This is a genomic window from Streptomyces sp. NPDC026659 (genome assembly GCF_040638245.1).
Taxonomy (GTDB): Bacteria; Actinomycetota; Actinomycetes; order Streptomycetales; family Streptomycetaceae; genus Streptomyces.
Genome location: NZ_JBEZXY010000001.1, coordinates 559,891 through 790,576 on the forward strand (window position 1 = coordinate 559,891; position 230,686 = coordinate 790,576).

Consider the following 230,686-nt stretch of genomic DNA (forward strand, 5'->3'; position numbering starts at 1 on the left):
GTCCACCGTGGGCGCGAGGGCGCGCGAGAGGGGGAAGAAGAAGCTGGCGGAGCCTCCGGCGTGCGGCAGCAGCACCAGCCGTGTCCCGGCCGCGGGTGCCGGATGGAAGCGCCGTATCCAGGCGCCGGTGGGGGCTTGGGTGGGCATGTGCGGGTACGGCCTTTCGTGGGAGGACGGGTACGGGCCTTCGCGCGAGGACGCGAGGTGGTGACCGGGCGGGGCCGGACACACGGGGCCGCGGGGGTCAGGGGGCTGTCGGGCCGGTGGGCCTCGAGGGCTCGAAGTAGCCCGCCCCGGTGAAGAACTCGACGTGTTTGCGGAAAAGTGCGCGGTCGGCGGGCGGGCAGGTGATGCCGCTGCCCGCCAGTGCCGCCGCCGTCTCGCTGTCGTCGACGGGCGGATAGAAGGTGTCGGGGTGGGCCGCCATCACCTCGAAGGCGTCGAGCAGCGGCAGGAGCGCGTTCTCGGGGTCGGCGATCACCAGGTCGCGCCAGGTGTCCAGGTCGCGTTCGGGCAGCGCGTACCCGGTCTCCCGCAGCTCCCGGACCATCTCGCCGAGGGTCAGGCCGTCGTGGCTGCACACATGGAAGGTGCGGCCGCTGTTCGCGTCCTGCCGGGAGAGATGCAGGATCGCCGCGCTGGTGTAACTCACCGGCATCAGCCGGAAGGTGACCGGGATGTCGCCGGGCACCGCCCCCGCCTGGAGCATCCCCTTCAGGCTGAGCCAGACGAAGTCGCGGGCCTGGCAGGCGCCCGTCTCCGCGTCACCGGCGATCAGATCGACGCGGTACACCGACACGGGCAGACCGCGCTCGCGGGCGAGGCCGATGATCTGCTCGGAGACCCACTTGCTCTGGGTGTAGCCGGTGGGCAGCGTCTCGCCCGGCCCGGTCGGGTCGGTGGTCCGCAGCGGCACACCGCCGGTGTCCCGGCCGACGTACACGCCCAGCGTGGACACATGGTGCACGGGGACCGTGCGGTGCCGGGCGGCCAGGCGCAGGATCTCCTCGGTGCCGCCGACGTTGGCGGCGCGTACGACGGCGTACGGCCGTACCCAGTTGACGGCGGCGCCCGCGTGGTACACCGCGTCGACCGTGCGGGCCAGGGTGTCGAAGTGGTCCGGGGCCAGGCCGAGGGACGGCTCGGCGAGGTCGCCGACGACGACCGAGAGGCGGTCCTCGTCGACGGCGTCCCGGATGCCGTACCAGTCCAGGTTGGCGTGCAGCCTGGCCCGTGCGTCGGCCTCGTCGCGCCCGCGGACCAGGCAGTGCACCCGGGCCGAGGTCGTGCGCATGAGGTCGCGCAGCAGATAGGCGCCGAGGAAGCCGGTGGCGCCGGTCAGCAGCACCTCGCCCGGGTCGGCGGCGACGCGGACGACCTCGGCGGCGGGCCTGATGCCGTCGGCCAGGCGGATCTCCGCCGCGAAGTCCACGGCGGCGGCCTGGCCTTCCCGCCCGCCGTGCCGTGTGCCACTCGCCTCGGCCAGCAGGAAGTCGGCGAGTCCGGTGAGGGTGGGGTGGTCGAAGACCAGGGTGGTGGGCAGGCTCAGGCCGGTGAGGGCGCCGAGGCGGTTGCGGAACTCCACGCCCGTCAGGGAGTCGAAGCCGAGGTCGGAGAAGCGCTGCCCGGTGTCGAGGCCGGTGGGGTCGGCGTGGCCCAGGACGGCGGCGGCCTCGGCGCGCACGATGTCCAGCACGCGCGCGTGCTGCTCCTCCGGAGGCAGTCCCGCCAGGCCGTCGCCGAAGGAGTCCGCCGCGGCCCCGGAGTCGCGGGCGGCGGGCCGTACGGGCGTACGCAGCAGGGAGCGCAGCACCGCCGGTGCCAGGCTCGCCTGGCCGCGCAGGGCGTTCAGGTCGAGAGGCGCGGCGACCACGCAGGGCCGGCCCGTCCCGAACGCGGCGTCGAGCATCGCGGGGCCCTCGGCGGAGGCGATGGGCGGATATCCGGCGCGCGCGATGCGCTCCAGGTCGGCCGGGGTCAGCTCGCCGCCCCCGCCCGCACGGTCCCACAGGCCCCAGGCGACCGACGTGGCGGCCAGTCCCAGGCCCGTGCGGTACTCGGCGAGGGCGTCCAGGAAGGTGTTCGCGGCGGCGTAACTGGACTGGCCCGCGCCGCCGATGACCCCGGCGAGCGAGGAGAACAGGACGAACGCCGACACGTCGAGGCCGCGGGTCAGTTCGTGCAGGTTCCAGGCCGCGTCGGCCTTCGGGCGCAGCACCGACTCCAGGCGTTCGGGTGTGACGGTGGTGATCAGCCCGTCCCCGAGAACGCCCGCCGCGTGGACGACTCCGGTCAGCGGCCGGTCGGCGGGCACGGCCGCCAGCAACTCGGCCAGTGCGGCACGGTCGGCGACGTCGCACGCGGCCACGGTGACCCGGGCGCCGAGCGCGGACAGCTCGGCCACCAGCGCCTCGGCGTCCGGGGAGCCGGGCCCGCGACGGCTGGTGAGCAGCAGGTCGCGCACACCGTGCCGGGTCACCAGGTGCCGGGCGAACAGCGCGCCGAGGGCGCCGGTGCCGCCGGTGATGAGGACGGTGCCGTCGGGGCGCCAGTGGGGTACCGAGGGGGCGGCGACATCTGACGTACCGTCAGAAATGGCCGGAGCGCCGCCGCTACCGGTACGCCCCGTCGGCACCCTGCGCAGGCGTGGGAGCAGGACCCGGCCCGAGCGGACGGCGGCCTGGGGCTCGGCGGAGCGGAGCAGGGCGGAGAGTGCCGTCGACGGCGTGTCCTCGTCGAGGTCCACCAGGACGAAGCGTCCCGGGTTCTCGGACTGTGCCGAGCGGATCTGGCCCCATACGGCCGCGGCCGCCGGGTCGGTCACCGGGCGCCCGTTGGCGGCGACGGCACCCCGGGTGACCAGGACCAGCGGGATACCGGTCAGCCGCTGGTCGGCGAGCCAGTCCTGGACCAGGGCCAGCACCTCCCGCGTGTGCCGGTGGGCGGCGCCGGGGCCGTACGCGGAGGCGTCGGGGGCGTCGGTGTGCCCCGGACGCGGGTCCGTGTCGACGTCGTGGCGCACCGCGTCCACGGGGATGCCCGCCTCGACCGCCTTGGCGAGGTCGGCCGGGTCGGCGTAACCGGTGGCGCCCAGGGTCGCCCAGTGGACGGGGGTGGGCGGCTCGTCCAGGGTGATCGGGGTCCAGTCGGTGTGGAACAGGGCGTCGTGGACCCGGGTGCGGGCGCGTTCGACGGTGTCGGCGGTGACGGGCGTGAGCGTGAGGGCGCGGACGGTCGCGACCGGCTGCCCGGTGCGGTCCGCCAGCCGTACCGACAGCTCGCCGCTCTCCGACATGACGAGCAGCGCCCGTACGGCCGTTGCGCCCGAGGCGTGCAGCTGGACACCGGTCCAGCGGGTGGCGAGCAGGGGGCCGGAGCCGGTCGTCAGAGCCGCCCGCACAGCCCCGTCCAGCAGCGCGGGGTGCAGTCCGAAGCGGGCGGCGTCCGCCGCGGTCCGCTCGTCGAGCTCCACCTCGGCGTAGGTCTCGCCCTCGGACCCGCGCCACAGACCGGTGAGCCCGCGCGGTCGGGGCCCGTACGCCGTATCCGCCTCGGCCGACGGCTCGTACGCGGTGTCGGGGTCCGCCGGGGCCGCGTTCACCGATGTCGCGTCCACCGGGGCCGCGTTCACCAGCGCCACATCCACCGGTGCCGCGTCCGTCGGCGGCCACGGCAGGAGCGGTTCGGCGGGCGCGGGGCCGCGCAGGCCGAGGGTGCCGGTGGCGTACTCGGTCCACTCGGTGTCGCCCGCCTCGGGCCGGGCGTGCACGGAGAAGGGCCGCCCCTGCTCGCCCGCCTCCCCCACCTTGACCTGTACCTGCACGGCGCCCTGCGCGGGAAAGGCCAGTGGCGTGAGGACGTTCAGTTCGTCGACGGCGGTGCAGCCGACGTCGTCGGCGGCCCGCAGCGCCAGTTCGACCAGCACGGCCGGCGGGAGGACCACGGCGCCTGCCACGGTGTGGTCCGCCAGCCACGGCTGGAGGCGGGGCGAGAGGCGGCTGGTGAACAGGGTCTCGTCGGTTCCGGCCACGGTGACCGCGCCGCCCAGCAGTGGATGCCCGGTCGCCGCCATGCCCAGGCCCGCCGCGTCCTGGGCGCGGGCGCCGGAGGAGAACCAGAAGCGCTCGTGCTGGAAGGCGTACGTCGGCAACGGCACGCGCCGCGCCCCGAGGCCGGTGAAGACGGTGGCCCAGTCGACGCGCACGCCCCGCACCTGGAGCGCGGCGAGGGAGGCCAGGAAGCGGTCGGCGCCGCCCTCGTCGCGGCGCAGCGTCCCGGTGACGACGACGGAGTCGCCCAGGTTCTCCTGGAGCGAGGAGGTGAGCACCGGATGCGCGCTGACCTCGACGAAGACGCCGTGGTCCTGGGCGGCCAGGGCCTGCACGGAGCGCGCGAACTCCACCGGGCGCCGCATGTTGGCGTACCAGTACCCGGCGTCGAGCCGGGCGGTGTCCAGCCAGTCCCCGGTCACGGTCGAGAAGAACGGCACCGAGCCCGTCCGTGGCCGTACCGGGGCCAGTGCCGCCAGCATCTCGTCGCGAACGCGTTCGACCTGGGGCGAGTGGGAGGCGAAGTCGGTCGGGAAGCGCTTGGTGCGCGCCCCGTCGGCGGCGCACTCGGCGATGAACTCGCCCAGGGCGTCCCGCTCCCCGGCGACCAGGACCGAGGTGGGGCCGTTCTCCACGGCGACCGAGAGCCGCCCCTCCCACTTCTTCAGCCGGGCCTCGGCCTCGGCGCGCGGCAGTCCGACGGCGCCCATCCCGCCCGTGCCCTGAAGGGTCAGGGCGATCCGGCTGCGCAGGGCGATCACGCGTGCCGCGTCCGGGACGCTCAGCCCTCCGGCGACGCAGGCCGCCGCGATCTCGCCCTGGGAGTGCCCGACGACGGCCGCGGGTTCGATGCCGTACGAACGCCACAGGGCCGCGAGGGAGACGTGCACGGCGAACAGGGCGGGCTGGACGACGTCCAGCCGTTCGAGGTCGGGTGCGCCCTCGGCGCCGCGCAGCACGTCCTCCAACGACCAGTCCACGAAGGGTTCCAGGGCCCGTGCGCACTCCGCGACGCTGCTCGCGAAGACCTCCGACGTGTCCATCAGCGCGGTCGCCATCCCGGCCCATTGGCTGCCCTGGCCGGGGAAGACGAAGACGGTCCTGCCGGCCTCACCGGCGACGCCCCGCACGAGGTTGCCCGCGGACTCACCGGCGGCCAGCGCGTCCAGTCCGGCGAGCACGTCCTCGCGTTCCCGGCCGACGACCACGGCACGCTGCTCCAGGGCGGCGCGGGTGGTGGCCAACGAGTGGGCGGTGTCGAGCAGTTGGGCGCCGGTGGCATGGCCTGGCGTCGTCTCGTCGCGCAGGTGGGCGGCGAGCCGGGCCGCCTGTGCCCGCAGTGCCTGCGGGGAGCGGGCCGACACGGGGAAGGGCAGGGGCGCGAAAGGCTCAGGGGCCTCCTGTTCGGCCTCCTCTTCCGGTGCCTGTTCCAGGATGACGTGGGCGTTGGTGCCGCTGGCGCCGAAGGCGGACACCGCAGCGCGGCGCGGCTCGTCCGTGCGCGGCCACGGCCGGGTCTCGGTGAGCAGTTCGACGTCGCCCGCCGACCAGTCCACGAACGGGGTGGGCTCGTCAAGGTGGAGCGTCCTGGGCAGGACGCCGTGCCGGAGGGCCTGCACCATTTTCACCAGACCGCCGACGCCCGAAGCGGCCTGCGCGTGGCCGATGTTGGACTTCAGTGAGCCGACCAGGAGCGGCCGCCCCGCGGGCCGTGCCTGCCCGTAGGTGGCGAGCAGGGCCTGTGCCTCGATGGGGTCGCCCAGACGGGTTCCGGTGCCGTGCGCCTCGACGGCGTCGACCTCCGCCGGGGTGAGGCCGGCGTTGGCCAGCGCCTGCCGGATGACGCGCTCCTGCGACGGCCCGTTCGGCGCCGTCAGGCCGTTGGAGGCGCCGTCCTGGTTGACGGCGCTGCCCCGGACGACCGCCAGTACGGTGTGCCCGTTGCGCCGCGCGTCGGAGAGCCGTTCCAGGACGACCAGACCGGCGCCCTCGGACCAGCCGATGCCGTCGGCGGCGGCGGAGAACGGCTTGCAGCGGCCGTCCTCGGCGAGTCCCCGCTGCCGGGAGCCGTCGATGTAGCCGCCGGGGTGCGCGGAGATGTACGAGGCTCCCGCGAGGGCGAGGATGGACTCGCCCGAGCGCAGCGACTGGGCGGCCAGGTGCAGGGACACGAGCGCGGAGGAGCAGGCCGTGTCGACCGACACGGAGGGACCTTCGAGGCCGAGGACGTACGAGATGCGCCCGGACGCCATGCTGCTGAGCTTGCTGGTCATCTGGTAGCCCTCGAACTCCTCCGGGGCGTCCAGGTCCAGATAGCTCTGCTCGACCAGGCCCGCGAACACGCCGGTCCTGCTGCCCTTGAGGGCGAGCGGGTCGATGCCCGCGTGCTCCAGCGCCTCCCACGCGGTCTCCAGCAGCACCCGCTGCTGGGGGTCCATCGCGAGGGCCTCGCGCGGCGAGATGCCGAAGAAGGCGGCGTCGAAGCGGGTGGCGGAGTCGACGAAGCCCGCCTGGCGGATGTAGATGCTGCCGGGTTTGGCCGGGTCGGGGTCGTAGAGGGCGTCCAGGTCCCAGCCGCGGTCGGTGGGGAAGTCGGATATCTCGTCGCGCTCCTCCACGGCGAGCCGCCACAGCTCGTCGGGGGACGCAGCGCCGGGGAAACGGCACGACATGCCGACGATCGCGACGGGCTCCCGGCCGCCCGCCTCCAGCTCGGCGACGCGCCTGCGGGTCTTCTCCAGGTCGGCGGTGACCCACTTCAGGTATTCGACCAGCTTTTCTTCCTTGGACATGTGCTGCCCGCTCTCCTTGTGGTGAACCTGGTGGTGAACCTGGTGGTGAGCCCTGTGGTGAGGCTGGTGAGTCGTCATCGGCCGGACCCGCGGCCCAACTCGCTGTCGATGAAGTCGAAGATCTCGTCGGCCGACGCGGTGGCGATCCGGCTCGCCGCATCCTCGGGGCCCTCCTCGGGCCGTTCCTCCGCCGCGGAGGGGACGAGCCGGGTCAGGATCGTTCGCAGGCGGGCGCCGACAGCCGTGAGGTCCAGGTCGGCCACGCCGGGCCGCAGTCCGGCGACGGTCGCCTCCAGCCGGTCGAGCTGGGTGAGCAGGGACGGCGGCCGCGCCGAGGTGCCGCCCTGCTCGTCCGCCGAGGCGGCCGCGCCGAGGAGGTACCGGATGAGGGCGGCGGGCGAGGGGTGGTCGAAGACGACGGTGGCGGGCAGGCGCAGACCGGTGGCCGCGCCGAGCCGGTTACGCAGTTCCACGCCGGTCATCGAGTCGAACCCGGCTTCCTGGAAGGAGCGTTCGAGCGCGACGGCACCGGGGTCGGTGTGTCCGAGGACGGCGGCGACCTCCTGGCGCACCAGTTCGCGTACGACCTGGTGCCGCGCGTCCTCGTCCAGTCCGGCCAGGCGCCGCACGAGCGCCCCGCTTCCCGCTCCGGTCTCGTCACCGGCGTCGGCGCCCACCGGCGCGGGCTCGGGCCGCAGCCGCTCGCGGACCAGGCCGCGGAAGAGCGCGGGCACGCCGTCCTCCTGGGAGCGCAGGGCGGACGGGTTGATCCGGGCGGCCAGGAGGACCGGGGTGCGGTCCGACCGCTCCGCCCGGGAGCCACCGCCCGTGGCCGCATGCCGGAGTGCCGCGTCGAAGGCCGCCGTGGCCTGCGTGAACGTCAGGGGCAGGAACCCGGTCCGGTCCCCCCGCCCGCGCCCCGCACCGGCCTCCGGCACCGGCTCCGGCTCGTCCCACGGGCCCCAGACGAGCGACAGGGACGGCAGGCCGTCGGCCGCGCGCCGGTGGGCGAGGGCGTCGAGCCAGGCGTCCGCCGCCGCCCGGTACACCCGGCCCGGCCCGGCCACGGTGCCCGCCGTGGACGAGAACGTGACGAAGGCGGACAGGGCGGTGTCCCGCGTCAGTTCGTGCAGGTTCCGTGCCCCGTCGGCCACCGTCCGCAGCACCGCGTCCAGGCAGTCGACGTCCAGTCCCTGGATCGTTCCCCCGCCGACGGGACCGGCGGCATGGACGACCGCGGTCAGCGGGCTCTCCCCGGGAACCCTGGCCAGGACCGCGGCGAGCGCGTCCCGGTCGGCGAGGTCACAGGTCTCGAAGACGGCCTCGGCACCCAGTTCCCCCTTCAGCTCGGCCGCCAGCTCCGCCGCACCGGGCTCGCGCCCGCTCTCGGGTCCGACGAACAGCAGCCGCCGTACGCCGTACCGGGCGGCCAGGTGCCGGGCGAACAGGGTGGCGGGGGCGCCGCCGCCGGTGACGAGGACGGTGCCGTCGGGGTCGAGGACGGGTGCGGGTGACGCGGCGGAAGCGGGGAGCGCGACGGTCGCGGGTGACCCTGCGGTGGTGGGCGGGGCGGGGACCCGTGCCAGGCGGGGTACGAGGAGCCGGCCGTCCCGCAGCGCCGCCTCGGGCTCACCGGAGGAGAGGAGGGAGGCGAGAACCGAGCGGGCGGGGGACGCCTCCGCTCCGGTTCCGTTGTCAGGGGTGTCGTCGTCCAGCAGGACGATCCGGCCGCCCGCCTCCGACCGCGCCGCACGCAGCAGGCCCCGTACGGCCGCGGCGGCCGGGTCGACGGCGGCCGCGTCGCCTTCGGTGGCCACGCCTCCCCGGGTCACCACCAACAGCCGTGTCCCGGCGAGGCGTTCGTCGGCCAGCCAGTCGCGCACCAGGGTCAGCGCGCGACGCGTCCCGTCGTGCAGGGCGGCCGAGGCACCCCCGTCTCCCGTGGCGGGCCACGGCACGACGACGGCGTCGACGGCCGCACCCGATGCGACGGCGTCGCCGACGGCGTCCAGGCTGCCGTACCCGTCGGGCCCGTCGGAGCCCTCGGAGCCGTCGGGCCCGAGGACCGCCAGGGAGAAGGGGTCCGTGGACCCGGCCCCGGCCGCCTCCGTCCACTCCAGCCGCAGCAGGTCGTCCTCCGTTCCGCCCGCCGGAGCGACGAAGAGTTCCTCCGGAACGTCCCGGTACTCCAGGGAGTCGACGGTGGCGACCAGCCCGCCGTGTTCGTCGGTCAGCCGGACGGCCAAGGTGCGCTCACCGGTCTCGGTCATGAGAGCCCGGACGGCGGTGGCGCCGGTGGCATGCAGTCGTACGCCCCGCCACTCGGCCGGAACGGTCACGCTGTCCGTTCCCTCGCCGAAGGGGTGACCCTGGAGCACGGCGTCGAGGAGCGCGGGGTGCAACCCGAACCGGTCGGCGTCCTCGGCGAGTTCGGCGGGCAGCCGGACCTCGGTGGCCGTGCCGTCGCCCGTGGGGTCGTGGTCCGGCCGGGGCGCGCTGTCCGTGCCGAGGCGGCCGTGCGCGTACGCCGTCCACGGCGCCTCGCCCTGCCCGTCGTGCTCCGCCTCGGGGCGGGCATGCACGGTCAGCGGCCGCCCGCCGTCGGCGTCCGGCACTCCGACCCTGACCTGGAGCTGCATCGCGCCACGCGTGGGCAGCACGAGCGGCGCGGTCAGCGACAGTTCCTCCAGTACGACGACCCCCGCCTCGCGACCGGCCCGTACGGCCGTCTCGGCCAGGGTGGCCGCCGAGAGGACGACGTTGCCGAGCACGGTGTGCCGTGCGAGCCACGGATGCGTACGGGTGGACACGCGGCTGGTGAACACGAGGTCGTCGCCGCCCGCGAGGAGGAACGCCGTACCCAGGAGGGGGTGACCGGTGGAGCGCGTGCCCGCACCGGGGTCGGGCTCGGATTCCGGGGCGAGCCAGTAGTGGTCGCGCTGGAAGGCGTAGGTGGGCAGGTCGACGCGGTGGGCGCCGGTGCCGTCGTAGAAGGCATGCCAGTCCACCGTCGCCCCGCGCGTGTGCACCAGGGCCACCGCGTTCAGCAGCGCGCCCGGCTCGGACCGGCCGCGCCGGATCAGCGGGAGGGCAAGACTCTCCCGGTCGGCGTCCAGGGAGTCCTGTGCCAGTACGGTCAGGACGGCGTCGGGACCGACCTCGACGAAGGTCGTGACGCCATCGGTTTCCAGGGCGCGTACGGCGTCGGCGAACCGGACGGGCTGCCGCACGTGCCGCACCCAGTAGTCGGGATCGGTCAACTCGTCCGGATCGGCCATCTCACCGGTCAGCGCCGACACCACAGGGATGCGCGGTGCCTGGTAGTCCAGCCCCGCGATCGCCTGACCGAACTCCTCCAGGACCGGGTCCATCAACGGGGAGTGGAAGGCGTGCGACACCGACAACTTACGGGTCCGGCAACCGCGCGACCGCAATACATCCACTACCGCGTCGACGGCTGCTTCCTCGCCGGAAATCACCACAGCGCGAGGGCCGTTGATCGCGGCGATTCCCACCAGGCCGCCATCAGGGAGGAGTTCGAGGACCTCCTCCTCCGTCGCCTCCACTGCCACCATCACGCCACCCGTCGGCAGCGCCTGCATCAACCCCGCACGAGCCGCCACGAGCACACAGGCGTCCTTGAGCGACAGCACACCCGCGACATGAGCGGCGGCAATCTCGCCCACCGAGTGCCCCGCAACGACGTCCGGGCGAAGACCCCAGGATTCCAACAGGCGGAACAAGGCCACCTCGAACGCGAACAGCGCCGGCTGGGCAAATCCCGTCTCGTCCAGACCCTCACCACTGGCCACCACGTCCCGCAGGGGACGCGGCAACAACGCGTCCAGCCCCGCGCACACCTCATCGAACGCCCCCGCGAACACCGGGAACGCCTCACCCAACTCCCTTCCCATGCCAACTCGTTGAGCACCCTGACCGGTAAACGCAAACGCCGTCCGCCCCCGACGCACACCGGACGACACACCTGCGCCATCTGCCAACGCCCTCAGCCCGGACAGCAGTTCATCGCGGGTGCTGCCGACGACTGCGGCACGCTGCTCCAGCGCGGCACGAGCCGTGGCCAGGGAGAAGCCCACGTCGACGGGGGCGAGATCGGGGCGTCCGGTGAGGTGCTCGTGCAGGCGCCGCGCCTGGGCGCTCAGGGCTGTCTCGTCCCGCCCGGAGACGAACCACGGCACCGGGCTCGCCGGGTCACCGTCGACACGCGCGGGGTAGGTCGCGATGTCGCCCTGCTCGACGATGACGTGCGCGTTCGTACCGCTGATCCCGAACGAGGACACCCCGGCCCGGCGAGGACGACCGGACTCCGGCCACTCCCGCTCCTCCGTCAGCAGTCGCACCGCACCCGTGTCCCAGTCCACGTGCGGCGACGGCTCGTCGGCATGGAGGCTCTTGGGAAGGGCCGCATGGCGCATGGCCTGTACGACCTTGATGATGCCGCCGACGCCTGCGGCGGCCTGGGTGTGGCCGATGTTGGACTTCAACGACCCCAGCCACAAAGGGTGTTCATCCGGCCGGTCCTGGCCGTAGGTCGCGAGCAGCGCGTGCGCCTCGATCGGATCGCCCAGCACCGTCCCCGTACCGTGTGCCTCCACCGCGTCCACATCCGCGGCTTCCAGCCCGGAGTTGGCGAGGGCCTGCCGTATGACGCGTTCCTGTGCCGATCCGTTGGGCGCGGTGAGGCCGTTGGACGCGCCGTCCTGGTTCACCGCCGAGCCGCGAATGACCCCCAGAACCTGGTGACCGTTGCGCCGGGCATCGGACAACCGCTCCACGAGCAGCAGCCCCACACCCTCCGACCACCCCGTGCCGTCCGCCGCGGCCGAGAACGACTTGCACCGCCCGTCCGGCGCGAGCCCGCGCTGCCGCGAGAACTCCACGAAGGCCTGGGGCGTGGACATGATGGTCACGCCACCGGCGAGCGCGAGATCGCACTCCCCCTGCCGCAGCGCGTTGGCGGCCAGATGCAACGCCACCAGCGACGACGAGCACGCCGTGTCCACCGTCACCGCCGGACCCTCGAACCCGAAGGTGTACGACAGCCGCCCGGAGGCGATGCTGCCGGCGGTGCCGCCCGCCCGATAACCCTCCAGTTCCTGCGGGACGGCGCCCGGTCCGGAGCCGTAGTCGTGGTACATCACGCCGGTGAACACGCCCGTTCGGCTGTTCCTCAGGGACGCGGGCACGATCCCCGCGTTCTCCAGCGTCTCCCAGGCGGTCTGGAGGAGCAGCCGCTGCTGCGGGTCGGTCGCCAGCGCCTCACGCGGGGACATCCCGAAGAACCCCGCGTCGAACTCGTCGGCGTCGTAAAGGAAACCACCGTGACGGGTGTACGACGTACCCGTGCGGTCCGGGTCCGGGTCGTACAACGCGTCGACATCCCAGCCCCGATTGACCGGGAACTCCCCCACCGCGTCCACACCATCGGCCACCAGCCGCCACAGATCCTCGGGCGAGGTCACTCCGCCCGGGTAACGGCACGCCATCCCCACGATCGCGATCGGCTCGTCCGACGATGTCGCGGACCGCTCCCGTACGGCAGTGGTGGTTCGGGTGCGTTCGCCGGACAGCTGCTCCAGCAGGTGGGTGACGAGGGCCGCGGGGGTGGGATGGTCGAAGACCAGGGTGGTGGTCAGGCGGAGCCCCGTGGCGGTGCCGAGGCGGTTGCGGAGTTCGACGGCGGTCAGGGAGTCGAAGCCCATGTCCTGGAAGGGCCGGTCGGTGTCGAGGTCGTTCGGGGCCTGGTAGCCCAGGACGTCGGCCACCTGCGTGCGGACCAGCTCGGCCACCGTCCGTGCGCGCTCTTCGGGCGACAGACCGGACAGTTGCCGGCCGAGGGGCGTCGTCCTGGCGGGCGAGGAGGCGGAGGTGCCGCGCGCGCCCCGGGGCCGGGCGGGGATGAGCTTGCGGAGTATCGGTGCGGGGTCCGCCTGGGCCCGCAGTGCCGCCGTGTCGAGGCGGGTGATCGCGACGACCGGCTCACCGCTCTCCAGAGCGACATCGAACGACCCCATCGCGTCCTGGGAATCCAGCGGGCGTAATCCCAGGCGCGACAAGCGCCTCAGGTCAGCCTCCGCGAGGTGACCCGTCAGCCCGCTCGACTGCTCCCACAGACCCCACGCCAAGGAGACGCCCGGCAGACCGGCCGCCCGCCGGAACTCCGCCAACCCGTCCAAGAACGCATTTCCGGCCGCGTAGTTCGCCTGACCGGCCGTCCCCAACACACCGGCCAGCGACGAATACACCACGAACGCCGACAGATCACACGACCGCGTCAGCTCATGCAGATTCCACGCCGCATCCACCTTCGGCCGCAGAACCCGCTCCAGTTGCGCCTCCGACATCTCCGCCACAACGCCGTCATCCACCACCCCCGCGACATGGACCACCGCCGACAACGACGTCTCAACTCCGGTGAGAAGCCCTGCCAGCGCGTCCCGGTCCCCCACATCACACGCGGCAAAGGACACCTCCACCGCCCCGAGACTCAGCAGCTCCTCCCGCAGCTCCTCAGCGCCCGGCACATCCCCACCACGACGCCCCACCAACAACAGACGCCGTACTCCGTGCTCAACCACGAGATGCCGGACCAACACCCCGCCCAACGCGCCCAACGCGCCCGTCACCAAAACGGTCCCGGCACCGAACGACACACGCCCACCACCGCGCGCCGCTCCGACCGGCACCAAACGCGGCACGAACAACCCGTCCCCACGCACCGCGACTTGTTCCTCACCACACCCCAACGCACCAGCCAGCAAGGCCGGATCAACATCGAGATCCACGTCGATCAGCCCGAACCGCCCCGGGTTCTCCGTCACCGCCGACCGCACCAGACCCCACACACCCGCGACGCCCAGATCTGCCGCGTCCTCCTCCCCGACAGCCACCCCACCCGACGTCACGAACACCAACCGCGAATCCGCGAACCGCTCACCCGCCAGCCACCCCCGCACCAGCCCCAGAACGTCGGTCAGGGTGCGGCGGGCGGCCGAGGGCACGTCGCCCTCGGCGGGGGACGACACCGGCACGATCACCGTGCTCGGGACGTCCTCCGGCAGCGCGTCGAGGTCCGGCCAGGCGCGGACGGAGTCGCCGAGGCCGAGGGTGTCGTCGCCGATGACGGCGAAGGTGTCTTCGCCGAGCTGCTCGGCGGTGGGCTCGGGCAGTGGCGACCAGTCGATCCGCAGGATCTGGTTCGCGGAGGAACCGCCCGCCGCGCGCAGCGCGTCCTTCGGCAGCGGCCGCAGGGTGAGGACACCGACGGAGGCGACCTGAGCACCCGTGTCGTCGGCCACGGTCACGGATACGGTGTCCGGTCCGGCCTCGGTGAGACGGACGCGGTACGCCGTGGCCCCGGTGGCGTGCACATCGACGTCCGACCAGGCGAAGGGCAGCCGGTCAGGGGCGTCCCCGGCGACTCCGGGCAGCAACGGGTGCAGGGCGGCGTCCAGCAGGGCGGGGTGCAGGGCGAAGCGGACGGCACCGGCGCGCTGTTCCTCGGACAGGGCCACCTCGGCGTACAGCTCGCCCTCGTCACCCCGCCAGAGGCGGCGCAGCCCCTGGAACGCGGACCCGTAGCCGTAACCCGCTTCGTCGAGCCGCTCGTACGCCCCGTCAAGGCCGACCTCCACCACACCCGCAGGCGGCCAGGCCATGGCCCAGTCGAGGCCGGGGGTGTCCTGGGCGGCGGCCTCGGCGCTCCGGGCGCTTTCCAGAGACCCTGTCGCGTGCAGGGACCAGGGCTGTTCGAGACCGGTGTCCGTCTCGGGACGGCCGTACACGTCGATCCTGCGCCGCCCCCCGGAGTCGGGCGCACCCACGACCGCCTGCACCTGCACCCCGCCGCGCTCGGGTACCACCAGCGGTGCGGGGAGGGTGAGTTCGGCGACGCGTTCGCAGCCGACCTGCTCCCCGGCCCGCAGCGCCAGTTCCAGCAGGCCGGTGCCGGGGAAGACGGCCACACCGTGCAGGGTGTGGTCCGCCAGCCACGGATGAGTGGCGAGGGAGAGACGGCCGGTGAGCAGCGTGCTGTCGCCGTCGGCCTGTTCCACGGCCGCGCCCAGGAGCGGGTGTCCGGTCGGGACCAGGCCGAGGCCGCCCGCGTCGGCGGGCTCGGGGTCCGGGGCGAGCCAGTAGTGGTCGCGGTGGAAGGCGTACGTCGGCAGGTCGACGCGGTGGGCGCCGGTGCCGTGGTAGAAGGCATGCCAGTCGACCGGCGTTCCGCGCGTGTGCAGCAGGCCGACCGCGTTCAGGAGCGTGCCCGGCTCCGGCTGCTTGGCGCGCAACGCGGGTACGGCCACGACGGCGTCGGGGTTGCTCAGCACGGCGCCGGCCATCGCGGTCAGCACACCGTCCGGCCCCAACTCAAGGAGTGTGGTGACGCCTTCGGCTTCCAGGGCGCGTACGGCGTCGGCGAACCGGACGGGCTGCCGGACGTGCCGCACCCAATAGTCGGGCTGGCTCAGCTCATCGGGGTCCGCCATGTCACCGGTCAGCGCGGACACCACCGGAATGCGCGGCTCTCGGTAATCCAACCCCTCGATCGCCCGCCCGAACTCCTTCAACATCGGTTCCATCAACGGGGAGTGGAAGGCATGCGACACGGACAGCTTCCGGGTCCGGCGACCACGCGAGCGCAGCACCTCCACCACGGCGTCGACGGCTGCTTCCTCGCCGGAAATCACCACAGCGCTGGGGCCGTTGATCGCAGCGATTCCCACCAGGCCGCCATCAGGGAGGAGTGCGAGGACCTCCGCTTCCGTCGCCTCCACTGCCACCATCACGCCACCCGTCGGCAGCGCCTGCATCAACCTCGCACGAGCGGCCACCAGCACGCAGGCATCTTCAAGCGACAGCACACCCGCCACATGAGCCGCAGCCACCTCGCCCACCGAATGACCCGCAACAACATCCGGCCGTACACCCCACGACTCCAACAGCCGGAACAACGCCACCTCGAACGCGAACAACGCCGGCTGCGCAAACCCCGTCTCATCCAGACCCACACCACTGGCCACCACATCCCGCAGCGGACGCGGCAACAACGGGTCCAGCCCCGCGCACGCTTCATCGAACGCCCCCGCGAACACCGGGAACGCCTCGCTCAACTCCTGACCCATACCGATCCGTTGAGCACCCTGACCGGTAAACACAAACGCCGTCTGTCCCTTACGTGCCGAGGGCGACACACTCGCGCCGTCGACCAGCGTCCTCAGTCCGGACAGCAACTCCTCACGGGTGCCGCCGACCACCACCCCGCGCCGCTCCAGCGCGGCACGACCCGTCGCCAGGGAGAAGCCCACATCCACGGGGTCGAGATCGGGGTGACCACTCACGTACTCGTGCAGTCGTCGCGCCTGAGCGCGCAGGGCTGTCTCGTCCCGCCCGGAGACGAACCACGGCACCCCAGGCAACTCCCTGGCAGGCGACGCGGGTTCGGCCGTTTCCTCGGTCACGGCCTCCTCGACGATCACATGCGCGTTGGTGCCGCCGAAGCCGAACGAAGACACCCCGGCCCGGCGAGGACGGCCGGACTCCGGCCACTCCCGCTCCTCCGTCAGCAGCCGGACCCCACCCGCGTCCCACTCCACATGCGGCGACGGCTCCTCCGCGTGCAACGTGCGCGGCAACACACCACGCCGCATCGCCTCCACCATCTTGATCACACCACCGACACCCGCAGCCGCCTGCGCATGACCGATGTTCGACTTCAACGACCCCAACCACAAAGGAAGTTCAACCGGCCGGTCATGGCCGTAAGTCGCCAGCAGAGCCTGGGCCTCGATCGGATCACCCAGCACCGTCCCGGTGCCATGCGCCTCCACCGCGTCCACATCCGACGCGACCAGCCCCGCACTCGCCAACGCCCGCCGAATCACCCGCTCCTGCGCCGGACCATTCGGAGCCGTCAACCCATTCGACGCACCGTCCTGATTCACCGCCGAACCACGAATCACCCCCAACACCTCATGGCCGTTACGACGGGCATCCGACAACCGCTCCACCAACAGCAGCCCCACACCCTCCGACCACCCCGTACCGTCCGCCGCCGCCGAGAACGACTTGCACCGGCCATCGGTGGACAGACCCCGCAGCCGCGAGAACTCGATGAACGCCACGGGAGTTGACATGACGGTGACTCCGCCGGCGAGGGCGAGATCGCACTCCCCCTGGCGCAGCGCGTTGGCGGCCAGATGCAACGCCACCAGCGACGACGAGCACGCCGTGTCCACCGTCACCGCCGGACCCTCCAGCCCGTACGTGTACGCCAGCCGCCCGGCCGCGATGCTGCCCGCGCTCCCGCTGAACAGGTAACCCTCGAAACCGTCCGGCGGCAGTTGGGCACGGGAGCCGTAGTCGCCGTACATGACGCCGGTGAACACGCCGGTGGAACTCCCCCGGAGCGTCTCGGGGTCGATGCCGGCCCGTTCGAACGCCTCCCAGGCGGTCTGGAGGAGCAGGCGCTGTTGCGGGTCGGTCGCCAGGGCTTCACGCGGGGACATGCCGAAGAACCCCGCGTCGAACTCGTCGGCGTCGTAAAGGAAACCGCCCTGACGCGTGTACGACGTACCGGTGCGGTCCGGGTCCGGGTCGTACAACGCGTCGACATCCCAGCCCCGGTTCCCCGGGAACTCCCCCACCGCGTCCACACCGTCCGCCACCAGCCGCCACAGATCCTCCGGCGAGGTCACACCACCCGGGTAACGGCACGCCATCCCCACGATCGCGATCGGCTCGTGCGCCTTCTCCTCGGCCTCGTGCAGGCGTCGGCGTGCGTCACGCGCGTCCGCTATGGCCCGCTTGAGATAGTCGCGAAGCTTGTCCTCGTCAGCCACGTGCTCTCAACTCTCTGGGATGGGGTTGATGGCAGGTCGGGTCCGGGGTCGGTCGGACCGGTCGAGTCGTCCGATTCAGTCGAGTCGTCCGAGTCGTCGGAGTCAGTCGAGTTCGTCGAGGAGGGCGAACAGCTCGTCGTCCGTCGCGGACTCCAGGTCCTCGTCGGCGTCGGAGGTGCGGGCGCCGTCGGGGTCGTTCGTGTGGGTGAGGGTCAGTAGTTCCTGCAGCCGTGCGGCGATCCGCTCGTGGGACCGGCGCCCGTCCGCGTCCGCGAACGCGGCACGCAGAGCGGCCTCCAGCCGGTCGATGTCCATCAGGACACCCGAAACGCCCAGGTCGGCGGACGCCTCAGCCGGTGCCAGCTCTGTGCCGAGGTGTGCGGCGAGGGCGGCCGGGGTGGGATGGTCGAAGGCGAGAGTGGTGGGCAGCCGGAGTCCGGTGGCGGTGCCGAGCTGGTTGCGGAGTTCGACGGCGGTCAGGGAGTCGAAGCCCAGCTCCAGGAAGGTCCGGCCGTCGTCGAGGTCGCCGGGATCGCCGTACCCCAGAACAGCGGCCACCTGGCCACGGACCAGATCCGTCAGGGCACGTTCCCGCTGGGCCGGAGTCAGGCCGGCCAGCCGCTGCGACCACGGGATCTCGGTGGGGGCGGCGGCCTGTACGGCACGACGGCGGGGGCGGTCCGGGATGAGCTTGCGGAGTATCGGTGCGGGGTCCGCCTGGGCCCGCAGTGCCGCCGTGTCGAGGCGGGTGATCGCGACGACCGGTTCACCGCTCTCCAGAGCGGCATCGAACAGCCCCATCGCGTCCTGGGAATCCAACGGGCGCAATCCCAGGCGCGACAACCGCCGCAGATCAGCCTCCGCGAGGTGACCCGTCAGCCCGCTCGACTGCCCCCACAGACCCCACGCCAAGGAGACACCCGGCAGACCAGCCGCCCGCCGGAACTCCACCAACCCGTCCAAGAACGCGTTACCCGCCGCGTAGTTCGCCTGACCCGCCGTCCCCAACACACCAGCCAGCGACGAATACACCACGAACGCCGACAGATCACACGACCGCGTCAGCTCATGCAGATTCCACGCCGCATCCACCTTCGGCCGCAGCACCCGCTCCAACTGCCCCTCGGACATCCCCGCCACGACACCGTCATCCACCACCCCCGCCACATGGACCACCGCCGACAACGACGTCTCAACTCCGGCGAGAACCCCTGCCAGCGACTCCCGGTCCCCCACATCACACGCGGCAAAAGACACCTCCACCGCCCCGAGACTCAGCAGCTCCTCCCGCAGCTCCTCAGCGCCCGGCACATCCCCACCACGACGCCCCACCAGCAGCAAACGCCGTACCCCGTGCTCCCTCACCAGGTGCCGGACCAACACCGAGCCCAGCGCACCCAGCGCACCCGTCACCAGTACCGTCCCCGCACCGAATGACGCACCCCCGGGCGCCGCAACGACCGGCACCAAACGCGGCACCAACAACCCGCCCCCACGCACCGCGACCTGCGCCTCGCCACACCCCAACGCCCCACCCAGCAAAGCCGGATCGACATCGAGATCCACGTCGACCAGCCCGAACCGCCCCGGGTTCTCCGTCACCGCCGACCGCACCAGACCCCACACACCCGCGACGCCCAGATCCGCTGCATCCCTCTCCCCGACAGCCACCCCACCCCGCGTCACGAACACCAACCGCGAATCCGCGAACCGCTCACCCGCCAGCCACCCCCGCACCAGACCCAGCACATCGACCGCCATCGACCGCGCCCGCGCAGCCAGTTCGGCGGTGTCGTCCGGGGTCGTAGGCAGGCGGACCAGGACGGTGTCCGGGACGTCCTGTGCGGGGAGTTCCGCCAGGTCCGGTACGGACTTGCCGTCGCCCAGCACCACCCAGTGCCCGGGGTCCGCGTCGGCCGGTGTTTCGAGCGCCGTCCATTCGACGCGCAGCAGGCCGTCCCTCGTGTCCCGCGCACCGGTGCCCGCGTCGCGCAGCGCGGCCTCCGACAGCGGGCGCAGGACGAGCGCGTCCACCGACGCCACCGGCATACCGGTCCCGTCCGCGACGGTCAGCGACACCGACTCGCCCCCGTCACCGGCGACGCCACCGGACTCGGACTCGGACCCAGTACCGGCACCGGCACCGGCGAACCGCAGCCGCACCCGCAACGCCGTCGCACCCACCGCATGGACCCGCGCCCCCTCCCAGGCGAACGGCACGACAGCCGCGCCGCCCTCCCGCGCCACCCCCGGCAGCACCGCATGCAAGGCGGCGTCCAGCAGAGCGGGATGCAGCGCGCATCCGGCCGCGTCGGCGCGCTGCTCCTCCCCGAGCACCACTTCCGCGTACAGCTCGCCCTTCTCGCCCCGCCAGAGTCGGCGCAGCCCCTGGAACGCAGGCCCGTAGCCGTAACCGGCCTCGTCGAGCCGCTCGTACGCCCCGTCCATGCCGACCTCCACCGCGCCCACGGGCGGCCAGGTCACGAGCTGCTCGGGTTCAGGCATGTCGGTGTCCGCGGTGACGAAGCCCTTCGCGCAGGTAGTCCAGCCGATGTCGGCCGAGCCGTCCGGGCGGGCGTGGATCTCCAGGGGGCGGCGCTCGTCGGCGCCGGGTGCGCCCACGACGGCCTGTATCTGCACGCCGCCGTGCTCGGGCACCACGAGGGGCGCCGACAGGGTCAGTTCCGACACCTCGGCGCAGCCGGCCTCCTCGCCCGCGCGGAGCGCCAGTTCCAGCAGGGCGGTGCCGGGGAGTACGGCCACGCCGTGCAGGGTGTGGTCGGCCAGCCACGGGTGGGCGGCGAGCGAGAGACGGCCGGTCAGCAGGTACGTGTCCTGGTCCGCCAGTGCGGTGGCGGCGCCGAGCAGCGGATGACCGGCGGGGCGCAGGCCGAGGCCCGCGGCGTCGGCGGCCTCGGGGGCCGGGGTCAGCCAGTAGCGGTCGCGGCGGAAGACGTAGGTGGGCAGGTCGACGCGGCGGGCACCGGGGAACGCCGAACTCGCCTCGAACGGGCCGCCGTCGAGGTGGGTGCGGGCGAGGGCGGTGGTGACGGTCGTCGGCTCCGGCCGTCCGGAGCGCAGGAGGGGGACGAGGGTCGCGCCGTCCCCGGTGAGGCACTGCTGCGCCAGGGCGGTGAGTACGCCGTCGGGGCCGAGTTCCAGATAGGCCGTGACTCCGGCCGCCTCCAGGAACCGTACGCCGTCCAGGAAGCGGACGGCGGCGCGGATGTGGTGGGCCCAGTAGTCGGGCGAGCACAGTTCGTCGGGCTTGGCAGGGTCGCCGCTGACGTCGGAGATCACGGGGATGCGCGGCTCGTGGAAGGTGACGTCGGCCAGGGCGGCGCGGAAGTCGTCCAGGACGGCGTCCATGTGCGGGGAGTGGAAGGCGTGGCTGACCGGGAGGCGCTTGGTCTTCCGGCCGCGCTCGCGCCAGAGCGCGGCGACGCGGTCCACCGCTTCGGCGTCGCCCGAGACGACCGTGGCGCGGGGTCCGTTGCACGCGGCCACGGCAATGGTGTCGCCGAAGGGTGCGAGCGTCTCGCGGACCTCGTCCTCGGCCGCCTCCAGGGCCGCCATCGCACCGCCCTCGCGGGCGGCCTGCATGAACCGTCCCCGGGCGGCGACGACCGCGCACGCGTCGGCCAGGTCCCACACCCCGGCCAGGTGCGCCGCGGTGACCTCGCCGATGGAGTGTCCGAGGAGGAAGTCGGGGACCACGCCGTGGTGTTCGAGCAGCCGGTACAGAGCGGTCTCGACGGCGAACAGGGCGGCCTGGGTGAAGGCGGTCTGGTCCAGCAGCGCCGAGTCCGCGGAGTTCTCGGGGGCGAACAGGACGTCCTTCAGCGGGCGGGAGAGAACCGGGTCGAGGTGGGCGCACACCGCGTCGAAGGCGGCGGCGAACACCGGTGCGCTCTCGTACAGTTCGCGGCCCATGCCGAGGCGCTGACTGCCCTGTCCGGTCAGCAGGAAGGCGGTACGGTTCCGGCCCTGGCCGGCGTCCGCGCCCCGTGGTCCGACGGCGCGCAGGACGTTCGGTGCGTCGGTGCCGTCGGCGAGCGTCTTCAGTCCGGTCAGCAGTTCATCGCGGGTGCCGCCGATGACCGCGGCACGCTGTTCCAGGGCGGCACGAGCCGTGGCCAGGGAGTAGCCCACGTCGACGGGGGCGAGATCGGGGTGCCGGGTGAGGTGCTCGTGCAGGCGCCGCGCCTGGGCGCGCAGGGCCGTCTCGTCCCGCCCGGAGACGAACCACGGCACCGGACTCGCCGCGCCACCGTCGACACGCGCGGGGTAGGTCGCGATGTCACCCTGCTCGACGATGACGTGCGCGTTCGTACCGCTGATCCCGAACGAGGACACCCCCGCCCGGCGAGGACGGCCGGACTCCGGCCACTCCCGCTCCTCCGTCAGTAGCCGGACCCCACCCGCGTCCCACTCCACATGCGGCGACGGCTCCTCCGCGTGCAACGTGCGCGGCAGCGTGCCATGCCGCATCGCCTCCACCATCTTGATCACACCACCGACACCCGCAGCCGCCTGCGCATGACCGATGTTCGACTTCAACGACCCCAACCACAAAGGAAGTTCAACCGGCCGGTCATGGCCGTAGGTCGCCAGCAGAGCCTGGGCCTCGATCGGATCGCCCAGCACCGTCCCGGTGCCATGCGCCTCCACCGCGTCCACATCCGACGCGACCAGCCCCGCACTCGCCAACGCCCGCCGAATCACCCGCTCCTGCGCCGGACCATTCGGAGCCGTCAACCCATTCGACGCACCGTCCTGATTCACCGCCGAACCACGAATGAGCCCCAGCACCTGGTGACCGTTGCGACGGGCATCCGACAACCGCTCCACCAACAGCAGCCCCACACCCTCCGACCACCCCGTGCCATCCGCCGCCGCCGAGAACGACTTGCACCGCCCGTCCGGAGCGAGACCGCGCTGCCGCGAGAACTCCACGAAAGTGTTCGGCCCCGACATGACCGTGACTCCACCGGCGAGGGCGAGATCGCACTCCCCCTGGCGCAGCGCGTTGGCGGCCAGATGCAACGCCACCAACGACGACGAGCACGCCGTGTCCACCGTCACCGCCGGACCCTCCAGCCCGAAGGTGTACGCCAGCCGCCCCGAGACGACGCTGGAGAGGTTGCCCGCCAGGAGGAAACCCTCGAACTCGCCCGGCGTCCTGGGCAGTCGGGAGGCGTAGTCGTCGTACATGGCGCCGGTGAAGACGCCGGTGGTGGAGCCGCGCAGGGTGGCCGGGTCGATGCCGGCGCTCTCGAAGGTCTCCCAGGCGGTCTGGAGGAGCAGGCGCTGCTGCGGGTCGGTGGCGATCGCCTCGCGCGGGGACATCCCGAAGAATCCGGCGTCGAACTCGTCGGCGTCGTAAAGGAAACCGCCGTGACGCGTGTACGACGTGCCCGTACGGTCCGGGTCCGGGTCGTACAGGGCGTCCACGTCCCAGCCCCGGTTCACCGGGAACTCCCCCACCGCGTCCACGCCGTCGGCCACCAGCCGCCACAGATCCTCCGGCGAGGTCACACCACCCGGATAACGGCACGCCATCCCCACGATCGCGATCGGCTCGTCCGAGGACGCCGAGGCCCGCTCCGGCAGCGCGGCGGAGGCCGGGGGTGTGATCCGGTCGAGGAGGTGGTCGGCGAGGGCCGTGGGTGAGGGGTGGTCGAAGACGGCGGTGGCGGGCAGCCGCAGCCCGGTCCGGTTGCCGAGCCGGTTGCGGAGTTCGACCGCGCCGAGGGAGTCGAGGCCGATGTCCTTGAAGGCGCGGTCGGGGGCGACGCCGGTGCGGTCCGCGTGTCCGAGCACCTCGGCGACGACGGCGCACACCAGGTCGAGTACCTCGTTCCGCCTTTCCTGGACGGGGAGTTGGGTCATGCGGTCGTGCCACGCCGAGGCGCCGCCTACCGGGGCGTCCGCCGCGGTGACGGTACGGCGCGTGGGGGCGGGGCCGGCCGGGCCGCGCAGGACCGTGGGCATCGGTTCCGTTCCGCCGCGCGGCCCGGCCGGGGTCAGGAGCGCCGGTACGAGCAGGGCGTCCCGCCCGTCGGCCAGCGCGCGGTCGAACAGGGCGAGGCCCTGCTCGGGGGTGAGCGGTGCGAAACCGGCTCGGGTCCAGCGGGCCAGGTCCGCGGTGCCGAGCGAGCCGCCCATGCCGTCGGCGGTGTCCCACAGGCCCCAGGCGAGGGAGAGGGCGGGCAGGCCGTGTGCGCGGCGGTGTGCGGCGAGGGCGTCGAGTCCGGCGTTGGCGGCGGCGTAGTTGGCCTGTCCGGCGGTGCCGACGAGGCCGGAGACGGAGGAGAACAGCACGAACGCGGTCAGCGGGAGTTCGCGGGTCAGCTCGTGCAGGTGCCGGGCGGCGGTGGTCTTGGGGTGCATGACCGCACGGAGCCGGTCGTCGGTGAGGGATTCCACGGTCGCGTCGTCGAGGACGCCCGCCGTGTGGACGACTGCGGTCAGCGGGTGCTCGGCGGGCACGCGGGCCAGCAGGGCGGCGAGGGCCTCGGGGTCGGCCGCGTCGGCGGCGGCCACGGTCACCTCGGCGCCCAGTGCGGTCAGTTCGGCCACCAGGTCACCGGCGCCCGGCGCGTCCGGTCCACGACGGCTCGCGAGGAGCAGCCGGCGTACGCCGTGCGTGGTCACCAGGTGCCGGGCGAGCAGTGCGCCGAGGCCACCGGTGCCGCCGGTGACGAGGACGGTTCCCCCGGTGCCGAGCGGTGTCGTGGTGTCGCTCGCCGCGTCGGCCCGCGCCTCCCGGGTCGCCCGCGTCTCCCTGGCCTCCCGGATCTCCGGTTCGGCGGGGGCCAGGCGCGGTACGTGGCACCGGCCTTCGCGGACCGCGACCTGGTCCTCGTCCAGGGCGAGTGCGGCCGTCAGGGCGTCGTCGTCGGCCGGGTCGTCGAGGTCGATCAGGGTGAAGCGGCCGGGGTGTTCGGACTGGGCCGAGCGGATCAGGCCCCACACCGGGGCGGCGGCCAGGCCGGGTACGTCCTCGCCGGGCAGGGCGGCGACGGCGCGGGTGGTGACCACGGCGAGGCGGGCGTCGGTGAGCCGCTCGTCGGCCAGCCACCGCTGCACGAGGCGCAGGGTCCGCACCGTGGCATCGGTGGTGAGGGCGCCGTCCGTCTCGTGCGCCTCGATCCGGACGACGGCGGTCCCGGTGTCGCGCACCTTCGTGAAGTCCGTGGTGTCGTCGCTCAGTTCGGTCCAGTCGACGGTGGCCGTGGGAGCGGGGACAGCGGGCCAGCGCAGTGCGTACAGCGGCTCCCGGGCGTCGGCCGTGACCGCGTCGGCGAGCCGGTCCCGGGCGACCGGGCGCAGCGCGAGCGAGGTCACGGTCGCGACGGGTTCGCCGGTCTGGTCGGCGAGGGTGAGGGCGGTGGTGCCGGTGCGGGCGTCGGTGGAGATGCGGGCGCGCAGTGCGGTGGCGCCGACGGCGTGCACGGCCAGGCCGGTCCAGGAGAACGGGAGTTGGATCTCGCCGGGTGCCGTGTCGAGCGCCGCGTGGAGGACGAGGGGATGGAGCACGGCGTCGAACAGGGCCGGGTGGAGGGCGAATTCGGCGGCGGTCTCGGTCTGGCCGTCGGGCAGTCGTACCTCCGCGTACAGGTCGCCGTCGGTGCCCCGCCACAGGGCGTGCAGACAGCGGAAGGCGGGGCCGTAGTCGTATCCGGCGGCGGCGAGGCGGTCGTAGGCGTCGGTGAGCGGTTCCGGGCGGGCACCCGTGGGCGGCCAGGTGCGCAGGGCGGTGGCCGGGTCGGCGGGCGGGGGCGTCGGGTCGAGGGTGCCCGAGGCGTGGCGGGTCCACGGATGCGGTGTGCCGTCGCCGTTCTCGGGGCGGGCGTGCACGGTGAACGGGCGGCTGCCGTCGGCGTCCGGTGCGCCGACCGTGATCTGCACCTGGGTCGCCTGACGCTCCGTCAGGGCGAGGGGCGCTTCCAGGGTGAGGTCGGCGACATAGGGGGTGCGGGTGCGGTCGCCCGCCGCGAGGGACAGTTCCAGGAAGGCGGTGGCCGGGACGAGGACGGTGCCGCCCACGGCGTGGTCGGCGAGCCAGGGCTGGTCGGCGAGGGACAGGCGGCCGGTGAGCACGGACTCGTCGCGGGTCGCCATGTCGACGGCGGCACCGAGCAGCGGGTGTGCGGAGGCATGCAGGCCGAGGCGTCGCGGGTCGCCGTCGGGGCGCGGGGCGAGCCAGAAGTGCTCGCGGCGGAAGGGGTAGGTCGGCAGGTCGACGGTCGTGGCGCCGGGGAAGAAGGAGGCGGGGTCGAGCGGGGCGCCCACGGCGTGCGCGGTGCCGAGCCCGTCGACGAGGGTGTCCGCCTCGGGGCGGCCCCGGCGGAGCAGCGCCACGGCGGTGGCGGGCCGGGCGGTGCGGTCGGCCGGGTCGGTCCGGTCGTCGAGGCAGCGGGCGGCAAGGGCGGTGAGGACGGCGTCGGGGCCGCACTCGACGAACACGGTCGCGCCGTCGTCGTGGAGGGTGGCGACGGCGTCGGCGAAGCGCACGGGGCGGCGGATCTGGCGGGTCCAGTACTCCGGCGAGCGCAGTTCGTCCTCGTCGGCGAGCCGCCCGGTGACGGTGGACACCAGGGGCACGACCGGTGCGTGGTAGGTCAGTTCGGCGGCCGTACGCCGGAACTCGTCGAGCACCTCGTCCATGTGCGGGGAGTGGAAGGCGTGGCTGACGGTGAGGCGGCGCTGCCTGCGGCCGCGGGCCGCCCAGTGCTCGGCGACCTCGGTCACGGCGTCGGCGTCCCCGGAGACGACCACGGAGTCGGGGGCGTTGACGGCGGCAAGGGCGACCCGGTCCTCGTAGCCCGCCAGGGTGGCCGTCATCTCCGCCTCGCTCGCCTCGACGGCGGCCATGGCACCGCCCTGCCGCGCGGACTGCATCAGCCGGCCTCGGGCGGCGACCAGCCGGGCCGCGTCCGGCGCCGACCACAGGCCCGCGACGTGCGCGGCGGCCAGTTCGCCGATGGAGTGTCCGGCGACGGCGTCCGGGGTCAGGCCGTGGTGTTCGAGGAGCCGGTGGAGGGCCACCTGGAAGGCGAACAGGGCGGGCTGGGCGTAACGGGTGGTGTGCAGCAGAGGAGTCGCCGCCTCGGTGCCGGCCGTGTCCTTGCCGTCGTCGCCGTCGTCACCGCCGAACATCACGGCGCGCAGCGGCCGGTCCAGGTACGGGTCCAGTTCGGCGCAGATCGCGTCCAGTGCCTCGGCGAAGACCGGGAACGCGGCGTACAGTTCGCGGCCCATGCCGACGTGCTGGGCGCCCTGTCCGGTGAACAGCATGGCCGTGCGCCCGGCGCGGGCGACGCTGCCGTGGGCCAGCCGGGGGTGGTCCTGGCCCAGGGCGAGGGCGTCGAGCCCGGCGAGCAGGTCGTCGGCGCGGGTGCCGGTGATCACGGCCCGCTCCTCGAAGGCGGTGCGGGTCGTGGCCAGGGAGAGGCCGATGTCGGCCGGTCCGGGAGCGGTGTTCCCGCGAAGGCCGTCAAGCTGCCGGTCACGCAGCCGGTCAAGCTGCCCGTCGCGCAGCCGGTCGCGCAGTCGTTCCGCCTGGGCGCGCAGCGCCTCGGTGTCCCGCCCGGAGAGCACCCACGGCACCGGGGTCGAGACCTCGGTGGCCGGTGGGGCCGGGTCGGGGTCGCCCTGCTCGACGACGACGTGGGCGTTGGTGCCGCTGATGCCGAACGACGACACGGCGGCCCGGCGCGGGCGGCCCGTGTCGGGCCAGTCCCTGGCCTCGGTGAGCAGTTCGGCGGCGCCGGAGGACCAGTCGACGTGCGGGGTGGGTGTGTCCACGTGCAGGGTGCGCGGCAGGACGCCGTGCCGCATCGCCTGCACCATCTTCATCAGTCCCGCCACGCCCGCGGCGGCCTGCGCGTGTCCGATGTTCGACTTCAGCGAGCCCAGGAAGACGGGCGCGGCGTTGTCCCGGTCCTGGCCGTAGGTGGCGAGGACGGCCTCGGCCTCGATGGGGTCGCCGAGGCTGGTGCCGGTGCCGTGCGCCTCGACGGCGTCGATGTCGGCGGGGGTGAGCCGGGCGTCGGCGAGGGCCTGGCGGATCACCCGTTCCTGGGACAGGCCGTTGGGCGCGGTCAGGCCGTTGGAGGCGCCGTCCTGGTTGACGGCGGTGCCGCGGATGACGCCCAGCACCCGGTGCCCGTGCCGGCGGGCGTCCGAGAGCCGCTCGACGAGCAGCAGCCCGACGCCCTCGGCCCATGACGTGCCGTCGGCGGACGCGGCGAAGGACTTGCTGCGCCCGTCGGCGGCCAGGCCGCGCTGGCGGGAGAACTCGACGAACATCCCCGGTGCCGACATCACCGCCACGCCGCCCGCCAGGGCGAGCGAGGACTCCCCGGAGCGCAGCGAACGCACCGCCATGTGCAGGCCCACGAGGGACGACGAGCAGGCGGTGTCGACGGTGACGGCCGGGCCGGTCAGGCCGAGCTGGTAGGCGATGCGGCCGGACATCACGCTCGCGGTGGTGCCGGTCAGGACATGGCCCTCCACCCCGTGGCCGGTCTCGTCCATGCGGGGGCCGTAGTCGAGCACGGTGCCGCCGATGAACACGCCGGTGCGACTGCCGTGCAGGGAGCGCGGGTCCAACCCCGCGCGTTCGACGGCCTCCCACGCCGTCTCCAGGAGCAGCCGCTGCTGCGGGTCCATGCCGAGGGCCTCGCGCGGCGAGATGCCGAAGAACGCGGCGTCGAACTCGCCCGCGTCGTGGAGGAATCCGCCGCGGTCGACCTGGCTGCCGCCGGGGCGGTCGGGGTCGTACAGGTGCGGGTCCCAGCCCCGGTCGGTGGGGAAGGGGGAGATCGCGTCGACGCCGTCGGCGACCAGCCGCCACAGGTCCTCCGGCGAGGCGACTCCTCCGGGGTAGCGGCAGGCCATGCCGATGATCGCGACGGGCTCGTCGTCCTGGCGGGCATCCGGTGCCGTGCCGGTTCCGTGCGGGTCTTGGTCGCCGTTGCCGCCGCCGTCGCCGTCGTCGTCGCCCAGCAGCCGGTACAGCAGGTGGTCGACGACGGCCGCGGGGGTGGGCCGGTCGAAGAGCAGGCCGCTGGGCAGCCGCAGTCCGGTCGCCGTGGCCAGCGCGTCGCGCAGTTCCACGGACATCAGCGAGTCGAAGCCCAGGTCCTTGAACGTGACGTCCGGACCGATCCGCGAGCCCGTGTCGTCGTCCGCGTCATGGCCCAGCACCGCGGCGATGTGCGCGTGCACGGTGTCGGTGAGCGTGCGGCGGCGCTCGGACTCGGGCAGCGCCGTCAGGCGCGCGCCGAGTCCGTCCGCCGTGCCGTCCGGTACGACGTCGTGGCGGGGCGCGTCCGGGACGGGGTCCGGCAGCGGGGCGGGGCGCCGGGTGGCTCCGTCGATCCAGTGCCGGGTGCGCTGGAACGCGTAGGTCGGCAGGTCGACGCGGTGGGCGCCGAGGCCGTCGTAGGCGGCCGTGAGGTCCACCCGGCCGCCGCGCACGAACACCGTGGCGAGCGCGGTGGCCAGGGTCCGCGCCTCGGGGCGTCCGGCCCTGAGGGCGGGTACGGCCACGGCCGCCTCCGGGTCGCGCACCGAGGCGTCCACCATGGCCGCGCACACGCCGTCGGGGCCGAGTTCCAGGTAGGTGGTGACGCCCTCGGCCTCCAGGGTCCGGGCCGCGTCGGCGAACCGCACCGGGCGGCGCACCTGCTCCACCCAGTAGTCGGGCGTGGCCAGTTCGGCGGCCCGCGTGGTCGTACCGGTGACGGTGGAGACGACCGGGATGCGGGCCGGGCGGAAGTCCAGGGGCGCGATCTCCTGGCGGAAGCGGGCCAACATCGGTTCCATCAGGGGTGAATGGAAGGCGTGCGAGACCTGGAGCCGCTTGGTCCTGCGTCCCCGTGCGGCGAGTACGGCGACGACGTCCGCGACGGCGTCCTCGGTGCCGGAGACCACCGTCGCGGCCGGGCCGTTGACGGCGGCGAGGCCCACCTCGTGCTCCCGCCCGGCCAGCAGCGCGGCGACCTCGTCCTCGGCGGCCTCCACGGCGACCATCGCCCCACCGGCGGGCAGCTCCTGCATCAACCGCCCCCTGGCAGCGACCAGTTGGGCGGCATCCGCCAGGGAGAGCACGCCCGCCACATGGGCGGCGGCGATCTCGCCGACGGAGTGACCGGCGACGAAGTCCGGCCGTACGCCCCACGACTCGGCCAGCCGGTAAAGGGCCACCTCCACGGCGAACAGGGCGGGCTGGGTGAAGCGGGTCTCGTCCAACTCCGTTCCCGAGGCGATCACTTCGCGCAGCGGTCGCGGCAGCAGCGGGTCGAGACGGGCGCACACCTCGTCGAAGGCGGCGGCGAACACCGGTGCGCTCTCGTACAGTTCGCGCCCCATGCCGAGTCGCTGACTGCCCTGCCCGGTGAAAACGACGCCGAGGCGGCCCGGCCGTACGGTGCCGGTCACGGCGTACGGCGACGGCCGGCCGTCGGCCACGGCGCGCAGGCCGCGCAGCAGCCCGTCGCGGTCCTCGGCGAGGACGACCGCGCGGTCGGGGTGGGCCGCGCGGGTCGCGGCCAGGGACCAGCCGATGTCGGGGAGTGCGGGTGCCTGCGGGGCGGCCGCGAGGTCGTGCAGCCGCGCGGCCTGGGCGCGCAGGGCGTCCCCGCCGCGCCCGGAGACCACCCAGGGCAGCACGCGTGGGCCGGCCTCGGGGGTGGCCGCCGGGGCGGCGGGGACGGTCCGGGGGGCCTCGGCGACCACGAGGTGGCAGTTGGTGCCACCCATGCCGAAGGAGCTGACGCCCGCGACCAGCCGGCGGTCGGGATGCGGCCAGGGGGTCGTCTCGCGCGGGACCGTCAGGCCGAGACCGGCCAGCGGGATCGCCGGGTTGGGGGTCTCGAAGTTGCGGTTGCCCGGCAGCAGCCGGTGCTTCAGGCCGAGCAGCACCTTCAGCAGCCCGGTCACCCCGGCCGCGCCCTCCAGATGCCCGACGTTGGTCTTGGCGGAGCCGATGAGCAACGGGTCGCCGCTCGCGCGCCCGGCGCCGAGCACCGCGCCCAGGGCGGCCGCCTCGACGGGGTCGCCGACCGGGGTGCCGGTGCCGTGGGCCTCGACGTACTGGACCGTGCGCGGGTCGACGCCCGCGCGCTGGTAGGCCGCCCGGATCACCTGCTCCTGGGCGGCGGCGCTGGGCACGGTCAGGCCGGGGGTGGCGCCGTCGTGGTTGACCGCGCTGCCGAGGAGGACCCCGTGGACGCGGTCGCCGTCGGCCAGCGCGCGGTCGAGCGGCTTGAGGACGACCACACCGGCGCCCTCTCCGGGGACGAAGCCGTTGGCGCGGGCGTCGAAGGCGTAGCTCTCCCCGTCCGGCGACAGCGCCCCGAACCGCTCCTCGGTGAGGGTGGTCCCGGCCAGGAGGTTGAGGTTCACCCCGGCCGCGATCGCGGTGTCGGCCTCCCCGGAGCGCAGGCTCTCGCAGGCCAGGTGCACGGCGACCAGGGACGAGGACTGGGCGGTGTCCACGGTCAGGCTCGGCCCGCGCAGGTCCAGGAAGTAGGAGACGCGGTTGGCGATCAGGCCGCGGTTCAGGCCGGTCATCGTGTGCTGGGTGATCGCCTCGGTGCCGTGCTGGTGGACCAGGCCCGCGTAGTCGTCGCGGAGCGTGCCGACGAACACCGCCGTACGGCTGCCGCGCAGGGTGCCGGGGACGATCCCGGCGTCCTCCAGCGCCTCCCAGGCCAGTTCGAGGACGAGGCGCTGCTGCGGGTCCGTCACGGCGGCCTCGCGCGGGGAGATGCCGAAGAACGCCGCGTCGAAATCGGCGATTCCGTCGAGAAATCCGCCGCGCCTGCCGTGCGGCCCTTCGGTGAGGGCGCTCCCGCCGTTCTCCAGCATCGTCCAGAACGCCTCCGGACCGGACGCCATCGGAAGTCGGCACGACATCCCCACGACAGCGATTTCGTTCATTCCCGTCCCCCAAAGAGGATTCTGGAGAGCTTCTGGACAAGGCGATACGGCGGGTCGTCCGCGAATGTGATCGCCAGTCTGCCGAAGTGCGCCCCAACACCCAGTAACGCACTGGTAATCCGCTTGTGCGGCGGTAAAGGTGAGCAGGGCGTTGCCCGGCGATGAGAAGGCGGTGACGGTGGTGCGGTTACGTTCGAGCGGCGCTCACACACCGGCTTCGAGACCAAAGAAAGTGGGAGCAACCTCGACATGTCCAGCACCCTCGAAGAACTCACCCGTACCGCCGAAGAGCACGGCAGGCTCTACGTCGAGGCGTTCAACGCCGGCGACGTCGACGTCCTCAAGGCCATGTACACCGAAGACGCCGTCTCGGTCTGGGAGCCGGGCAACCCGCTGACCGGAAAGGAGCGTGAGGCCTCGCTCGCCGAGTTCGTCGCGCAGAAGCCGAAGATGACGGCGACGCTGCGGGAGGCGCACGTCACGTCGAACACCGCGCTCCTGGTGGTGGACTGGGCGATCGACCTTTCCACGCCGGAGGGCGACGAGCACCTGGAGGGAACGGGTCTCGACGTGCTGCGGCTCGGCCCGGACGGGAAATGGCGGTTCGCCATCGACAATCCCTTCGGCGCGGAGAGCTGACCCTCACGGCGATCCGGTGGCCATGACACGGAGGGGAATTTCCGCGTCATGGCCACATTGCCGTGCCATGGCCACATTGCCGTGCCCGGACCACGGGCAATTCACCGTTCCGTTTCCAGTACGTCCGACCCGTGAAGGGAAGCCGTGAATTCATCCGTTCCCCCTCTGTCGGCCGGGGGCGCCGCATTCGTGCGGCGCGCGCACGGCCTGTACATCGGCGGGGCGTTCGTGCCCGCCGCCGACGGAAGGACTTTCGCGACGTACGACCCGTCCACGGCGGCACACATCGCGGACGTCCCGTACGCGGGCCCCGCCGACGTCGACGCGGCGGTGGCCGCGGCCCGCTCGGCGCTGGACGGCGCCTGGGGCGCGCTGCCCGCGCTGGTGCGCAGCCGGCTGCTGGTCCGGCTCGCCGAGCTCGTCGAGGAGAACGCGGCGGAGCTCGCCGAGATCGAGGCGCTCGACGGCGGCAAGCCCGTCTCGGTGAACGAGGCCATGGACCTGCCCGCGGCGATCGAGCACTTCCGCTACTACAGCGGCTGGCCCACGAAGATCGAGGGCGCGACGATCCCCGTGTATCTGCCCGACACCCTGTGCTACACGCGCAAGGAGCCGGTGGGGGTGTGCGCGCAGATCATCCCGTGGAACTACCCGCTGATGATGGCCGCGTGGAAGCTGGCACCGGCGCTGGCCGCGGGCTGCGCGGTGGTGCTCAAGCCCGCCGAGCAGACCCCGCTGTCGGCCCTGCGCCTGGCGGAGCTGGTCGAGGAGGCGGGCTTCCCGCCGGGCACCGTCAACGTCCTCACCGGGGACGGCACGACGGGCGCCGCCCTCGCCGACCACGACGGCGTCGACAAGATCGCGTTCACCGGGTCCACGGAGGTGGGCCGCGAGATCGCCGCGCGGGCCGGGGCGCGGCTGAAGCGGGTGACGCTGGAACTGGGCGGCAAGAACCCGAACATCGTGCTCGCGGACGCCGACCTCGACGCGGCGGTGGCGGGCGCGTTCGACGGGATCTACTTCAACAGCGGGCAGACCTGTATCGCCGCGTCCCGGCTGTACGTGCACCGCAGCCGGTACGAGGAGATGGTGGGCCGGCTGGCCGAGGCGGCCGCCAAGGCCGAGGTGGGACCGGCGCTGGACCGGGCGACCCGGTTCGGTCCGCTGGTCTCGGCCGAGCAGTACGACCGGGTCCGCGGCTACCTCCGGGACGGCGTGGCCGCCGGGGCCACCCTGCGCGCGGGCGAGGTGCCCGTCGAGTCCCCCGAGGGCGGCTACTACGTCCGTCCGGCCCTGTTCACCGACATCACGCCCGGGATGCGGATCACGCGGGAGGAGATCTTCGGTCCCGTTCTGGTCGCCGCTCCGTTCGACGAGACCGACGAGGCGGTGGCGCTGGCGAACGACACCCCGTACGGGCTCGCCGCCGGTGTATGGACGCGGAGTCTGGCGCAGGCCCACACCCTCGCCGCGCGTCTGCGCAGCGGCATGGTCTACCTCAACTCCTGGGCGTCCGGCGACCCGGCGGCCCCCTTCGGTGGTGTCAAGGCCTCGGGGATCGGCCGGGAGATGGGCCAGGCCAACCTGGACGCGTACCTGGAGACCAAGACGGTGTGGACGAACCTGGCTCCGTGACACGCCCGCGATGCCGTACGCCCCCGGTCTCCGCCGAGACCGGGAGCGTACGGCGTCGAGGGGTCAGACCGTGTGCTTCGCGCGGGTGAACACCGGCAGGGTGGCGTGCCCGTTGGAGACGAAGGACTCCAACGAGCCGAGCGTGTCGACGGGTTCGGCCAGGGTCAGGTCCGGGAACCGCTCGAAGAGGGCCGGGAGCGCGATCAGTGCCTCCAGGCGCGCCAGCGGGGCTCCCACGCAGTAGTGCACGCCGTGCCCGAAGGACAGATGGTCCCCCCGGGTCGGCCGGGTGATGTCGAAGGTGTCCGCGCTGTCGCCGTGGACCTTCGGATCGCGGCCCACGCCCGCGAAGTTGACGAGGATGGCGTCGCCCTTGGCGATCACCACGTCGTCCAGTTCGATGTCCTCGACGGCGTACCTGAGCGGGAGGCTGCCGAGTGGCGAGTGCGCCCGCAGGGTCTCCTCGACCACGTCCTCCCAGGAGGCACGGCCCGAGCGCACCAGCTCCAGCTGCCGGGGGTCGCCGAGCAGGGCGCAGATGGCCTGGTCGAGCAGGTTGACCGTGGTCTCGTGGCCGGCGGTGTACATCAGGAACAGGGTGTCGATCAGTTCCCGCTCCGACAGCCCCGTGCCGCCGTCCTGCTGGTCGTCGCGGGCCGCGATGAGGTCGCTGGCGAGGTCGTCGCCGGGGTGGGCGCGCTTGTCCGCGATGAAGTCCGCGGCGAGGGTGTAGAGCGCGATCTCGTTGGCCCGCGCCTCCTCCTCGGACGTCGTGGTCTGGAAGATGGTGGCCATCATGGTCATCAGCCGCGTGCGCACGTCGTCGGGTATGCCTAGCAGGTCGGAGATCACCCGCGTGGGCAGCGGATAGGCGAACTGCTCGCGCAGATCGACGGGTTCGTCGCCCGGCGCGGCGGCCACGGCGTCCAGCAGCTCCGCGGTGACGGCCTCGATGCGCGGGCGCAGGGCGGCGGTGCGCCGGGCGGTGAAGGCCTTGGCGACCAGCTTGCGCAGCCGGGTGTGCTCGGCGCCGTACGCGGTGATCATGTTGCGGTCCTGGACCCAGATGGACAGGGGCCAGGACGTGGCCAGTTCGCCCTCGCCGTTCTCCCAGGCGGGCCAGTGGCGGTAGGCGTCGCGCGAGACCCGGGGGTCGGTCAGCAGCCGCTTGACGAGGGCCTGGTCGGTGACCGACCAGGCGGGCACGCCGCCGGGCAGTTCCACCCGGGCCGCCGGTCCCCGCTCACGCAGCGCGGCCGCCTCCCCGTGAATGTCACGGCCCGTGGGATCGATGGCGAACGGGCAGGATTCTTCGGTCACGGTCGTCTCCCCTGGTGCGGTCGGTCGGAACTCTGCGAAGGTCGCGGGAAACCGCAGCCTAGAGAAGTCCTGTAATCCGCCGCTCATGCCTCGGTCTTCACCCCCTTTCACTTACCTCCAGGTAACCACTGACTTGCATGTTCGTACTTGTGACCTCCGTTTCCATGCGTGAGTCTGAGACGACGACTGGAAGGCATGTCTTGGCTCATCGCTTTCCGCGCGGATCCGTTGAGAGGAATTCATGAGCACGTACGCGGGCAAGAAAGCCGTTGTCACCGGCGGAACCATCGGAATGGGCCTTGCCACGGCAAAGGCTCTGGTCAAGGCCGGCGGCGAAGTCATTGTCACGGGCCGGAACGAGAAGAACCTGGAGGCCGCCCAGACCGAACTCGGTCCCCGGGGCCACGCCGTCCGTTCCGACACCGCGCAGCTGAGCGACATCGACGCGCTGGGCGGGATCGTCGAGGAGAAGCTCGGCGAGATCGACCTGCTGTTCGTCAACGCCGGTTTCGCACAGCCCGGTCCGTTCGGCCATGTGACCGAGGAGCTGTTCGACACCACCTTCGCGATCAACACGAAGGGCGCGTTCTTCACCGCCCAGCGCCTCGCGCCGCTGATCAAGGACGGTGGCTCGATCATCTTCACCACGTCCGTCGCCAACGACTCCGGCAACCCCGGCATGGGCCCGTACGCGGGCTCGAAGGCCGCGGTGCGGGCGTTCACCAAGGTCATCGCGGCCGAGCTGCTGCCCCGGAACATCCGGGTCAACGCCGTGAGCCCCGGCTTCATCCACACCCCGACCGCGGGCATCACCGGCGCCTCGCCCGAGATGCTGCAGGCGTTCGAGAAGATCGGTGACGAGATCACGCCGATGCGCCGCCACGGCTCGTCCGAGGAGATCGCCCGCGCCGTGCTGTTCCTGGCCTTCGACGCCACGTTCACGACCGGCGAGGAACTGAACGTGGACGGCGGCCTCGGCCAGCGCATCAACCGGCCGCAGGGCCAGTGACGCTCCGTCGGCTCCGCGGGGGGAATGCCTGACCCCGGCCGGAGAGCCGACGACCGCGAAGCGGAATTACCGGGTGCCCGGACGAATCCCGAATTCGTCCGGGCACCCGGCTTTTCAATGACGGCCGCACCCGCGGTTTTCCGCCCCGGGCCCGGACTTCGGCCGAGAACAGCCGGTTACCGCGCCATGACTGCGTTCCGTGTCCGCTCTGCCAGGCTGCCGGTGTTGCCCCTGACGGACAAGGAGACGGCAATGCCGACGCATGCAGTCGACGTGGCATCCCTGGTGGATGCGGTGCGAGAAATCGCCCCCAGGCTCAAGGAGAACGGGCTGGAGGCGGAGGACCGCCGCTGGCTGCCCGAGGAGAACCTCCGGCTCCTCGAAGAGGCCGGTGTGTTCCGCATGGCCACCCCGAAGGTCTTCGGCGGCCTGGAGCTCTCGGTCGCCGACCAGGCCGCGGTCCTTGCCGAGATCGCCCGCGCGGACGTGTCCACCAGCTGGATCGCCAGTGTGTGGGTGTCCAGCGCCTGGATGATCACGCTGTTCCCGGAGGAGATCCAGAAGGAGATCTTCGCGACGCCCGACGTGCGCATCTCCGGCGGGTTCACGCCGTCCGGCGTGCTGACGCCCACCGAGGGCGGCTTCGTCCTGAACGGCTCCTGGAAGTTCAACTCCGGCTGCCGCGGCGCCCAGTGGAACGTGGCCACCTCTCTTGTGCAGCACCCCGACGGCACGGTCGAAGAGGCGATCGCGATGGTGCCGATGGGGGAGTTCACCCTCGAGGACGACTGGCACACCTCGTCCGTCGCCGCGACCGGCAGCTGCACCTCGACGGCCACCGACGTGTTCGTCCCGGCACACCGCGTCGTGCCGACCGACCCGGCCGCGTTCGAGGCCGCGCTCGCGGACCTCCCGGCGGACTGGCAGCCCACGGGCCGCGAGTACGGCCTGTACAGCTACATCATCTCCCAGGGCGTGGCCACGCTGATCGGCGCGGCCCGCGGCGCCCTGGACGCGTTCGTCGAGCGGCTGCCCGGCCGGGGCATCACGTACACGTCCTGGACCGACCAGACGCGGCACCCGCTCACCCAGATCCAGGTCGCCACGGCGGACGCGAAGATCGCCGCCGCCGAGGCCCTGATGCACCGCACGTACGAGACCCTCCAGCGGCGCGCCGACGCCGGCGAGCAGCTCACGCTCGAGGAGCGGGCGGCGGTGCGCGGCCACAGCGCCTACGCGGTGCAACTGGCCAAGGAGGCGGTGGACGTGCTCTACAACGCCAGCGGCGCCACCGCGATCCAGCGCAGGGTCCCCATCCAGCGGTTCCACCGCGACATCCAGGGCCTCGCCCTGCACGGAATGATCCTGCTCTCCTCCAGCCTCGAGGTCCACGGCCGGGTCCTGCTCGGCCTCGACCCCGACACTCCGCTGCTCTAGACCGATCCCTCCTTCCGGCGTTCGCGTTCGGGGGGTGCAACACCGAAGGATGCAATGTGAACAAGGACAGACGCCTGCCCAACGCTTCGGCGCCCCGCAGGCTGCCGCGCCGTACCGTGCTCAAGGCAGGCGGCCTTACGGCCCTCGCGGTACCGGCGGCGACCGCACCGGCGTTCGCCTCGTCCCTGGTCTCCCCCAGGGACGAGGCACCCGACACGGTCTACGACGTCATCGTGATCGGCGCCGGTTACGCCGGTGTCACCGCCGCCCGCGAGCTGCGGGCGAAGGGGCTGCGGCCGCTGATCCTGGAGGCGCGCGACCGCATCGGCGGCCGCACCTTCACCTCCACCTTCCTCGACCAGCAGATCGAGGTCGGCGCGCAGTGGATCGGCCCGACGCAGCCCCTGATCAACGCGGAGCTGAAGCGGTACGGCATCGGCACGCTCTCCGGCACACCGCCGACCCGCCTGATCATGCCGTCCGGCGGGGGCTTCAAGGAGTTCCCGCCGGACGAGGTCGACGCGCGTTACGGCGACCTGATGAACCGGCTCTTCGAGGGCGCCCAGGATCTCTTCCCGCGCCCGACCGATCCGCTGTACCGCAAGGACCTGGTCGCCGCGGCGGACGGGCTCTCCCTGCGCGACCGGCTCGACCGGCTGCGGCTGTCCGCCGACGACGAGAGCTGGCTCAGCGGTACGACCGCAGGCTACTCGGGCGGTTCCAGTGCCACGGGCGCCTACACGGCCCTCGCCCAGTGGTGGTCGCTGGCCGGGTACAACGTGGCGGGGTACGAGGCCGTCATGTCCCAGCGCCTCGCGGGCGGCATGACCGGGCTGCTGCAGGCCATGCTCAACGACGCGGGGGCCACGCTGCGCCTGAATTCGCCCGTGGTCTCGGTGGCCGACGACGGCGGCAAGGTCAAGGTGACCGTGCGGTCCGGGCAGGTCCACCAGGCGCGGGCCGTCGTGGTCGCCGTACCGGTGAACGTGTGGAAGAGCATCTCCTTCCGTCCCGGGCTGCCGAAGGTGCACCAGGCGGCCACCACCCAGGGCGTCGGGGTGCCGTACAGCGGAAAGCTGTGGATGCAGGTCAGCGGGCTCTCCGACCGGGTGGCGGCACGCGGCGCGGAGGGCAGTCCGTTCACCACCCTGCTCTCCCAGGCGAATGTGACCGGCGGCCAGCTCATGGTCGGCTTCAACAGCCTGCCGGTCCTGGACGGCGCCGACACCGGCGCGGTGCAGGACGCCGTGCGGAAGTTCCTGCCCGATGTGCGGGTGCTGCAGGTGCTGGCGCACGACTGGGGCAAGGACCCGTATTCCCAGGGTGGTTGGGCGCTACGGCGGCCGGGGCAGCTCATCGCCCAGCTGCCCGCGATCCAGCAGCCGCAGGGCCGGGTGTCGTTCGCGAGCGGTGACATAGCCACCGGCTGGGTCGGCTTCGTGGAGGGTGCCATCGAGTCGGGGCTGCGGGCCGCGCAGCAGGTGCTCAAGATGACACAGGGGGCGCGGAGCCTCACCGCCTCCTGACGGACGCGGCGGCGGAAGGGAACGGGCCGGTCCCCCAACCTGGTTGGGGGACCGGCCCTTCTCGTCTGCAGCGGGTCAGCCGCCGTCAGGGCCCAGCCGTCACCCCCGCGTGGAAGCCGCCGTCGAAGAAGAGCAGGCCCTGCCGGCCGGGCCCGCTCAGGGAGTGCAGCACCGAGCCGATGAATATGGAGTGGTCGCCGGAGTCGTGGGAGTCGGCCAGTTCGCACTCCAGCCAGGCCAGCGCCCCCGCGAGCAGGGGTGCGCCGGTGTGCGGGCCCGGCCGCCAGTCGACGGAGGCGAACTGCGGCGGGCCGAGCGGGCGCGACTTGTCGGCGAAGTGGCGTGCCAGGCCCTCCTGGTCCGCTCCCATGATGGACACGGCGAACCGCCGCTCGGACGTGATCGCCTTGTGCATGACGGCGCTGTGGGCCACGCAGCACAGTACCTGCGGGGGTTCCAGCGAGACCGAGCTGAAGGCGTTGGCCGTCATGCCGTGCATGTGCTCGCCGCCCACGGTGAGTGCGACGACGCCGGTGGTGAACCGTGCCATGGCCTCGCGCAGTGCAGCGGGCGCCACCATGGATGTCGAGGGCCCCTGATCGGACATTGCGTTCTCCCGTCGTTCGCGCGTTCGCGGCCGGTGTCCTCGCCCGAAATCCTGAACAGAGTCCACGACAACTTATCCGCGAGCTCCGGGTGCCCCTCCATTCGCAGGTCATCCCGCACTAACCTCCGTCGCCGCAAGGGCGTTTACCGTCTCATGACCGCACGCTGGCAACGCTTCCGGACTTCTCCCGTAAGGTCGCCTCGATATGCCGGATTTCTCGGCGCGACCGACCGCCATGTCCCTGAGGACACTCACGACGGAAAAGGGGCCGACATGAACTCTCCTGCACCCGAAGTCGAACTCGCGGAACCGCAGATGCTCGGATTCCTGGAGTTCCTGGGAATCGACGTGGAGTATGTGCGCGCGGAGGGCAATACGCTCTTCTTCCGTGACGGGAGCGGTCAGGAGATTCCGGTCCTCGACTACGCCGGCGGATACGGCGCGCTGATACTGGGCCACAACCACCCCGAGATCGTTGCTGCCGCAAGGGAGTTCCTCGACTCGGGCAGGCCCGTGCTGGCGCAGGCCTCGCGGCAGACCGCGGCGAGCGAGGTCGCCGCCGCCCTGAACCGGATTCTCCGGCGGGAGTTCGCCGACCCCGAGCCGTACTACGCGGTGTTCTCCAACAGCGGTGCCGAGTCGGTCGAAGTGGCGCTGAAGCACGCGGAGTTCGACCGGGTGCTGAAGGTGCGGGCGCTGGAGGCGGAGATCGCCGTGCATGTCGCCGAGGCACGGGAGGCGGTGGCCGCCGGACGGGCGGCCGTGGCGGCCGGGGCCCTGCGCTCGGTCACCCCCGAAGCGGAGGCGCGGGGTACGGACACGCCCGGTACGGACGCACGGAGCCTGGACGTCTTCGAGGACCTGGTGGCCGTGGTCCTGCGGCGCAACGCCGAACAGGCCGCCAGGCCACCGGTGTTCCTCACGCTGGAGGGCGGGTTCCACGGAAAGCTCGCGGGCAGTGTCCAGTTGACGCACAACGCCGCGTTCCGGCTGCCGTTCGCGGGCATGGCAGCGCAGGCCCGCTTCCTGCCCTTCGACCAGCCGCAGGCCGTGGCCGAGCTGGCCGAGGAGGAGCGGGCCACCGTGCTGGACGTGGTCGTCGAGGACGGTGAAGTGCGCCTGGTGGAGCGGCCGTTCCCGGTCTTCGCGGCGTTCGTGCTGGAGGTGGTCCAGGGTGAGGGCGGCATTCACCTGGTCTCCCCCGAGATGGCCCGGGCGGTGCGGCGGGCCAGTGACGCCGTCGGCTGCCCGGTCGTCGTGGACGAGATCCAGAGCGGCATGGGCCGCACCGGGGCGTTCTTCGCCAGCTCGCTCATCGGTCTGCGGGCCGACTACTACACGCTGGCCAAGGGGCTGGGCGGCGGGATCGCCAAGGCCGCGGTGACGCTGGTGCGGGAGAGCGGGTACCGCAAGGACTTCGAGCTCGTGCACAGTTCGACCTTCGCCAAGGACGCGTTCTCCAACACACTCGCCCTCAAGACCCTGGAGCTGCTCGAGGCCGGTGACGGCGAGGCGTACCGGCTGGCCGGAAAGTGGGGGGAGCGGCTGCTGTCGCTGTTCGAGTCGCTGCGCGCGGAGTTCCCCGACGTCGTCAAGGACGTGCGCGGCAGGGGCCTGATGCTGGGGCTGGAGTTCCACGACCAGTCGGGTTCGGCGGCCACCGGGATCCGGGACGCGGCCGCCGCGGGCATCTTCGGCTACGCCGTCTCCGGCTATCTGTTCCGCGTGCACCGCGTTCGCACGTTCCCGACGGCAAGCGCGGTCGACACCCTTCGCTTCGAACCGTCGGTCCTGCTGACCGACGCCGAGGTGGACCGTCTGGAGGCGGCGCTGCGCGAGCTGTGCACCGTACTGCGGGAACAGAACGAACAGGCGTTGTTCGGCGTGTGACGGTCCGGCATTCTCCCTCGCGCGGCATCCCGGAGGACACGGTCGACCACCGTTGTTTTTCGGCCAGTTAAGGGCTTGTTACAACGGGCCCGCACTCGTCCGGGCGAGGCTCTGCGTTACTCTGGCGGTTCTGGCTTCACCTGCACATGAACGGCCGCCTGAGACGGAGGCAGGGGTGGGAAAATGAGCGTGAGGGCACGGCCGGCCTTCTGCGGCCTGGACGCCGCGATGGAAGTCATCAGCGGCAAGTGGAAAGTTCTCATCCTCTGGGCTCTGCGCCATCAGCCCCACCGATTCGGGGCGTTGAAACGGCTCGTTCCGGGAGTGAGCGAGAAAGTGCTGATCCAGCAATTGCGCGAGCTGGAGGCCGACGGGATCGTGCTGCGGACGACGTTCGACCAGGCGCCGCTGCGGGTGGAGTACTCGCTGACCCCCACGGGGGTGGCCCTCAACGAGGCCCTCGAACCCCTCGGTGCCTGGGGCCGGGAGCATCTCGCGCCCCGGGAGGAGCGCGAGCCCGTGACGGCCAAGGCCGCCAAGGTCTGACCGCGCACACCGCCCGGCCCGCAGGCGGAGGCGCCCGGGCCGGGCGGCGCACGCACCGCACCCCGGCCCGCACCCCCGGCCCGCCCGCACGACCGTCCCGCATGGTCGTCCCGCACGGCCAATCCGGCCGAGCGCCCCGCGGCGAGCAGCTCGCGCGGGGCGGTCGGCCGGAAGGCGGTGACCGGCGGGAGAGGTCAGCCCGCCAGCGGGCAGGGCATCCCGGGGCGGAATCCCCGGGGTGGCTGGATGCGCAGCAGTGAGCGGATGTAGCGCCGCCGGTCGTCCTGACGCCCGCCCAGGCGCACCCGCAGCGCCCTGCGGAGCCACTTGGCCGGGTCCTTCGCCTCCGTCCGCACGTCGTCGGGGAGCAGACTGTCGAGCAGCTGGTCCACGGCGGCGTCCGACAGCGGGTCCAGGGTGAGCGTGGTGACATGCCGCTTGCCGCCGCCCCATTCCGGGCGCAGCTGGAGCAGCTCGGGCCGGGCCGTGGCCACCACGAGGAGCGGTACGCCGGAGAAGTCCGCCAGGCCCGCGACGAAGTTCAGCGCGGCGTCGTCGGCACCGTGCAGGTCGTCGACGAGCAGGACGAGCGGCCGTTCCAGCGTGGCGTGCTCCAGGAACCGGCGCCAGGCGGCCAGTTCGTCGCCCGTGTGGGTCAGGCGGACGAGGGGCTCGGCGCCGGGGTCGACGAACTGGTGCAGGCACTCGAGCAGTCTCGGCATGCGCTCCTCCTCGACCAGCCGGCCGAGGGCGAGCACGAGTTTCTCCCGGGCGACCGGGAGGGCGTCACCGGCCTCGATGCCGCACAGAGCGCGCACCAGCTGCTGCTGGATTCCGAAGACGCCGTCGGTGCCGGAGCGCCGTGCACGGCACACGCTCACGCTGGCCACATGGGCGCGGTCCTTGACCGTACGCCCGAACTCGGTGAGGAAACGTGTCTTGCCGATGCCGGGATCGCCGAGGACGGTCACGACGTGCGGGGTTCCGCGGTACCGGGTCCGCTCCAGCAGTTCGGTCAGCAGCGACAGCTCGAACTCCCGCTCCACCGTGGGCGTCCTGAGCGTTCCGACGTATTCCCGCTGGATGCCCTGCACGGCCCACTGCCCGCTGCCGTCCCCTTCTCGCAGGGGCTGGTAGCCGATCATGGTCTCGGTGGCCGTGCGGGTGCCGTCGCAGGCGCGGATCTCCCCGGCCTGCGCGCGGGAGAGCAGCGAGTCGCAGGTGTTCAGCAGCTTTCCGGTGATGGACGAGGGCTGTTCGAGGTCGCCGGGCCGGTAGCGCAGGACGGCCTCGCCGGTGGCGACCGCGGCCCGGAAGGACAGCCCGCCGCCGTCGGGGGCGCCCGGGAGGACGGCGGAGTGGAGGCCGTCCCGGGTCGCCAGCGCGGCGAGCACCGCCCGCTCGGCGTCGTCGCCGCCGTCCTCACCGGCGTCGAACAGCGCCATCAGGATCGAGCCGATCGCCGCGGTGACCCTGCCGCCGAAGTACTCGATGTTCTGGTGCACCCAGCGTGACACCGACTCCAGCAGTTCGTCGGCGGCCTCGGCGTCGCCGTCCACGGCGCTGGTGTCGACCTGGGCGCGCATCAGCAGGACGCTGACCTGCCGTCGTTCGGCCGCGTCACCGCCCGGTCCGCCCGGTCCGGCCGGCACGCCGCGCTGCCGGTTCCCGGCCATCGCCACCTCGCCCACCGTCGTGGGCCCGGGGGCGGGCACGAGCGCCGCGACCCCGGGAGCCGGGGTCACCGGCTCCGAGCGACGGTCGTCGCCGCGTACGTCGGGACGGCCGTCCGTCCGTACGCCGGGACGGTGGTCCGTCCGTACATCGGGACGGTCGTCCGTCCGTACGTCGCGCGGGACGGACAACGCTGTCGGGGTCCGGCCGGACGGTGTCGCGGTCAGGGACGCGGCCAGGAGGGCCGAGGGCCCGGCGGGGGCGGGCCGGGAAGGGCCCGTGCGTATGCCCTCCCGCGGGGGTTCCGCGTACGGCTCCCGCGCTCCCGGCGTCGCCGGTACGTTCAGGCGGGGGTCGTGGTTCAGGATCGCCTGTTGCAGGGTCTGGAGTTCGCGGCCGGGTTCGAGTCCGAGTTCCTCCACGAGCACCGCGCGCACGCGGCTGTAGACGTTGAGGGCGTCGGCCTGGCGGCCGCTGCGGTACAGGGCGATCATGAGCTGCCCGCTGGAGCGCTCCCGCAGGGCGGTGTCCTCGACCATGGCCTCCAGCTCGCCCAGCACCGCGTGGTGGCGGCCCAGCGCGAGCTCCGCGTCGAAGTAGTCCTCCATGGCGTTCAGCCGGGCGTTCTGCACGGCTGACAGCTCGGGCCAGGCGATCCCGGACTCGACCAGGTCGGACAGGACGGGGCCGCGCCACAGTTCGAGCGCCTCGCGCAGCAGCGCCGCGGCGGCCTCGGACCGGCCCGAGGTGAGGGCCTCACGGCCGCGCTCGGCCATGGCCTGGAATCGGTAGAGGTCGACGTCGTCGGAGTCGACGGTCAGTTTGTAGCCGGGCGGCTGGGTCACCAGGGGTGCCCGCGCTCCCCCGCCCGGCGGAGTGAGGGCCCTGCGCAGGCCCCAGACGGCGTTCTGCAGGATCTTGCGCGCCGAGGTCGGCGCGTCGTCGACAGCCCACAGGGCGTCGAGCAGCTGGCTGGTCGGCACGACCCGGTTGGCCTGCAGGAGCAGGTATCCGAGTGTGGCCCGCTGCTTCGTGCCTCCCAGGCTGAGAGAACAACCATCGTCCAAAGCCTCCAGAGGCCCCAGGACGCGAAACTGCACAGCTCCCCCTAGTCGCTCGCATAGGACACATCGGCCGGTAGAAAACTGGTTCTCGTGCTCCCTGAAGGTAGGCCCAGCCGTGCTCAGCCCGCACATTCATGGATGTGAAGGAGAACACACCGAATCGGATCGACCATGCGATTCCCCGTTGAATTCGCAGTGAACGACTCGGGTACGGCGTCCAGGTTGCCTTTCCGGCCACCGGAGGCGTTTTTCAGCCGGGTCCCGCTGTCCTAGAAGATGACTTCCCATTCGAAGCCGGAGGGGCACGTCACCCGGAATCTCACATTCCGGTGGGCCGGCGCGGGGAGACCCCGCTCATCAGGATTCGCCGCTCGGATGGTGCACTTTGTCCGCATTGGCCGACACGTCCTCCCCGTAAGCTACACGAGCCGACCTTAGACCAGTCGCCGACCCAGAGGTAAGTACTGACTTCCAGGTAACTGCCCACCGCCAGGTAAGCGTCGGGGTGCCGTTCACAGGCCGGGGCGCCGCACCCACCGCCGGGTAACCGCGAGGTCACCCGGCCCCCGGGGAATGCGAAGTTACCCCACCGTGACCAGTCCGGGATGGAATTCTGCGAGGCTTCCCGACGTCGCAATTCAACCAACCGGAACGTATACACGGAGAGATGGGGAGAAGTATTTCCATGAGCAATCTCATCGACTTCGAAATTCCCGAGGCCCCGGACAAGCTGAACGAACTGTTCGTCCGCGTCTTCAACTCGGGCGACGGGGCGCTTTACGACGCCATGTACACCGACGACGCCGTCTCCAACATCTCCGGCGCTCCCCTGTCGGGCGCGGCCCGCACCGCGTTCTTCAAGGAATTCCTGGCCTCCGGCCCGAAGATCGACTCCCGCGTGCTCCAGACGTACACCACCGGCGACACCTCCCTCCTCATCGTGGACTACTCCCTCGACGTCCCCACCCCCGACGGGCAGACGCTCCACATGCACGGCACCTGCACCGACGTGCTGATCCGCAATGAGGACGGCGAATGGCGCCTGGCCGTCGACCGCCCGGTCCCGGACGAGGCTCCCGCCGCGTAGCCCACGCCTCGGGTCACGCCCCGGCGGCGGCCCGTCCGGGCGGGGCGTCCGCCTCTGTGCCCGGGGGCCGGCTCTCCCGCGCACAGGGGCGCCTTTGCCTTCCCGTCCCTTCCGTCCTTACCCGGTCCTCTCCCGGACTTTCCGGAGCACGCGGTTACCGCGTCATGACCGCCCCGCGAAGGGGTGATCGACAGCGAAGGAGTACGCCATGGACCACCGAGCCGGGACCGAACCGGTGCGCGGGAGCGGACCGGAGTCCGCGGCGGACGCGCGTCTGATCCCCAGCGTCCAGGAACTGCTGCTGGCCGCGCTGATGCCGTTCGCCGTGCTCCCCGCCTCCCCCACCGGCACGTCGTACCAGCCCGAGGCAGGAGCCAGGGCCGACAAGGAGCTCTGAAACGTGACGACCACCGGACCGAATCCGCACGTCGACGTACGCACCCTTCCCGACGCCCTGCGGCTGCGCAGCGAGAAGCAGCCCGACGAAACGGCCTACGTCTTCCTGCGCAACGGCGAAGACCCGGCCGAGTCGCTCACCTACCGCGAACTGCACGACGCCGCCCGGCTGCGCGCCGCCCGCTTCGCCGCCGCCGGGCTGTCCGGCCACAGCGCCGTACTGCTCTTTCCCTCGGGCCTGGAGTTCGTCCGCACCCTCCTGGGGTGCATGTACGGCCGCGTGGCCGGCGCTCCGGTGCAGGCGCCCCGGCGCCGCGACGAGGTGCTGCGGCTGCGCCGGATCGCCGACGACGCGGGCACGTCGACCGTCCTGACCACGACCGAGGTCGTCCGCGATCTGCGCGAACGTTTCGGCGACCTGCCCGAGCTGGCCGGACTCACCCTGCTCGCCACCGACGGCCCGGCCCCGGCCGCCGGACAGCCCGTGCCCGGAGAGGACTTCGGCAGGCCGGCGCCCGAGGACATCGCCCTGCTGCAGTACACGTCCGGCTCCACCGGCGATCCCAAGGGGGTGATGGTCACTCACGCCAACTTCCTCGCCAACGTCGTCGAGACCGACGAGCTGTGGCCCTGCGAGCCGCACGGCACGGTGGTGAACTGGCTGCCGCTCTTCCACGACATGGGGATGCTCTTCGGTGTCGTGCTGCCGCTGTGGGCGGGCATCCCGTCGTATCTGATGGCCCCCGACGCCTTCATCCGCCGTCCGGCCCGCTGGCTGGAGGCCATCGCCCGCTTCGGCGGCACGCACGCCGCCGCGCCCAGCTTCGCCTACGAGCTGTGCGCGCGGGCCGCAGCGGAGGGCAGGACGGCCGAGGTGGGCGATCTGTCGCGCTGGCGCGTGGCCGCCAACGGCGCCGAGCCGGTGCGCTGGGGCACGATCCGCTCCTTCACCAAGGCGTTCGCGCCGTACGGCTTCGACCCCCGTGCCATGTGCCCGGGCTACGGCCTGGCGGAGAACACCCTCAAGGTCACCGGCACCCGGCAGGACCGCGAGCCCGGCGTGCTGTGGCTGTCCGCCGAGTCCCTGCGCGACGGCGTCGCCGAACCCGTCGGAGAATCGGCCAAGCACGCCGTTCCCGTGGTGAGCAGCGGGAGCACGGTCGGACGGACCCGGGTGCGGATCGTGGACCCCGTCACCCGGGAGGAACTCCCGGAGGGGCGGATCGGCGAGATCTGGGTCTCCGGTCCCTGTGTGGCGGGCGGCTATCTGGGCCGCCCCGAGGCGAGCGAGGACACCTTCCGCGCCCGCGTCGCGCAGGACGACGGCGCCGACCGACTGCGCACCGGTGACCTCGGCTTCCTGCACGGCGACCAACTGCACGTCACCGGGCGGCTGAAGGACGTCATCATCCGCAAGGGCCGCAACCACTACCCGCAGGACATCGAGCTGTCGGCGGAACACTCCGTGGCGGGCCTGCGCCCGAACTGCGCGGCCGCCTTCTCCTACGACGACGGCACCCGCGAACGGCTGGTGGTGGTCGTCGAGGCCGACGGCCGGGTCCTCAACTCCCTGGGCGCCGAGGCCCTGCACCAGCACGTCCGGGACGCCGTGCGCGAGGCGCACCGGATCACCCCGGACGAGGTCCTCGTCGTACGGCGCGGCGCGCTGTCGAAGACGTCCAGCGGCAAGGTGCAGCGACGCGCGTGCAAGAGGCGTTACGAGAACGGCGAGTTGAGGGCCGTGACCGCGCCGGCGGCCACGGTCGCGGGAAGGCAGGCGTGATGGCCAGGCTCCGTGTGCCCGAGCGCAGCCCGGGATCGCGCATTCTCGGCGTGGGCGTGTACCGGCCGACGCGGGTGGTGGGCAACGACGAGATCTGCTCCCTCATCGACTCCAGCGACGAGTGGATCCGCCGCCGCTCCGGCATCGAGACACGGTGCGTCGCGGGCCCCGACGAGACCGTCATCAGCATGGCGGTGGAGGCGGCCCGCAAGGCGATGGCCCAGTCCGGCACCCAGCCGGACGACGTCGGCATGGTGCTGCTAGCCACCATGTCCTTCCTGGAGCAGGCCCCGGCCGCCGCGCCCCGGGTCGCCCACCAGCTGGGCGCCCGCTCCGCGGGCAGCCTGGACGTCGCCGCCGCGTGCTCGGGGTTCTGCTACGCCCTGGGGCTGGCCGACTCGCTGGTGCGCTCCGGCGACGCCCGCAACGTCGTGGTGATCGGCTCGGAGAAAATGAGCGACATCGTCGATCCGACGGACCGCGGCACGGCGTTCCTGTTCGGTGACGGCGCCGGAGCGGTCGTGGTCGGCCCCTCCGACACTCCGGGCATCGGTCCTGTGGTGTGGGGCTCCGACGGGGAACGGCACCACATGATCGCCCATGACCGCAGCTGGCTGCACACCCGGGAGACCCCGGGCCCGTGGCCGACGCTGCGGATGGCGGGCCCGGAGGTGTTCCGCTGGGCGAGCCGTGTCGTGCCGGAGATCTCCCGGCAGGCGGTGCGGGAGGCGGGGCTGGAGCTCTCCGACCTCGCGGCCTTCGTGCCCCACCAGGCCAACGCCCGGATCATCGACGCCGCCGCCCGGTCCCTGGACCTCGCCCCGCACACCGTCGTCGCCCGGGACGTCGTCACCGCGGGCAACACCTCGGCCGCGTCCATCCCCCTGGCCCTGGGCGCCCTGCTGTCCCGGGGCTCCCTGTCCAGCGGCGCCCCGGCCCTGCTGGTCGGCTTCGGCGCGGGTCTGGCGCACGCGGCCCAGGTGGTGTCGCTGCCCTGACCGGGCGGCCGCTCGTCGTGCCGTACCGCCGGGGAGCCGTCGTGCCGTACCGCAGGGCGAGTCGTCGTGCCGTACCGCCGAGGGGGCCGTCGTGCCATACCGCGGCCCCCTCGGACGGCCGTCTCACGCTCACGCGGCGAGGTCGTGACCCGGGTGGAGCACCACCTTGGTGTAGCCCTCGATCCGCTGGTCGAACTTCTCGTACGCCTGCGGGGCGTCCTCCAGCGGCAGTTCGTGGGAGACCACGAAGCTGGGGCGGGCGCGGCCGGAGGTGATCAGGTCGCGCAGCTGGCGGTTGTACCGCTTGACGTTGCACTGGCCCGTGCCCATCTTCTGGCCCTTCTCGAACATCTTGCCGATCGAGACCAGCAGTTGTCCGTGCTTGGCGTGCTCGTCGGGGCCGCCGGGGTCGGACGGCACGTACAGGCCCGGGATGCCGAGCCTGCCCGTCGGCCGGACCGTCTCCACCAGCTGGTTGAGGACGATCGCGGGTTCCTCGTGGTGGGACTCGTCGCCCGCCTGGGCCTGGTAGCCGACGGCGTCGATCCCCTTGTCGGTGCCCTCTCCGTTCGTCTGGGCCTTGATCTGCTCGGCCGGGTCGCCCTGGGTGAAGTCGATCGGGATGGCCCCGATCTCCGCGGCCTTGGCGAGCCGCTCGGGCACGCGGTCGACGACGAACACCTTCGACGCGCCGCGCAGCAGCGCCGAGTAGGCGGCCATCAGACCGACCGGACCGGCCCCGTACACCGCGACGGTCTCGCCGGGCGACACCTGGGCGAGTTCGCAGCCGTGGTAGCCGGTCGGGAAGATGTCGGCCAGCAGGACGTAGTCCGTCTCGTTCTCGTCGCCCTCGGGCAGCTTCAGGCAGTTGAAGTCGGCGAACGGTACCCGCAGCCGCTCGGCCTGACCGCCCGTGTACGGGCCCATGGCCACATAGCCGTAGGCACCGCCCGCGAAGCCGGGATTGACCGTCAGGCAGAACCCGGTCTCCCCGGCGAGACAGTTCTTGCAGAACCCGCACGCGACGTTGAACGGCATGACGACGCGGTCGCCCACCTTCAGGGAGGTCACGCCGTCGCCGACCTCCTCGATCACGCCCAGGTTCTCGTGGCCGAAGACGATGCCCGGCTCGGCCGCCGTGCGCCCCTCGTACATGTGCAGGTCCGAGCCGCAGATCGCGGACGACGTGACCCGGACGATCACATCGTTGGGGTGCAGGATCTGCGGGTCCTCCACCTCCGCGACCGTGACACTGAAGGGCCTCTCGTAGACAACGGCTCTCACCTCTGTCACCTCCCGCGTCCGACGCCGGATGACGGTGGCGAGCGCGGACCGCGCCGAGAGCGCGCAGAAAGAGCGGGCCCCCCGGTCATCACCGTGGCCTCGAACCCTCGCTTCACCGCCGGATACTTCCAGGTAACTCCGCCGCCCCAGCCGCTGCAAGCCTCGCAGGTGAGGGGGCCGGGGGCGGCACTGGTCGAAGAAGCGGGTCCGCGCGCCGTCGTTCATCGCGGTCGCCTTGTGCAACCGGCGAGCGGTCGTCACCGTCCCCCTTCACGGGCCGGAGTGATCACCTCCTGGGCTCGGGCGAGAGGTCGAGAGGTGGGGACAGTGAGCGTCGGCGGGCTCGGGAAGATCGTGGGGTGGGGCGTGGTGTTCGTCCCGCTGTCCGTCCTCCTCCTCGTGCGGGTGGGCGGGCTGGACGGGGGGACACCGCTCGCCGTGCCCGTGGTGCTGTTCCCGTACGCCGCCGTGCTGAGCGTGCTCGTGCTGGTCCTGGTGCTCGCGGTGCGGGCGCTGCGGTCCCGGCCGGCGGTCGTCTTCGCGGCGCTGCTCGCGGCGGCTCATGTGGCCTTGCTGGCACCCCGGTTCGTACCGGATCGGCAGCACATCCCTTCGGGGTCGGCCGAGTTGAGGGTGGCCACGCTCAACACCCATGTGGGGAAGGCGGACGCGGAGGCGGTCGTACGGCTGGTGCGGTCCGAGCGGATCGATGTGCTGGCGGTGCAGGAGCTGCCGTCCGCCGGGGTGGCCGCGCTCGCGGCGGCCGGACTGGGGAAGGTGCTGCCGTACCAGGAGCTGCATCCCGAGAACGACTCGTCCCTGTACTCCCGGCTGCCGCTGACACAGGGCGGCCCGTTGAAGGCCGACACCGCCTGGCCCCAGACCACCGCGCGGGTGACGGTCGGCGGCCGGACCGTACGGCTGGTGGCCGTGCACACCTACTACCCGCTCGGTGACGCCGCCCGCTGGGGCCGCGACATGACCGCCCTCGCCGAGGTAGCCCGCGCCGACGGCCCCGACACCGTGTTCCTCGGCGACTTCAACGCCTCCCTCGACCACGCCCGGATGCGCACCCTCCTCGCCTCGGGCGGCCTCGTCGACACCCACGCCGAACTCGGCCACGGCTGGGCCCGCACCTGGCCCGTCGGCAAGTCCCCGATCCCGCCCCTGGTCCAGCTCGACCACGTCCTGCACGGCTCCGGTCTGGCGGCCCTCTCCGTGACGGAACGCACCGTCCCGGGCACGGACCACCGCGCGGTCGTCGCCCGGCTCGCGCTGCGCTGAAGGGTTGCCGGTGGAAGAGCTGTTCTATTCTCGCCTCCTCGCGGGGTGATCATCACTCCCGGTGTTCCGGAAGGGGACGGACGTGCAGGTGTCGTGGCGGTGGGTGGGACGGGTCCGGGCGGCTCTGCCGGGGCCGGTGCGCAGGCGTCCGGCCGCCTTCGGCGCGGGGCTCGGCGCCGTGGTGCTCGCCGGGGTGGCGGGGATCTGCCTGTGGCCGGGGACCGGGAGCGGGGGCGAGTTGCCGACGGCCCGGGTGTACCGGGACGTGGACGCCTGTCTGCTCGCCGACAGCCGAGGAGTCGCGCCGGGGGTGCCCGCGGCGCCGGTGTGGGCCGGTATGCAGGAGGCCTCCCGTGCGACCAGGGCGCGGGTGAGTTTCCTGTCGGCGATGGGGCCGGACACCCAGGCGAATGTCGTGCCGTACGTCAACTCCCTGGTGCAGGAGCACTGTTCGGTGGTCGTGGCCGTCGGTTCGGCGGAAGTGCGAGCCGCGCGTTCGGTGGCACCCCATCAGAAGGGCGTGCGTTTCGTGGTGGTGGGAGACGGATCGGAGTCGGCGAACGTCTCAGTGGTGAAGGCGGGAAACGCGGCACAGGTGCGTGAAGGTGTGCGCGGAGCGGTGGCCTCTTTGACCGGCACCTCCTGACACATGCTCAACGATGCAATGCAACCCGGTCGCAAAAAAGGCATGTTGACCGAATACGGAATCCATCGGTCCGCACTCTTAAGGATCAAGTAAGAAGATCAACTGACTGTGGTCAGAGTGTGATCACTACGGGAACTATCGAGCTGTTTTGTGTTCGCTGTGTGTTCGCAAAGGACAGCTCATGTTTCCCGTGCCACGTCATCGGTCGGCGCGTTCGCCGCGCTGGTCGCACCGCCGCCGGATGGCGGCGCGCGTGCTCACCCTGGTGGTCTGTTTCGTCCTGTCGTTCCTGCCGAGTGCCGACGAGGCGATGGCGCAGGGAATGACGCTGTCGGCGGTGAGCATGCCGAAGCTGTCGATGTCGGGGCTCTGGGACTGGCTGCATTCCTCGTCCCTGAAGTTGCCCAGGCAGCTGGGCGGTTCGGCGAGCGGCCTCGGTCACACCGCGTCGTCGGCGCGGACCCGGGCCAAGGGCGGGCGCGGTCACAAGCCCGGCCGGGGCAAGGGGGAGCTGGCCGAGTACGCCCGGCACCGGCGCGGCGCGAAGCGGTCGGCCACGGGCGCGGCGGTGACCGACGGGCGTGACGGGTTCGTCGCCGCGACGAGCAGGCGTGACGCCGCCGCCTCGTCGGCGACGGTGGACCTGTTCCACAACGCGAACGGCACGACGACCCGGCGGGTGTACTTCTCCCGTCACAACTTCCGCGCCCCGGACGGTTCGTGGAAGCCGATCGACACCACGCTCGTGAAGTCCTCCGGCCGTTGGCAGGAGAAGGCCAACGACGTGGCGGTGGACCTGGCCGACCAGGCCGGGGACGCGCGGCTGGCATCCGTGGAGTCGGATGCCGGGCAGCAGGTGTCGTACGCGCTGAACGACGCGGCGGACGTGCCGGGAAGCACGGACGCGGACGGCACGGTGACGTACGCCGGTGTGCTGCCGGACACGGATCTGAGGCTGGTGCCGCTGACGGACGGCGTGAAGGAGAAGCTCGTCCTGTCCTCGGCGCAGGCGCCGGCGTCGTGGTCGTTCACGCTCGACACCAAGGGCCTGACGCCGCGGCTCGCCCACGACGGGGCGGTCGAGTTCACCGACGCCTCGGGTGCCGTGGCGCAGCGGATTCCGCACGCGTTCATGCAGGACGCGAGCGTGAACCCCAAGTCCGGGGAAGCGGCGACCTCGCGCGCGGTCGACTACGGCCTCGCGCACTCCGACGGGGCCTGGACCCTGACCATGACGGCGGACCCGTCGTGGCTGGCCGACCCGGACCGGATGTGGCCCGTCACCGTGGACCCGACGCTGGCCGTGAGCGACAGCACGTACGCCGAGTCCGGCGGCTCCGGTGACCACTCGACCGAGGATGTGCTGAAGGTCGGCTCCTACGACTCCGGCTCGCACAGCGCGAACTCGTTCCTGCACCTGACGGGCCTGACGGACATGGTCAGCGGTCAGACCGTGTCGGCGTCCAGTCTGCACCTCTTCGACATCTGGGCCGCGACCTGCACTCCGGAGCAGTTCTCCGTCGCCCCGATCAGCGCCTCGTGGTCGGGTTCGGCGGTCACGTCCTACCCCGGCCCGGCGTGGGACAGCACCGCGCTGGGACAGGTCACCGCCAACCCGGGCGCGGCGTGCACGAACAACAACGGGACGCGGACCACGGGCGCGTGGATGACGGTGCCGCTGGACAGCGCCTGGTTCAACGGCATAGCGGGCGGCACGGAGAGCAACCACGGCCTCGCGCTGTACGCGCCGACCGACGACGGCCTGCACTGGAAGCAGTTCGACTCGGTCAACGGCCCCTCCGGCTACCGCCCCTATCTCGACCTGACGATGACGGCGAACACGGCGCCGCAGATCGACGCCTCGTACCCGCCGGACAACTACAACGCCCAGACGCTGAAGCCGGAACTGGTCGCGTACGGCTACGACTCGGACAACAACCCGGGCTCGGCGCTGAAGTACCAGTTCCAGCTCCTGAACGTCTCCACGGGTGCGGTGATCTCCGACTCGGGGCTGATCAGCGGCGGCGACTGGACCGTCCCCTCGGGGAAGATGGCCTGGGGCGGCACCTATCTGTGGCAGGTGCGCACCTACGACAGCCTGCTCTACTCGCCGTGGACGCAGAGCGAGATCACGGCCGTGGTGCCGCAGCCCGCGGTGACCTCGGGCCTGTCGCAGAACACCGACGGGCACGACTTCGACCCGGCTGTCGGCAACTACACCACCTCCGACACCGACGCCGACGTGCAGACGGTGGGCCCGTCGCTGTCGGTCGAGCGTGACTACAACTCCCTGGACCCGCGCGTGGACGGCGCGTTCGGCGCGGGCTGGTCGACGGTCGCGGACATGGAGGCCGCGGAGGCCAAGGACTCCTCGGGCGCGGTGACGAGTGTCAACATCACCTACCCCGACGGCTCGCAGGTCGGCTTCGGCAAGAACGCCGACGGCTCCTTCACCCCGCCGCCGGGACGCTGGGCCTCGCTGACCGCGACCACCGCGCCGGCCGGCTACAAGCTGGTCGACAAGGACGACACCGCCTATCTCTTCCAGACGGGGATCACGGGCAGGACCGGCGCGTACGCGATCACCTCGATCACGGACTACGCGGGCCGCGCGGAGACCTTCGACTACACCTCCGGCCAGCTCACCAAGATCACCTCGAAGGTCTCGGGCCGGACGCTGAACCTCACCTGGTCGAAGCCCTCGGGCGCGACCGTCTCCCACGTGGCGACGGTGGCGACCGACCCCTCGACGGCGGGCGACTCGAGCACGGTCGCGACCTGGAGCTACAGCTACAGCGGCGACAACCTGACGAAGGTCTGCCCGCCCGCTGACGCCACGCACTGCACCTCCTACGGCTACGCGGCCGGCAACCACTACCGCACCACCGTCCTGGACGCGGACCCGTTCGCCTACTGGCGCATGGGCGAGACGTCCGGCACGACGGCCGCCGACGGCGTGGACACCAACGAGGGCAACCTCAACGGCACTTACCACAACGTCACCCTGGGCTCGGCCGGTCCGCTGGCGAGCAGCCACGCCGCGTCGTTCAACGGCACCAGCTCGTACCTGTCGATACCGTCCACCCCGGGCGCGACGCGCACGTACGCCTCGGTGTCCCTGTGGTTCAAGACGTCGCAGGCCGGCGGGGTGCTGTTCTACTACGGTGACAAGCCGCTGACCGACTCCAACCCGGTCGCCAACACGAAGTACAACACCCCGGCGATCTACATCGGCACCAACGGCAAGCTCCACGGCTGCTTCGCGACGACCGCGGGCTGCAACGCCCCGATCCAGTCCGCGACCACGGTCAACAACAACGCCTGGCACCACGTGGTGCTCACCTCCGCAGGCAACACCCAGTCGATGTACCTCGACGGCGCCCTGTCCGGCACCCTGGCCGGCAGCCTGTGGTCGTGGAACCAGCCGTACGTCACCTTCGGCGCGGGCGTGGACACCCATGGCTGGCCGGACATGCCCGCCGACACCCTCGGGCACTACAGCGGCCTGATGGCCGAGGCGGCGATCTTCAACCAGCCGCTGGACGCCGCGACCGTCACCAACCAGTACACGGCCGCCACCGCGTCCGCGAAGGTGCTCCAGACCATCACCCTGCCGTCGGGCAAGACCCAGAACACGGTGCAGTACAACGCCGTCGACGACACCATCTCCCAGGAGACGGACAACAACGGCGGCGTGTGGAAGCTCGTCCCGCCGACGGTGACCGGGTCCTCCCAGGTCTACCGCTCCTCGGTGATGGGCGCCGGGCCCTCCGGTTACTGGCGGCTGAGCGACTCCTCCGGGTCCTCCGCGGCCAACGAGGTCAACACCGGCCGCGCCACCTACAACAACGTCACCCTCGGCACGGCCGGGCCGTACAGCGCCGCCGACGTGAAGGCGGCGACGTTCGCGAACGCCTCCAGTTCCTACGCCAGTCCGGGCAGGGCGGAGGTCGACACCTCCAAGAACTTCAGCGTGTCGGCCTGGGTCGACCTCGCCACCAACACGCGCAACTACACGGCCGTCAGCCAGGACGGCACGTACCACGCCGGGTTCTACCTCGGCTACGAGCACAGCCAGAACAAGTGGGCGCTGCGCGTGCCGACGGCGGACTCCTCCAGCGGCAACCTGACCACCCAGGCCGTGTACTCGACCGCCACCGCGGCGACCGGCCAGTGGACCCACCTCGCGGCCACCTACGACGCCTCGACCGGCCTGCTCTCGCTCTACGTCAACGGCACGCTCCAGGGCACGGTCGCACGGCCCAACGTGTGGTCCGCCACCGGCTCCCTGCAGATCGGACGCGCGCTCTACGCGGGCGCCCAGACCGACTACTGGAACGGCTCGCTCGGTGACGTCGCGGTCTTCCGCTCGGCGCTGAGCGCCGCCCAGGTGTCGCAGGAGTGGACGGCGTACAAGTCCTCCTCCGGCATCGCCCCGGTACGCACGGTGCAGATCCAGGTGCCGACCACCGACGGGTCGACGAAGTACATCGCCTACGGCTACGACGTCGACAACGGCGACCGCGTCCTCTACCAGACCGACGCCCTCGGCAACCGCACCACCTACGGCTACGACACCTCGGGCTTCCTCTACACCACCACCGACCCGGACGGGAACACCACCACCACCGGGCACGACGTGCGCGGCAACGTGGTCTCCAAGACGACGTGCCAGAACCAGGCACAGAACCTCTGCGAGACGGACTACTACACCTACTATCCGGACGACACCACCGCGAACCCGACGCCGGACCCGCGCAACGACCTGCTCCTGACCGAGCGCGACGGCCGCTCCTCGGGCCCCACGGACAACACGTACCTGACGAGCTACGCCTACGACCAGTACGGCAACCAGACCACGGTCACCACCCCACCGGTCCCCGGCTTCCCCAACGGCCGCACCACCACCACGACGTACACCACGTCGACCACGCCCGCGGCGGACAGCGGGAACGCGCCGGCGTATCTGGAGGCGTCGACGGTGACGCCGGGTGGGGCGACGACGACGTACTCGTACAACCACAACGGTGATCTGGCCCAGCAGACCAGCCCCAACGGCGCGGCGGTGAGGTTCACCTACGACAACATCGGCCGTCAGCTGACCAAGAGCGAGATATCGGACAGCTACCCGTCGGGCCTGGTCTCCTCGTCCGCCTACGACAAGGACGACCAGGTCGTCACCGAGACCGAGCCCGCCGTCACCGACCGGGTCACCGGTGCGGTGCACACCGCGCGGACGACCACGGTCTACGACGTCGACGGCAACATCGCCTCGCAGACAACCTCGGACCTGACCGGCGGGGACGGCCCGCGCCGTACCGAGTGGACGTACGACTCGGGCAACCGGGTGTCCACCGAGTCGCAGGTGTCGGCGTTCAACGCCGACGGCACGGACAAGACGCTCCAGAGCACGACGTACACGTACGACGTGTACGGCAACGCGGTCAAGGAGGTGGACCCGTCCGGCAACGAGACGGACTACACCTTCGACGCCGACAACCGGCAGATCACCACCACCCAGCCCGGCTACATCGGTGACCCCGACAACCCGTCCGGCGCAAGGACGCTGACCCTGGACTCGCGCGCCTACGACCCGGCCGGTCTCCTGGCGTCGACGACGGACTCCATGGGCTTCACCACGTCCTACGCCTACACCGACAACGGTCTGGTGGCCTCGATCACACGCACAGACGCGGTGACCGACCCCGCCAACCCGAAGTCGTTCGTGCAGCAGGCCAACACCTATGACGCCGCGGGGAACCTGATCCAGCAGGTCACCAACGGCGGTACCACCACGACCACCTACGCGGTGGACGCGGCGGCGCGCACGACCACGACGACCGTGGACCCCTCGGGCCTCAAGCGCGCCGATACGGTGTCCTACGACCCGGACGACCACGTCGTCACCTCCACGCATTCCGGTGCGTCGGACACGCCGGAGACCACCTCCTACACCTACGACGCGCTCGGCAACCCCACGTCCACCACGGACCACGGCGGCACCACCGTTCCCGTCGGCCGCTGGAAGCTGAACGAGGGCTCCGGCGGCAGCGCCGCCGACTCCTCCGGGGCGAACAACCCCGCGACGACCGGCAACGGGGTGACGTGGTCCAGCGACCACGGCGGCAGCGCCGTGTTCAACGGCACCTCCACCTCCTACGCCGAGACCGGCAGTCCCGTTCTGGACACGGCCACCGGCTACACCGTCTCGGCGTGGGTCAAGCTCAACTCCACGGCGAGCAACTCCACCTTCGTCTCCCAGAACGGCACCTACACCAGCGGCTTCCAGCTCTACTACTCCTCCGGGGGCAACGACTGGGCCTTCGGCGCCCATGCCTCCGACAGCACCACCGCAGCCTGGACCGCCGCCGCCGGCAGCGCCCCCGTGGTGGGGCAGTGGACCCATCTGACCGGTGTGTACAACGCGGCCGCGAGCCAGTTCGAGCTCTACGTCAACGGCACTCTGACCGGTACCAAGGCCTTCACCACCCCCTGGAACGCCACCGGAAGCCTCGACATCGCCCGCAAGCTGAGCGCGGGCAGCTGGGGCGAGTACGCCAACGGCTCGATCTCGGACGTCCAGGTCTACTCCGAGGCTCTGTCCGCCGCCCAGGTCTCCAGCCTGTACGGCGGGACGCTTCCTGCGGCGAACTCGACCGTGCACACCACTCGGGCGCATCTGGACCAGCGAGGGCTTGCCACATGGTCGGCGGACGAGAACGGCAACGTCACGTCCTACGCCTATGACGAGGCCGGCAACCCCGCGGTCACGACCGAGCCGACGGTGAACGCGGAGACGGCCGACGCGGCCACGGGCACCTCGAGCGTGAGCGCCTCGCACCCGGTGTCGTACACCGGCTACAACACCTACGGCCAGGTGACGGGGACAAAGGACCCGAACGGCAACGTCGTCACGACCGGGTACGACCCGCTGGGCCAGCAGATCTCGCAGACCCTGCCCTCGTACACGCCGCCGGGTTCCTCGACGCCGATCACACCGGTGACCTCCACGCAGTACAACACCGCCGGTCAGATCACCACCGAGACCGACGCGCTGGGCAACGTCACCTCCTACACCTACGACCAGCTCGGCGACCAGGTCGACAAGACGCTGCCGGGCGGCCGGACGACGCACTCGGCCTACGACACCAACGGCGACCTGCTGTCGGTGACCGACCCGACCGGCGCGGTGGCCCAGTCCACCTACGACTACCTGGGCAACGAGCTCACCTCCACCCAGGTCGAGCGCCGGCCCTCCCAGGCCGCCTACACCACCACCAACCACTACGACGCCCCCGGCGGCCTGCTGTCCTCGTCGGTGTCGCCGACCGGGGTGAACACCTCGTTCACCTACAACGCGGCCGGTGAGCAGACCAAGGTCGTGGACGGCGCGAACAACGCCACCCAGTACACCTACGACCTCGACGGCAGGCCGACCAAGGTCACCAACCCGGACGGCACCTACTCGACGACCACGTACGATGCCTTCGGCAACGCGGTCGGCACCGCCGAGTACGACGCCACCGGAATGGCGCGCCGCACCACCTCCGCGCAGTACGACCCGGCGGGCAATCTGACGTCCGCCACCGACGGCAACGGCCACACCACCACCTTCGCCCTGGACGCGACGGGGATGGTGACCAAGGAAGTGCAGCCGGTCGCGGCCGGACAGTCGATCACCACGACCTTCGGCTACGACGCCGCGGGCAACCGCACCCGGTTCACCGACGGCAACGGCTACGACGCCTCGGGCAACCCCGTGGCCGGACACGACTGGCTGACCACGTACAACAAGTGGGGCCTGCCGGAGTCGCAGATCGAACCGTCCACGCCGACCTACCCGGCCGTCGCGGACCGCACCTACACCTCCGTCTACGACGCCGACGCACGGGTGACGCAGCAGCGCTCCCCCGGCGGCGTGACCGTCACCAACACCTACGACTCCACCACCGGTGATCTGACCCGGCAGGCCGGCAACGGCGCCGAGGCGACCACCGCCGACCACACCTTCGGCTACGACGCCGACGGACGCGTCATCTCCGCCGCCGCCCCGAACACGGACGACACCTTCACCTACGACGACCGCGGCGACCTGCTGACCACCGCCGGACCGTCGGGGGCCTCGTCCTTCACCTACGGCGGCGACGGTCAGATGACCTCGCGCACCGACGCCGCGGGCACCTCCGCCTACGGCTACGACACGGCCGGCCGTCTGAAGACCATCAACGACGCCGCCACCGGGTCCACCGTCACCATCGGCTACAACCAGATGTCGCTGCCGACGACCATCTCCTACGGCACCGGCAAGGCGAGCCGCACCCTCCAGTACGACTGGGCGCAACGGCTCACCAGCGACACCCTCACCAAGCCGTCGGGCGGCACCGAGGCGTCGGTCTCCTACGGCTACGACCTGAACGACAACGAGACCTCCAAGACCACCACCGGATTCGCGGGGGCCGCGTCCAACACCTACACCTACGACTGGGCCGACCGGCTCACCTCCTGGAACAACGGCACCAGGACGGCCACCTACGGCTACGACGGCGCGGGCAACCGCACCCGCGCCGACGGAGAGACCTACACCTACAACGCCCGCAACGAACTGACCTCCGACGGGCACAGCAGCTACAGCTACACCGCCCGCGGCACCCTCAGCTCGACCACCGACGAACAGGGCCACAACGGCACCACGGCTGCGGACGCCTTCAACCGGGTGATCACCTCCGGCACGAAGACGTACACCTACGACGGCCTGGACCGGATGGTCACCACAGGCGACGGCGTCTCCCCCCAGAGCTTCGCCTACACCGGTACCGACAACGACCTGGCCTCCGACGGCGCCACCACCTACAGCCGCGACCCCGGTGGCGCGCTGTTCGGCATCAACTCCGGCGGCACCAAGGTGCTGGCCATGACCGACGTGCACGACGATGTCGTCGGCCAGTTCACCGACTCCGGCGCGGCCCTGACCGGATCGACCACCTACGACCCGTTCGGCAAGGTCCTCAACACCCTGGGCATGGTCGGCTCCCTGGGCTACCAGTCGGAATGGACCGACCCGGACACCTCCCAGGTCGACATGGCCGCGCGTTGGTACAACCCCAACACCGGCCAGTTCACCTCGCGTGACACCGTCGGCCTCAACCCCGTCCCGGACTCCGTCGCCGCCGACCGCTTCGCCTACGGCAACGACAACCCGCTGACGAACACCGACCCGACCGGCCACTGGTCGCTGTGGGGCGCGGTGAAGCACGTGGCCAAGGCGGCCAAGAAGAAGGCGTCCTCGGCCTGGCACCACTCCAGCGTGGGCCGCGCGGTCCACTCCGGCCTGAAGAAGCTTCAGAAGGTCGCCCGGGAGGTGAAGAAGCACGGCATCATCGGCGCGGCCAAGCACTACGCCAAGAAGGCCGTCAAGCACATCGCCGACCGCCATCCGATCCTCTACCACTTCGCCAAACACATCTATCAACGCAGCCGGCACTACTACCACCGCGCCGTCTACTACGCACACCACCCCGCCAAGGCCGCGAAACGCGCCAAGCAGATCCTCAAGAAGGCCGGCAAGGCCGTCGGCGCGAAACTGCACAAGGCCGTCCGGGCCGGTGAGAAGTTCGTCAAGAAGCACGCCGCCACGATCGCCGCGGGAGCCGTCTTCCTAGGCTGCAGCGCCGCTGTCGGAGTCGAGACCTTCGGCGCCGGCATGGTCGCCTGTGCCGCGGCGGCAGGCGCCGTGGGCAACGCGGTCGGCTACGCGCAGGCCAACAAGGGGCACATCTCCGCCAAGGGACTCGCGATCAGCGCGGGCATCGGCGCGGTCTCCGGCGCCGTCGGCGCCCTGGCGGGCGGCATGGCGGGCGAGGCCGTCACCCCCGTCATCAGCGGAGCGGTCAGCGAGATCGCCAGTGGCGTGGGCGCCCGCATCATCAGCGGAGCGGCGACCGGCTCCATAGCCGGTGAGGTCGGCGGCGCCGCGTCAGGCGCCGGCGACTTCGTCGGCGGATGCCTCAGCGGAGGCTCCTGCAGCTTCAAGACCGCCAACGCCGACATCTCCAGCGGCGCCAACGGCGGGGCCGCCATGGGCGCCCTGTTCGGCGCGGCGGGCGGCATCAAGAGCCCGTGCCACAGCTTCACCGCGGCCACCGGCGTCCTCATGGCCACCGGCGCCACCAAGCAGATCAACCAGGTCAAGGCCGGCGACTACGTCCTCACCGCCGCACCCGGCGAGAAGAAGAAGGAGAAGCACCGCGTCGAGCGGGTGATCGTCACCCACACCGACCACGACTTCGTCGACGTCACCGTCGCCACCAAGTCCGGCCCGAAGACCGTCCACACCACCAAGCACCACCAGTTCTACGACGCCACCACCAACACCTGGACCCAGGCCGCCAATCTCAAGGCCCACCACAAACTCCAGAGCACATCCGGCACCACCGAAATCCTCAACACCCGCTCCTACACGGCCACCCAGACCACGTACGACCTGACTATCGACGGGCTTCACACGTACTATGTGGTGGCCGGAGACGCGCCGATCTTGGTGCACAACTGCACCAGCGGCACGGCTCCGAACGGGAAGGCGTGTTCCTGCAACGGTTCCACGGACCCGACCAATCTGGAACTCGTCCAAGCCATCGCGACGCGAGCGGAGCGCAAGATCGGAGGAACCGGGGCGGTGAACGGGACACTGAAGCACTCGTACGCCGAGAAACTGCTCAAGCGCTACCAAGGAATCTACGGCTCGCGAGGTCTCGTCCCGGAGCAGAGCTACCTGGGCAACGCCCCGGTCAATAAGGGAACCAAGGGAAGCGCCCGCCCGGACGTCTTCGATCCGGCAACCGGCATCATCTACGACTACAAGTTCCTCATCCATCCAGGACGTGGCATCGGCAAGCGACAGGCGGACCTCAATGCCAACAACGTTCCGGGTTCCACAGTCACCATCGAGGTGAATCCATGACGAAATCAAGTGTCCCCACACCTCGACGGGTCACATCGGACTGGGTCGCCGCGCTTCCCGGGTTCGACGCCTGGAAGCCGCTGCACCTGCTCCGTCGGATCGGTCCGGTTGTCCAGGGTGTCTCTCTCGACCGTACGACGTCCGGCGACGGGTACACACCGACAGTGCATGTGCACGCGCTGACACGGGAGTTCCCGGCGATCACCCTCACCCTGGGACAGCGTCTGGAAGGTACCTCAGGGCAACCGGAGAGCGTGCTCTTCACGAAGCACGAGAGCGAGTATTCGGCAGCCGTCGACGCTCTCCGAGAACAGAGCGTTCTGCCCCTGAGCGAGGAACCTCCGTCGTTGGAACAGGTCGTCAGGGCCTATCACTCGGCTATTTCCGCGTCCTACGACAAGGGATTCCCACCGGCCGTGGCAGAGATGGAGGACAGCGTCCTCATCGCGGCGGCGGCCGGCCGGCCGGACCTTGTCCAAGACGGCCTGGCGCTCGCCGGTGAACTGGCCAGCCTATGGCCGAAGTCCAGGCTCCCTCTCAACTGGCCGGGCGCAACGGAATGGTTGGAAGGCCTGCGAGCCAAAGCCGCGGATCCCGGCGCTCTGTCGGCGACGGTTGACCGCCAGATCGCCCAGCACAAGCTCGCCAAAGTTCGCAACGTCGTCGACTGACGACAGCAGTTGACGGCAACGGCGGCGACCACCCGTGGGTGTTCGCCGCCGTTGCCGTGTACGCAACAGCTCGCGCAGCGAAGCATTCCGGGGCTGTATGGAGGCCGACAGTGAGTAACGCGCAGGACGTAAGCTGGGAATTCTTTCATTCTGGGCGATTCTGGAACCCGTCAAGAAGACCGCCCACTGACGAGAACCTGCTGTTGGCGGTGGAGACGCTGGTGACCTCCTTCGGGAGAAGAGCCTGGGCTGTCCAACTGTTTCTTGACGCATTGGCGGAGACGGACGGCGGCGCACCCTCTCGCAGATCGGTGAATACCACGACGGCTTACGTCGAGAGGATTGATCCGAAGACGGTCGAGATCAGAGACAAATATGGCCAGTTTCAGAATATCGCCATGCCGGTTGCGGAGTTCAGAGAAATGCTGTCGGTGTTGATGGACAGCATGCGCAGACTTTTCCCCGAGCCGAACACAGACCAAAGCGATCAGAGATGATAAGCGGGGGAATTCGATGGACCTTGTTGACAATGAGATCGGTCTAGTTCAGTGGGCGAGTCTGAAGTGCGGCTGTGACGCGAGTGGCGCTCATCTTCCGGACGACCTCCGTCGGCTCTTCAAGACGCGTACTCGCCGTGAAGCTTTTGATGTGGGAATCGCCCGCCATATATTCATCTCGTCGTTCCCCCAGGAACCGGCAGTACCCGTCACTTCCGTACTGATGGCTGGGCTGGCGAGTGACATTTCATTGGGGGTGCGGGCCGAATTGCTCCACCGGTTGCTCACGCTTGTCTTCAATGACGATGACGACGCTTCCGAAGCCTGTGCGAGTATCACCAGAGGAGGAATGTGGGGGCTTTACTCTGAGCTCGTCGCGAATCGGTCGCCCGCTCTGGTCGCCTACGCCTTTCAGATTCTGCAGATAATCGACCCCGGCGCACGGCTCGACGCCCTGAAGAATTCAGGCACCCTCTCCCTGCCCTCCAACCTGGCCCCCGTCAGCCCCCGCTGATCTCCCCAGCACGTCCGAGTACACGCCATACGCCCCCTCGTCGAACACGACGAACCGGACCTCCTCCACCTCCGTCGGCGTCAGACGGACCGTTTCCACGGCTGTCGCGGCCGCGTCGGCCATGGGCCACCGGTAGACGCCGGTGGAGATCGCGGGGAACGCGACCGTGCGGGCGCCGAGTTCGTCGGCGACGCGGAGGGATTCTCGGTAGCAGGAGACGAGGGGGGCGGGGTCGCTGTCGGGGCCCTGCCAGACGGGGCCGACGGTGTGGATGACCCAGAGGGCGTCGAGGCGGCCGGCGGGGGTGGCGACGGCGTGGCCGGTGGCGAGGCCGCGGCCGTAGGAGGAGGCGCGCAGGGCGCGGCAGGCTTCCAGGATGGCGGGGCCGCCGCGTCGGTGGATCGCGCCGTCGACGCCTCCGCCGCCGAGGAGGGAGGAGTTGGCCGCGTTGACGATCGCGTCGGCGCGCTGACGGGTGATGTCACCCAGGACGAGTCGCAGTGTGGTCATCTCTGCCTCAGCCTTCTCCAGACCGCCTTGGCGGCGTTGTGTCCCGACATGCCGTGTACCCCGGGACCGGGCGGCGTCGCGGAGGAGCAGAGGAACACCGCCGGGTGCGGGGTGCGGTACGGGAACGCCGACAGCCGGGGGCGCAGCAGGAGCTGGAGGCCGGAGGCCGCGCCGCAGGCGATGTCGCCGCCGACGTAGTTGGCGTTGCGGGCCGCCATCTCGGCGGGCCCCGCGGTGGCGCGGGCGAGGACGCGGTCGCGGAAGCCGGGGGCGAACCGCTCCAGCTGGCGTTCGATCGCGTCCGTGAGGTCGCCGCTCCAGCCGTTCGGAACGTGCCCGTAGGTCCAGAAGACGTGCTTGCCCTCGGGTGCGCGGGTGGGGTCGGCCACGCTGGGCTGCACGGTGATCATGAAGGGTTTCCCGGGGGCGCGGCCCTCGCGGGAGGCGGCGCGCAGGGCACCGTCGATCTCGGCCCGGCTCGCGCCGATCTGCACGGTGCCCGCGATACGCGCCTCGGGGGCGGTCCACGGGACCGGGCCGTCCAGCGCGTAGTCGATCTTGAAGACGCCGGGGCCGTAGCGGTAGTGGTCGTAGTACCCGCCGAAGCCCGCGATACGGGCCAACGCGGTGGGTGAGGTGTCGAAGACGTAGGCGCGGGCGGGCGGGAGGTCGTCCAGGCGTTTGACCTCGTAGTCGGTGTGCACGGCACCGCCGAGGTCCTTCAGGTACGCCGCGAGCGCGTCGGAGATCGACTGGGAGCCGCCCTCGGCCACCGGCCAGCCCCGGGCGTGCGCGGCCAGGGCGAAGACCAGGCCGATGGCGCCGGTGGCGAGGCCGTTGAGCGGGGCCATCACATGGGCGACCAGGCCGGAGAAGAGGGCTTGGGCGCGTTCGTCCCGGAAGCGGCGCATCAGCGCGGTCGCGGGCGGGAGCCCGGCCAGGCCGAAGCGCGCGAGGGTGAGCGGGTCGCGCGGCAGCGCGGTCGACGGCAGGGACATGAAGTCCCGGACCAGGGTGTCCCAGCGGGGCAGGAACGGGGCGACGAGCCGCCGGTACGCTCCCGCGTCGCGCGGCCCGAAGGACGCGGCCGTCTCCGCCACGGACCTCGCCAGCACCGCCGCGCTGCCGTCGGGGAACGGATGCGCCATCGGCAGGTCGGCGTGCAGCCAGCGCAGGCCGTACCGCTCCAGCGGAAGGGCGCGGAACGCGGGCGAGTTGACGCCGAGCGGGTGGGCGGCCGAGCAGGGGTCGTGGCGGAAGCCAGGGAGGGTCAGCTCCTCGGTGCGGGCGCCGCCGCCGACGGTGGACCGGGCCTCGAAGAGGGCCACGGAGAAGCCGCGCCGGGCCAGTTCGACGGCGGCGGTCAGTCCGTTCGGCCCCGCACCGACCACGACGGCATCGAGCATCGACGGCACCTTGGGACCCCCTCGTCGGCCGGTGGCAACTCGGATCAGGATAGGCGGGCGGGCCGCCGCTCCCCGGGCGGGTGGCGCGTCGCCTCTGTCGGCGCGGGTGACTCCCCGTTCCGTTTGGGCAGGCAACTCCCCACTCTCTTCAGGCAGATGACTCCCCGCCAGGTTCAGGACCCCGTCCGCAGCAGCTCGGCCACGCGGCGCGCGGTCGCGGCGTCGCGGGCGGCGGTGAACGGCAGGACGTTGCCGCCGGTTATGCGGAACGGCTCGCCGGTGAGGGTGAGATGGGCGCCGCCCGCCTCCTCGACGAGCAGCAGGCCCGCCGCGTGGTCCCAGGCGGCCTCCCAGGAGAAGGCGACGGCGTCCGTGTCGCCCCGGGCGATGGCCAGGTACTCCAGGCCGGCCGAGCCGCAGGAGCGCGGGGCGACGCCGTCGGTCCACAGGGCACGCAGCGCGCGCTTCTGCTCCTCGGTGGTGTAGTCGGGGTGGGACACGGCGACGGTCACGTCCCGGCCGGGCTCGGGCGGTCCGGCGAACAGGCGCTCCCCGTCGAGATAGGCGCCCTTGCCGCGCACCGCCGTGGCCATCTGGTCGCGGACCGGCGCGTACGTCCAGGAGGCGAGCACGGTGCCCCGGTGGGCGAGCGCGACCAGCGTGCAGAAGCCGTCCTTGCCGTGGACGAAGTGCCGGGTGCCGTCGACCGGGTCGATGATCCAGACCGGGGCGTCGCCCTTGATCGCCTCGTACGACGCCGGGTTCGCGTGCACCGCCTCCTCGCCGACGGCCACCGAGCCGGGCAGCAGGGCGCACAGGTCGGCGGCGAGACGGCGCTCGGCGAGCCGGTCGGCGTCCGTGACCAGATCGTGCGGGCCGCTCTTCTGGTCCACCTCGTGCGCGGCGAGTCTGCGGAAGCGGGGCAGGATCTCGGCCGCGGCCGCCTTGCGGATCGCCTCCTCCACATCGGCGGAGTGCCGGGCGAGAAACTCTTCGAGGGCTTCCGTGTCGTCGATCATGTGTCCATGAGACCACGCCCGGCCGACATTCCCCCGTCAGGCTGTGGATAACCCGCAAAGCGCCTGGTCAGCGTCTTGTGGACAACCGGTGGAGACCCCGCCCGGCGCCCCACCTCAGCGGCCCACCGCGTACCCCTGCATCCCCCGCGGGTTGGCGGCCGCCGACAGCACGCCCGTCCGGGGATCACGCGCGACCGCGCACAGCCGCCCCTCCGACCACGCGGGCCCCACGGTGACATCGTGCCCCCGGCGCCGCAGCTCCGCGACCACGGCCTCGGGCATCCGGGACTCGACCGTCACACTGCCCGGACGACTCGTCCGGGGGTGGAAGGAGCTGGGGAAGCCGTCGTTGTGCCAGTTCGGGGCGTCGATCGCGCCCTGGAGGTCGAGGGCGCCACGCACGGGTGCGCTCAGGGCGACGGCGAGGAAGAAGTGCAGCTGCCACTGGTCCTGCTGGTCTCCGCCGGGGGTGCCGAAGGCCAGCACGGGCACGCCGTCGCGCAACGCGAGCGAGGGAGTGAGAGTGGTCCGGGGGCGGCGGCCGGGCGTCAGGGAGTTGGGCAGGCCCTCCTCCAGCCAGGCCATCTGGAGCCTGGTGCCGAGCGGGAAGCCGAGTTCGGGCACGACGGGGTTGGACTGGAGCCAGCCGCCGCTGGGCGTCGCCGCGATCATGTTGCCCCAGCGGTCGACCACGTCGAGATGGCAGGTGTCGCCCCGGGTGGCGCCGTCGGCGCTCACGCGCGGTTCACCGGACAACGCGGACACAGCGGTCTCCCCGGCTGCCCCGATCATCGGCTCCCCCACACCCCCCAACCCCACGGTCGGCTCCCCCGCCCCCGGCAGGCCCCCCGCACCCACATCCCCCCGCACCCCCGCCCGCGCGGGCAGACGCGGCGCCCGACCACCCAGCGTCCCCGGCCGCAGCTCGTACGACGCCAACTCCCCGACCAGCCCCCGCCGCCCCGCGTTGTACTCCCCCGACAGCAGTTCGGCGACCGGGACTTGGGCGGCATCGCCGTACCACGCCTCCCGGTCGGCCATGGCGAGCTTGCAGTCCTCGATCAGCAGGTGGACGTACTCGGCGGAACCGTACGCGGGCAACTCCGGCGGCAGCAGTGCGAGTTGTTGGAGGAAGACAGGGCCCTGACTCCAGGGGCCCGCCTTGCACACGGTCCAGCCGTTCCAGTCGTAGGCGACAGGCTCCTCGTACGACGCGGACCAGTCGGCCAGGTCGGCCTCGGTGAGCGTGCCGGTGTGGCGTTCGCCGCTGGTGTCCAGGGTGGGGCGACGGGACTGGCGCAGCAGGGCCTCGGCGATGAAACCGGTGCGCCACACCTCTCGGGCGGCGTCGATGCGGGACTCGCGGTCGCCCGCGTGGGCGGTCTCGGCGAGGAGGCGCTTCCAGGTGGCGGCGAGGGCGGGGGTGCGCAGCAACTCGCCGGGGCGGGGCGAGTTGCCATCAATCAGATACACCTCGGCCGAGGAGGTCCACTCGGTCTCGAACAGCTCCCGCACACTCTCCACTGCCGCGCCGACGTTCTCCACGGCCGGGTGCCCGTGCTCGGCGTACCCGATGGCGTACTTCAGCACGTCCTCAAGGGACTTGGTGCCGTGGTCGCGCAGGAGCAGCAGCCACGCGTCGAAGGCACCCGGTACGGCGGCGGCGAGCGGGCCGGTGCCGGGTACGAGGTCGAGGCCGAGCCCCTGGTAGTGCGCGACCGTGGCTCCGGCGGGGGCGACACCCTGCCCGCAGAGCACGCGGACGTCGCCACCGGCCGGGGCGAGCAGGATGGGCACCTCACCCGCGGGGCCGTTCAGATGCGGCTCGACCACGTGCAGCACGAACGCCCCCGCCACGGCCGCGTCGAAGGCGTTGCCCCCGTCCTCCAGCACGGCCATCGCGGACTGGGAGGCGAGCCAGTGCGTGGAGGAGACCATGCCGAAGGTGCCCTGGAGCGTGGGGCGGGTGGTGAACATGGGGTCTCCCGTCTACGTGTCCTGCGCCTGCGGAACGAGACTTTCCGCCCGGCGGCCCGCACGTCAACCACGCCCCGCCCACGCGACAGCCACGCCCCGCACCCCCGCCCGGCCCCGAGCCCCACTCAGGCCCCGCTCACGCCTCCGCCTCCGCCTTCACCCCCGCCAGCGTCATCTCGATGCCCGTGCGGAGCAGGGCGAGGCGCCCGTCGACGATCTGCTCCTCCCGCTCCGGGTACCGCTCGACGAAGGTGTGCACGGGGCCGCGCGCGGCCCCGAACCGCATCCCGTGCCGCAACCGGGTGCCCGAGCCGTCCGCGAGCGGCTCCAGGGTGAACGTCCAGATCGCCAGCGGCTCGCCGAGGTGACGGTCGTCGAAGTAGACGACCTCCCACGCGAAGACCCGGGGCTCGGTCAGCTCTGTGATGCGGCTGGCCGTGCGCCACTCGCCCAGCATGTCGTTGCGATTGCGGCCGGAGAAACACGCGCCGACGGCCGGTTCCTCGGCCCCGTCGAGCCATTCCACCTCCTGAAGTTCCGGGCTGTAGCGGGCCGGTGTGGCGATGTCCGACACCAGTGCCCACACCCGCTTCGGCTCGGCGGCGATCTCCGTCACGCACTCCACGCGGGGAACGTCGGCAAGACGCATCTCTTCTCCCTGAGTTGTCGAAGGTGATGACCGAAGTATGGGCCGGAGCGGGAGGGGGAACGCGGAGGGACCCCGCCGGTCGTAGAACACCGGCGGGGCCCCAGCGGATCACGGTCAAGCGGTGTGCAACGTCAACCCGTACCGGTTCAGGATCTCGTTGATCGGCTGGAACCAGGTCTCGCCGCCGCTGGAGCAGTTGCCCCAGCCGCCGGAGGTGACGCCCTGGGCCTGGTCGCCGCTGATGAACGAACCGCCGGAGTCGCCGGGTTCGGCGCAGACGTTCGTCTTGGTCAGCTGACGGACCGCGCCCTGGCTGTAGTTGACCGTCTCGTTGAGGGCGAGGACGGTACCGCAGTGCCAGTGGGTGGTGGAGCCGGAGCGGCAGATGGAGGTGCCGGGCGGTGCCACGTTGGAGCCGCGCACCAACTGGTCGGAGACGGTGCCCCAGCCGAGGACGACGGGTACGGTCCACCAGCCGCTGCCGACGTTGATCCAGGCGTAGTCGTTGTCCGGGAAGGACGAGCCCTGGAAGTTGCCGACGTAGGAGCGGTCCCAGCCGTAGACGGCGGCGGAGGGCTGTCCGCAGTGTCCGGCGGTGACGAAGCCGCCGTAGACCGAGAAGCCTATGGAGCAGCGGACGTTGCCGGTGTAGAAGGGGTCGCCGCCGACGGTTCCCGCGGCGAGGGTGCCCGCGGCCTCGGAGACGGTCTGGACGGTGACGGGCCCGGCCGCGCGGGCGTTCGCCAGGAAGCGCTGGACATCGTTGTCGGCACTGCGGTCGCGCACCACGTCCACGACGACGGTGCCCGCCTTCGGGTCGACGTGCCAACTGCTCACGCCCGACGGTGCCTTGAGCCGGTCGATGCGCGCCTTCGCCGCGTCCAGTTCACGGGCGCTGTGGCGAACGGTGCGGACCGTGGCACCGGCGTCGCGCAGGGCCGCGCGGGTGGCCGGGGAGGCGGCGTCGGTGACGGCCACGGTGAGCCGCCCGCTGCCCGCGTCGTACCAGGAGCCGCCGTAGGCCGCCCCGGCCGTCCTGCGGGCCTCGGGGTCGAGCTTCGTGGCCGCGCGTTCCGATGCGAGGCGGGCCTCGGCCTGTTCCCTCGTCAGGCCGAAGTCGTGCCGCATCGCGGTCAGCAGGCCCTCGGAGGCGGGGGCCTTCGCAGTGGTGGCGGAGTCGTTCGCGGTGGCGGGGACGGTGCCGGCCGCCGTCAGTCCGCCGAGGATGAGGAGTGCGGCCCCGGCCGCGCGCAGAAGTCGCTTGCGTCTCACGGGAGTTGCCCTTCGTCGTTCCAACAAGGTGGGGGTGGAACAGCGGATGACTGAGAGCGCTCTCATCTGTGCGGGGCAGAGCCTAGTCGCCCCTTGATGACAGGTCCATACCAACGGACGGAATCCGCGTCACGCATCCCGCCGGCCGGACGATTCCCGGCATACGGCGCCTTCCTGAACGGGCTGGGTCACCGGCCGAGTACGCAGCGAGTTGGCCCTTCCGTGCCGGGGTCAGTCGTGTGAGACTGTCGTCTCCGTCCACCCTGCGGACCCTTCCGCACCCCCTCCCCCACGAGAAGTGCGCCGTGCGATCTCTTCCTCTGCCGCTCGCCCTCACCGCACGTCTGTCCCCTGTCGTCGTGCTGGCCTGCGTGGGCTGGACCCTGTCCTCCGGCCCGGCCACGCCCGCGGCCGCCGAGCACCGCTCCGCCGGGCAGGAGACGGCCCCGGCCGCCTCCTCCGACGGGGGCGGCGCCGACGCCTCCGCTCCGGCGGTGAAGACCTACGCCGCGGCGCCCGCGCCGTGCACCGGTGTGCCCGTCGACACCATCAAGTCCCTTGTCCCCGGGGCCAAGACCGCGGGCAAGGAGATCCCCTCCACCGACTCCACGCTGCGCCGCACCTGCTCCTGGAACGCCCTGAAGGGCTTCGACTACCGCTGGCTCGACGTCTCCTACGAGGTCACCCCGTCCGACCAGGAGGCGACCAAGGAGTACCAGCAGCGCGTCACCGAGAAGAGCGGCGGCGGCGCGGTCTCCGGTCTCGGCGACAGCGGCTACTCGGTCGTGAACCTCACCACCGAGGACAAGCAGCAGACCCGCGAGGGCCTGGTGATGGCCCGCGCCGCCAACGCCCTGGTGATCATCACTTACAGCGGAAGCGACTTCGAGAACAAGAAGGCCCCCGCCACCGACGAGATCAACAAGGGCGCCATCAAGGCGGCGAAGGCCGCGATGGCGGCGCTGCAGGCCAGTGCGGGGAAGTCGGGCTGACCTGAGGCCGGGCGTCCCGGCCGCCTCCGCGACCAGCTTGCAGGCCCGGCGACGCCTCTTGGCCCTCGCCACCCGCGCCGCACACCCCGGACAGCACCGCGGCACCCCGGCCCGACGCCGGGGTGCCGCGCTCTGCAACTCGCCTACGCTTCCTGCTGTTTACGGCCGGTCGCCACCGTCAGCGCCAGGTACAGCACCAGTGACGTGCCCAGCCCCACCGCCCAGCCGTAGTCCGCGAGCGGCTTGAGGAAGGGGATGGGGCGGCCGTCGATCAGGGGGTGGAAGTCGGCGCCGCCGATGGCGAGGACGCCGCCGGTCACGAAGGCGACCACGGCCCGCCAGTTCCAGCCGCCCGCGTACCAGTACCGGCCGTCCTCGCGGTAGAGGTCGGCGAGGTCGAGGCGGGTGCGGCGCACCAGCCAGTAGTCGGCGATCAGGATGCCCGCGACCGTGCCGAGCAGGCCGCCGACCAGGCCGAGCCAGGTGAAGATGTAGCCCTGCGGGTCGGAGTAGAGCCGCCACGGGAAGATCAGCACCGCGAGGACGGCGGTGATCAGGGCGCCGGTGCGGAAACTGACCTTGCGGGGTGCGATGTTGGAGAAGTCGAAGGCCGGGGAGACCAGGTTGGCCGCGATGTTCACCGAGAGGGTCGCGACGAGCACGGTGACCAGGGCGTAGAGCAGCCCCACCACGTTGTCGGTCTTGGCGGCGAGCTGGACCGGGTCCCAGATCGGCTTGCCGTAGACCGCCTGCGAGCCGGAGGTGACGAGGACCGACAGGAAGGCGAACAGGGTCATCGTCGTGGGCAGGCCGAGGGCCTGTCCCCGGGTCTGGGCGCGCTGGCTGCGGCCGTAGCGGGTGAAGTCGGGGATGTTCAGGGAGAGCGTCGACCAGAAGCCGATCATGCCCATCAGGGAGGGCCAGAACAGCTTCCAGAAGTCGCCGCCCCAGCCCAGCTTGGAGGGCTGGTCGAAGAGCGGACCGACGCCGCCGGCCTGGACGCTCATCCACCACAGCATCACGAAGGCGCCGACCAGGACGAACGGAGCGGCCCAGTTCTCGAAGCGCCGGATGGTCTCCATCCCCCGCACGATGATGGCGACTTGGAGCGCCCAGAAGAGGGCGAAGGAGAGCCACATCGTCCAGGCGTAGCCGCCGATGTGCGAGGCGTTCGACCAGCTGTCGCCGATGAGCTTGCCCGCGAGGAAGTAGATCGCCTCGCCGCCGATCCAGGTCTGGATGCCGAACCAGCCGCAGGCCACCAACGCCCGTACGACAGCGGGGAGGTTGGCGCCGCGTATGCCGAAGGAGGCGCGGGCGAAGACCGGGAAGGGGATGCCGTACTTGGGTCCGGCGTGCCCGGTGAGCAGCATCGGCACGAGCACGATCAGGTTGGCCAGGGCGATGGTGAACACCGCCTGCTTCCAGTCCATGCCGACCGCGATGAGCCCCGAAGCGAGCGTCCAGGAGGCGGTGTTGTGGGCCATGCCGACCCACAGCGCGGAGAAGTTGTACGTGGTCCAGGTGCGCTTGGCGACGGGGACGGGGAGCAGGTCCTCGTTGGCGAAGCGGCCGCTGGGCTGGGGAGCGTCGGCGGGGATCTCCACCCGGCCGTCGGGGAGCGTGACTTGGGCGGTCGGCGGCGAGGCGGTGGGAGCGGTGTCGGTCATGGGACAGGCCAATCGGATGAGGTGGGACGACGGGACAGGCCGTGCGGGTGGCGCCGATTGGGGGGTGCGTCCGTAGATTCCGTACGGGCGTCCGGCCCCCCTCCCGCGCAAGGGACCTGCGGGGAGGGGGAGTTCGAACCGACTGCGGGCGGTCGGGTCGGCTGCGAGCGGTCAGGCCGACTGCGGCCGGTCAGGCGTTGAGCGCCGGGATGACCTTCGTGCCGTAGGCGTCGATGGTCGCCTCCTGCGCGTCGTGCATGTCGTAGACGGCGAACTGGTCGACGCCCAGCTCGCGCAGTGCGGCCAGCTTCTCGATGTGCCGTTCGACGGGGCCGATGAGGCAGAAGCGGTCCACGATCTCGTCGGGCACGAACTGGGTGTCGGGGTTGCCGCTGCGTCCGTGGTGGGCGTAGTCGTAGCCCTCGCGGGACTTGATGTAGTCGGTGAGTTCGTCGGGCACTTGGCCCGAGTGCTCGCCGTACTTGGCGACGAGGTCGGCCACGTGGTTGCCGACCATGCCGCCGAACCAGCGGCACTGGTCGCGGGCGTGGGCGAGAGCCTCGGGCGAGTCGTCCTCGGTGACGTAGGCGGGGGCGGCCACGCAGATGGTGACCTCGGACGGGTCGCGGCCGGCGGCCACGGCGGCGTCCTTGACCGCCTTCACCATGTACTCGGTGAGGTACAGGTCGGCGAGCTGGAGGATGAAGCCGTCGGCCTCCTCGCCGGTCATCTTCAGCGCCTTGGGCCCGTACGCGGCCATCCAGACCGGGAGTTGGGCGTCCGGCTTGGTCCAGGGGAAGCGGATCACGGTGCCGCCGAGGTCGGCCTCCTCGCCCCGGCCGAGGGCGCGGATGACCTTCATGGCCTCGCTGATCCGGGCGAGCGTGTTGGGCTTGCGGCCCGCGACGCGCATCGCGGAGTCGCCCCGGCCGATGCCGCACACCGTGCGGTTGCCGAACATGTCGTTCAGGGTCGCGAAGGTGGAGGCGGTGACCTCCCAGGTGCGGGTGCCCGGATTGGTGACCATGGGCCCGACGGTCAGCCGCTCGGTGTTCGCGAGGATCTGGCTGTAGATGACGAACGGCTCCTGCCAGAGCACGGCGGAGTCGAAGGTCCAGCCGTACGTGAAGCCGTTGGCCTCGGCGCGCTTCATGAGGTCGACGACGCGGGAGGCGGGCGGATCGGTCTGGAGGACTAGTCCGAAGTCCATGTGCGCCACTCCTAGGTGAGGTACTGACAGGTGGAGCGCGGGGTGTAGACGCCGTGTCCGGCGTGGCCGGTGTACTCCCGCTCGGTGATCACGGGCACACCGCGCGAGAGCACGGTCTCGACGCGGCCGGTGATCCGCCTGCCCTCGTACGCCGAGTAGTCGACGTTCATGTGGTGCGTCTCGGCGGAGATCACCTGCTCGGCGTGCGGGTCGTAGATCACCACGTCGGCGTCGGCGCCGGGCGCGATGGTGCCCTTCTTCGGGTACATGCCGAACATGCGGGCCGGGGTGGCGCAGGCGATCTCGATCCAGCGGCGGCGCGAGATGTGGCCGTCGACCACGGCCTGGTGGAGGAGGTCCATGCGGTTCTCCACGCCCGGCATCCCGTTGGGGATCTTGGAGAAGTCGCCCCGGCCCAGCTCCTTCTGGCCGGAGAAGCAGAACGGGCAGTGGTCGGTGGAGACCACCTGGAGGTCGTTGGTGCGCAGGCCCCGCCACAGGGCGGCCTGGTGCTCGCGCGGCCGCAACGGCGTGCTGCACACGTACTTGGCGCCCTCGAAGTCCGGCTCGGCGAGGTTGTCGGTGGACAGGAACAGGTACTGCGGGCAGGTCTCGCCGAAGACGTTCAGCCCCTCGTCGCGGGCGCGGGCCAGCTCGGCCACGGCCTCCTGCGCGGAGACGTGCACGACGTAGAGCGGGGCGCCGGCGACCTGGGCGAGCTTGATCGCGCGGTGGGTGGCCTCCGCCTCCAGGAGGGCCTTGCGGACCTCGCCGTGGTAGCGGGGGTCGGTCTCGCCGCGCGCGAGGGCCTGTTCGACCAGGACGTCGATGGCGATGCCGTTCTCGGCGTGCATCATGATCAGCCCGCCGTTCTCGGCGGCGCGCTGCATCGCCCTGAGGATCTGGCCGTCGTCGGAGTAGAAGACCCCGGGATAGGCCATGAACTGCTTGAACGAGGTCACGCCTTCCTCGACCAGCAGGTCCATCTCCTTGAGCGTCTCCTGGTTCACATCGGAGACGATCATGTGGAAGCCGTAGTCGATCGCGCAGTTGCCCTCGGCCTTCTGGTGCCAGGCGTCCAGGCCCTCGCGCAGGGTGCCGCCGACGTTCTGGATGGCGAAGTCCACGATCGTGGTCGTACCGCCCCAGGCGGCGGCGCGGGTGCCGGTCTCGAAGGTGTCGGCGGCGTACGTACCGCCGAACGGCATCTCCATGTGGGTGTGGCCGTCGACGCCGCCGGGGATGACGTACTTCCCCGTCGCGTCGATGACCCGGTCCGCCGTGAACGCCTCGGCGGCGGGGGTGCCGGAGGCGGCGAGGGCGGCGATACGGCCGTCCTCGATCAGTACGTCGGCGTGGATCTCGTCGGAGGCGGTGATGACGAGACCGTTGCGGATGAGGGTACGGGTGCCCATGCTCCTACTCCTGGATCGAACGGCCTTCTGGACAGAACCTGTTGGCTACGGCGCCGTCAGCGGGCCGTACGCGTTCGGCTCGCGGTCGCGGTAGAACTGCCAGCGGTCGCGGACCTCGCGCAGCTTGGCCATGTCGAGGTCGCGGACGACGAGTTCGGTCTCCTTGTCACTCGCCACCTCGCCGACGAACTGGGCCTCCGGGTCGACGAAGTACGTGGTGCCGTAGAAGTCGTTGTCGCCGAGGTCCTCGACGCCGACCCGGTTGATCGCGCCGACGAAGTACTCGTTGGCGACGGCGGCGGCCGGCTGCTCCAACTGCCAGAGGTAGCGGGAGAGTCCGCGCGACGTGGCCGACGGGTTGAAGACGATCTCGGCTCCGGCGAGGCCCAACGCACGCCAGCCCTCGGGGAAGTGGCGGTCGTAGCAGATGTAGACGCCGATCTTGCCGACGGCGGTGTCGAAGACGGGCCAGCCGCTGTTCCCCGGGCGGAAGTAGAACTTCTCCCAGAATCCCTGGACCTGGGGGATGTGGGTCTTGCGGTACTTGCCGAGGTAGGAGCCGTCGGCGTCGATCACGGCGGCGGTGTTGTAGAGGACGCCGGGCTGCTCCTCCTCGTACATGGGCAGGACGAGGACGATGCCCAACTCCCGTGCCAGCTCCTGGAAGCGGCGGACGGTGGGGCCCTCGGGGATCTGCTCGGCGTACTCGTAGAACGCCTTGTCCTGGACCTGGCAGAAGTAGGGGCCGTAGAACAGCTCCTGGAAGCAGAGGACTTGGGCGCCCTGGGCGGCGGCGTCGCGGGCCGCCTGCTCGTGCACCTGGATCATGGACTCCTTGTCGCCCGTCCAGGCCGTCTGGAAGAGGGCGGCGCGGATGACTCGGCTCATCGGGACCTCCGTAGCTCGATGTGAGGGTGAGCCTAGGAAGGGCGGGTGGCCGGTTTTGAGTGGCAGGGTGTCACGTGTGCGGGGGTCGGCCGTGTCACCGTGTCACGAGTCCGCGCGGCCATGTTTCACCGCCGTTTTCCCAGGTCGTGGCGTGTTTCAGTGTCGTTGCGCGTCGTGGGCGAGCAGGGCGATGTGCACCGAGGCCGCCTGCTCGAAGTCGTCGAGGTCGATGCCGAGGCGCGTCTGTATCGCCTCCAGGCGGCGGTAGAGGGCGGGCCGCGAGACGTGGTGGAGCTGGGCGGTGCGGGACTTGTTGCGGCCGGTGGCGAGGTAGGTGCGCAGCACGTTCAGCAGTTCGCCGCCCTCGGCGCACAGCAGGCCGTCCAGCTCCCGTTCGGCGAAGGACTGCACCTGCGGGTCGTCGCGCAACAGCCGTACCAGACCGCGCAGATGGACGTCCCGCAGCCGTACCACGGGCGGCCGGTCCAGGGCGGCGTCGGCGCCCGCGAGGGCGTCCGCGACGTGCCGGGCCTCGCGCAGCCCGGCGGGCACGTCGTCCCATGTCTCGCGCGGCTCGGCGACGGCGACGGAGAGGTCCGGCTCGGTCGTGCGCAGCCGGGCCGCGAAGCGGGCGGTGAGCGCCTCGGCGTCCTGGTCGTGGGCGAGACTGAGCAGGGCGGCGGTGACGCCGTCCCCGAGTTCGGCCACGAGTCCCGCCAGGCCGAGCGCGCGCAACACCCGGTCCAGCAGGGCGGGTTCGGCGCCGGGCACGACCAGCGGGACGAAGGTGCGCCGGCCGACCGGCAGCCCGGCGGCGCGGGCCCTGGGCAGCAGCTGCCGGGCGGGTACGGTGCCGGAGGCGAGGTCGGTGAGCAGGCCGCGCGCGGACTGCTCCTCCCAGCTCGCCGTGGAGCCGCCACCGAGCATCCGGTGCAGGACCAGGGCCTCGGCGGCGCGGTCGGCGAGCAGCCGTCCGGTGGCCGCGTCGCCCCGGTAGCCGCACAGCAGCAGCCGTCCCCAGCTCTCGCCCCGGCCGCCGAGTTCGGCGCGGACCCAGCCGTCGCCCGCGCTGCCTCCCCCAGTGCCCGAAAGGCCCGGGTGGTGCCCCCATGCCTGCCGGGCGATGCGCTCCCAGTCGCGCAGCACGTCGTCCACGGCGGACCGCTCCCCCGCCGTGGCGAGGACGCGGTGCGCGAGGTTGGTGACGACGACCGGGCAGCCGCTGTGCCGGGCGATCTCGTCCAGGAGTTGTTGCAGCGGTGCCCCGGCGGTGATCAGTCCGGTGAGCCCGGTGCGTACGGCCTCGGAGAGGCTGACGGCGGCGAACTTCCGCCGTACGAGCCGGGATTGGACCTCCTCGGTCAACTCCGCGAAGGGGAACGGCCGGTGCAGGACCACCATGGGGAGGCCGTACCGTTCCGCCGTGCGGCACATCGTCTCGGGCGGGGCGGGGAAGGCGCGGCCGAGGCCGAGGACCACGGCGGCGGCGTCCGCGTGGTGCAGGGAGCGGATGTAGGCGGCCTGTTTGGCCTCGTCGCCCGCGAGGAGCACGCCGGTGGTGAGGACCATCTCGCCGCCGCTGAGCATCACGCCGACGTCGGCGGCCTCGGCGACGTGCACCCAGCGCACGGCGCGGTCGAGCTGTCCGGCCCCGGCGACCACCTCGGGCTCCCCGGCGAGCACGCGTTCCAGGGTGAGCACCTGCCGGACGGACAGCGCCGGTCCGCCGGCGGGCGCGGCCGGGTGCCAGGACTCCGAGGTGGTGGTCATGGGCGGTACCTCGTCTCTCGTACGGGCTCCTCCGCGCGCTCTCAGTACGTGCTCCGCAGCGCGTCCTCGAGGATGTCCGCGCCCTCCTCCGCCTCCGCGACGGTGAGGGTGAGGGGCGGGGCGATGCGCAGGACGCTGGTGTCGTGGCCGCCGCCCTTGCCGATGAGCAGGCCGCCGGAGCGGGCGGACTCCAGGACGGTGGCGGCCGCGGCGGGGTCGGCCTCGTCGGTGCCGGGCCGGACCAGTTCGACGCCGATCATCAGGCCGCGCCCGCGCACCTCGCGGACGCCGGGCAGCCGGGCGGCGACGGAGCGCAGCCGCTCCAGGAGCAGGCCGCCGACGCGGCGGGCGTTGCCCTGGAGGTCGTGTTCCAGGTGGTAGGTGAGGTTGGCGAGCCCTGCGGCCATGGTGATCTGGGTGCCGCCGAAGGTGGAAATGCTGTTGGCGTCCAGGCAGTTCATGATCTCGGCGGGGGCGATCACACCGCCGATGGACATGCCGTTGCCGATGCCCTTGGCGAAGGTGACGATGTCCGGCGGGCCATTCCGGTCGTGTGCCTGCCAGCCCCAGAAGTGGTCGCCGGTGCGGCCCCAGCCGGTCTGCACCTCGTCGGAGATCCACAGGATGCCGTGCTCGTCGAGGACTTCGCGGAAGGCGGCGTACAGCCCGTCGGGCGGGGAGGTGAATCCCCCTACGCCCTGGATGGGTTCGGCGATCAGCGCGACGGGCGTGCGGCCCTGGCCGATGAGGTCGCGCAGGTCGGCCACGCAGGCGTCGATGAACGCGCGGTCGTCCAGCGCGGCGTACGGCCCCCGGGTGCGGACGGCGCCGTGGACGTAGACGGTCTGGAGCGGGGAGAGGGAGGTCGTGGACCAGGTGCGGTTGCCGGTGATGCCGACGGCGCCGAAGGAGCGGCCGTGGTAGCTGTTGCGCATCGCCAGGACGGTGTTGCCCTGCCGGTAGGCGGTGGCGAGCAGCATCGCCGTGTCGTTGGCCTCGGTGCCGGAGGTGGTGAAGAAGACCCGGGCGTTCGGGATACCGCTCAACTGGGCGATACGCTCCGCCAGTTCGACCATCGGGCGGTTCAGGTACAGGGTCGAGGAGTGGATGATCCGCCCGGCCTGCTCGCTCACCGCCTTGGTGACCTCGGGCAGCGCGTGCGCGGTCATGGTGGTGAGGATGCCGCCGAAGAAGTCGAGGTAGCGGTTGCCGTAGTTGTCCCAGACGTGGCGGCCCTCGCCGTGGGTGATCTCCAGCGGGTCGTCGTAGTAGAGGGCGAGCCAGTCGGGCATGACCCGGCGGTGGCGGGCGTAGAGGTCGGTCATGGCCGCACCAGTCCTTCGTACGCGTCGGGGCGCCGGTCGCGGTAGAACGCCCACTGCTGCCGTACCTCTTCGATGAGGTCGAAGTCCAGGTCGCGGACGAGGAGTTCCTCGCTCTTGTCGTCGGCCGGGTCGCCGACGAACTGTCCGCGCGGGTCCACGAAGTACGAGGTGCCGTAGAAGTCGTTGTCGCCGTACTCCTCCTGGCCGACGCGGTTGATCGCGGCGACGAAGTACTCGTTGGCGACGGCGGCCGCGGGCTGCTCCAACTGCCAGAGGTGCGAGGAGAGTCCACGGTGGGTGGCGGAGGGGTTGTAGACCAACTGGGCGCCGTTGAGTCCTAGTTCGCGCCAGCCCTCGGGGAAGTGGCGGTCGTAGCAGATGTAGACGCCGACCTTGCCGACGGCGGTGTCGAAGACGGGCCAGCCGAGGTTGCCGGGTTTGAAGTAGTACTTCTCCCAGAAGCCCTTGACCTGGGGGATGTGGTGCTTGCGGTACTTGCCGAGGTAGCCGCCGTCGGCGTCGATCACGGCGGCGGTGTTGTAGTAGAAACCCGCGCCGTCGATCTCGAAGACGGGGGCGACGATCACCATGCCGGTCTCACGGGCCAGTTCCCGCATCCGCGTCACGGTCGGGCCGTCGGGGACCGGTTCCGCCCAGCGGTAGTGCTCGGGCTCCTGGACCTGGCAGAAGTAGGGGGCGTTGAAGACTTCCTGGAAGCCGATGATCCTCGCGCCCCGGCGCGCCGCCTCGCGGGCGTGCTCCTCGTGCTTCGCGATCATGGACTCGGTGTCGCCGGTCCAGGTGGCCTGGACCAGTGCGGCACGTACGACGTTGGCCATGAGCTGCTCCTTCGACGCGGCGTCCGAGCCCTCCACGCCCGCAGAAACGGCCCGTAGAGGGACGAAAGTAAGCCTCCTGGACGCCCTTGCCAAGACCATCGTCGACAACCCGCTGAGTCGATCTCGATTCACACTCCGGTGGGTGAGCGCGCGGATGTAGCCAACACCAGTTGTGTTACGGCCCGACTACGCGTGGTTTGCGGTCCGCCTCAGGCGCTCACGAGGACGCAGAGGGCCGCCAGTTCGTCCATGGACAGCCCGAGCGCCCCGGCGAGGGCCGCCACGGTGAAGAAGGCCGGGGTGGGGGCCCGGCCGGTCTCGATCTTGCGGAGCGTCTCGGCGGAGATCCCGGCCGCCGCCGCGACCTCGGCCATGCTCCGGGGGCCACGGGCCGCGCGCAGCAGCGCGCCGAGCCGTTCGCCGCGTTCGCGCTCTTCTGGGGTGAGGGGGGTGCGCACCATGGAACCCATTCTAATACCGGTATAGTAATTGGCATGATGGAACTCAAGACGGACGCGTCGATCGACGCGATGCACGCGGCGGGCCAGGTGGTCGGCCGCGCCCTGACGGCCGTACGGCAGGCCGCCGGAGTCGGCGTGAGCCTGCTGGAGCTGGACGAGGTCGCCCGCGAGGTGCTGCGCGAGGCGGGCGCGACGTCCCCCTTCCTCGGCTACCGCCCCTCCTTCGCGCCGACCCCGTTCCCGGCGGTGATCTGCGCCTCGGTGAACGACGCGATCGTGCACGGCATCCCGACCACGTACCGGCTGCGCGACGGCGACCTGCTCTCCGTGGACTGCGGCGCCCTGCTGGACGGCTGGGCCGGTGACTCCGCGATCAGCTTCGTGGTCGGCCGCCCCGACCCGGCGGACCTGCGCCTGATCGAGACCGCCGAACGCGCGCTGGCCGCGGGCATCGAGGCGGCCGTCGTCGGCAACCGCATCGGCGACATCGCCCACGCCGTCGGCCGCACCTGCCGCCGGGCCGGCTACGGCATCCCGTCCGGCTTCGGCGGCCACGGCATCGGTCGCCACATGCACGAGGACCCCGAGGTCCCCAACGAGGGCCGCCCCGGTCGCGGCATCCCCCTCCGCCCCGGCATGGTCCTGGCCATCGAGCCCATGCTGATCGCCAGCGGCAAGAACGCGTACTACGAGGCGGAGGACGGCTGGACCCTCCGCACCTCGGACGGCTCCCGCGCGGCCCACGCGGAACACACGGTGGCGATCACGGAGAACGGCCCCCGAATCCTCACAGCACGACAGCCGACCTGAAAAGGGGCGCGGGCTGTATCGATGTGCGGCTCCGCCGCGCGGGCGCGAGCAGTCACGAAGGACCCGCACCCGAAAGACGCCCCGAGCCACCGAAAGGGGCGCGGGGAACTGCGCGAGAACCCACCACGACCCGCACCCGACGGACAACCCGCACCACCCCCCGCCGTGGTCGCCCGCAGGTGCCACTCGGAGACCGACGTGCCAGAGTTGGCAGAAGTGGCCCCCCGCCGCTCCGCACATCGTCTGCGAAGGACGGTAACGATGACCAGCGGTTACACCGGTCCCCCCGAGAACGACCCCTTCGGGGAACTCTTCTCCCGCTACTTCGGCGGAGCCCCCGGCGCCCCAGGGCAGCCCGGCCCCCGCCCCATCGACATCGGCCGCCTGCTCAGCCAGCCGGCCCGCGAGCTGGTCAGAGGGGCCGCGCAGTACGCCGCCGAGCACGGCAGCCGGGACCTGGACACCCAGCACCTGCTGCGCGCCGCCCTGTCCAGCGAGCCCACCCGGAGCCTGCTGACCCGTTCGGGCGCCGACCCGGACTCGCTGGCGACGGAGATAGACGGCCGCGCGGGCCCCTCCCAGCACCCGCAGGGCAAGATGCCGCCGACCGCGCTGTCGCTGACCCCGGCGGTCAAGCGGGCGCTGCTCGACGCGCACGACATGGCGAGGTCGACCGGAGCCGGGTACATCGGCCCCGAGCACGTGCTGAGCGCGCTCGCCGCGAACCCGGATTCGGCGGCCGGGCACATCCTGAACGCGGCCCGCTTCCACCCGGGCCCGCTGCCGCCCCCGCCGCCGGAGGGCGCCGGCACCCCCACGCAGGTGCGCGTGGAGCGCCCGCAGCCGACCGGTACGCCGACGCTCGACAAGTACGGCCGCGATCTGACCGAGCTGGCCCGCCAGGGCCGTATCGACCCGGTGATCGGACGGGAGAAGGAGATCGAGCAGACCATCGAGGTCCTCTCCCGGCGCGGCAAGAACAACCCGGTGCTGATCGGTGACGCGGGGGTCGGCAAGACGGCCGTCGTGGAGGGACTGGCGCAGCGCATCGCGGACGGTGACGTGCCGGAGGGCCTGGAGGGGCGCCGGGTGGTGGCGCTGGACCTGACTGCGGTGGTGGCCGGTACCCGCTTCCGGGGCGACTTCGAGGAGCGCCTGAACAACATCGTGCAGGAGATCCGCGCCCACTCCGATCAACTGGTCGTGTTCATCGACGAGCTCCACACGGTCGTCGGCGCGGGCACGGGCGGCGAGGGCGGCGCGATGGACGCGGGGAACATCCTCAAGCCCGCGCTGGCCCGTGGCGAGCTGCACATCGTGGGCGCGACGACGCTGGAGGAGTTCCGGCGGATCGAGAAGGACGCGGCGCTGGCCCGCCGCTTCCAGCCGATCCTGGTGCCGGAGCCGACGCCCGAGGACGCGCTGGAGATCCTGCGCGGACTCCAGGACCGCTACGAGGCCCACCACCAGGTGCGGTACACGGACGAGGCGCTGTCGGCGGCCGTGGAGCTGTCGGACCGCTATCTCACCGACCGGCGGCTGCCGGACAAGGCGATCGACCTGATCGACCAGGCGGGCGCCCGGGTACGGCTCGGCGCGCGGACCAAGGGCACGGACGTGCGCGCGATGGAGCGCGAGGCCGAGCAACTGGTCCGGGACAAGGACCAGGCGGTCGCGAGCGAGCAGTACGAGGAGGCGACCCGGCTGCGCGACCGGATCGTGGAGCTGAAGGAGCGCATCGCGGCCAGCGACGACGGCGAGGCCGACGAAGGCCAGAACCTGGAGGTCACGGCGGAGGCGATCGCCGAGGTGATCTCCCGGCAGACCGGTGTCCCGGTGAGCCGGCTGACCCAGGAGGAGAAGGAGCGGCTGCTCGGTCTGGAGGACCATCTGCACCAGCGGGTGGTCGGGCAGGACGAGGCGGTACGGGTGGTGGCCGACGCGGTGCTGCGTTCGCGCGCGGGCCTGGCCAGCCCGGACCGGCCGATCGGCAGCTTCCTGTTCCTCGGTCCGACCGGCGTCGGCAAGACCGAGCTGGCGCGGGCGCTCGCGGAGGACCTGTTCGGCAGCGAGGACCGGATGGTCCGCCTCGACATGAGCGAGTACCAGGAGCGGCACACCGTCTCCCGGCTGATCGGGGCGCCGCCCGGCTATGTGGGGCACGAGGAGGCGGGGCAGCTCACCGAGGTCGTACGCAGGCATCCGTACTCGCTGCTGCTCCTGGACGAGGTGGAGAAGGCGCACCCGGACGTGTTCAACATCCTGCTCCAGGTGCTGGACGACGGCCGCCTGACCGACGCGCAGGGGCGCACGGTGGACTTCTCCAACACGGTGATCGTGATGACGAGCAACCTCGGGTCGGACGTCATCACCCGGCGCGGCGCCTCGATCGGCTTCGGTCCCGGCGGGCAGGACGCCGACGAGGAGGCGCGGCGCGAGCAGATCCTGCGGCCGCTGCGGGAGCACTTCCGGCCGGAGTTCCTGAACCGCATCGACGAGATCGTGGTCTTCCGGCAGCTCACGGGCGAGCAACTGCGGCGGATCACCGACCTGTTGCTGGAGAGCACGCGCGAACTGGCGCGGGCCCGGGACGTGACGGTGGACTTCACCGACGCGGCCGTGGACTGGCTGGCCGAACGCGGCTACCAGCCCGAGTACGGCGCCCGCCCCCTGCGCCGCACCATCCAGCGCGAGGTCGACAACCAGCTGTCGCGGCTGCTGCTGCGGGGCGAGGTCGCCGAGGGCGGCCGGGTGACGGTGGACACGGCCGACGACGGGCTGGACTTCCGGATCGAGAACCGGGAGCGGGCCCAGTCGGCCGAGGCCGCGTCCTGAGCGTGCTGGGCTTCCTGGGTTTCCTGAGCTTCCTGAGCAGCGGCGCGGCGATGTCAGGGCGCCGGATGCACCACCATCGCCGAGCCACCGCCCCGCCGCACCTTCTCGGCGGCCGCCAACCAGCGGCCGTCCGGCAGGCGTTGGACGCCGGTCGCGGCGCCGATCTCCGGGTTGAGCTTGAAGCTGTGCCCGATGGCTTCGAGTCGCGCCCGCAACGGGCTGTCGTACAGGGCGGGTTCGAGTTCGGTCTGGGCCGCGTTGCGCTGACTGGCGCGGGGTGCGGCGATGGCGTCGACCAGGGGCAGGCCCCGGTCCACGAACCCGGTGAGGGTCTGGAGCACGGTGGTGATGATGGTGGCGCCGCCGGGCGAGCCGAGGGCCACCACGGGACGGTCGTGCCGGTCGAGGACGATCGTCGGGGAGATGGAGGAGCGCGGCCGCTTGCCCGGTCCCGGCAGGTTGGGGTCGTGGACGGCCGGGTCGGCGGGGGCGAAGGAGAAGTCGGTCAGCTCGTTGTTGAGCAGGAAGCCGCGGCCGGGCACGGTGATGCCGCTGCCGCCGGTCTGCTCGATGGTGAGCGTGTAGGAGACGACGTTGCCCCACTTGTCGGCGACGGTGAGGTGGGTGGTGTTCTCGCCCTCGTAGGTCGTCGGGGCCGCCTTGCCGCCCTTGGCGCAGGCGGCGGGGTGGCGGGGGTCGCCGGGGGCGAGCGGGCTGGTGAGGACCGACTCGTCCTTGATCAGGCAGGCGCGCGAGTCGGCGTACCGCTGGGAGAGCAGGTCCTTGGTGGGCACGTTCTCGAAGCTCGGGTCGCCCACCCAGCGGCCCCGGTCGGCGAACGCGATCCGGCTGGCCTCGATGAAGCGGTGGAGGTACTGGGTCTCGCTCGCACGCGAAAGGTCGGTGTTCTCAAGGATGTTGAGGGCCTCGCCGACGGTGGTGCCGCCGGAGGAGGAGGGCGCGATGGAGTACACCTTCAGGCCCCGGTACGACGTCTCGGTGGGGCTCTGCTGCTTGGCGCGGTAGGCGGCGAGGTCCTTCGCGGAGAGCTTGCCCGGGCGGGCGTTCCAGCCCGAACCGGGGTCCACGGGCGGCTTGTTGACGGTCGAGACGATGTCCCGCCCGAGGTCGCCCCGGTAGACCGCGCCGACCCCCTTGCGCCCCAACTCCTCATAGGTACTGGCCAGTTCCGGGTTCTTGAACGTCGAGCCCACGACGGGCAGTTGGCCGCCGGGCAGGAACAGCTTGGCGGTGTCCGGGAAGTAGCGGAACCGCTTCTCGTTGTCGGAGGTCTGCGAGCGGAACGTGGAGTCCACGGTGAAGCCGTCACGGGCGATCCGCTCGGCGGGCCGGAGGACGTTCGCCAGCGACCGCGTGCCCCACGTGGCCAGCGCCGTGCTCCAGATGGCGGGCGTACCGGGGGTGCCGACACCGAGTCCGCTGCTGACGGCGTCCGCGAAGGCGAGCGGCTTGCCGTTCTCCTGGAAGAGGTCGCTCCCGGCGGTCAGCGGGGCGGTCTCACGGCCGTCGATGGTGCGCACCGTACGGGACTTGGCGTCGTAGTAGACGAAGTAGCCGCCTCCTCCGATGCCCGCCGAGTAGGGCTCGGTGACGCCGAGCGCGGCGGCGGTGGCGACAGCCGCGTCGACCGCGTTGCCGCCCTTCCTCAGCACCTCGATCCCCGCAGCGGTGGCATCGGCGTCCACACTGGCGACCGCGCCGCCGTAGCCGACGGCGACGGGGGTCTTGGCGGGCTGTCCTCCCGGGTGCGGCGGCCCCGCCGCCACGGTCGACAGGACGGCGGCCGAGACGGCGGCCACCGCGAGCCCGCGCGTGCCAGGACGTGCCATGCGTACCTCCCGGGGGTGACGTCCGCGCAGCGTAACCGGATCGGGGATGTCTCGACAGTACGCCCCGGCCTGTCGTCACACGACCGTCACAGGCCGGGCGCCCCCACTGCCCGGCGGGGCGCGGCGCGGACCGGCGCGGACCAGGATGGGGCGCGCCCGGCCTCTGTATGGAGCCGCAGTCCCGTGCGGGGAGGTCAGGCCTCCTTGAGCGCCGCCAGGACCCGCTCGGCGGTGGAGACGGTGGACTGCGGGTTCTGTCCAGTGATCAGGTTGCCGTCGGACACCACGGTGTCGGACCAGGGGGCGCCGGTCCTCAGCTCGGCGCCGCGCTCGGCGAGACGGGTCTGGAGCAGCCACGGGGCCGCGTCGCCAAGGCCGCCCTGGCGCTCCTCGTCGTCCGTGAAGGCGGTCAGGGCGCGGCCCGCGAAGACGAAGGCGCCGTCCGCGCGCTCGGCGGCGAGCAGGCCGGCCACACCATGGCACAGGGCCGCGATGACCGTGCCGCGCTCGTCGGCACCGGCGAGGAGGGAGCCGAGCCCGGGATCATCGGCGAGGTCGGCCATGGGCGCGTGGCCGCCGGGCAGGTAGAGGGCGTCGTAGTCCGCGGCCCGGACACCGGCCAGGTCCAACGGGGCTTCGAGCTCGGCCCCGATGGACTCCAGGTAGGCCGCGAAGGCGGCACCATCGGCGGCCTCGACACCACCGCGCCCGTCCAGCGAGATCGGGTCGACGGTCGGGCGGACCCCGCCGGGTGTGGCGATGTCCACCTGGTGTCCGGCCCCGGTCAGGACGCGGTGCGAGGCGGCGACCTCCTCCGCCCAGTAACCGGTGGGGTGGGAGGTGCCGTCGGCCAGGGTGAGGGTGTCGGCGGCCGAGATGATCATCAGGATCTTCGCCATGACGGGAAGTCTCTTCTCTGAGCATGGGAGGTGCCCCGGAACCGGGGCGGTGACGTCCTCAGTTTTCATCAGTTCCGTTCTGCTGCCGGATCTGATCCATAAGCCTTCTTATGTACGCTGGGTTGCGTGACGGACCTCCATCTGCTGACGGCCTTCCTGGAGATCTACCGCCGTGGGTCGCTGACCGCGGCCGCGACCGCACTGGGCGTCTCCCAGCCAACTGTCAGCGGCCGGCTCGCCCGGCTGGAGGAACAGCTCGGGGACACCCTGTTCGTCCGGTCACGCGGGGGCGCCGAGCCCACCGAGCGGGCACACGAAGTCGCCCGCCGGATCGGTCCGCATCTGGACGGTCTGCGTCGGGCGCTGGCCGAGGAAGCCGACGACAAGTCCTGCAAGGGCACCGTGCGGCTGGGCGCGGCGGGCGAGTTCACCGCGACCCGCCTGCTGCCCGCGCTCGCTCCCCTCACCCGTCACGGGCTGCGGCTGCACGTCACTCCCGGCGTCGCCGAGCCGCTGCTCGCCTCCCTCTCCACCGGGGAACTGGACCTGGTGGTCTCCCCCGTCCGTCCTCCCGCGAAGCTGCGTGGCCTGACCGCGACGCCCTTCCTGGACGAGGAGTTCGTTCTGGTGGGCACGCCCACCGCCGCTCGCTCCATCGATCCCGAACGCCTGGCCGAGAACCCGGTAGCCGCCCTGGCACACCTGCCGCTGGTGGCCTACACCGAGGAGCTGCCCATCATCCGGCGTTACTGGCGGAGCGAGTTCGGCCGTCGCCCGCCGAACCCCGTCTCCGTGCTGGTGCCGGATCTGCGCGCCGTGCTCGCGGCCGTGATCGCCGGCGCGGGCATCTCGGTCCTCCCCCGCTACCTGGCCGAACCCGCTCTCGGCGCGGGCTCCCTCGAAACGCTGCACCGCACCGAGGTGCCACCGCTCAACACCCTTTATCTGGTGACCCGTTCCGGTCCCGTCGAACCCGTGGTCCGCACCGTCCGTCACCGGCTCCTCGACCACGCGGCGGCCTGGGGAACCCTGTAACCCGCGGGCCCGCGCGAAAGACCGCCGCGACCTGCGAAAATGCGTGCGATTCCATGCGTGCCGATAGCATGCCCGCCCATGAACGACGACGTACGGAACATCGTCCTGGGTGTCATAGCCGCCGGCGTCAGCGCGGCGCTCGGCTGGCTCGCCCGCACCTATCTGTGGCGGCGCAGGCTGCGGCGCAAGCAGGCGTTCTTCGGGCTGCCGGAGAACGCGGAGTCCCTGCTCGTCGTCAACCGCGACCCGGCGGCGACGGAGCCCGCCGTGCACCGCTTCGACGTGTTCGCGCTCCTTGAGCTGTCCGCGCTGATCAAGGAGTGCGGGGCGCACTTCCAGGTGGTGACGCAGGACGCGACCCATCAGGGGTTCGGGGAGCGCACCGAGTTCTGTGTGGGCGGTCCGGCGTCCAACCGGCGGATGCAGGCCCATATGACGGCGCTGCTGCCCGGTATCCGGGTCAACGCGGAGAAGGAGAAGGGGCCCAACCGGGGCGCGTTCCGCATCGGTTCGGAGACGTACCGGATGGAGCCGGGCACGACCGAGTACGTGCTGCTCGCCAAGGTGACGGCCGGACGCGAGACCCGCCCCGTCTTCCTCTTCTGCGGGCAGCGGGCCATCACCAACCAGGCGGCGACGCGCTATCTGGCCCGCAATCACCCGAAGTTGGCGCGCAAGCACGGCAACGGCCCGTTCGTGCTGCTGCTGAAGGTGGTCAACTCCCAGGCGTACGGCCCGGATCTGGTGGAGCTGGTGGCCGATGTGACGCGGGCCGCGCAGGCGCCGTTCCCGGTCACCGAGGAAGAGGCGCGACCGGCGCCCCAGGCGTCGTAGCGTTCACCGCTCGCGTTCAACAGTCACGCCCAACAACCTTTACCCGTACGTAACTTACCGACGGGTTACTTGAGTCGGCAACCGCCCACTACCCTCGGGTCACTTTGGACTGGCACGCGTCAGGAGTGACCCATGCGATCCCCCCACCGCACCCTGCGCACCTGCGCCGTCGGCACCGTATCGGCGGCGCTGGCCGCCGGGGCCCTCGTCGGACTGGCCCCGGCGGCCCAGGCAGCCGCCCCCTCCGTACGCTTCGTCGACATTCCCGGCGACGGCGGCACCGTCCTCAAGGCGAATGTCGTCACGCCCTCCGACAACACCGTCACCGGCCGCCATCCCCTCCTCGTCCTCCCCACCAGCTGGGGCCTGCCCCAGGTGCAGTACCTCGCCCAGGCCCGCAGGCTCGCCGAGTCCGGCTATGTGGTCCTCACCTACAACGTGCGCGGCTTCTGGCAGTCCGGCGGCGAGATCGAGGTGGCCGGGCCGCCCGACCTCGCGGACGCGTCCAAGGTGATCGACTGGGCGCTGGCCAACACCCCCGCCGACCCCGACCGCATCGGCATGGCGGGCGTCTCCTACGGCGCGGGCATCAGCCTGCTCGCCGCCGCCCACGACCCGCGCGTCAAGGCCGTGGCGGCGCTCAGCGGCTGGGCGGACCTGATCGGCTCGATCTACTCGGGCCGCACCCAGCACGTCCAGGCGGGCGCCCTGCTGGACGGCGCGGGCCTGGTCACCGGCCGCGAGGGCCCCGAACTGCGCGGCATCTTCGACAGCTTCTACGCGTCCGACCTCTCCCACGAGCAGGAGCTGACCGCGTGGGGCGACCTGCGCTCGGCGGCCTCCTACCTGGACCGGCTGAACAAGAGCAAGCCCGCCGTCCTGCTCGCGGGCGCCTGGAACGACTCCATCTTCCCGGTCAACCAGTACGCCGACTTCTACGAGAAGCTGACAGGACCCAAGCGCCTGGAGCTGCGTCCCGGCGACCACGCCACCCCGGAGCTGACCGGCCTGTTCGGGCTGCCCAACGACGTGTGGACGGACACCGCCCGCTGGTTCGACCGCTATCTGCGCGGCGTGGACAACGGCATCGACCGCGAGCGGCCCGTCCAGCTGGAGTCCCGTGACGCGGGCGGCTACGAGGGCTACCCGGACTGGAAGTCGGTCGGCGCCACCGAGCGCAAGCTCGCGCTCACCGGCACCAGGACCATCCACGCGAACGTCGACTCCGGCGCGGACGGCGGGGTCGTGCTGCTCTCCGGCGCCCTGGACCAGTTCGCCAAGCTGCCGCCGATGGCCTCCATCCCGCTGCTGCCGCGCCGCTGGGCGGCCGTGTGGCAGTCGGAGCGGTACCCGGCCCCGCAGCGCGTGCGCGGCACCGCCAGGCTGCACACCACGCTCACCCCGACCGCCGAGAGCGGCACTCTGGTGGCCTACCTGTACGACGTGGGCCCGCTCGGGATCGGCAAGCTGGTCACGCACGCCCCGCTGACCTGGCACGGGAGGACGCCGGGCGAGCCGTTCGGCGTGGACCTGGAGCTGTTCTCGACGGCGTACGACGTGCCGTCCGGGCACCGGCTCGCGCTGGTCGTGGACACGGTCGACCCGCTCTACATCGAGCACAACCCGTCCGGCGCGCAGCTGACCTTCTCCTCGCCGGAGGCCGACCCGTCGTACGTGTCGGTCCCCCTGCGCGAGCAGTGATCTCCGGCTGCCGCCGGACGAGCATGGCCCGTTGATCTGCCGCCCTTCACGGCTTCGGCGCCGTGGGTGGCTCCCCACCGGGCAGCAGTGCCCCAGGACCGGCCTCGGCGACCGCCACGGCTTCGGTCTTGGGACTGCGCTGCTCCCGGCGGGCCACCCAGCCGGCGAACCACGAGAGCAACATGCACATCCCGATGTAGATCGGCGAGATCACCATCACCACGGGGATGAACGGCAAATCGTAGTCGAGGTTCGAGGCGATGAGCTTCCCGGCGTGGAGGAACTCCTCGTAGGTGATGAGGAAGCCGAGCGAGGTGTCCTTCAGCGCGACCACCAACTGGCTGATGATCGCGGGCAACATGGCCCGCACCGCCTGCGGTACGAGGACGTATGCCATGACCTGGGTCTTCCGCATCCCGAGCGCGAACGCGGCCTCGCGCTGGCCGCGTTCGACGGCGTTGACGCCGGAGCGGAAGACCTCGGCGAGCACCGAGCCGTTGTAGAGGGTCAGTCCGGCGACGAGCGCGGGCAGCGGCTGCACCTTGAGCGCCACGAAGATGAAGAAGATCATGACCAGGACGGGCATCGCGCGGAAGAACTCCACGACGAGCGTGGCCAGCCAGCGCACCGGGCGGTGGTCGGAGAGCCGTCCGACGGCCAGTACCCCGCCCAGCGCGAGCGAGAGCACGGCCGCCATGGCGAACGCCTTGAGGGTGTTGCCGAGGCCGCGCAGCAGCAGTTCCTGGATGCCCTTGTACTCGAACGGCATCCACTTGGTGTAGGTGAACTGGCCGGTGGAGAACAGGAGATACAGCAGCCAGGCGACCAGGCCGAGCAGTACGGCCGTGGAGAGGACGGCGTAGAGGGTGTGGCGGCGCCGGGTGCCGGGCCCTGGGACGTCGTAGAGGGCGGTGGTGCCGGTCATCGGGCGACTCCCCACTTGCGCTCGAGGAGGTGGAACAGGGCGCTGATCGCGAGGGTGATGATGAGATACCCGACCGCGATCCAGACGAAGATCCAGACGATGTTGTAGCCCAGCTCGCTCAGCGTCTTGTAGGTGCCGAGGAGTTCGGTGACGCTGAAGGCGCCCGCGATGGCCGAGTTCTTGGCGAGCGCGATCAGGGTCGAGCCGACGGGCGGGATCACCGAGCGGAACGCCTGCGGCAGTACGACCACGCTCAGGGTCTGCGAGAAGGTCATGCCGAGACTGCGGGCGGCCTCTCCTTGTCCCCGGGGCACGGTGTTGATGCCGGAGCGCAGCGCCTCGCAGATGAACGCCGAGGTGTAGCAGCCCAGCGCGATGACCGCGAACACCTGGAAGGGCAGGACGAGTCCGAAGCGGGGCAGTCCGAGCAGCACCGCGAAGAACAGCAGGGTGAGCGGGGTGTTGCGCAGCACGGTCACCCACACGGTGCCGAAGACCCGCAGCGAGGCCACCGGCGCGACCCGGAAGGACGCCATCAGGAAGCCCAGCGCGAGCGCCAGCAGCGAGGCGTAGACGGTCAGTTCGACCGTGCCGAGGAAACCCTCGCCGTACACGGCGAAGTTGTCTGTCAGTACGTTCATGCCGTCCTCGGTCAGCTCGCCGGATAGCGGTCGATCGGCGGAGGTTGGGGCGCGGGCACGCCGGACAGGCCGAGTGTCGCGTCGTACGCCCTCTTCCAGTCGCCGTTCTTCTCCCGGGCGGCGAGGGCGTCGTCCAGGGCGAAGCGCAGGGCGTTGTCGCCGTGGGGGACGCCGATGCCGTAGGGCTCCTGGGAGAACGGCTTGCCGACGACCTTGAGTTCGTCGGGGGCCTTGGCCGCATAGCCGATCAGGATCGCGTCGTCGGTGGTGACCGCGTCGACCTGATAGGTGAGCAGGTTGTCGACGCACACCGAGTAGGTGTCGTAGGCGACCAGGATCGCCTTCGGGAAGTCCTCCTTGATGCGCTGGTACGGCGTCGAACCGGCCGCCGAGCACACCCGTTTGCCGTCGAGGTCCTGCGGGCCGTGGATGTCGTCGGTGTCCTTGCGGACCAGGAGGGACTGGCCGGCCATGTAGTACGGGCCCGCGAAGCCCACGAGTTTCTTGCGGTTGTCGTTGATGGTGTAGGTGCCGACGTAGTAGTCGATCTGGCCGTTCTGCAGGGCCGTCTCGCGGTTGGCGGAGGCGATGGTGCGGAAGCGGACGCTGTCGCCGGGGAAGCCGAGGGAGGCGGAGAGCATCTTGGCGATCTCGATGTCGAAGCCCGAGTAGACGCCGGTCGCCGGGTCCTTCTCGCCCAGGTAGGGCTGGTCCTCCTTGACGCCGACGACGAAGTGGCCGCGCTTCTTCGCCCGCTTCCACGTCGGGGAGTCGGGCAGGGTGAAGTTGTGGTCGACCGAGTAGTGCGGGAGCTGCTCGGGGGCGGGGCCCTTGGTCGGCGGGCTGCCGTCCTTGCCGCAGGCGGCGAGCGGAGCCAGCAGGGCCAGCAGCACGGGCAGGACGGACAGCAGCCGGGCGCGGGGCGCACGGGTGTCGCGGGACATGGGACGCACTCCCCCGGTCAGTGTTTGAGGATCTTGGACAGGAAGTCCTTGGCGCGCTCGCTGCGCGGAGCGGTGAAGAACTCCTCCGGGGTGCGGTCCTCCACGATCCGGCCGTCGGCCATGAAGACGACCCGGTTGGCGGCGGAGCGGGCGAAGCCCATCTCGTGGGTGACGACGATCATGGTCATGCCCTCGCGGGCCAGCTGCTGCATGACCTCCAGGACCTCGTTGATCATCTCGGGGTCCAGGGCCGAGGTCGGCTCGTCGAAGAGCAGCGCCTTGGGGTCCATCGCGAGGGCGCGGGCGATGGCCACGCGCTGCTGCTGGCCGCCGGAGAGCTGCGCCGGGTACTTCTCGGCGTGGGCCAGCAGGCCGACCCGGTCGAGGAGTTCGCGCGAGCGGCGCTCGGCGTCGGCCTTCTTGCGGCCGCGCACCTTGATCTGCGCGAGGGAGACGTTCTCCAGGACGGTCTTGTGGGCGAAGAGGTTGAACGACTGGAAGACCATGCCGACCTCGGCGCGCAGCCGCGCCAGCGCCCGGCCCTCCTGGGGCAGTGGCTCGCCGTCCAGGGAGATCGTGCCGGACTCGACGGTCTCCAGGCGGTTGATCGTGCGGCACAGCGTCGACTTGCCCGACCCCGAGGGGCCGATGACCACGACCACCTCCCCCTTGCCCACCGTGAGGTCGATGTCCTGGAGGACGTGCAGATCCCCGTAGTACTTGTTGACGTCGCGCAGTTCGATCAACGGATCGACGGCCATCCGCAGCCCTACTCACTCTCAGCCGTGTCGTACTCAGCCGTGGTCGTGCTGGCCGCAAACTATCCAGCCGCTCGCCACACGGATGGACGACACGCGCCTTTCGGGCATTAGCCGTATTTACACGCCCGGCCGGGGCGGCGGTCAGACCTCGGACAGCTCCGCGTACAGCTGGGACAGCTCGGGGACGCCTCCGGAGGCCCACTCGCGGCCGCACTCCACGACCTCCACCTCCCGCCCCGAGGCGAGCCGCAGGACGGGCTCACCGTCCGCACGGAGGTGCCAGGCCGCGCCGGGTACGGTGCGCACGGCGACGGTGCCGAGATACAGCCCGGCGTCGTTCCCCAGCCAGGGCAGCAGCTCGGCGTCGTCGCGCCAGCGCGGGAGCAGCTGGTCCAGGGCCTCCAGGGAGGCGGGGGTGTCGTCCAGGCGGAAGCCCGCCTGTTCCGCCTGGGAGCGCAGCAGTTCGCACTCGGAGAGCAGCGCGGCGATGGCCTCGGGGTCGGCCGGCAGCGCCGCGGCACCGCTCTTGCGGTGCCGGGCCCCCAGGAACGGAATGTTCATGCCCCCCAGCGTGGCATCACACGTCGAGGTCGACCACCACTGGCGCGTGATCCGACGCTCCCTTTCCCTTGCGCTCCTCGCGGTCCACGTAGGCGTCCTTGACGGCTCCGGAGAAGGGGGCGTTGCCGTAGACCAGGTCGATGCGCATGCCGCGGTTCTTCGGGAAGCAGAGCTGGCGGTAGTCCCAGTACGTGAACGGCTTGTCGTACTTCAGCGGGCGCGGGACCACGTCGGTCAGGCCGGTCTCGCGCAGCGAGGCGAGGGCGGCGCGCTCGGCGGGGGTGACATGGGTGGAGCCCTCGAAGGCGGCGCGGTCGTACACGTCGTCGTCCGTCGGCGCGACGTTGTAGTCCCCGAGGACCGCGAAGGGGCGGCCGCCCGCCGCGTCACCGGCGACGGCCGCCTTCAGGGCCTCGAACCACCGGAGCTTGTACGCGTAGTGCGGGTGGTCCACCTCGCGGCCGTTGGGCACGTACACCGACCAGACGCGGACCGGGCCGCAGGTGGCCGACAGGGCGCGGGGCTCCAGCGCGCCGTCGTACCCGGGGTCGCCGGGCAGGCCCTTGACCACGTCCTCCAGGCCGACGCGGGAGAGCACCGCCACCCCGTTCCACCGGCCGGTGGCGTGGACCGCCGCCTCGTACCCCAGCTCACGCAGGGCCTCGACCGGGAACTGCTCCTCGGCGACCTTGGCCTCCTGGAGGCAGAGCACGTCGGTGCCGCTGCTCTCCAGCCAGGCGAGGAGCCGGGGCAGGCGGGCGGTGATCGAGTTCACGTTCCAGGTGGCGATGCGCATGTTCCACAACCTACCCGCCGGGTGTGACAACGGGTCTCTGGGCGACAGGACTCAGAGCCGGGCGTCGTCCCCCGGGGCCAGGCGCAGGTGTTCGGCGCCGGTGAGGGCGCCGATCTGGCGGTCGTAGATCGGGCGGGCGAGGTCGGTGAGCAGCGCGTCGTGAATGTCGTAGGCGCGCTGCGGCTCGACCTCGCGGACGTACTCGATGACCTCGGCGATCTTGTTCCAGGGGGCCATGACCGGGAGCAGCAGGGTCTCCACCGGCTGGTCGGGGACGGTGAGGGCGTCGCCGGGGTGGAAGACCTTGCCGCCGTCGATCAGATAGCCGACGTTGGTGATGCGCGGGATGTCCGGGTGGATGACCGCGTGCAGTTCACCGTGGACCTGGACGTCGAAGCCCTCGACCGTGAAGGTGTCGCCGTGGCCGACGGTGTGCACGCGGCCGGGGAAGGCGGCGGAGATCTGGTCCGCCACGGACTTCAGCGTCCAGATCTCCGCCTGCGGGTTCGCCTCCATGGCGGTGCGCAGGCGGCCCTCGTCGAAGTGGTCCGGGTGCTCGTGCGTGATCAGGATCGCGTCGGCGCCGAGCGCGGCGTCGGTCTCGCTGAAGCCGCCGGGGTCGATGACGAGCGTCCGCCCGTCCTTCTCCAGGCGTACGCACGCGTGGGACTTCTTGGTGAACCTCATGGTGTCCATCCTGTCGTGTCGGGCGCTCACTCGGCGGGCGTGGTCTCCTCGCGGATGACGCGCTGGGCCACGCGGAAGGCACCGGCGGCGGCCGGGACGCCGCAGTACACCGCCGCCTGGAGCAGCACTTCCTTGATCTCGGCCGGGGTCAGGCCATTGCGCAGCGCCGCGCGGATGTGGAAGGCCAGCTCCTCCAGGTGGCCGCCCGCGACGAGCGCGGTGAGCGTGACACAGCTGCGGGACCTGCGGTCCAGGCCCGGACGGTCCCAGATCTCGCCCCAGGCGTAGCGGGTGACGAACTCCTGGAAGTCGCCGGAGAAGGCGTCGGCCTCCGCGAACATCCCCTCCACGTGCGCGTCGCCCAGCACCTCGCGGCGGATCTTGAGCCCGGTCTCGTACCGGTCGGCCGCGCCGGGCGCCTGCTGCGGTGCGGCGACGGGTGCGGGGGCGATCTCGGCGAGCGGCGCGACCGGCACCGGCTGCGGCGGCGCGGCGAGCGCGGGGACGGCGGGCGCGGCCGGCAGCGCGGTCTGGCCGGTCTCGTACGGCTGCTGCCAGGCGGTGGAGAAGTGGCGTACGAGGAGGTCGGTGACGGCGGCGGGCTGCTCGACCGGCACCAGGTGGGAGGCGCCGGGGACGACCGCGAGCCGGGCGTCAGGCACCCCGGCGACCAGCGTGCGGGCCTCGGCGGGGCCGGTGACCTGGTCCTCGGAGCCGACGAGGACGAGCGTGGGCACGCCGACCCGGCCCAGCGCGGGCCGTACGTCGAAGGCGGCCAGCGCCTCGCAGGCGGCGATGTAGCAGCCGGGGTCGGTGGTGCGCACCATCTGCACGGCCCACTCGGTGATGGCGGGCTGCGCGGCGGCGAACCCGCCGGTGAACCAGCGCTCGGGCGCGCTGCGGGCGATGGGGTCGAGCCCGTTGGTCCGTACGATCACGCCGCGCTGGCGGAACTCGTCGGGGGTGCCGAACCGGGGCGAGGCGGCGATCAGCGCGAGCGAGGCGAGCCGTTCGGGGTGGCGCAGCGCCAGTTCGAGGCCGACGGCGCCGCCGAGCGCGCAGCCCGCGTAGCCGAAGCGCTGCACGCCGAGCGCGTCGAGCGTGGCCAGCAGCCGGTCGGTCAACTCGCCGACGGAACCGGCCGGATGGGCGGGGGCGCCGCCGTGTCCCGGCAGGTCGAACCGGAAGACCCGCCACTGCTTGACCAGTTCGGGCACCTGACGGTCGAACATGTGCCAGGTCGTCCCGAGGGAGGGCCCGAGAACGATCACGGGGGCGTCTTCGGGGCCGTCGAACCGGTACTGGAGGGCAGGGGTCTTCTTCTCACTCACCGCACCACGCTAACCGCCGGTCGGGTGTGCCCGTTTCGTGGGGGGCCGTGCGGGCGGCGCGTCCCCGGGGATCGGCGGGGAATCCTCACACGGTCTTCACGGACGGGGCGACTGCCGGGGGTCCACGGTCCAGTGGTTGGCGCGCAGGACGCGTCCGGCGAAGTCCACGTCGGTCTCCGCGAGGAACCGGAAGCCGAGGGAGCGGCAGATGCCGTTGGACGGGGCGTTGTCCGTCGCGGGGAAGGCGTGGACGGTGCCCCAGCGGTCCTGCTCGCGGGCCCGCGCGAGCAGGGCGCGGACCGCCCGCTTGGCGAGCCCCCGCCCCTGGAACTCGGGCAGCACCATCCATCCGATCTCGGACATCGGTCCGTGGGGGGTGTCGTGCGACCAGAGGGTGACGGTCCCCGCGACCGTCCCGGGGTCGGCGGGGTCCGGGACGATCATCTTGATCCAGGCGCGGTCGGCGGCGGCCTGTTCGGCGTCCCGGCGGACCTTGTCGGCCATGCCCTCGCGGGGCAGCGGGCCGCCGAGTCCGGCCATCATGGCGGGGTCGCAGCGCATACGTATGTACGCGTCGACGTCGTGCGGGGTGACATCGCGCAGGTGCAACGGGGGCCTCCTGCCGGGGCGTTCGCCGTTCCGGTCGGTCGGGTCAGCGGCGGGACGAGCCCGAGCCGGGGCCACTGCGCAGGAGGGCGAGTTCCCGGTTCATCTCCTCCAGGAAGCGGGAGACCACGCCCAGCTCCGCGGGGCTGAAGCGCTGCCGCGCGGCCTCGGTGCCCTGGGCCAGGGGCCGGAAGAAGTCCCGGGCGACGCCTCTGGCCGCCTCCGCGTAGTGCAGGTGGACGACGCGGCGGTCGTCGTCCGCGCGGACGCGCCGGATGTGTCCCGCCCGCTCCAGGCGGTCGAGGCAGGCGGTCATGGCGCCGGAGGTGAGGTCGAGCTGCCGACGCAGCCGCCCGGGCGTCATGGGGCCCTCCTCGGGATCGGCGTCGAGGATCGCGACGAGCGCCTGGACGTCGGTGACGTGGAGTCCCTGGGTCTGGGCGAACTCGTGGGCGATGCGGTTGAACTCGCCGTTGAGCCGGCGCAGGAGGACCGCGAAGGAGTGCAACCCCGCGGGGTCGTCCGCCGGAAGAGACGGCGAGGCGTGTTCGGTCCCGTGCATCGCCCCAGTATATGGTTACTCGATCATTGAGATACTTTATGAATGACTCATCTGGTCGCATGGATCTTCCCGGGGAGAGACGTATGAGAGCGGCACCCGGCTGGACGCGTTGGCTCGTGCCGCTCGTCCTGCTGTTCGTCTGGCTCGGCGTGGGCGGAACGCTCGGGCCCTACGCCGGGAAACTGGGCGAGGTCGCCACCAACGACCAGTCCGCCTTCCTGCCGCAGAGCGCCGAATCGACCAGGGTGCTCAAGGCCCGCGAGGCGTTCGACGAGGCGGAGACCCTGCCCGCGATCGTCGTCTGGACGGCGGACGGAAACCGGATCACGGACGCCGAGCGCGCGACCGCCACCCGGGCCCTCGGAGCGCTCGCCGGGCGGACCGGGATCGTCGGCGTGCCGTCGCCCGCGCTGCCCTCCGAGGACGGGAAGGCGTTGCAGGCCGTCGTCCAGCTGCGGCCGGACCTGGGCGACCGGTTGCCCGGCGTACTGGACTCGGTGCGCGGGGCCGCGCGCGGCGTGCCGGGGACGACGGCGCGGATCGCGGGCCCGGCAGCGAGCCAGGCCGATCTGGGGGACGCGTTCGCGGGCATCGACGGGCTGCTGCTGGGCGTGGCGCTCGGCGCTGTGCTGCTGATCCTGCTCCTGGTCTACCGGAGCGTCCTGCTCCCCTTCGTGATCATCCTCGGTGCGGTGTTCGCCCTCGGACTGGCGTGCGCGGTCGTCTACGCGCTGGCCGACCACGGCGTGGTCCGGGTGGACGGACAGGTGCAGGGCATCCTCTCCATCCTCGTGATCGGCGCCGCCACCGACTACGCGCTGCTCCTTGCCGCGCGGTTCCGCGAGGAACTGGCGACGGGCCGGGACCGGGCGGCGGCCGCGGTGGCGGCGGCCCGCAGGTCGTTCGGCGCGATCACCGCGAGCGCCGCCACCGTCGCCCTCGCGCTGCTGGCCCTGCTCGCGAGCGACCTCACCAACAACCGCGCGCTCGGGCCGGTCGGCGCCATCGGCATCGTCTGCGCCGTGCTCTCCGCGCTCACCTTCCTGCCCGCCGTACTGGCGCTGCTGGGCCGCGGCGCCTACTGGCCGTCCCGGCCCCGGGCGTCGGACGCCTCCGTCGAGGGGCACGGCGTGTGGCACCGCGTCGCCCGCAAGGTGGGCGCCCGCCCGCGCGCGGTGTGGGTGGTGACCGCTCTCGGTCTCGCGGTGCTGGCGGCCTTCTCCCCCTCGCTGTCCGCGAAGGGGGTGCCGCTCGACGAGATCTTCGTGAACGACGCCCCGTCGGTCGCCGCCCAGAAGACGCTGGGCGAGCACTTCCCAGGCGGGTCGGGCAATCCGGCCGTCATCATCGCCGACTCCGGCCGGGCCGCCCAGGTGACCGCCGCGGCGCGGGCCACCGACGGCGTGGCCTCGGCGGCCGCCGTCCCGGCGTCCGGACGGCCCGGCGGCGGGGCGCCGAAGGTCGTGGCCGGGCGCGTCCGCATCGACGCCACCCTGGAGGACGCGGCGGACAGCGACGCGGCCAAGCGGACGGTCGAGCGGCTGCGCGCCAGGGTCCACGCGGTGCCCGGCGCCGACGCGCTGGTCGGCGGCTACACGGCCCAGCAGTACGACACCCAGCGGACCTCCGCCCGGGACCGCACCGTCATCGTGCCCGTCGTGCTGGGAATCATCCTGCTGATCCTCGTCCTGCTGCTGCGCTCCCTGCTCGTACCGGTGCTGCTCGTGGCGACGGTGGGGCTCAACTTCCTGGCGACACTCGGCGTTTCCTCACTCGTTTTCAAGCACGTGTTCGGCTTCGGCGGTGCGGACGCGTCGGTGCCGCTGTACGGGTTCGTGTTCCTGGTGGCACTGGGCGTCGACTACAACATCTTCCTGATGTCCCGGGCGCGGGAGGAGGCGCTCGTCCACGGCAACCGGCAGGGCGTGCTGCGCGGTCTGACCACGACCGGAGGGGTGATCACCTCGGCCGGAGTGGTGCTGGCCGCGACGTTCGCCGCCCTGACGGTGATCCCGCTGGCCTTCCTGGTGCAGATCGCGTTCATCGTGGCCTTCGGCGTACTCCTCGACACCCTGGTGGTGCGCTCGCTCCTGGTCCCGGCCCTGGTGCTCGACATCGGTCCGCGGGCCTGGTGGCCCAGTGTCCTGCCGCGTGACGGCGCCGCCGCCGTGCCCGGCGCGCGCTCGGCGAACGGGGTGGAGGGCGCCGGGGTCTGAGGAGACGCGCCCCGGTGACCCGTCAGAGGCCGGCCAGGGCGTCCAGTCCGGTGAGGGCGTCGACCGGGTCGAGGGCGGGGGTGCCCCGGGGCCACCAGTCGTCCTGGCCCGGCTCGGACTCGTAGGCGTACCAGAGGCCGTCCCGGCCGAAGCGGAGCTGGACGTGGCCGAGCGGGTGGGTGAGGTGGTTGTGCCAGGGGCGGAACGGGGGCAGCCCCGCGGCGATCAGCAGCGGGCGCGCCCGGTCGAAGCGGCCCGCCGGAGGGTTCCACGGCTCCTCCAGGACGTCCAGTCCCGCGAGCCCGCCCTGCCGCCAGGCGGCCACCGCGCGGGCCAGGTCGGAGGGGGTACGGCCCGCCGCCGAGGCCAGCGTGGCGTACAGCGCGCGGGTGGCGGCGGTCAGGCCGGAGCCGGGGCGGGCGGCCGCGAGACGCACCGCGTCCTGCCACAGGGTCAGACCGCCCACCGGGTCGCGGCCGGTGGTGAGCAGGGCGTGCGCGCGGGCGGCGGCGTCGGTGGCCAGCTGGTCCAGCGCGAAGGGGTCCGGGCCGCCAGGGGCCGCCGGGTACACGGGGGGCTGCTCGGGGTGCGCGGGCGCGGGCAACGGCGGGGGCGGGGGCGGGAGTCGCCGCTCGGCGAGCGCCTCCGTGGCCCGTACGCCCGGCAGGTCCTCGGTCAGCCCCTCCCGTGCGGCGCGGGCCGCGTGGGAGGCGCTGCGCCGCGACAGCGTGTCCAGCAGCTCGCGCTCACCCCGGCCGCGCAGCAGGAGCAGCACGAAGGGGTCGGCGTCCAGCAGCCGTGCCGTCTGGTAGCAGAGCGCGGCCGCGTGCTTGCAGGGGTGCCCGGAGTCGGGGCAGTTGCAGCGGGGGTTCAGCTCGGCGGGGCCGGGCAGCAGGGGTGCGCCGCAGTCGGCCAGGGAGTGCGGCAGCTCCTTGTCGAGCAGCGCGGCGATGTGCCCCGGGCGGTCCACGGCGGCGTCCAGGAACCGCTCCCAGTCCTCGTCCCGGAGCGTGGGCAGCGTGACTTGTACGCGATAGGGCCGGGGGCGGCTTCCCCTCACGTACGCCAGCACCTGCCCCGGCGTCACGGTGATCGCGTCCACGTGTCCCGCGTCCGCGTAACCCCGGCCGCGCGCCACTCGCTTGGGGTCCAGCGCGCCCCGCTCCAGCGCCTCCACCCAGGCGTTGCCCCACCAGGTCTCGGCGAACCCGTCCGTCTCCGCGCGGGGCGCGAACGCGGGGAAGGTACGGCGGAGTTCGTTGTCTCGGTGGGGGGTGGCCATGGTGGCGGGGACGTGCGGGGCCGCTTGCGCGGGCTCCGGTTCGGCGGGGCGGGGGTGGGTGAACTCTGGTTCCGGGTCCGGGACTTCGGCGGCGGAGTTGCCCTCGGGGGCGTCCTCCCAGGTGGGCATACGGAAGGCGGTCGCGAGGAAGTCCCGTACTTCACGGACCGTTTGAGCCCGAGCGGCCGCGGGGGTGCCCTCGGCGGGAGCGGGGGGCGCCTTGCGCACCGGCTTGCGGGCCGGGCGGCTCTTCTCCTCCTCCGCCTGCGCGCGAAGCGCCTCCGCCCGAGCGGCACGCAGGGCCTCACGGGCGGCGTCGCCGGGACGGCGGGCGGCGGGGGGCGGGGTGGCGGCCGGGCGAGCCGTGGTGGCCGGGGCTCCCCCTGTCGGGTCGTCTTCGGCGGTCGGGTGGGGGGCGGGGTGCTCGGCCTGCGGGGCGGCGGCGCCCTCTGCGACGGCGGCGCGCAGCGCGGCCCGTACGGCATCACCGGCGCGTACGGGCTCGCCGGACCGTGCGGCGTCACCGGCCCGGGAGGGCTCCCCGGCTCGTGCGGCCTCCCCTGCCCCGGAGGGCTCCTCGGCCCGTGCGGCCTCCCCGTCCCCGGAGGGCTCCTCGGCCCCGGGGGACTCAGCAGTCCGGGTGGACGCACCGGTCTCCGAGGGCTCGTCGAACCGGGAGGCCGGCGCCGTCGTACTCTCCGCCGCCGCACCGGAGGCCCGTTCCCGCGCCTCCCGCAACGCCCTCCGTGCTTCCTCCGCCGGGCTGGAGCCGGACTTCGTCATGACGGCCTCCGCAGCGAGACCAGGTCGGACAGTTCGCGGTCGGTGAGTTCGGTCAGGGCGGCCTCGCCGGAGCCCAGGATCGCGTCGGCCAGGGCGCGCTTGGCGGTGAGCATCTCGGCGATGCGGTCCTCGACCGTGCCCTCGGTGACCAGGCGGTGGACCTGGACGGGCTGGGTCTGGCCGATGCGGTAGGCGCGGTCGGTGGCCTGGTCCTCGACGGCGGGGTTCCACCAGCGGTCGAAGTGGACGACGTGGCCCGCGCGGGTGAGGTTGAGGCCGGTGCCCGCCGCCTTCAGGGAGAGGACCAGGACCGGGGTCTCGCCGGCCTGGAAGCGGTCGACCATGCGCTCCCGCTCGGGTACGGGTGTGCCGCCGTGCAGGAGGTCCACCGGGACCGCGCGGGCGCCGAGGTGGGCGGTGATGAGCTGGGCCATGCCGACGTACTGCGTGAAGACGAGCACCGAGCCGTCCTCGGCCAGCACGGTGTCGAGCAGCTCGTCGAGGAGGGCGAGTTTGCCGGAGCGGGCGGCGAGGCCGTCCGGGCGGGACGGGCCCTCCTTGAGGTACAGCGCGGGGTGGTCGCAGATCTGCTTCAGCGCGCCGAGCAGCTTGAGGACGAGCCCGCGCCGGGCGATGCCGTCGGCGGACTCGATGGCCGCCATGGACTCGCGGACCACCGCCTCGTACAGCGCGGCCTGTTCGCGCCCGAGCGGGACCGGGTGGTCGGTCTCGGTCTTGGGCGGCAGCTCGGGGACGATGCCGGGGTCGGACTTCTTGCGGCGCAGCAGGAAGGGCCGGACCAGCCGGGCCAGACGCTCGGCGGCCTCCTGGTCCTCGCCGTTCTCCACCGCGCGCGCGTGCCGGGCACGGAAGGACTGGAGGGGGCCGAGGAGTCCGGGGGTGGTCCAGTCGAGCAGGGCCCACAGTTCGGAGAGGTTGTTCTCGACGGGCGTGCCGGTGAGCGCCACGCGCGCGGGGGCGCCGATGGTGCGCAGCGCCTTGGCGGTGGCGGAGTACGGGTTCTTCACGTGCTGGGCCTCATCGGCGACGACCATGCCCCAGGGGCGGTCCGCGAGCTGTTCGGCGGCGGAGCGCATCGTGCCGTAGGTGGTGAGGACGAAGCCGCCGGACACCCCGTCCAGCGTGCGGTCGGCGCCGTGGAAGCGGCGGACGGGGACGCCGGGTGCGAAGCGGTTGATCTCGCGCTGCCAGTTGCCGAGCAGGGAGGCGGGGCAGACCACGAGGGTCGGTTCCGGGCGGGCGCGCTTGAGGTGCAGGGCGATGAGGGTGACGGTCTTGCCGAGGCCCATGTCGTCGGCGAGGCAGCCGCCGAGGCCGAGGGAGGTCATGAGGTCGAGCCACGCCAGGCCGCGCAGCTGGTAGTCGCGGAGAGTGGCGTCCAGCCCTGCCGGGGGTTCGGCGGGGGCGAGTCCGGCGGTGAGACGGTCGCGCAGGGCGGCGAGGGCGCCGGTGGGGACGGCCTCGACGGTCTCGCCGTCCACCTCGGCGGTGCCGGTGAGCGCGACGGAGAGCGCGTCGACCGGGTCGAGCAGGCCGAGTTCGCGCTTGCGGGCCTTGCGGACGAGCGCGGGGTCGACCAGGACCCAGCGGTCCCGGAGCCGTACGACGGGACGGTGGGCCTCGGCGAGGGCGTCCATCTCGGCCTCGCTGAGCGGGTCGCCGCCGAGCGCGAGCTGCCAGCGGAACTGGAGCAGGTCCTCGCTGTCGAAGAAGCCGGTGCCATCGGTGGCCGAGCCGGGCGCGGGGCGGACGACCGCGGAGGCGCTGAGGTCGTGGGCGAGGTCGCGGGGCCAGTGCACGCCGACCCCGGCGGCGGCGAGCCGCCCGGCCGCCGTCCCGAGCAGGTCGGTCACCTCGTCCTCGGACAGTGCGAGCACGTCGGGGACGTCGCGTTCGGCCAGCCGCTCCAGGGGCGCCCACACGCGGGCCGCGCGCCGTACGGCGAGGGCGGCGTCCACGCGCGCGCGGGGTCCGAAGGCGGTGTCGGCCTCCCCCGCCCACAGGGCGGCCGCGTCCGTGACCAGGGTGGGGTCGGCCAGGCTGTGCACCTGGACGACGGCCGCGCCCGCCGCGCGCGAGCCGCTGTCGTCGCCCGCGTCGAAGACCGCGTACGCCGAGAGGTCCAGGCGCAGCGAGATGCGTACGCCCGCGTCCATGCCCGCGGCGACCTCGGCCGCCCAGTCGTGGGCGCCGGGCAGCGGCTGGGGTTCGCGGGCGGCGAAGGGGCGGCCGCCCGTGTGCGGGGCGGCGGGGGTGCGGGGCAGGGTGTCGGCGACCGCGTCCAGGAAGGAGCGGACCAGGGCCTCGGGTTCGGGCAGCCGGAGCGGGCCCTCACCGGGCAGCGGCACCGCGTGGCCCTCGGCGGGCAGGGCGGCGGCGACCGCGCGCAGGTGCGCGATGTCGTCGGGCTCCAGCGGGCCCGCGCGCCAGGCGTCGTGACCGCTCGGGGTGAGGCCGGGCAGCAGCCGGCCCCGGGCGGCCAGGCGCAGGGCGTGCAGCGCTGCGGCGCCCCAGCAGACGGTGGCGGGGTGGGCGGCGGCGTCGTGCCGAGCGCCTGCCAGCAGGGGCAGCGCGTCCATGAGCGGCAGGGTCAGCGCGGGGACCTGGCGGCGCCGTACGGTCGCGCCGTGGCGGCGTACGACGGTCAGCTCGGTGACCGTCCCGCCGGAGCCGTCCGGCTCGGGGAGCGGGGTGCCGTCGGGCGACCAGAGGGCGATCCGGCCCTCGCGGGGCAGGGGCGCTGGCAGGTAGAGGGTGGCGAGGTACGCCGGAATCCGTCCCCCGATCGCCTCGGAGTACGCGCGCTCGCTCAGCACGGCCGTGCCGCCGTCCATACGTCCTGTCACCTCCCGCCCGTGTGTCGGACCAGTTGTCTCCGACTGTACGGGCGGGGTCTGACAATCGGCTCCGGCGAGGGCCGGAGGCCGGTCACGGCACCGTGCGGGAGACCGCGTAGACCATCGGGAACCGCGGGTCGGAGAGGTTGACGACCACGTCCTGGGTGGGCGCCGGGTTCTTCTGCGTGCGGCTCGCGCCGACCCAGGGGCCGGGGCCCGCGAAGTTCCAGCCGGAGACCTTGCGGTCGCGGGCGCCGATGGTGAGGTCGCCCTTCTTCAGTTCGTCGCGGCGCAGGCCCATGGTGGCGAGGAAGCTGTCCAGGCCCGCGTCGTTGGTGCGGAACTGCACGTAGAGGCGGCTGGTCTTCCAGTTGTTGGTCTCGTAGTAGGCGAGGTAGTCGGCGGGGCGCGGGACGGCGACCTGGTAGAGGCGGCGCTGCACCTTGGAGGGCCAGCCCGGGGTGAGGCCGGTGGCCGAGTACTTCGCCTCCTTGTCCTTGCCGCTGTCGCGGCTCTGGTTGGCGGAGATCACCAGATAGCCCGCCGGCACTCCGATGAGCAGCACGATGATCAGCAGCGTGAGCGCGCGGCGACGGACGCGGTGGCCGGGGTCCTCGGCGGGGGCGTGCGGGGTGTCCGGCGACGCCGCCTGGTGTGGCAGCGAGGTGGTCATACGGTGTCCCGGTCCCGGCGGCCCTGGACGTACCGCTCGTAGCGTTCGTGCCGCTCGACCCGGCGGCGCTTGGCGCGGCGGAAGCGGCGGGCGACCAGGCGGGCGAGGTCGGCGGCGCCGACCATGCCCGCCTCGGGGCCGAGCTGGGCGCGGGCGATACGGGCCTCGGGGCGGTAGCCGCGTCCGGTGAGCTGGCGCTTGAAGGCGTCCCGTGCGGGGCCGATGAGCAGGTCGTCGGCGGCGCTGACGCCGCCGCCGATGACGAAGCAGGAGGGGTCGAGGGCGGCGGCGAGGTTGGCGATGCCGACGCCGAGCCACTGGCCGATGTCCTGGAGCAGCTCGATGCACATCGCGTCGCCCTCGCGGGCCAGCTCCGTGATCATGGGCCCGGAGATGTCGCCGATCTGGCCCTTGACGTGCTCGATGATGCCGTAGGCGACGGGCGAGTCGGCGGCGGCCAGCTCCTTGGCCTCGCGGACGAGCGCGTTGCCGGAGCTGTACTGCTCCCAGCAGCCGCGGTTGCCGCAGGGGCAGCGGTGTCCGCCGGGGACGACCTGCATGTGGCCGAACTCGCCCGCGACGCCGAACTTGCCGCGCTTGACCTGGCCGTCCTCCAGGATGGCGCCGCCGATGCCGGTGCCGAGGGTGATCATGACGAGGTGGTCCTCACCGCGTCCGGCGCCGAAGCGCCACTCGGCCCAGGCGGCGGTGTTGGCGTCGTTGTCCACCAGGACCGGCACCGAGAGGCGGCCGGAGAGGCGGTCGCGCAGCGGTTCGTTGCGCCAGGACAGGTGAGGGGCGAAGAGCACCCGGTTGCGGTCGGCGTCGACCCAGCCGGCCGCGCCGATGCCGACGGCGTGCACGTCGTGCCGGTCGGAGAGGTCCAGGACCAGTTCGACGATGGTGTCCTCGACGACCTTGGGGCTCTTGGACTTGTCCGGGGTCTCCGTGCGGAGCTTCTCCAGGATGTTGCCGTCGGCGTCCACGACGCCCGCCATGACCTTGGTGCCGCCGATGTCGATGCCGACGGTGGGCACGCGGGGAGCCGTGAGATGCGAACGGCGTTCCCGGGTGCCGACGGTCCGCAGTACGGGCGCTCGGCGGGAACCGATGGGGGCCGTGAGGTCGCGGTAGGTGCTCATCGTCGTCGATTCTGCCTCAACGGGCGAGGTACATGGTGTCAAGGCGGGATAAGGGAGCGCGCGCGACCATGGACGCCACGGACACGCTCCCCGTCCCCGTCAGCCGCGCTGGAGTTCGTGCACCAGGGCGTCGAGGTCGGCGCCGCCCGCCATCTGCTTGGTGAGCTCGTCCAGGGTGATCTCGTCACGTGTGTGATTACCCACCATGGTGCCGCGCCGCAGCAGCACGAACCGGTCGCCGACCAGATACGCATGGTGCGGGTTGTGGGTGATCAGCACGACGCCGAGGCCCTCGTCACGGGCGGCGGCCACATATTTGAGGACCACACCGGACTGCTTGACGCCCAGTGCGGCGGTCGGCTCGTCCAGGACGAGGACCTTGGCGCCGAAGTGGACGGCACGGGCGATGGCGACGCACTGGCGCTCACCGCCGGAGAGGGTGCCGATGGGCTGGTCCACGTCGCGCAGGTCGATGCCCATGCGGAGCAGTTCGGCGCGGGTGGTGCGGCGCATGTGCTCGATGTCGAGGCGGCGGAAGGGGCCCCGGCCCTTGCGCGGCTCGGAGCCGAGGAAGAAGTTCCGCCAGACCGGCATCAGGGAGACGACGGCGAGGTCCTGGTAGACGGTGGCGATGCCCCGGTCCAGGGCGTCGCGCGGGGAGGTGAGCCGGGTCTCCTCGCCCTCGACGCTCAGGGTGCCGCCGTCGTGGCGGTGCAGTCCCGCGATCATCTTGATCAGGGTGGACTTGCCCGCGCCGTTGTCGCCGAGGACGCAGGTGATCTCCCCGGCGTGGACCTCCAGGGAGACGCCCTCCAGGGCGCGGACATTGCCGTAGTGCTTGCTGACGTCGGTCAGCTCGACGAGCGGCACGCGCTCTTCGGTCACGGTCATTTCGTGGCCTCCGCACGCTTGCGGACCCAGGTGTTGAGCAGGGTCGCGAGGAGCAGCATCGCTCCGAGGAAGAACTTGAACCAGTCGGGGTTCCACTCGGCGAAGACGATGCCCTTGCTGGTCATGCCGAACAGGAGCGCGCCGACCGCCGAACCGACCGCGCTGCCGTAGCCGCCGGTGATCAGACAGCCGCCGATGACGGCCGCGATGATGTAGATCAGCTCGTTGCCGACGCCCTCGCCGGACTGGACGGCGTCGAAGGAGAAGAGCAGGTGCTGGCCGGAGATCCAGGCGCCGAAGGCGACGCCCATGTAGAGGCCGATCTTGGTCTTGGCGACGGGCACGCCGACCGCGCGGGCCGCGTCCGCGTTGCCGCCGACGGCGAAGATCCAGTTGCCGACGCGGGTGCGCAGCAGCACCCAGGAGGCGACGGCGACAAGGGCGAGCCACCACAGGATGGTCACCTTGAAGTCGACGCCCCCGACGGTGAGCGTCGAGGCGAAGAGGGCACGGGCGCTGGGGAAGCCCTCCATGTCGGCGATGGTCTTGGTGGAGACGGTGCCGTCGATCAGCTTGGTGAAGCCGAGGTTCATGCCGGTCAGCATCAGGAATGTGCCGAGCGTGACGATGAAGCTGGGCAGCTTGGTGCGGGTCAGCATGAAGCCGTTGAAGGCGCCGATCGCGAGGGTGACCAGCAGGGACACGCCCGCGCCGACCCAGACGTTCGCCGTCATCTGGTAGCTGAACATCGAGGAGATCAGCGCGGACGACGTCACCATGACGCCCGCCGAGAGGTCGAACTCGCCGCCGATCATCAGCAGGGCCACGGGCACCGCCATGATGCCGATGGTCGAGGAGGCGTAGAGGACCGTGCTGAGGCTCGACGCGTGCAGGAACCCTCCGGCGACGCACGCGAAGAACACGAAGACGGCGAGGGCGCCGACGACCGACCCCAGCTCGGGGCGGGCGAGGAGTTTGCGCAGCGGGGAGGTCCGCAGCAGGCGTTCGTCGGCGGACGGGCTGTCGGGGCCCGGCGGCGCGGGGGCCTCGGTGTTCACGCTCATCGGGTGCCCCGCTGGGTGTACTCGGCGAGCGCGGCGGCCTGGTCCTTGGTGATGATCTGCGGCCCGGTCAGGACGGGCTTGCCGCCGCCGAGCATGTCGCCGTTGTACTTGTACAGCCACAGCAGGTCGATCGCCTCGTAGCCCTGGAGATAGGGCTGCTGGTCGACGGCGAAGCCGAGGGTGCCGTCCTGCAGCTCGGCGGCGACCTTGGCGTTGAGGTCGAAGGTGTCGATCTCGGCCTTGCTGCCCGCGTCCTGCTTGGCCTTGGCGGCGGTGTCGGCGTACGGCGCGCCCAGGGTGACGACGGCATCCACGGACCGGTCGGCCTGGAGCTTGGCCCCGATCGCGGACTGCACGTCGGGCATGTTGGTGCCGTTGACGTAGAGCTTCTGCACGGTGCCGTGGAAGGTCTTGGCGACACCGTCGCAGCGCTGTTCGTGGCCGACGTTGCCCTGCTCGTGCAGGATGCACAGGGCCTTCTTGCGGCCGCGCTTGTTCAGCTCGTCGCCGACGGCCTCACCGGCGATGGTCTCGTCCTGGCCGACATGGGTGAGGGCACCGAACTTCTTGGAGTCGGCGGAGCCGGAGTTCACCGTGACGACAGGGATGCCGGCCTTCTCGGCGCGGGCGACGGCCGCCTTGAGCGCGTCGGGCTTGGCGAGGGTGACGATGATGCCGTCGACCTTCTTGTCCACGGCGGCGTCGACCAGCTGCGCCTGCTGCTGGGCCTCGTCGTCGTGCGAGTACAGGAAGTTGATGTTGTCCTTGATCGCGGCCTGCTTGGCGCCGCTCTGCACGATGTCCCAGAAGGTGTCGCCGTCTCCGGAGTGGGTGATCATCGCGAAGGTCCAGCGGGGGGTGTTCACCGCCGACCTGCCCTGGGCCGCCGCCGCCTTGCGGGCGTCCTCGGCCCGCTTGCCGCCGGTGCTGCTACAAGCGGCGAGCGACAGACAGGCGATCACACCGAGTGCCCCTGCCATCGCCGTGCCCACCCGGGTCCGAAACCGTGCCACGAGGCCGTGCTCCTTCTTGCGTGCGTAACTGGACCGTGCTCCAACATGCGAGAGGGGCGGGCGAGCACTCCGTCGGTTCGTCCCGGCGGTGCCGTCACCTGCCCCAAACACTTCAGTATCGAACATACGGAACACTCGTTATATGCCCGGGGCACCTATTACGGTCATTGTGTCCGGACATTCAGACACATACGCACCCGAAATCCGGACGGTCAGGACCGGACGAGGAGCTGGAATTCGAAGGAGTAGCGGGCCGGACGGTAGACATGGTCGCCGTACTCGACGGCGCGGCCGGTGTCGTCGTACGTGGTGCGTCTCATGGTGAGCAGGGGGGCGCCCTCGGCCTCGGCGAGCCGTTCCGCCTCGGCGGGGGCGGCGGCGCGCGCGCCGATGGACTGGCGGGCGCTGTGCAGGGTGATCCCGGCCGCGCGCATCATCCGGTAGAGGCCGGTCGCCTCCAGGCGGGCGGTGTCGAGGTCGAGCAGGCCGGGCGGCAGATGGTTGACGAGGTACGCCATCGGCTCGCCGTGCGCGAGGCGCAGCCGCTCGACACGGTGGACGTCGCTGCCCTCGGGCAGTCCGAGCGAGGCGGCGACCTCGGTGGACGCGGGCACCGTCGTATTGACGAGCACCTTGGTCGCGGGGCGCTGCCCGGCCGCCTCCAGGTCGTCGTAGAGGCTGCTCAACTCCAGCGGGCGCTTGACCTGACTGTGCACGACCTGGGTGCCGACGCCCCGGCGGCGCACCAGGAGCCCCTTGTCGACCAGGGACTGGATGGCCTGGCGGACGGTGGGCCGGGACAGGCCGAGCCGCGCGGCCAGCTCGATCTCGTTGCCGAGCAGGCTGCCCGGGGTGAGCGCGCCGCGCTCGATGGCGGCCTCCAGCTGCTGGGAGAGCTGGAAGTACAACGGGACCGGGGAGCCGCGGTCCACACGGAGGTCGAGCGCCACGGTCGGGTCCACATCTGGTTTCGGCACGGGCCCGAGCGTAGTCCGGTGCCCGGTTGACGGGAAGTCGTGAAGTCCGATTGTCCGGACATATTGATTGACAAGTACAGGACGGCCCTCCACTTTGTTTCCATGCGCATCGGGGTCATCGGTACGGGCCGCATCGGCACCATCCACGCGAACACGCTCAGCCGCCACAGGGAGGTCGGATCGCTCATCCTGACGGACACGAATCCGTTACGGGCACAGGAGTTGGCACACCGCCTGGGCGAGACGGCGGCGCCCGGGGTGGACGAGGTCTTCCAGTGGGGCGTGGACGCGGTGGTGATCACCACGGCGACGTCCGCGCACGCCGAACTGATCGGGCGGGCGGCACGCTCGGGGCTGCCGGTGTTCTGCGAGAAGCCGATCGCGCTCGACCTGCCCGGCACCCTGGGCGCCCTCGCGGAGGTCGAGGCCGCCGGCACGGTGCTCCAGATGGGCTTCCAACGGCGCTTCGACGCGGGCTACGTGGGCGCGCGCGAGGCGGTACGCTCCGGCAGACTCGGGCGTCTGCACACCGTGCGGGCGCTCACCTCCGACCAGTCGCCGCCCCCGCCGGAATGGCTGCCGCTGTCCGGCGGTCTGTTCCGGGACACCCTGATCCACGACTTCGACGTCCTGCGCTGGGTGACAGGGCGCGAGGTGACCGACGTCTACGCGAGCGGCTCCGACGCCGGGCCGCCCATGTTCCGCGCCGCCGGTGACGTGGACACCGGCGCGGCGGTCCTCACCCTGGACGACGGCACCCTCGCCACCGCGACGGCGACCCGCCTGAACGGCGCGGGCTACGACGTCCGCATGGAACTGGCCGGAGAACGGGACACCGTCGTGGTCGGCCTGGACGACCGCACCCCGGTCGCCTCCACGGAACCGACCGGCCCGCCCCCGTGCGACAAGCCGTGGAGCGGCTTCTTCGAGCGCTTCGGCTCGGCCTACGAGGCCGAACTGCGCGCCTTCGTGGAGGTGGTCCGGGGCGAACTCCCCAACCCGTGCGACGGCCGCGAGGCCCTCCAGGCCCTGCGGATCGCGGAGGCGTGCGAGACGTCACGGCGCGAGCGGCGGGCGGTGGCGCTGGCGGAGGTGCCGGACCGGTTGGGGGCGGCTTACGAGGGGGGCGCGCTCAGGGTGTAGGGCCCGTGGCGGACCCCCTGATTCCACGGTTCGTCGCCCGGCGACCAGGGGGCTCCGCCGGTTCTGCTTCCGTACACGTCGCAAGGGGCCGCGCGGACCGGCCTACAGAGATCCCGGCTCGCCGTCGGCGACGAACCGTGTCAGGCATCGTTCCAGCAGTTCCAGAAACCGCCGCAGATCATCGGCCACCTTGTCGAGCTCCGGTTCGTCCAGCGACGCCGTCCGCGTCCGGTGAACCGAACCATCAGGGCCCACGACGTAGGACAGGCCGCCGTCGTTCGAGCCGATGACCAGACCGTGGGCCTCCTGATCCGCGCCGACGTCGACAGCGCCGTACTCCTGGAGTCGCAGGAGTACGTGACTCGCCGGGTCGAGGAAGTAGCCATTGCCGACGCCGAGCGGACCTCGTCAACGCCAGGGGGAAAGCGAACGGTCAGTCATGAGGCCGGATCATGGCAGGAGTCACGCCGTCCAGGCTGCCTTCAGGTGGCCATCATGTCTGCCAGAGAAAGGCGGCCTCGCTACAGGGCCGACAGTGAAAGACGTAGCCTCGGCCGCCTCCGCCGAAGTTGGCGGAGGTCGCGAAGTCGGATCCCTCTTCGAGTTCGGCGGTGAATGCCATACGGGTTGCGCAGGAGGGACAGTCGGGGGTCTCGTCGTTCTGGATCCAGTCGGGTTCGCCACCCAGCCGCCCCAGAACGGGCTCCGCGGTTGGGGTGTCGGCCGAGTGAGGGCGCAGGGCGGTCACCGCACCGAGCATCGTGGCGCCCTCGGCGGGGACGGTGGCCGCCGACAGTCCACCGCTGAACACGAAGGCGCGGTTGGCACCGGCGGTGGCGTCCCAGTCGTCGCACATGCCCGGGTCGCTCTGGCAGAAGAAGACCGCGACTGCCCCCTCATCGAGGGGCAGGTGAGCGAGGAACTGCATGGGCTCGCCACACTCACGGCAATCCGGCCACACGAATCCCTCCGGAACGAGTGGCACTCCGCCCGTGCGCAGTACGGGAGCGTCAACCATGGCTTCTCCGCCATTGACCAGCAGCATGGCCGAATTCTACGAGCGCGCGGAGTGGGAGCGGCACGCCCGTGAGGTGCTCCTCCACGGCACCGAGTCTCAGGCGCCTCACGGCACGCCGGGTGCCGTTCGCCCGGTTCCTCGGCGGCTGGATGCCAAGGCGCCATAGGCGGTCAACACCGCAGCTCCGAGAGGCAGCAGCGGAGACAGAACCGCCGTCCCCCAGGACGTGACACTGGTGTCCACCACCTCGAAGGTTCCCCACGGCGTCCTGGCGGCGGGCACCACCTCCCCTTGCTCGCCGTCATGGCGCACCGTCACAGTGCGCCCGCTCAGGTCACCCACAAGCTGACCAGAGCACTCGGCGTAGCTCCCTCCGCGACCTCCGCCCCTCGGCTGGCACTGCGTGAGACGAATCCGGACCTCGTCCCCCGCCAGTCCCAACCGCACGAGCCCCAGAGCCCTGGCCCACATCGCTGTCCCCACGAACAGCGCGGTGAGCACACTCCAGGCGACGACGGCTATGGCCCACCCCTTAGCGGTCATGGGGCAAGCATGGCGCATGCGGCCGGACACAGACCCGCCCGGCGACCCCAAGCGTGGGGGGAGGGGTCGCCGGGCGGGTCGTGTGGGGGGAGGTCAGCAGCCGAAGTCGATCAGGTCGAACGTGGCGTAGTGGTCGGAGGTGTAGTAATCCTCCTCGTACGCCTTGCCGGTGACGATGCGTCGGGCGCCGCGGGTGGACTCGCCCGGGGTCTTGACCGTGTACTCGTGGTAGTAGCCGGACGACTGGCCGGGCAGGACGCCTTCGCGGTTCTGGAAGACGACGCCGTCCTGGGAGTAGGGGAACGGGCCGCCCTGGTCGATGAGTTCCAGGGTGTCGTAGGCCTGCGAGGGCAGGTCGCCGTAGCAGATGCTGCCGACGGACGCGGTGACCGCGTCCGCCGTGCCGGTGGCGACCGTGCCGCCGACGAGGAGCGCCGAGAGCAGCGCGGCGGCGGCGCCGACGCGAGACGTTCGTGGGGGGAATCTCATGCCCTCATGATGACGCGCGTAGACGTGGGCATGTCAATGACAAAGATGTGGATTTTCCCGTCAGGTCCGATGAGTTCTCACGGAGTTAACCTCCCGGGAGGGGGCCTTTCGGCCCCGTCCCACGCCCCTCCGGCCCCTGTCTCACACCTCGTCGGACAGCTCGAAGCTGCCGTACTCGGGGTCGCCCGCCACGTCGTACGTCTGGATGGAGACGCCCGTGCCGGTGACGCGGCCCGCGGTGTGGCGGAAGCGGGTGGGTACGGCGCCCTCCGAGAAGAGGCGGCGGCCCGCACCGAGCACGACCGGGAAGGTCGCGAGGTGGAGGGTGTCGAGGAGGCGGAGGTTGACCAGGGCGCGGACCAGAGCGCCGCTGCCGTGGATCTGGATCTGCCCCTCCGTGCTCTCCTTGAGCGCGCGGATCTCCTTGGCCAGGTCACCGGAGAGGACAGTGGTGCGGTGCCAGGCCGGGTCCTGGAGGGTGGCCGAAACGACGTACTTCGGGAGGCCGTTGAGCTTCGCCGCGATCAGGTGGTCGGGGTCGGTCACGTGCGGCCAGTACGAGGCGAAGATGTCGTACGTGTGACGGCCGAGCAGGAAGGCCTCGGGGCCCTCGAAGACCTCGGTGATGAACTCGCCGAAGTCCGGGTCGGAGAACGGTACGGTCCAGCCGCCCTGGGCGAAGCCGCCGCTGGTGTCCTCCTGCGGGCCGCCGGGCCCCTGGTACACACCGTCCAGGCTGACGAAGACGGTGGAGACGAGCGTGGCCATGAGGTGCCTTCTTCCGATGCAGGGGTCCGTCGGCGGCCGGGGGCCGCCCATGTCAACGGTGCAGACCCCGGCTCCGCCCGCAACTCATCGGTGCCGGGAGCGGGCACGGCGGCAGGGCCGGGGAAATCAACGACCCCGATAACGCACCCACCGTGTCCAGTCGCACCAAGAACGGCCGATATCGCACCCCACGGCCCGGAAATTCCGTAGCATCATGAGCGGAAACTCGTCCGGCGGCCCGGAAAGGACCGGCATGGCCTCCATGAACGACGATCTTCTCGCCACCATCGCGGCGGAGCGGGAGATCTACCGGACTTTCTACACGTTCTTCCGGCTGGTGGACACGGGCCGCTACGAACAGCTCGTCGACTGCTTCACCAAGGACGCCCTGATCGAGTACGACGTGATGCCCGGGCCCACCCAGCGCTTCCATGGACGCGACGAATTCACCGCCTTCACGTCGGCGGGGCGCCCCCGGCGGCGGGAGCCCACGGTCGCCCACGTCCTCGGCCAGACCCTCATCGAGTGGACCGGCAACCGCCCCCACCTGCAGTCTTACGCCACGGTCTGGCACTGGAACACCATCCGCACCCCCGACGGCCGGCCCCGCCCCGCCGACTGGACCGTGATCGGCCTCGTGGAGGACGACTTCGAGCAGGAGGACGGCCGCTGGCTCATCAGCCGCCGCCATGTGGCCCCGGTGGCGGGACTCGTCGCGGCGGGAACGGGGCCGATGTAGCGCTTTTCCGGTGCGGTGTTTTTCCGACCGACGGGCGTTCGCGTGTGCGTGCGCACGAATATCGGGAACATTCGAAAACTGTCACCGGAATTCCGGAACAAGCGCTCTCCATGTCACCGGAGAATTGTTTACGATGCCACCGAAGACGTGACGGCCAGTTCCCAGAGATTAAGCCCCGCGCGGAGGAATTCGCGCACGGCCGCGATCTCCTCGTCCGTCCAGGCTCCGTCACCGGCCCCCTGCGGGGGCAGAGGTGGGTCGGCCTTCAGGCTGTGGGAGAGGTCGTCGGAGAAGTTCCACGCGTCCAGCAGCGGTCCTGCCGAGAGCGAGTCGGGGTCAGGGTGCTCGACCCGCCGGCGCACGACGCCCAGTCAGCCGCCCAGTTCCCGGTGGCGCGCCGCGAGTTGGGACGCGCCCGCCTCCGTGAGCGAGCCGTACAGGCGGAGCCGGGAGATGCCGCCGTCGGGGTAGATGTCCACGCGCGCGTGCGTGCCGACGGCCGGGGCCGGGAGGGCGAAGCGGTGGCGGGTGTCGGGCTGGAGCCGGGTGCGGGGCAGGAGTTCGACCCAGTCGGCGCCCGAGCCGTCCTCACCGTCCCGTACCGACACCGACGCCCACCCCGCGCTGTTGCCCTTCAGATACGCCGTGTCGATCTCGATCGCCCGGATCTCCGACTGGGCGGTGAGACGGTAGGTGATCCAGTCGTGGCCCCGGTCGCGGCGCCGGCGCGTCTCCCAACCTTCGTCCATACGGCGGGAGTTGCCCGGCAGGATGGTGTGGGCGGGCGGGGAGTAGAAGCGGTCGGAGGCGTCCTCGACACGGCCGCCGTTCTCCAGGGCGACGACGTCGAAGGTGCCGAGTGCCGCGAGCCACCCGGGGTCCGGGGCGACCTCGCCGTACACCCGCAGCCGGGCGATTCCGCCGTCGGGGTGCTGGTTGAGGCGCAGGTGGGTGAAGCGCTGCCGCGCCGACACCTCGAAGCCGTTGGCCGCGTGGCCGCCGACCGGAGTGCGCGGGACGAGCGTCGTCCACTTCACGTCGTCGCCGAGGAGTCGCTCCGGTGACGGGGTGCCGGGCACCGAGGCGGCCTCGACGGAGACGGCCTCGGGGTGGTTGCCCCGGAAGTGGGCGGTGTCCACGACGATCCCCCGGATCACCCCGGGCGCGCCGAGGCGGATCAGCGCCCAGTCGTGGTCCTCGGCGGTGGGCCACGGGTGCCCGGCGTCCGTACCGCGCCGCCGCCGGGTCTCCCAGCCGTCCATCACCTTGCCCTTGTGGCCGAAGCGCCCGGGGTCGAAGACGGCCCGGCCGGGCGTGAGCAGGTTCTCCCGCTCGGCGAAGAACTCGTCGTTCGCCGCGACGACCCCCGCGCCGAGCCGTCGGTCGGCGAGGTCGGGGTACGTCGTGAAGGGGAAGTCGGCGGTGCGGTAGTCGGCATAGGGGTCGCCGCCGCCGAACGGGGCTGCGGGGCCGGTGAATCGGGGCGCCGTCACTGGGTTCCTTTCGCTGACGCGGGGCTCGTCGTGGACGCGGGGGCTCATCGGGTACGGGTGAGAAGGCGGCCTCTCGGCTCGGTGAACTCGCCGTCCGCGTACACCCGTTCGCCACGCAGCCAGGTCGACTTCACCACGCCGTGCAGTGTCCTGCCCGCGTACGCGGTGACCGGGTTGCGGTGCTGGAGCCGGGCCGGGTCCACGGTGAAGGTCTCCTCGGGGGCGAGGACGGCGAAGTCGGCGTCGCGGCCGGGCGCGATGGCGCCCTTGCGGTCGAGACCGGCCAGGGCGGCGGTGCGCGCGGACATCCAGCGGACCACGTCCGCGAGGCCGTGGCCCCGGCGGCGCGCTTCGGTCCACACCGCCGGAAGGCTCAGCTGGAGGCCGGAGATGCCGCCCCAGGCGGTCGCGAAGTCCGGCGTCTTGAGGTCGGCGGTGGACGGGGAGTGGTCGGTCACCACGCAGTCGATCGTGCCGTCGGCGAGCGCCTGCCAGAGCAGGTCCTGGTTGGCGGCCTCGCGGATGGGCGGGCAGCACTTGAACTCGCTTGCCCCGTCCGGGACTTCCTCGGCAGTGAGGGTGAGGTAGTGCGGGCAGGTCTCCACGGTGAGGCGGATGCCGTCGGCCTTGGCGGCGGCGATCAGCGGGAGCGCGGCGGCGGACGAGAGGTGGAGTACGTGCACCCGCGCGTCCAAGCGCCGTGCCTGCTCGATGAGTTGGGCGATGGCCTCGGTCTCGGCCGCGTGCGGCCGGGAGGCGAGGAAACCCGCGTACGCCGCCCCGGCGGGTGCGTCGGCGAGCCGGGCCGGGTCCTCTGCGTGCACGATCAGCAGACCGCCGAATCCGGCGATCTCCGCGAGCGAGCGGGCCAGTTGGTCCCGGTCCAGGTGCGGGAACTCGTCCACGCCGGACGGCGACAGGAACGCCTTGAACCCGAAGACTCCCGCCTCGTGCAGCGGGCGCAGATCCTTGACGTTGCCGGGCAGCGCGCCACCCCAGAAACCGACGTCGATGTGCGTACGGCCGTGCGCTGCCGCCCTTTTGACCTCCAGGTGGGCCGTAGTCGTGGTCGGCGGGAGGGAGTTGAGCGGCATGTCCACGAGGGTGGTGATGCCCCCGGCAGCCGCCGCGCGTGTGGCGGTGCGGAAGCCCTCCCACTCCGCCCGGCCGGGGTCGTTGACGTGCACATGGGTGTCGACCAGGCCGGGCAGCAGCGCGTGGTCGCCCAGCTCCTCCAGCCGGGTCGCGTCCGGGAGCGGCGCGTCGTACGGCAGCACCGCGGTGACGGTCCCGGCGGCGACGGTGACCGTGGCGGCCCGCACCCCCTCCGGCGTGACGACGTGCGTCGAACGCAGCGCCAGTTCGGCGTCGGACACCCGGACCCCTCTCGGCCGTCGACAGGCGGTTCACATTCCGGAAACGGGATTTACGCCCATGTAACGGAATTCAACGTTCTGTTGAAGGAGTCTTCATGGCGGGCGGTGCGGCGTCAAGGGTGCGGGGTGTGGCGGGAGTGGCGGGTGCGGGGATACGGCGCGAGTGACGGGTACGAGACAGGGACCCGGATGCCGGGTATGCAGCACCCATGACACCGCACTCCCCGGCCCCCCACGCCGACATCGCCGGCCTGCTGCTCGCCGCCGGCGGCGGCAGCCGGCTCGGCGGCCGTCCCAAGGCGCTGTTGCCGTACCGGGGGCGGCCCCTGGTCGAGCACGCGGCCGGAGTGTTGCGCGCGGCCGGGTGCACGCCGATCCATGTGGTCCTGGGCGCACAGGCGGCCGAGGTGCGCGAGCGCGCCCGGCTCGACGGCTGCGTCCTCGTCGACAACCCCGACTGGCCCGACGGCATGGGCTCCTCCCTCCGCGCCGGACTCCGCTCCCTCGCGGGTACGGGCGCGCGTGCGGTCCTGGTGAGCCTGGTCGACCAGCCGGGCATCGGCCCGGCGGCGGCCGCCCGGGTCCTGGCCGCGTTCACGGACGAGCACTCCCTCGCGTCGGCGGCCTACGACGGCGTACGAGGACACCCGGTACTCCTCGGCTCCGCGCACTGGCCGGGCGTCGCGGCGACCGCCACCGGCGACCGGGGCGCGCGGGCCTATCTGCGGGAGCACACGGCGGACATCAGACTCGTGGAGTGCGGGGACGTGGCGGAGGCGTACGACATCGACACGGAAGCGGACTTGGACCGGCTGCAGTGATCGGCGATCAGCGATCGGCGATCAGCGATCAGCGATCAGCGATCAGCGATCAGCGATCAGCGACCCAGTGTGCGCCGGGGGCCACGTCCCGTCGCGGACGATGTGCTCCACGATGCTCAACGCCTCCCCGAGGGGCACGGTGTCCGCGTTCGGGTACGCGTCGTACTGCCCGTTGGCCGACACGAACCCCGCACTCGCCCCCCGGGCTTCCGGGTCCACGGCGTGCTCCCCGGGGTCGCCCTCGTCCGCGAGCAGCATGACCAGAGCCCGCTCGGTGTTCGTCAGCACCACCAAGGACCGGCCGGACGAACCGACCAGCCACGTCTCGAGGCGTCCACGGCCGATCCGCTCCCGGAGCGCCTCCCGAACCGTCCCGGCCGCCACCGGAGCGGTGCCGTCGTCGGCGATCACCCAGGACTCGATCATGGGCACGACGATCTCACGCCCCGCCGAAGATCCCCCACCCGTTGAGGTTCCCCCGGGAAAAACCTACGATCCGCATCTCAGAAGCGACCGTCCGTGAGTTGAGGAAGTGACCGCTCATGTCCGCACCCGCGTCGTCCCCGCCCACGGTCGTGGATGCTCCGTCGCTGCCCCGGCAGGAGGAGGTGCTGACCGGGGAGGCGCTGGCGTTTCTCGGGGAGCTGCACCGGCGTTTCACTCCCCGGCGGGACGAGCTCCTGGCACGGAGGGCCGGGCGGCGGGAGGAGATCGCGCGGACGGGCACGCTGGACTTCCTGCCGGAGACGGCGGACGTACGCGCCGACGAGGACTGGCGGGTCGCCCCCGCGCCGCCCGCGCTGGAGGACCGGCGGGTGGAGATCACCGGCCCCACCGACCGCCGGATGACGGTGAACGCGCTGAACTCGGGCGCCCGGATCTGGCTGGCCGACTTCGAGGACGCCTCGGCCCCCACCTGGGAGAACGTGGTCCTCGGACAGCTCAACCTGATGGACGCCTACGCGCGCCAGGTCGACTTCACGGACGAGCGCACCGGGAAGTCGTACGCGCTGCGCCCGGACGAGGAGTTGGCGACCGTCGTGATGCGGCCGCGCGGCTGGCACCTGGACGAGCGGCATCTCGTCGGCGCCGACGGGACTCCGCTGCCCGGGGCGCTCGTGGACTTCGGGCTGTACTTCTTCCACAACACGCGGCGGCTGCTCGAACTCGGCAAGGGGCCTTACTTCTATCTGCCGAAGACCGAGTCGCATCTCGAAGCCCGGCTGTGGAACGACGTGTTCGTGTTCGCGCAGGAGTATCTGGGCGTCCCGCGCGGCACCGTACGGGCCACCGTACTGATCGAGACGATCACGGCGGCGTTCGAGATGGAGGAGATCCTCTACGAACTCCGCGAGCACGCCTCGGGGTTGAACGCAGGCCGCTGGGACTATCTCTTCTCCCTCATCAAGAACTTCCGTGACGCCGGGCCGGAGTTCGTGCTGCCGGACCGCAACGCGGTCACGATGACCGCGCCGTTCATGCGGGCGTACACCGAACTCCTCGTCCGCACCTGCCACAAGCGGGGCGCGCACGCGATCGGCGGGATGGCGGCGTTCATCCCGTCCCGCAAGGACGCGGAGGTCAACCGGGTCGCCTTCGAGAAGGTGCGCGCGGACAAGGACCGTGAGGCGGGGGACGGTTTCGACGGTTCCTGGGTGGCACATCCGGACCTGGTGCCGATCGCCCTGGAGTCCTTCGACAAGGTGCTCGGCGACCGCCCGCACCAGAAGGACCGGCTGCGTGAGGACGTCCGGGTGACGGCGGGCGACCTGCTCGCGGTCGGCACGCTGGAGGCGCGGCCGACGTACGGCGGTCTCGTCAACGCCGTTCAGGTGGGCGTCCGTTACATCGAGGCGTGGCTGCGCGGTCTGGGCGCGGTGGCCATCTTCAACCTCATGGAGGACGCGGCCACGGCGGAGATCTCGCGCTCGCAGATCTGGCAGTGGATCAACGCGGGTGTGGAGTTCGAGAACGGCGAGCGGGCCACCCCCGAGCTGGTCCGCTCCGTCGCCGCCGCTGAACTCGACGCCATCCGCGAGGAGTTGGGCGAGGACGCGTTCACCGCAGGCCGCTGGCAGGAGGCGCACGACCTCTTCCTCCAGGTGGCCCTGGACGCGGAGTACGCGGACTTCCTGACGCTGCCCGCCTACCAGTACCTCAAGGGCTGACCTCAGGGGCTGACCTCAGGGGCTGACCTCGGGGCCTGGTCGCCTCCCTTGTCCGAGTGACCGTCCGAGTGGCCGAGGGAGCGGCCCGGGGCCACCCGGTCGCGGACCAGCCGCTTGACCGCCGTGGGTTCGGGGAAGCCCTGCTCGCGGCGGTCCCAGACCACCTCGTCGTCGACCCGGACGACGAAGACGCCGCCGGTGCCGGGCTTGAGGGCCAGCTCGGTCAGCTCGCTCTCGAAGGTGGTGAGCAGTTCCTGCGCCAGCCAGGCCGCGCGGGGCAGCCAGCGGCACTGGGTGCAGTACTCGATCACGACACGGCTCATCGCGGCCCCCTCGTTGCGGATACGCCGAACACTGCGGACGCACTGATCACTGCGGACGCATCGATCATTGGAGATGCACCGACCAGTCCTGTTGCGCCGCCGGTCTGCCGTGCAGATCGGGAACCGCCTTGAGCCAGTCCGGACGGCCCCGCTGGGTACGCGCCGCGCGCGCGGCGTCCTCGGCCGCGATCTCCTCGCGGCTGGGGAAGTCGGTGGGCAGCCACTGCTCGGACAACCGGACGCGGTCGAGGAGGTAGTCGACGTAGGCGGCGCGCACGTCGTCCGGGGTCGCGAAGCCCGCGTCCTCGGCGAGCCAGGCGTCCGGCACCTCGGCGACGACGCGGCGCAGCAGTTCCTCGGTCACCAGCGGGGCCAGTTCGGCGTCGGCGGCCCGTACGTCGGGGCCGTAGGAGCCGAGGGCGTGGTGGCGGAAGTCGTACTTCTTGCCGGGCGCGGTGGTGTCCCAGCGGTGGTGGAAGACGAGGGCGGCGCCGTGGTCGATGAGCCACAGGCGCGGGGGCACGGTGCCGCGCGTGGGCCAGAGCATCAGGTTGGAGCTGTGGACGGTGCGGTCCACGTTGGCGGTCAGCGCGTCCAGCCAGACGATCCGGCCCGCCTCCAGCGGGTCCACGGGGAAGTCGCGGGCCAGCTCGGGGGTGAGGTCGACGGCGCCGGATAGGTAGTCCATGCCGAGGTTGACGCCCGCGCTGGCGCCGTGCAGCTCGCGCACCTCCTGGTGGGGCTCGTCGGCGGCGATGGCCGGGTCGAAGTGCACCAGGACCAGTTCGGGGAAGCGCAGACCGAGCGCGCGGGCCAGCTCCCCGACGATCACCTCGGCGACCAGGGCCTTGTGTCCCTGGGCGGAGCCGGTGAACTTCGTGACATAGGTCCCCAGGTCGTCGGCCTCGACGACTCCGGGTACGGAGCCTCCGGACCGCAGGGGGGCGACATAGCGGGTGGCGGTGACCTCCCTCAGCATCTTCCAAGCCCCCTCGGCTCGTTCGCCTCACGTTCCACGGCAGGCTCCCACACGGTACGACCCGGGAAAATCTCCCCGATCATCAAGTGAGCATAACCAGGCGGGACGGCCGGGGAGGAGTACCCCGAGTCCGCGCACCGGCATCCCCGTCCTCGACGAATGGAACCCCCGGTCAGTGCGGGTTGGCGCGGTCGAGGTCGGCCAGCAGCCTTTCCGCGTCGGTCATCAGTGAGCCGTAGACATGCCAGGCGCCCGGCCGGGTGAGGGCGCCCCGGGCGATCATGCCGGTCATCGTGTCGTGCCAGACCCGCGCGCCGTCGATCGCTCCGCGCAGGCGTTCACGGGGGAAGGTGTCCGACGAACCGTCGGCAGGCCCCGGTTCGGTGAACGCCCCGACGGCCGCACCGGCCAGCCGGAGCGTTTCGGCGTACTCGTCGAGAAACCGGCTCCCCAGATGGTGATCCGTATGGTCGTCGTGCGCGTTGTCGGCGAGGGTCCTGGCGATCCCGCGCACCTGGATCGACACACCGCGCAAGGCCGTGAAGGTGTCCCTGTCGTGGAAGGTCACGCCCTTGCGCCGCGCACGCACGACACAGCGTGTGTTCCACCGCAGGCTCTCGTCGGCCTGCCGCACCTGTTCCTCCGCGCGCGTGAGGCGCTCGTCCAGGTCGCGCGCCTGGCGCAACCAGTCGCGTGCGTCCGAGGTGAGCCGCCGGCCGGAGAGGCCCGCGCCCATGTCGTGCAGCAGTGCCCCCATGGAGCGGGCGAGGCCGCGCACGGCGGAGCCGGACTCGTCCAGATAGAGCGGTGGCAGGACGAGGGCGTTCACGGCGATGCCCACAGCCGCGCCGGCGAGTGTCTGGAGGACGGAGGACACGAGACCGCCCACCGGGTCGGCCGCGGTGGCGGCCAGGGCGACGACCGCGGTGGAGGCGATCTGGAGACGGTCCTCGGCGGTGCGCCGGGGACCCGCCAGGACCGCGACGACCGCGATGACCGCGACGGCGCCCGCGGTCGGCCCCAGCAGCCGGGCCGCCGCGAGGGCGAGGACAAGCCCCGCGACCCTGGCCGCCACGTTCTGCGCCGCCTTGGTCACGGACCGGTAGACCGTGGACGCGTTGACCATGAGCACAGCCGTGGCGACCGCCACGTACGGCCGGCTCTCGGCGGCCCACGGGGCCACGACGCCCCAGGCGAACAGCGCGGCGATGAGGGTCTTGGCTCCGTGCACCGCACGGTCGGCCCGTCGGCCACGGAGCCGGCCGGTGATGCGGCGCATCGACCCCGCCGCCGTCACGGGCGGGCACCCCGGGCGCGTAGTTGAATGTTGCACGATGTCGATGATGGCACCTTTCGCCCCTTGTGAGGCGGTGACGTCGGCCACGGTCGCGCACCGCGGTGAGGCCGGTGAGGCCGGTGAGGCGATCCGGGATCGGCTCAGGGCGCTCCGTCCAGGAATTCGGCGAGGCGGGCGTCGAGGTTCAGCGCCTCGGCCTCCCCGCCGGCGGGCACGAGCCGGTACGTACGCCACAGCCACTCCTCGATCACCGGAAGCGGGGCCACGAGATGGGCGGAGCCGTACGGGGAGGACAGAGAGAGGTGCAGGAGCGCCTCGGCACCGGATTCGCCGGGCCAGACGCGCACGTCACCGTCCCCGCTCGGGGCCCGGGTCCCCGCCGCCAGGAGGTCACGCGCGAAGACCCACGGGACCATCCCCTTGAGGTCGTCCCAGAAGAGGAGCTGCACGGCAAGCGGGTCCTGCGACCTGTAGAGCAGGCGAGTGGGCACGAGAATCCGCCCGCCCAGGGGGGACACGACTTCCATGTCGAGCATGCGATCTACACAACCGGTCATGGTTCTGGGTGCGTTGGAGCCGGGGGCGCCGGGCCCGGACGACAGGGAACGACGTCCGGGCCCGGCGCCCGCCATGACCCTTGCGGTCAGCGGAAGACGCCGCGGTCGAAGTCGTGCGCGTCGCCGCTCACGACGACCCACATGCCGCGCTCCCACTGAGAGAAGCGGTGGTTGTCGAAGCGATAACGACGGCCGTGGTCGTCGCCGTACCAGTACCGGCCCTCCCGCACCCAGTAACGGTGACCGTCCCAGCGGCGGTCGTCCCGGTCGCCCCAGCGGTGACCGTTCCCGTCCCGGCGGATCCCGTCGCCGCGGTGGCCGTTCCGGTGGTCGTTTCCGTCACCGCGGTGGCCGTCCCGGTGGCCGTCGCGGTGGTCGCTTCCGTCGCCGCGGTGATCGCCGTACGACGCGGCGACCGGGCCACGGGAGGCGGTCGCGGCATGACCGGCCGCGGAATCCGGAGCCGCCGAGGCGACGCCGCCCACCGTCAGCAGCGTGCCGGCCGTGGCGGCGAGAACGACGGCCGCGGTGGCGGCACGACGCCCAAAGATGCGATTCATGATCTTTCTCCTTGCTCGATGCCGGAGCCATGAGGATGGGGCTCCGGCGACGCCCCGGGGTGGTGGGGCACGAGCGACGCTACTCCGATTAAGTTGAACATTGAACGTTTCGGGTAGTGGCATATTTCACCCCTTTCATCACTTTCATTTCCCATCCGCCAGGGGGTTCGGGAGCGGCAGATACCGGGCGTCCGCCCCGTCCGCCCCCGTCCACCGCAGCAGCAGGTTGGTCTTGCCCGGCAGGCTGGGCGCCGCCAGCAGGGCCGGGATCTCCGGCAGGGTGTGGCGGGCCAGTTCGCGGCGGACGGCGGGCCAGGGGTCGAAGCCGGGGTGGTGTTCGGCGAGGGCGGCGGCGATCTCGGTGAGGTTGTTGACGACCAGGCAGTACACCAGTCGCTCCCAGCCGGCCTCGCGGGAGACCTCCGGCAGGAGCTTCGCCCCCTCGGCGTCGCGGAACAGCGCCTGGACGGGCGTACCGGTGGCGTCGACGGCGACCAGGGTGTTCTGGAGGTGGGCCTCCAGGACGACGCCGTGGGTGTCGAAGGCGGTGAGCGCGGGCGGGACGACCGCACTCAGGTAGGCCGCCCACCAGGCGTCGGGGTCGGGTGCGGAGGTCAGCGGACTGCCGTCGAAGCCCTCCGCGAGCCCGGCGGCGAGCAGGGGGGTGGCGCCGGGCAGCACATGGTCCCGCAGGCCGTCGCGGACAAGGACGGCCAACTCCTCGAAGGCGAAGGCGGCGGTGCGGTAGCCGCGGTCGCTCAGCCAGGCGGCGGGGCCGCCCATGGCCGCGAAGGCGCCGGTGGCCGCGGCGTCGATGCGGCGGAGTCTGGCCAGATCGTGGCGCCACAGGCGGCGGATGTCGTTGGTGATGCGGACGTCGAGGCTGAACTTCAGGAACAGATCGCGCTCGGGCTCGTACACCGTGCGGACGGCGGCCGTCGGCCACACCACGAAGGGCGTCTCGCCGAGCCGGAGCAGGCGCCCGTCCTCGAAGGCGGGGGCCAGTTCGCGGGCGAGGAGGTCGAGTTGCCAGGGGTGGGCGGGCAGCAGCCGGTAGCCGGGCGGGGCGGTGCCGAGGGCGTCCAGGGCGCTGGTGTCGCCCTCCTCGGCCACCTGGTCCTCGCGGACGCCGAGCAGGGTCAGCGGGAAGCGGCCGTGGGCCTCGGGGGCGTAGCGCAGCCACGCTGCGGCCGGACCGCCGCCGCGCGCCTTGGGGGCAGGGTGGTGGGGGTGGCCGGTGATCAGCGACTGCTCGGAGCGCAGATACGGGTCCTCGGGCGCGACGGTGCGGGCGCGGGCGGCGAGCAGCGCGGCGACCGTGTCCCGGCTGTCGATCATCTCGGCGGGCAGGTCGCCGCCGGTCGGGCCGATGTGCCGGCCCAGTTCCTCCGCGACGAGTTTGACCAGTTCGGTGTGGCCGATGCGCCGCCACTGGTCCCCGGTGCGCACCTCGGGGTCGGCCGGGCGGCGGCCGGGGCGCACGCGCAGCAGCCGGCCGGTGCCGGGCAGCCGGTAGACGGGCCGCTCGCCGGGGTCCGGGAGCGGCGTGGCGACCTCGCGGAGCAGGCAGTTGAGCAGGGGCGCCGCCGCGTAGGCGTCGGCGCGCCGACCGGCGTCGTCGGTGTGAGGCTGGAGGTCCACGCGATCCATTCGTTCGTACTCGTCGGGCTCGTCGTTCGTACTCGTCCGGCCCGTCGGAGGCCGCGCCGGGGCGCCGTCGCAGGGCGGCTGTACGGGCCCGGCTCCGGGCGCCGGTCGGGCGTTGTGCTGCGGTGTCCTCGCGGAGGGCACGGGCGTCGTCGCCGGTTTCCCCGTCCAGGGCACCGGGCGTCGTCTCCGGTGTCCTCGCGGAGGGCGGACCGCGCCGTCCGCCGGTTCGCGTCCGGGGGCGGTCGCGTTCAGTATGTCTCGCGTATCCGACAATCGTGCTCTGAGCTGCCCGTCCCCGAGGAGCCGACGTGTACCACTCTCCCACCGCCGAGGCCGAGATCGCCGAGGAGTTGGCCGCCGTGCGGCCCGCCCTGCTCGGCCGGTACGCGGCCGCGCTGCCGGGAGCCCGGGCGGCGGTCCTGACCCGGCTGTGGCGGGCGCTGGTCCACGAGCCGCTGCCGTGGATCACCGGCCGCTCCGCGCACGCCGAGGGGCACACCCTGCGCCTGGCCGACGGCCGCACGCTGCGCGGCCCGCACTCCGATCCGTACGCCACCGGCGACCGCGTCCGTGCGATCCGGCTGGACCGCGAACGCTACGACGACCCCGCGCGCCTGATGACCGACCTCGCGGTGCCGCACGCGGCCGCCTTCGCCACCGAACTCGCGGGCAGTGTGGCCTCGCTGGCCCTGTCGCGGGCGAACGCCGAGGCGTCCGGGGAGGAGTGGCCCGCGCACGACTGGGAGTGGGAGCAGCGCGTGGTCGACGGGCACCCGTACCACCCCAACTGCCGCTCCCGGCCCGGCTTCTCGGTGGCGGACCAGCTGGCGTACGGCCCGGAGCACCGGCCGGTGGTGTGGCTGGGCACGGTGGCCGTACCGGCGTCGGAGTGCCTGGTGTCGGGCGACTGGCCCGAGGAACTGCGTTCCGGGGGCGATCTGTTGCTGCCGGTGCACCCCTGGCAGGCGGCGCATGTGCTGAAGCGGTCGGCCGAACCCTGGCGCGCGGCCCACCCGTTGATGGCGCTGCGTACCCTGGCGGTTCCGGGCGGCCCGCATGTGAAGACCGCGCTCAGCGCCCGGCTGACCTCGTCGGTGCGGGACATCTCCGTGTACTCGGTGAAGGCGTCGGCCACCCTCTCCTCGTTCGCGACGGAGCTGGCCGCGCGGACCGACGGCCTGCTGCACGTCACCCGTGCGCTGGGCGCGGCCACCGCCCACTCCCCCGACCTGGCCGCGCAGTTGCGGGAGTCGCCGGAAGTGTACGCGGGCCCGGACGAGCGGGTGGTACCGGTGGCGGCGCTGGCGACGACGGAACTGCCGTGCTCCGCCGAGTGGATGGCCGCCTTCACCCGGCTCGCGCTGACCGTCGGACTGCGGTTGCTGGACCTCGGGGTGGCACTGGAGGCGCACGGGCAGAACCTGCTCGTGGTGCTGGCGGCGGACGGCACTCCGCTGCGGCTGGTGTACCGCGATCTGGCGGACATCCGCATCAGCCCCGCACGTCTGTCCCGGCACGGGATCATGCCGCCGCCCCTGACCGGGCGTCTGATTTCGGACGACGTGACGGTGTTGCGGCGCAAGCTGTTCGGCTCGCTGGTGGCGGGTGCGCTGGCCGCGACGGCCGGTTCGGGACCGGCGTTGGCCGCCGCGCTGCGGGCCGCGCTGCGTCAAGTGCCCCGTACGCCGGATCTGATGGCGCTGTACGACAAGCCGCTGCCCGCCAAGGCGTTGACGCTGATGCGGCTCTCGCCCGAGACGCCGGGCGACCAATGGGCGGCGCTGCCACACCCGTTCGTTTTGGAGCGCGGCGCATACGGTCAATAGGATCCGCCGATGATCAGAAGACATCGGCTGGCGACGGGCGTCTGCGCCCTGCTCGCGGCCCTGGGAGCCGGGATCGCGTTTCCCGGCGGCGCTGTGGCGGACGAGACGGAGCCGCAGACGGCGGCCCCGAAGGTCGAACTCGTCCTGGACGTCAGCGGTTCCATGCGGGCGCGCGACATCGACGGCGGCACCAGAATGGCGGCGGCGAAGCAGGCGTTCGACGAGGTTCTCGACGCGACGCCCAAGGAGGTGGAACTCGGCATCCGCACCCTGGGCGCCAACTACCGGGGCAACGACCGGAAGACCGGCTGCAAGGACACCGCACAGCTCTACCCGGTGGGCCCGCTGGACCGGACCGACGCCAAGACGGCGGTGGCCACGCTCTCGCCGACCGGCTGGACCCCGATCGGCCCCGCGCTACTCAAGGCCGCCGACGACCTCCAGGGCGGCGAAGGCACCCGCCGGATCGTCCTGATCAGTGACGGCGAGGACACCTGTCAGCCGCTCGACCCGTGCGAGGTGGCCCGCGAAATAGCCGCCAAGGGCATCGGGCTCACCATCGACACCCTGGGCCTGGTGCCGGACGCCAAGACCCGTGACCAGCTCAGCTGCATCGCGGACGCCACCGGCGGCACCTACACCTCCATCCAGCACAAGGAAGAACTGTCCGACCGCGTCGGCCAGTTGGTGGACCGCGCGGCCGACCCGGTGGTGACCCCGGTGGCCGCCAGCGGTGCCGACTCCTGCTCCGCCGCCCCGACGCTGAAGTCCGGACTCTTCACCGACCGCGAGGAGTTCGGCCGGCAGCGCTGGTACAAGGTCGACGTGCAACCCGGTCAGGAGCTGCGCGCCTCGGTGAGCGTCGCGGACGACCGCGCCGTCTCCCCCGACTACGGCGTGCTGCTGCGCGCGGTGACCGCGAGCGGACGCGAGATCGTACGCGGCGAGGCGGCCGGCACCGGCCGCACGGACGTGGTCTCCACGGGCCTGCGCTACCCCAAGCCGGAGAGCGACGACGACACCGCGACCACGGAGTCGGTGTGCCTCCAGGTCACCAACTCCTTCTCGGCGGCGCCGGGTGTGAAGACCACGCCGGGTCTGCCGCTGGAGCTGACGGTGGACGTGGTGGACGGGCCGTCCGCGGCGCACGACGTCGCCGCCTTCGGTCTCGGGCGCGGCTGGTGGCTGCTGGGCGCGCTGGTGCTCACCGGTTTCGTCGCCGGTCTGCTGTGGGGCTGGCTGTCGCGCTGGCGGGTCGCGGTCTGGAGGACCAACTGATGCGTTTCACCCATGTGTTGAGTGCCGCCGCGCTGGCGCTCGGACTCGCCGCCGCCCCGGCCGTGGCCGACTCCTCCCCCTCGCCGAGCGCGTCGTCCGACGCCAAGGCGCCCACCCAGGCGGGCACGTCGTTCCGTACGGCGGCGGAGATGGACCAGGGGCAGACGGCCACCGCCTCCGGCTCCACCAGTGACTACTTCTACTGGTCGTTCGCGGCGGACGCGGGGCAGCGCCCCACCGTGCGGGCGACGGTGAAGCTGCCGCAGGCCCATGACTCCCAGACCTGGCAGATCGACGTCTACGACGGCCTGCGCCGCCGCCAGGCGTGCCAGTACGGCGCGGCCTCGCGCACCGCCGCGCAGGACGCGCCCTCGGTCGAACTGGCCTGTGTGTTGCGCACGGTGCGGGCCTGGTCCGATCCGTGGGCGAACGACCCGTTGCCGGGCACGTACTACATCCGGCTGACGGTGCTGAACCTCTCCTCCGCCGACCTCGGCAAGCCGGTGCACGCCGAAGTGCGCGCCGATTCCAAGGACATCGGCGGCGCGGCGGCGGTCGACGGCTCGCTGTCGAAGCCGCTCGTGCCGGGCATCGCGGTCAAGTCCCAGGCAGAGGAGAACGGTTCGAAGTCGGCCGTGCTCTCCGGCATCGAGCCGGACGACGGCTGGTCCTCCAACTGGTGGTCCGACCGCTGGGTGTGGACCGCGATCGGCGGCGTGCTGGCCGCGCTCGCCGGTATCGGCGGGTACGCGCTGACGCGCGGCTCGGGACGGCCTTACCGGGTGCCGCCGGGTGCCTGAAGCCGGCAGCCGTAGCCGGTGATCGAAGCCGAAGGCCCGCCCCTCGTGGCGGGCCTTCGGTCGTTCCAGGGCTCACTCCTCCCGGAGCGACTTGCCCAGCGGGCTGTCGCCGGTGACGGTGATCCGCCCGGCCCGTATCCCCTCGGGAACCGTCAACTCCCCCCGGACGACGGCCGTGCACGTCCCCTCGTCCATCACGAGCCGCGCGTCCGCGCCGCCGGGCGCGAGTCCGTCGCCGTAGACCGGGCCGTCCTCCGCGCCGACGTACAGATGGAAGTTCCCTTCCTCCAGGCCGACTTCCAGCGTTCCGGGTCCGGTGTCCACCCCGCGCAGCGCGGTCAGCAGGGGCAGAGCGAACCAGTGCGCGCGTACGGCGTCGGTGGGGCGCCGCTCCTCCAGGCCGTCCCGGCCCCACTCCCCCAGCGCCTGGAGCACGGGCAGCAACCCTCGTCCGCGCGAGGTGAGTTCGTAGACGTAGGCGGCGCCGGGCGGCGGGAGGCGGCGGCGGGTGGCGAGGCCGTCGCGCTCCATGTCCTTGAGACGGGAGGCGAGTACGTCGGTGCTCACCCCGGGGAGGTCGGCGTGCAGATCGGTGTAGCGGCGCGGACCGGCCAGCAGTTCCCGGACGATCAGCAGGGTCCAGCGGTCCCCGACGAGGTCGAGGGCGCGGGCCGCGGAGCAGTACTGGTCGTAGCGTCGGCGAGGTGGCATGGGACGCAGTCTAGACAGTTCGTTGGACTTTCCAAGCTCCTGCTTGGTAAAACCAAGTGACACCAGACGGCGAAGGGTTGCGGCGCATGGAGTTCCGGCAGTCGAACAAGCTCAGTGAGGTCTGCTACGAGATCCGTGGCCCGGTGATAGAGCACGCCGACGCGCTGGAAGAGGCGGGGCACAGTGTGCTGCGCCTGAACACCGGCAACCCGGCCGTGTTCGGTTTCGAGGCGCCGGAGGAGATCCTCCAGGACATGATCCGGATGCTCCCGCAGGCGCACGGCTACACGGACTCGCGCGGCATCCTCTCCGCCCGCCGCGCCGTCGCCCAGCGCTACCAGGACCTGGGCCTGGAGGTGGACGTCGACGACGTGTTCCTCGGCAACGGCGTCTCGGAACTGGTTTCCATGGCCGTCCAGGCCCTGGTCGAGGACGGCGACGAGATCCTGATCCCGGCCCCGGACTTCCCGCTGTGGACGGCGGTGACGACGCTGGCGGGCGGCAAGGCCGTGCACTACATCTGCGACGAGCAGGCCGACTGGACCCCCGACCTCGCCGACATGGAATCCAAGATCACGGACCGCACCAAGGCCCTGGTCATCATCAACCCGAACAACCCGACCGGCGCGGTGTACCCGAAGGAGATCGTCGAGGGCGTCCTCGACCTGGCCCGCCGCCACGGCCTCATGGTCTTCGCCGACGAGATCTACGACCAGATCCTCTACGACGGCGCCGTGCACCACTCGGCCGCCGCCCTCGCCCCCGACCTGGTCGTCCTCACCTTCTGCGGCCTGTCCAAGACCTACCGGGTGGCGGGTTTCCGCTCCGGCTGGCTGGTGGTCACCGGACCCAAGCAGCACGCGAAGAACTACCTGGAGGGCCTGACCATGCTGGCCTCCATGCGGCTGTGCGCCAACGCTCCCGCGCAGTACGCCATCCAGGCCGCGCTCGGCGGCCGCCAGTCCATCCGCGACCTCACCGCCCCCGGCGGCCGCCTCCACGAGCAGCGCAACGTCGCCTGGGAGAAGCTGAACGAGATCCCCGGCGTCTCCTGCGTCAAGCCCAAGGGCGCCCTGTACGCCTTCCCCCGCCTCGACCCCAAGGTCCACAAGATCCACGACGACGAACGCTTCGTCCTCGATCTCCTCCTCCGCGAGAAGATCCAGGTCGTCCAGGGCACCGGCTTCAACTGGCCCACCCCCGACCACTTCCGCATCCTCACCCTCCCCCACGCGGACGACCTGGAGGCGGCGATCGGCCGGATCGGGCGGTTCCTGAGCGGGTACCGGCAGTAGCCGGGCGGCGTTGTCCGTCGTCAGCGTTGTCAGACCCCCGCCGTACGCTTCGGAAATGGGTCCGCCGTGTGGGCGGGTCCGGTTCGGGTGCGAGCGGAGGGAGCCGGTCGTGGGAGGACCGCCGAGTGCCGCGCAGCGGCGGGTCGTCGAGGGGGCCGATCCGGAGACGGGGCGGCTGCGGGGGACGGAGGCGCAGCTCGCGGCGCTGGTGAAGCGGGGGCTGGCCTTCCGGCATCCGAGGCCGCCGCACGATCACTTCCTGACTCCGGCGGGGCAGCGGATGCGGGAGAAGGAGCCGGCCGCGCCCCCGGAAGCGCCCGCTTCCGGTGGGGTCTTCGCGGCCCGGGTCGGGGGTGACGAGGAGACGGGGACCTCCGGTCCCGCCCGGCTGCGCGAGGTGCGCGGGGCCTGGCAGGGACTCCTTGAGATGCGGCGGATGACCGACCGGGACGGCGCCACGGACCGCCCCTGCGACTGGGAGCGGAGCCATCTCGTACGGGCCGCCGCGCTCGCCCTGGAGGCGGCCGGGCACCGGCCCGAGGGCGGCGGGATACCCGGCTACCGGGTGCGCGCCACCCCGCAGCCGGAGGCGGTCGCCGTGTACGCCCCGGACGAGGAGGCCCTGCGCGCCTGCGCGGCCACGCTGGAAGAGGCGGGCTGGCAGCCCGGCGTGTGCACCGAGCCCCGTACCCGCGTGCGCTATCTACTGGCGTCACCCCGCCGGGTGTGAGCCGCGTGCCAAGATCGGGCGACCGGAGAAGTCCGACGCGAGAAGGGGCAGCAGTGCCCGAACCGTTTTCCGTCCGTGTGACCGTCCGCGGCTACGAGACCGACACCCAGGGCCACCTCAACCAGGCGGTCTACCTCAACTACGGTGAGCACGCCCGCTGGTCGCTGCTCCACGCCGCAGGTATCAGCCAGGCACGCCTGGTCGGCCGGGGCGTGGGACCGGTAGCCCTGGAGACCACGATCCGCTTCCGGCGCGAACTGCTCGCCGGGGACGAGGTCGACATCACCTGCGCGTTCGAGTGGACCGACGGCAAGACCTTCCGCATCCACCAGGAGATACGCAAGCTGGACGGCACCCTCGCCGCCGAAGTCACCGCCGTGGGCGGCCTGATGGACCTGGAGAAGCGGAAGCTGGTCACGGACCCGCGCGAGGTGTTCAAGGAACTGGCCGCGGACCCCGCCCTGTTCGGGCTCTAGCCGGGCGGGGGCAGGCCGGAACCCGCTTCACGCCTGCCCCGCGATCCGCGCCAGGCGCCGCGCCTCGGCACGGGTCGCGCGGGCGACGGCCTCCTCGTCCACGTGCAGCAGCCGCCCGTCCGCCACGACCTGCCGTCCGCCCACGAACGACGCCGTGACCGGGGCCGCCGCGCCCAGGACCAGCGCCGCCACCGGGTCCGCGATGGAGGCGTGGGCCAGGGTGTCCATGCGCCACAGGACCAGGTCGGCCATCTTTCCCGGTTCCAGGGAGCCGATCTCCCCGGCGCGGCCCAGGACTTGGGCACCGCCGAAGGTGCCCAGGCGGAGGGCCTGGCGGGCGGTGAGGGCGGACTCGCGGTGGGGGCCGAGGCGGTTGACGAGGAGGGCGTTGCGCAGTTCGGTGTGGAGTTCGCCGGACTCGTTGGACGCCGTTCCGTCCACGCCGAGGCCGACCGGGACACCCGCCCGGAGCATGTCGGGGACGCGCGCGATGCCGGCCGCGAGGCGGGCGTTGGAGGAGGGGCAGTGGGCGACGCCCGTGCCGGTGCGGGCGAAGGCGGCGATGTCGGAGTCGTTCATGTGGACGCAGTGCGCCATCCACACGTCCTCGCCGAGCCAGCCGGTGGACTCGAAGTAGTCGGTCGGGCCCATCCCGAACAGCTCGTGGCAGAACTTCTCCTCCTCCACCGTCTCCGAGCCGTGGGTGTGCAGCCGCACGTCGAGCGAGCGCGCCAACTCAGCTCCCCTGCGCATCAGTTCGGTCGACACGGAGAAGGGGGAACAGGGGGCCACGGCGACCTGGGTCATGGCGCCGAAGGAGGAGTCGTGGTGCTCCCGCACCGTCGCCTCCGTCGCCGCCAGCGCGTCGTCCAGGGTCTCCACCGCGAAGTCCGGTGGCAGTCCGCCGTCCGACCCTCCCCGGTCCATCGAGCCCCGGGCCAGGGTGAAGCGCACACCCGTCTCGCGGGCGGCCCGGATGATCGCCCCGGACAGGTCGCCGGTGCCGCGCGGATACACGTAGTGGTGGTCCATCGCGGTGGTGACACCCCCGCGCGCCATCATCGCGAGGGAGCCCTGCGCGGCCGTGTAGACCATGTCCTCGTCCAGGCGCGCCCAGGTCGGGTAGAGCGCGACCAGCCAGTCGAAGAGGTTGTGGTCGGTGGCCAGGCCCCGGGTGAGCCACTGGTAGAAGTGGTGGTGGGTGTTGACCAGGCCGGGGGTCGCCAGGTGCCCGGTGGCGTCGATGCGGCGGGTGACCTCCGTCAACCCCGCGGGCGCCGGACCCGCGCCGACCGACTCGATCCGGTCGCCCGCGAGGACCAGGTGTCCCGAGGCGTACTCGGTGCCGTCCGCGTCGACGGTCGCGATCGCGCAGTTCTCGATGACGATGCGCTCGGCTGCTGCCACGGTGCGTCCTTCGCTCTCAGAGGTTGGTGAGGTCCACCGGGATCGCGGCCTCGCGCCCCTCGCGGAGCACGGTCGCCTCGATGAGCCCGTAGGGCCGGTCGGCGGCGAGGTACACCTCGTTGTCGTTGGTCAGCCCGAAGGGTTCGAGGTCGACCAGGAAGTGGTGCTTGTTCGGCAGGGAGAGCCGGATCTCGTCGATCTCGTCACGCTCCTCGAGCACCCGGGAGCCCATCGCGAACAGGGTCTGCTGGAGGGAGTACGAGTACGTCCCGGCGAACGCCTCCAGCAGATGGCGCCGGGCCTCCTCGTACGACACGTCCCAGTCGGGGGTCTTGCCCTCGCCGGTCCAGCCGTACCGCCAGCGGGCGGTGACCTCGGTGGCCAGCACGCGGTCGTGAGCCTCGGGCAGGGTGGTGTACTCGTCCTTGGCGTACCCCCAGAACTCGGAGTCGGTGGAGTTCAGCACCACCAGGTCCGCGAGGCCCGAGACGACCTCCCACGCCGAGCCGTCGTACGTGATCTGGGCGAGCCGGGTCTCCTGGCCCTTGCGGACGAAGGAGTGGCCGCCCTCGGGGGCGCCGGGCAGCGCGATCCGCTCCCAGGCGTACTCCTCGATGCGGATACGTGCCCTGCCGATCGCCTCCTGCGAGGTGACGAAGTGCCGGGCGAGGAGGATGCCGAACGCCTCGGCGGACTCGATGCCGTGCTTCTTGGCGAAGGCGTACACCGTGTTCTTGGTGGTGTCGGTCGGCAGGACGTTCGCGTTGGAGCCGGAGTAGTGGACCTCGTCCATCTCGCCGCTGAGCGTGACGGAGACGTTGAGGTCCTTGATGTGGTGGGTGGTGCCGTCCCGGGTGATCCGGACGACCCGGTTCTCGGCCTTGCCGTACTGGTTCTGGCCCAGAAGCGCGGGGCCTGCGGGGCGGGACACATCTGCCATGGTGCTAACTCCCTCGGTATACGGAGTAGCCGAACGGGCTGAGCAGCAGCGGTACGTGATAGTGCTCGCCGGGTCGTACGGCGAAGGTGACGGTCACTTCGGGGAAGAAGGCGGGCCCTTGCTCATGGGCTCCGGCTTGTGCATGGGCTTCGGCGAGGTACGGCTCCACGGCGAAGTCCAGCCGCGCCCACACCGTCCCCTCCGGCGGGTCCGGCAGGTCGCGGCAGCGGCCGTCGGTGTCGGTGGTCCCGGTGCCCGTCTCCCGCCAGTCGGCGTCGGGCGCGGCGCGAGCCAGGAGCCGTACGGCGATGCCCGCGGCGGGACGGCCCGCGGCGGTGTCGAGGACATGGGTGGAGACGGAGGTCGTGGGCATGGTTCACGCGTCCTTGGCGACGAGGTGGGTCAGCCGAATGCGGTTGATCCTGCCCAGTTCGGCGCGGGCGATCTCCCTCTCGCGCTCCGGCGTGTTGCCGATCCGCTCCTTCAGCGCGTCGCGCATCCGCTCGGCGGTCAGTCCGGTGGCGCAGATGAGGAAGACGTGGCCGAACCGTTCCTGGTAGGCGAGGTTCAGGTCCAGCATCTCCGCGCGCAGGTCGTCGGAGGCGCCCGCCATGCCGCGCTGTTCCCGGGCGGAGGCGGGGTCGCCGGGCTTGGGGCGGCCAATGGGCGGGTGGCCCGCGACGGCCTCCGTGAGGCCGGTCTCGTCCAGCTCGGCGAGGGCGGTGTCGGCGGCGGCGTACAGGTCGTCCGGGGTGGCGTACGGCCGGGCGGCGACCAGACGGCGGCCCCAGGCGGTGGCGGCGCAGACCTCGTGGAGGGCGGCGAGGGCCGCGCGTTCCTCCAGGGCGTTGAACCGGGCCAGGCCCGGGGGTGTCGCTGGCGAAGTCACGGGCGCCTCCGTGGCCGCGGGGGCCGTCGTACCGGACGAGGTGCGGTCAGCTAACGCCTGACGGCGACGGCACGTCAACACTTTGTTGAAAATTCCGGGTTAACAGGGCTCGGAAGGCCGCCCGAGTCCCGCTGCCCGAGCCGCTCTGCCCGAGGCCCTCAGCGGCCCTTCTCCCGGTTGAGGTAGTTGTAGATGGTGAAGCGGCTGACGCCGAGCGCCCCGGCCACGGTCTCCACGCCGTGCCGTACGGCGAAGGCACCGCGCGCCTCCAGTGTCCGTACGACCTCCTGCTTGGCCTTGCGGTCCAGGTCGGCCAGCGGGCGGCCCTGCGCGCGCTCCATGGCGGCGAGGATGTGGTCCAGGGAGTCGGCGAGCTGGGGCAGCCGTACGGCGACGACGTCGGCACCCGCCCAGGCGAGGACCACGTCGTCGGGGCCCGCCTCGTCCGGTGGGAGGAGCCGTCCGCCCATGGCGTCGACCAGCGGTTTCACGGCCGCGATGAAGGGCTCGTCCGGGCTGCCGGTCATCTGCCCTCCTCCTCGGCGCCGATCACATTGACCTGGAGGGAGATCCGGGTGGCGCCCGCGCCGAGGGTGCGGCGCAGCACCTCCTCCAGGGCGGCGAGCACCCCGTCGGCGCTGCCCTCGACCGTGTTGCCGAACGGCCCCACGTCCACGGCGTCGAGCCCGGCGCCCTCGATGACCTCGCGGGCCACCACGGCGTGCGCGGGGGCCTCGTCCAGGTCGAAGGGTTCGGTGGTGAACTCCGCTCTCAGTCGCACGGGTGCCCCCTGACGTGGTGGATCGCGCAGTGCGGCCCGGCCGGCGTGCCCCTGCCGTTCGGGGACGACCTTAACGGAGGGTGCGGGGCGGAGGTCAGTGGCTGTCGCTGTGGACCGTCCGGCCCTGCGGAGTGCGGTCCGCAGGGCCGGTACGTCATTTCGGCAGCTCGCTCTCGTCGGTCGCCCAGGTGGTGGGCGCCGTGGCCAGGCGGAAGTCCAGCCTGCCACCGGAGCGGAGGACCTCCGGGTCTAGCCAGGAGCGGGTGAGCGGGTGGCCGTTGCGGCGTACGGCGTCGATGTAGAGGTGGGTGTCGTCGGCCTCGGGGGCGGTGATGACGAGGTCGCGGTGGTGCGGGCGGGTGACGGTCGCCTTCGGGAAGAGGGGGGCACCGAGGAGGAGGGTGGCGCGGCCCGGGGTCTCGGGGTAGATGCCGAGGGCGGAGAAGACGTACCAGGCGGACATGGTGCCGAGGTCGTCATTGCCGGGGAGGCCGCCGGGGCCCGTGGTGTACACGGTGTCGAGGATCTGGCGGACGGTGGCCTGGGTCTTCCAGGGGGCGCCGAGGGCGTTGTAGAGCCAAGGGGCGTGGATTCCGGGCTCGTTGGTGGGGTCGTAGCGCAGCGCGTCGCCGCCGCGTACGGACCAGGAGCCGTCCGGCTTGTGGAAGAAGCCGTCGAGCCGGGCCTCGGCCCGGTCGCGGCCGCCCATCGCCTCGGCCAGACCCTGGACGTCCTGCGGGACCATCCATGTGTAGGTGGCGCTGGTGCCCTGCGCGAACCCGAGGTCGCTGCCCGGACTGAACGGCGTGACCCAGGAGCCGTCGAGGCGGCGGGCCTGGATGTAGCCGGTGTCCGGGTTGAAGACGTTGCGCCAGTAACCGGCGCGCTCCGTGAAGGACTTGGCGTCCTCGGTGCGGCCGAGCAGCGTCGCCCACTGGGCGAGTCCGAAGTCCGCGACCGCGTCCTCCAGGGTCTCGGCGGCGCCGCCCCAGCAGTGGCACACGTCCTGGGCGGCGTAGTGCGAGGTCAAGTACTGGGCCAGGTTGGGGCGTTGGCCCTCGCACTGGCCGGGGCAGCCCGCGTCCGAGAGGTCGGCGGGGGTGGGCACGGTGGCCTGGTGGACGAGGGAGGCGTAGGCGCCGTTGTAGTCGAAGTTCCGAACTCCCATGGCGTAGAAGGTCGCCAGGGTCGCGGCGGAGGGGTCGCCGGTCATCACGTGGGTCGCGCCGCTGATGTGGACCCAGCGGTCCCACACTCCCCCGTTCTGTCGGGCGAAGTTGTACAGCGACTGCGCGAAGTCGCCTGCCACGGCGGGCCGTAGCAGGGCGAGCAGCTGGATCTGGGCGCGGTACTGGTCCCAGCCGGAGAAGTTGCCGTACTGCGCCCGCTGTCCACGCGCGAGCCGGTGCACGGCCTGGTCCATGCCCCAGTAGCGGCCGTCGGTGTCGCTGATCAGGTTGGGCTGCATCAGGGAGTGGTAGAGCGCGGTGTAGAACGTCGTGCGGCGGGCCGTACTGCCGCCCTGCACCCGCACGGTGCTCAGCTCGCGGTCCCAGGCGCGTGCCCCGGCGGCGGCCACGTCGGACACGCTCGCGTGCGGGGCGATCTCGTGGCGGAGGTTGGCCTCGGCGCCCGCGAGGCTGACGTAGGAGATGCCGATCCGCATGTGGACATCGTTGTCAGTGCTGGTGTCGAAGCCGACCCAGCCGCCGGAGCCGCGTCCTGCCCGGTCGTTGCCGGTGGCGTACCCTTCGCCGCCGTCCGCCGAGGTGGCGCCCGGCGAGAGCGTGCCGTCGTGCCAGGTGCCGGTGGTGGCGAAGTCGCGGTCGAAGGTGGCGCTGAAGTGGAGGCGGTAGTAGCTCTTGCGGTTGTTGGTACCGCCGTTGGCGCGACGGCCGCAGAACGCGCCGGTGAGCACCCAGCCGGTCACCTTGCGGTGGGCGGCGTCGATGTCGACGTGCGCGTCCTCGCTGCCGTTGAGGGAGTTGGACACGCGGAACAGCAGGCTGGCCGGGCGGTCCGCCGGGAAACTGAAGTCCGCGACCCCGGCGCGCTCGCTCACGGCCAGGTCGGCGGAGGCGCCGGAGGCGAGGCCGAGGGTGTAGCGGCCCGGTACGGCCTTCTCGTCCGCGTGGGAGAAGTTGGCCGCGTAGACCGCGTCCCGGGTGTCGGCGCTCGGCGAGGAGGTCACGTCCCCGACGAACGGCATGATCGGTACGTCGCCTGCCGCGCCGGGGTGGCATCCGGCGCCGTTGACGTGGGTGAGGCTCAGGCCGCGTATCCGGGTGGTGTTGTACGCGTACCCGTTCGCCGCCGCGGTGTTGGTCTGGTCCCCGGCGGTACTGGTCGGCGACCAGGCGATCATGCCCTGGGGCAGGGTGGCACCGGGAAAGGTGTTGCCGCCGTTGGCGGAGCCGAGGAGCGGGTCCACGAGCCGTGACAGCGGTTCCTGGCCGGTCGCCGCCACGGCCGGGAAGGGGGCCGCCGCGGCGAGGGCGGTGGTGACCGCCGCGACAGCTGTGCGCGTACCGAGCCGTCTCGCCGCGCGCGCTAACAGGTGACGCATCGTCAAGTCGCCTTTCCGGAAGGGACAGTGGGCGTCGTGAGGCTAGAGGGGCGACCGGTGCGAGGGAAGGGTGCGGGGGCTGCGGACGATGAAGCCTGGGCGAACTCTTGCGGTGGCCGTCGCACTCTCGCGGCGGCCGTCGCGGCGGGAAGTGCACCGGATGAGGTGCTCGACGTGCGCGGCCCCGCCGTCGGCAGGAGGCTGGACCCATGGCCGCACCGCACCACCCCCACATCGTCGTCCACGCCCCCGCACTCGACGGCTCCCGCCGGGTCACCGAGGGCGACGTCACCCTCGGCCTCGCCTCCCACCTCGACGACGTGATCGAGATCCTCCGCATGGCCGACCTGGACCGCATCGAGGTCGAGGAGAGCGACCTGATCGACTGGCAGGGGGGTGGGCCGGACGAGTGGCCGGGGCTGTCGGAGCCGGAGCCGTAGCGGGGCCCTGGCGGGCGGCCTGGAGCGGAGTGCTGTCCCGGGCCGCTGGCCGGAGCGGTTCAGTGGTGCCATGCCACCCGGCCCCGACCCGTCACACACTCGCGGCCGCGCCGAAGTCCTCCGCGATCGGCTCCGGGCTCAGGCGCAGCCGTTGCCGGCACGAGGCGACCCTGCTCAGCGCCCACGCCCTGACGGCGTCCCTGTCCTCCACCATGGCCACCAGCTCTCGCGTGGTCTGCTGCGCGGCGTCCATCCAGGGGGCGATGGGCTCCTCGGCGAGGACCGTGGCGAACCGCTGCCGGGCGAGTGGGACGTCGCCGACGAGCGCTGCGGCAACGCCTGCGTTCCATGGCTCCCAGAACCATCCTCGTCCGACCGGCTGGGCAGCCAGGTCGGCCGCCACCGAGGGGAGGCCGGGGAAGCGAGTCCGGAGCGTCTGCACGGAGATCTCCGCGCGGAGTGCGAGCTCTTCCGCCTCCGGCGCGAACTGCTGGTCACTCCGATAGTGCTCGGCACCACTCAGCCGCTCGCTGACGTTGAACACGAAGTGATCAACGTCCTGCCACAGCCACATGGCTCCGACGTGCAGTCCGCTGCCCTGGCTCCACGTGGGCGAAGGGAACTCGACAATCCCCAGCCACCAGCCGTGATCGTCCAGCCAAACGCGGGACCGACCACGCTGTTGGAGACCGAGCGGGCGGAGCCGGGTCCTGGCGGCCGCAGCCACCAGCCGCGACGCGGGGGAAGGGGAAGCCATGACCGTATTCTCCGTCCCTCACTCTTGCGGTCTCACTCCTCCGGCAACCCCAGCCGCACCCACCGCCCCGGCGCGGTCCGCTCCGTCGCGCTCCGGCCGTCCGTGATGGTCAGGCCCGCCGCCGCGCAGGCGTAGGCCAGATGGTTGGCGCCCCAGGGGAACGTCCGGCCGCGTTGCCAGAAGCGGAAGGGCCAGTGGGCGGGGTCCGCGTCGTGGGGCCAGTGGCCCAGCTCCTCACTGTCGACGACCTCGCCGTCGCGGGCCAGGGCGCCGAACGTGCCGCCCTTGGGGTTGAAGTAGAGGCCGTAGGCGGTGGTGTTGGTCGAGACGGCGCGAAGCAGGGTGTTGTCGCTGGGCAGGTAGCCGTCCTGGGTGATGACGCAGCCGCCCGGGGTGCCGTCCACGTGCCGGACGCCGACGAACCGCAGGGACTCCTCCCAGTCCAGTCCGTCGAGCTCCTCGTCCAGGTCCTCCGCGGGACAGTCGGCGGGGTCGGCGCCGAGGCGGCGGATCACCTCGTCCTCGGTCAGATCGCGGACGAAGCAGACGCCGAGGCCCTCGGTCCACAGCGGTTCCGTGCCGAAGGCCGCGATCAGCGCGTCCGCCGCACGCTGGGCGGCGCTCTCCGGCTCGGAGAGTTCCACCGCGCCGGGGAGGTCCCGGACGAGCGGGGCGAGGGGCGTCGTCAGCAGCAGCCGGCCCGGGGACCAGGGGCCGGACTGGGGTGTCCAGGGGTCCGCTCCGGCGGCGAGCAGCAGCCGGATGCGGTCCTCGTCCATGCCGCACACGGCGTGCCACAGCGGTGTATGACCGTCCTCGTCCCGCACGTCCACGTCCGCGTCCGCCCCCAGCCGCGCCAAAAGCACCTCAACGGCCTCCGCCGAACCCCACTCGGCCGCCAGGTGCAGCGGAGTCGTGCCGGTCCGCCCGGTGGCGGCGGTGAGCGGGGCCCCGCCGTCGAGCCGGGCGCGGATCAGCGCCGCGTCCGCCCAGTCGTCGTACCGCAGCCCCTCCCAGTCAGCGCGGGGAACATAGCGCTGCCGGGCCTCCTCCTCGCGGCGCAGCTGCTCGATCTGGTCGCGGGTCAGGGGCGGGGCCAGGAAGGTCGCGGGGCCGCCCGTCGCCGTCCACATCAGGGCGGGCCGGTCGGCGGTCTCCGGTTCCACCAGGTCCGGCCACACCTCCACCACCCCCGCCGCAGCCGCGCGCAACGCGTCCGTGTCCACGGCGACGCGTGTCTCCGGTATCGCCTCGTCGGGCCACTCGACCACCAGCTCGGCCTGCCCGGGCGGCGGCAGCTCCGGCAGATAGAGATCCACGCCGGTCTTGAAGAGGGAGGGGCGGAGTCCCGGGTCCAGCGGTATCAGGCCGATCGCCTGATCCGTCTGGGCCACTCGCGTCTCGCCGTGCGGACCGGTGTAGGTGATCCGGCGCGTCGTGGTGCCGTCCAGGGAGGTCACCCGGCGCCCGTCGGACAGGAGCAGCCCCACGCGGAGACCGGACTGCCGTGACACCCCGCCACCGTCCCGGCGGGTCCGGCGGAACACCGCGAGATGCAGGGTGACCGACTCCGGCCACACGGACCAGCCGGTCAGCAGCACCCGGGTCTCGGGTCCGGCGCCGGCCTGTTCGAGCCCGGGGACGCGCACCGGCGCGTACCGGTCCACGGGCGGGGTGTACAGCCCCTCGTCCGCCGCCGGACGCAGCCGGGCCAGCACGTCACCCGCCTCGACCGGCTCTTCCGGCAGGACCAGCTCGTCGAAGAATCCCATGCGCGGAGCGTGACACACGCCACTGACAACGCCCGGCGCGACGACGGACCACCCAACCTCAAATCAACCTCTGAACCCGCCCGGGAATGCTTCAACCGCCCTCCGCGCCGGGCAGATTACGACCACGCGGGGCCCGCCGGGACGGGGGCGGCGAGGTCCCGCACGGGGGACTCGTGGGGCGCGGCCCGGCCGGTCGGGCCACGGGGGTGGCCGCGCCCCACGGGATGCCGGAGCGACACCGCTCCGTACGACCCCGCTCAGTCCCCGCGCAGCTCCCCGTACGTCTCCCGCAGCTCCACCTTCCGCACCTTGCCCGAGACGGTCATCGGAAACGCCTCCAGGATCTGGAGACGGCTCGGGATCTTGTAGTGGGCTAGCCGGTCCCGGCAGTACGCGTGCAGTTCCTCCAGAGTGAGCGGGTCTGCCGGGTCGTGCGGGACGACGCAGGCGAGGACCTCCTCGCCGTAGCGCTCGTGGGGTACGCCGACCACCTGGACGTCGCGGATCTTGGGGTGGCCGTAGAGGAACTCCTCGATCTCGCGCGGGTAGATGTTCTCGCCGCCCCGGATGATCATGTCCTTGATGCGGCCGACGATCTCGACGTACCCGTCCTCGCGCATGACCGCGAGGTCCCCGGTGTGCATCCAGCGCCCCGCGTCGATCGCCTCGGCGGTGCGCTCGGGCTCGTCCCAGTAGCCGAGCATCACGCTGTAGCCACGCGTGCACAACTCGCCTGCCGTTCCCCGAGGTTGGGTGACACCGGTGGCCGGGTCGACGACCTTCACCTCCAGGTGGGGCAGGACGCGGCCGACGGTGCCGCAGCGGTGCTCCAGGTCGTCGTCCACGCGGGTCTGGAGGGAGACCGGCGAGGTCTCGGTCATGCCGTAGCAGATGGAGACCTCGGCCATGTGCATCTCGGCGACGACCCGCTTCATCACCTCGACCGGACAGGGGGAGCCCGCCATGATGCCGGTGCGCAGGGTGGAGAGGTCGTACTCCGCGAAGTCCGGGAGGTTCAACTCCGCGATGAACATGGTGGGTACGCCGTACAGCGACGTGCAGCGCTCCCGCTGGACCGCCTCCAGGGTGGCCTTCGGCTCGAAGGACGGGGCGGGGATGACGACGCAGGCGCCGTGCGAGGTGGCCGCCAGGTTTCCCATCACCATGCCGAAGCAGTGGTAGAAGGGCACGGGCACACAGACCCGGTCCTGCTCCGTGTAGGAGATCGACTCCCCCACGAAATAACCGTTGTTGAGGATGTTGTGGTGGGAGAGAGTGGCTCCCTTCGGGAAGCCGGTCGTCCCCGAGGTGTACTGGATGTTGATCGGGTCGTCGCAGGACAACTCGGCGTCACGGGCGTCCAGTTCGGCGGCGCCCAGCCGCTCGCCCCGCGCCGTGAACTCCTCCCAGCCCGGCTCCCCGAAATACACCGCCTCCCGCAACTCCGGGCACCTGCCGCGCACTTCCTCCACCATGGCCCGGTAGTCGCTGGTCTTGTGGGCCGGGGTGGCGAACAGCAGGGAGATGCCCGCCTGGTTGAGGACGTACTCGACCTCGTGGGTGCGGTAGGCCGGGTTGATGTTGACCATCACGGCGCCGATGCGGGCGGTGGCGTACTGCACGAGCATCCACTCGGGGCAGTTCACCGCCCAGACGCCGACGCGGTCACCCTTGGCCACCCCGCTCGCGAGCAGCGCGCACGCCAACCGGTCGATGTCGGCGGTGAATTCGGCGTAGGTCCAGCGCCGCCCGGAGGGCACGTCGACCAGCGCTTCCTGGTCCGGCCAAGTGGCGGCCGTACGGCGGAGGTTCGCGCCGATGGTGTCGCCGAGCAGGGCGGTGTCGCCCGTGCCGTGCGTGTACGACAGGGCAGCGGTCACCGGAAGTCCTCCTCGCGGTACTCGTTCTCCGAGCCCTCGGCCGTGGCCTCGCGCAGTTCGATGCGGCGGATCTTGCCGGAGATGGTCTTGGGCAGCGCGCCGAACTCCAGCCTGCGCAGCCGCTTGTAGGGCGCGAGCACCTCGCGGGAGTGCTCGAAGAGGGCCTTCGCGGTGCCGGGTCCGGGCTCCCAGCCCTCGGCGAGCACGATGTATGCCTTCGGTACGGCGAGCCGGAGTTCGTCCGGCGCGGGCACCACGGCCGCCTCGGCGACCGCCTCGTGCTCCAGGAGGGCGCTCTCCAGCTCGAAGGGGCTGATCTTGTAGTCGGACGCCTTGAACACGTCGTCCGCGCGGCCCACATACGTGAGGTAGCCGTCCGCGTCCCGCGATCCGATGTCCCCCGTACGGTAGTAGCCGCCGGCCATCGCCTCCTCCGTGCGCTCCGGGTCGCCGTGGTAGCCGGTCATCAGGCCCACCGGGCGCTCGGACAGGTCGAGCGCGATCTCGCCCTCGGCGGCGCCGGGGGCGCCGGTCACCGGGTCGAGGAGTTCGATGCGGTAGCCGGGTCCCGGACGGCCCATGGAGCCCGAACGCAGTTCCTGGCCGGGGCTGTTGGCGATCTGGACGGCTGTCTCGGTCTGTCCGAAGCCGTCCCGGACGGTGACGCCCCACGCCCGCCGTACCTGGTCGATGACCTCGGGGTTGAGCGGTTCCCCGGCGGCCACCGCCTCCCGGGGCTTCGTGGCGAGCTGGGTCAGGTCGGCCTGGATGAGCATCCGCCACACGGTGGGCGGCGCGCAGAAGGTGGTGACTCCGGCCCGGTCCATCTCGGTCATCAGCCGAGTGGCGTCGAAGCGGCTGTAGTTGACGACGAAGACGGTCGCCTCCGCGTTCCACGGCGCGAACAGGTTGGACCAGGCGTGCTTGGCCCAGCCGGGCGAGGAGATGTTGAGGTGGACGTCGCCGGGCTTGAGGCCGATCCAGTACATGGTGGCGAGGTGGCCGACCGGGTACGAGGTGTGGGTGTGCTCGACCAGCTTGGGCTGGGCGGTGGTGCCCGAGGTGAAGTACAGCATCAGCGGGTCGTCGGCGAGGGTCGGTCCGTCCGGCACGAACTCGGGCGAGGCCGTGTACGCGTCCTCGTACGGCTCCCAGCCCTCCGCGGGCAGACCGCCGACCGAGATGCGGGTGTAAGTCCCGGGCACCTCCGCGAACTTGGCGGTGTCCTCGGCCCGTACGACCACATGCTTGACCTCGCCGCGGCCGACCCGGTCGCGCAGGTCGGCGGGGCCGAGCAGCGGGGTGGCCGGGATGACCACCGCGCGCAGCTTCATCGCGGCGAGCATGGTCTCCCACAGCTCGGCCTGGTTGCCGAGCATGACGAGGACGCGGTCGCCCGCGGCCACGCCGCGCTCGCGCAGGTGGTTCGCGACCCGGGACGAGCGGGCGGCCAGGTCCGCGAAAGCGAGCCGGGTCTCGGTGCCGTCCTCCTCGACGATGTGCAGCGCGGTGCGGTCGTTGCCCTCCGCGATCACGTCGAACCAGTCCAGGGCCCAGTTGAAGTGCTCGGGCCGGGGCCAGCGGAAGCCCTCGTAGGCGGCCTGGTAGTCCTCCCGGTTCTCCAGCAGGAAATCGCGGGCGCTGCGGAACAGCTCCGTCGGCGTCGTCATCCGTGTCCTCCTCGCGGCTGCGGTCGCCCGCCGAATCGGGCGGAACTCCCGCGTCCCGGGCCATTGCCGGGCGGCTCGTTGTCATCGTCTAATCCGTGATGCGGGTCCCGATAGCCCCGAACGGGGGTGCGTGGACACGGAAGGCCGGGCCGAAGGGGCGACGAAGTGGCGGCAGAGGCGGTGGCGACGGCGGAGATCCGGGCTGCGCTGAACCGGCTGCGGCACACCACGGGCCTGCCCGTCGCGTTCGGCGGGCTGGTGGAGCCGGGCGGCTCGCGCATCCGGATCAGCGAGCTGAGCGGCACGGAGACCGCCGCGCTGCGCTCGCTGGCGGTGACCTCCGGGACCGGGCTCGGCGGCAAGGCGGTCGCGCTCGGCCGGGTGTGCGCCGTGACCGACTACTCCGTCTCGCGCCGCATCAGCCACGAGTACGACGCCCCGGTGGCCGCCGAGGGCCTGCGCTCGGTGCTCGCGGTGCCGGTGGTGGTGCGGCGCCGGGTGCGCGGGGTGCTCTACGGCGCGCTGCGCACCGCCCAGCCGCTGGGCGACCGGGTGCTCGGCGGGGCGGTGGCGGCGGCGCGGGAGGTCGAGCGGGCGCTGGCGGTGCGGGAGACGGCGTCCGCCCCGAGGGAGGAGGCGCGGGGGCTGCCGGCCGCCGTACGTCCGGAGGCGGGGCCGGTGTGGGAGCAGGTGCGCGAGGCCCACGCGGCGCTGCGCGCGCTGGCGCCCCGCATGGCCGATCCGGGACTGCGCGCGGAACTCCTCGCGGCCTGTGACCTGCTGTCCGCTCCCGGTCCCGGCAACGGCGCCGGGCCCGGTCCGGCGGCCGGTCCCCTGCTCGCGCCCCGCGAGCTGGACGTACTGGCCTGGGTCGCCACGGGTGCGACGAACGCGGCCGTGGCCGCGCGGCTGGGGCTGAGCCCGGAGACGGTGAAGGGTTATCTGCGTTCGGCCATGCGGAAACTCGGCGCGCACACGAGGGGCGAGGCGGTGACGGCGGCCCGGCGGGCGGGGGTGTTGCCTTAGGGGCTCTTGGTGGTGTCTTAGGGGCTCTCCCTTGGGGGAAGACCCCTGGGTGAGCGGCCCGAGGGAGTTACCCGGACCCGATTGAATTTCCGGGTCGGCGGACCGGTTGTAATTTCCCTCACCTCCACTTCCGGCCGAATTCGGGGCTCTGTTGCCTAGAATTTGGCCAGGACACGACACGAGGGGAGCGGCGACCGTGCGACGGGACTTCCAGGAGCCTGCTCGATGCCGCCCCGACCTGGTCATCGGCCACGAGGACCTGTTCGCGGCCGCGAAGGACCATCTCGGCTCCGGGGGCAGTGTGCTGCTGCACGGCCCCGCCGGAATAGGAAAGTCGACCGTGCTGCGGGCATTGGCCGAGGAATACGGGGCGCACGCGCGCACCGTGTTGCGCTGCTCGGCGACGGAGTCCGAATCGCATCTGCCCTTCCTCGCCCTCGCCGACCTCTTCGGACTGGTGCTCGACGAGATCGCGCCCCGGCTGCCCGCGGCCCAGCTGACCGCCCTGGAGTCGGCGCTCACCGGGCGGGGCGAGTCCAGCCTCCAGCGCGACGGTCTCGCCCTGCGGCTCGCGGTGCTCTCCGCGCTGCGCGCGCTCGCCGCCCAGGGCCCGGTCCTGGTGGTCGCCGACGACCTCCAGTGGCTCGACCCGGCCAGCGCGGAACTGCTCGGCTTCGCCGCCCGCAGGCTGGAGGGCACCCCGGTGCAGATGCTGTGCGCGGTGCGTACGGAGGGCTCGGACTCCCAGGAGTACGACCGCCATCTGCGCGCCTGTCCGCCGGGCACCGCCGCGCTCCGGCTCGGTCCGCTGGGCCGCGTCCAGGTGGCCCGGCTGCTCGACCACCGGGGTCACGGCGCGCTGCCCCGCTCCACCGTGCGCGAGATCCACCGCACCAGCGGCGGCAATCCGCTGTTCGCCCTGGAGCTCGGCCGCGCCCTCGCCGACAGCCCGACCCCGCCGCGCCCCGGCGAGCCGCTGCCGGTGCCGACCTCGCTGCGCGCGCTGGTGCTCAGCCGGCTGGACATGCTCTCGGTGGAGGCGCGCCGCACCCTGCTCGTGGCGAGCGCGGGCGCCCGGCCCACCACGGCGTTGCTGCACGCGGCGGGCCGGGAGAACGCCGAGGCCGAGTGCGCCCAGGCGGCCGAACTCGGGCTGCTCGCCACCGAGCCGGAGGCCCCGGCCGTACGGTTCGCGCATCCGCTGATCTCCGCCGCGCTGTACGCCGAGGCCCCGGCGCCCGAGCGGCGGGCCGCGCACGCGGCGCTGTCCACGGCCGCCTCGGACCCGATCGAGCGGGCCCGCCATCTGGCCCTCGCCACCACGGGCGCCGACCCCGAGGTGGCCGCCCGGCTCGCGGAGGCGGCCGCGCTCGCGCGCGACCGGGGCGCGCCGTCCGTCGCCGCGCAGCTCGGACTCCTCGCCGCCCGGCGCACCCCGGCGGACAGCGCTCCGGGCCCGGACGAGCGGCGGCTGCAGGCGGCCGAGGACGCGATCACGGCGGGCGAGGTCGACCTGGCGCGGGACATCGCGCGCGAGGTGCTGACCCGGGCGACCGTGCCCGCGCACCGGGTGCGGGCCTGGATCGTGGTGATCGACACCGCCGGGCACACCATGGCCGAGGTCGAGGCGGTCTTCCCGCAGGCGCTGGCCGACGCGGGCGACGACCCCCGGCTGCTGGCCCTGGTCCACTATCAGCTGGCCTGGCGGGCGCTGATCGTGGAGGGCGACTTCACCGATGCCAGGACCGCCGCCGCGCACGCCGCCGAGCTGGCCGCGCGCGGCGCCGACCGGCGCACCGAGCTGCTGGCGCTGGCCTTCCAGGCGCAGATCGAGACCCTGATGGGTCATCCGGAGGCACCGCGCACCATCAAGCACGCCCTGACCGAGCCCCAGGACCCGGAGGTGGCCTGCCATCACAACGGCGCGGGCAGCACCCGGTTCCGCTGGCTGGTCATGGGCGACCGCCTCGCCGAGGCCCGTACGACGGTGACGGCGCTGCTGCGCGAGGTGCGCCGGCGCGGCTCGGTGGAGAGCGAGGTGCACTTCCTGCGCGGCCTGGCCGAGACCGAGCTGCGTGCCGGGCACTGCGGACGCGCCCTCGAAGTGGCGCGGGACGCGCTGCGGCTGGCCCGCGACTCCGGGATCGGCGAGACCGCCACGGCGATGCTCGCCTCCCTGGCCGAGGCGTCCGGCGGTGACGTGGAGCGGGCGGTGGCGCTCGCCCGGGAGGCGGTGGAGCAGGCCGAGCGGGACGGCGACCAGATGTACCTCTCCCGGGCCCTGGGCGCGCTCGGATACGCCCAGTTGGTCGCGGGCGACCCGGCGGGCACCGTGCGCTCGCTGCGCCGGGTGCGCGCGCTGGAGCGGGACCTCGGCATCACCGACCCGGCGCGCGGCCGCTGGCAGGGCGACCTCGCGGAGGCACTGGTCCGCACCGGTGAACCCGACGAGGCGCAGGACGTCATCGACGCGAGCCGCGAACACGCCCTCAGGCTCGGCCGGGAGAGCGTCCTCGCGGTCCTGGACCGGGCGGAGGCCCAGGTCAGGGCGGCACGCGGGGACCACGAGGGGGCGGTGGCCCGGCTGACGTCGGCTCAGGACCGGCTGGCCAAGCTCGGCTACGGCCTGGAGGAGGCGCGGGCCGCGTTCGCGCTGGCCCGGCTGCGCGCCCGGCGCCCGGAGGCCGGGCGCAGACGGCCGCAGGCGGCGTACGACGAGGCGACCCGGTTGTTCCGGCGCTGCCGGGCGCTGCCCTGGCTGCGCCAGGTGGAGGAGGCGCGCACCGCGCCGGAGCCGGAGCCCGCGCCCGCCGCGCCGGAGGCGCTGGACGCGCTCGCCGGACTGGCTTCGATGGAGCGTCAGGTGGCCGCGCTGGTCATGGAGGGCGCGACCAACCGGGAGATCGCCGCACGGCTGTTCGTGAGTGTGAAGACGGTGGAGGCGACGCTCACCAGGGTCTACCGAAAGCTGGGCATCAGGTCCCGGGTGGACATCGTCCGATTGGCCGCAGGTCGCCGCGCGAAGTGAGGGCACGCCCGGTTAACTGAGCCGGACCGAGGGTTTTCCCTCCCCTGTCCCCCTAGGGGGTTCCCTCATTGGGAGGCGGGAGTTCCGGGTCCTAGCGTAAAGGGCGTGCCGCTCGCCCGGGCACACGGGGTCGGTCCCTCCCGCTCTCGGCTCCGCTGGAGCAGGGGGTGCCCCAGCCCCGTGCCACACCCCCACACCCGCGCGACCCCCACCGGCAACCCCCACTGAGGAGACTCATGTTCGGGCTCACTCGTGCCAGAAAGACCGCCGCGACCCTGGTGGCCACCGCCGCCGCGGCGGCCACCGCGCTGATCGCCTCCCCCGCGGCGAGCGCCGCGCCCCAGCCCATCGTGGGCGGCACGACCACCACCGCGTCGGCGTACCCGTACGTCATGCAGATCACGGACGCGTCGGGCAGTCAGTTCTGCGGCGGCACCCTGGTCGCCGCCAAGAAGGTCGTGACGGCCGCGCACTGCATGGTCGGCGAGTCGACGAGCAGCGTGCGCGTGGTCGGCGGCCGGACCTATCTGAACGGCACGGACGGCACGGTGAGCCGCGTCAGCAAGATCTGGATCAACCCGGACTACACCGACGCCACCAACGGCGACGACGTGGCCGTGCTGACCCTGTCGACGTCGATGCCGTACTCCCCGGTGTCGTACGTCTCCTCCTCCCAGACCAGTGTCTACGCGGCCGGTACCACGGCGCGGATTCTCGGCTGGGGTACCACCCGGGAGAACGGCAGCTCCTCCAACCAGCTGCGGACCGCGACCGTTCCGGTCGTGTCCGACTCCAGCTGCCGTTCCTCCTACGGCTCGGACTACGTGCAGTCCGACATGGTGTGCGCCGGACTCACCTCCGGTGGCGTGGACACCTGCCAGGGCGACAGCGGCGGTCCCCTGATCATCGGGGGCGTCCTGGCAGGGATCACTTCCTGGGGCGAGGGGTGCGCGGAGGCCGGTTACCCGGGTGTCTACACCCGGCTGACCACCTTCTCGAACCTGGTGACCGCTCAGGTCAACTCGTAACCCAGGAGACTTCCCGGGGGTTGCCCCGGGTGAGAAACCAGGGGGACGCTGCGAGCGACCACGAGCGGCCCGCAGCGTCCCCCTGTCCACTACGGGGCATCCACCAGGGGATGACCCGGAGAGGGCGCCCCGGAGCGCCCGCCGGACCCAGGCGCGTGTACGGCCCACCGAAGGTGGTGACCGGCGCCGCGGGACCACCCGGCGGACGCGCCGGGGCGCCGTCGGCCGTCCGGACGCTGCTCCGGGCAGGTGAGCGCGGGAGCGAACGGGCCGGTGGGCGCCGGTCATTCCCTACGATCGTGGCGTGCCTCTCTTCACGCTCGAACGCACGGTCCCCCTTCCCCTCGCGGAGGCGTGGCGCCGGCTCACCGACTGGCCCCGCCACGCCGACGTGGTGCCGCTGACCCGGGTCACGGTGGCCACGCCCCCGCCGACCGGGGTGGGCACCCGCTTCGTCGCCCGTACGGGTGTCGGTCCGCTGACCTTCGACGACCCGATGGAAGTCACCGTCTGGCGGCCCCCGGTGGACGACGAACCCGGGCTGTGCCGGCTGGAGAAGCGCGGCCGTGTGGTGCTGGGCTGGGCCGAGATCGAGGTGCGGCCGGGGCCGGGCGGGCGGACCCGGGTGGTGTGGCGCGAGGAGCTGCGGGTGAGTTTCCTGCCCCGGTCCTTCGACGGGGTGACGACCAGCGCGGCCCAGTCGATGTTCGGGCGCGCGGTGAACGGGCTGCTGCGGCGGGAGTGAACCCGCCCGGACCGGGCCCGGTTCAGTCCTTGCGGCCGGTGACGGCCACCGTCACACCCAGGCCGATCATCGCGAGGCCGCCCGCGCCGCCGACGGCCGAGAGCCGCCGGGGCGAGCGGGCGAACCAGTCCCGGGCGGCGGAGGCGACCAGCCCCCAGGCGCTGTCCGAGGCCAGGGCGATGACGTTGAACACCAGCCCGAGCAGCAGCATCTGGGCCGGGACGTGCCCCTGGCCGGGGTCGGCGAACTGGGGCAGTACGGCGGCGAAGAACACGATCGTCTTGGGGTTGGCCACGCCCACCGCGAACCCCTCCCCCAGTGTGCGCAGCGCGCCGTGCTCCGGCCCCGGTCCGGCGGCGGTGACCGCGTCCCGCAGCGAGCCGCGCCGCCGCCAGGCCATGACCCCGAGGTACACGAGGTAGGCGGCGCCCGCGAGTTTGAGCACCGTGAAGGCGAGCAGCGAGCGCTCCACCACCGAGCCGACGCCGAGGGCGACGGCGGCGACGAGCACATAGGCGCCGAGGGTGTTGCCCGCGACGGTGGTCAGCGCGGCCCTGCGACCGTGCGCGAGGGCCCGGCCGACCACGAACAGCACGCTCGGGCCCGGCACCACGATGAGAACGAGGGAGAGGGCCGCGAACGCCAGCAGCCGGTCGGTGGAGACCATGCGCTCATGCAAGCACGGCGGCGGGGAGGGGCGGCAAGCGCTTTTCCGGGGGTCGGCGCGAGGCCGGACCGGGGGTCGCACAGGGCGTCGGCCCGGTACGCCGGGAGTCGCGCCGCCGCCCCCTCGCGCTCAGGCCACCGACCCGAAGCGGCGGCCGGCCCGGTCGGGCACGTCGCGGTGGATCGGGGTGTGCGCCCCAGTGAGCGGCAACCCGCTGCCCCCGCGCCGTCCTGCGACGATCTCGGCGGCGATGGACAGCGCGGTCTCCTCGGGGGTGCGGGCGCCGAGGTCGAGCCCGATCGGGGAGTGCAGGCGGGCGAGTTCCAGCTCGGTGACCCCGGCCTCGCGCAGCAGCTCCAGGCGGTCGAGGTGGGTGCGCCGGGAGCCCATCGCGCCGACGTAGGCGACGGGCAGGCGCAGGGCGTGGCGCAGCAGCGGCACGTCGAACTTGGAGTCGTGGGTGAGGACGCAGAGCACGGTGCGGGAGTCGGTCGCGGTGCGCTCCAGATAGCGGTGCGGCCAGTCGACCACGATCTCGTCGGCCTCCGGGAAGCGGGCCCGGGTGGTGAACACGGGGCGGGCGTCGCACACGGTGACGTGGTAGCCGAGGAAGGCGCCGACGCGGACCAGCGCGGCCGCGAAGTCGACGGCGCCGAAGACGATCATCCGGGGTGGGGGCACCGAGGACTCGACCAGGACGGTCACCGGGTCCCCGCAGCGCTCCCCGCGTTCGCCGGCCTCCACGGTGCCGGTGCGGCCCGCGTCCAGGAAGGCGGCGGCCTCGGCGGCGACGGTGCGGTCCAGTTCGGGGTGGGCGCCGAAGCCGCCGAGCAGGGTGCCGTCGGGGCGGACGAGCAGGGACCGGCCGAGGAGTTCCTCCGGTCCGGACACGATCCTGGCGAGGGCCGCCGTACGGCCCCGGGCGGCGGCGGCCAGCGCGGCGGCGAGCACCGGCCGGTCGGGGCTGTCGGCGCGCACCGGGGTCACCAGGACGTCGAGGGTGCCGCCGCAGGTCAGTCCGGCGGCGAAGGCGTCCGCGTCGTCGTACCCGAAGTGTTCGAGGACGGTCTCGCCGTCCACGAGGGCCTGGCGGCACAGCTCGTAGACCGCGCCCTCGACGCAGCCGCCGGAGACCGAGCCGACGGCCGTGCCGTCGCCGTCCACCGCGAGGGCCGCGCCCTGCGGGCGGGGGGCGCTGCCGCCGACGCCCACCACCGTGGCCACGGCGAAGTCGCGGCCCTGGGTGATCCACCGGTCCAGCTCTTCGGCGATGTCGAGCATCAGTCGGCCTCCTGACCGTGCGCCGCTCTCATGCCGTCCCCGTCAGGTGCTCGGGCCGTACCGGGACCCGGTCGAGGTCGAGCCCGGTCGCGGCCCGGATCGCCGCCAGCACGGCGGGAGTCGACGACAGCGTGGGTGCCTCGCCGACGCCGCGCAGCCCGTACGGGGCGTTGCTGTCGGCGAGTTCGAGGACGTCGACCGGGATGGTGGGGGTGTCGAGAATAGTCGGGATGAGGTAGTCGGTGAAGGAGGGGTTGCGGACCTTCGCGGTGACCGGGTCGACCTGGATCTCCTCCATCACGGCGATGCCGAGACCCTGGACGGTGCCGCCCTGGATCTGGCCGGTGACCGAGAGCGGGTTGAGGGCCTTGCCGACGTCCTGGGCGCAGGCCAGCTCGATCACCTTGACCAGGCCGAGTTCGGTGTCGACCTCGACGACGGCGCGGTGCGCGGCGAAGGAGTACTGGACGTGTCCGTCGCCCTGCCCGGTGTGCCGGTCGAAGGGCTGGGTGGGCCGGTGCCGCCACTCCGCCTCGACCTCGACGCTCTCGCCCTCCAGCACGTCGGCCAGCGCGGCGAGGACCTCCCCGCCGTCGGTGACCACCTTGCCGTCCTCCAGGAGGAGTTCGGCCGTGGCCCAGGCGGGGTGGTGACTGCCGTACTTGCGGCGGCCGATGGCGAGTACCTTCTCGCGCACCAGTTCGCAGGCGTGGCGTACGGCGCCTCCGGTGACGTACGTCTGCCGGGAGGCGGAGGTCGAACCGGCGCTGCCCACCCGGGTGTCGGCCGGTTTGATGGTCACCTGGCTCACGCCCAGTTCGGTGCGGGCGATCTGCGCGTGCACGGTGACGCCGCCCTGACCGACCTCCGCCATGGCGGTGTGCACGGTGGCGACGGGGGCGCCTCCGGCGACCTCCATGCGGACCTTGGCGGTGGAGTAGTCGTCGAACCCCTCGGAGAAACCGACGTTCTTGATGCCGACCGCGTAGCCGACGCCGCGTACGACGCCTTCGCCGTGGGTGGTGTTGGAGAGGCCGCCGGGCAGCTGGCGTACGTCGGCGCCCTCGCTGGACTCCCACTGGCGCTCGGGCGGCATGGGCAACGCCTTGACACGGCGCAGGAGTTCGGCCACCGGCGCGGGTGAGTCGACGATCTGCCCGGTCGGCATCACACTGCCCTGCTCCATGGCGTTGCGCTGCCGCAGCTCCACCGGGTCCATGTCGAGCGCCTTGGCCAGCTTGTCCATCTGTGCCTCGTAGGCGAAGCACGCCTGGACGGCGCCGAAGCCGCGCATCGCGCCGCAGGGCGGGTTGTTGGTGTAGAGGGCGATGGCCTCCACGTCCACGTCGTCCACCTCGTACGGCCCGACGCCGAGGGAGGCGGCGTTGCCGACCACGGCCGGGGAGGAGGAGGCGTAGGCGCCGCCGTCGAGGACGATGCGGGCCTTGACGTGGGTGAGCCTGCCGTCGCGGGTCGCGCCGTGTTCGTAGGTCAGCTTGGCCGGGTGGCGGTGGACGTGTCCGAAGAAGGACTCGAACCGGTTGTAGACGATCTTCACGGGGCGCCCGGTGCGCAGGGCGAGCAGGCAGGCGTGGATCTGCATCGACAGGTCCTCGCGGCCGCCGAACGCGCCGCCGACCCCGGCCAGGGTCATCCGCACCTTGTCCTCGGGCAGGCCGAGCACGGGGGCGATCTGGTGCAGGTCGGAGTGGAGCCACTGGGTGGCGATGTAGAGGTGGACGCCGCCGTCCTCCTCGGGGACGGCCAGCCCGGACTCGGGGCCGAGGAACGCCTGGTCCTGCATGCCGAAGGTGTACTCGCCGGTGACGATCACGTCGGCGCGTTCGGCGGCCAGTCGGGCGTTCCCGCGCACGATCGGCTGGCGGTGGACGATGTTCGGGTGCGGGACGTACGGGAAGTGGTGGTCGTCGCGGTGCTCGTGAACGAGGGGCGCGTCGGGGGCCGTTGCCGAGGCGTGGTCGGTGACGACGGGCAACTCCCGGTACTCCACGCGGATCTTGGCGGCGGCGCGGCGGGCGGTCTCGGGGTGGTCGGCGGCGACGACGGCGACGGGTTCGCCGTGGTGGCGGACCTTGCCGTGGGCGAGGACGGGGGTGTCCTGGATCTCCAGGCCGTAGTGGCGTGCCTCGGCGGGCAGGTCGTCGTAGGTGAGGACGGCGTGGACGCCGGGCAGGGCCAGCGCCTCGGCGGTGTCGATGGAGACGATCTCGGCGTGGGCGACGGTGGAGCGCAGGATCTGGCCCCACAGCATGTCCTCGTGCCAGAGGTCGGAGGAGTAGGCGAACTCGCCGGTGACCTTGAGGATTCCGTCCGGGCGCAGCGTGGACTCGCCGATGCCGCCCCGGGCGCCGGAGCCCTGGGTGATCTTCGTGGGGGCGCCCGACGGGCGTGTGGTGGTGGGGAGTTCGCGCGGTGTCATCTCACGCCCCCTCGGTCTGACGGGCGGCGGCCAGGCGGACCGCGTCCATGATCTTCTCGTAGCCGGTGCAGCGGCACAGGTTGCCCGAGAGCGCCTCGCGGATGTCGGCGTCGGACGGTTCGGGGTTCTGCTCCAGCAACTCGTCGGCGGCGACGAGGAGTCCGGGGGTGCAGAAGCCGCACTGCACGGCGCCCGCGTCGATGAACGCCTGCTGGATCGGGGCGAGTTCGCCACCGGTGCCGGGCTGCCAACGCCGGGCCTCCTCCAGGGACGTACCCGCCGCGGAGCTGCACGTACCCGCCGCGGAAGTACACGTGCCCGCCCCGGAGGTGCCGTCCGCGCGCTGCCGTACGTGCTCCGCGAGCCCCTCGACGGTGACCACCTCGCGGCCCTCCGCCTGGCCCGCCGCGACCAGGCAGGAGCAGACCGGGACGCCGTCGAGGCGGACCGTGCAGGAGCCGCACTCGCCCTGTTCGCAGGCGTTCTTGGAGCCGGGCAGGCCCAGCCGCTCACGCAGGACGTAGAGCAGGGACTCGCCCTCCCAGACGTCGTCGGCCTGCTGGGGGCGTCCGTTGACGGTGAAGCTGACGCGCATCAGGCGGCTCCCTCTTCGGTGGCGCGGCGGCCGCCGCGATAGGACTCCCAGGTCCAGGTGAGCGTCCGGCGGGCGAGGACGCCGACCGCGTGGCGGCGGTACCCGGCGGTGCCCCGGACGTCGTCGATCGGGTTGCAGGCGCCCGCGCACAGGTCCGCGAACCGCTGGACGAGGGAGGCGGGAAGCGGCTTGCCGGTGTCCCAGTGCCGGCCCTCCTCCAGGGCCGCGTTCACGAACTCCTCGGCGGTGGTGGCCCGTACGGGTGTCGGGGCGGCGGAGCCGATGCCGGTGCGCACGGTACGTGACTCCGGGTGCAGGGCGAGGCCGAAGGCGCAGACGGCGATGACCATGGCGTTGCGGGTGCCGACCTTGGCGTACTGCTGGGGCCCTTCGGCCTTCTTGATGTGCACCGCGCGGATCAGCTCGTCGGGCCGGAGGGCGTTGCGCTTGACGCCGGTGTAGAAGGCGTCGATGGGGATCATGCGGGTGCCCCGGGCCGCCGACTCGGCCTCGACCTCGGCTCCCGCGGCGAGCAGGGCGGGGTGGGCGTCCCCGGCCGGGGAGGCGGTGCCGAGGTTGCCGCCGACGCCGCCCCGGTTGCGGATCTGCGGGGAGGCGACGGTGTGCGAGGCGAGCGCGAGACCGGGCAGCTCGGCGCGCAGGTTCCGCATGATCGCCGCGTACGGGACGCTCGCGCCCAGCCGCACGGTGTCCTGGCCGGTCTCCCATTCGTAGAGATCTCCGACCCGGTTGAGGTCGAGGAGGTACTCCGGTCGGCGGTGGTCGAAGTTGATCTCCACCATCACATCGGTGCCGCCCGCGATCGGCACGGCGCTGGGGTGCTCGGCCTTGGCAGCGAGCGCCTCCTCCCAGCTGGCGGGGCGAAGGAAGTCCATGACCGGTTCTCTTCCTCGTCTCTGGGTCGGCAAAGCCGATTCATTCGAGTGTTTTTGGCGGGGAGTACTCCCAGTACACCGCCGGGCGCGCCGCCCGGGTCAGTCACGGAAACCATGAAGGAGTTGGCTGGCCAGGGCGGGCATCTTGTAGATTCGTATGAACGGAGGCCATCGGCAATCTCCCCGTTTCCCTCCGGAAACGTTTCGCCTTCTCCCGGAAACGTTTCCCCGGGGAGAGACGGAGACGGTCCGGCGGCACGGACCATGTGTTTCGAGACAAGGAATGGCGGCGACGAGATGCGGCTGCGCGCACTGCTGGACACCGACGCGCTGGGCCTGCGGCTGCTCGGCGGCGAGGACGAGCTGGACCGTACGGTGCGCGGGGTCATGACGACCGACCTGCGCGACCCGAGCCGCTACCTCTCCGGCGGCGAGCTGGTCCTCACGGGCCTGGCCTGGCGCAAGGACGCCGAGGACTCGGAGGCGTTCGTCCGGCTGCTGGTCCAGGCCCAGGTCGCGGCCCTGGCGGCGGGCGAGGCCGAGCTGCGCGACATCCCCGAGGACCTGGTGCTGGCCTGCGCCCGGCACCGGCTGCCGCTGTTCGCGGTGGACGAGTCGGTGGCGTTCGCGACGATCACCGAGCACGTCGTACGGCAGGTGTCCGGCGAGCGGGCCGGTGACCTGGCCGCCGTGGTGGACCGGCACCGGCGGATGATGACCTCGGGCCCGGCGGGCGGCGGTCCCGATGTGGTCCTCGACCTGCTCGGCAGCGACCTGGACCTGCGCGCCTGGGTGCTCTCGCCGACCGGCCGCCCGATAGCGGCCCCCAAGTCGGCGGGCCCCGCCCCCGACCCGGAGACCTTCGTACGGCTCGCCGCCGAGCATCTGGCGGCCACCCGCGCGGGGCGTCCCGGACCGCACCGGGTCGTGGTCGACGGCACCACGTACTCCCTCTTCCCGGTCCGCTCCTCCGGACGCGCCCCGCAGGCCGCGCCGGACGTGCGCGAGACCGTGCTCACCGACTGGCTGCTGGCCGTGGCGGCGGACGCCGCGGACTGGCCCGAGGAGCGGCTCGACCTGCTGCGGGGCGTCACCCAGCTGATAGCCGTCGAGCGCGACCGGCGCGAGGCGTCCCGTACCGTGCGCCGCCGCCTCGCCCAGGAGGTCCTTGAGCTGGTGCAGTCCGGCGCCGCGCCCGCCGAGATCGCGGCCCGCCTCCGGGTCGCCGCGCCGGTCCTGCTGCCCGGCCTCGGAGCGGCCCCGCACTGGCAGGTGGTCGTGGCCCGCGTCGAGTGGGAGGACGGCGCGGTCGCGGGCGGCCCGGTCGCCCAGTCGCTCCTCGAAGAGGTGCTGGCCGATCCGTCGGCCACCGGTCCGGATGCCGCCGACCGGGTCGCGGTCGCGCACACCGGCGACGAGGCCGTGGCACTGGTGCCACTGCCCGCCGTCTCCACCGAGCACGACGGCTCCGAGACCGGGCTGCTCGCGGACGCCCTCCTGCGCTCGGTACGGGACGCCCTCTCGGCGGGCCTCGACGGCGACGGCCGCCTCACCCTCGGCGTCAGCGCCGCCGTGCACTCCGCCGAGGGGCTGCGCGGCGCCCTGGAGGAGGCCCGGCACGCCCGCGGCGTCGCGGCGGCCCGCCCCGGCCGCGTCTGCGCCGCCGGCCACCAGGAACTGGCCTCCCACGTCCTCCTGCTCCCCTTCGTCCCGGACGACGTACGACGCGCCTTCACGGCCCGTCTCCTCGACCCCCTCAAGGAGTACGACCGCCGCCACCGCGCCGAGCTGATCCCCACCCTGGAAGCCTTCCTCGAGTCCGACGGCTCCTGGACCCGCTGCGCCGCCCGCCTGCACCTCCACGTCAACACCCTCCGCTACCGCGTGGGCCGCATCGAACAGCTCACGGGCCGCGACCTGTCCCGGCTGGAGGACAAGCTGGACTTCTTCCTGGCGCTCCGGATGAGCTGAGCTGAGCCCTCCGGGGGTTCGGCGGGATGTCGTCAACGTGGTTCCGGGGGAGGCGACCGGGCACCGGCCGACCGATCCTGTGGCAGCGGCCGCGCCACAGGCACACCAGGACCACGCCCGGAGTGCCTCCAGCCGCACCAGGACCGCGCGGCCGCCTCCGGCCGTCCCGAGGCTGCGCTCCGGAACGCCGCCCGCCGGTACCGGGGACGACGGCCGCCACCCAGGAGCGACGGGGCGCCGCGCAGCCGCCGCCCCGGCGCCGAGCGCGGGCGTTCCCGAGCCCTCACCAGCGCGGTTTCTCCGACACCCGCCCCTGCCACCCGACACGGACCCCTGGCCTCCCCGGGACCAGTCCCCCGCGTCGGGTGACGGAGCCGAGCGCCCCCCTCGCACCCGTGCGCCGGGAACTTTGTGAAAACATTCACCCATCCTCTTGGCCTCGCGCGGAGATCGGTGCTGGAATGCCGCCACCACTCATCGGCTCGACGGCGTGCTGGAGGAGGCAACGTGGCGTACACCGCCATGTCTGGTTACGGAACGACCCCCGGTGACGATCCCCTCCAGACCGCGGTGTGGCGGCTGCGCTCCCGGGCCTGCTGGGCGGACGCGGCGGCCCTGCTGCCGGCGGACACCCCCGGCACGGCCCTGCAGCGGGCCGCCCTGCTCGTGGAGCGCTGCCTGTACACCGAGCGGGGCTGGGAGGCGGCCGAGGACGCCCTGCGCACCGCCGAGGCGCGGGCCCACACCGACGACGAGCGGGGCGCGGCCGCCTGCGAGCGCGGCCAGCTCGCCTACGCCTCCACGCTGCACGGCGTACGGGACCGCGCCGACGAGGCACGGTCCGCGCTCGGCCGGGCGGCGGCACTGATCGCTCCGGGGTCCGCCGGACGGGCCCTGCTGGACTTCCGGCGCGGACTGCTCGCCGAGAACCTGAGCAGTTCCCCGCAGGCGGCCCGCGCCGCCTACCGCCGGGCCCACGCGGGCGCCACCACCCACTCCGCCCCGTTACTGCTCTCCTTCACCTGGCGCCACCTCGCCGGACTCGCCCTGCGCGAGGGCGAGTTGGCCGAGGCCAGGCACGGCTTCGCCGAATCCCTGCGCATCCGCGAGGAGTTGGGCTACCTGGTGGGCACGGCCCCCGCGCTCGCCTCCCTGGCCGACACCGAAACGGAACCGGAGGCATCCCGTCTGCGCGAGGAGGCCCGCCGCCTGTTCCGCCTGCTGGGCGGCGTACCGACCTGGCTGGCCGAGCAGTTGAACCCACCGACGCAGGGGGCGGCCACCACGGCGTAGCCGCGCCCGCGGCCTCGCGACGAGGCCCCGGCCGCCGCCGCGGTGGGCCCGCCGCGACGAAGTCGCGATGGCCCGCTCACCGCCCGGACAGCCGGCCGCCGAGCGGCATTTCAGCGTGCGGCGGGCGTCACACCGGGCGGCTCGGGCGGCTGGTGCGCGGAGCGAAGACCGGGCCCGTGTCCGGAGAAGGCCACGACGAGAACATCCCGTACGCAGGCACCCGTGCCGGTATCGGGCTGCGCACCAGCGGGCCGCAGGCCGATACCCCGCACGCCCCCAAAAAATCAGCGGCCGGCGCCAAAGTGCTCCCCCACCAGCCGCGCCGCCTCCTCCGACTCACAAGAGATCAACGCGTCCAGCAGAGCGAGGTGTTCGGTCGCGTCCGCCAGCAACGCCGTACGGCCACGCCGTGCCTGCGTGCCCACCAGGGGCCACTGGGAGCGGCGGTGCAGGTCTTCCGCGATGCCGACGAGTTGCTCGTTGCCCGCGAGGGAGAGGACGGCGCGGTGGAAGGCGCGGTCGGACTCGGCGTAGACGGCGGGGCAGCCGGAGCCCGCCGCGCGGACCGTGTCCTCGGCGAACGGCAGGAGTTCGGCCCAGCGGGCGGGCGGGACGGTGCGGGCGAGCCGTAGCAGCACCGGCACCTCCAACAGCGCCCGCACCTCGGCCAGTTCGGCCAGTTCCCGGGCTCCGCGGCGGACGACGCGGAAGCCCCGGTTGGGGACGACCTCGACCGCGCCCTCCAGGGCGAGCTGCTGCATGGCCTCGCGGACGGGCGTGGCGGAGACACCGAAGCGTTCGCCGAGGAGCGGCGCCGAGTAGACCTCGCCGGGCTCCAGTTCGCCGGTGACCAGCGCGGTGCGCAGCGCGTCGAGGATCTGTCCGCGCACCGAGGAGCGCTGGACGGCGGCGCGCGGCACGCGGATCGGCGTCTCGCTGTGCGTGTGCTCGCCGCGCGCGCCCGTCGCGCCGTTCGCCCGTTCGCGGGGCGCCGCGGCGGGCTCGGACGGTCTGGGCTGGGGCGGTACCCGGGGTGTCGTGGGCCGCGCCGCGCCCCATGGCAGTCCCGCTCCGGTGAGGTCGTGCAGTCCCTGCTTCACGGGGTCCTCCTCCGGCTGTCGGGGGTTGGGTCCTGAGGTCCTGGTGAGGTCCTGGGATCGAGGGGGACATCGACGGCGGTCTGTCATATGTCCGTCAAGAACCTTAGGCGCCCGGGGCGGCAGTTCAAATTCCCCGAAGGGCGGGTAAGGTTAGCCTTACCTGCACGTCAGCGCCCGTGACTCAAGATCGGTGGTCCCGCCATGCCCGCTGCGGTCTCGCCGCTCGCCGCCGCGTACGCCCGTCTCGCCGAGGTCTATCCGTACCTCACCGTGACGCTGCTGAACGGCCCGGCGGAGCCGCTGCCCGAGGGCGAGGGCTGGGTGACCGGCGACGGACTCGCGGCGAACGGTGAACAGCTCGACTCCTTCCTGGCCTGGGACGACGAGCAGGTGCTGCGGGACTACGGGCAGCGGGGGCGCCCGGACGTCATCGCGAGCTTCGGCCTGCACCGCTACGCGTGGCCGCTCTGTCTGATGATCACCCTGCCGTGGTTCCTGCACCGCCGGGTGCCCCGGCTGCCCGCCGCGCATGTCGCCTACCACCGCACCACCTCACGCATGACCCTGCGCCCGGACGCCTTCGCCTGTCTGCCGGACGACCCGGCGGCGGGCCTGCCCGGCGCGGTCGTCGTGGCCGACGAGGAGACCCTGCGGGCCGAGGTGCGCGCGGCCGTCGCGGAGCACCTGGAGCCGGTGCTCGGCGCCTTCGGGCCCCGGATGCGCCGCCGCGGGCGCGCGCTGTGGGGCATGGCGACCGACGAGATCGTGGAGGGGCTCTGGTACGTCGCCGGGCTCCTCGGCGAGGGCGAGGAGTCGCGCGCGATGCGCGAGCTGGAGCGCCTGCTGCCGGGCGCCACGAAGCCGTACGCCGGTTCGGCCGCGTTCCGCGAGCTGACCGCGCCGGACGGGGCGCCGGTGTCCACCCGGGACCGCGTCAGCTGCTGCATGTTCTACACCCTGCGCCCGGCGGAGGCCTGCGACACCTGCCCGCGCACCTGTGACAGCGAGCGGGTCGCCCGGCTGACCGCCACCACCGCGGCCGCCTGAGCGCCTTCGCCTACCACCGGAACCCCGTTACGGAACCGTCCGTACGAGGAGTCTTTATTCGAACTCAACTCGGGCCCCTCAAGCGGTAGTTCGAACGTTTTGCCACTCCGGTCACCCCAGGGCACTTCCTTGGCGGTCTCTTGCCCCGAAATCCCCGGAGTCACGCCGGGTATGGGTCACTATGGCGGGCGTTACACCCCATCCCAATGCGAGGGACCGCTGATGCGACTGACCGACATATCGCTGAACTGGCTGCTGCCGGGCGCCGTACTGCTCCTCGGGATGCTGGTGGCGGTGGCGGTACTCGCGCGCGGCAGGCGTGCCTCCAACGAGAGCGCGAACGCGGACGACTCGTGGGAGCGCAGCGAGGAGCGCCGCAGACGCAAGGAGGCCGTGTACGGCACGGCGTCCTACGTCCTGCTCTTCTGCTGTGCGGCGGTGGCGGCCGCCCTGTCCTTCCACGGGCTGGTCGGCTTCGGCGAGCAGAATCTCGGACTGACCGACGGCTGGCAGTACTTGGTGCCGTTCGGCCTCGACGGCGCGGCCATGTTCTGCTCCGTGCTCGCGGTGCGCGAGGCCAGTCACGGCGACGCCGCGCTGGGATCGCGCATCCTGGTCTGGATGTTCGCCGCGGCGGCGGCCTGGTTCAACTGGGTGCACGCGCCCCGTGGCATCGGCCACGACGGCGCCCCGCAGTTCTTCTCGGGCATGTCGCTCTCGGCGGCCGTGCTGTTCGACCGGGCGCTGAAGCAGACCCGCCGGGCCGCCCTGCGCGAACAGGGCCTGGTGCCGCGTCCGTTGCCGCAGATCCGCATCGTCCGCTGGGTACGGGCGCCTCGTGAGACCTTCCGCGCCTGGTCGCTGATGCTCCTGGAGGGCGTCCGCAGCCTGGACGAGGCGGTCGAGGAGGCCCGTGACGACAAGCGGCAGAAGGAGGAGACCCGGCAGCGCCGCCGCGACCAGAAGCGCGTGGAGCGCGCCCAGTTGAAGGCGCTGAGCCGGGGCGCGAGCGGAGTCGTCGGGCGCACGCCCACCCGGCAGGTCGAGGTGCAGATGGATCGTGACGCGGCCACGGTGTCCGCGGAGCCTGCCATATCGGCATCGGACACCCTGCCCGGACGCTCGCGGCCGTCCCTCCAGCCCGTAGGGAAGGGGACTGAACCGGTCACCGTCGACCTCACCGCCGAGGACGACACCATGGCCATCCCCCGCCTGGACTCGCTGGAGCGCAAACTGAAGGATCTGGAGCAGCAGTTCGGCTGAGCACGGCCGCACTGCGGTACGGGACGGGGCGCCATCCACGCGGACGGCGCCCCGTCCCGTTTCCGTGTGCCGCTCGCGCTACTACCCCGCTCCGGCGCCGAGTTCGAACCACACCGACTTGCCCACGCGGTGCGGCCGTACGCCCCAGGCGTCCGCGAGGGAGCGCACCAGGACGAGCCCCCGGCCGTGGGTGTCGTCGGTCGGGTCGGCCGCGCGGAGCAGCGGCCTGCGGGTCATGAAGTCCCGTACCTCCACGCGCAGTCCGCGCGGGGAGACCACGGCGGTCAGTACCGCGTCGTCATCGGTGTGCACCAGCGCGTTGGTGACCAGTTCGCTGGTGAGCAGTTCGGCCGTCTCCGCGCCGCCGGGCCGTCCCCAGCCGCGCAGCAGCCGTCGCAGGTCGCGGCGCGCCTCGGGCACCGCCGCGAGATCGGCGCGGGCCAGCCTGCGGCTGAACCGTCGCCCCTCGTCCGTATGGTGGTCCGTCCCTTCCCCCGTGTCCGCAGGTGGCGCCCCGGCGTTCCCGGGTCCGCCTCCTCGTGCCCGTCTGGTGATGCCCCCCGCCCGCACTGTGCCTGACCTCCCCCTCCTGGTCGAGCGTCGAACGCGTACCCCGGGATGCTTGCCCAGTGCCCCTGGGGGCAGTCATGGACGGCCGCGGACCGCCGCCTGTTCGGCCATGCCCGGGCGGGGTGCGGCCGGGGCCGTCCACGGCGGCCCGAGGGCGCCTGACGCGCCCAGGAGGCCGTACGGCGCCCCGGGCGCCCCCGTGGCCGCGTGCGCGACCGTCCGGCACCGGAGGTCCACGCTCCGTGAACGTGGTGTGAAAGTGGCCGGAAACATACGCTCGGTGACGGTGGATCAGGGACGGGGCACGTTCCGCAGATTGGAACGGGCCATCTGGAGCATCCGGCCGACCCCGCCGTCCAGCACGATCTTCGAGGCGGACAGCGCGAACCCGGTGACCATCTCGGCGCTGATCTTCGGCGGGATGGAGAGCGCGTTGGGGTCGGTGACGACGTCGACCAGGGCCGGTCCCTTGTGCCGGAAGGCGTCCTTGAGCGCACCGGCCAGGTGCTTGGGCTTCTCCACCCGCACGCCGTACACCCCGCAGGCGCGGGCGACTTCGGCGAAGTCCGGGTTCACGTCCGTGGTGCCGTACGAGGGCAGCCCAGCGACGAGCATCTCCAACTCGACCATACCGAGGGAGGAGTTGTTGAACAGCACGACCTTCACCGGCAGGTCCAGTTGCACGAGGCTCAGGAAGTCGCCCATGAGCATGGTGAATCCGCCGTCGCCGGACATGGAGACGACCTGGCGGTCGCGGTCGGCGCACTGGGCGCCGATGGCCATGGGCAGCGCGTTCGCCATCGAGCCGTGCGAGAACGAACCGATGATCCTGCGGCGGCCGTTGGGCGAGATGTACCGGGCGGCCCACACGTTGTTCATGCCGGTGTCCACGGTGAACACCGCGTCGTCGTCGGCGAGTTCGTCGAGCACGGCCGCCACGTACTCGGGGTGGATCGGGACGTGCTTCTCCACCTTGCGGGTGTACGCCTTGACCACGCCCTCCAGCGCGTCGGCGTGCTTCTTCAGCATCCGGTCGAGGAAGCGGCGGTTGGTCTTCTCCTTCACCCGGGGCGTCAGCGCGTGCAGCGTCTCGCGGACGTCGCCCCAGACCGCCAGGTCGAGCCGGGAGCGACGGCCGATGACCTCGGGGCGCACGTCGACCTGCACGATCTTCACGTCGTCGGGCAGGAAGGCGTTGTACGGGAAGTCGGTGCCGAGCAGGATCAGCAGGTCGCACTCGTGGGTGGCCTCGTACGCGGCGCCGTAGCCCAGCAGTCCGCTCATGCCGACGTCGTACGGGTTGTCGTACTGGATCCACTCCTTGCCGCGCAGCGCGTGCCCCACCGGGGACTTGACGCGCGCGGCGAAGTCCATCACCTCGGCGTGCGCGCCCGCCGTGCCGCTGCCGCAGAAGAGGGTGACCTTCTCGGCCTCGTCGATCATCCGTACCAGTTGCTCGATCTCGGCGTCGCCGGGACGGATCGCGGGCCGGGAGGTGACCAGGGCGCTCTCGAAGGACGTGTCCGGGGCCGGCTCGTCGGCCACGTCGCCGGGCAGCGTGACGACGCTGACCCCGCTCTGCCCGATCGCGTGCTGGATGGCGGTCTGGAGCAGCCGGGGCATCTGCCGCGGGTTGGAGATCATCTCGCTGTAGTGGCTGCACTCCTGGAACAGCCGCTCGGGATGCGTCTCCTGGAAGTAGCTCAGGCCGATCTCGCTGGACGGGATGTGGGAGGCGAGGGCGAGCACCGGGGCCATGGAACGGTGCGCGTCGTAGAGGCCGTTGATGAGGTGCAGGTTGCCCGGCCCGCAGGACCCCGCGCACGCGGTCAGCCTGCCGGTGATCTGCGCCTCGGCCCCGGCCGCGAACGCGGCGGTCTCCTCGTGGCGCACATGGACCCAGTCGATGCCGGGGTGGCGGCGGATGGCGTCCACGACCGGGTTGAGGCTGTCGCCGACGACGCCGTACATACGGCGCACCCCGGCGCGGGCGAGAATGTCCACGAACTGCTCGGCGACGTTCTGCTTGGCCATGGTGGTCGTCTGCCCCTTCGCGGTCCCGGAATACGCCTCTTCCGGTTCCATGAAGTCACAGGGGCCGCCGTCACGCCTCCCACACGGCCGCCGCCGTACGGTCGTCGGCGTACCCCTTCACCCGCGTCTGGGTGTCCGCCAGGAACGCGGCCAGACCGGGCGCGGCGGCACGGGACCAGCGGCGGGCGAGGAACGCGCCCAGGGCCGGTTCGCCCCGCAGGGGTTCCGCGAGACCGCCGGTGCACATCAGCAGCACGTCACCCGGGCGGGCTACGGAGGACCGGAACCGGAAGGCGGGCTGTGCCTCCGGTGCGGGCGCCGGGGCGAACGGGCTCGGCGGGGCCGGCAGACCGAGGTCCAGGGTGAGCCGGTCGCCCTCGGGGGTGGCCGCGGGCAGCGCACCGAAGGGGGCTCCGGGGGTGGCCTCGGTCTCGGTCTCGCTCTCGGCGGTCGGCGGGCTCGGCTCGATGTCCTGCCACTCCCCCCGCCGCAGCCGGAACAGTCCGCCGTCGCCCGCGCCGAAGAACACGCGGTTGCGGCAGTCGGGGTCGGCGGACAGCAGCAGACAGCGCAGGCTCGCGGTGTACAGCTCCGGGTCGAGCTCCTGTTCCGTCGCGCTCGCGCGCAGCATCCCCAGGCTGCGGTCGGTCAGCCGGTGCAGCCCCGACTTGAGCGCCCCCTTCCGTCCCGCCCGCACGTCCTCGGCCAGCCGCTCATGGCTCCGCCCGACCGCCCCCGCGATCCACCGGCATGCCTCGGCGGCCGCCCTGTGCGCCTGGGGCGCGGCGCGCGCGCCGGTCGCCATGGCCACGAGCACGAGCGCGTGCTCCCCGCTCCCGAACCGGGCGGTGAGCATCGCGTCCCTGCGCGGCTCACCCCGGTACCGGGCCGAGTCCCCCCGCATGGAGGCCGCCCGGAGCGTGCACGTCCCGTACTGGGCGCCGTCCAGCAGCGTGTCGGAGACGAGGTCCGCCAGGGCGTCGGGGTCGGCGGCGGGAAGGGCCACGGGTTCGGGGTCGTAGGTGGGGGGCCGGGTTCCCACGTAGGTGATGGTGGGGGTGGGAGCGGGTTGCTGTGGAGGGTCCTCCGAGGGTGCGGGGTCGGGGGCGGGGATTCCCAGGCGGAGTGTCCCCGAGCCGGTGGACGAGGGCTCGGACGGGGGTGCTTGGGGGGTCGCCGGGTGGGGTGTGCCGGGGGCTGGGGTCGGGGTTCCGGGCGCGGGTGACGGGTCTGGGACCGGGAAGTCCTCGGGACGGCGGCCTCGGTCGGCGTACGGGGTTCCGGGCGCGGGTGAGCGGCCGGGCACCGGGGAGCCCTCGGGACGACCTCCGTCTGCGTACGGGGTTCCGGGCGCGGGTGAGCGACCCGGCTCCGGGCGGTGCCCCTGGACTCCGAGGTGGACCGTGCCGGGGTCGGCATCCGGGGGCTGCGGCGGAGGTGTCCGATCGGACTTCGGGGGATGCGCGGGGAATCCCAGACGTACCGTCCCGGGGTCGGCGTCCGGGGGCTGCGGCGGAGGTGTCCGGTCGGGCTTCGGGGGGTGCGCGGGGAATCCCAGGCGGATGGTCCCCGGGTCGATATCCGGAGGCTCCGATCCGGGTGCCGGGTCGGGCTCCGAGGTGTGACCGGGAAGTCCCGTACGGGGCGTCGTACCGGGCGCGGATGGCTGGGCGTTCTCCGGGGAAGGTCCGGGGCGTCCCGGACGGACCGCCCCGGGTTCCTCGGAGGCGGTCGCGGACGTCGGCCAGCCGGGCATCGGCGGGAAGGTGGGACGCGGTCCGCTCTCGGACTCGGGAGACGTCCAGGGCGGTGCCGTGTCGGCCGGTGGGGCAGGGTCGAGGTCGGGGTCGGTTCGCTGGCCGGGGATGGGGTCGAAACGGGCCTCGGCGTCCGGGGCGACGTCAGGGTCGAGACCCCGGCCCCCTTCGGGGACGGACCCCTGAACCCCGTCCGAGTCCCCCCGCTGCCCCGGTAACGGAACCCGCACCTCCTCCCCCTCACCCCCGGAGGGAGCCGCGTCCCCCGCCGGAGCCGACACCGTGTTCTTCGCCGAGGCGAAGCGGTCGTCCAGGGAATCGGGCGCGGCCGTGGGGCCGGTGTCGTCGGCCGATTCGTCGTACAGCTGCCCCCACCAGTCGTCGTCACGACGGGCGGGCCTTCCCCCCTGCTGGCTCATGCCCTTGATTCTCACCGCAGGGGCGGTACGAAAACGGGGCATCGGAGAAATCCGGCGCTCCCACCCATCTCGAACGGCCTATCGAGTGAACGAGTGGACGGTAGTACGAAAATCTTCCCCGCATCGGGAGAAGTACCGCGCGCCCACCGTGACCTGCGTTCCTCCCCCGACTCCGGCACTCTGGGCAGATGGGAGCGTGGGAACTCCTGCTGGTCGGTCTGGTCATCGCGCTGGGCGTGTGCGGTGTGCTGGTGCCCGGCGTGCCGGGGTCGTGGCTGGTGTGGGCCGGGGTCCTGTGGTGGGCGCTGACCAGCCACGAGCCGGTCTCGTGGGCCGTACTGGTCGGCGCCACGGTCGTCCTGCTGCTCTCCCAGGTGGTGCGCTGGGTACTGCCCCCGCGCCGTCTGCGCGAGAGCGGTGCCACCCCTCGTATGGCGGTGTACGCGGGCGTCGGCGGCGTACTCGGCTTCGTGCTGCTCCCCGTGGTGGGTGCCGTACCCGGCTTCATGGGCGGTATCTACCTCGGCGAACGGCTCCGGCTCGGCCGTCACGGCGAGGCGATGGCCGCGCTCCGCACGGCGATGCGCTCCGGCGGCTCCAGCGTCCTGGCGGAGTTCTTCGCCTGTCTGCTGATCGCGGGCGCGTGGCTGGGCGCGGTGCTGTGGAGCTGACGGCGAACCGCGACGGCTCACCGGCTCACCGCCACCGCCCCAACGCCTCACCCACAGCCGAGGCCACCGCGGCCATCCCCTCGTCGTCGAAGTGCAGATGATCACCGGGGTCGTACCGGGGCGACAGCCGCCCCGCGTCGGCCGGATCACGCAGCGCGGCGTCCGCGTCCGCCACCGCGTCGAAGACGCCCCCCTCGCGGATGAACGCGTTCACCCGCTGCCGTACCCCCTCCCGCACCGCCGAATACGCGGGATGACCCCGATACGGCGTCAGGGTCACCCCGACGACCCGGATGCCCCGGGCATGGGCGCGGGCGACGATCGTGCGGTAGGCCGCCGCGTAGGCGTCGGGGTCGGTGGCCGCCGGGGTGCCGTTGATGTCGTTGACGCCCTCGAAGAGGACGAGGAACCGCACCCCGGCGCGGTCGAGCGCGTCCGCGTCCAGCCGGGCGAGGGCACTGGGCCCCGTGCCGTCGCGCAGCAGGCGGTTGCCGCCGATGCCCGCGTTGAGGACGCCGAGGCGGTGGCGGCGCAGCCGGTCGGCGAGCAGGTCGGGCCAGCGGTGGTTGGTGTCGGGGGTGGACCCGGTGCCGTCCGTGAGGGAGTCCCCCAGGGCGACGACGCTGCCGCGTGTGGTGGCACGTACATCGACGCCGGTGACGTAGTACCACCGGCTGACGGCCTTCGCCGTGTACGCCGTGCCGTCCTCGTCCGCCGCGTGACCCGCGCCCTCGCGGGCGACATAGCTGGTCTGCAGGGCGGTGCGATGCTCGGTCGCCGGTCCGCAGTCGTCGGGGACGAACACGGTGACCAGCAGATCGGCTGCGGCACGCACCGCCAGCCGCACCGGATCACTGAGCAGTTCCCGACCGGCCGGAACGACGACGGTACGACCGCCCCGGAACGTCACGACCCGCATGCTCCCCGCCACAGCCCCCGCCCCGCTCCCCCGCCGCACCGCGACGGTGACCGCCCCGACCCGCAGCGGCGCGACCCCGAACCGATTGCCGACCCGAACCCGCAACGCGCCACCACCAACGCTGAGATGAACGACGTTCCGCACGGCGGCCCCGGGCAGCCCCGGAGTCGTCCCGGAGGGCGCGGCTTCCCAACTCCCGTTCCAGGAAGGGTGATCCACAGCGCCCGAAGCCGTCCCCGGCGCCACGAGAAGCAGTAGCCCCACGACCACCCACAAGCCGAAGCGCATCCGCCCGCCACCTTCCCAGTCCGCAGAAGGCCGACGGTCCCACATGACGATCACGGGCCCCGACAACGGCACCCCGGACCCACCCGCCCGGCTTAACTTCCGCCATACAAAGCACGTATGGCGAACCGTCGCTCATCACACCGGCACGGGTCCGACCCTCGCCAGCAGGGCGCGCAGCGGCGCCGTGTCGGGCGTGTCGGCGACGGCCGCGTCCAGGGCGTCGTCCAGCCCCTTCTCCCATTCCTCGGGCAGCGCGAGACCGGGCACTCCGGTCCAGGCGATGTCGGGGGTGGCATGGCCGGTGGCGGCGAGCCGTAGGTGGACCAGGCCGGCAAGCCCGTCGAAGATCCTGGGCCGGACGAAGTTGCGGGCCGAGGAGCCGGTCAGTCTCGCCGCCCGGTCGGGCTTCGGAACGCGGTCGGCGATCTCCGTCCACAGCAGACCCTGGTCGAACGCGTCCAGCACGGCTTCCAGATCGGGCAGCCCGGCGTCGTCCGGCTCGTTCACGGCCTCCGTCCGGTCCGCGTACCGCGCCGTGGAACGCAACGCCCTGCCGACGGCCACGCGCAACGGCCGGGACCAGCCCTCGGCGTCGGCAACAGCGCGGACCATCACCAGGTCCTCCCAGGTCATCCGTCGCGATGCCTGCGGCAGCAGGCACGCTTCCAGAGCCGCGAACGCTCCGTCCGCATCGCGCAGCAGAGTGAGCGCGCCCGGCTCGTCGTCCTCGCCGCAAGCCCGTCCGTCGGGAGGCAGCGCCTCGATGCGGGCGATCCGCTCGGCGGTCGGCGGGTGGGAGTCGTACGGGTGCGTCCGCGTGGACCGTCGGCCGGCCGAGACGGCGGCGAGCCCGTCACCGGCCCTGGCTGCGAGCAGGCGCCGGAAGCCGCCGTACACCTCACCCGCGGGCGGCAGGGCGCCGACCGGCTCGCCCATCACGGCGTAGGTGGCCAGGTAGTGGCTCCAGGCGGCATCGAGGTCCGGGAGCGAACGCAGCAGAGCGGTCGTCGCGTCACGCCCCGCGTGCCGCGCGGCCACCGCGTCGGCGGCGAACTCCTGGTGCCGGGCCACGGATTGGGAGATTCGCAGGAACACACGGGCGTAGCGGGCATAGAAGCCGCCAATCGACCGGTGCAGCCAGGTGCTTCCCTCGCCGAACATCCACTCCGTGTGCAGCACGGCCGCCCTGCCGCGCATGACGACACCGCCGAGCCGGGTATCGAGATGGCCGAAGTGTCCGAACTCGTGGGCGAGGAGGGCCCGTAGTCGCGGACCGGTCAGCCCCGCCAGCAGCGGAAGACCGAGGAGCATACGGCGCCGCCCGGGCAACAGACCCAGCAGACGGCTCTGTTCGGTGACGCCCGCGTTCATCTCGGCGGTCAAGTACAGCTCGTCCGGTGGCCGTTCGCCGACGGCCTCGGCAGCGGCCCGGACGTGCTCCCACAGCGCGGGGTGGTCGTCCGGTCCGACCCTGACCGCCTCCGATACCGGGCCGAGGCGCCCCGCTCGCAGAAAAGTGACCATGCCCCGCAGGATCACGAGCGCCGCCAGTCCGGTGAGGACGAGGGCGCCACCCGCGAACCAGGCCGCCCGTGCGCTGGACAGGTGGGTCACCAACAGCCAGTCGCACAGTGCCATGGCGGCCAGCAGGGCGAAGCCCAGCAGGAAGAAGCCCACCAGCAGGACGAGCGCCTGGAGAGCACGGAATCGCAAGGTCATCGAGTGGTCCCCCCACAGGACTTGGTGCCGCACAGGGTCGGCGACACTCGCGGATCCTATCTTCGTCCGCACGCCAAGAACCCTTGCCGCGTACGGGAGTTCACCGCCGGGGAGACCGCCCACGAGCGCGGCAATGGATGCCGGTCACACCTGCGTCCGGCCCGCCACCCGCAAGTGCTGGACCGCATACGTACGCCACGGACGCCAGGCGGCCGGAGCCTCGATGTCGGGCGGGGTCACGTCGGGGTCGCCCAGGGCGCGGGCGCGCAGGGTGGTGATGGTGGCCGGGGTCAGGCCGGGGAGGGTGAGCAGGGTCTGCTCGGCGTGGGCGCGGTCGGTGCCGGGGTCGAGGTGGAGGGTGCCGTCGGCGAGGGCGGTGGCGAGGGTGCCGAGGGGGCCGGGGGCGTCCGCGAGGGCGACGGGGTCGGGGAAGAGGTGGGTCAGGGTGCCACTGGGAGCGTCCAGGGTCTTGCCGTAGCGGCGCACCAGGCGGGCCACGGCCTGAGGTGGCCCGGCGAGGGCGCGGGCGGCGGCCTCCAGGGGGTCGACGGTGCCGGGTACGCGCAGACCGGGGCGGGCGGCGATCAGCGGGGCGAGGCGGGGGTCGGCGGCGAGGCGTTCGTCGACGGCGTACGGGTCGGCGTCGAGGTCGAAGAGGCGGCGCAGCCGGTGTACGGCGGCCGTGAGGTCGCGGGGGTCGGTGAGGTGCACGCGCGCGTCGAGCCAGCCGCCGGGGCGCGTGCCGCCGGTCGCCGTCTGTCTGCGGCCGCGCTCGCGCACGGCGGCGACACCGGTGCCGTACGGCAGCCGCAGGGTGCGCCGGTAGACCCGGTCGCCCGGCGTGCCCTCGACCTCCTCGACACCGGGTACGGCCTCGCGCGCGAGCTGGTCGAAGACCGGGCCGTACTGGTACGGGCCCCGGTGGGCGAGGCGCAGCGGGACACCGGTGCCGGGGGCGGCGCGGCGGGCGGGGGCCGCGTCCCGTACCTGGGTCGGGGTGCGGGCGTAGACCTCGCGGACCGTGTCGTTGAACTGGCGCACGCTGCTGAAACCGGCGGCGAAGGCGATCTCGGTGACCGGCAGGGAGGTGGTCTGGAGCAGCACCCGCGCGGTGTGCGCGCGTTGCGCGCGGGCGAGGGCCACGGGTCCGGCGCCGAGTTCGGCGGTGAGCTGCCGCTGCACCTGGCGGGTGCTGTAGCCGAGCCGGGCCGCGAGGCCGGTGACGCCCTCGCGGTCCACGACTCCGTCGGCGATCAGCCGCATCGCCCGCCCGGCCACGTCCGCCCGCGCGTCCCACTCCGCCGACCCCGGCACGGCGTCGGGACGGCACCGCCGGCAGGCCCGGAATCCGGAGCCCTGCGCGGCGGCGGCCGTGGCGAAGAACCGCACGTTCTCCCGCTTCGGGGTCACCGCGGGGCAGCTCGGGCGGCAGTAGATCCCGGTGGTCCGCACGGCGAAGAAGAACACCCCGTCGAACCGTCCGTCCCGGCCCCGCACCGCCTCGTACCTGCTGTCCTCGTCCATCACGTTTCCAGTGTGGGGCGGGGAGAGGGAGTGGGGCCAGCGGGAATCGGACATGGGGGTGGGGTCCTTTGAAGCCGTCCTGCGCTTGGGCGGTCCAACCGGCCATCGCCCCACGGCCGTGTGGTGCACACCCGGTTTTGGGACACCTTTTACGCAACGCGTGCAACTGCGACACGGGTCCCGGCTGTCCGACAGGGAGTCCGGCCCGTCAGGGCCGAAGGGCGAGAGAGCGGGGCAGGCAGTGGAACGGCGCAAGGGTGGTATAGCGATCGCACTCGTCATGGGTGCGGTTCTGGTCGGGGCGAGTGCCTGCGGCGCGGGTGGTGGCACCGACAAGGCGAACGGGGGCGACGCGAAGGCGCCGGTCAAGCCGAGTTCGAGCGCGTCGCCCACTCCGACGAAGCCCGCGGGCCCGCCGATGCTGCTGGAGACGATCACTCCGCAGACGGGAGCCACCGTGGGCGTGGCCATGCCGATCTCGGTGATCTTCACGAACCCGGTGGCAGCCGGGGCGCGCGCCACGGTCGAGAAGCATCTGAAGGTGAGTGCTTCCCAGCCGGTGGCCGGTGCCTGGCACTGGATGGGGGAAAAGCGTGCCGACTGGCGGCCGAAGGATTTCTGGCCCTCCGGCACCAAGGTGCGGATCGACGCCGACATGAAGGACGTCGGCAACGGCAACGGCCGTTACGGCGTGCGCAGTTACACGCACACGTTCACGGTCGGGGACGATGTGCGCGCGGATGTCTCGGTGACCGGCCACACCATGAAGGTGACCCGCGACAACCAGCTGGTGCGCACTCTGTCGATCAATGCGGGAAGCGCCGAGTATCCGACGTGGAACGGCACGATGGCCGTCATCGACAAGGAGAAGACGGTCCACATGACCTCCTGCAGCGTCGGCATCAGCTGCGACAAGGGGAGTCCCAACTACTACGACCTGACGCTGCCCTGGGACGTTCACCTGACCCAGTCCGGCACATACGTGCACTACTCGACCGGCGACCCCGCCCCGGGCAGCGGCAGCGCCCGCGGCTCGCACGGCTGCGTCCACCTGTCCATGTCGGACGCCGAGTGGTTCTACAACCAGGTGAAGCAGGGTGACCCCGTCACCGTCACCGGATCGCCGCGCGCCAAGGCCTCGGCCGACAACGGCTATGCCGCCTTCAACCTGGGCTGGGACCAGTGGCTGGCCGGCAGCGCGTCCGGGGAGCAGACCACCGCGACGCTGTGACGTACCGCGGTGGCCTCGTGACCGGCACGCGACGACGCCGGCCACGAGGCCACCGCCGTCCTGGCTTGCCGGGGCCTGGAAGCGCCCCCGGCCCCGGCACCTCCGCCGACGGGCAGCCCGGCTCCCGGGCTGCCCGCCGATCCGACATCATGCCGCCCCACCACCCGTCGTCATGAGCGATGCGCCACCGGCCCCCCTACGACCACCGCCCCCGCTTGGCCTGCGCGGCCGCCCGTCCCTCCGCGCCCTTCCGCTTCCAGTCCCGCTTGATCTCCGCGCGGAGCCGGGCGTCCGTCTTGGCGACGATCCGCTGGTTCTCGCGCATCAGCTTGCGGTAGCTGTCGAGCCTGCGGTGGGGCAGCTCGCCGCTGTCGACGGCGGAGCGCACGGCGCAGCCGGGTTCGGTGTCGTGGACGCAGTCGGGGAAGCGGCAGCGGCGGGCCAGCTCCTCGACGTCGGAGAAGACCTGACCGACCCCGCTGCTCGCGTCGAACAGCCCGACACCGCGCAGACCTGGCGTGTCGATGAGGACGCCGCCGCCGGGCAGCGGCAGCAGGTTGCGGGTGGTCGTGGTGTGACGGCCCTTGCCGTCCACGTCACGGGCGGCCTGCACGTCCATGACGTCCTCACCGACGAGGGCGTTGGCCAGCGTGGACTTGCCCGCGCCGGACTGGCCGAGGAGTACGGCGGTGCCGGACCCGACGAGGGCACGGAGTACGTCGAGCCCGTCGTCGTACAGGGCGCTGACGGTGAGCACGGGCACGCCGGGCGCCGTCGTCTCCACGTCCTGGACGAGGTGCGCGAGCGTCACCGGGTCGGGCACGAGGTCGGCCTTGGTGAGCACGACCACGGGTTGTGCCCCGGACTCCCAGGCCAGGGCCAGGAAGCGTTCGACGCGGCCGAGGTCGAGTTCGACGGCGAGGGACAGGGCGATGACGGCGTGGTCCACGTTGGCGGCGAGGATCTGCCCGTCGGACCGCTTGGACGAGGTCGAGCGGACGAAGGCCGTACGGCGCGGCAGCAGCGCCCGTACGTAACGGGGTGTGCCGCCGGGGTCCACCGCGGCCCAGTCGCCGGTGCACACGATGCGCATCGGGTCGTTGGGCGTGACGAAGGCGGTGTCGGCCCGGACGACCCCGCCGGGCAGCACCACGTCGCACTGGCCCCGGTCGACCCGGAGGACCCGGCCGGGGAGGAGCCCGCGCTCGGCGTACGGCGCGAACTCGGTCTCCCAGTCGGCGTCCCAGCCGTACGGGGCGAGAGAGAGCGCGGAGGAAACGGAAGAACCATCGAGGAAGTTCAAGGGGAACCCTTCAGGGGGCGCCCCCGGCCGACCGCGCCACTGGGCGCGGAAGTGACCCTGCGACAGGGAGAGTTCAGCCGGAGGCCATGGAGGTGGCACGAACGGTCTGCTGAGCGCGGGCAGCGCTCGTCACGGAGACGGTCATCGGGCTCACCCCTCATTCCTCACTCGACGGACGACGGCGGCAGCGACCAAGGGGCCACCGCAAGAACGATCACAGCCTAGAGGCGCGCGGGTGCGGGCACCACTGAATTGTTTCGCGTGCCCGCGTCCGCGCGTACGACCTTGCGAACAGGGGGATTTGAACGGCCGATGGCAAGAGAACGGTACGACCAACGGGTGCGCGTCTTCGTCGAGGTCCGCGGCGGTCAGGACGACTGGCAGGAGGCCGAGGAGCGGTTCGCCCGGCACGGCTGGCCGGTGCGCGGTCATCATCCCGCGGGGCAGGGCCCCCTGGGCGACGCTGTCACGGCCGCCGCCAACTCGCGTGTGTACGAGATCGAGGTACGTCTCTTCGGCATCGCCCGGGGGTGCGACCAAGGAGCAGCCGACCGGGTCCGCAAGGTGGCCCGGGCCGCGCGGCTGGAGATGTACGTGCTCCATGCCGGACACGTCCACCGCGACCGGGAGACACGCTCGCGGTGGCGCGTCGTCGACGCGAGCGGCAGACGGTCCGCGCGGCGCTCTCCGTGGCGCAGGCACTTCGCCGGCTGGTCACTGGCACGGGGTGCCCACGACATCGGCGGCATCGTGACCGGCACCGCCCGGCAGGCCCTGCGGCTGGCCCGCAACGGCTCGCTCGACGGACAGCGCGACGGATCGCGCCCCGGATCGACGGCGACGGGCCGGGTGGCCGTGCGGCCCCTGGACGGCATGTGGAAGGACCCGGCGGGGCGCTGGCCCGAGGAGAAGGGCGAGCGAAGGGCCGTTCGGGCGGCCGTGTGGGCGTTCGTCCCGGCCGTGGCCCTGGCGTTCGCCACTCATGCGATCCGGGCCAGTTGGTGGTTCTGGGGCGTGCTCGCCTTCGTCGGTGTCGTAGGGGCCGCGCGTGCGGGCCTGCGGCTGTTCCCCGACCGCCGGAAGTCGAGCGCGGTGGTGGTGCTGGGGACATCCGTGCTGTTCATGGTCGCCGCGCTGGGTCCCGACGGCGACGCCTGGACGCCCTCCGGCATGCTGTACACCTTCCTCGTCCTGGGTGTCGTCGCGGGGCTGTGGCTGCTGGTCCGGCAGTGGAGCTGGGGCGAGTGGGTGGGGTGGGCCGTACCTCTCGTCATCACCCTGGTGATCTCGACCTTCGTGGCCGCGGGTTCCGTGCTCCATGCCCTGTACGCCGACGAACTGGGCCTGAGCACCGGTGATCTCGACGTGCCGCCCCTGTGGCAGTTCCTCGCCTCGCTGAAGCTCGTGTCGATGCTGGCCTACGTGCTGGTCGTCCCCGCCTGGTGGGGCGTCGCCCGGCACCGTCACCACTCCTACGCGGCACCCGGTGATCGCACCAACGTCCTGCTGCACACGTTCGTCTTCGTCGCTTCGCTCACCGTGGCCGCCGGGTTCGCGCTCGACTCGGCGAGCGCGGCGGCGCACCGCACCAAGGCCGCCGCCGAGCACGGCACGGAGCCGCCGCCCTACTTCGGCGTCGAGCCTGCCTGGACCTGTGTCAGGACGACGAGCGCTCTCGAGAACGTTCCGGGCGAGGGGCCCGAACTGGCCCCGGACCGGCCCTACCTGCTCATCAATGTCGCGGGAGGCACGGCCGTCCTGTGGGACCAGGTCACCGGTGAGCCGGTGAAAATACCTGCGAACAAGGCGTGGTTGGCGCCGGCCGAGGGCGGTAAGGGCTCGTGCGGGTGATCAACCGGCCTGTGGTGCAGGGGAGTACCGGTCCCGCACGAGCGGGCGTACCTCAATCCGTCGCGCAGTTCTCTCCGTTGAGGGTGAAGGCGCGCGGATCGTCGTTCGCCCCCTGATGCGTTCCGACGAACCCGAACGCGAACGACCCGTGCGCCGCGACCGACTTGTTGTAGCTCTTGGCGGAGGCGGTGACCCGGGTGCCGGACTGGTTCGGGGTGGCGTCCCAGGTCTGGCCGATGTGCTGGCCGTCGTCGAAGGTCCAGGCGAGCTGCCAGTCGGTGAGGGCGTCGTCGGTGGTGACGGTGAGGGTCGCCTGGAAGCCGTCGCTCCACTGGTCGTCCAGGTGGTAGGCGACATGGCAGGTGGGGGCGTGGGAGGCCGCGCCGGTGGGGCCCGGGGCGGGCGCGGTAGCGGTGGCGGAGGCGCTCCCCCGGTGCCCGGGGCTCGGGGTGGCACGGCGGGTGCGGGTCTGCGAGGTGCTCGGGGCCGGGGTGACCGGGATCGTGCGGGTGGTGGCCGGGGCGGCCGAGCGGGAGGGGGCGTGGCTGGGGCGGGTGGCGCTGGGGGCGGCGACCGGGCGCTGGTCGTCGTGGGCGGCGGCCTCGTCGCCGTCCGAGGTACCGAACGGCATCAGCGAGGCGCCGAGCGCGACGACGGAGATCAGTCCGGCCGCAGCGAGCAGCCCGCCGCGCACCGCGCGGCCCCGGGAGGCGTCCCGGTCGGGGTCGCCGGGCCCGGTGCGGCCGGGGGCGCCCGCGCCGAGGCGGACCTCGGCGGCCCGGCGGCGGCGCTCCAGGTAGGCGAGGCCGCCCCAGGCGACGACGCCACCGGCCAGCGCGGAGGCGAGGGCGCCGCCCTGGAGGCGGAGACAGGCGGCGGCCTCGGCGCAGGGCGCGCAGGTGGCGAGGTGGCGGGAGAGGTCTTCGGGCTCCTCGGCACCGGGTGAGCGCGTGACCGCGTCGAGCAGCCGGGCGTAGCTGCGGCACTCGGCCTCCAGCGGTGTGTCCCGGTGGGCGCGGTGGCAGCGCTCGCGGAACAGCATGCGTACCTGGTCGAGTTCGGTGCCCACGGTCTGCGGGTCGAGGCCCAGGCGGCGGGCTACGACGCTCAGCGGCAGCGCCTCCACCTCGGCGAGCCAGAGCAGCGTGGCGTCCGCCTCGGGCATGTCCCTGAGGCCGCGCAGCGCGATGGGCCGGGTGAGGGGCGGGCCCGAATAGCGGGCTGCCGCATCGGAGTTGAGCCACAGCCTGAGGTCGGGGTCGAGCCCTTGCCCCTTCCCCTCGCCCTCCCAGTCGGCGGCCGTCTCACGCACGGCGGCGAGGAGTTCGGGGACAACGGGCAGCCGGACGGCCCGACGGCCCGGACCACGTACGGACGTTCCCTCGGCGCGCAGGCGGCGCACACCCAGCGTGAAGGCCTCGTCGGCCAGCTGGCGCGCCGTCATGGAGCCGGCGGTGCACAGGTCCGCGTACGACAGGACCGCGTCCCAGCATTCGGAGAACAGCGCGGTCTCGTCGGCGTCCTGAGGGGTCGGCAGGTCGGACAATCGAACTCCCGCATCCACGAACGAGGTCAACTCACCACAGAGGCGATGGAGTTGGCGATACCCCGCGGCGGCAGGAGCTTTTCACGCCGCCACGGCGGCTGACAAGCGGACCGGGCGAATCCGGTGAGCCTCCGGTCGCTCGGCGTGACCGCGCGCCATTCCTCCAAGTGGATACGGCAACGGGCGCCCGTGTGTTCAACACGGGCGCCCTTTCCCTCGGTTCGGTCCGGCCGTCAGGCCTCCACCGGCGTCTGGGCCGGCAGGCTGTCCATGAAGGAGCTGACGGAGAACACCGCGTTGCCGGGTCCGGGCGGGCCGTAGCCGGGCGGGGAGGAGAGGCCGAAGTCGTCCATGGTGTTGCGGTACGCCTCCAGGAGCCGGATGTGGTACTCCAGCGGCGCGCCCTGCGGGTTGGCCTTGCCGAGCGGGGTGGTGGGCTCGGGGCACCAGGTGGTGAAGCGGGGCGTGATGCCGTGCGACATGAAGAAGCGCAGGCCCTCGGTGGTGGAGGCGATGGCCTCGTCGACCGTCTTGAAGCCGAAGGGCTCGGCCATCTCCACGCCCGCCACGAAGTTGGGGATCACGTTGCGCGCGCCGAACACGTCGGCGGAGTCCAGGATGCGCTTGTGCCACTCGTCCCGGCCGACGTACCGCTCCTTGCCGGGGCAGTACATCTTGAACAGGTACTCGTCCCACACCTCGAAGTTGGGGTGGTAGATCTGGACGCCGTAGTCCTTGAAGCGCTGCACGTCCGCCTTGGGCAGCGCCTGGGCGACGACCTTGCCGATCCAGCGGCCGGGGAAGCGCTCCTCGATGGCCTTGGCGTAGTGGCCGTAGAAGTCGGCCTCGTCGCGGCCGGAGACCGTCTTGGTGATGGCGCCGCCGGTCAGGGTGTAGGCGGTGGAGGCCTTCTGGGTGTCGTAGCGGTCGATGATCTCGAGCGCCTCCAGGACCTCCTCCACGTCCTTGACGCCGGTGTAGGGGCGCCCGGCGGCCTTGTGCTGGCGCCAGTTGTGGTTGATGTCGCAGTACTGGCACTCCTCCTTGGCGCCGAAGTACTGGCAGACCCGGAAGACGGTCAGATAGACCAGATAGCCCCACTGGATGGTGGGGGCGACCTCCATGACGGACTTCCCGTTGGAGAGGGTGTGCCGGTAGTACTCGGGCATCGGGGGAACCCCGACGTCGGAGATGCGCCTGCCGTCCAGGTAGAGGCCGAGCTGCCCCTCCTCGTCGGCGGCGACCCGGTAGAGGGAGGCGGGGTTCACCCGTACGGAGACCACCGTACGGCGCAGCCCGTAGGGGCCGCCGGTCAGGATGATCTCCTCCGGGGGCCTGCGCAGGGCGGCCTCGCCCAGTTCGGGCAGGGTGCCGTGGTCGAAGGAGAAGATGAAGTACGACTTCGGCTTGACCTCGCCGTCCTCGTTGTCGCTGAGGGCCGAGGCGTCGAAGGCGACTCCGCCCCGGAGCAGGTCCTCCTTGAAGACGGCTTCCCGCGGCACATGCGGGAACCGCTCCATCAGATCCTCGACCAGCGCGGTGCGGCTGCCCATCCCTGTCTCCTCCCGGCTCACGCGTTCATCCCTCACCGTATGCCCCCGTCACCGGTGGAGGCGTCCCGGGGCAGGCTCGGCGCGCGGTGTTTCCGCCGGTGCGACGCCCCTGACGTGCGGCGCACCGTCCCCTGGGTGATCTTCCCCAGGGGGCGGCGGGGTGAGAAGGTCGGGGCGAACGGCACTCTCGGGGAGGACGACGACGATGACGGAGACGGCGAGTACGGCCGGACGGCAGCCGGTCACCAACTGGGCCCGCAATGTCACCTACACGGCGAAGGAGTTCCACCGGCCGGAGTCGGTGGAGGCGCTGCGGGCCCTGGTGGCCGCCACCGCGCGGCTACGGGTGCTGGGCAGCGGCCACTCGTTCAACACGGTCGCGGACCCCGGCGGCGAGGGCGTCCTCGTCTCACTGGCCGCGCTTCCCCCGGTCGTCGACGTGGACACGTCGGCCCGTACGGTCCGGGTCTCGGGCGGCGTCCGGTACGCCGAACTCGCCCGCGCGGTGCACGCCCAGGGGCTCGCGCTCGCCAACATGGCCTCGCTGCCGCACATTTCGGTCGCGGGCTCGGTCGCGACCGGTACGCACGGCTCGGGGATCGGCAACGCCCCGCTGGCGTCGGCGGTCCGGGAGATCGAGCTGCTCACGGCGGACGGCACGACGGTGGGACTCGCGCGCGGCGACGCCGGGTTCGACGGCGCCGTGACCTCGCTGGGCACGCTCGGCGTGGTCACCGCGCTCACCCTGGACCTGGAACCGGCGTACGAGGTCGAGCAGCACGTCTTCACCGAACTGCCGCTCGACGGGCTGGACTTCGAGGCGGTCGCCGGATCGGCGTACAGCGTCAGCCTGTTCACCGACTGGCGTGCGCCGGGCTTCCGTACGGTGTGGGTGAAGCGGCGCACCGACCAGGCGCCGGTGGACTTCCCGTGGGCCGCGCCCGCGACCGAGGCGCAGCACCCGGTGCCGGGGATGCCCTCCGTCAACTGCACCGGGCAGTTCGGCGTTGCAGGGCCCTGGCACGAGCGACTGCCGCACTTCCGGGCCGAGTTCACGCCGAGCAGCGGCGCGGAGTACCAGTCGGAGTACCTGCTGCCGAGGGCCGCCGCCACGGACGCGCTGCGTGCGCTGGAGGCCGTCCGCGCGGAGTTCTCCGGGCCGCTGCTGACCTGCGAGGTCCGCACGGTCGCCGCCGACACGCAGTGGCTGAGCCCCGCCTACGGCCGCGACTCGGCGGCCGTGCACTTCACCTGGGCCGACGACCTGCCTGCCGTACTGCCCGCCGTACGCGCGGTGGAGGCGGCACTGGACCCCTTCGAGCCGCGCCCGCACTGGGGCAAGGTGTTCACCACGCCCCCGGCGGTGCTGGCCGCCCGGTATCCACGGCTGGCCGACTTCCGGGCGCTGGCAAGGGAGTTGGACCCGACGGGCAAGTTCACGAACGAGTTCGTGCGGGAGGCGCTGGAGCTGCCGTAAAGGCTTCCTAGATGCCCTAGGATTCGGCCGAGGAATCCTAGGGAGGTGGGCCGATGGCCCGTGCGGGCATCACCGTGGACCGCCTGGTCGCGGCCGCCGCCGAACTCGCGGACGAGTCCGGCTTCGAGAACGTCACCCTGTCCGCGCTCGCGCGGCGCTTCGGGGTGAAGGACGCGAGCCTCTACTCGCACGTCCGCAACCTGCACGACCTGCGCACCCGGCTCGCGCTGTTCGCGGGCGGCGAGCTGATCGACCGCATCGCGGCGGCGGTGGCCGGGCGCGCGGGCCGCGCCGCGCTCACCGCGTTCGCGGGCGCCTACCGCTCCTACGCGCTCGAACACCCCGGCCGCTACGCCGCCACCCAGATCCGTATCGACCAGTCCCTGATCGCCGACTCCCCCGCCCTGCGCCGCACCGCCGAGATCACCTACGGGATGCTCCGCGCCTACGACCTGGCGGAGCCCGACCTCACCGACGCCGTCCGCCTGCTGCGCAGCACCTTCCACGGCTACTGCGTCCTGGAATCGGCGGGCGGCTTCGGCGCGGACCGCGATGTCACGGCCTCCTGGGACAAGGGCGTGGAGGCCCTGCACCGGGCACTGACGCACTGGCCGAGGGAGACGGGCGATGCGTAAGGGGCCGTACCACGACATGACGGGCAGCGGTCCCGTACTGCTGCTGATGCCGGGCGGCGCCGGACACCCCATGGGCCTGGGCCCGCTGACCGAGCGGCTGGCCGGCCGGTTCACCGTCGTGACGTACGACCCGCTGGGCCTCGCCCACGGCCGGCCGGGGCTGCCGGTGCCGGACCAGCGGCCGCCGGACTGGAGCGACGGGGCGCGGCGGGTGCTGGAGGAGGTGCTGCCGCCGGGCGAACGGGGGCACGTCTTCGGGACCAGCTCGGGCGGCATCGCGGCCCTCGCCCTGCTCGCGCGGCACCCCGGCCGGCTGGCGCACGTGGTCGCGCACGAGCCGCCGTGCGCGCTGGTGCTGCCGGACGGGGAGGAGCGGCGGCGGGGGCTGATCGCGGCACTGGACGGCGGCGAACGGCCGCCTGCCGAGAGCCCGATGGGGGTCTTCCTCGCGCATGTGCTGCGGCCGTTCACGGCGTACGTGCCCGCCGCACTGGCGGAGCCGGAACGGCTGACGCTGGCCGTCGGGGCGGACTCGCGCGGTGAAGTGGCCGGCGATGCGGCGGAGGTGCTGGCCGAGGCGTACGGCAGCCGGTTGCTGGAGTTCCCCGGCGGGCATCTCGGCACGCTGGAGCATCCGGTGGAGTTCGCGGACCGGCTGACCGAGGTGCTGCTCGGGGGACTAGCTTCGGGAGCATGAGCAGCGATCGCGGTACGCACGGCGCCCCCTCGCTGGCCGAGGCCCTGGCCGCCGGGCCGCTCGTGCTGGACGGCGGTCTCTCCAACCAGCTGGCGGCGGCCGGTCACGACCTCTCGGACGAGCTGTGGTCGGCGCGGCTGCTGGCCGAGCGGCCGGAGGCGGTGACCGAGGCGCATCTCGCCTATTACGCGGCGGGCGCGGACGTGGCGATCACCGCGAGCTACCAGGCCACCTTCGAGGGATTCGGCAGGCGCGGGATCGGGCGGGCGGCGGCCGCGCGGCTGATGGCGTCCAGCGTGGAACTGGCCCGTGAGGCGGCTCGTGCGGCGGCCCGTGCGGCGGACGTGGCGCGGCCGCTGTGGGTGGCGGCGTCGGCGGGGCCGTACGGGGCGATGCTCGCGGACGGGTCGGAGTACCGGGGGCGGTACGGGCTGAGCGTGACGGAGCTGGAGCGGTTCCACCGGCCGCGTCTCGAGGTGCTGGCCGGGGCGGCCCCTGACGTGCTGGCCCTGGAGACCGTGCCGGACACCGACGAGGCGGTGGCGCTGCTGCGCGCGGTGCGCGGGCTCGGGGTGCCGGTGTGGCTGTCGTACACCGTCTCGGGGCGGCGCACGCGGGCCGGTCAGCCGCTGGAGGAGGCGTTCGGGCTCGCGGCCGACGTGGACGAGGTGATCGCGGTGGGCGTCAACTGCTGCGCCCCCGAGGACGCGCTGTACGCCGTCGGGACGGCCCACCGGGTGACGGGCAAGCCGGTCGTGGTCTACCCGAACAGCGGGGAGTCCTGGGACGCGGAGGCCCGCGCGTGGGACGGCCGCGCGAGCTTCGACACCGGGCTGGTGGACGACTGGCTGGCGGCCGGGGCCCGGCTGATCGGCGGGTGCTGCCGGGTGGGGCCGGGGACGATCGGGGCGGTGGCTGGGCGGGTGGCGGAGGCTCGCTGAACGGGAGCGGCGCCCGGCGGTGGCATACGTCCGATGCCGACGGCCCGTGCTTCGCCCACGTGGCCACGAGCCGCACGGTGACCGCGTCCGCGCGCCCGCCGCGTCCGCGCGCCTGCCGCGACCGGCGCCCCACTGCCGCGTGGGAGCAGTCGGCGATTCCCGCGCCCGATGCCACGCCTCGGAGCCCTCAGTGCCGCCGCCCCGCCGACGCCCGCCGCAACCGGCGTACCGCCGAGGACAGGTCGGCCCGGGGAATGCGGACGATGGACGTGGTGGGGGTGGACACCCGGGGCTCCCGTAGGGGTGGGGCCGTGGCCCAGAGGGTGATCTCGGGGTCGCGGGGGCCGTGGGCGATGTCGGGGCCGTCGCCGTCGTCGAAGACCCTTACGGGGTGGGTGGCGTCCCACGCGGGCCAGCCGGGGTCGCCGGTGGCGGCGAAGCGGACCCAGGCGGCGTGCATGGTGTCGGCGAGATGCTGCGGCGCGCCGTGTCCGGCGAGCTTGACGGCCTCCGGCACCTCGCCGGTGTCGAAGACGAAGCCCAGTTCCAGGGCGTGGCAGGCGCCGAGGCCGGGGCGGTGGGACTGCCAGGCGAACTCGTACAGGTGGGAGGTGCCGGGGCGGGCGTCGGCGATGCGGTGCAGCGGTACGCGCAACATGTGGTCGGTGACCATCTGTCCGACGATCTCGGCAGCCCCCGCCCCCGGGTGCAGGGCACGATAGCCGCGCGGCACCTCGTGGCCGACCCGGCAGCGGGCCATGGCCCCGGCCAGCGCGACGGCACCGAGCCGGTCGACGCGTTCGACGAGCCCGCCGGGGACGAGCCACAGCCGGTACTCGTCACGGGTCCAGCCCATCAGCAGGTCCACGCCGGGTGCCGCCGTGCCGTCGACCAGCGCCTGGAGCGGGTCGGCGGGCACGAGGTCGCCGTCCGGGACGATGCCGAAGGCGGGGCCGCCGAGCACGGGGCTGCTCAGCCGCCCCACCTCGGCCTGGGCGCGCAGCAACAGGTCCGGACCGACGGCGGCGAAGGCGGCCGCGGTGGCCGGGACCTTCAGCCGGGCGGCCATACGGCGCACCATCCGCCGCACCTTGTCGCGCTCGGAGACCTCCGGCGCGCCGCTCTGCAGGACGGCCCGCCGGACCAGGCCCCGGGACTCGGGGACGGTCAGCAGGACGCCGACGCTGATGGCCCCGGCCGACTGGCCGGCCAGGGTGACGTTCGCCGGGTCGCCGCCGAAGGCCGCGATGTTCTCGTGGACCCAGCGCAGGGCGGCGAGCTGGTCGCGCAGGCCGGGGTTGGCGGGCGCGTCCGGGAACAGTCCGTAGCCCTCGATGCCGAGCCGGTAGTTGACCGAGACGAGGACGACCCCGTCACGGGCGAAGGCACCGCCGCCGTACACCGGTACGGCCGAGCAACCCCTGGTCAGGGCGCCGCCGTGCAGCCAGACCAGGACGGGGAGCCGGGCGCCGGGGCCGGGCTCGGGGGTCCAGACGTTGAGGTTGAGGCACTCGTCGCCGGGGATCACCGGGTCGGAGAGGTAGCCGGAGAACGCCTCGGAGTACGGCACCTGCGGCGCGGTCGGGCCGTAGTCCCCGGCGTCGCGCACCCCGTCCCAGGGCGCGTGCGGCTCGGGCGGCCGGAACCGCCGGGGGCCGAAGGGCGGCGCGGCGTACGGGATGCCCCGGAACACGGCGACGTCCTGCTCGTACCGGCCGCGTACGGCCCCTTGCCGCGTGCGGACCACCGGGTCCGTCCGGTCTGCGGTCATCGCCCACCAGCCCTTCGCCGCGCACATGTGTCGATCACACACAGAGCGTGTGGCGATCGCTCATGGCACCACATAGGAGAGCACCACATGTCAGAGCGCCGCACAGGGCGGGTGTATTCCCTTGCACGGACCCGTGCACCACCCCTCCGCACACCGGGCACACCGGGCACACCGGGCGACCCGCGCAGGCCACCGCACGCGGCCCGCGGGCCCCGCTCACCGCTCCGGGTGCCCCCGGTCCTTGTCGCCCTTGGGCGCGTGGTGGGTGTTCCTGGCGTGGGTGCGGAGCCGCCCGGTGATGTCCTCGGGGGGCAGGAAGCGGGACCAGCGTTCGGGGAACTCGGAGGGCATGTCGGGGTCGTCCGGATCGCTCTCGCGGGCCGCGGCGGCCCGGGCCACGTACTCGGCGATCTGGACCTCGCGCTGGCGTTCGTTGGCCTCGCGGGCGGCGGCCGTGGCGGCGGCGGGCCAGACCCGGTCGATGGCGGCGTTGACCGCCGCGCCCACGAGCACGGCGAACGCGGACACACCGATCCACAGCAGCACGGCGACGGCGGCCGCCAGTGAGCCGTAGATGGTGGCGCCTTCGATGGTGTGGGTGAGATACACCCGCAGCAGGAGGCTGCCGAGGACCCACATGGCGAGCGCGACCAGGGCGCCGGGCACGTCCTCGATCCATGGGGAGCGGACCGGGACGGAGACGTGGTAGAGCGTGGTCAGGAAGACGATGGACAGGACGATGACGACGGGCCAGTAGAGCACCTTGACGACCGTCGCGGACCAGGGCAGGACGCCGACCACCGCGTCCGGTCCGGCCACCATCAGCGGCAGCGCCACCGAGCCGATCAGCAGGGCCACGATGAACAGCAGGAACGCCATGATGCGGGTCTTGACGATGCCCCGGACGCCGTCGAGGCCGTACATGACGGTGATGGTGTCGATGAAGACGTTCACCGCGCGGGAGCCCGACCAGAGGGCGAACAGGAAGCCGATGGAGATGACGTCGGGTCTGCCGCCCTTCATCACGTCGTCCAGGATCGGCTCGGCGATCTCCTTGACGCCCTTGTTCGACAGGACGGTGCGCGAGGCCTCCAGGAGGTTGGTCTCCAGGCTGTGGATGGTGTCGGCGCCGGTCCAGTCGTCGACGTAGCCGAGGAGGCCGATGAGGCTGAGCAGCAGGGGCGGGACGGACAGCAGCGTGAAGAAGGCCGCCTCGGCCGCGAGGCCCAGGATGCGGTACTCCATGCAGGAATTGACGGTGTCCGTCAGCAGCAGCCAGGCGGTCCTCCGCTTGGAGACGTTTCGGTAAAGGGCTCTGGCCCGGTGGAGGCGGCCCCGCCGCTCGGGGGTTTCACTTGCTGACTGCACGTCCTAACGGTATCCGGCGCGGCGCGCGGCCCTCACCTCGCGGGGCGGAACGCCTGTGCCGCGAGGCCGATGAGCGCGCATGTGACGGGGCGTGGACGCCCCGTTCGCTCGCGCCGCGCGGCGCCGGTGTCCCCGCGTCGGCCGGCGGACCACCGGTCCGGTCCGCCGCATCGCGGTGCCCCGGGGTCGCGGGGGTGGTGCTGCGCCGACACGGCACCACCCCCGCCCCTCGGGCCCCTTGGAGGGCGCACGCACCGCCCGGGGGCGGCGCAGGGCTCAAGTGTCGGTGCGCCCCGTGCCGTTCACCAGGGTTGCAGGGGGTTGCAACTTGTTGCCGAGAGTGCGCGGAGCGGTGTGCCCGGCCCCCACTCGACGGCAGTATGGGAGCCGCCGTCCCGGAAGCCGCCGCCGGGTTGGCGCGACACATGTGTTGGACGCCTAGCTTCCGGGAGGCGCAAGTGGTGGACCCGCCCATGAACAGGGCGCGCCTGGCCGCCGTGGACGCGGCGCAGGCGGCGCGGGTGCTGAACGAGGTGCGCGAGGCCCGACTCGCCGGGAAACACGCGCGGATCGCGCCCCGGCCGGTGATCGAGCAGTCCTGGGCGCGGATGCTGCGCAGCGGCGTGGACCCCGAACACGGCCGTGGCTCGCCGCTGCTGTCCCCCGAGGAGGTCGGACGCAGACGACGGGAGTCGCCGCTGCGGCACGTGCTGCCGGTGCTGCGCGAGGGGCTGCTGTCGGTCGCGGACGTGGCCCGGCACATCATGGTCGTCGCCGACGCCGAGGGCCGCGTGCTGTGGCGCGAGGGCGCCCCGGCGGTGCTGCGCAAGGCCGACGTGCTCGGCTTCGAGGTGGGGGCCGACTGGCGCGAGAACGCGGTCGGCACCAATGGCGTGGGCACCCCCGCGGTCGTACGGCGGCCGGTGCAGGTCTTCGGCGCCGAGCACTTCGTCCGCTCGCACGTCTCCTGGACCTGTTCGGGGGCGCCGATCACCGACCCCCGGGACGGCCGACTGCTCGGCGTGGTGGACGTGAGCGGCCCGCTGGAGACGATGCACCCGGCGACCCTCGCCTGGGTGGGCTCGGTGGCCAAGCTCGCCGAGGCCCGGCTGCGCGAGCTGCATCTGACCTCGCTGGAGCGGCTGCGCACGGTCGGGGCTCCGGTGCTGGCCCGGCTGGAGGGGCGGGCCCTGGTGGTGGACCGGGACGGCTGGACGGCGGCGGTGACCGGGATGCCGTACGTCCGCCGCCTCGCGCTGCCCAACTCCCTCTCTCCGGGCCGCCGCCGGCTCGCCGCGCTGGGTTCGTGCGCGGTGGAGCCGCTGGCCGGGGGCTGGTTGGTGCGGGTGGCGGACGAGACGACGTCCGGGGTGCGGATGACGCTGGACCTGGCGCGCCCCGACCGCCGCACGCTGACGGTGTCCGGCGCCGCCGGTCCCTGGTCGCGCGAACTGAGCGCCCGGCACGCCGAGTTGCTGCTGCTCCTGGCCGAGCACCGCGCGGGGCGCAGCGCGGCCGGTCTCGCGGAGGACCTGTTCGGCGACGGGTCCAGAACGGTGACGGTGCGCGCGGAGATGTCGCGCGTACGGCGTTATCTGGGCGCGCTGTTGCTGGACCGGCCCTACCGGTTCCGGGAGGACGCGGACGTGGAGGTGCTGCTGCCCGAGGAGCCCGCCGCCCTGCTGCCCCACTCCACCGCACCCGCGCTGGCCCGGCTGCGCGGCCACGCCCGGACGGCCGCCGGGGACGAAGTGCGAACACCCGGCCCGAACAGAATAGGGTGAACACCCCCCGAACGCGGGCGTCTTCCCCGCACTTGCGGGGTCCTCCCCCCGGAGCGCCGCTCGCTGCCGTAGCATCCCTGACGGGTCCGCCCAACGGCCTCGCGGTCAACACAACGATCGCCGGGTGCAGTTGGACCGCCTCGGGAGGAAACATGAAGCATCGCGGCCGACACCGCAGGCGCAGACGAGGCATGGCCCTGCGCGCGGTCCTGACCGGGACCGGCCTCGCCCTCACCGCGGCGGCCACGCTGATCAGCGCCTCGCAGGCCACGGTCACCGGCGACCCGGGCGCGCTCACACCGCTCACCGCTCAGGCGGACACCGCTCCGCTGCGGCTCCAGGAGAACCTGGTGCCCGCGCGCACGCTCGACCGGCTCGCCGGGTCCATGGGGCGCCCGGTCGGGGTGGACGCCGTACTGCGCGACGCCGACCGCGCGATGCGTGTGGGCTCCGCCTGCGACTCCGAGGAGCGCGCCACCCTGCCGCTCGCCCCCACCGCCACACGCTCCTACTGCTGGGACCGCGCCGACACCGCCGACACCGCCTGGCGCCCCGCCTCGGTGACCACCTCCGGGGACGCGGACGAGGACGGCGTCTGGGGCACGCACCGGGTGGTCCTGACCGGCTGGAGCCACAGCACCACCGAGGGGTCCGGCGCCGAGCGCGGGCTCGCCCGGGTCGCCTTCGCCGACTTCGACGACCCCGCCCGGCCCGTCTACCGCTGGGTGCTCCTCGTGGTGCCCGAGAACGGCGGCAGCGACTACCGGGGGCTGGACTCCGGGATCTCGGGCATGGTCTGGTACGACAACAAACTGCTGGTCAGTGCGGGCCGGACGGGCGCCGAGGCGCTCTACGTCTACGACCTCGACCGCATCCAGCGCACCACCGTGGACGAGCCCGCGATCGGCCGGGTGCCGCACGGCTGGTCGGCGGCCGGCTACCGGTATGTGATGCCCGCCATCGGCTCGTACCGCTTCCACGACGGACGCTGCGGCACCTCCGGGCCGCCCTGTCCCGGCCCGCTCTCGCTGGACCGGGGCACCTCGCCCGACAGTCTGGTGGCCGGGGAGCAGACCCCGGCGAGCGGTGAGCGGCGGACCCGGCTGTGGCGGTACGCGTTCAGCGGCGCCCCCGCGCGCGGCGGACTGCTCGCCACCGACTCCACCGGCCGCGCCGACGCGGCCGAGGTGTACCGGACCCGGGCGCGCGGCATCCGGGGTGTGCTCTCCTACCACCGTCCCGGCACGGACATGTCGTCCTGGTACATAGGGACCCAGCCGAAGTCGGCGAACGACCGGGGCGGGCTGTGGCGTCAGGACACCCGTGGCGCGACGGCGGCCCGCTGCGGCTCGGACTCCTCCCACCACTGCTGGACGGACCCGGCGGACTCGGCGGGCTCGCTGTCGTACTGGCAGGAGACCGGCGAGGTGTGGTCGCTGTCCGACCGGATGCTGTTCGCGGTGCCGCTGGCGCGGCTGGAGGAGTCGCTCGACTGAGGCGGAGCCTGGAGGAGTCGCTGGACCGGGGCGGAGGGGATCGACAGGTCCGGCCGCCCGATGATTTTCTGGCCGTCATGAGCAACGTCCCTGTCACCACCTGGTTCCTGGAGCAGAACTCCTCCGCCGACCTCCTGCCGGCCGCCGCTCCGGAGGGCGACGCCGTGCGGATCGTGCGCGCCGAGGTGTCCTCGCCGGAGTTCAGCCGCTTCCTGTACGCGTCGGTGGGTGGTGACATCCGCTGGACCGACCGGCTCGGCTGGAGCCACGCCCGCTGGCGGGAGTATCTGGAGCGGCCCGGGGTGGAGACATGGGTGGCGTACGACCATGGCACTCCGGCCGGTTTTGTGGAGCTGGACGCCAAGGGTGACGGCGTGGTGGAGATCGCCTACTTCGGGCTGCTGCCCGCCTTCCGGGGGCGTCGCATCGGCGGCCATCTGCTGTCGTACGGCACGGCGCGCGCCTGGGACCTGGCCGAGCGGTGGCCGGGGCTCGCGCCGACCAAGCGGGTGTGGGTGCACACGTGCAGCTGGGACGGCGAGTTCGCGCTGGTCAACTACCAGCGGCGCGGCTTCACGCTCTACGACACCGAGGTCGCCCTGGAGCAGGAGGCGGCGACGCCCGGACCGTGGCCCGGCGCGTTCGCGGAGTGAGCCGAGCGGCGAACCGTGAAGTGACGCCTGCGAAGTGACCCCTGTGGCGGGACGGGCCGGCACGCTGCGGAACCCCCACGTCCGTCTCGCCATGCAGAATGGATGCGTCCACAATCCGGACAATGGTGGACTGCCCGGAGATCCGCGTGCAACGCTGCCGTCATGTCTGGAACTGGAATCGCCCTGGTGAGTCGACGGCACGTCGATCTCGGCCGCATGTCCAGCGCCATCTGTCCGGCGAGCTGACACACCAGCTCCGCCGATTCTCTTTTCGCTTTCCGCGCACCGCCGCGCACGTGAATTGCCCACGTGCGCGCGCACGTGCGCAGGCCAGAGCCGATTTTCGCCCGTCGAAGGACTCTAGAACCATGGCCGCCACCCCCCAGCCCCCCGCTGCCTCCGCGCCCCGCCGCAAGGTCAGTCGCCACCGCGGCGAGGGCCAGTGGGCGATGGGACACCACACCCCGCTCAACGGCAACGAACAGCTGAAGAAGGACGACGACGGTCTCAATGTGCGGACACGCATTGAGACGATCTACTCCCAGCGCGGCTTCGACTCCATCGACCCGAACGATCTGCGCGGCCGGATGCGCTGGTGGGGCCTGTACACCCAGCGCAAGCCCGGCATCGACGGCGGCAAGACGGCGGTGCTGGAGCCGGAGGAGCTGGACGACAAGTACTTCATGCTGCGGGTGCGGATCGACGGTGGCCGTCTGACCACCGAGCAGCTGCGCGTGATCGGCGAGGTCTCCGAGGAGTTCGCGCGCGGCACGGCCGACATCACCGACCGGCAGAACATCCAGCTGCACTGGATCCGCATCGAGGACGTGCCCGAGATCTGGAACCGTCTCGAAGGGGTCGGCCTGTCCACGACCGAGGCGTGCGGCGACGTGCCGCGCGTGATCCTCGGTTCGCCGGTCGCGGGCATCGCCGAGGACGAGATCATCGACGGCACCCCGGCGATCGACGAGATCCACCGCCGGATCATCGGCAACCCGGACTTCTCCAACCTCCCGCGCAAGTTCAAGTCCGCGATCTCGGGCTCGCCGCTGCTCGACGTGGCGCACGAGATCAACGACATCGCGTTCGTGGGCGTCGTGCACCCCGAGCACGGCCCCGGCTTCGACCTGTGGGTGGGCGGCGGACTGTCCACCAACCCCAAGATCGGTGTACGGCTGGGCGCTTGGGTGCCGCTCGACGAGGTGCCCGACGTGTACGAGGGCGTCATCTCGATCTTCCGCGACTACGGCTACCGCAGGCTGCGCAACCGCGCCCGGCTGAAGTTCCTGGTCGCGGACTGGGGCGCGGAGAAGTTCCGGCGGGTGCTGGAGGACGAGTACCTGAAGCGCCCCCTGCTCGACGGCCCCGCGCCCGAGCAGCCGGTGGAGCGCTGGCGGGACCACGTGGGTGTGCACCGGCAGCGGGACGGCCTGTTCTACGTCGGGTTCGCGCCGCGTGTCGGCCGGGTGGACGGGGCGACGCTCGCCAAGATCGCCGGTCTCGCGGAGGAGCACGGCTCGGGCCGGGTCCGTACCACCGTCGAGCAGAAGATGATCGTGCTCGACGTCGAGGCCGACCGGGTCGAGTCGCTGGTGGCCGGTCTCGAGGCGCTGGATCTGAGGGTCGGTCCCTCGCCGTTCCGGCGGGGCACGATGGCCTGCACCGGCATCGAGTTCTGCAAGCTCGCCATCGTGGAGACGAAGGCGCGCGGCATCTCGCTGATCGACGAACTGGAGCGCCGCCTCCCGGAGTTCGACGAGCCGATCACCATCAACATCAACGGCTGCCCGAACGCCTGCGCCCGTATCCAGGTCGCGGACATCGGTCTCAAGGGCCAGTTGGTCGTGGACGACGACGGCAACCAGGTGGAGGGCTTCCAGGTGCACCTGGGCGGCGCGCTCGGGCTGGAGGCGGGCTTCGGCCGCAAGGTCCGCGGCCTGAAGGTCACTTCGCAGGAACTGCCGGACTACGTGGAGCGCGTGCTGAAGCGCTTCCAGGCCGAGCGCGCGGACGGCGAGCGGTTCGCCGTCTGGGCCGCGCGGGCCTCCGAGGAGGCGCTGTCGTGAGCGAGCGTGCCGCGCCGTTCTACTGCCCCTACTGCGGTGACGAGGACCTGCGCCCGAGCGAGGAGGGACACGGCGCCTGGGAATGCGGGGCCTGCAACCGGGCCTTCCAGCTGAAGTTCCTCGGGCTGCTCGCCCGGGGACTGCGGCGAGCCGACGACGGAGGGGACGGATCGACATGACGGCCACTCAGACAGAGCGCACCGACGAGGAGTTGAAGCGGCTGGCCGAAGAGGCCGGCCGGGAGCTGGAGGAGGCGTCCGCGCCGGAGATCCTGCGCTGGGCGGTGGACACCTTCGGCGAGCGGTTCTGTGTCACCTCCTCCATGGAGGACGCGGTGGTCGCCCACCTCGCCTCGCGGGTACGGCCGGGCGTGGACGTGGTGTTCCTGGACACCGGCTACCACTTCCCGGAGACCATCGGCACCCGCGACGCCGTGGCGGCCGTGATGGACGTCAACGTCATCACGCTCACGCCCGCGCGAACGGTGGCCGAGCAGGACGCCGAGCACGGCCCGAAGCTGCACGACCGCGACCCCGACCTGTGCTGCGCACTGCGTAAAGTCCAGCCGCTGGAAGCCGGATTGACGGGTTATCAGGCATGGGCGACCGGGCTGCGCCGGGACGAGTCCCCGACCCGGGCGAACACCCCGGTCGTCGGCTGGGACGCGAAGCGCGGCAAGGTCAAGGTCTCCCCCATCGCCCGCTGGACCCAGGACAACGTGGACGCCTACGTCACCGAACACGGCGTCCTGACCAACCCGTTGCTGATGGACGGCTACGCCTCCGTCGGCTGCGCCCCCTGCACCCGCCGGGTGCTGGAGGGCGAGGACGCGCGCGCCGGACGCTGGGCCGGGCGGGCCAAGACCGAGTGCGGACTGCACGGATGACGACCGCACGGATGACGACCGAACCGACTCAGGAGCGACACGTGACGAGCGGAGCCACCGTCTGGCTCACCGGTCTGCCGAGCGCGGGCAAGACCACCATCGCCACCGAACTGGCCGGAGCGCTGCGCGCACAGGGACACCGGGTGGAGGTGCTCGACGGGGACGAGATCCGCGAGTTCCTCTCCGCAGGGCTCGGCTTCAGCCGCGAGGACCGGCACACCAACGTCCAGCGCATCGGCTTCGTCGCCGAACTGCTCGCCCGCAACGGCGTGCTGGTGCTGGTGCCGGTGATCGCCCCGTACGCGGACAGCCGCGAGGCGGTGCGCAAGCGGCACGCGGCGGCCGGAACGCCGTACCTGGAGGTGCATGTGGCGACGCCGGTCGAGGTGTGCGGCGAGCGGGACGTGAAGGGGCTGTACGCCCGGCAGGCCGCCGGGGAGCTGACCGGGCTGACCGGTGTGGACGACCCGTACGAGGCGCCCGAGGCGCCGGACCTGCGCATCGAGACGCAGGGGCGGAGCGTGTCGGAGTCCGCGGCCGCGGTGCGCGCGCTGCTCGGCGAGAGGGGACTGGCATGACGACCGTCGCCAAGGTCACGGGCGGCGACGAGGGCACGGACAGCCCGTACGCCCTCTCGCACCTGGACGCGCTGGAGTCCGAGGCGGTGCACATCTTCCGCGAGGTGGCGGGCGAGTTCGAGAACCCGGTGATCCTGTTCTCCGGGGGCAAGGACTCGATCGTCATGCTGCATCTCGCGCTGAAGGCGTTCGCGCCGGCCGCGGTGCCCTTCACGCTGCTCCATGTGGACACCGGACACAACTTCCCCGAGGTGCTGGAGTACCGGGACCGTGTGGTGGCCGCACATGGGCTGCGGCTCCATGTGGCCTCCGTACAGGACTACATCGACCGGGGTGTGCTCAAGGAACGCCCCGACGGCACCCGCAATCCGCTGCAGACGCTGCCGCTGACGGAAAAGATCCGCAGCGAGAAGTTCGACGCGGTCTTCGGCGGCGGCCGCCGGGACGAGGAGAAGGCCCGCGCCAAGGAGCGGGTGTTCTCGCTGCGGGACGAGTTCTCGCAGTGGAACCCGCGCCGCCAGCGCCCGGAGCTGTGGAACCTGTACAACGGCCGGCACGCGCCGGGCGAGCACGTCCGGGTCTTCCCGCTGTCCAACTGGACCGAGCTGGACGTGTGGCAGTACATCGCACGCGAGGAGATCGTCCTGCCGGAGATCTACTTCGCGCACGAGCGCGAGGTGTTCCGGCGCGACGGCATGTGGCTGACGGCCGGCGACTGGGGCGGCCCGAGGGACGACGAGTCCGTGGAGCGGCGCCTGATCCGCTACCGGACGGTCGGGGACATGTCCTGCACGGGAGCGGTGGACTCCGACGCGGCCACGCTGGACGCGGTGATCGCGGAGATCGCCGCCTCCCGGCTGACCGAGCGCGGCGCGACCCGCGCCGACGACCGGCTCTCCGAGGCCGCGATGGAAGACCGCAAGCGGGAGGGGTACTTCTAGCCATGAGCACGATCACGACCGAGGAGCTCTCGGCCACCACCCTGCTGCGGTTCGCCACGGCGGGCTCCGTGGACGACGGCAAGTCCACGCTCGTCGGACGGCTGCTGCACGACTCCAAGTCGGTTCTCGCCGACCAGCTGGAGGCCGTGCGGCGGGTGTCGGTGAGCCGGGGCCAGGAGGCGCCCGACCTGGCGCTGCTCACCGACGGCCTGCGCGCCGAGCGGGAGCAGGGCATCACCATCGACGTGGCGTACCGCTACTTCGCGACCCCGCGCCGCCGGTTCATCCTGGCCGACACGCCGGGCCATGTGGAGTACACCCGCAACATGGTGACCGGCGCGTCCACGGCCGAGCTGACGGTGATCCTGGTCGACGCGCGCAACGGCGTGGTCGAGCAGACCCGCCGGCACGCCGCCATCGCCGCGCTGCTGCGCGTGCCGCACGTGGTGCTGGCCGTGAACAAGATGGACCTGGTGGACTACGCGGAGCCGGTCTTCGCGAAGATCGCCGAGGAGTTCACGGCGTACGCGACCGAGCTGGGCGTGCCCGAGGTGACCGCGATCCCGATCTCGGCGCTGGCCGGGGACAACGTGGTGGACCCGTCGGCCCGCATGGACTGGTACGGCGGCCCGACCGTCCTGGAGCACCTGGAGACGGTGCCGGTCAGCCACGACCTGGCGCACTGCCACGCCCGGCTCCCGGTGCAGTACGTGATCCGTCCGCAGACCGCCGAGCACCCCGACTACCGGGGCTACGCGGGCCAGATCGCCGCGGGCACCTTCCGGGTGGGCGACGAGGTCGCGGTGCTGCCGTCCGGGCGCACGAGCCGGATCGCCGCGATCGACCTGCTCGGGGCGCCGGTGGACGTGGCGTGGACGACGCAGTCGGTGACCGTGCTCCTGGAGGACGACATCGACGTCTCGCGCGGCGATCTGATCGTCCCGGCGAAGGACGCGCCCGAGGTCACGCGGGACGTGGAGGCGACCGTCTGCCATGTCGCGGACCAGCCGCTGACCGTCGGGCACCGGGTGCTGCTCAAGCACGGCACCCGCACGGTCAAGGCGCTCGTGAAGGACATCCCGTCCCGGCTCACCCTGTCCGACCTCTCGCTGCACCCGCACCCGGGGCAGTTGGCGGCCAACGACATCGGCCGGGTCACGGTCCGCACCGCGGAGCCGCTGCCGGTGGACTCCTACGCCGACTCGCGCCGCACGGGCTCCTTCATCCTGATCGACCCGAGCGACGGCACCACGCTGACCGCGGGCATGGTCGGCGAGTCGTTCGCGTCCCCGGAGCCGGTGAAGGACGCGGCCGACGACGAGGGTTGGGACTTCTGACCATGAACTCCCCTGATTTCTACTCGACGTTCGCGAAGGAGGGCGGCCGCGTCGGCAGCGGCGCCCTCGGCAGCGGGCAGGGCGGAGTGGCCCGATGTGTGCGATGACGTACGCGCACCGCTCGCGCGCCCTGACCCCCCACCCGGATCCGTCCCGGCACAGACGAAAACCACTGCCGAACTCCCGGCCACGGCCTGAAAGTCCGTGACCGCCGGGCCGACGAGAGGACACACCTCCCGTGCCTGCCACTCGCGTACCGCTCCCCCGCCGGGGCCTCACCGTGCTCGCCGTGCTCCCGCTGCTGGCCCTCGCGGCCTGCGGTTACGGCTCCGAGGCCGCCAAGGACGACCCGGCCCAGAAGGTCGCCGCCGGGGCGAAGAAGATCGACGGCCTCGACACCGTGAAGATCGGCTACTTCGGCAACCTCACCCACGCGACCGCTCTGGTGGGCCGGGACCGGGGCATCTTCCAGACGGAACTGGGCGCCACGAAGGCCGAGTACGCCACCTTCAACGCGGGCCCCTCCGAGATCGAGGCGCTCAACTCCGGTTCCATCGACATCGGCTGGATCGGCCCGTCCCCCGCGATCAACGGCTGGACCAAGTCCGGCGGCAAGTCCCTGAAGATCGTCGGCGGTTCGGCGTCCGGCGGGGTCAGGCTGGTCGTGAACCCCAAGAAGGTGAAGTCCCTCAAGGACGTCAGGGGCAAGAAGATCGCCACCCCGCAGCTGGGCAACACCCAGGACGTGGCGTTCCTCAACTGGGCGGCGGAGCAGGGCTGGAAGGTCGACGCGCAGAGCGGCAAGGGCGACGTCACCGTGGTCCGCAGCGACAACAAGGTGACCCCGGACGCCTTCAAGAACGGCTCGATCGACGGCGCCTGGGTGCCGGAGCCGACCGCGTCGAAGCTGGTCGCGGAGGGCGGCAAGGTGCTGCTCGACGAGTCGGACCTGTGGCCGGACAAGAAGTTCGTGATCACCAACATCATCGTGTCGCAGAAGTTCCTCAAGGCCCATCCGAAGGCCGTCGAGGCGGTCCTGCGGGCCTCGGTGCGCACCAACAAGTGGATCAACGCCCACCCGGACGAGGCGAAGGCCGCGGCCAACAAGCAGCTGGAGGCCGACTCCGGCAAGGCGCTGCCCGCGGGCATCCTCGACCCGGCCTGGAAGTCGATCCAGGTCACCGACGACCCGCTGGCGGCCACCCTGAACGCCGAGGCCGACCACGCGGTCAAGGCGGGCCTGCTGGAGAAGCCCGCGCTGAAGGGGATCTACGACCTGACGATCCTCAACAAGGTCCTGGGCGCCGAGGGCGAGCCCAAGGTCGACGCCGCCGGGCTCGGCACGAGCTGACCCGGTACCCGACGATTCCCAGGAGGTGACGACCATGGCCACCACCCTCGCCAAGGCCGGACCGGCGACCGAGTACGCCGTCCGCCTCGATCACGTATCGAAGTCCTTCACGGGGCCGGGCGGACAGCAGCCCGTTCTCGACGACATCAGCCTCGACGTCGCGCCGGGTGAGTTCGTCACCCTCCTGGGGGCCTCGGGCTGCGGCAAGTCCACGCTGCTGAACCTGGTGGCGGGCCTGGACCGGCCCACCACCGGGTCCATCGCGACGGACGGCCGTCCCGCCCTGATGTTCCAGGAGCACGCGCTCTTCCCCTGGCTCACGGCGGGCAAGAACATCGAACTCGCCCTGAAACTGAGGGGAGTTCCGAAGTCCGACCGGCGCGCCCGGACCGAGGAGCTGCTCGGAATCGTCCGGCTGAACGGCGCGTACGGCAAGCGGGTGCACGAGCTGTCCGGCGGTATGCGTCAGCGGGTGGCGCTGGCCCGCGCGCTGGCGCAGGAGAGCGGGCTGCTCCTGATGGACGAGCCGTTCGCGGCGCTCGACGCCATCACGCGGGACGTGCTGCACGACGAGCTGACCCGCATCTGGGCGGAGACCGGCCTGTCGGTGCTGTTCGTGACGCACAACGTGCGCGAGGCGGTGCGGCTCGCGCAGCGCGTGGTGCTGCTGTCCTCGCGGCCCGGCCGGGTGGCCCGCGAGTGGACGGTGGACATCCCGCAGCCGCGCCGCATCGAGGACGCCCCCGTGGCGGAACTGTCCCTGGAGATCACCGAAGTACTGCGTGGGGAGATCAGCCGCCATGGCAGGCACTGAGACCACGACCACCCCCGAGGCCCGGGCCACCGCCGACGGCGGTGTCGAGGCGGGACTGGACGCGCTGGAGACGGCCAGTACCGGCCGGCCGCCGCTGCGCCGCACCCTCACCACCAAGGTCCTGCCGCCGGTCACCGCCGTGCTGCTGGTCCTGGCGGTGTGGCAGGCGCTGGTGACGTTCAAGGTCGTCGACGACCCGACCAAGCTGCCCCCGCCGTCGGCGGTGTGGCACGTGGTCCAGCGCGACTGGCTGGAGGGCAAGCTCCTCGGCTACATCTGGACCAGCGTCTCGCGCGGTCTGCTGGGCTTCCTCCTCGCCCTGCTGATCGGCACCCCGCTGGGGCTGCTGGTGGCGCGGGTGGGGTTCGTGCGGGCGGCCATCGGGCCGATCCTGTCCGGGCTCCAGTCGCTGCCGTCGGTGGCCTGGGTGCCGCCCGCCGTGATGTGGCTGGGCCTGAACAACTCGATGATGTACGCCGTGATCCTGCTCGGCGCGGTCCCCTCCATCGCCAACGGCCTGGTGTCCGGGGTGGACCAGGTGCCCCCGCTGTTCCTGCGGGCGGGCCGCACCATGGGCGCCTCGGGCCTGCGCGGCGTCTGGCACGTCCTGCTGCCCGCAGCCCTGCCCGGCTATGTCGCCGGGATGAAACAGGGCTGGGCGTTCGCGTGGCGCTCGCTCATGGCGGCGGAGATCATCGCGTCCTTCCCCGATCTCGGCGTCGGACTCGGCCAGTTGCTGGAGAACGGCCGCAACGCCCTCGACATGGCCATGGTGTTCGAGGCCATCCTGCTCATCCTGTTCGTCGGCATCGCGATCGACCTGCTGCTCTTCAGTCCGCTGGAGCGGTGGGTGCTGCGCAGCCGCGGCCTGCTGGTGAAGAGCTGAAGTCTCATGTACGACAAGCCCGTTCTCCTCGTCGTCGCCCACGGCAGCCGTGATCCGCGGCACGCGGCGACCGTGCGCGCGCTGGTCGCGCGGGTACGGTCACTGCGGCCGGGCCTGCGCGTGGAGACGGGCTTCCTGGACTTCAACACCCCTTCCGTGAGCCAGGTGTTGGAGTCACTGGCCGCGCACGGAGTGCGGGACGTGGTGGCCCAGCCGCTGCTGCTGACCCGCGCCTTCCACGCGAAGGCCGACATCCCGGCCGTCCTGCGCGAGGGACCGCCGGGTCTGCGGGTCCGCCAGGCGGAGGTGCTCGGCCCGTCGCCGCTCCTGACCGGGGCGCTGGAGCGCCGTCTGTACGAGGCGGGTCTGCGGCACCCCGACCGGGCCGGGACCGGAGTGGTGCTGGCCTCGGCGGGGTCCTCGGACCCCGAGGCGATCGCGGTGATCGAGCGCATGGCGCGGGAGTGGCGGCGCACCGGCTGGCGGGCCGTGCGGCCCGCGTTCGCCTCCGCCGCCCTGCCCCGCACCGAGGACGCGGTGCGCGAGCTGCGCGCACTCGGCTGTGAGCGGGTGGCCGTCGCGCCGTACGTGCTGGCCCCCGGTTTCCTCCCCGACCGCATCGCGCGGGGTGCGGCCGGGGCGGACGTGCTGGCCGACGTGCTGGGCCCGGCGCCGGAGGTGGCACGTGTGCTGCTGGAGCGCTACGCCGGGGCGGCCGCCTCGCGCCCGGCGCCGGTGGGGGTCTGAGCGGTGGGCTCGCTGGTGCCGCCTGTTGCGGCACTGGTCAGAGCTTGAGCCCGTTGATGAGCCGCTGGGTGTAGGTGAGGCTGCCGGTGCCCGCCCCGGCACCGATGCTGACCGCCTCCAGGGCGGAGCGGATGCGGCCCCGGTTGGGCGGCAGCCCGTCCTCGGCCGAGAGCGCCAGTTCGGCCTGGATCGACTCGCCGTGGCCGACGAGCGCCGGATACTCCGCGTGCAGCGCGGCGGTGAGGCCCTCGGCGAGCTCGATCAGGGTCTCCAGTTCGAGCCATCCCCGGGCCGCCGCCTCGTATGCGTACCCGCCGGGCGTGTTGCCGTGCTGGTCGTACGTGCTCAAGACCTGTCCTCACTCCTGATCCGGGACCGGAGGCCGACGTTACCGAGAGGGCGGGTGTCCATGCGGGTTCCGGCCAGGGGATGGGGGGCCGAAAACGCCAGGGGGACCGGCCGAAAACCGATGCCGGCCGTCACCGTGCGCCATGTGTCCAGCGGCTTTCGGCGCACGTCCCCACAGTTCACTCTCGTACCGTGACGCGTGGGCGTCGACTATCGGCCAACTTCATTCCGTAGGCGTGGGGTTGACATCTCGGCCCTGACATGCCCGCGCCGACGCAGCCGACTCACTCCGCCGTCAGCTCCACCAGCTTGCGCACGGTGTTCCAGTTCCGGGAGGTGGCGATCAGCCCCTTGGTGACGCGTGGCCGCGCCAGCACCTCGGCGAGCTTGCTGCGGCCGAGGCCGTCGGGGGCGTACAGGTACAGACAGCGGTCGCCGAGGCGGAAATCCTCGGGGAGGTACGCGGCGGCGTCGATCCCGGCGAAGCGGTCGGCGGTGACCGGCTCGGAGAAATAGGTGATGTGCAGCTGCTTGGGGGCGAGTTGGTCCGCCGGGAAGGGGCAGGCGTCGGCCACCGCGCTCAGATAGGCGTGGTCGCGCACGATCACGTCGACGGAGAAACCGAAGTGTTCGTGGATGGCGTTGCCCAACTCGGCTTCCAGCGCGGCCTCTTCACCGGCTTCGGTGCTGAAGACCGCCTGGCCGCTCTGGAGATGGGTGCGTACATCGTCGTAGCCGAGGCCGGTCATCAGAGCCCGCAGGTCGGCCATCGGGAGCTTCCTGGCGCCCCCGACGTTGATGCCGCGCAGCAGTGCCGCGTAGGTCGTCGTCATCCGCCCACCGTAAGGGGCCGTCGTGCCCCGTGGGGGTGGGCACGACGGCCGTGAACCGGTGGGACCGGTACGTCGGCACTCTCGCGGATCAAGCGGGTCCGGATCAACTCCTACACGCGGCTGTGACTTGTTCAACAAGTTTTTGTCAGCGCAAAGTGGATCTACGAAGGGCGGATCGGACACCACGTCAGCGCTGGTAGCGGGCGAGAACGAGGTTGCCGTCCCGTTCCAGTCGGCGACGCAGTTCGGAGAGGCCGATCGAGCCGGAGTAGTACTCCTGGTAGGCCGGGGTGGCCACCTTGTCCTTCCACTCCGGGTAGCCGCGCACGGACTGGGCCGGGGCGGGCCGGAGGTGGGCGGCCAGGGCGGTGCCGGTGGCCCAGCCGTTCTTCCGGGTGTGCAGGGCGGGGTCCTTCAGGGCCTGGGTGCCGGTGGGCAGCATCCAGTCACCGAGGGCGAGCCGGACCATGTTGGGCGGGCGCAGCAGGAAGTCCAGGAAGGCAGCCGCCTCCTTCTTGTGCGGGCAGTCGGCGGCGATGGACAGGGTCTGCGGGCTGACGCCCTGGGTGAGCCCGTCGGCCCCGGCGGGCGCGGGCAGCACCTCCCAGTCGAAGCCCTTGGGTGCCTGGAGCACGACCTGCTGGCGGTAGGAGAAGCCGAGCGGCACCATGGCGTACCGGCCGCCGAAGAAGCCGGGCAGTGTGTCGGAGCCGCCGCTGCCGAGCGTGGAGGCGGGGGCGCTGTGGTCGACGGCCACCTGGTCGTGGACGGTGCGCGGTACGACGGCGTCCCCGGAACCGAACCGCACGCTCACCTTGCCGTCCGTGCCCTCGTGGAAGAGACGGCCGCCTGCGGAGAGGGAGAGGTTGAGGGTCGCGGAGACGGGCTCCTTGAGCGGCCAGGCCACGCCGTACTTGCCGGGCCCGCTGAGCGTCTTGGTGACCGCCCTGAACTCGTCCCAGGTCCAAGGGTGTTCGGGTGTCGGCACGCGCACCTTGGCCGCGCGCAGCCATGTCGCGTTGGCGATCAGCACCCTCGGCTCCTGGAGGAAGGGCACGCCGTAGACGCCGTCCCCGAAGCGTGTCGTGTCCCAACCGCTCTGCGGGATGTCGGACTTGAGCCGGGGGGAGAGCAGCTCATCGAGGTCCGCGAGGTAACCCCCGTGGGCGAAGTCGGCCAGGTCGTCGGAGGCGTCGTGGATGACGTCGGGGGCCTCGCCGCCCTCGAAGGAGGTGAGCAGCTGGTCGTGGACCGAGTCCCAACTGCCCTGCACGTACTCGACCTTCACCCGGTCGTGGCTCGCGTTCCACTCCTGGACCAGTTTCTTCGTCGCGGCGACGGACTCGGGCTGCCAGGCGAGGGACTGGAAGCGCAGCACGATCCTGCCGTCGCCGCCGCCCGGCCGGCCGGAGGAGCAGCCCGCGAGGAGCAGAAGGAGGACGACGGCGGCCACGGCGATCCTGGTGCGCATCAGCATCAGCTCTTCACCGCCCCGGCGAGCAGGCCGCCCGAGAGCCGCTTCTGGACGAGCGCGAAGAAGGCCAGGGAGGGCAGGGTGGCGAGGAAGGCCGCGGCGGCGAGCGGGCCGAGGTCCGCGACGCCCTCCGCGCCGATGAAGTGGGTGAGCACGACCGGCAGTGTCTGTTTGCCGGGGCTCTTGAGCAGGACCAGCGCGAAGAAGAACTCGTTCCAGGCGGTGACGAACGCGAAGAGCGCCGTCGCCGCGATCCCCGGCGCGAGGAGCGGTGCCGTCACCGACACCAGCGTCCGCACCCGTCCGGCGCCGTCCACGGCCGCCGCCTCCTCCAACTCGACCGGTACGGAGCGCATTTGGCCGACCAGCAGCCACAGCGCGAACGGCAGCGACCACACCACGCAGACCAGCACGAGGCCGGGCGCCGAGTCGATCAGCCGCAGCCTTCTGAGCAGCAGGAACAGCGGAATGATCAGCAGGACGAAGGGGAACGCCTGGCTGACCACCACCCAGCCGGTCGCCGCGCGGGAGAGCAGCCCGGGGCGCCGGGCGATCACGTACGCCATCGGGGTGGCGATCAGTACGGCGACGACGGCGGTCGCGAGTGCCACGAGCAGGGAGGTCAACGCGGCGTGCGCGAGGGGCTGTTCATCCAGGGCGCGGCGGAAGTTGGCGAGGGTGGGGTGGCGCGGGAGCCAGGTGGGGTGCAGGGAGGCCAGTTCGCGGGGCGGCTTGAAGGCGGTGGAGAGCAACCAGAGCAGCGGAAAGGCCAGGAAGACGAGGTAGGCGAGCAGGGCCGCGTACTGGGCGGCACGCGCGGCGGGGCGGGTCCTCATCGGTCCTCGCCCCCGCGCAGCCGCCCGGCGAGGAACACCGCGAGCAGGACCGAGATCACCGCGACCATCACGCATCCCATCGCCGCCGCGTAGCCGAACTGGCCGTAGCGGAAGGCCTCTTCGTAGGCGAACAGCATGGGCAGCCGGGTGCGGCCGCCGGGCCCGCCGCCGGTGAGCACGTACACCAGGGCGAAGGCGTTGAAGTTCCAGATCAGGTTGAGCGAGGTGACCGCGAGGGCGACGGGCCGGATGGCGGGCCAGGTGACCGCTCGGAATCGGCGCCAGGCGCCCGCGCCGTCCACGGCGGCGGCCTCGCGCAGTTCGCGGGGGACGTTCTGGAGTCCGGCGAGCAGGGCGACGGTGGTGCGAGGCATCCCGGCCCAGACGCCGACGACGATGACGGCGGGCAGGGCGGTGGTGAGGGTGCCGAGCCAGTCCCGGCCGCCGCCGAGGCCGAGGTCGCGCAGGGTCTCGTTGAGAACGCCCGCGTCGGGGTTGTAGACCAGGCGCCACATGACGCCGACGACGACCTCGGGCATGGCCCACGGGACGATCGCGAGGGCGCGGGCGAGGCGGCGCAGCCGCAGGTCCTGGTCGAGCAGCAGGGCGAGGCCGAGCGCCAGCAGGAACTGGGGCACGGTGACGCCGACGGCCCACAGCAGGCCGATGCGGAAGGACTCCCAGAACAGGGTGTCGTGCAGCAGGTCCTGGAAGTTGAGGACGCCGGTCCAGCGGGTGGCGGCGGTCCGGCCGGACTGTGCGTCGGTGAACGCGAGCAGGATGCCGTAGAGCAGCGGGCCCACGCTGAGCACGAGGATCGGGATCAGGGCGGGCAGCACCAGGAACCAGGCCCCGTGGTCGCGGGCGGGCGCGGGACGTGCGGCCGGTCGTGCGGTCGTCCGGGCCACCGTCGTCATGGCATCAGCCCCCGTCAGCCCCTGTGCCCCCAGGATTGGCGTGTTCATGGTTGCGAAGGGCCGCCATCGCGTCAAGGGACCGCGCACACGGCCCGACCTGTGCGAATGCGAGACTGGCCGGAGAACGGGGCGTACGGCACCCGGTACAGGCAGATGAACGGGACACGGAGGCGGACGATGGACGAGGCGCGGGCGCGGGACGTACTGGCCGGGGCGAAGGTGCTGCCCGGTCCGGCGCGGGACGCGCGGCTGCTCGCCCTCGGCGAGAACGCCGTCTTCGCCTCCGGCGATCTCGTGGTCAAGGTCGGCCGCGACGAGAGCCTGCTGGAGCGCGCCCGGCGCGAGCTGGCCGTCGCGGGCTGGCTGGCCGCCGAGGGCGTACCGGCGGTGCGCGCGGCCGAGGCCGAGCCGGTGCTCGTGGACGGCCACCCAGTGACCGTGTGGCACCGGCTGCCCGACGCCGTACGCCCGGCCGAGCCCGAGGACCTCGCGCGGCTGCTGCGGATCGTGCACGCGCTGCCCGCGCCGCCCGTCGCGCTGCCGTCCCGCGAGCTGCTGGGCGGGGTGGAGCGCTGGCTGCGCCTCGCGGGTGACGCGATCGATCCGGCGGACGCGGAGTATCTGCGCGCCCGCCGCGACGGCTTCGCCCCGGCGGCGGCCGCGCTGACCCCGCACCTGACACCCGGTCCGATCCACGGCGACGCGCTGCCGCGCAATGTGCACATCGGCCCCGACGGGCCGGTCCTGGTCGACCTGGAGACCTTCTCCGCCGACCTGCGCGAGCACGACCTCGTGGTGATGGCCCTCTCCCGCGACCGCTACGGCCTGCCCGCCGGGAAGTACGACGCCTTCACCGAGACGTACGGCTGGGACGTGCGCGAGTGGGAGGGCTGCTCGGTGCTGCGCGGCGCCCGCGAGACGGCCAGCTGCGCCTGGGTGGCCCAGCACGCGCCCGCCAACCCCAAGGCGCTGGCGGAGTTCGAACGCCGGGTGGCGTCACTGCGGGACGGGGACGAGTCGGTGCGCTGGTACCCCTTCTGATCGCGGGGGCACGCGGGGACCGAGCTGTCTCACACCCGCTCCCCCACCAGATCCCGCACCGGCCAGGTCCCGTCCACCACGGCCTCAACGTCGCCCTTGCGGCGCAGGAAGCTCTGGAAGTCGGCCGCCCAGGCCGCGTACCACTCGATCTGGCGCCGGTGCAGCTCGGCCGGGCCGAGCGCTGCGATCTTGGGGTGCCGCTCGGCTATCGCGACGGCGAGGCGGGCGGCGGCGAGGGCGTCGGCGGAGGCGTCGTGGGCGGTGCCGAGGACTATGCCGTACTCGGCACAGACCGCCTCCAGGTTGCGCTTACCGCGGCGGTAGCGGTCCACCCAGCGGTCGATCGTGTACGGGTCGACCACCGGGCCCAGGGGCTCGCCGCCGAGCCGCTCGGACAGTGACGGCAGCCCGTGGCGGCGCAGTTCGGCCGAGAGCAGGGTGAGGTCGAAGGCGGCGTTGTAGGCGACGACCGGGACGCCGGCCTGCCAGGAGGAGGCGAGCGCGTCCGCGACGGCGTCGGCGACCTCGTCGGCCGGGCGGCCCTCGGCGGTGGCGCGTTCGTTGCTGACGCCGTGCACGGCGACCGCGTCGGCCGGGATCTCGACGCCCGGGTCCGCGAGCCATTCCCGGCGGCCCGTGAGCTCGCCCGCCCGGACCTCCAGGACGGCGGCGGTCACGATGCGCGACTCCTGCGGGTCGGTTCCGGTCGTCTCCAGGTCGAAACCGGTCAGTGGTTGGCGGTGCCAGGCCATGGGTGTCCCCCTTCGTGGTGGTGCGTTCCCCCAGTGGTCTCCACCATGGCACGCGGCACTGACAATCCCGGGACGGCCCCCGTCCCACGGCGGGACGAATCAGGACACCGGGCGCGAATCAACCCAAGCCGTCTCGAATTCCTCACGATAGGTCGGGAACAGTCCGGCCTCTCCCACCTGGTCGGGGCGGACCACCCGGCTGCCGCCCCGCAGCACCAGGACCGGCGACTCCATGCCCCGCGCCCCGCGCAGATAGGACTGCACCACGCCGACCCCGTCCGCGCCGTCGCCGTCCACCAGGTAGGCGGTGAAGCGCGGTGTCTCGTCGTACACCTGGATCTCGAAGGCGCCGGGGTCGCGCAGCCGGGAGCGGACCCGGCGCATGTGCAGGATGTTCATCTCGACGGAGCGACTCAACTCGCCGCGTTTCATGCCGAGTTCGCGCTCGCGGCGCTTGACCGCGCTGGAGGCGGGGTTGAGGAAGAGCAGCCGTACCCGGCAGCCGGTCTCCGCGAGGCGGACGAGGCGGCGCCCGGAGAAGTTCTGCACCAGAAGGTTGAGCCCGATGCCGATGGCGTCCAGGCGCCGGGCCCCGCCGAACAGGTCCTCGGCCGGGAACTGCCGCATCAGCCGCACCCGGTCGGGGTGGACGGCCACCACGTCCGCGTAGCGGTCGCCGACCAGGTCCTCCACCGCGTCCACCCGCAGGCGGCCCGCCGAGGGCACGTCGCCGCCCGCGCCGAGCAGTTCGAGGAGGCGGGCCGAGGCGCGCTCGGCCTGCCCGAGGACGGCCTCGGACAGGGCGCGGTTGCGGGAGACGACGTTGCGCGTCACCTCCAGCTCGTCCAGGGCGAGTTCGAGGTCGCGGCGCTCGTCGAAGTACGGCTCGAAGCAGGGCCAGTGCTGCACCATCAGCTCGCGCAGCTGGGGCAACGTCAGGAAGCTGAGCACGTTGTCGTCGGCCGGATCGAGCAAGTAGCCCTTGCGGCGGCTGACTTCACGCACCGCGACGGCCCGCTGCACCCATTCCTGTCCGGCGGGCCCGGCGGCGGCCACCACCCAGTCGTCGCCGTGGACGGGCTCGTAGACCGGGCGCAGCACGGCGGCCACGACGGCGCGCAGCCGCTGCTCGACGAGGTTCAGCCAGATGTAGGCCCGGCCGGCCCGCTGGGCGCGGGTGCGCACCTCCAGCCAGGCGCTCGCGTCCCAGTCCAGTTCCGGTCCGATCGACCCCGCGTCCATCGGCCGTGCCAGGGACACCGCGCCGGGCGGGACGTCCGTGGAGCTCCCCTCGTGACCCTCGCCACCAGGGGGCAGCTCCAGCCCTCCCGAGCCCACCCTGCACCGCCTTCCGTCCCCCGGACCTTCCCCGTCCCAACGATCAAGGAAGGGTACTCCGGGAGCGGCGGGCGGTGCAGCCGGATCGTCAGGTCGGTTTCCCAACTTCCCGGCCGCCAGTGGCCGTTCCGCGCCGCGCGGGCGACGGGAGTGAGCGGATTCATAGCGGTGGGGGCACCGGGGCGGCCACGTCCCCGCAGGTACCGGCGCTGTCGGGCCGTCCTCGCGCCGGGGGCGACGCGGCGGAACCCCACGTTGACCCGGCGCCGTGTCCCGGCCGATATCCGTCCGGCTCGCGACCGAGGCGCCATGGGACCGCCGGACGGGGTAGTCCTCTGAGGGTTCCTCACTTTCGGGGAGACTCGCCGCCGACGCGCCCCCAGCGGGGCCGCCCACCTGAAAGAGTCGTGTCCATGCAGGTCTGGCCTGGAGAGGCGTATCCACTCGGTGCCACCTATGACGGTGCCGGAACCAACTTCGCGGTCTTCACGGAGGCCGCCGACCGAGCAGAGCTGTGTCTGCTGCACGACGACGGCTCCGAGACGGCGGTGGAACTGCGGGAGAGCGACGCGTTCGTGCGGCACGCGTACGTCCCCGGCATCATGCCGGGCCAGCGCTACGGCTTCCGCGTGCACGGCCCCTACGAGCCCGGGCGCGGACTGCGCTGCAACTCGGCCAAGCTGCTGCTCGACCCGTACGCCAAGGCGGTCAGCGGGAAGGTCCGATGGGGCGAGGAGGTGTACGGCTACCACTTCGACGAACCGGGCCGGCGCAACGACCTGGACTCGGCGCCGCACACCATGGCCTCGGTGGTGATCAACCCGTACTTCGACTGGGGCGACGACCGTCCGCCGCGCACCGACTACCACCACACGGTGATCTACGAGGCCCACGTCAAGGGCCTGACCATGCGTCACCCGGACCTGCCGGAGGAGCTGCGCGGCACCTACGCGGCCCTCGCCCACCCCGCGATCATCGAGCATCTGACCAAGCTCGGGGTGACGGCCCTGGAGCTGATGCCGGTCCACCAGTTCGTGAACGACCACCGCCTTGCCGACATGGGCCTGACCAACTACTGGGGCTACAACACCATCGGCTTCTTCGCCCCGCACAACGCCTACGCCTCCTGGGGCGACCGGGGCCAGCAGGTCCTGGAGTTCAAGTCGGCGGTGCGGGCGCTGCACGAGGCGGGCATCGAGGTGATCCTCGACGTGGTCTACAACCACACCGCCGAAGGCAACCACCTGGGGCCCACACTGTCGTTCAAGGGCATCGACAACCCGTCGTACTACCGGCTGGCCGAGGACCCGCGCTACTACATGGACACCACGGGCACCGGCAACTCCCTGCTGATGCGCTCCCCGCACGTGCTCCAGCTCATCATGGACTCGCTGCGGTACTGGGTGACCGAGATGCGCGTCGACGGCTTCCGCTTCGACCTCGCGGCCACGCTGGCCCGGCAGTTCCACGAGGTGGACCGGCTGTCGTCGTTCTTCGACCTGGTGCAGCAGGACCCGGTGGTCTCCCAGGTGAAGCTGATCGCCGAGCCGTGGGACGTGGGCGAGGGCGGCTACCAGGTGGGCAACTTCCCGCCGCTGTGGACCGAGTGGAACGGCAAGTACCGCGACACGGTACGGGACTTGTGGCGCGGTGAGCCGCGCGCGCTCGCGGAGTTCGGCTCCCGGCTCACCGGCTCCTCCGACCTCTACCAGGACGACGGCCGCCGCCCGCTGGCCTCCGTCAACTTCGTCACCTGCCACGACGGTTTCACCCTGCGCGACCTGGTGTCGTACAACGAGAAGCACAACGCGGCCAACGGCGAGGACAACCGGGACGGCGAGAGCCACAACCGGTCCTGGAACTGCGGAGTGGAGGGCGACACCGACGACCCGGAGGTGCGCGAGCTGCGCAAACGGCAGACGCGGAACTTCCTCGCCACGCTGATGCTGTCCCAGGGCGTGCCGATGATCAGCCACGGCGACGAGTTCGCCCGCACCCAGCGCGGCAACAACAACGCCTACTGCCAGGACAACGAGCTGTCCTGGGTCGACTGGTCCGAGGGCGGCGGTGAACTCCTGGAGTTCACAAGGGCGATGGTGTGGCTGCGCCGCGACCACCCGGTGTTCCGGCGGCGCCGCTTCTTCCACGGCCGCCCGGTGGAGGGCACCCACGACGAGCTGTCGGACGTCGCCTGGTTCACGCCCGAGGGCGAGGAGATGACCCAGCGGGACTGGGACTCGGCGCCCGCGTCCGCGCTGACCGTGTTCCTCAACGGCAACGCGATCTCCGAACCGGGGCCGCGCGGCGAGCGGATCACGGACGACTCGTTCCTGCTGATGTTCAACGCCTCGCCCGAGCCGCTGGACTTCGTGGTCCCCGCCGACCACGGCCGGCAGTGGCAGGTGGTCGTCGACACCGCCCGGCCGGAGGGGGTGCCGCCGAACACGGGGCCGAAGGTGGCGGGGGGCGAGCGGATCACCCTGCCGGACCGGAGCCTGACGGTGCTGCAACGGCCCGCGTGAGAGCCCCGGCGTGGGGGCGCGCCCGGCCCCGTACCGACCTTGGCCGATCCATACGGGGTCGCCGCTGGTCCGTACGGGGACCGATGACACTAAAGCGGGCGCACGGGGTACGTAGCAGAGCATGACTGCTGCCGCGCGACCCCGGCCGGGCGTGCCCACGGCCACCTACCGACTCCAGCTCCAGCCCTCGTTCCCGTTCGCCGCCGCCGAGGCGGCCGTCCCCCATGTGGCGGAACTCGGCGTCTCCCACCTGCACCTCTCCCCGGTCCTCGAAGCGGTGCCGGGTTCCACCCACGGGTACGACGTGGTGGACCCCGGGCGCGTGCGCGAGGAGCTGGGCGGCGAGGCCGGGCTCCGCTCGCTCGCGCGGACCGCGCGGGAGCACGGGCTCGGTCTGGTGGTGGACATCGTGCCGAACCACATGGCGATGGCCCCCCGGTACAACCGCGCCCTGTGGGAGGTGCTGCGCGAGGGCCCCGGGTCGCCGTACGCGCGCTGGTTCGACATCGACTGGGAGTCACGCGGCGGGCGGCTGCTGCTGCCCGTGCTCGGCGCCCCGGTCGGCGCCGTACGGGACGAGCTGGTCGTCGACGGCGACGTCCTGCGCTACCACGAGCACGCCTTCCCGCTCCGCGCGGGCACCGAGCACCTGCCGCTGCCGGAGCTGCTGGACGCGCAGTGGTACCGCCCGGTGTGGTGGCGGCTGGCCCGGACCGAGCTGAACTACCGCCGCTTCTTCAGCATTTCGGAACTGATCGGGGTCCGCGTGGAGGACCCCGAGGTGTTCGACGCGACCCATGGGACGATCCTGCGGCTGCTCGCGGAACGGGTGATCGACGGGCTGCGCGTGGACCACCCGGACGGCCTCGCGGACCCGGACGCCTATCTGGCGCGGCTGCACGAGGCGACCGGCGGCCGCTGGACCGTGGTGGAGAAGATCCTTGCCGACGGCGAACGGCTGCCCGCCTCCTGGCCCGTCGCGGGCACCACCGGCTACGACGCCCTGCGCCACGTCGACGGCCTCTTCACCGACCCCCTCGGCGCCGGTGAACTGCTCGGCCACTACCGGGCGTTCGCGGTCCCGCAGGCCGACCGGGGCGGCGACTGGGAGGCCACCGTGCGGCGGGCCGCCTACAAGGTGCTCACCCACGAGCTGGCCGCCGAGACCGATCGTCTCGCCCGCGCCGCCGTCCGCCTCTGCGCGGCCTCCCCCGACCTCGCCCTGCGCGACCGCGCGCCCTGGGCCCTGCGCACGGCCCTGGAGGAACTGCTCGTCCGGCTGCGCGTCTACCGCCCGTACGCCTCCGAGGACGCCGCGACCGTGATCACGGCGCAAGCCGCCGCGGAGGCCCGGCGTGCCTTCGCGGTGGCCGAGGAGGCCGAGGCGGTGGATGTCGTACGGGCGCTGCTGACCGGTGAGGACGACGGTTCCGTCCCCGAACTCACCGAGTTCCGCACCCGGTTCGCGCAGACCGCGTCGGCGCTGCGCGCCAAGTCCGTGGAGGACACGGCCTTCTACCGCTATGTGCCGCTGCTCTCGGTGAACGAGGTCGGCGGCGATCCGGGCCGACCGGGCGTCTCCCCGGCCGAGTTCCACGCGTACTGTGCCCGCCTGGCCTGCGACTGGCCCGGTACCGGCACGGTCGTCACCACGCACGACACCAAGCGCAGCGCCGACGTCCGGGCCGCGCTCGCGGTGCTCGGCGAGTGCCCGGGCCGCTGGGCCGCCCTGCTCGCCGACCTCGCCCGCACCGGCGAGGCCGCCCCGGACGGTCAACTCGCCTGGGCCGCCTGGCAGACGGTGTTCGGCCTGGGCCCGGCGGAGGAGGAACGCGTCCGCGAGTCCCTCCTGAAGCACGTGCGCGAGGCGGGCATGTACACGAGCTGGACGGAACGCGAGGTGCCCTATGAGGAGGCGGTCACCGCGTTCGTCTCGGCGGGCCCCTGCGGACCCCCCGGCGAACGCGTCGCCGCCCTGCGCAAGGCCCTGGACCCCCACATCCGCGCCAACGTCCTCGGCACCGCGCTGGTCCACTTGACGATGCCGGGCGTCCCGGACGTCTACCAGGGCACGGAGGCGGAATACCGGGCCCTGGTGGACCCCGACAATCGCCGCCCCGCCGCCTTCCCCGCGAAGGCCCCCGGCGAGAAGGGCGCCCTGACGACGGCGGCCCTGCGCCTGCGCGCCCGCCGCCCGGACGCCTTCGGCCCGGCGGGCACGTACACCCCGCTGTCCGCCGAGGGCCCGGCCGCCGACCACTGCCTGGCCTTCTCCCGCTCCGACGAGGTGGTCACGGCGGTGACCCGCCTGTCCCTCCGCCTGACCGAGTCCGGCGGCTGGCGGCAAACGACCCTCTCCCTGCCCCCGGGCCGCTGGCGGGACGTCCTCACGCCGGACCGGGAGTTCAAGGGCTGCGTACCGGTGGCGGACCTCTTCGGCCCGTTGCCGGTGGCGCTGCTGGAGCGGGCCGAGGACGACACCGAGGAGTCCTGACGCCGGGATGGCCGCCGGTCACGCGTCCAGCGCGAACACCGATCCCGTCCGCGCGGACAGGACGCACCTGTTGGAGAAGGTCCGGGTGTACTCGACGCGGTGGCCGTGCCAGATGCCGGAGGCGTGGGCGGTGACCGGGGCGTAGAGCATCGTGCAGAAGACGTCCTTCGGCGGGATGCGGTCGATGTCACCGCCGACGGCGGCGAGTTGGGCGCAGGCTTCCCTCGCGTGGGCGGTCCCCCGGGGCGGGTCGCACAGGAGGAGGGCACGGCGGGAGCCGGGTGCGATGGTCTCGCCCTGGCTGACGGTGAGGTGGAGCCAGTCGCCGGGGAAGGCGGGGCGGGGGGCGGCGGAGGCCGGTGTCGCCGTGAGGAGGCCGAGGGCGGCCACCAGGGCTCCGGCGGCCGCCACTGTCGCACGGGTGAGAGGGGTCATGCCCGGTGCATCGGCACGGGCGGGCGGGTTCCGCAGCGGGGGTCACCCGAACGATGGGCCCACACACCCGTAAAGGAAAGCCAGTTCGAGCGCTCTCAGCTCGCCGACAACCGGTACGTGATCTTCCCGAAGCCGACCTGGTCGCCGTCCCGCACCACCGTCGCGCCGAGCACGCGGTGGCCGTTGACCGTGGTGCCGTTGGTGGAGCCGAGGTCGCGCAGGACCCAGAGGCCGCCCTGGTGGCGGAGTTCGGCGTGGACGCGGGAGACGGTGTCGTGGTTGAGCCGCAGCCCGTTGGCCGGGTCGCGGCCGATGCGCAGGGGGTGGCCGTGGCCGGGGTGGGGCAGCAGGAGCTTGGGCAGCCGCTCGGCCTGCCAGGCCCTGCGGAGCCGTACGGTGAAGCCGGAGACGGCCTCCACGGTGCCGAACAGGGCGCGGGCGAAGCCCTTTCCGCCGGGCAGGTCCGCGGTGACGGCGGCGAGTTCGGCGTGGCTGCGCGCGGCGAGGACCAGTTCCATGCGCTGCAGGAACGTGTCGTGTGACATCCGGCCCATGGCGGCGCCGTCGCGCAGGACCCGCAGCGCCTTGTCGCGCTCCGCGTCGGAGATCCGCGCGGCGCGGACTGGGAACTCGAAGGACGACGTCACGCTGCTGATTGTCGGTCAGGCGGCCCGTGGTGTCCAGATCGGGAAGTCCGCTCCCCCGGCGCGCACGTGCGAGCCCCTCGCACGCCTCCGCGACACCCGCCCGGAAAGCCCTGATCCGAAGGCGGATTGATCGCTTTCGCGGCACGATGGACGGACTACCTCACGATGAGCAGACGAAGGGGAACCGTCCGTGCAGTTCGAGGTGTGGGCACCACAGGCAGAACGGGTCACGCTCCGGTGCGGTCAGGCGCGGCACGCGCTGGCGCGCGATCCCGCGCGCGCGGGATGGTGGACGGGGGAGGCGGACGCGGCGGACGGCACCCGGTACGGCTTCGCGGTGGACGACGGCCCCGAGCTGCCCGATCCGCGCGCGCGCCGCCTGCCGGACGGCCCGGACGGGCTCGGCGCGGTCGTGGACCACGACCGCTACCAGTGGCACACCGCGTGGCCGGGACGCGGACTGCCGGGCGCCGTGCTCTACGAGCTGCACGTCGGCACCTACACCCCCGAGGGCACCCTCGACGCGGCGGCCGACCGCCTCCCGCACCTCGCGGAACTCGGCATCACGCACGTCGAGTTGATGCCGCTGTCCTCGTTCCCGGGCGAGCACGGCTGGGGTTACGACGGCGTGGCCCCCTGGGCGGTGCACGAGCCGTACGGCGGCCCCGAGGCGCTGAAGCGGTTCGTGGACCGGGCGCACGCGCTGGGTCTCGGAGTCGTCCTGGACGTCGTGCACAACCACTTGGGCCCGTCGGGTAATCATCTCCCCGCGTTCGGACCGTACTTCACCGACACGCACCAGACGCCGTGGGGCGCGGCGGTGAACCTGGACGCGTCCGGTTCGGACGAGGTGCGCGCGTACTTCCGGGAGAGCGCGCTGGCCTGGCTGCGGGACTACCGCCTCGACGGGCTGCGCCTGGACGCCGTGCACGCGCTGCACGACACCCGCGCCCGCCACTTCCTGGAGGAACTGTCGGAGTCGGTGGACGCACTCGCCGCCGAGGTGGGCAGGCCGCTGTTCCTGATCGCCGAGTCCGACCTCAACGACCCCCGGCTCATCACCCCGCGCGCCGCGAACGGCCTCGGTCTGCACGCTCAGTGGAACGACGACTTCCATCACGCCCTGCACACCGCGCTGACCGGTGAATCCCAGGGCTACTACGAGGACTTCGCGGCCGCGCCGTTCGCCGCGCTCGCCAAGACGCTCACCGGTGGCTACTTCCACGACGGCACGTACTCCACCTTCCGGGGCCGCCGGCACGGCCGTCCGCTGGACCGCGCCCGTCTCGGCGGACACCGGCTGCTCGGCTACAGCCAGACCCACGACCAGATCGGCAACCGCGCCCAGGGCGACCGTCTTTCGGCCCGGCTCTCCCCCGGTCTGCTGGCCTGCGCGGCCACGCTCACGCTCACCGCGCCGTTCACTCCGATGCTGTTCATGGGCGAGGAGTGGGCGGCGGGCACGCCCTGGCAGTACTTCACCGACCACACCGATCCCGAGCTGGCCGAGGCCGTACGGCGGGGCAGGCGGCGGGAGTTCGCGGCGCACGGCTGGTCCGAGGACGAGGTTCCCGACCCGCAGGACCCGGCGACACGGGAGCGGTCCTGCCTGGACTGGTCGGAGCCGGAGCGCGCCCCGCACACCCGCGTCCTGGACTGGTACCGGCGACTGATCGCGCTGCGCCACGAGTACCCCGACCTGACCAGCCCCGGCCTCGCCGGCACCAACGTGGCCTACGACGCGGACGCCCGCTGGCTGGCGTTCCGGCGCGGGGACGTACGGGTCGCGGTGAACCTGGGCAGGGAACCGGCGGCGATCCCGCTGGGCAGCGGCCGTATGGAGGTCCTCGCCGCGTGGGACGAGGTGGAGGCGCCGGGCGCGGACGGGCGGCTCCAGGTGCCGGGCGAGTCGTGCGTGGTGCTGACGCGGGTGTGAACCAGCCTGTTCTCCAATGGACTTGACGGCCGTCACTGCTCACTCGAACTCGGTGACCCGCTCCAGCAGGATCGGCTCCCAGGCCCGCCGCAGCCGGGCGCGCAGCAGTGTCGGGTCGTCGGAGGTGCGGCCGTCGAGCCGGTCGGCGAGGCGGACGAGGGTGTCGCAGCGGGCCAGCCACAGCCCGCGCAGACAGGGGCGGGGGCCGTAACCGGCGAGGGTCGCGGCGCGGACGGCGGCCGGGGCTCCGACGGCGGCGGCGAGTCCGGCGATGTCCTCGGCCGAGTCGCCCACGGCCGCGCCGCCCCAGCCGAGGACGGCGCGCACCCGGCCCTCGGTGCCGACGAGCACCCGCGCGCCGGTCAGTCCGTGGTGGGTGAGCACGGCGGTGCGGGGCTGCGCGGCGAGCCGGGCGGCGGCCGTCGGCGGGAAGGGCTGGAGCCGGGTGCGGTCGAACTCGTCGGCGGCGGCGAGCCGTTCGGCCGTGTGCGCGGCGATGCGGCGCAGGGCCTCCAGGGAGCGCGGCGGGGTACGCGGCACGCCCAGCGTCTCGGCCTGGCGCGGGGTCACCTCGCGCAGCCCGGAGAGCAGTCCGGCGAGGTCGGCCTCGCCGAGCGCGGACACCTCGTGCTCGTCGCCGCTGCCGCCGGACAGCCGGGCGTCGAGCACACAGGCGAGGCCGGGCACCCAGTCGCCGTGCGCGACCCCGGCCGGGACGGCGACCGGCACCCGGGGCCGCACCAGGTCGCGCAGCCGCGGTTCGCGGCGCAGCCGGGCGGCGGCCTCGCGGTCGGGGGCGAGCCGCAGCACATGCCGGGCGCCGACCCACCAGGTGTAGCCGTCACCGCCCGCGACCGGCCGGACCTCGAGCCCGGCGGAGCTGTCGTCGGCGGTTCCGTCCTCCCTGATGAGCGCGCGTTCCTTGAGGAGGGAGCGGACGAGTGCCCGCACGGTGTCGACGGTGGGTGCGGGTGCCTGGGTCATGGTCTCGGCCGGCCGTTCCGTGTGCGGTCGCTGGGGGTGTCTCCTCGGGCGATCAGTCCACTATGACCATCTCACGCGTGGTGTTGTTGAGACGGCGGCCGCCGTCCTCGGTCACGGTGACGATGTCCTCGATGCGCACACCGAAGCGGCCGGGCAGGTAGACCCCGGGCTCCACGGAGAAGCACATGCCGGGCACGAGGGGCAGTTCCTCGCCCTCGATCATGTACGGCGGCTCGTGCGTGGTGACGCCGATACCGTGCCCGGTGCGGTGGATGAAGTACTCGCCGTACCCGCCCTCGGTGATCACCGCGCGGGCGGCGCGGTCGACCTCCTCGCAGGCCACCCCGGGGCGTACGGCCCGGAAGCCCGCTTCCTGGGCGGCGCGCACGAGGTCGTGCACACGCCGCTCCTCGTCGGTGGGCTCGCCGACGTGGACCGTGCGCGTGGTGTCGGAGCCGTAGCCGTCCTTGAGGCCGCCGAAGTCGAGGACGACCATGTCGCCGTGGCGGATGAAGCGGTCGCCGACCTCGTGGTGCGGGTTGGCGCCGTTGGGGCCCGAGCCGACGATGGTGAAGTCCACCTGGGAGTGGCCGAAGCGGCGCAGCAGGTCCGCGAGGTCCTGGGCCACGTCCGACTCACGGCGGTCCGCGAAGGGCACCTTGCGGATCTCCTCGAAAGCCGCGTCCGCCGCCGCCCCGGCCGCCGCGAGCAGCTCCACCTCGGCCGCGTCCTTGACCGCGCGCAGCATGGGCAGCGCGTCGGTGAGCGCGGCGTAGGAGCTGTGCGGCAGGGCGCGCTGGAAGCCGAGCAGATGCAGGGCCCAGGTGTTGTCGCTGACGCCGAAGCGGCCCCGGCCGTCGAGGAGGGCGGCGGTCACGGCGTAGGGGTCGACGCCGTCGGTCCAGGCGCGCAGGGCGAGGGCCGTCGAACCGGCGGCCGCCTCCGCGTCGGGGGCCTCCAGCGTGGGCACGACGAGCACCGGCTCGCTGCCGGGCACGAGCACCAGCAGGGTGAGCCGCTCGGTCTCGGCGGGCGGGGTGTAACCGGTCAGCCAGACCATGTCGGGTCCGGGGGCCACCAGCAGCCCGGCGAGTCCGGCCTCGGCCGCCTCCCGGGTCGCGCGGGCCATGCGGGCCCGGTAGTCGTCGGCGGTGAAGGGCGCGGGCGTACTACCGGTCATCCGGGCCTCCGGGCGGTCGGGGTGCGGGAGCGAAGCGGTGCCGGGCAGCATCCTGCCCGCCCGGACGGACGCGCGCGACCCGGTCCGGGTACGGCGCGGCGGGGGCGTGCGGCGCGGTGGCGCGAGGGGCAGGTGGGCGGCACGGGGTCATCATGGCGGGCGGCGGCACGGGCGACCAGCGAGTTTCCGGCGGGAGGGGTCAGGTCACCACTCCCGGCACCGCCGTCAGCCGCTGCTCCGCCCCGTCGTGATGGCGCACGGTCACCGTCACCTCCGCACCCGGCCGGGCACGGGCGACCGCGCGGGCCAGGTCGGCGGCCGTGGCGACCGGGGTGGTGCCGAAGCGCACCAGGACGTCACCGCGCACCAGGCCCGCCGTGTAGCCGGGGCCGGGGACGTGGACGGCGGTGACCAGCGCGCCCGTCCCCCGCCCGTCGTCCACGGCTTCCAGGCCGAGCGTGGCTCCGGAGCGGGTGTCGGCGGTCCCGGACGCCTTGGGGACGGAGGCTGGGGCGGCGGTCGGGGAACCCACGTGGTGCGGCTTCCCGCTCTGGACGCCGAGGCCGAGCGCGCTGGTGCCGGCGGTGCCCAGCCCGAGCGCACTGGTCCCGAGCGCACTGGTCCCGACCGCGCCCAGCCCGACTCCGGACAGCACGAGCACACCGCCGACGGACAGGGAGAACACCACGCTCCGGAGCCGCCGCCCCCGCCGCCGCGCCGCGCTCCGACGACCGGCGGGGGCCCGCTCGACCAGCTCGGGCCGCTCGCTCTCGCTCCGCCACCGTCCCGGCATCGGCCTGGCCCGCAACACACTCTGTTCCATGATTCGTTCGCCTCCGCCCGTGGCCTACCCAGGTCACCCGCCTCCGACGAGCCACGAACGAGTGACGCAGCGCCGGAGCCGACGGGCCGGTGGGCCGACGGGCCGGTAAGCCGACGGGCCGGTGGGGCCGTCACCGGTCGGCCGACAGCCGCCCGACCAGATCCCCCACCGCGCCCGCGAGTCCGGCCGCGTGCAGGAGTTCGGTGCGGTGGACCAGGCGGGGCGCGGCGAGCGGTACGGCGACCGTGTCCGGTACGGCGGCGGCCGCGAACCGGGGCAGCAGTACCAGCCCATGACCGCCCGCGACCAGCGCGGTGAGCGTCCGCACGTCGGTGCCCGCGTAGGCGAGCGCGGGCCGGAAGGCGCCGCCGCCGTTCACGGCGCGCAGCCGGGCGAGGGGTACGGCGGCGTCGGGGGCGTCGATCCAGCGGGCGTCGGCGAGGTCGGCCAGGCGCAGTCCGGCGCGCCCGGCAAGGGGGTGGGCGGTGGGCAGCAGTACGGCGAGGGGTTCCTCGGCGACGGCGTGCGAGGTCAGCGGCGCCACGTCGGGCAGCTGCAGCGGGTCGCTGGGCGCCGCCGGGCCGTCGACCAGGCCCAGGTCGGCGTGTCCGGTGGCGACGGCGGCCGGGATCTCGTCCCGGCCGAGCACCTGGACGCGCACGCCCGACACCGGGAGCGCGGCGAGCACGCGCGGGCCGAGCGCCGTGGGGGTGGTCGCGAGGGTCACCCCGCTCGGCGGGGCCGCGGCCATGCGGATCACATCGGCGCGGGCGGCGTCCAGGCGCAGCAGCAGCGGGGCCGCGTGCTCCAGCAGGCGTTCCCCGGCGGGGGTGGGGGCGACGGGCCGGCGTCCGAGCAGCGGGGCGCCGAGGTCCTGTTCGAGGGCGGCGATGTGCTGGGAGACCGCCGACTGCGTGTACCCCAGCTCCCGTGCGGCGGCGGAGAACGAGGCGAGGCGCGCCACCGTGACATAGGTGCGCAGCAGATGCGGGTCCATGGCGCACAGCATCCCACGGCCATCAGCGTTGCTTATCGAGCATGCGTGAATCATCGTTGGACGTGAACCTCGGTGGCCGCCCAGGATGGCCGCCATGACCGATACCGCAGTGCACACCGCCACCATCGCCCTCGTCGGGGACCGCTCCCCCAACGTCGGTTCCCACACCCGGATTCCGCTTCTTCTCGACGCCCTCGCCCGGCGCGACCGTCTGGTCCTGGACGCCTACTGGATTCCCTCGGAGGACGCCGAGGCCCCGGACGCGGTGCGCGGCTTCGACGCGGTGTGGGTGCTGCCGGGCAGCCCGTACCGCAGCGAGGCCGGTGTCCTCGCGGCCGTGCGTACGGCACGCGAGGAGGGCATCCCGTTCCTCGGCACGTGCGGCGGCTTCCAGCACGCCCTGCTGGAGTTCGCCCGCAACGCGTGCGGGCTGACCGAGGTGGCGCACGCCGAGAACGACCCGGGCGCGAAGGACCCGCTCATCGAGCCGCTGGCCTGCTCCCTGGTCGGCCACGAGGCCCCGGTCGCCGTGGAGCCTGGCACGCTGGCCCACGCGGTGATCGGCGCGGACCGCACGGTCGAGCGCTATGTCTGTGCGTACGGCCCCTCGCGGCACCTCGACACGCTGCGCGCCCACGGTATGCGGTTCTCCGGGCACGACCTGGAGGGCCAGGTCCGGGTGGCCGAGCTGCCGGACCACCCGTTCTTCCTGGCGACGCTGTTCCAGCCGGAGCTGCACGGCGACGGTTCGCGTCCGCACCCGATCGTCCGGGCGCTGGGCCGGGCGGCCGTCGAGCACGCGTCCACAGCGCGGCCGACGGCCTGAACCCGGCCCCCGCCGTCCCGGCCCCGTCCCTCAACTCATCCCGTCACCCCACCAGTTGCACCCTGGCCGGGGCCTGCCCCGGGACGAAGGCCGGAACGCGGCTGCCCAGCCACTCGGCCTTGTAACGGTCCACGGAACGGTGCCAGTTGAGGATGCCCGCCAGCCAGTTCTGAAGATCGAGCACATAGAGCCCCATCTCCGCGCGGGCTTCCTCGGACAGCCGGAAGTCCTCGTAGAGCACGGGGAGTTCATGGGCGATCACATGCTCGAACTGTTCCATGCGCTGGGTCATCAGGTCGTGGACGACGGCGAGCGCGGCCGGGTAGTCGACGCCGAAGAAGTTCTGCACGACGAGGATCGCGTTGTGGATCTCACCCTCGTACTCGATCTCCTTCTGGTACGAGAACACGTCGTTGAGCAGGCAGGCGTAGTCCATGGCCGCGTTCTCCAGCGAGCGCACCGGGCCGCTGGCGTAGACCTCGGGCGGGATGGCGGGGCCCCGGCCCGCGCGGCACATGCTCAGGGTGAGGTCGGAGCCGAAGGTGGCCCGGCGCATCTCCAGATAGTCGACCGGGTCCGGGACGCGGTTCTGGAGCTGGTTGGACAACTCCCACACCCAGCTCTCGGTCATCACGTCCACCGCGGCCTTGAAAGTGACCCGCTGCTCGGCGGTCATCGGGGCCGTGGTGCGCTCCCACAGGTCGATCAGCGCGCGTTCCATCGCGTTGGCCGGGACGATCGGCGGCGGCCCGTCGAGGGACATGCACTGGGAGAGCCGGGCGGTGGTGAGGCGGGCGGCGGCGAGGTCGCGGCGGTGGCCGTAGACGAGGGGGTAGTAGTCGTCGCCGTAGGTGCCCCAGGCGAGCCACTGGGCGCTGAGGTCGAGGCCCTCGGGGGTGGCGTCGGGGTCCAGTCCGGCGGAGCAGAGGGCGAGGTCGTACGCGGCGAGCTTGTCCTCGTCCCAGACACCCTCACTGAGGATGCCCGTCCTGTGGCACCAGGCGACCAGGTTCCGGCGCGAGGCGTCGGCGTGCGGGCTCAGCTCCAGCGGGAACGGCATGTGGAACTCGGGCAGCAGGGACGGGCCGACCTTCTGGAACGGCACATGGGCGTGCCGCCGCAGCCGCTCGGTCGCCGCCGAGGCCAGCAGGGCGCCCACGTCGGCGGCGGACACGCCGGGACCGCTGAGGGACTGCCAGGGGGAGGACGGACGCGCCCCCTTGTTCATGTAGCGGCTGGAGCGCAGATGCCACTCGTGGCCGCCGCTCTGCCAGTCCTGAAGTCCCTTGGTGTACGCGGCGACGGCGGCCACCTCGTCCGGCCGGAGCCCGTTCTCCAGGGCCACGGCGGGGACTTCGGTGAGCGCGGTGTGCTCGAACTGGTGCAGGCGTGAGGTCAGGACGTCGTTGACGGTGTCGGCGGCCTGCTGGGTGGTGCAGTCGAAGAACGTCTCCACGACCAGGACGCCGTTGCTGTTCTCGCCCTCGTCCTCGACCTCGCGCTGGTAGGAGAAGAGGTCGTTGCGCAGGTGGACGGCGTCGGAGAAGGTCTCCATGAGCACGCGCAGCGGCCGGGTCCCGGCCACCGACGCGGGCACCTCGGCCGTCGCGTACTCCACCAGACCGGCGGACCAGGGGGCGCCGCCGACCTTGCGGCGCATCTCGATGTACTCGACCGGGTTGGCGATCCGGCCCTCGTTGATGTTGGACAGCTCCCACAGCGACTCGTTGAGCAGATGCTCGGTCGCGACGGCGAAACGGCGGCGCCAGTCCACCGACATGGCCGGCACCGTGCGCGCCCACAGATCGGCGAGCCCCGCCTCGACCGGGTTCTCCGGCTCCGGCACGGGGGTTTCGAGGTCGAGCGGCATGAACAGCGGCAGCCGGTCCAGGTGCGCCTTGCCCGCGGCCCGGTCCTGGGTGCGTTTGTACATGTCCAGGAAGTGGTCGTCGAAGAAGAACACCCACACGTACCAGTCGGTGATCAGCGAGAGCGCGGGCCCGTCGCAGTCGGGGTGGGTGTAGGCGCACAGCAGGCCGTAGTCGTGCGCCTCCAGGTCGGCCTGGTCCCAGATCCCGGAGCCCTCCAGCATTCCCATCTCGCGCGCCCACGCGGTCGAGTGGGCGCGCGCCTCTTCGACATGGGGGTTGAGCCGCGCGGGATACGGCATGTAGAAGTTCGGGAGTTCGAACGGCTGCGTCATGACCGGGTCCTGCCCGGCGGCCGAACGGGTCATCCGCCGCACAGCGGACGATCACACCATCGCGTGAACCATCCCCGCAATCGGGAACTTCCGGGACGCGGCCCGCCGTTGGGGGAGGCAGCCGACGGGCGCCCTTGTCATGTCCCGGGGTTGACCTGGATCAGCGCATGGGTGCCGCTGGTGCGCCAGGACTGCCCCTCGGCCGCGACCAGCGCGGTCTCGGTGGCGGCCGGCAGGCCGGTGATCACGTCGGACTTGAGGGTGCGCAGGGTGGCGACGGGGCCGGGGAAGTAGGCGGTCACGTCGCGGAAGGGGGTGGTGGGCGGCCAGTGGCGGTCGCCCACCAGGCGGCGGTAGTTGAGGTCGCCCTTGAAGAGGGTCAGCCGGGCGCGGGCGAACTCGGCGCGTAGGTCGTCCGGCAGTTCGGAGTACGGCAGCGGGGAGGCGAGGAAGGGGTGGGTGCGTACGGTGAGGCGGCCGTCGGCCATGGCCGACCAGAGGATGTCGCCGTACTCGGCGGCGGCGCCCGACGCGGACCGCAGCCGGGTCAGCGCGTCCACCACGTCGGCGGTCGTGGCGTCGGAGACGTAGTAGGGCCAGGGCTTGACGTAAAGGACGGCGCGGGCGATCCGGTGCCCGTCGAGGAGGTGGGCGGTCAGCAGCAGGTCGGGGACGAGTTCGCGGCCCGCGTTGTCGGCGACCAGGCAGAGCGTGCCGGAGCCGTCGGGCGGGAGCAGCGACCAGAGGGTGTCGCTGTCGTCGGCGACCAGGCCCGGCGTGGCGTCGCGCGACTCGGCGCCCTCGGCGGACAGCTGGAAGCTGAGGTCGGCGCGGTTGCCCCAGAGCGAGCCGTGCAGCAGGGCGCGGCCGCGCTCCTCGGGCGACTTGCCCTGGAGCGCGTCGAGCGCGGCCAGTTCCTCGCGGGTCTCCGGGGAGCCGAGTTCGGCGTACTTGAAGGGGCGGAAGGGGTCGATGCCCTGCCAGGGGCCGGGGGCGAAGTAGCCGACGGCGTCGAGGAGTACGCGGTAGAAGTAGCTCTCGGCCCACAGCCAGGGCACCTCGAACCAGGACTTGCCCACCTGGTCGGCGAGACCCCAGGCGTGCCAGCGGGCGCGGTCGGCGGGGTCCGTGTGCGCGGGCAGGTCCGCGATGACGCCCTCGGTGCAGGAGCGGAGCAGGCCGTCCAGCGCCCGGTGCTGTGCGGGGCCGTAGGGGGAGGCGTCGCGCACCTGGCGGATGATCGCGGGCTGCCGCTCGGCCAGTGTGCTGTGCGGGAAGGAGCCGGGTTCGGCGCCGGTGATCACGGGGGCGGTGGGGGCGTCGGACATGCCGTCACCGTACCCCGCGGGTCAGGCGGCCCTGATCTCCCGCTCCAGCTGCGTGGCGAGGGCGAGATAGCGGGGGCGGCGGTGCACCGGGACCAGGCCCCGGAGCATCAGGAACCACATCTCGGCGACCCTGCGCGGCAGGCGTGCGACCGGCTCGATGGAGCGCCCGGCGACCCGGGTGCCGACGAAGAAGCAGACGAGGGAGTGGGCGACGGTCCCGGCGTCCACGTCGGGGTGCAGGTCCGAGTCCTTGACGGCACCGGCGAACTTGCGGGTCGCGAACTCCAGCCACTCGGTGAACGGATGACGCAGTGGCGGCCGTACGGACACATCGGCGGTGACGAGCCGGAGTCCGGCGCGGGGCACCGGGTCGTCCACGGCGAGGCGGGCGATGCCGAAGGTCGTGCGCATCAGGCACTCCAGGGAGGAGCGGCCCCGGCTCTCGGCGTCGGCCACCACCTGGCGTACGGCGGCGGCCTGGAGTTCCAGGATCGCGTGGGCGAGGTCCTCCTTGGCAGCGAAGTGGAAGTACAACGCGCCCTTGGTGACACCCGCGTGCCCCACGATGTCACTCAGACTGGTGGATTCGTAGCCCTGCCGGTCGAAGAGATCGGCGGCGGCCGCGATGATCGTCGCCCGGGTCTGTTCAGCGCGCAACTGCCTCGCCATCGACCGACCCCTCTCCTGAACGAACGGGACACGCGGTTTGTTTTAACCCCGCGCATACGATAACTCACCGCAGGGGAACGGGAGTCCAGTAATACACAATGGATTTCGGCCACTTCCGAGGAGTCGGGCTCCGCTTCCGCTCGTCGGCGCGTTACGTGGCGTTTCCGTACTTCTGCAAGGGAGTTGAGAAGCTCCGCTTGTGCCGTTCGGGAGGGATCGAGCCAAGTGCGGCTGCTCGCACGGAAGATGGACATGGTGACGCTACGCGCGTGGAAAACAGCCCGCGCGGTCGGTCTGAACGTCACGGCTCCCTCCCCCGTACTGGTGGGGACAGCCCTGTTCCCGTGCCCGCCGAGGAGCGTCCCGGATGACCCCGTCGACCCGGACCATCGCCCGCCTGAGCGTCACGGCGGCCGCCGCGACGGCCCCGCTCCTGCTCCTGCCCTGGACGGCGGCCCCCGCCCTGGCGCACGGCGCCCCCACCTCCCCGGCCAGCCGGGTCTACGCCTGTTCCCCCGACGGCGGCAGTGCGGGTACGGCCGCCTGCCGGGCGGCGATCGCGGCCAAC

General features: G+C 72.3%; 169 protein-coding genes (2 of these 169 running past the window's edge). 69 read left to right on the forward strand and 100 right to left on the reverse strand.

Annotation, left to right across the window (positions count from 1 at the left end; genetic code table 11):
* The 4 genes from AB0E91_RS02595 to AB0E91_RS02610 form a co-directional block, all read right to left on the reverse strand.
* On the reverse strand, positions 1 to 147 hold the 5' end (the start) of the coding sequence (locus tag AB0E91_RS02595; RefSeq protein WP_361773978.1) for an alpha/beta fold hydrolase. It extends 594 nt beyond the left edge of the window; only the first 147 of its 741 coding nucleotides appear in the window; it begins with the start codon at positions 145 to 147; its stop codon lies off the left edge, out of view.
* A gap of 97 nt (positions 148 to 244) precedes the next feature.
* Entirely contained in the window at positions 245 to 6,841 is a 6,597-nt protein-coding gene (locus tag AB0E91_RS02600) for a thioester reductase domain-containing protein (RefSeq protein ID WP_361773981.1), read from the reverse strand.
* A 74-nt stretch (positions 6,842 to 6,915) separates the two neighbouring features.
* A complete protein-coding gene (locus AB0E91_RS02605; protein WP_361773984.1) occupies positions 6,916 to 17,700 on the reverse strand; it encodes a type I polyketide synthase in 10,785 nt (3,594 codons plus the stop codon).
* Between the two features lie 102 nt (positions 17,701 to 17,802).
* Entirely contained in the window at positions 17,803 to 31,656 is a 13,854-nt protein-coding gene (locus AB0E91_RS02610) for a type I polyketide synthase (RefSeq protein WP_361773987.1), read from the reverse strand.
* Between the two features lie 249 nt (positions 31,657 to 31,905).
* Here AB0E91_RS02610 and AB0E91_RS02615 point away from each other — a divergent pair, with 249 nt between their 5' ends.
* Complete coding sequence (locus AB0E91_RS02615; RefSeq protein ID WP_361773990.1) at positions 31,906 to 32,295, forward strand: nuclear transport factor 2 family protein; 390 nt, start codon at positions 31,906 to 31,908, stop codon at positions 32,293 to 32,295.
* Between the two features lie 189 nt (positions 32,296 to 32,484).
* Positions 32,485 to 33,930, forward strand: a complete 1,446-nt coding sequence (locus tag AB0E91_RS02620) for an aldehyde dehydrogenase family protein (protein WP_361773993.1) — start codon at positions 32,485 to 32,487, stop codon at positions 33,928 to 33,930.
* Between the two features lie 63 nt (positions 33,931 to 33,993).
* Here the strand turns inward: AB0E91_RS02620 and AB0E91_RS02625 are convergent, their stop codons facing one another.
* Positions 33,994 to 35,250, reverse strand: coding sequence for a cytochrome P450 (locus AB0E91_RS02625; protein ID WP_361773996.1), 1,257 nt, complete (start codon positions 35,248 to 35,250; stop codon positions 33,994 to 33,996).
* A gap of 241 nt (positions 35,251 to 35,491) precedes the next feature.
* Between AB0E91_RS02625 and AB0E91_RS02630 the strand changes: the two genes are divergently transcribed.
* The 3 genes from AB0E91_RS02630 (at position 35,492) to AB0E91_RS02640 (ending at position 39,222) form a co-directional block, all read left to right on the forward strand.
* Positions 35,492 to 36,259, forward strand: a complete 768-nt coding sequence (locus AB0E91_RS02630) for an SDR family oxidoreductase (RefSeq protein WP_361773998.1) — start codon at positions 35,492 to 35,494, stop codon at positions 36,257 to 36,259.
* 252 nt (positions 36,260 to 36,511) lie between these two features.
* The gene (locus AB0E91_RS02635; protein WP_361774001.1) at positions 36,512 to 37,696 is read left to right on the forward strand and encodes an acyl-CoA dehydrogenase family protein; all 1,185 of its coding nucleotides are present in this window, start codon (positions 36,512 to 36,514) and stop codon (positions 37,694 to 37,696) included.
* A 56-nt stretch (positions 37,697 to 37,752) separates the two neighbouring features.
* Positions 37,753 to 39,222, forward strand: coding sequence for an FAD-dependent oxidoreductase (locus tag AB0E91_RS02640; protein WP_361774004.1), 1,470 nt, complete (start codon positions 37,753 to 37,755; stop codon positions 39,220 to 39,222).
* An 85-nt stretch (positions 39,223 to 39,307) separates the two neighbouring features.
* Here the strand turns inward: AB0E91_RS02640 and AB0E91_RS02645 are convergent, their stop codons facing one another.
* The gene (locus AB0E91_RS02645; protein WP_361774007.1) at positions 39,308 to 39,829 is read right to left on the reverse strand and encodes a flavin reductase family protein; all 522 of its coding nucleotides are present in this window, start codon (positions 39,827 to 39,829) and stop codon (positions 39,308 to 39,310) included.
* A gap of 273 nt (positions 39,830 to 40,102) precedes the next feature.
* Here AB0E91_RS02645 and AB0E91_RS02650 point away from each other — a divergent pair, with 273 nt between their 5' ends.
* Entirely contained in the window at positions 40,103 to 41,719 is a 1,617-nt protein-coding gene (locus AB0E91_RS02650) for an aminotransferase class III-fold pyridoxal phosphate-dependent enzyme (RefSeq protein WP_361774010.1), read from the forward strand.
* 183 nt (positions 41,720 to 41,902) lie between these two features.
* The gene (locus tag AB0E91_RS02655) at positions 41,903 to 42,265 is read left to right on the forward strand and encodes a helix-turn-helix domain-containing protein (protein ID WP_361774013.1); all 363 of its coding nucleotides are present in this window, start codon (positions 41,903 to 41,905) and stop codon (positions 42,263 to 42,265) included.
* Between the two features lie 194 nt (positions 42,266 to 42,459).
* Here the strand turns inward: AB0E91_RS02655 and AB0E91_RS02660 are convergent, their stop codons facing one another.
* Positions 42,460 to 44,922, reverse strand: coding sequence for a BTAD domain-containing putative transcriptional regulator (locus tag AB0E91_RS02660; protein ID WP_361774016.1), 2,463 nt, complete (start codon positions 44,920 to 44,922; stop codon positions 42,460 to 42,462).
* A gap of 766 nt (positions 44,923 to 45,688) precedes the next feature.
* On the opposite strand from AB0E91_RS02660, the gene AB0E91_RS02665 reads away from it, so the two are divergent.
* The 4 genes from AB0E91_RS02665 (at position 45,689) to AB0E91_RS02680 (ending at position 49,267) form a co-directional block, all read left to right on the forward strand.
* Entirely contained in the window at positions 45,689 to 46,090 is a 402-nt protein-coding gene (locus AB0E91_RS02665) for a nuclear transport factor 2 family protein (protein ID WP_361774019.1), read from the forward strand.
* Positions 46,091 to 46,298: 208 nt separating this feature from the next.
* A complete protein-coding gene (locus tag AB0E91_RS02670; RefSeq protein WP_361774022.1) occupies positions 46,299 to 46,487 on the forward strand; it encodes a hypothetical protein in 189 nt (62 codons plus the stop codon).
* Positions 46,488 to 46,490: 3 nt separating this feature from the next.
* Positions 46,491 to 48,269 (forward strand): fatty acyl-AMP ligase, encoded by a 1,779-nt coding sequence (locus AB0E91_RS02675; protein ID WP_361774025.1) that lies wholly within the window; start codon positions 46,491 to 46,493, stop codon positions 48,267 to 48,269.
* Positions 48,266 to 49,267, forward strand: a complete 1,002-nt coding sequence (locus AB0E91_RS02680; RefSeq protein ID WP_361774028.1) for a beta-ketoacyl-ACP synthase III — start codon at positions 48,266 to 48,268, stop codon at positions 49,265 to 49,267. Before AB0E91_RS02675 ends, AB0E91_RS02680 begins: the two co-directional genes overlap by 4 nt.
* A gap of 129 nt (positions 49,268 to 49,396) precedes the next feature.
* On the opposite strand, the gene AB0E91_RS02685 is transcribed toward AB0E91_RS02680, so the two are convergent.
* Positions 49,397 to 50,551: a glutathione-independent formaldehyde dehydrogenase gene (locus tag AB0E91_RS02685; protein ID WP_361774031.1), complete on the reverse strand. Its 1,155-nt coding sequence runs from the start codon at positions 50,549 to 50,551 to the stop codon at positions 49,397 to 49,399.
* Positions 50,552 to 50,869: 318 nt separating this feature from the next.
* Between AB0E91_RS02685 and AB0E91_RS02690 the strand changes: the two genes are divergently transcribed.
* From AB0E91_RS02690 to AB0E91_RS02710, 5 genes are all read left to right on the forward strand, one after another.
* Positions 50,870 to 51,835 carry an endonuclease/exonuclease/phosphatase family protein gene (locus tag AB0E91_RS02690; RefSeq protein WP_361774034.1) on the forward strand — a complete coding sequence of 322 codons (966 nt, stop codon included), beginning with the start codon at positions 50,870 to 50,872 and terminating at the stop codon, positions 51,833 to 51,835.
* 82 nt (positions 51,836 to 51,917) lie between these two features.
* Positions 51,918 to 52,481: a BMP family ABC transporter substrate-binding protein gene (locus AB0E91_RS02695; RefSeq protein WP_361774037.1), complete on the forward strand. Its 564-nt coding sequence runs from the start codon at positions 51,918 to 51,920 to the stop codon at positions 52,479 to 52,481.
* A gap of 241 nt (positions 52,482 to 52,722) precedes the next feature.
* Positions 52,723 to 63,438, forward strand: coding sequence for a LamG-like jellyroll fold domain-containing protein (locus AB0E91_RS02700; protein WP_361774040.1), 10,716 nt, complete (start codon positions 52,723 to 52,725; stop codon positions 63,436 to 63,438).
* A complete protein-coding gene (locus tag AB0E91_RS02705; RefSeq protein ID WP_361774043.1) occupies positions 63,435 to 64,109 on the forward strand; it encodes a hypothetical protein in 675 nt (224 codons plus the stop codon). Before AB0E91_RS02700 ends, AB0E91_RS02705 begins: the two co-directional genes overlap by 4 nt.
* A 110-nt stretch (positions 64,110 to 64,219) precedes the next feature.
* Positions 64,220 to 64,606 (forward strand): hypothetical protein, encoded by a 387-nt coding sequence (locus AB0E91_RS02710; RefSeq protein WP_361774046.1) that lies wholly within the window; start codon positions 64,220 to 64,222, stop codon positions 64,604 to 64,606.
* 463 nt (positions 64,607 to 65,069) lie between these two features.
* Here AB0E91_RS02710 and AB0E91_RS02715 read toward each other — a convergent pair whose 3' ends face one another.
* From AB0E91_RS02715 to AB0E91_RS02740, 6 genes are all read right to left on the reverse strand, one after another.
* A complete protein-coding gene (locus tag AB0E91_RS02715) occupies positions 65,070 to 65,630 on the reverse strand; it encodes an O-acetyl-ADP-ribose deacetylase (RefSeq protein ID WP_361774049.1) in 561 nt (186 codons plus the stop codon).
* Positions 65,627 to 67,036, reverse strand: coding sequence for an NAD(P)/FAD-dependent oxidoreductase (locus AB0E91_RS02720; RefSeq protein ID WP_361774052.1), 1,410 nt, complete (start codon positions 67,034 to 67,036; stop codon positions 65,627 to 65,629). The genes AB0E91_RS02715 and AB0E91_RS02720 overlap by 4 nt, the downstream gene beginning before the upstream one ends.
* 173 nt (positions 67,037 to 67,209) lie before the next feature.
* Positions 67,210 to 68,055 (reverse strand): inositol monophosphatase family protein, encoded by an 846-nt coding sequence (locus tag AB0E91_RS02725; protein WP_361774054.1) that lies wholly within the window; start codon positions 68,053 to 68,055, stop codon positions 67,210 to 67,212.
* 114 nt (positions 68,056 to 68,169) lie between these two features.
* A complete protein-coding gene (locus tag AB0E91_RS02730; RefSeq protein WP_361774057.1) occupies positions 68,170 to 70,032 on the reverse strand; it encodes a gamma-glutamyltransferase in 1,863 nt (620 codons plus the stop codon).
* Between the two features lie 136 nt (positions 70,033 to 70,168).
* Positions 70,169 to 70,681, reverse strand: a complete 513-nt coding sequence (locus AB0E91_RS02735) for an SRPBCC family protein (protein ID WP_361774060.1) — start codon at positions 70,679 to 70,681, stop codon at positions 70,169 to 70,171.
* Positions 70,682 to 70,795: 114 nt separating this feature from the next.
* Positions 70,796 to 71,953 (reverse strand): trypsin-like serine protease, encoded by a 1,158-nt coding sequence (locus AB0E91_RS02740; RefSeq protein ID WP_361774063.1) that lies wholly within the window; start codon positions 71,951 to 71,953, stop codon positions 70,796 to 70,798.
* Between the two features lie 305 nt (positions 71,954 to 72,258).
* Here AB0E91_RS02740 and AB0E91_RS02745 point away from each other — a divergent pair, with 305 nt between their 5' ends.
* Entirely contained in the window at positions 72,259 to 72,945 is a 687-nt protein-coding gene (locus AB0E91_RS02745; protein ID WP_361774066.1) for a hypothetical protein, read from the forward strand.
* Positions 72,946 to 73,088: 143 nt separating this feature from the next.
* Here the strand turns inward: AB0E91_RS02745 and AB0E91_RS02750 are convergent, their stop codons facing one another.
* The 8 genes from AB0E91_RS02750 to AB0E91_RS02785 form a co-directional block, all read right to left on the reverse strand.
* Positions 73,089 to 74,615 (reverse strand): NCS1 family nucleobase:cation symporter-1, encoded by a 1,527-nt coding sequence (locus AB0E91_RS02750; protein WP_361774069.1) that lies wholly within the window; start codon positions 74,613 to 74,615, stop codon positions 73,089 to 73,091.
* A 190-nt stretch (positions 74,616 to 74,805) separates the two neighbouring features.
* On the reverse strand, positions 74,806 to 75,825 hold the full coding sequence (locus AB0E91_RS02755; protein ID WP_361774072.1) for a TIGR03842 family LLM class F420-dependent oxidoreductase: 1,020 nt from the start codon (positions 75,823 to 75,825) through the stop codon (positions 74,806 to 74,808).
* 11 nt (positions 75,826 to 75,836) lie between these two features.
* Entirely contained in the window at positions 75,837 to 77,240 is a 1,404-nt protein-coding gene (hydA, locus tag AB0E91_RS02760) for a dihydropyrimidinase (protein WP_361774075.1), read from the reverse strand.
* A gap of 45 nt (positions 77,241 to 77,285) precedes the next feature.
* Positions 77,286 to 78,128: a nitrilase-related carbon-nitrogen hydrolase gene (locus AB0E91_RS02765; protein WP_361774078.1), complete on the reverse strand. Its 843-nt coding sequence runs from the start codon at positions 78,126 to 78,128 to the stop codon at positions 77,286 to 77,288.
* 156 nt (positions 78,129 to 78,284) lie between these two features.
* Positions 78,285 to 79,898, reverse strand: a complete 1,614-nt coding sequence (locus AB0E91_RS02770) for a PucR family transcriptional regulator ligand-binding domain-containing protein (RefSeq protein WP_361774081.1) — start codon at positions 79,896 to 79,898, stop codon at positions 78,285 to 78,287.
* A gap of 41 nt (positions 79,899 to 79,939) precedes the next feature.
* The gene (locus tag AB0E91_RS02775; RefSeq protein ID WP_361774084.1) at positions 79,940 to 81,223 is read right to left on the reverse strand and encodes an aspartate aminotransferase family protein; all 1,284 of its coding nucleotides are present in this window, start codon (positions 81,221 to 81,223) and stop codon (positions 79,940 to 79,942) included.
* Positions 81,220 to 82,062: a nitrilase-related carbon-nitrogen hydrolase gene (locus AB0E91_RS02780; protein WP_361774087.1), complete on the reverse strand. Its 843-nt coding sequence runs from the start codon at positions 82,060 to 82,062 to the stop codon at positions 81,220 to 81,222. Before AB0E91_RS02780 ends, AB0E91_RS02775 begins: the two co-directional genes overlap by 4 nt.
* Positions 82,063 to 82,271: 209 nt before the next feature.
* Complete coding sequence (locus AB0E91_RS02785) at positions 82,272 to 82,523, reverse strand: helix-turn-helix transcriptional regulator (protein ID WP_161182376.1); 252 nt, start codon at positions 82,521 to 82,523, stop codon at positions 82,272 to 82,274.
* A 33-nt stretch (positions 82,524 to 82,556) separates the two neighbouring features.
* Here AB0E91_RS02785 and map point away from each other — a divergent pair, with 33 nt between their 5' ends.
* The gene (map, locus tag AB0E91_RS02790; RefSeq protein WP_361774090.1) at positions 82,557 to 83,333 is read left to right on the forward strand and encodes a type I methionyl aminopeptidase; all 777 of its coding nucleotides are present in this window, start codon (positions 82,557 to 82,559) and stop codon (positions 83,331 to 83,333) included.
* A gap of 261 nt (positions 83,334 to 83,594) precedes the next feature.
* Entirely contained in the window at positions 83,595 to 86,168 is a 2,574-nt protein-coding gene (locus AB0E91_RS02795) for an ATP-dependent Clp protease ATP-binding subunit (protein WP_361774093.1), read from the forward strand.
* A 53-nt stretch (positions 86,169 to 86,221) separates the two neighbouring features.
* On the opposite strand, the gene ggt is transcribed toward AB0E91_RS02795, so the two are convergent.
* Positions 86,222 to 88,018, reverse strand: a complete 1,797-nt coding sequence (gene ggt, locus AB0E91_RS02800) for a gamma-glutamyltransferase (protein ID WP_361774096.1) — start codon at positions 88,016 to 88,018, stop codon at positions 86,222 to 86,224.
* A gap of 194 nt (positions 88,019 to 88,212) precedes the next feature.
* Positions 88,213 to 88,917, reverse strand: a complete 705-nt coding sequence (locus tag AB0E91_RS02805; RefSeq protein ID WP_361774099.1) for a type 1 glutamine amidotransferase domain-containing protein — start codon at positions 88,915 to 88,917, stop codon at positions 88,213 to 88,215.
* 126 nt (positions 88,918 to 89,043) lie between these two features.
* On the opposite strand from AB0E91_RS02805, the gene AB0E91_RS02810 reads away from it, so the two are divergent.
* The 3 genes from AB0E91_RS02810 to AB0E91_RS02820 all read left to right on the forward strand — a co-directional run bounded on the left by AB0E91_RS02810 (position 89,044) and on the right by AB0E91_RS02820 (position 92,487).
* Positions 89,044 to 89,952 carry a LysR family transcriptional regulator gene (locus AB0E91_RS02810; protein ID WP_361774102.1) on the forward strand — a complete coding sequence of 303 codons (909 nt, stop codon included), beginning with the start codon at positions 89,044 to 89,046 and terminating at the stop codon, positions 89,950 to 89,952.
* Positions 89,953 to 90,030: 78 nt separating this feature from the next.
* A complete protein-coding gene (locus tag AB0E91_RS02815; protein ID WP_361774105.1) occupies positions 90,031 to 90,786 on the forward strand; it encodes a hypothetical protein in 756 nt (251 codons plus the stop codon).
* Between the two features lie 132 nt (positions 90,787 to 90,918).
* The gene (locus tag AB0E91_RS02820; RefSeq protein ID WP_361774108.1) at positions 90,919 to 92,487 is read left to right on the forward strand and encodes an alpha/beta fold hydrolase; all 1,569 of its coding nucleotides are present in this window, start codon (positions 90,919 to 90,921) and stop codon (positions 92,485 to 92,487) included.
* Between the two features lie 46 nt (positions 92,488 to 92,533).
* Here the strand turns inward: AB0E91_RS02820 and AB0E91_RS02825 are convergent, their stop codons facing one another.
* The 10 genes from AB0E91_RS02825 to AB0E91_RS02870 all read right to left on the reverse strand — a co-directional run bounded on the left by AB0E91_RS02825 (position 92,534) and on the right by AB0E91_RS02870 (position 100,301).
* Positions 92,534 to 93,412, reverse strand: a complete 879-nt coding sequence (locus AB0E91_RS02825) for an amino acid ABC transporter permease (RefSeq protein WP_361774111.1) — start codon at positions 93,410 to 93,412, stop codon at positions 92,534 to 92,536.
* Positions 93,409 to 94,053: an amino acid ABC transporter permease gene (locus AB0E91_RS02830; protein ID WP_361774114.1), complete on the reverse strand. Its 645-nt coding sequence runs from the start codon at positions 94,051 to 94,053 to the stop codon at positions 93,409 to 93,411. The genes AB0E91_RS02825 and AB0E91_RS02830 overlap by 4 nt, the downstream gene beginning before the upstream one ends.
* An 11-nt stretch (positions 94,054 to 94,064) precedes the next feature.
* Positions 94,065 to 94,997 (reverse strand): glutamate ABC transporter substrate-binding protein, encoded by a 933-nt coding sequence (locus AB0E91_RS02835; protein ID WP_361774117.1) that lies wholly within the window; start codon positions 94,995 to 94,997, stop codon positions 94,065 to 94,067.
* A 17-nt stretch (positions 94,998 to 95,014) separates the two neighbouring features.
* The gene (locus AB0E91_RS02840; RefSeq protein WP_361113414.1) at positions 95,015 to 95,758 is read right to left on the reverse strand and encodes an amino acid ABC transporter ATP-binding protein; all 744 of its coding nucleotides are present in this window, start codon (positions 95,756 to 95,758) and stop codon (positions 95,015 to 95,017) included.
* 141 nt (positions 95,759 to 95,899) lie between these two features.
* Positions 95,900 to 96,319 (reverse strand): DUF6278 family protein, encoded by a 420-nt coding sequence (locus tag AB0E91_RS02845; protein WP_361774121.1) that lies wholly within the window; start codon positions 96,317 to 96,319, stop codon positions 95,900 to 95,902.
* A gap of 16 nt (positions 96,320 to 96,335) precedes the next feature.
* Complete coding sequence (locus tag AB0E91_RS02850) at positions 96,336 to 97,115, reverse strand: exodeoxyribonuclease III (protein WP_361774124.1); 780 nt, start codon at positions 97,113 to 97,115, stop codon at positions 96,336 to 96,338.
* A gap of 51 nt (positions 97,116 to 97,166) precedes the next feature.
* Entirely contained in the window at positions 97,167 to 97,802 is a 636-nt protein-coding gene (locus tag AB0E91_RS02855) for an MBL fold metallo-hydrolase (protein ID WP_161182364.1), read from the reverse strand.
* Positions 97,803 to 97,828: 26 nt separating this feature from the next.
* A complete protein-coding gene (locus tag AB0E91_RS02860; protein ID WP_361774128.1) occupies positions 97,829 to 99,133 on the reverse strand; it encodes an alpha/beta fold hydrolase in 1,305 nt (434 codons plus the stop codon).
* Between the two features lie 96 nt (positions 99,134 to 99,229).
* Positions 99,230 to 99,742, reverse strand: a complete 513-nt coding sequence (locus AB0E91_RS02865) for a GNAT family N-acetyltransferase (protein ID WP_361774131.1) — start codon at positions 99,740 to 99,742, stop codon at positions 99,230 to 99,232.
* 43 nt (positions 99,743 to 99,785) lie between these two features.
* Complete coding sequence (locus tag AB0E91_RS02870) at positions 99,786 to 100,301, reverse strand: MarR family winged helix-turn-helix transcriptional regulator (protein ID WP_361774134.1); 516 nt, start codon at positions 100,299 to 100,301, stop codon at positions 99,786 to 99,788.
* 83 nt (positions 100,302 to 100,384) lie between these two features.
* Between AB0E91_RS02870 and AB0E91_RS02875 the strand changes: the two genes are divergently transcribed.
* Entirely contained in the window at positions 100,385 to 102,517 is a 2,133-nt protein-coding gene (locus AB0E91_RS02875) for an MMPL family transporter (RefSeq protein ID WP_361774137.1), read from the forward strand.
* A gap of 22 nt (positions 102,518 to 102,539) precedes the next feature.
* Here the strand turns inward: AB0E91_RS02875 and AB0E91_RS02880 are convergent, their stop codons facing one another.
* The 8 genes from AB0E91_RS02880 to AB0E91_RS02915 all read right to left on the reverse strand — a co-directional run bounded on the left by AB0E91_RS02880 (position 102,540) and on the right by AB0E91_RS02915 (position 113,173).
* Positions 102,540 to 104,582 (reverse strand): SWIM zinc finger family protein, encoded by a 2,043-nt coding sequence (locus tag AB0E91_RS02880; RefSeq protein WP_361774140.1) that lies wholly within the window; start codon positions 104,580 to 104,582, stop codon positions 102,540 to 102,542.
* Positions 104,579 to 107,437 (reverse strand): DEAD/DEAH box helicase, encoded by a 2,859-nt coding sequence (locus AB0E91_RS02885; protein WP_361774142.1) that lies wholly within the window; start codon positions 107,435 to 107,437, stop codon positions 104,579 to 104,581. The genes AB0E91_RS02880 and AB0E91_RS02885 overlap by 4 nt, the downstream gene beginning before the upstream one ends.
* 94 nt (positions 107,438 to 107,531) lie before the next feature.
* Positions 107,532 to 108,113, reverse strand: coding sequence for a sugar kinase (locus tag AB0E91_RS02890; RefSeq protein ID WP_361113390.1), 582 nt, complete (start codon positions 108,111 to 108,113; stop codon positions 107,532 to 107,534).
* Complete coding sequence (locus tag AB0E91_RS02895; RefSeq protein WP_361774146.1) at positions 108,110 to 109,255, reverse strand: ROK family glucokinase; 1,146 nt, start codon at positions 109,253 to 109,255, stop codon at positions 108,110 to 108,112. The genes AB0E91_RS02890 and AB0E91_RS02895 overlap by 4 nt, the downstream gene beginning before the upstream one ends.
* 99 nt (positions 109,256 to 109,354) lie before the next feature.
* Positions 109,355 to 110,146, reverse strand: coding sequence for an ATP-binding cassette domain-containing protein (locus AB0E91_RS02900; protein WP_361774149.1), 792 nt, complete (start codon positions 110,144 to 110,146; stop codon positions 109,355 to 109,357).
* On the reverse strand, positions 110,143 to 111,210 hold the full coding sequence (locus AB0E91_RS02905; RefSeq protein WP_361113381.1) for an ABC transporter permease: 1,068 nt from the start codon (positions 111,208 to 111,210) through the stop codon (positions 110,143 to 110,145). Before AB0E91_RS02905 ends, AB0E91_RS02900 begins: the two co-directional genes overlap by 4 nt.
* The gene (locus AB0E91_RS02910) at positions 111,207 to 112,223 is read right to left on the reverse strand and encodes a sugar ABC transporter substrate-binding protein (RefSeq protein ID WP_361774153.1); all 1,017 of its coding nucleotides are present in this window, start codon (positions 112,221 to 112,223) and stop codon (positions 111,207 to 111,209) included. Before AB0E91_RS02910 ends, AB0E91_RS02905 begins: the two co-directional genes overlap by 4 nt.
* A gap of 212 nt (positions 112,224 to 112,435) precedes the next feature.
* On the reverse strand, positions 112,436 to 113,173 hold the full coding sequence (locus AB0E91_RS02915; protein WP_361775138.1) for a GntR family transcriptional regulator: 738 nt from the start codon (positions 113,171 to 113,173) through the stop codon (positions 112,436 to 112,438).
* A 129-nt stretch (positions 113,174 to 113,302) separates the two neighbouring features.
* On the opposite strand from AB0E91_RS02915, the gene AB0E91_RS02920 reads away from it, so the two are divergent.
* Positions 113,303 to 114,343, forward strand: a complete 1,041-nt coding sequence (locus tag AB0E91_RS02920) for a Gfo/Idh/MocA family oxidoreductase (protein ID WP_361774156.1) — start codon at positions 113,303 to 113,305, stop codon at positions 114,341 to 114,343.
* 493 nt (positions 114,344 to 114,836) lie between these two features.
* On the opposite strand, the gene AB0E91_RS02925 is transcribed toward AB0E91_RS02920, so the two are convergent.
* From AB0E91_RS02925 to AB0E91_RS02935, 3 genes are all read right to left on the reverse strand, one after another.
* The gene (locus AB0E91_RS02925) at positions 114,837 to 115,388 is read right to left on the reverse strand and encodes a hypothetical protein (RefSeq protein ID WP_361774159.1); all 552 of its coding nucleotides are present in this window, start codon (positions 115,386 to 115,388) and stop codon (positions 114,837 to 114,839) included.
* Between the two features lie 609 nt (positions 115,389 to 115,997).
* Positions 115,998 to 116,393: a ribonuclease domain-containing protein gene (locus tag AB0E91_RS02930; protein ID WP_361774162.1), complete on the reverse strand. Its 396-nt coding sequence runs from the start codon at positions 116,391 to 116,393 to the stop codon at positions 115,998 to 116,000.
* A gap of 141 nt (positions 116,394 to 116,534) precedes the next feature.
* Positions 116,535 to 117,161, reverse strand: coding sequence for a dihydrofolate reductase family protein (locus tag AB0E91_RS02935; RefSeq protein ID WP_361774165.1), 627 nt, complete (start codon positions 117,159 to 117,161; stop codon positions 116,535 to 116,537).
* 214 nt (positions 117,162 to 117,375) lie between these two features.
* Between AB0E91_RS02935 and AB0E91_RS02940 the strand changes: the two genes are divergently transcribed.
* Complete coding sequence (locus tag AB0E91_RS02940; protein WP_361774168.1) at positions 117,376 to 117,900, forward strand: nuclear transport factor 2 family protein; 525 nt, start codon at positions 117,376 to 117,378, stop codon at positions 117,898 to 117,900.
* A 128-nt stretch (positions 117,901 to 118,028) separates the two neighbouring features.
* Here AB0E91_RS02940 and AB0E91_RS02945 read toward each other — a convergent pair whose 3' ends face one another.
* Genes AB0E91_RS02945 through allB form a run of 3 tightly spaced genes read right to left on the reverse strand, consistent with a single transcriptional unit; the run spans position 118,029 to position 120,769 of the window.
* Positions 118,029 to 118,262, reverse strand: coding sequence for a hypothetical protein (locus tag AB0E91_RS02945; RefSeq protein WP_361774171.1), 234 nt, complete (start codon positions 118,260 to 118,262; stop codon positions 118,029 to 118,031).
* Between the two features lie 9 nt (positions 118,263 to 118,271).
* Positions 118,272 to 119,393: an allantoicase gene (alc, locus tag AB0E91_RS02950; protein WP_361774174.1), complete on the reverse strand. Its 1,122-nt coding sequence runs from the start codon at positions 119,391 to 119,393 to the stop codon at positions 118,272 to 118,274.
* 44 nt (positions 119,394 to 119,437) lie between these two features.
* Entirely contained in the window at positions 119,438 to 120,769 is a 1,332-nt protein-coding gene (gene allB / locus AB0E91_RS02955) for an allantoinase AllB (protein ID WP_361774177.1), read from the reverse strand.
* Between the two features lie 209 nt (positions 120,770 to 120,978).
* On the opposite strand from allB, the gene AB0E91_RS02960 reads away from it, so the two are divergent.
* Positions 120,979 to 121,590, forward strand: coding sequence for a nucleotidyltransferase family protein (locus tag AB0E91_RS02960; protein ID WP_361774180.1), 612 nt, complete (start codon positions 120,979 to 120,981; stop codon positions 121,588 to 121,590).
* A 42-nt stretch (positions 121,591 to 121,632) separates the two neighbouring features.
* On the opposite strand, the gene AB0E91_RS02965 is transcribed toward AB0E91_RS02960, so the two are convergent.
* The gene (locus AB0E91_RS02965; protein WP_361774183.1) at positions 121,633 to 122,016 is read right to left on the reverse strand and encodes a hypothetical protein; all 384 of its coding nucleotides are present in this window, start codon (positions 122,014 to 122,016) and stop codon (positions 121,633 to 121,635) included.
* 116 nt (positions 122,017 to 122,132) lie between these two features.
* On the opposite strand from AB0E91_RS02965, the gene aceB reads away from it, so the two are divergent.
* Positions 122,133 to 123,758: a malate synthase A gene (gene aceB, locus AB0E91_RS02970; RefSeq protein WP_361774186.1), complete on the forward strand. Its 1,626-nt coding sequence runs from the start codon at positions 122,133 to 122,135 to the stop codon at positions 123,756 to 123,758.
* Positions 123,759 to 123,760: 2 nt separating this feature from the next.
* On the opposite strand, the gene AB0E91_RS02975 is transcribed toward aceB, so the two are convergent.
* From AB0E91_RS02975 to AB0E91_RS03000, 6 genes are all read right to left on the reverse strand, one after another.
* Positions 123,761 to 124,081: a SelT/SelW/SelH family protein gene (locus AB0E91_RS02975; RefSeq protein WP_361774188.1), complete on the reverse strand. Its 321-nt coding sequence runs from the start codon at positions 124,079 to 124,081 to the stop codon at positions 123,761 to 123,763.
* 64 nt (positions 124,082 to 124,145) lie between these two features.
* Positions 124,146 to 125,060, reverse strand: a complete 915-nt coding sequence (locus AB0E91_RS02980; RefSeq protein WP_361774191.1) for a HipA family kinase — start codon at positions 125,058 to 125,060, stop codon at positions 124,146 to 124,148.
* Between the two features lie 172 nt (positions 125,061 to 125,232).
* Positions 125,233 to 126,357 (reverse strand): aromatic acid exporter family protein, encoded by a 1,125-nt coding sequence (locus tag AB0E91_RS02985; protein ID WP_361774194.1) that lies wholly within the window; start codon positions 126,355 to 126,357, stop codon positions 125,233 to 125,235.
* A 140-nt stretch (positions 126,358 to 126,497) separates the two neighbouring features.
* Complete coding sequence (locus tag AB0E91_RS02990; RefSeq protein ID WP_361774197.1) at positions 126,498 to 126,884, reverse strand: SsgA family sporulation/cell division regulator; 387 nt, start codon at positions 126,882 to 126,884, stop codon at positions 126,498 to 126,500.
* Positions 126,885 to 127,000: 116 nt separating this feature from the next.
* On the reverse strand, positions 127,001 to 127,474 hold the full coding sequence (locus AB0E91_RS02995) for a hypothetical protein (protein ID WP_361774200.1): 474 nt from the start codon (positions 127,472 to 127,474) through the stop codon (positions 127,001 to 127,003).
* Between the two features lie 144 nt (positions 127,475 to 127,618).
* The gene (locus tag AB0E91_RS03000) at positions 127,619 to 129,124 is read right to left on the reverse strand and encodes an IucA/IucC family protein (protein WP_361774203.1); all 1,506 of its coding nucleotides are present in this window, start codon (positions 129,122 to 129,124) and stop codon (positions 127,619 to 127,621) included.
* 308 nt (positions 129,125 to 129,432) lie between these two features.
* Between AB0E91_RS03000 and AB0E91_RS03005 the strand changes: the two genes are divergently transcribed.
* Genes AB0E91_RS03005 through AB0E91_RS03015 form a run of 3 tightly spaced genes read left to right on the forward strand, consistent with a single transcriptional unit; the run spans position 129,433 to position 133,028 of the window.
* Positions 129,433 to 130,950, forward strand: a complete 1,518-nt coding sequence (locus AB0E91_RS03005; RefSeq protein WP_361774206.1) for an IucA/IucC family protein — start codon at positions 129,433 to 129,435, stop codon at positions 130,948 to 130,950.
* Positions 130,951 to 130,959: 9 nt separating this feature from the next.
* The gene (locus AB0E91_RS03010) at positions 130,960 to 132,228 is read left to right on the forward strand and encodes a VWA domain-containing protein (RefSeq protein ID WP_361774209.1); all 1,269 of its coding nucleotides are present in this window, start codon (positions 130,960 to 130,962) and stop codon (positions 132,226 to 132,228) included.
* Entirely contained in the window at positions 132,228 to 133,028 is an 801-nt protein-coding gene (locus AB0E91_RS03015) for a hypothetical protein (RefSeq protein ID WP_361774212.1), read from the forward strand. The genes AB0E91_RS03010 and AB0E91_RS03015 overlap by 1 nt, the downstream gene beginning before the upstream one ends.
* Before the next feature lie 72 nt (positions 133,029 to 133,100).
* On the opposite strand, the gene AB0E91_RS03020 is transcribed toward AB0E91_RS03015, so the two are convergent.
* Positions 133,101 to 133,739, reverse strand: a complete 639-nt coding sequence (locus tag AB0E91_RS03020; protein WP_361774215.1) for a helix-turn-helix domain-containing protein — start codon at positions 133,737 to 133,739, stop codon at positions 133,101 to 133,103.
* Positions 133,740 to 133,825: 86 nt separating this feature from the next.
* Here AB0E91_RS03020 and AB0E91_RS03025 point away from each other — a divergent pair, with 86 nt between their 5' ends.
* The 3 genes from AB0E91_RS03025 (at position 133,826) to AB0E91_RS03035 (ending at position 136,240) form a co-directional block, all read left to right on the forward strand.
* Positions 133,826 to 135,034, forward strand: a complete 1,209-nt coding sequence (locus AB0E91_RS03025) for a pyridoxal phosphate-dependent aminotransferase (protein WP_361774218.1) — start codon at positions 133,826 to 133,828, stop codon at positions 135,032 to 135,034.
* Between the two features lie 109 nt (positions 135,035 to 135,143).
* Positions 135,144 to 135,764: a hypothetical protein gene (locus tag AB0E91_RS03030; RefSeq protein ID WP_361774221.1), complete on the forward strand. Its 621-nt coding sequence runs from the start codon at positions 135,144 to 135,146 to the stop codon at positions 135,762 to 135,764.
* A 53-nt stretch (positions 135,765 to 135,817) separates the two neighbouring features.
* Complete coding sequence (locus tag AB0E91_RS03035) at positions 135,818 to 136,240, forward strand: acyl-CoA thioesterase (RefSeq protein ID WP_361774224.1); 423 nt, start codon at positions 135,818 to 135,820, stop codon at positions 136,238 to 136,240.
* Between the two features lie 27 nt (positions 136,241 to 136,267).
* Here AB0E91_RS03035 and AB0E91_RS03040 read toward each other — a convergent pair whose 3' ends face one another.
* The 7 genes from AB0E91_RS03040 to AB0E91_RS03070 form a co-directional block, all read right to left on the reverse strand.
* A complete protein-coding gene (locus AB0E91_RS03040; protein WP_361774227.1) occupies positions 136,268 to 137,647 on the reverse strand; it encodes an 8-oxoguanine deaminase in 1,380 nt (459 codons plus the stop codon).
* A gap of 16 nt (positions 137,648 to 137,663) precedes the next feature.
* Entirely contained in the window at positions 137,664 to 138,587 is a 924-nt protein-coding gene (gene pucL / locus AB0E91_RS03045; RefSeq protein WP_361774230.1) for a factor-independent urate hydroxylase, read from the reverse strand.
* A gap of 4 nt (positions 138,588 to 138,591) precedes the next feature.
* Positions 138,592 to 138,960 (reverse strand): hydroxyisourate hydrolase, encoded by a 369-nt coding sequence (uraH, locus tag AB0E91_RS03050; protein WP_361774233.1) that lies wholly within the window; start codon positions 138,958 to 138,960, stop codon positions 138,592 to 138,594.
* Between the two features lie 3 nt (positions 138,961 to 138,963).
* Complete coding sequence (uraD, locus tag AB0E91_RS03055) at positions 138,964 to 139,476, reverse strand: 2-oxo-4-hydroxy-4-carboxy-5-ureidoimidazoline decarboxylase (protein WP_361774235.1); 513 nt, start codon at positions 139,474 to 139,476, stop codon at positions 138,964 to 138,966.
* Between the two features lie 158 nt (positions 139,477 to 139,634).
* Positions 139,635 to 140,003, reverse strand: coding sequence for a helix-turn-helix domain-containing protein (locus tag AB0E91_RS03060; protein WP_361774238.1), 369 nt, complete (start codon positions 140,001 to 140,003; stop codon positions 139,635 to 139,637).
* Positions 140,000 to 140,257: a hypothetical protein gene (locus tag AB0E91_RS03065; RefSeq protein WP_361774241.1), complete on the reverse strand. Its 258-nt coding sequence runs from the start codon at positions 140,255 to 140,257 to the stop codon at positions 140,000 to 140,002. Before AB0E91_RS03065 ends, AB0E91_RS03060 begins: the two co-directional genes overlap by 4 nt.
* Positions 140,258 to 140,411: 154 nt before the next feature.
* Positions 140,412 to 142,823, reverse strand: coding sequence for a GH92 family glycosyl hydrolase (locus AB0E91_RS03070; protein ID WP_361774244.1), 2,412 nt, complete (start codon positions 142,821 to 142,823; stop codon positions 140,412 to 140,414).
* A 209-nt stretch (positions 142,824 to 143,032) separates the two neighbouring features.
* Between AB0E91_RS03070 and AB0E91_RS03075 the strand changes: the two genes are divergently transcribed.
* A complete protein-coding gene (locus tag AB0E91_RS03075; RefSeq protein WP_018547086.1) occupies positions 143,033 to 143,263 on the forward strand; it encodes a hypothetical protein in 231 nt (76 codons plus the stop codon).
* 91 nt (positions 143,264 to 143,354) lie between these two features.
* Here AB0E91_RS03075 and AB0E91_RS03080 read toward each other — a convergent pair whose 3' ends face one another.
* The 4 genes from AB0E91_RS03080 to AB0E91_RS03095 form a co-directional block, all read right to left on the reverse strand.
* Positions 143,355 to 144,020, reverse strand: a complete 666-nt coding sequence (locus AB0E91_RS03080) for a hypothetical protein (protein ID WP_361774247.1) — start codon at positions 144,018 to 144,020, stop codon at positions 143,355 to 143,357.
* Positions 144,021 to 144,052: 32 nt separating this feature from the next.
* On the reverse strand, positions 144,053 to 145,792 hold the full coding sequence (locus tag AB0E91_RS03085; protein WP_361774250.1) for an ankyrin repeat domain-containing protein: 1,740 nt from the start codon (positions 145,790 to 145,792) through the stop codon (positions 144,053 to 144,055).
* A 257-nt stretch (positions 145,793 to 146,049) separates the two neighbouring features.
* Positions 146,050 to 147,672 carry an AMP-binding protein gene (locus AB0E91_RS03090; RefSeq protein ID WP_361774253.1) on the reverse strand — a complete coding sequence of 541 codons (1,623 nt, stop codon included), beginning with the start codon at positions 147,670 to 147,672 and terminating at the stop codon, positions 146,050 to 146,052.
* Positions 147,669 to 149,342, reverse strand: a complete 1,674-nt coding sequence (locus AB0E91_RS03095) for an AMP-binding protein (RefSeq protein ID WP_361774256.1) — start codon at positions 149,340 to 149,342, stop codon at positions 147,669 to 147,671. The genes AB0E91_RS03090 and AB0E91_RS03095 overlap by 4 nt, the downstream gene beginning before the upstream one ends.
* Before the next feature lie 165 nt (positions 149,343 to 149,507).
* Here AB0E91_RS03095 and AB0E91_RS03100 point away from each other — a divergent pair, with 165 nt between their 5' ends.
* From AB0E91_RS03100 to AB0E91_RS03115, 4 genes are all read left to right on the forward strand, one after another.
* Entirely contained in the window at positions 149,508 to 150,368 is an 861-nt protein-coding gene (locus tag AB0E91_RS03100) for a helix-turn-helix transcriptional regulator (protein WP_361774259.1), read from the forward strand.
* A gap of 196 nt (positions 150,369 to 150,564) precedes the next feature.
* The gene (locus AB0E91_RS03105; RefSeq protein ID WP_361774262.1) at positions 150,565 to 153,396 is read left to right on the forward strand and encodes an AAA family ATPase; all 2,832 of its coding nucleotides are present in this window, start codon (positions 150,565 to 150,567) and stop codon (positions 153,394 to 153,396) included.
* A 236-nt stretch (positions 153,397 to 153,632) separates the two neighbouring features.
* The gene (locus AB0E91_RS03110) at positions 153,633 to 154,424 is read left to right on the forward strand and encodes a serine protease (RefSeq protein WP_161178444.1); all 792 of its coding nucleotides are present in this window, start codon (positions 153,633 to 153,635) and stop codon (positions 154,422 to 154,424) included.
* 304 nt (positions 154,425 to 154,728) lie between these two features.
* Positions 154,729 to 155,169, forward strand: a complete 441-nt coding sequence (locus AB0E91_RS03115) for an SRPBCC family protein (protein ID WP_361774266.1) — start codon at positions 154,729 to 154,731, stop codon at positions 155,167 to 155,169.
* Positions 155,170 to 155,191: 22 nt separating this feature from the next.
* Here the strand turns inward: AB0E91_RS03115 and AB0E91_RS03120 are convergent, their stop codons facing one another.
* From AB0E91_RS03120 to AB0E91_RS03140, 5 genes are all read right to left on the reverse strand, one after another.
* Positions 155,192 to 155,836, reverse strand: a complete 645-nt coding sequence (locus tag AB0E91_RS03120) for a LysE family translocator (protein ID WP_361774269.1) — start codon at positions 155,834 to 155,836, stop codon at positions 155,192 to 155,194.
* Positions 155,837 to 155,965: 129 nt separating this feature from the next.
* Positions 155,966 to 157,117 (reverse strand): XdhC/CoxI family protein, encoded by a 1,152-nt coding sequence (locus tag AB0E91_RS03125; protein ID WP_361774272.1) that lies wholly within the window; start codon positions 157,115 to 157,117, stop codon positions 155,966 to 155,968.
* A 28-nt stretch (positions 157,118 to 157,145) separates the two neighbouring features.
* Positions 157,146 to 159,557 (reverse strand): xanthine dehydrogenase subunit D, encoded by a 2,412-nt coding sequence (gene pucD, locus AB0E91_RS03130; protein ID WP_361774275.1) that lies wholly within the window; start codon positions 159,555 to 159,557, stop codon positions 157,146 to 157,148.
* Between the two features lies 1 nt (position 159,558).
* Positions 159,559 to 160,152, reverse strand: coding sequence for a (2Fe-2S)-binding protein (locus AB0E91_RS03135; protein ID WP_361774277.1), 594 nt, complete (start codon positions 160,150 to 160,152; stop codon positions 159,559 to 159,561).
* Positions 160,152 to 161,048, reverse strand: a complete 897-nt coding sequence (locus AB0E91_RS03140; protein ID WP_361774280.1) for an FAD binding domain-containing protein — start codon at positions 161,046 to 161,048, stop codon at positions 160,152 to 160,154. The genes AB0E91_RS03135 and AB0E91_RS03140 overlap by 1 nt, the downstream gene beginning before the upstream one ends.
* Before the next feature lie 297 nt (positions 161,049 to 161,345).
* Here AB0E91_RS03140 and AB0E91_RS03145 point away from each other — a divergent pair, with 297 nt between their 5' ends.
* The gene (locus tag AB0E91_RS03145) at positions 161,346 to 163,019 is read left to right on the forward strand and encodes a PucR family transcriptional regulator ligand-binding domain-containing protein (protein ID WP_361774283.1); all 1,674 of its coding nucleotides are present in this window, start codon (positions 161,346 to 161,348) and stop codon (positions 163,017 to 163,019) included.
* 522 nt (positions 163,020 to 163,541) lie between these two features.
* Entirely contained in the window at positions 163,542 to 164,312 is a 771-nt protein-coding gene (locus AB0E91_RS03150; RefSeq protein WP_361775141.1) for a hypothetical protein, read from the forward strand.
* Between the two features lie 284 nt (positions 164,313 to 164,596).
* On the opposite strand, the gene AB0E91_RS03155 is transcribed toward AB0E91_RS03150, so the two are convergent.
* Positions 164,597 to 165,412, reverse strand: coding sequence for a GntR family transcriptional regulator (locus AB0E91_RS03155; RefSeq protein WP_361774286.1), 816 nt, complete (start codon positions 165,410 to 165,412; stop codon positions 164,597 to 164,599).
* Between the two features lie 201 nt (positions 165,413 to 165,613).
* Here AB0E91_RS03155 and AB0E91_RS03160 point away from each other — a divergent pair, with 201 nt between their 5' ends.
* Both AB0E91_RS03160 and AB0E91_RS03165 read left to right on the forward strand, forming a co-directional pair.
* Positions 165,614 to 166,459, forward strand: coding sequence for a (2Fe-2S)-binding protein (locus AB0E91_RS03160; RefSeq protein WP_361774289.1), 846 nt, complete (start codon positions 165,614 to 165,616; stop codon positions 166,457 to 166,459).
* Positions 166,460 to 166,681: 222 nt separating this feature from the next.
* A complete protein-coding gene (locus AB0E91_RS03165; protein ID WP_361774292.1) occupies positions 166,682 to 167,722 on the forward strand; it encodes a DUF2637 domain-containing protein in 1,041 nt (346 codons plus the stop codon).
* An 81-nt stretch (positions 167,723 to 167,803) separates the two neighbouring features.
* On the opposite strand, the gene AB0E91_RS03170 is transcribed toward AB0E91_RS03165, so the two are convergent.
* The 3 genes from AB0E91_RS03170 to AB0E91_RS03180 all read right to left on the reverse strand — a co-directional run bounded on the left by AB0E91_RS03170 (position 167,804) and on the right by AB0E91_RS03180 (position 171,368).
* A complete protein-coding gene (locus tag AB0E91_RS03170) occupies positions 167,804 to 168,166 on the reverse strand; it encodes an ATP-binding protein (protein ID WP_361775144.1) in 363 nt (120 codons plus the stop codon).
* Between the two features lie 417 nt (positions 168,167 to 168,583).
* Positions 168,584 to 170,326 carry a pyruvate dehydrogenase gene (locus AB0E91_RS03175; RefSeq protein WP_361774295.1) on the reverse strand — a complete coding sequence of 581 codons (1,743 nt, stop codon included), beginning with the start codon at positions 170,324 to 170,326 and terminating at the stop codon, positions 168,584 to 168,586.
* A gap of 70 nt (positions 170,327 to 170,396) precedes the next feature.
* A complete protein-coding gene (locus AB0E91_RS03180) occupies positions 170,397 to 171,368 on the reverse strand; it encodes a protein phosphatase 2C domain-containing protein (protein WP_361774298.1) in 972 nt (323 codons plus the stop codon).
* 1,322 nt (positions 171,369 to 172,690) lie between these two features.
* On the opposite strand from AB0E91_RS03180, the gene AB0E91_RS03185 reads away from it, so the two are divergent.
* Entirely contained in the window at positions 172,691 to 173,173 is a 483-nt protein-coding gene (locus AB0E91_RS03185) for a DUF456 domain-containing protein (protein ID WP_361113232.1), read from the forward strand.
* 25 nt (positions 173,174 to 173,198) lie between these two features.
* On the opposite strand, the gene AB0E91_RS03190 is transcribed toward AB0E91_RS03185, so the two are convergent.
* From AB0E91_RS03190 to AB0E91_RS03200, 3 genes are all read right to left on the reverse strand, one after another.
* Positions 173,199 to 174,083: a GDSL-type esterase/lipase family protein gene (locus tag AB0E91_RS03190; RefSeq protein ID WP_361774301.1), complete on the reverse strand. Its 885-nt coding sequence runs from the start codon at positions 174,081 to 174,083 to the stop codon at positions 173,199 to 173,201.
* Positions 174,084 to 174,515: 432 nt separating this feature from the next.
* Complete coding sequence (locus AB0E91_RS03195) at positions 174,516 to 176,099, reverse strand: M48 family metalloprotease (RefSeq protein ID WP_361774304.1); 1,584 nt, start codon at positions 176,097 to 176,099, stop codon at positions 174,516 to 174,518.
* A gap of 144 nt (positions 176,100 to 176,243) precedes the next feature.
* On the reverse strand, positions 176,244 to 177,623 hold the full coding sequence (locus tag AB0E91_RS03200) for an AlkA N-terminal domain-containing protein (RefSeq protein WP_361775147.1): 1,380 nt from the start codon (positions 177,621 to 177,623) through the stop codon (positions 176,244 to 176,246).
* Positions 177,624 to 177,864: 241 nt separating this feature from the next.
* Here AB0E91_RS03200 and AB0E91_RS03205 point away from each other — a divergent pair, with 241 nt between their 5' ends.
* The gene (locus AB0E91_RS03205; RefSeq protein ID WP_361774307.1) at positions 177,865 to 178,854 is read left to right on the forward strand and encodes a L,D-transpeptidase; all 990 of its coding nucleotides are present in this window, start codon (positions 177,865 to 177,867) and stop codon (positions 178,852 to 178,854) included.
* Positions 178,855 to 179,050: 196 nt separating this feature from the next.
* On the opposite strand, the gene rsgA is transcribed toward AB0E91_RS03205, so the two are convergent.
* The gene (gene rsgA / locus AB0E91_RS03210; RefSeq protein WP_361774310.1) at positions 179,051 to 180,157 is read right to left on the reverse strand and encodes a ribosome small subunit-dependent GTPase A; all 1,107 of its coding nucleotides are present in this window, start codon (positions 180,155 to 180,157) and stop codon (positions 179,051 to 179,053) included.
* A gap of 312 nt (positions 180,158 to 180,469) precedes the next feature.
* Between rsgA and AB0E91_RS03215 the strand changes: the two genes are divergently transcribed.
* Complete coding sequence (locus tag AB0E91_RS03215; protein ID WP_361774313.1) at positions 180,470 to 182,008, forward strand: hypothetical protein; 1,539 nt, start codon at positions 180,470 to 180,472, stop codon at positions 182,006 to 182,008.
* Between the two features lie 52 nt (positions 182,009 to 182,060).
* On the opposite strand, the gene AB0E91_RS03220 is transcribed toward AB0E91_RS03215, so the two are convergent.
* Both AB0E91_RS03220 and AB0E91_RS03225 read right to left on the reverse strand, forming a co-directional pair.
* Complete coding sequence (locus AB0E91_RS03220; protein ID WP_361774316.1) at positions 182,061 to 183,554, reverse strand: cellulose-binding domain-containing protein; 1,494 nt, start codon at positions 183,552 to 183,554, stop codon at positions 182,061 to 182,063.
* A 233-nt stretch (positions 183,555 to 183,787) separates the two neighbouring features.
* Positions 183,788 to 185,107, reverse strand: coding sequence for a radical SAM protein (locus tag AB0E91_RS03225; RefSeq protein WP_361774319.1), 1,320 nt, complete (start codon positions 185,105 to 185,107; stop codon positions 183,788 to 183,790).
* A gap of 205 nt (positions 185,108 to 185,312) precedes the next feature.
* Between AB0E91_RS03225 and AB0E91_RS03230 the strand changes: the two genes are divergently transcribed.
* From AB0E91_RS03230 to mmuM, 4 genes are read left to right on the forward strand one after another with little or no spacing between them, the layout of a single operon-like run.
* On the forward strand, positions 185,313 to 186,584 hold the full coding sequence (locus AB0E91_RS03230) for a D-arabinono-1,4-lactone oxidase (protein WP_361774322.1): 1,272 nt from the start codon (positions 185,313 to 185,315) through the stop codon (positions 186,582 to 186,584).
* A 53-nt stretch (positions 186,585 to 186,637) separates the two neighbouring features.
* On the forward strand, positions 186,638 to 187,219 hold the full coding sequence (locus tag AB0E91_RS03235; protein WP_361774325.1) for a WHG domain-containing protein: 582 nt from the start codon (positions 186,638 to 186,640) through the stop codon (positions 187,217 to 187,219).
* Entirely contained in the window at positions 187,212 to 187,916 is a 705-nt protein-coding gene (locus AB0E91_RS03240; RefSeq protein WP_361774328.1) for an alpha/beta hydrolase family protein, read from the forward strand. Before AB0E91_RS03235 ends, AB0E91_RS03240 begins: the two co-directional genes overlap by 8 nt.
* On the forward strand, positions 187,913 to 188,857 hold the full coding sequence (gene mmuM / locus AB0E91_RS03245) for a homocysteine S-methyltransferase (RefSeq protein ID WP_361774331.1): 945 nt from the start codon (positions 187,913 to 187,915) through the stop codon (positions 188,855 to 188,857). The genes AB0E91_RS03240 and mmuM overlap by 4 nt, the downstream gene beginning before the upstream one ends.
* A 187-nt stretch (positions 188,858 to 189,044) precedes the next feature.
* On the opposite strand, the gene AB0E91_RS03250 is transcribed toward mmuM, so the two are convergent.
* Both AB0E91_RS03250 and AB0E91_RS03255 read right to left on the reverse strand, forming a co-directional pair.
* A complete protein-coding gene (locus AB0E91_RS03250; protein ID WP_361774334.1) occupies positions 189,045 to 190,628 on the reverse strand; it encodes a carboxylesterase family protein in 1,584 nt (527 codons plus the stop codon).
* Between the two features lie 216 nt (positions 190,629 to 190,844).
* Complete coding sequence (locus AB0E91_RS03255; RefSeq protein ID WP_361774336.1) at positions 190,845 to 191,996, reverse strand: YihY/virulence factor BrkB family protein; 1,152 nt, start codon at positions 191,994 to 191,996, stop codon at positions 190,845 to 190,847.
* A gap of 473 nt (positions 191,997 to 192,469) precedes the next feature.
* Between AB0E91_RS03255 and AB0E91_RS03260 the strand changes: the two genes are divergently transcribed.
* The 14 genes from AB0E91_RS03260 (at position 192,470) to AB0E91_RS03325 (ending at position 205,535) form a co-directional block, all read left to right on the forward strand.
* Positions 192,470 to 193,780: a GAF domain-containing protein gene (locus tag AB0E91_RS03260; RefSeq protein WP_361774339.1), complete on the forward strand. Its 1,311-nt coding sequence runs from the start codon at positions 192,470 to 192,472 to the stop codon at positions 193,778 to 193,780.
* A gap of 152 nt (positions 193,781 to 193,932) precedes the next feature.
* Positions 193,933 to 195,276, forward strand: coding sequence for a hypothetical protein (locus AB0E91_RS03265; protein ID WP_361774342.1), 1,344 nt, complete (start codon positions 193,933 to 193,935; stop codon positions 195,274 to 195,276).
* Positions 195,277 to 195,353: 77 nt separating this feature from the next.
* Positions 195,354 to 195,929, forward strand: a complete 576-nt coding sequence (locus AB0E91_RS03270) for a GNAT family N-acetyltransferase (RefSeq protein ID WP_361774345.1) — start codon at positions 195,354 to 195,356, stop codon at positions 195,927 to 195,929.
* A gap of 162 nt (positions 195,930 to 196,091) precedes the next feature.
* Positions 196,092 to 196,175, forward strand: a complete 84-nt coding sequence (locus tag AB0E91_RS03275; protein ID WP_309486338.1) for a putative leader peptide — start codon at positions 196,092 to 196,094, stop codon at positions 196,173 to 196,175.
* A gap of 122 nt (positions 196,176 to 196,297) precedes the next feature.
* Positions 196,298 to 197,995, forward strand: a complete 1,698-nt coding sequence (locus AB0E91_RS03280) for a nitrite/sulfite reductase (RefSeq protein WP_361774348.1) — start codon at positions 196,298 to 196,300, stop codon at positions 197,993 to 197,995.
* Positions 197,992 to 198,174, forward strand: coding sequence for a hypothetical protein (locus AB0E91_RS03285; protein WP_361774351.1), 183 nt, complete (start codon positions 197,992 to 197,994; stop codon positions 198,172 to 198,174). The genes AB0E91_RS03280 and AB0E91_RS03285 overlap by 4 nt, the downstream gene beginning before the upstream one ends.
* Complete coding sequence (locus AB0E91_RS03290) at positions 198,171 to 198,881, forward strand: phosphoadenylyl-sulfate reductase (protein ID WP_361774354.1); 711 nt, start codon at positions 198,171 to 198,173, stop codon at positions 198,879 to 198,881. Before AB0E91_RS03285 ends, AB0E91_RS03290 begins: the two co-directional genes overlap by 4 nt.
* 11 nt (positions 198,882 to 198,892) lie before the next feature.
* A complete protein-coding gene (cysC, locus tag AB0E91_RS03295) occupies positions 198,893 to 199,459 on the forward strand; it encodes an adenylyl-sulfate kinase (protein ID WP_361774357.1) in 567 nt (188 codons plus the stop codon).
* A complete protein-coding gene (cysD, locus tag AB0E91_RS03300) occupies positions 199,456 to 200,400 on the forward strand; it encodes a sulfate adenylyltransferase subunit CysD (protein WP_361774360.1) in 945 nt (314 codons plus the stop codon). The genes cysC and cysD overlap by 4 nt, the downstream gene beginning before the upstream one ends.
* Before the next feature lie 2 nt (positions 200,401 to 200,402).
* The gene (locus AB0E91_RS03305; protein WP_361774363.1) at positions 200,403 to 201,737 is read left to right on the forward strand and encodes a GTP-binding protein; all 1,335 of its coding nucleotides are present in this window, start codon (positions 200,403 to 200,405) and stop codon (positions 201,735 to 201,737) included.
* A 238-nt stretch (positions 201,738 to 201,975) separates the two neighbouring features.
* Entirely contained in the window at positions 201,976 to 203,088 is a 1,113-nt protein-coding gene (locus tag AB0E91_RS03310) for an aliphatic sulfonate ABC transporter substrate-binding protein (RefSeq protein WP_361774366.1), read from the forward strand.
* A gap of 34 nt (positions 203,089 to 203,122) precedes the next feature.
* Positions 203,123 to 203,902 (forward strand): ABC transporter ATP-binding protein, encoded by a 780-nt coding sequence (locus AB0E91_RS03315; RefSeq protein ID WP_361774369.1) that lies wholly within the window; start codon positions 203,123 to 203,125, stop codon positions 203,900 to 203,902.
* Entirely contained in the window at positions 203,889 to 204,788 is a 900-nt protein-coding gene (locus AB0E91_RS03320; protein WP_361774372.1) for an ABC transporter permease, read from the forward strand. Before AB0E91_RS03315 ends, AB0E91_RS03320 begins: the two co-directional genes overlap by 14 nt.
* 6 nt (positions 204,789 to 204,794) lie before the next feature.
* The gene (locus AB0E91_RS03325) at positions 204,795 to 205,535 is read left to right on the forward strand and encodes a sirohydrochlorin chelatase (protein WP_361774375.1); all 741 of its coding nucleotides are present in this window, start codon (positions 204,795 to 204,797) and stop codon (positions 205,533 to 205,535) included.
* 37 nt (positions 205,536 to 205,572) lie between these two features.
* Here AB0E91_RS03325 and AB0E91_RS03330 read toward each other — a convergent pair whose 3' ends face one another.
* From AB0E91_RS03330 to AB0E91_RS03350, 5 genes are all read right to left on the reverse strand, one after another.
* Positions 205,573 to 205,884 carry a hypothetical protein gene (locus AB0E91_RS03330; RefSeq protein WP_361774378.1) on the reverse strand — a complete coding sequence of 104 codons (312 nt, stop codon included), beginning with the start codon at positions 205,882 to 205,884 and terminating at the stop codon, positions 205,573 to 205,575.
* Between the two features lie 283 nt (positions 205,885 to 206,167).
* The gene (locus tag AB0E91_RS03335) at positions 206,168 to 206,716 is read right to left on the reverse strand and encodes a DUF1697 domain-containing protein (protein ID WP_361774380.1); all 549 of its coding nucleotides are present in this window, start codon (positions 206,714 to 206,716) and stop codon (positions 206,168 to 206,170) included.
* 187 nt (positions 206,717 to 206,903) lie between these two features.
* A complete protein-coding gene (locus AB0E91_RS03340; RefSeq protein ID WP_361774383.1) occupies positions 206,904 to 208,187 on the reverse strand; it encodes a sugar ABC transporter substrate-binding protein in 1,284 nt (427 codons plus the stop codon).
* Positions 208,188 to 208,192: 5 nt separating this feature from the next.
* Positions 208,193 to 209,026, reverse strand: a complete 834-nt coding sequence (locus AB0E91_RS03345) for a carbohydrate ABC transporter permease (RefSeq protein ID WP_361774386.1) — start codon at positions 209,024 to 209,026, stop codon at positions 208,193 to 208,195.
* Positions 209,023 to 209,943 (reverse strand): sugar ABC transporter permease, encoded by a 921-nt coding sequence (locus AB0E91_RS03350; protein ID WP_361775150.1) that lies wholly within the window; start codon positions 209,941 to 209,943, stop codon positions 209,023 to 209,025. Before AB0E91_RS03350 ends, AB0E91_RS03345 begins: the two co-directional genes overlap by 4 nt.
* A gap of 177 nt (positions 209,944 to 210,120) precedes the next feature.
* Here AB0E91_RS03350 and AB0E91_RS03355 point away from each other — a divergent pair, with 177 nt between their 5' ends.
* Complete coding sequence (locus AB0E91_RS03355) at positions 210,121 to 210,984, forward strand: aminoglycoside phosphotransferase family protein (RefSeq protein WP_361774389.1); 864 nt, start codon at positions 210,121 to 210,123, stop codon at positions 210,982 to 210,984.
* A gap of 29 nt (positions 210,985 to 211,013) precedes the next feature.
* Here AB0E91_RS03355 and AB0E91_RS03360 read toward each other — a convergent pair whose 3' ends face one another.
* Together AB0E91_RS03360 and AB0E91_RS03365 are read right to left on the reverse strand one after the other, a co-directional pair.
* A complete protein-coding gene (locus tag AB0E91_RS03360; protein WP_361774392.1) occupies positions 211,014 to 211,736 on the reverse strand; it encodes a 3'-5' exonuclease in 723 nt (240 codons plus the stop codon).
* Positions 211,737 to 211,835: 99 nt separating this feature from the next.
* On the reverse strand, positions 211,836 to 213,074 hold the full coding sequence (locus AB0E91_RS03365) for an SAV2148 family HEPN domain-containing protein (RefSeq protein ID WP_361774395.1): 1,239 nt from the start codon (positions 213,072 to 213,074) through the stop codon (positions 211,836 to 211,838).
* 413 nt (positions 213,075 to 213,487) lie between these two features.
* Here AB0E91_RS03365 and glgX point away from each other — a divergent pair, with 413 nt between their 5' ends.
* Both glgX and treY read left to right on the forward strand, forming a co-directional pair.
* A complete protein-coding gene (glgX, locus tag AB0E91_RS03370) occupies positions 213,488 to 215,596 on the forward strand; it encodes a glycogen debranching protein GlgX (RefSeq protein WP_361774398.1) in 2,109 nt (702 codons plus the stop codon).
* A gap of 121 nt (positions 215,597 to 215,717) precedes the next feature.
* Positions 215,718 to 218,090 carry a malto-oligosyltrehalose synthase gene (treY, locus tag AB0E91_RS03375; protein WP_361774401.1) on the forward strand — a complete coding sequence of 791 codons (2,373 nt, stop codon included), beginning with the start codon at positions 215,718 to 215,720 and terminating at the stop codon, positions 218,088 to 218,090.
* 18 nt (positions 218,091 to 218,108) lie between these two features.
* Here the strand turns inward: treY and AB0E91_RS03380 are convergent, their stop codons facing one another.
* Together AB0E91_RS03380 and AB0E91_RS03385 are read right to left on the reverse strand one after the other, a co-directional pair.
* Entirely contained in the window at positions 218,109 to 218,525 is a 417-nt protein-coding gene (locus AB0E91_RS03380; protein WP_361774404.1) for an SSI family serine proteinase inhibitor, read from the reverse strand.
* 95 nt (positions 218,526 to 218,620) lie between these two features.
* The gene (locus AB0E91_RS03385; RefSeq protein WP_161178994.1) at positions 218,621 to 219,172 is read right to left on the reverse strand and encodes an FHA domain-containing protein; all 552 of its coding nucleotides are present in this window, start codon (positions 219,170 to 219,172) and stop codon (positions 218,621 to 218,623) included.
* A gap of 190 nt (positions 219,173 to 219,362) precedes the next feature.
* Between AB0E91_RS03385 and treZ the strand changes: the two genes are divergently transcribed.
* On the forward strand, positions 219,363 to 221,108 hold the full coding sequence (gene treZ, locus AB0E91_RS03390) for a malto-oligosyltrehalose trehalohydrolase (RefSeq protein WP_361774407.1): 1,746 nt from the start codon (positions 219,363 to 219,365) through the stop codon (positions 221,106 to 221,108).
* Between the two features lie 39 nt (positions 221,109 to 221,147).
* Here the strand turns inward: treZ and AB0E91_RS03395 are convergent, their stop codons facing one another.
* From AB0E91_RS03395 to AB0E91_RS03410, 4 genes are all read right to left on the reverse strand, one after another.
* Positions 221,148 to 222,092 carry an aminoglycoside phosphotransferase family protein gene (locus AB0E91_RS03395; protein WP_361774410.1) on the reverse strand — a complete coding sequence of 315 codons (945 nt, stop codon included), beginning with the start codon at positions 222,090 to 222,092 and terminating at the stop codon, positions 221,148 to 221,150.
* A gap of 52 nt (positions 222,093 to 222,144) precedes the next feature.
* Positions 222,145 to 223,272, reverse strand: coding sequence for an aminopeptidase P family protein (locus AB0E91_RS03400; RefSeq protein ID WP_361774413.1), 1,128 nt, complete (start codon positions 223,270 to 223,272; stop codon positions 222,145 to 222,147).
* A 199-nt stretch (positions 223,273 to 223,471) separates the two neighbouring features.
* Positions 223,472 to 224,095: a PDZ domain-containing protein gene (locus AB0E91_RS03405; RefSeq protein ID WP_361774416.1), complete on the reverse strand. Its 624-nt coding sequence runs from the start codon at positions 224,093 to 224,095 to the stop codon at positions 223,472 to 223,474.
* 130 nt (positions 224,096 to 224,225) lie between these two features.
* A complete protein-coding gene (locus AB0E91_RS03410) occupies positions 224,226 to 225,092 on the reverse strand; it encodes a LysR family transcriptional regulator (RefSeq protein ID WP_361774419.1) in 867 nt (288 codons plus the stop codon).
* 94 nt (positions 225,093 to 225,186) lie between these two features.
* On the opposite strand from AB0E91_RS03410, the gene AB0E91_RS03415 reads away from it, so the two are divergent.
* A complete protein-coding gene (locus AB0E91_RS03415) occupies positions 225,187 to 225,918 on the forward strand; it encodes a hypothetical protein (RefSeq protein WP_361774422.1) in 732 nt (243 codons plus the stop codon).
* 43 nt (positions 225,919 to 225,961) lie between these two features.
* Here the strand turns inward: AB0E91_RS03415 and cyc2 are convergent, their stop codons facing one another.
* From cyc2 to AB0E91_RS03430, 3 genes are all read right to left on the reverse strand, one after another.
* A complete protein-coding gene (cyc2, locus tag AB0E91_RS03420) occupies positions 225,962 to 228,121 on the reverse strand; it encodes a germacradienol/geosmin synthase Cyc2 (RefSeq protein ID WP_361774425.1) in 2,160 nt (719 codons plus the stop codon).
* 137 nt (positions 228,122 to 228,258) lie between these two features.
* Positions 228,259 to 229,449, reverse strand: a complete 1,191-nt coding sequence (locus tag AB0E91_RS03425) for a damage-control phosphatase ARMT1 family protein (protein ID WP_361774428.1) — start codon at positions 229,447 to 229,449, stop codon at positions 228,259 to 228,261.
* A 21-nt stretch (positions 229,450 to 229,470) separates the two neighbouring features.
* Positions 229,471 to 230,118 (reverse strand): ScbR family autoregulator-binding transcription factor, encoded by a 648-nt coding sequence (locus tag AB0E91_RS03430; RefSeq protein WP_018547160.1) that lies wholly within the window; start codon positions 230,116 to 230,118, stop codon positions 229,471 to 229,473.
* Positions 230,119 to 230,485: 367 nt separating this feature from the next.
* Here AB0E91_RS03430 and AB0E91_RS03435 point away from each other — a divergent pair, with 367 nt between their 5' ends.
* Positions 230,486 to 230,686, forward strand: the beginning of a protein-coding gene (locus AB0E91_RS03435; RefSeq protein WP_361774432.1) for a lytic polysaccharide monooxygenase. 795 nt of this gene lie beyond the right edge of the window; only the first 201 of its 996 coding nucleotides appear in the window; the start codon lies at positions 230,486 to 230,488; its stop codon lies off the right edge, out of view.

Coding starts and splice junctions, on each gene's coding strand:
- AB0E91_RS02600 (WP_361773981.1), bottom strand. CDS start 6,841: ATGTCCAAGGAAGAAAAGCTGGTCGAATACCTGAAGTGGGTCACCGCC.
- AB0E91_RS02610 (WP_361773987.1), bottom strand. CDS start 31,656: ATGAACGAAATCGCTGTCGTGGGGATGTCGTGCCGACTTCCGATGGCG.
- AB0E91_RS02615 (WP_361773990.1), top strand. CDS start 31,906: ATGTCCAGCACCCTCGAAGAACTCACCCGTACCGCCGAAGAGCACGGC.
- AB0E91_RS02630 (WP_361773998.1), top strand. CDS start 35,492: ATGAGCACGTACGCGGGCAAGAAAGCCGTTGTCACCGGCGGAACCATC.
- AB0E91_RS02635 (WP_361774001.1), top strand. CDS start 36,512: ATGCCGACGCATGCAGTCGACGTGGCATCCCTGGTGGATGCGGTGCGA.
- AB0E91_RS02645 (WP_361774007.1), bottom strand. CDS start 39,829: ATGTCCGATCAGGGGCCCTCGACATCCATGGTGGCGCCCGCTGCACTG.
- AB0E91_RS02650 (WP_361774010.1), top strand. CDS start 40,103: ATGAACTCTCCTGCACCCGAAGTCGAACTCGCGGAACCGCAGATGCTC.
- AB0E91_RS02655 (WP_361774013.1), top strand. CDS start 41,903: ATGAGCGTGAGGGCACGGCCGGCCTTCTGCGGCCTGGACGCCGCGATG.
- AB0E91_RS02665 (WP_361774019.1), top strand. CDS start 45,689: ATGAGCAATCTCATCGACTTCGAAATTCCCGAGGCCCCGGACAAGCTG.
- AB0E91_RS02670 (WP_361774022.1), top strand. CDS start 46,299: ATGGACCACCGAGCCGGGACCGAACCGGTGCGCGGGAGCGGACCGGAG.
- AB0E91_RS02700 (WP_361774040.1), top strand. CDS start 52,723: ATGGCGGCGCGCGTGCTCACCCTGGTGGTCTGTTTCGTCCTGTCGTTC.
- AB0E91_RS02705 (WP_361774043.1), top strand. CDS start 63,435: ATGACGAAATCAAGTGTCCCCACACCTCGACGGGTCACATCGGACTGG.
- AB0E91_RS02715 (WP_361774049.1), bottom strand. CDS start 65,630: ATGACCACACTGCGACTCGTCCTGGGTGACATCACCCGTCAGCGCGCC.
- AB0E91_RS02720 (WP_361774052.1), bottom strand. CDS start 67,036: ATGCTCGATGCCGTCGTGGTCGGTGCGGGGCCGAACGGACTGACCGCC.
- AB0E91_RS02725 (WP_361774054.1), bottom strand. CDS start 68,055: ATGATCGACGACACGGAAGCCCTCGAAGAGTTTCTCGCCCGGCACTCC.
- AB0E91_RS02730 (WP_361774057.1), bottom strand. CDS start 70,032: ATGTTCACCACCCGCCCCACGCTCCAGGGCACCTTCGGCATGGTCTCC.
- AB0E91_RS02735 (WP_361774060.1), bottom strand. CDS start 70,681: ATGCGTCTTGCCGACGTTCCCCGCGTGGAGTGCGTGACGGAGATCGCC.
- AB0E91_RS02750 (WP_361774069.1), bottom strand. CDS start 74,615: ATGACCGACACCGCTCCCACCGCCTCGCCGCCGACCGCCCAAGTCACG.
- AB0E91_RS02755 (WP_361774072.1), bottom strand. CDS start 75,825: ATGGACTTCGGACTAGTCCTCCAGACCGATCCGCCCGCCTCCCGCGTC.
- hydA (WP_361774075.1), bottom strand. CDS start 77,240: ATGGGCACCCGTACCCTCATCCGCAACGGTCTCGTCATCACCGCCTCC.
- AB0E91_RS02765 (WP_361774078.1), bottom strand. CDS start 78,128: ATGAGCCGAGTCATCCGCGCCGCCCTCTTCCAGACGGCCTGGACGGGC.
- AB0E91_RS02770 (WP_361774081.1), bottom strand. CDS start 79,898: ATGACCACCACCTCGGAGTCCTGGCACCCGGCCGCGCCCGCCGGCGGA.
- AB0E91_RS02775 (WP_361774084.1), bottom strand. CDS start 81,223: ATGACCGACCTCTACGCCCGCCACCGCCGGGTCATGCCCGACTGGCTC.
- AB0E91_RS02780 (WP_361774087.1), bottom strand. CDS start 82,062: ATGGCCAACGTCGTACGTGCCGCACTGGTCCAGGCCACCTGGACCGGC.
- AB0E91_RS02785 (WP_161182376.1), bottom strand. CDS start 82,523: ATGGTGCGCACCCCCCTCACCCCAGAAGAGCGCGAACGCGGCGAACGG.
- map (WP_361774090.1), top strand. CDS start 82,557: ATGATGGAACTCAAGACGGACGCGTCGATCGACGCGATGCACGCGGCG.
- AB0E91_RS02795 (WP_361774093.1), top strand. CDS start 83,595: ATGACCAGCGGTTACACCGGTCCCCCCGAGAACGACCCCTTCGGGGAA.
- ggt (WP_361774096.1), bottom strand. CDS start 88,018: ATGGCACGTCCTGGCACGCGCGGGCTCGCGGTGGCCGCCGTCTCGGCC.
- AB0E91_RS02805 (WP_361774099.1), bottom strand. CDS start 88,917: ATGGCGAAGATCCTGATGATCATCTCGGCCGCCGACACCCTCACCCTG.
- AB0E91_RS02815 (WP_361774105.1), top strand. CDS start 90,031: ATGAACGACGACGTACGGAACATCGTCCTGGGTGTCATAGCCGCCGGC.
- AB0E91_RS02820 (WP_361774108.1), top strand. CDS start 90,919: ATGCGATCCCCCCACCGCACCCTGCGCACCTGCGCCGTCGGCACCGTA.
- AB0E91_RS02825 (WP_361774111.1), bottom strand. CDS start 93,412: ATGACCGGCACCACCGCCCTCTACGACGTCCCAGGGCCCGGCACCCGG.
- AB0E91_RS02830 (WP_361774114.1), bottom strand. CDS start 94,053: ATGAACGTACTGACAGACAACTTCGCCGTGTACGGCGAGGGTTTCCTC.
- AB0E91_RS02835 (WP_361774117.1), bottom strand. CDS start 94,997: ATGTCCCGCGACACCCGTGCGCCCCGCGCCCGGCTGCTGTCCGTCCTG.
- AB0E91_RS02840 (WP_361113414.1), bottom strand. CDS start 95,758: ATGGCCGTCGATCCGTTGATCGAACTGCGCGACGTCAACAAGTACTAC.
- AB0E91_RS02845 (WP_361774121.1), bottom strand. CDS start 96,319: ATGAACATTCCGTTCCTGGGGGCCCGGCACCGCAAGAGCGGTGCCGCG.
- AB0E91_RS02850 (WP_361774124.1), bottom strand. CDS start 97,115: ATGCGCATCGCCACCTGGAACGTGAACTCGATCACCGCCCGCCTGCCC.
- AB0E91_RS02855 (WP_161182364.1), bottom strand. CDS start 97,802: ATGAGGTTCACCAAGAAGTCCCACGCGTGCGTACGCCTGGAGAAGGAC.
- AB0E91_RS02870 (WP_361774134.1), bottom strand. CDS start 100,301: ATGCACGGGACCGAACACGCCTCGCCGTCTCTTCCGGCGGACGACCCC.
- AB0E91_RS02875 (WP_361774137.1), top strand. CDS start 100,385: ATGAGAGCGGCACCCGGCTGGACGCGTTGGCTCGTGCCGCTCGTCCTG.
- AB0E91_RS02880 (WP_361774140.1), bottom strand. CDS start 104,582: ATGACGAAGTCCGGCTCCAGCCCGGCGGAGGAAGCACGGAGGGCGTTG.
- AB0E91_RS02885 (WP_361774142.1), bottom strand. CDS start 107,437: ATGGACGGCGGCACGGCCGTGCTGAGCGAGCGCGCGTACTCCGAGGCG.
- AB0E91_RS02890 (WP_361113390.1), bottom strand. CDS start 108,113: ATGACCACCTCGCTGCCACACCAGGCGGCGTCGCCGGACACCCCGCAC.
- AB0E91_RS02895 (WP_361774146.1), bottom strand. CDS start 109,255: ATGAGCACCTACCGCGACCTCACGGCCCCCATCGGTTCCCGCCGAGCG.
- AB0E91_RS02900 (WP_361774149.1), bottom strand. CDS start 110,146: ATGACCGTGACCGAAGAGCGCGTGCCGCTCGTCGAGCTGACCGACGTC.
- AB0E91_RS02905 (WP_361113381.1), bottom strand. CDS start 111,210: ATGAGCGTGAACACCGAGGCCCCCGCGCCGCCGGGCCCCGACAGCCCG.
- AB0E91_RS02920 (WP_361774156.1), top strand. CDS start 113,303: ATGCGCATCGGGGTCATCGGTACGGGCCGCATCGGCACCATCCACGCG.
- AB0E91_RS02925 (WP_361774159.1), bottom strand. CDS start 115,388: ATGCTGCTGGTCAATGGCGGAGAAGCCATGGTTGACGCTCCCGTACTG.
- AB0E91_RS02930 (WP_361774162.1), bottom strand. CDS start 116,393: ATGAGATTCCCCCCACGAACGTCTCGCGTCGGCGCCGCCGCCGCGCTG.
- AB0E91_RS02935 (WP_361774165.1), bottom strand. CDS start 117,161: ATGGCCACGCTCGTCTCCACCGTCTTCGTCAGCCTGGACGGTGTGTAC.
- AB0E91_RS02940 (WP_361774168.1), top strand. CDS start 117,376: ATGAGCGGAAACTCGTCCGGCGGCCCGGAAAGGACCGGCATGGCCTCC.
- AB0E91_RS02960 (WP_361774180.1), top strand. CDS start 120,979: ATGACACCGCACTCCCCGGCCCCCCACGCCGACATCGCCGGCCTGCTG.
- AB0E91_RS02965 (WP_361774183.1), bottom strand. CDS start 122,016: ATGATCGAGTCCTGGGTGATCGCCGACGACGGCACCGCTCCGGTGGCG.
- aceB (WP_361774186.1), top strand. CDS start 122,133: ATGTCCGCACCCGCGTCGTCCCCGCCCACGGTCGTGGATGCTCCGTCG.
- AB0E91_RS02975 (WP_361774188.1), bottom strand. CDS start 124,081: ATGAGCCGTGTCGTGATCGAGTACTGCACCCAGTGCCGCTGGCTGCCC.
- AB0E91_RS02980 (WP_361774191.1), bottom strand. CDS start 125,060: ATGCTGAGGGAGGTCACCGCCACCCGCTATGTCGCCCCCCTGCGGTCC.
- AB0E91_RS02990 (WP_361774197.1), bottom strand. CDS start 126,884: ATGGAAGTCGTGTCCCCCCTGGGCGGGCGGATTCTCGTGCCCACTCGC.
- AB0E91_RS02995 (WP_361774200.1), bottom strand. CDS start 127,474: ATGAATCGCATCTTTGGGCGTCGTGCCGCCACCGCGGCCGTCGTTCTC.
- AB0E91_RS03000 (WP_361774203.1), bottom strand. CDS start 129,124: ATGGATCGCGTGGACCTCCAGCCTCACACCGACGACGCCGGTCGGCGC.
- AB0E91_RS03010 (WP_361774209.1), top strand. CDS start 130,960: ATGATCAGAAGACATCGGCTGGCGACGGGCGTCTGCGCCCTGCTCGCG.
- AB0E91_RS03015 (WP_361774212.1), top strand. CDS start 132,228: ATGCGTTTCACCCATGTGTTGAGTGCCGCCGCGCTGGCGCTCGGACTC.
- AB0E91_RS03020 (WP_361774215.1), bottom strand. CDS start 133,739: ATGCCACCTCGCCGACGCTACGACCAGTACTGCTCCGCGGCCCGCGCC.
- AB0E91_RS03025 (WP_361774218.1), top strand. CDS start 133,826: ATGGAGTTCCGGCAGTCGAACAAGCTCAGTGAGGTCTGCTACGAGATC.
- pucL (WP_361774230.1), bottom strand. CDS start 138,587: ATGGCAGATGTGTCCCGCCCCGCAGGCCCCGCGCTTCTGGGCCAGAAC.
- uraH (WP_361774233.1), bottom strand. CDS start 138,960: ATGCCCACGACCTCCGTCTCCACCCATGTCCTCGACACCGCCGCGGGC.
- AB0E91_RS03060 (WP_361774238.1), bottom strand. CDS start 140,003: ATGACCGGCAGCCCGGACGAGCCCTTCATCGCGGCCGTGAAACCGCTG.
- AB0E91_RS03070 (WP_361774244.1), bottom strand. CDS start 142,823: ATGCGTCACCTGTTAGCGCGCGCGGCGAGACGGCTCGGTACGCGCACA.
- AB0E91_RS03075 (WP_018547086.1), top strand. CDS start 143,033: ATGGCCGCACCGCACCACCCCCACATCGTCGTCCACGCCCCCGCACTC.
- AB0E91_RS03080 (WP_361774247.1), bottom strand. CDS start 144,020: ATGGCTTCCCCTTCCCCCGCGTCGCGGCTGGTGGCTGCGGCCGCCAGG.
- AB0E91_RS03085 (WP_361774250.1), bottom strand. CDS start 145,792: ATGGGATTCTTCGACGAGCTGGTCCTGCCGGAAGAGCCGGTCGAGGCG.
- AB0E91_RS03095 (WP_361774256.1), bottom strand. CDS start 149,342: ATGACGACGCCGACGGAGCTGTTCCGCAGCGCCCGCGATTTCCTGCTG.
- AB0E91_RS03110 (WP_161178444.1), top strand. CDS start 153,633: ATGTTCGGGCTCACTCGTGCCAGAAAGACCGCCGCGACCCTGGTGGCC.
- AB0E91_RS03120 (WP_361774269.1), bottom strand. CDS start 155,836: ATGGTCTCCACCGACCGGCTGCTGGCGTTCGCGGCCCTCTCCCTCGTT.
- AB0E91_RS03125 (WP_361774272.1), bottom strand. CDS start 157,117: ATGCTCGACATCGCCGAAGAGCTGGACCGGTGGATCACCCAGGGCCGC.
- pucD (WP_361774275.1), bottom strand. CDS start 159,557: ATGACACCGCGCGAACTCCCCACCACCACACGCCCGTCGGGCGCCCCC.
- AB0E91_RS03135 (WP_361774277.1), bottom strand. CDS start 160,152: ATGCGCGTCAGCTTCACCGTCAACGGACGCCCCCAGCAGGCCGACGAC.
- AB0E91_RS03140 (WP_361774280.1), bottom strand. CDS start 161,048: ATGGACTTCCTTCGCCCCGCCAGCTGGGAGGAGGCGCTCGCTGCCAAG.
- AB0E91_RS03145 (WP_361774283.1), top strand. CDS start 161,346: ATGCGGCTGCGCGCACTGCTGGACACCGACGCGCTGGGCCTGCGGCTG.
- AB0E91_RS03150 (WP_361775141.1), top strand. CDS start 163,542: ATGTCTGGTTACGGAACGACCCCCGGTGACGATCCCCTCCAGACCGCG.
- AB0E91_RS03160 (WP_361774289.1), top strand. CDS start 165,614: ATGCCCGCTGCGGTCTCGCCGCTCGCCGCCGCGTACGCCCGTCTCGCC.
- AB0E91_RS03165 (WP_361774292.1), top strand. CDS start 166,682: ATGCGACTGACCGACATATCGCTGAACTGGCTGCTGCCGGGCGCCGTA.
- AB0E91_RS03175 (WP_361774295.1), bottom strand. CDS start 170,326: ATGGCCAAGCAGAACGTCGCCGAGCAGTTCGTGGACATTCTCGCCCGC.
- AB0E91_RS03185 (WP_361113232.1), top strand. CDS start 172,691: ATGGGAGCGTGGGAACTCCTGCTGGTCGGTCTGGTCATCGCGCTGGGC.
- AB0E91_RS03195 (WP_361774304.1), bottom strand. CDS start 176,099: ATGACCTTGCGATTCCGTGCTCTCCAGGCGCTCGTCCTGCTGGTGGGC.
- AB0E91_RS03200 (WP_361775147.1), bottom strand. CDS start 177,623: ATGGACGAGGACAGCAGGTACGAGGCGGTGCGGGGCCGGGACGGACGG.
- AB0E91_RS03215 (WP_361774313.1), top strand. CDS start 180,470: ATGGCAAGAGAACGGTACGACCAACGGGTGCGCGTCTTCGTCGAGGTC.
- AB0E91_RS03225 (WP_361774319.1), bottom strand. CDS start 185,107: ATGGGCAGCCGCACCGCGCTGGTCGAGGATCTGATGGAGCGGTTCCCG.
- AB0E91_RS03230 (WP_361774322.1), top strand. CDS start 185,313: ATGACGGAGACGGCGAGTACGGCCGGACGGCAGCCGGTCACCAACTGG.
- AB0E91_RS03235 (WP_361774325.1), top strand. CDS start 186,638: ATGGCCCGTGCGGGCATCACCGTGGACCGCCTGGTCGCGGCCGCCGCC.
- AB0E91_RS03240 (WP_361774328.1), top strand. CDS start 187,212: ATGCGTAAGGGGCCGTACCACGACATGACGGGCAGCGGTCCCGTACTG.
- mmuM (WP_361774331.1), top strand. CDS start 187,913: ATGAGCAGCGATCGCGGTACGCACGGCGCCCCCTCGCTGGCCGAGGCC.
- AB0E91_RS03250 (WP_361774334.1), bottom strand. CDS start 190,628: ATGACCGCAGACCGGACGGACCCGGTGGTCCGCACGCGGCAAGGGGCC.
- AB0E91_RS03260 (WP_361774339.1), top strand. CDS start 192,470: ATGAACAGGGCGCGCCTGGCCGCCGTGGACGCGGCGCAGGCGGCGCGG.
- AB0E91_RS03265 (WP_361774342.1), top strand. CDS start 193,933: ATGAAGCATCGCGGCCGACACCGCAGGCGCAGACGAGGCATGGCCCTG.
- AB0E91_RS03270 (WP_361774345.1), top strand. CDS start 195,354: ATGAGCAACGTCCCTGTCACCACCTGGTTCCTGGAGCAGAACTCCTCC.
- AB0E91_RS03275 (WP_309486338.1), top strand. CDS start 196,092: ATGTCTGGAACTGGAATCGCCCTGGTGAGTCGACGGCACGTCGATCTC.
- AB0E91_RS03280 (WP_361774348.1), top strand. CDS start 196,298: ATGGCCGCCACCCCCCAGCCCCCCGCTGCCTCCGCGCCCCGCCGCAAG.
- AB0E91_RS03290 (WP_361774354.1), top strand. CDS start 198,171: ATGACGGCCACTCAGACAGAGCGCACCGACGAGGAGTTGAAGCGGCTG.
- cysC (WP_361774357.1), top strand. CDS start 198,893: ATGACGACCGAACCGACTCAGGAGCGACACGTGACGAGCGGAGCCACC.
- cysD (WP_361774360.1), top strand. CDS start 199,456: ATGACGACCGTCGCCAAGGTCACGGGCGGCGACGAGGGCACGGACAGC.
- AB0E91_RS03305 (WP_361774363.1), top strand. CDS start 200,403: ATGAGCACGATCACGACCGAGGAGCTCTCGGCCACCACCCTGCTGCGG.
- AB0E91_RS03315 (WP_361774369.1), top strand. CDS start 203,123: ATGGCCACCACCCTCGCCAAGGCCGGACCGGCGACCGAGTACGCCGTC.
- AB0E91_RS03320 (WP_361774372.1), top strand. CDS start 203,889: ATGGCAGGCACTGAGACCACGACCACCCCCGAGGCCCGGGCCACCGCC.
- AB0E91_RS03325 (WP_361774375.1), top strand. CDS start 204,795: ATGTACGACAAGCCCGTTCTCCTCGTCGTCGCCCACGGCAGCCGTGAT.
- AB0E91_RS03335 (WP_361774380.1), bottom strand. CDS start 206,716: ATGACGACGACCTACGCGGCACTGCTGCGCGGCATCAACGTCGGGGGC.
- AB0E91_RS03340 (WP_361774383.1), bottom strand. CDS start 208,187: ATGCGCACCAGGATCGCCGTGGCCGCCGTCGTCCTCCTTCTGCTCCTC.
- AB0E91_RS03345 (WP_361774386.1), bottom strand. CDS start 209,026: ATGAGGACCCGCCCCGCCGCGCGTGCCGCCCAGTACGCGGCCCTGCTC.
- AB0E91_RS03350 (WP_361775150.1), bottom strand. CDS start 209,943: ATGACGACGGTGGCCCGGACGACCGCACGACCGGCCGCACGTCCCGCG.
- AB0E91_RS03355 (WP_361774389.1), top strand. CDS start 210,121: ATGGACGAGGCGCGGGCGCGGGACGTACTGGCCGGGGCGAAGGTGCTG.
- AB0E91_RS03360 (WP_361774392.1), bottom strand. CDS start 211,736: ATGGCCTGGCACCGCCAACCACTGACCGGTTTCGACCTGGAGACGACC.
- glgX (WP_361774398.1), top strand. CDS start 213,488: ATGCAGGTCTGGCCTGGAGAGGCGTATCCACTCGGTGCCACCTATGAC.
- treY (WP_361774401.1), top strand. CDS start 215,718: ATGACTGCTGCCGCGCGACCCCGGCCGGGCGTGCCCACGGCCACCTAC.
- AB0E91_RS03380 (WP_361774404.1), bottom strand. CDS start 218,525: ATGACCCCTCTCACCCGTGCGACAGTGGCGGCCGCCGGAGCCCTGGTG.
- AB0E91_RS03395 (WP_361774410.1), bottom strand. CDS start 222,092: ATGACCCAGGCACCCGCACCCACCGTCGACACCGTGCGGGCACTCGTC.
- AB0E91_RS03400 (WP_361774413.1), bottom strand. CDS start 223,272: ATGACCGGTAGTACGCCCGCGCCCTTCACCGCCGACGACTACCGGGCC.
- AB0E91_RS03405 (WP_361774416.1), bottom strand. CDS start 224,095: ATGGAACAGAGTGTGTTGCGGGCCAGGCCGATGCCGGGACGGTGGCGG.
- AB0E91_RS03410 (WP_361774419.1), bottom strand. CDS start 225,092: ATGGACCCGCATCTGCTGCGCACCTATGTCACGGTGGCGCGCCTCGCC.
- AB0E91_RS03415 (WP_361774422.1), top strand. CDS start 225,187: ATGACCGATACCGCAGTGCACACCGCCACCATCGCCCTCGTCGGGGAC.
- cyc2 (WP_361774425.1), bottom strand. CDS start 228,121: ATGACGCAGCCGTTCGAACTCCCGAACTTCTACATGCCGTATCCCGCG.
- AB0E91_RS03425 (WP_361774428.1), bottom strand. CDS start 229,449: ATGTCCGACGCCCCCACCGCCCCCGTGATCACCGGCGCCGAACCCGGC.
- AB0E91_RS03430 (WP_018547160.1), bottom strand. CDS start 230,118: ATGGCGAGGCAGTTGCGCGCTGAACAGACCCGGGCGACGATCATCGCG.